General features: G+C 74.2%; 184 protein-coding genes, 9 tRNA genes and 5 pseudogenes (1 of these 198 running past the window's edge). 75 read left to right on the forward strand and 123 right to left on the reverse strand.

Annotation, left to right across the window (positions count from 1 at the left end; all coding sequences use genetic code 11):
- Window positions 1–307, reverse strand: partial view of an FAD-binding oxidoreductase gene (locus GQS52_RS11480; RefSeq protein ID WP_182313305.1) — the beginning only. Its footprint begins 1,103 nt before the window's first position; the window shows 307 of its 1,410 coding nt (coding positions 1–307); its start codon is at window positions 305–307; its stop codon lies off the left edge, out of view.
- A gap of 259 nt (window positions 308–566) precedes the next feature.
- On the opposite strand from GQS52_RS11480, the gene GQS52_RS11485 reads away from it, so the two are divergent.
- The gene (locus GQS52_RS11485) at window positions 567–2,279 is read left to right on the forward strand and encodes a hypothetical protein (protein WP_259370715.1); all 1,713 of its coding nucleotides are present in this window, start codon (window positions 567–569) and stop codon (window positions 2,277–2,279) included.
- Between the two features lie 39 nt (window positions 2,280–2,318).
- Here GQS52_RS11485 and GQS52_RS11490 read toward each other — a convergent pair whose 3' ends face one another.
- Complete coding sequence (locus GQS52_RS11490; RefSeq protein ID WP_182313306.1) at window positions 2,319–2,699, reverse strand: helix-turn-helix domain-containing protein; 381 nt, start codon at window positions 2,697–2,699, stop codon at window positions 2,319–2,321.
- Between the two features lie 133 nt (window positions 2,700–2,832).
- Here GQS52_RS11490 and GQS52_RS11495 point away from each other — a divergent pair, with 133 nt between their 5' ends.
- Complete coding sequence (locus GQS52_RS11495) at window positions 2,833–3,240, forward strand: RidA family protein (RefSeq protein ID WP_182313307.1); 408 nt, start codon at window positions 2,833–2,835, stop codon at window positions 3,238–3,240.
- A gap of 181 nt (window positions 3,241–3,421) precedes the next feature.
- On the opposite strand, the gene GQS52_RS11500 is transcribed toward GQS52_RS11495, so the two are convergent.
- The 6 genes from GQS52_RS11500 to GQS52_RS11525 all read right to left on the reverse strand — a co-directional run bounded on the left by GQS52_RS11500 (window position 3,422) and on the right by GQS52_RS11525 (window position 8,690).
- Window positions 3,422–3,497, reverse strand: a tRNA-Lys gene (locus GQS52_RS11500).
- A 390-nt stretch (window positions 3,498–3,887) separates the two neighbouring features.
- Window positions 3,888–6,293, reverse strand: a complete 2,406-nt coding sequence (locus tag GQS52_RS11505; RefSeq protein WP_182313308.1) for a DEAD/DEAH box helicase — start codon at window positions 6,291–6,293, stop codon at window positions 3,888–3,890.
- Between the two features lie 297 nt (window positions 6,294–6,590).
- Window positions 6,591–7,154, reverse strand: coding sequence for a hypothetical protein (locus GQS52_RS11510; protein WP_182313309.1), 564 nt, complete (start codon window positions 7,152–7,154; stop codon window positions 6,591–6,593).
- Window positions 7,155–7,299: 145 nt separating this feature from the next.
- The gene (crcB, locus tag GQS52_RS11515; RefSeq protein WP_182313310.1) at window positions 7,300–7,662 is read right to left on the reverse strand and encodes a fluoride efflux transporter CrcB; all 363 of its coding nucleotides are present in this window, start codon (window positions 7,660–7,662) and stop codon (window positions 7,300–7,302) included.
- On the reverse strand, window positions 7,659–8,249 hold the full coding sequence (locus tag GQS52_RS11520) for a CrcB family protein (RefSeq protein ID WP_182313311.1): 591 nt from the start codon (window positions 8,247–8,249) through the stop codon (window positions 7,659–7,661). Before GQS52_RS11520 ends, crcB begins: the two co-directional genes overlap by 4 nt.
- A gap of 90 nt (window positions 8,250–8,339) precedes the next feature.
- Window positions 8,340–8,690: a metallopeptidase family protein gene (locus GQS52_RS11525; RefSeq protein ID WP_182313312.1), complete on the reverse strand. Its 351-nt coding sequence runs from the start codon at window positions 8,688–8,690 to the stop codon at window positions 8,340–8,342.
- Window positions 8,691–8,773: 83 nt separating this feature from the next.
- Here GQS52_RS11525 and GQS52_RS11530 point away from each other — a divergent pair, with 83 nt between their 5' ends.
- From GQS52_RS11530 to GQS52_RS11555, 6 genes are all read left to right on the forward strand, one after another.
- A complete protein-coding gene (locus GQS52_RS11530; protein ID WP_182313313.1) occupies window positions 8,774–10,399 on the forward strand; it encodes a metallophosphoesterase in 1,626 nt (541 codons plus the stop codon).
- 128 nt (window positions 10,400–10,527) lie between these two features.
- Window positions 10,528–10,600, forward strand: a tRNA-Glu gene (locus GQS52_RS11535).
- A 32-nt stretch (window positions 10,601–10,632) separates the two neighbouring features.
- A tRNA-Asp gene (locus GQS52_RS11540) sits at window positions 10,633–10,707 on the forward strand.
- Between the two features lie 4 nt (window positions 10,708–10,711).
- Window positions 10,712–10,785: transfer RNA gene (locus GQS52_RS11545), tRNA-Phe, on the forward strand.
- A gap of 281 nt (window positions 10,786–11,066) precedes the next feature.
- Window positions 11,067–14,984 carry an ATP-dependent RNA helicase HrpA gene (gene hrpA / locus GQS52_RS11550; protein WP_182313314.1) on the forward strand — a complete coding sequence of 1,306 codons (3,918 nt, stop codon included), beginning with the start codon at window positions 11,067–11,069 and terminating at the stop codon, window positions 14,982–14,984.
- A gap of 112 nt (window positions 14,985–15,096) precedes the next feature.
- Window positions 15,097–15,171: transfer RNA gene (locus GQS52_RS11555), tRNA-Asp, on the forward strand.
- A 532-nt stretch (window positions 15,172–15,703) separates the two neighbouring features.
- Here the strand turns inward: GQS52_RS11555 and bldC are convergent.
- Window positions 15,704–15,910, reverse strand: coding sequence for a developmental transcriptional regulator BldC (bldC, locus tag GQS52_RS11560; protein ID WP_003949541.1), 207 nt, complete (start codon window positions 15,908–15,910; stop codon window positions 15,704–15,706).
- A 427-nt stretch (window positions 15,911–16,337) separates the two neighbouring features.
- Window positions 16,338–17,246, reverse strand: coding sequence for a hypothetical protein (locus GQS52_RS11565; protein ID WP_182316374.1), 909 nt, complete (start codon window positions 17,244–17,246; stop codon window positions 16,338–16,340).
- Window positions 17,247–17,467: 221 nt separating this feature from the next.
- On the opposite strand from GQS52_RS11565, the gene GQS52_RS11570 reads away from it, so the two are divergent.
- Both GQS52_RS11570 and GQS52_RS11575 read left to right on the forward strand, forming a co-directional pair.
- Complete coding sequence (locus GQS52_RS11570; protein WP_182313315.1) at window positions 17,468–18,586, forward strand: Glu/Leu/Phe/Val dehydrogenase dimerization domain-containing protein; 1,119 nt, start codon at window positions 17,468–17,470, stop codon at window positions 18,584–18,586.
- A 400-nt stretch (window positions 18,587–18,986) separates the two neighbouring features.
- A complete protein-coding gene (locus tag GQS52_RS11575) occupies window positions 18,987–19,241 on the forward strand; it encodes a DUF3073 domain-containing protein (RefSeq protein ID WP_182313316.1) in 255 nt (84 codons plus the stop codon).
- Between the two features lie 65 nt (window positions 19,242–19,306).
- Here the strand turns inward: GQS52_RS11575 and purM are convergent, their stop codons facing one another.
- The 6 genes from purM to purS all read right to left on the reverse strand — a co-directional run bounded on the left by purM (window position 19,307) and on the right by purS (window position 26,606).
- Window positions 19,307–20,365, reverse strand: coding sequence for a phosphoribosylformylglycinamidine cyclo-ligase (gene purM, locus GQS52_RS11580; protein WP_182313317.1), 1,059 nt, complete (start codon window positions 20,363–20,365; stop codon window positions 19,307–19,309).
- Between the two features lie 171 nt (window positions 20,366–20,536).
- Window positions 20,537–22,096 (reverse strand): amidophosphoribosyltransferase, encoded by a 1,560-nt coding sequence (gene purF / locus GQS52_RS11585; RefSeq protein WP_182313318.1) that lies wholly within the window; start codon window positions 22,094–22,096, stop codon window positions 20,537–20,539.
- Window positions 22,097–22,279: 183 nt separating this feature from the next.
- Window positions 22,280–23,245 (reverse strand): sterol carrier family protein, encoded by a 966-nt coding sequence (locus tag GQS52_RS11590; RefSeq protein WP_182313319.1) that lies wholly within the window; start codon window positions 23,243–23,245, stop codon window positions 22,280–22,282.
- A gap of 192 nt (window positions 23,246–23,437) precedes the next feature.
- Window positions 23,438–25,687, reverse strand: coding sequence for a phosphoribosylformylglycinamidine synthase subunit PurL (gene purL / locus GQS52_RS11595; RefSeq protein ID WP_182313320.1), 2,250 nt, complete (start codon window positions 25,685–25,687; stop codon window positions 23,438–23,440).
- Complete coding sequence (gene purQ / locus GQS52_RS11600) at window positions 25,684–26,364, reverse strand: phosphoribosylformylglycinamidine synthase subunit PurQ (protein ID WP_182313321.1); 681 nt, start codon at window positions 26,362–26,364, stop codon at window positions 25,684–25,686. The genes purL and purQ overlap by 4 nt, the downstream gene beginning before the upstream one ends.
- A complete protein-coding gene (purS, locus tag GQS52_RS11605) occupies window positions 26,361–26,606 on the reverse strand; it encodes a phosphoribosylformylglycinamidine synthase subunit PurS (RefSeq protein WP_182313322.1) in 246 nt (81 codons plus the stop codon). Before purS ends, purQ begins: the two co-directional genes overlap by 4 nt.
- Before the next feature lie 305 nt (window positions 26,607–26,911).
- Here purS and GQS52_RS11610 point away from each other — a divergent pair, with 305 nt between their 5' ends.
- The 8 genes from GQS52_RS11610 (at window position 26,912) to GQS52_RS11645 (ending at window position 31,939) form a co-directional block, all read left to right on the forward strand.
- Window positions 26,912–27,229 carry an Lsr2 family protein gene (locus GQS52_RS11610; protein ID WP_182313323.1) on the forward strand — a complete coding sequence of 106 codons (318 nt, stop codon included), beginning with the start codon at window positions 26,912–26,914 and terminating at the stop codon, window positions 27,227–27,229.
- A gap of 130 nt (window positions 27,230–27,359) precedes the next feature.
- A tRNA-Gly gene (locus tag GQS52_RS11615) sits at window positions 27,360–27,431 on the forward strand.
- A gap of 73 nt (window positions 27,432–27,504) precedes the next feature.
- Window positions 27,505–27,580: transfer RNA gene (locus GQS52_RS11620), tRNA-Gly, on the forward strand.
- Between the two features lie 142 nt (window positions 27,581–27,722).
- Window positions 27,723–28,745, forward strand: a complete 1,023-nt coding sequence (locus tag GQS52_RS11625) for an ABC transporter ATP-binding protein (protein WP_182313324.1) — start codon at window positions 27,723–27,725, stop codon at window positions 28,743–28,745.
- Entirely contained in the window at window positions 28,742–29,551 is an 810-nt protein-coding gene (locus GQS52_RS11630) for an ABC transporter permease (RefSeq protein ID WP_182313325.1), read from the forward strand. The genes GQS52_RS11625 and GQS52_RS11630 overlap by 4 nt, the downstream gene beginning before the upstream one ends.
- 91 nt (window positions 29,552–29,642) lie before the next feature.
- A complete protein-coding gene (locus GQS52_RS11635; RefSeq protein ID WP_259370716.1) occupies window positions 29,643–31,106 on the forward strand; it encodes a histidine kinase in 1,464 nt (487 codons plus the stop codon).
- Entirely contained in the window at window positions 31,103–31,843 is a 741-nt protein-coding gene (locus tag GQS52_RS11640; protein ID WP_220472756.1) for a response regulator transcription factor, read from the forward strand. Before GQS52_RS11635 ends, GQS52_RS11640 begins: the two co-directional genes overlap by 4 nt.
- Before the next feature lie 20 nt (window positions 31,844–31,863).
- Window positions 31,864–31,939, forward strand: a tRNA-Gly gene (locus GQS52_RS11645).
- A gap of 125 nt (window positions 31,940–32,064) precedes the next feature.
- Here GQS52_RS11645 and GQS52_RS11650 read toward each other — a convergent pair.
- From GQS52_RS11650 to purD, 4 genes are all read right to left on the reverse strand, one after another.
- A complete protein-coding gene (locus GQS52_RS11650) occupies window positions 32,065–32,967 on the reverse strand; it encodes a phosphoribosylaminoimidazolesuccinocarboxamide synthase (RefSeq protein ID WP_182313326.1) in 903 nt (300 codons plus the stop codon).
- Window positions 32,968–33,157: 190 nt separating this feature from the next.
- A complete protein-coding gene (locus GQS52_RS11655; protein WP_182313327.1) occupies window positions 33,158–34,687 on the reverse strand; it encodes a N,N-dimethylformamidase beta subunit family domain-containing protein in 1,530 nt (509 codons plus the stop codon).
- Between the two features lie 210 nt (window positions 34,688–34,897).
- Entirely contained in the window at window positions 34,898–36,646 is a 1,749-nt protein-coding gene (locus tag GQS52_RS11660) for a hypothetical protein (protein ID WP_182313328.1), read from the reverse strand.
- A 368-nt stretch (window positions 36,647–37,014) separates the two neighbouring features.
- Window positions 37,015–38,283: a phosphoribosylamine--glycine ligase gene (purD, locus tag GQS52_RS11665; protein ID WP_182313329.1), complete on the reverse strand. Its 1,269-nt coding sequence runs from the start codon at window positions 38,281–38,283 to the stop codon at window positions 37,015–37,017.
- 232 nt (window positions 38,284–38,515) lie between these two features.
- Here purD and GQS52_RS11670 point away from each other — a divergent pair, with 232 nt between their 5' ends.
- Window positions 38,516–39,253 (forward strand): SLATT domain-containing protein, encoded by a 738-nt coding sequence (locus GQS52_RS11670; protein WP_259371097.1) that lies wholly within the window; start codon window positions 38,516–38,518, stop codon window positions 39,251–39,253.
- 133 nt (window positions 39,254–39,386) lie between these two features.
- Here GQS52_RS11670 and GQS52_RS11675 read toward each other — a convergent pair whose 3' ends face one another.
- From GQS52_RS11675 to GQS52_RS11690, 4 genes are all read right to left on the reverse strand, one after another.
- The gene (locus GQS52_RS11675) at window positions 39,387–40,037 is read right to left on the reverse strand and encodes a hypothetical protein (RefSeq protein WP_182313331.1); all 651 of its coding nucleotides are present in this window, start codon (window positions 40,035–40,037) and stop codon (window positions 39,387–39,389) included.
- 62 nt (window positions 40,038–40,099) lie between these two features.
- Window positions 40,100–40,921: a GntR family transcriptional regulator gene (locus GQS52_RS11680; protein WP_182313332.1), complete on the reverse strand. Its 822-nt coding sequence runs from the start codon at window positions 40,919–40,921 to the stop codon at window positions 40,100–40,102.
- Between the two features lie 109 nt (window positions 40,922–41,030).
- Window positions 41,031–42,380 carry an aspartate aminotransferase family protein gene (locus tag GQS52_RS11685; RefSeq protein ID WP_182313333.1) on the reverse strand — a complete coding sequence of 450 codons (1,350 nt, stop codon included), beginning with the start codon at window positions 42,378–42,380 and terminating at the stop codon, window positions 41,031–41,033.
- A gap of 180 nt (window positions 42,381–42,560) precedes the next feature.
- Window positions 42,561–43,844 (reverse strand): adenylosuccinate synthase, encoded by a 1,284-nt coding sequence (locus GQS52_RS11690; RefSeq protein ID WP_182313334.1) that lies wholly within the window; start codon window positions 43,842–43,844, stop codon window positions 42,561–42,563.
- Window positions 43,845–43,980: 136 nt separating this feature from the next.
- Between GQS52_RS11690 and GQS52_RS11695 the strand changes: the two genes are divergently transcribed.
- From GQS52_RS11695 to GQS52_RS11705, 3 genes are all read left to right on the forward strand, one after another.
- Window positions 43,981–45,039: a hypothetical protein gene (locus tag GQS52_RS11695; RefSeq protein ID WP_182313335.1), complete on the forward strand. Its 1,059-nt coding sequence runs from the start codon at window positions 43,981–43,983 to the stop codon at window positions 45,037–45,039.
- 92 nt (window positions 45,040–45,131) lie between these two features.
- Window positions 45,132–46,145, forward strand: a complete 1,014-nt coding sequence (locus GQS52_RS11700; RefSeq protein WP_182313336.1) for an ABC transporter ATP-binding protein — start codon at window positions 45,132–45,134, stop codon at window positions 46,143–46,145.
- A complete protein-coding gene (locus GQS52_RS11705; RefSeq protein WP_182313337.1) occupies window positions 46,142–47,752 on the forward strand; it encodes an ABC transporter permease in 1,611 nt (536 codons plus the stop codon). Before GQS52_RS11700 ends, GQS52_RS11705 begins: the two co-directional genes overlap by 4 nt.
- A 291-nt stretch (window positions 47,753–48,043) precedes the next feature.
- On the opposite strand, the gene GQS52_RS11710 is transcribed toward GQS52_RS11705, so the two are convergent.
- The gene (locus GQS52_RS11710) at window positions 48,044–49,255 is read right to left on the reverse strand and encodes a pyridoxal phosphate-dependent aminotransferase (RefSeq protein WP_182313338.1); all 1,212 of its coding nucleotides are present in this window, start codon (window positions 49,253–49,255) and stop codon (window positions 48,044–48,046) included.
- An 81-nt stretch (window positions 49,256–49,336) separates the two neighbouring features.
- On the opposite strand from GQS52_RS11710, the gene GQS52_RS11715 reads away from it, so the two are divergent.
- A complete protein-coding gene (locus tag GQS52_RS11715) occupies window positions 49,337–49,987 on the forward strand; it encodes a helix-turn-helix domain-containing protein (protein ID WP_182313339.1) in 651 nt (216 codons plus the stop codon).
- Window positions 49,988–50,112: 125 nt separating this feature from the next.
- Entirely contained in the window at window positions 50,113–50,469 is a 357-nt protein-coding gene (locus GQS52_RS11720; RefSeq protein WP_182313340.1) for an MmcQ/YjbR family DNA-binding protein, read from the forward strand.
- A gap of 189 nt (window positions 50,470–50,658) precedes the next feature.
- On the opposite strand, the gene GQS52_RS11725 is transcribed toward GQS52_RS11720, so the two are convergent.
- The 8 genes and pseudogenes from GQS52_RS11725 to GQS52_RS11760 form a co-directional block, all read right to left on the reverse strand.
- Window positions 50,659–51,093 (reverse strand): PIN domain-containing protein, encoded by a 435-nt coding sequence (locus GQS52_RS11725; RefSeq protein ID WP_182313349.1) that lies wholly within the window; start codon window positions 51,091–51,093, stop codon window positions 50,659–50,661.
- A complete protein-coding gene (locus GQS52_RS11730) occupies window positions 51,090–51,329 on the reverse strand; it encodes a CopG family transcriptional regulator (protein WP_182313350.1) in 240 nt (79 codons plus the stop codon). Before GQS52_RS11730 ends, GQS52_RS11725 begins: the two co-directional genes overlap by 4 nt.
- Before the next feature lie 125 nt (window positions 51,330–51,454).
- A complete protein-coding gene (locus tag GQS52_RS11735; protein ID WP_182313351.1) occupies window positions 51,455–51,772 on the reverse strand; it encodes an XRE family transcriptional regulator in 318 nt (105 codons plus the stop codon).
- Window positions 51,769–51,996 (reverse strand): annotated as a pseudogene (locus tag GQS52_RS11740) (type II toxin-antitoxin system RelE/ParE family toxin); the annotation flags it as partial. The pseudogene GQS52_RS11740 and the gene GQS52_RS11735, both read right to left, overlap by 4 nt.
- Before the next feature lie 196 nt (window positions 51,997–52,192).
- A complete protein-coding gene (locus GQS52_RS11745; RefSeq protein ID WP_182313353.1) occupies window positions 52,193–52,942 on the reverse strand; it encodes an LUD domain-containing protein in 750 nt (249 codons plus the stop codon).
- A complete protein-coding gene (locus GQS52_RS11750; RefSeq protein WP_182313354.1) occupies window positions 52,939–54,459 on the reverse strand; it encodes a LutB/LldF family L-lactate oxidation iron-sulfur protein in 1,521 nt (506 codons plus the stop codon). The genes GQS52_RS11745 and GQS52_RS11750 overlap by 4 nt, the downstream gene beginning before the upstream one ends.
- Complete coding sequence (locus GQS52_RS11755) at window positions 54,456–55,217, reverse strand: (Fe-S)-binding protein (protein ID WP_182313355.1); 762 nt, start codon at window positions 55,215–55,217, stop codon at window positions 54,456–54,458. Before GQS52_RS11755 ends, GQS52_RS11750 begins: the two co-directional genes overlap by 4 nt.
- A 43-nt stretch (window positions 55,218–55,260) precedes the next feature.
- Window positions 55,261–56,895, reverse strand: coding sequence for an L-lactate permease (locus GQS52_RS11760; protein WP_182313357.1), 1,635 nt, complete (start codon window positions 56,893–56,895; stop codon window positions 55,261–55,263).
- 205 nt (window positions 56,896–57,100) lie between these two features.
- On the opposite strand from GQS52_RS11760, the gene GQS52_RS11765 reads away from it, so the two are divergent.
- Entirely contained in the window at window positions 57,101–57,871 is a 771-nt protein-coding gene (locus GQS52_RS11765) for a FadR/GntR family transcriptional regulator (RefSeq protein WP_182313359.1), read from the forward strand.
- Window positions 57,872–58,032: 161 nt separating this feature from the next.
- Here GQS52_RS11765 and GQS52_RS11770 read toward each other — a convergent pair whose 3' ends face one another.
- The 3 genes from GQS52_RS11770 to GQS52_RS11780 form a co-directional block, all read right to left on the reverse strand.
- On the reverse strand, window positions 58,033–58,692 hold the full coding sequence (locus GQS52_RS11770; RefSeq protein WP_182313361.1) for a response regulator transcription factor: 660 nt from the start codon (window positions 58,690–58,692) through the stop codon (window positions 58,033–58,035).
- On the reverse strand, window positions 58,689–60,116 hold the full coding sequence (locus GQS52_RS11775; protein ID WP_259370717.1) for a histidine kinase: 1,428 nt from the start codon (window positions 60,114–60,116) through the stop codon (window positions 58,689–58,691). Before GQS52_RS11775 ends, GQS52_RS11770 begins: the two co-directional genes overlap by 4 nt.
- A gap of 134 nt (window positions 60,117–60,250) precedes the next feature.
- Entirely contained in the window at window positions 60,251–61,123 is an 873-nt protein-coding gene (locus tag GQS52_RS11780; protein ID WP_259370718.1) for an alpha/beta hydrolase, read from the reverse strand.
- Between the two features lie 314 nt (window positions 61,124–61,437).
- Between GQS52_RS11780 and GQS52_RS11785 the strand changes: the two genes are divergently transcribed.
- Together GQS52_RS11785 and GQS52_RS11790 are read left to right on the forward strand one after the other, a co-directional pair.
- Window positions 61,438–61,812: a PadR family transcriptional regulator gene (locus GQS52_RS11785; RefSeq protein ID WP_182313365.1), complete on the forward strand. Its 375-nt coding sequence runs from the start codon at window positions 61,438–61,440 to the stop codon at window positions 61,810–61,812.
- A complete protein-coding gene (locus GQS52_RS11790; RefSeq protein ID WP_182313367.1) occupies window positions 61,809–62,870 on the forward strand; it encodes a hypothetical protein in 1,062 nt (353 codons plus the stop codon). Before GQS52_RS11785 ends, GQS52_RS11790 begins: the two co-directional genes overlap by 4 nt.
- 122 nt (window positions 62,871–62,992) lie before the next feature.
- Here the strand turns inward: GQS52_RS11790 and GQS52_RS11795 are convergent, their stop codons facing one another.
- From GQS52_RS11795 to GQS52_RS11835, 9 genes are all read right to left on the reverse strand, one after another.
- Window positions 62,993–63,406, reverse strand: a complete 414-nt coding sequence (locus GQS52_RS11795) for a DUF3151 domain-containing protein (RefSeq protein WP_182313369.1) — start codon at window positions 63,404–63,406, stop codon at window positions 62,993–62,995.
- Window positions 63,407–63,490: 84 nt separating this feature from the next.
- Window positions 63,491–64,513: a class II fructose-bisphosphate aldolase gene (fbaA, locus tag GQS52_RS11800; protein WP_182313371.1), complete on the reverse strand. Its 1,023-nt coding sequence runs from the start codon at window positions 64,511–64,513 to the stop codon at window positions 63,491–63,493.
- A 326-nt stretch (window positions 64,514–64,839) separates the two neighbouring features.
- Complete coding sequence (pyrE, locus tag GQS52_RS11805) at window positions 64,840–65,379, reverse strand: orotate phosphoribosyltransferase (RefSeq protein WP_182313372.1); 540 nt, start codon at window positions 65,377–65,379, stop codon at window positions 64,840–64,842.
- Window positions 65,380–65,389: 10 nt separating this feature from the next.
- Window positions 65,390–66,229: an aldose 1-epimerase gene (locus GQS52_RS11810; RefSeq protein WP_259370719.1), complete on the reverse strand. Its 840-nt coding sequence runs from the start codon at window positions 66,227–66,229 to the stop codon at window positions 65,390–65,392.
- A gap of 159 nt (window positions 66,230–66,388) precedes the next feature.
- Window positions 66,389–67,522 carry a hypothetical protein gene (locus tag GQS52_RS11815; protein ID WP_182313374.1) on the reverse strand — a complete coding sequence of 378 codons (1,134 nt, stop codon included), beginning with the start codon at window positions 67,520–67,522 and terminating at the stop codon, window positions 66,389–66,391.
- Window positions 67,523–67,589: 67 nt separating this feature from the next.
- The gene (locus tag GQS52_RS11820) at window positions 67,590–69,344 is read right to left on the reverse strand and encodes a spermidine synthase (RefSeq protein ID WP_182313376.1); all 1,755 of its coding nucleotides are present in this window, start codon (window positions 69,342–69,344) and stop codon (window positions 67,590–67,592) included.
- A gap of 107 nt (window positions 69,345–69,451) precedes the next feature.
- Window positions 69,452–69,964, reverse strand: coding sequence for a DUF2617 family protein (locus GQS52_RS11825; protein ID WP_182313379.1), 513 nt, complete (start codon window positions 69,962–69,964; stop codon window positions 69,452–69,454).
- A gap of 284 nt (window positions 69,965–70,248) precedes the next feature.
- Complete coding sequence (locus tag GQS52_RS11830) at window positions 70,249–70,605, reverse strand: hypothetical protein (RefSeq protein ID WP_182313381.1); 357 nt, start codon at window positions 70,603–70,605, stop codon at window positions 70,249–70,251.
- Window positions 70,606–70,766: 161 nt separating this feature from the next.
- Entirely contained in the window at window positions 70,767–70,970 is a 204-nt protein-coding gene (locus tag GQS52_RS11835; protein ID WP_182313383.1) for a hypothetical protein, read from the reverse strand.
- Between the two features lie 223 nt (window positions 70,971–71,193).
- Between GQS52_RS11835 and GQS52_RS11840 the strand changes: the two genes are divergently transcribed.
- Window positions 71,194–71,970: an endo alpha-1,4 polygalactosaminidase gene (locus tag GQS52_RS11840; RefSeq protein WP_259371099.1), complete on the forward strand. Its 777-nt coding sequence runs from the start codon at window positions 71,194–71,196 to the stop codon at window positions 71,968–71,970.
- A 117-nt stretch (window positions 71,971–72,087) separates the two neighbouring features.
- Window positions 72,088–73,260 carry a pyridoxal phosphate-dependent aminotransferase gene (locus GQS52_RS11845; RefSeq protein WP_182313387.1) on the forward strand — a complete coding sequence of 391 codons (1,173 nt, stop codon included), beginning with the start codon at window positions 72,088–72,090 and terminating at the stop codon, window positions 73,258–73,260.
- A gap of 104 nt (window positions 73,261–73,364) precedes the next feature.
- On the opposite strand, the gene GQS52_RS11850 is transcribed toward GQS52_RS11845, so the two are convergent.
- Both GQS52_RS11850 and clpB read right to left on the reverse strand, forming a co-directional pair.
- Window positions 73,365–73,994 carry a YbjN domain-containing protein gene (locus GQS52_RS11850; protein ID WP_182316379.1) on the reverse strand — a complete coding sequence of 210 codons (630 nt, stop codon included), beginning with the start codon at window positions 73,992–73,994 and terminating at the stop codon, window positions 73,365–73,367.
- Between the two features lie 72 nt (window positions 73,995–74,066).
- Window positions 74,067–76,676 (reverse strand): ATP-dependent chaperone ClpB, encoded by a 2,610-nt coding sequence (clpB, locus tag GQS52_RS11855; RefSeq protein WP_182313388.1) that lies wholly within the window; start codon window positions 76,674–76,676, stop codon window positions 74,067–74,069.
- A 148-nt stretch (window positions 76,677–76,824) separates the two neighbouring features.
- On the opposite strand from clpB, the gene GQS52_RS11860 reads away from it, so the two are divergent.
- On the forward strand, window positions 76,825–77,253 hold the full coding sequence (locus tag GQS52_RS11860) for a TIGR03618 family F420-dependent PPOX class oxidoreductase (protein WP_182313389.1): 429 nt from the start codon (window positions 76,825–76,827) through the stop codon (window positions 77,251–77,253).
- Between the two features lie 22 nt (window positions 77,254–77,275).
- On the opposite strand, the gene GQS52_RS11865 is transcribed toward GQS52_RS11860, so the two are convergent.
- The 7 genes from GQS52_RS11865 to dnaK all read right to left on the reverse strand — a co-directional run bounded on the left by GQS52_RS11865 (window position 77,276) and on the right by dnaK (window position 84,084).
- On the reverse strand, window positions 77,276–78,133 hold the full coding sequence (locus tag GQS52_RS11865) for a M23 family metallopeptidase (protein ID WP_182313391.1): 858 nt from the start codon (window positions 78,131–78,133) through the stop codon (window positions 77,276–77,278).
- Window positions 78,134–78,233: 100 nt separating this feature from the next.
- Window positions 78,234–78,599, reverse strand: a complete 366-nt coding sequence (locus tag GQS52_RS11870) for a cupin domain-containing protein (protein WP_182313393.1) — start codon at window positions 78,597–78,599, stop codon at window positions 78,234–78,236.
- Window positions 78,600–78,867: 268 nt separating this feature from the next.
- Window positions 78,868–79,638: a DUF5707 domain-containing protein gene (locus tag GQS52_RS11875; RefSeq protein ID WP_182313395.1), complete on the reverse strand. Its 771-nt coding sequence runs from the start codon at window positions 79,636–79,638 to the stop codon at window positions 78,868–78,870.
- A 216-nt stretch (window positions 79,639–79,854) separates the two neighbouring features.
- Window positions 79,855–80,352 (reverse strand): helix-turn-helix transcriptional regulator, encoded by a 498-nt coding sequence (locus GQS52_RS11880; RefSeq protein WP_259370720.1) that lies wholly within the window; start codon window positions 80,350–80,352, stop codon window positions 79,855–79,857.
- 1 nt (window position 80,353) lies between these two features.
- The gene (gene dnaJ / locus GQS52_RS11885) at window positions 80,354–81,529 is read right to left on the reverse strand and encodes a molecular chaperone DnaJ (RefSeq protein WP_182313397.1); all 1,176 of its coding nucleotides are present in this window, start codon (window positions 81,527–81,529) and stop codon (window positions 80,354–80,356) included.
- A 42-nt stretch (window positions 81,530–81,571) separates the two neighbouring features.
- Window positions 81,572–82,237 carry a nucleotide exchange factor GrpE gene (gene grpE / locus GQS52_RS11890; protein WP_182313398.1) on the reverse strand — a complete coding sequence of 222 codons (666 nt, stop codon included), beginning with the start codon at window positions 82,235–82,237 and terminating at the stop codon, window positions 81,572–81,574.
- Window positions 82,234–84,084 carry a molecular chaperone DnaK gene (gene dnaK / locus GQS52_RS11895; RefSeq protein WP_182313400.1) on the reverse strand — a complete coding sequence of 617 codons (1,851 nt, stop codon included), beginning with the start codon at window positions 84,082–84,084 and terminating at the stop codon, window positions 82,234–82,236. Before dnaK ends, grpE begins: the two co-directional genes overlap by 4 nt.
- Window positions 84,085–84,430: 346 nt before the next feature.
- On the opposite strand from dnaK, the gene GQS52_RS11900 reads away from it, so the two are divergent.
- Together GQS52_RS11900 and GQS52_RS11905 are read left to right on the forward strand one after the other, a co-directional pair.
- The gene (locus GQS52_RS11900; RefSeq protein WP_182313402.1) at window positions 84,431–86,698 is read left to right on the forward strand and encodes a (Fe-S)-binding protein; all 2,268 of its coding nucleotides are present in this window, start codon (window positions 84,431–84,433) and stop codon (window positions 86,696–86,698) included.
- A 317-nt stretch (window positions 86,699–87,015) separates the two neighbouring features.
- A complete protein-coding gene (locus GQS52_RS11905; protein ID WP_182313404.1) occupies window positions 87,016–88,524 on the forward strand; it encodes an FG-GAP repeat protein in 1,509 nt (502 codons plus the stop codon).
- A 66-nt stretch (window positions 88,525–88,590) separates the two neighbouring features.
- Here GQS52_RS11905 and GQS52_RS11910 read toward each other — a convergent pair whose 3' ends face one another.
- From GQS52_RS11910 to GQS52_RS11920, 3 genes are all read right to left on the reverse strand, one after another.
- Entirely contained in the window at window positions 88,591–89,478 is an 888-nt protein-coding gene (locus GQS52_RS11910) for a hypothetical protein (RefSeq protein ID WP_182313406.1), read from the reverse strand.
- Window positions 89,479–90,091: 613 nt separating this feature from the next.
- The gene (locus GQS52_RS11915) at window positions 90,092–90,586 is read right to left on the reverse strand and encodes a hypothetical protein (RefSeq protein ID WP_182313408.1); all 495 of its coding nucleotides are present in this window, start codon (window positions 90,584–90,586) and stop codon (window positions 90,092–90,094) included.
- Between the two features lie 83 nt (window positions 90,587–90,669).
- Window positions 90,670–92,022 carry a tetratricopeptide repeat protein gene (locus tag GQS52_RS11920; RefSeq protein ID WP_182313410.1) on the reverse strand — a complete coding sequence of 451 codons (1,353 nt, stop codon included), beginning with the start codon at window positions 92,020–92,022 and terminating at the stop codon, window positions 90,670–90,672.
- Between the two features lie 129 nt (window positions 92,023–92,151).
- On the opposite strand from GQS52_RS11920, the gene GQS52_RS11925 reads away from it, so the two are divergent.
- The 5 genes from GQS52_RS11925 (at window position 92,152) to GQS52_RS11945 (ending at window position 96,481) form a co-directional block, all read left to right on the forward strand.
- The gene (locus GQS52_RS11925; protein ID WP_182313412.1) at window positions 92,152–92,628 is read left to right on the forward strand and encodes an ATP-binding protein; all 477 of its coding nucleotides are present in this window, start codon (window positions 92,152–92,154) and stop codon (window positions 92,626–92,628) included.
- Window positions 92,625–92,903, forward strand: a complete 279-nt coding sequence (locus GQS52_RS11930) for a hypothetical protein (RefSeq protein ID WP_182313414.1) — start codon at window positions 92,625–92,627, stop codon at window positions 92,901–92,903. The genes GQS52_RS11925 and GQS52_RS11930 overlap by 4 nt, the downstream gene beginning before the upstream one ends.
- A gap of 72 nt (window positions 92,904–92,975) precedes the next feature.
- On the forward strand, window positions 92,976–93,518 hold the full coding sequence (locus GQS52_RS11935; RefSeq protein ID WP_182313416.1) for a CYTH domain-containing protein: 543 nt from the start codon (window positions 92,976–92,978) through the stop codon (window positions 93,516–93,518).
- A 127-nt stretch (window positions 93,519–93,645) separates the two neighbouring features.
- A complete protein-coding gene (locus GQS52_RS11940) occupies window positions 93,646–94,461 on the forward strand; it encodes a 3-hydroxybutyrate dehydrogenase (protein WP_182313418.1) in 816 nt (271 codons plus the stop codon).
- 163 nt (window positions 94,462–94,624) lie between these two features.
- Window positions 94,625–96,481 carry a helix-turn-helix domain-containing protein gene (locus GQS52_RS11945; protein ID WP_259371100.1) on the forward strand — a complete coding sequence of 619 codons (1,857 nt, stop codon included), beginning with the start codon at window positions 94,625–94,627 and terminating at the stop codon, window positions 96,479–96,481.
- A gap of 177 nt (window positions 96,482–96,658) precedes the next feature.
- Here GQS52_RS11945 and GQS52_RS11950 read toward each other — a convergent pair whose 3' ends face one another.
- The 5 genes from GQS52_RS11950 to GQS52_RS11970 all read right to left on the reverse strand — a co-directional run bounded on the left by GQS52_RS11950 (window position 96,659) and on the right by GQS52_RS11970 (window position 102,926).
- Window positions 96,659–98,080: an MFS transporter gene (locus GQS52_RS11950; RefSeq protein WP_182313422.1), complete on the reverse strand. Its 1,422-nt coding sequence runs from the start codon at window positions 98,078–98,080 to the stop codon at window positions 96,659–96,661.
- A gap of 288 nt (window positions 98,081–98,368) precedes the next feature.
- Window positions 98,369–99,790, reverse strand: coding sequence for a 3-hydroxybutyrate oligomer hydrolase family protein (locus tag GQS52_RS11955; RefSeq protein WP_182313423.1), 1,422 nt, complete (start codon window positions 99,788–99,790; stop codon window positions 98,369–98,371).
- A gap of 107 nt (window positions 99,791–99,897) precedes the next feature.
- Window positions 99,898–101,292: a PHB depolymerase family esterase gene (locus GQS52_RS11960; protein ID WP_182313424.1), complete on the reverse strand. Its 1,395-nt coding sequence runs from the start codon at window positions 101,290–101,292 to the stop codon at window positions 99,898–99,900.
- Between the two features lie 172 nt (window positions 101,293–101,464).
- The gene (locus GQS52_RS11965) at window positions 101,465–102,124 is read right to left on the reverse strand and encodes a CoA transferase subunit B (protein WP_182313426.1); all 660 of its coding nucleotides are present in this window, start codon (window positions 102,122–102,124) and stop codon (window positions 101,465–101,467) included.
- 1 nt (window position 102,125) lies between these two features.
- Complete coding sequence (locus GQS52_RS11970; protein ID WP_182313428.1) at window positions 102,126–102,926, reverse strand: CoA transferase subunit A; 801 nt, start codon at window positions 102,924–102,926, stop codon at window positions 102,126–102,128.
- A 373-nt stretch (window positions 102,927–103,299) separates the two neighbouring features.
- On the opposite strand from GQS52_RS11970, the gene GQS52_RS11975 reads away from it, so the two are divergent.
- The 3 genes from GQS52_RS11975 (at window position 103,300) to GQS52_RS11985 (ending at window position 107,076) form a co-directional block, all read left to right on the forward strand.
- A complete protein-coding gene (locus tag GQS52_RS11975) occupies window positions 103,300–104,757 on the forward strand; it encodes an FG-GAP-like repeat-containing protein (RefSeq protein WP_330166874.1) in 1,458 nt (485 codons plus the stop codon).
- Between the two features lie 403 nt (window positions 104,758–105,160).
- Window positions 105,161–106,078: a YIP1 family protein gene (locus GQS52_RS11980; RefSeq protein ID WP_259370721.1), complete on the forward strand. Its 918-nt coding sequence runs from the start codon at window positions 105,161–105,163 to the stop codon at window positions 106,076–106,078.
- Between the two features lie 56 nt (window positions 106,079–106,134).
- Window positions 106,135–107,076 carry a metal-dependent hydrolase gene (locus tag GQS52_RS11985; RefSeq protein WP_182313430.1) on the forward strand — a complete coding sequence of 314 codons (942 nt, stop codon included), beginning with the start codon at window positions 106,135–106,137 and terminating at the stop codon, window positions 107,074–107,076.
- Window positions 107,077–107,177: 101 nt separating this feature from the next.
- Here GQS52_RS11985 and GQS52_RS11990 read toward each other — a convergent pair whose 3' ends face one another.
- The 3 genes from GQS52_RS11990 to GQS52_RS12000 form a co-directional block, all read right to left on the reverse strand.
- Window positions 107,178–107,675: a phosphoribosyltransferase gene (locus GQS52_RS11990; protein WP_182313432.1), complete on the reverse strand. Its 498-nt coding sequence runs from the start codon at window positions 107,673–107,675 to the stop codon at window positions 107,178–107,180.
- 109 nt (window positions 107,676–107,784) lie between these two features.
- Window positions 107,785–108,360: a dCTP deaminase gene (gene dcd / locus GQS52_RS11995; protein ID WP_182313434.1), complete on the reverse strand. Its 576-nt coding sequence runs from the start codon at window positions 108,358–108,360 to the stop codon at window positions 107,785–107,787.
- A gap of 102 nt (window positions 108,361–108,462) precedes the next feature.
- Window positions 108,463–108,678: a hypothetical protein gene (locus GQS52_RS12000; RefSeq protein ID WP_182313436.1), complete on the reverse strand. Its 216-nt coding sequence runs from the start codon at window positions 108,676–108,678 to the stop codon at window positions 108,463–108,465.
- 318 nt (window positions 108,679–108,996) lie between these two features.
- Here GQS52_RS12000 and GQS52_RS12005 point away from each other — a divergent pair.
- A tRNA-Gly gene (locus GQS52_RS12005) sits at window positions 108,997–109,070 on the forward strand.
- Between the two features lie 195 nt (window positions 109,071–109,265).
- Here the strand turns inward: GQS52_RS12005 and GQS52_RS12010 are convergent.
- Window positions 109,266–109,631, reverse strand: coding sequence for a hypothetical protein (locus GQS52_RS12010; RefSeq protein ID WP_182313437.1), 366 nt, complete (start codon window positions 109,629–109,631; stop codon window positions 109,266–109,268).
- Window positions 109,632–110,099: 468 nt separating this feature from the next.
- Here GQS52_RS12010 and GQS52_RS28395 point away from each other — a divergent pair, with 468 nt between their 5' ends.
- Entirely contained in the window at window positions 110,100–111,005 is a 906-nt protein-coding gene (locus GQS52_RS28395; RefSeq protein WP_346268236.1) for an RICIN domain-containing protein, read from the forward strand.
- A gap of 19 nt (window positions 111,006–111,024) precedes the next feature.
- Here the strand turns inward: GQS52_RS28395 and GQS52_RS12020 are convergent, their stop codons facing one another.
- Window positions 111,025–113,997: a right-handed parallel beta-helix repeat-containing protein gene (locus GQS52_RS12020; protein ID WP_259370722.1), complete on the reverse strand. Its 2,973-nt coding sequence runs from the start codon at window positions 113,995–113,997 to the stop codon at window positions 111,025–111,027.
- On the reverse strand, window positions 113,994–117,452 hold the full coding sequence (locus tag GQS52_RS12025; protein ID WP_182313439.1) for a hypothetical protein: 3,459 nt from the start codon (window positions 117,450–117,452) through the stop codon (window positions 113,994–113,996). The genes GQS52_RS12020 and GQS52_RS12025 overlap by 4 nt, the downstream gene beginning before the upstream one ends.
- A gap of 161 nt (window positions 117,453–117,613) precedes the next feature.
- Here GQS52_RS12025 and GQS52_RS12030 point away from each other — a divergent pair, with 161 nt between their 5' ends.
- Window positions 117,614–117,808: a hypothetical protein gene (locus GQS52_RS12030; RefSeq protein ID WP_182313441.1), complete on the forward strand. Its 195-nt coding sequence runs from the start codon at window positions 117,614–117,616 to the stop codon at window positions 117,806–117,808.
- 931 nt (window positions 117,809–118,739) lie between these two features.
- Here GQS52_RS12030 and GQS52_RS12035 read toward each other — a convergent pair.
- From GQS52_RS12035 to GQS52_RS12045, 3 genes are all read right to left on the reverse strand, one after another.
- Window positions 118,740–119,081: a hypothetical protein gene (locus tag GQS52_RS12035; protein WP_182313443.1), complete on the reverse strand. Its 342-nt coding sequence runs from the start codon at window positions 119,079–119,081 to the stop codon at window positions 118,740–118,742.
- A gap of 948 nt (window positions 119,082–120,029) precedes the next feature.
- The gene (locus tag GQS52_RS12040) at window positions 120,030–120,593 is read right to left on the reverse strand and encodes a hypothetical protein (RefSeq protein WP_182313444.1); all 564 of its coding nucleotides are present in this window, start codon (window positions 120,591–120,593) and stop codon (window positions 120,030–120,032) included.
- A gap of 76 nt (window positions 120,594–120,669) precedes the next feature.
- Window positions 120,670–120,969 (reverse strand): hypothetical protein, encoded by a 300-nt coding sequence (locus GQS52_RS12045; RefSeq protein WP_182313446.1) that lies wholly within the window; start codon window positions 120,967–120,969, stop codon window positions 120,670–120,672.
- Window positions 120,970–121,395: 426 nt separating this feature from the next.
- Here GQS52_RS12045 and GQS52_RS12050 point away from each other — a divergent pair, with 426 nt between their 5' ends.
- The 3 genes from GQS52_RS12050 (at window position 121,396) to GQS52_RS27715 (ending at window position 122,593) form a co-directional block, all read left to right on the forward strand.
- Window positions 121,396–122,085 carry a hypothetical protein gene (locus GQS52_RS12050; RefSeq protein ID WP_259370723.1) on the forward strand — a complete coding sequence of 230 codons (690 nt, stop codon included), beginning with the start codon at window positions 121,396–121,398 and terminating at the stop codon, window positions 122,083–122,085.
- A gap of 200 nt (window positions 122,086–122,285) precedes the next feature.
- The gene (locus tag GQS52_RS27710) at window positions 122,286–122,450 is read left to right on the forward strand and encodes a hypothetical protein (protein WP_259370724.1); all 165 of its coding nucleotides are present in this window, start codon (window positions 122,286–122,288) and stop codon (window positions 122,448–122,450) included.
- On the forward strand, window positions 122,426–122,593 hold the full coding sequence (locus GQS52_RS27715; protein ID WP_259370725.1) for a hypothetical protein: 168 nt from the start codon (window positions 122,426–122,428) through the stop codon (window positions 122,591–122,593). Before GQS52_RS27710 ends, GQS52_RS27715 begins: the two co-directional genes overlap by 25 nt.
- Here GQS52_RS27715 and GQS52_RS27720 read toward each other — a convergent pair.
- The 16 genes and pseudogenes from GQS52_RS27720 to GQS52_RS12125 form a co-directional block, all read right to left on the reverse strand.
- A complete protein-coding gene (locus tag GQS52_RS27720) occupies window positions 122,532–123,251 on the reverse strand; it encodes a hypothetical protein (RefSeq protein WP_259370726.1) in 720 nt (239 codons plus the stop codon). The two genes, GQS52_RS27715 and GQS52_RS27720, sit on opposite strands and share 62 nt — an antisense overlap.
- A gap of 625 nt (window positions 123,252–123,876) precedes the next feature.
- Window positions 123,877–124,833 (reverse strand): FtsK/SpoIIIE domain-containing protein, encoded by a 957-nt coding sequence (locus GQS52_RS27725; RefSeq protein WP_259370727.1) that lies wholly within the window; start codon window positions 124,831–124,833, stop codon window positions 123,877–123,879.
- 94 nt (window positions 124,834–124,927) lie between these two features.
- Window positions 124,928–127,171, reverse strand: coding sequence for an FtsK/SpoIIIE domain-containing protein (locus tag GQS52_RS27730; protein ID WP_259370728.1), 2,244 nt, complete (start codon window positions 127,169–127,171; stop codon window positions 124,928–124,930).
- A gap of 204 nt (window positions 127,172–127,375) precedes the next feature.
- The gene (locus GQS52_RS12065; RefSeq protein ID WP_182313448.1) at window positions 127,376–129,235 is read right to left on the reverse strand and encodes a hypothetical protein; all 1,860 of its coding nucleotides are present in this window, start codon (window positions 129,233–129,235) and stop codon (window positions 127,376–127,378) included.
- Window positions 129,232–129,897, reverse strand: a complete 666-nt coding sequence (locus GQS52_RS12070) for a sigma factor (RefSeq protein WP_182313450.1) — start codon at window positions 129,895–129,897, stop codon at window positions 129,232–129,234. The genes GQS52_RS12065 and GQS52_RS12070 overlap by 4 nt, the downstream gene beginning before the upstream one ends.
- Window positions 129,898–130,178: 281 nt before the next feature.
- Window positions 130,179–130,787, reverse strand: a complete 609-nt coding sequence (locus tag GQS52_RS12075; RefSeq protein ID WP_182313452.1) for a hypothetical protein — start codon at window positions 130,785–130,787, stop codon at window positions 130,179–130,181.
- Window positions 130,788–130,803: 16 nt separating this feature from the next.
- A complete protein-coding gene (locus GQS52_RS12080; protein WP_259370729.1) occupies window positions 130,804–131,508 on the reverse strand; it encodes a hypothetical protein in 705 nt (234 codons plus the stop codon).
- Window positions 131,505–132,785 (reverse strand): putative T7SS-secreted protein, encoded by a 1,281-nt coding sequence (locus tag GQS52_RS12085; protein ID WP_182313454.1) that lies wholly within the window; start codon window positions 132,783–132,785, stop codon window positions 131,505–131,507. The genes GQS52_RS12080 and GQS52_RS12085 overlap by 4 nt, the downstream gene beginning before the upstream one ends.
- Window positions 132,785–133,108, reverse strand: a complete 324-nt coding sequence (locus tag GQS52_RS12090; RefSeq protein WP_182313456.1) for a hypothetical protein — start codon at window positions 133,106–133,108, stop codon at window positions 132,785–132,787. The genes GQS52_RS12085 and GQS52_RS12090 overlap by 1 nt, the downstream gene beginning before the upstream one ends.
- A 482-nt stretch (window positions 133,109–133,590) precedes the next feature.
- Entirely contained in the window at window positions 133,591–135,084 is a 1,494-nt protein-coding gene (locus tag GQS52_RS12095) for a helix-turn-helix domain-containing protein (RefSeq protein ID WP_259370730.1), read from the reverse strand.
- 343 nt (window positions 135,085–135,427) lie between these two features.
- Window positions 135,428–136,312, reverse strand: a pseudogene (locus GQS52_RS12100) (DMT family transporter); the annotation flags it as partial.
- 164 nt (window positions 136,313–136,476) lie between these two features.
- Window positions 136,477–137,250 carry a DUF5707 domain-containing protein gene (locus GQS52_RS12105; RefSeq protein WP_182313458.1) on the reverse strand — a complete coding sequence of 258 codons (774 nt, stop codon included), beginning with the start codon at window positions 137,248–137,250 and terminating at the stop codon, window positions 136,477–136,479.
- Between the two features lie 195 nt (window positions 137,251–137,445).
- Entirely contained in the window at window positions 137,446–137,880 is a 435-nt protein-coding gene (locus tag GQS52_RS27740) for a hypothetical protein (RefSeq protein ID WP_259370731.1), read from the reverse strand.
- A gap of 77 nt (window positions 137,881–137,957) precedes the next feature.
- Window positions 137,958–138,368, reverse strand: coding sequence for a PPOX class F420-dependent oxidoreductase (locus tag GQS52_RS12115; protein ID WP_182313459.1), 411 nt, complete (start codon window positions 138,366–138,368; stop codon window positions 137,958–137,960).
- 116 nt (window positions 138,369–138,484) lie between these two features.
- Window positions 138,485–139,516: a sphingomyelin phosphodiesterase gene (gene sph / locus GQS52_RS12120; RefSeq protein ID WP_259370732.1), complete on the reverse strand. Its 1,032-nt coding sequence runs from the start codon at window positions 139,514–139,516 to the stop codon at window positions 138,485–138,487.
- 164 nt (window positions 139,517–139,680) lie between these two features.
- Entirely contained in the window at window positions 139,681–140,985 is a 1,305-nt protein-coding gene (locus tag GQS52_RS12125; protein WP_182313460.1) for an Nramp family divalent metal transporter, read from the reverse strand.
- A 278-nt stretch (window positions 140,986–141,263) separates the two neighbouring features.
- Here GQS52_RS12125 and GQS52_RS12130 point away from each other — a divergent pair, with 278 nt between their 5' ends.
- Window positions 141,264–142,313, forward strand: coding sequence for a CapA family protein (locus tag GQS52_RS12130; protein WP_182313461.1), 1,050 nt, complete (start codon window positions 141,264–141,266; stop codon window positions 142,311–142,313).
- Between the two features lie 73 nt (window positions 142,314–142,386).
- Here GQS52_RS12130 and GQS52_RS12135 read toward each other — a convergent pair whose 3' ends face one another.
- The 5 genes from GQS52_RS12135 to GQS52_RS12155 form a co-directional block, all read right to left on the reverse strand.
- Window positions 142,387–142,809, reverse strand: coding sequence for a DUF3592 domain-containing protein (locus GQS52_RS12135; protein ID WP_259370733.1), 423 nt, complete (start codon window positions 142,807–142,809; stop codon window positions 142,387–142,389).
- A gap of 152 nt (window positions 142,810–142,961) precedes the next feature.
- Window positions 142,962–143,780, reverse strand: coding sequence for a class I SAM-dependent methyltransferase (locus tag GQS52_RS12140; protein ID WP_182313463.1), 819 nt, complete (start codon window positions 143,778–143,780; stop codon window positions 142,962–142,964).
- Window positions 143,781–143,911: 131 nt separating this feature from the next.
- The gene (locus GQS52_RS12145; RefSeq protein ID WP_182313464.1) at window positions 143,912–145,108 is read right to left on the reverse strand and encodes a cytochrome P450; all 1,197 of its coding nucleotides are present in this window, start codon (window positions 145,106–145,108) and stop codon (window positions 143,912–143,914) included.
- A 31-nt stretch (window positions 145,109–145,139) separates the two neighbouring features.
- Complete coding sequence (locus tag GQS52_RS12150) at window positions 145,140–145,886, reverse strand: TetR/AcrR family transcriptional regulator (protein ID WP_182313465.1); 747 nt, start codon at window positions 145,884–145,886, stop codon at window positions 145,140–145,142.
- Between the two features lie 155 nt (window positions 145,887–146,041).
- Window positions 146,042–146,296 (reverse strand): hypothetical protein, encoded by a 255-nt coding sequence (locus GQS52_RS12155; protein ID WP_182313466.1) that lies wholly within the window; start codon window positions 146,294–146,296, stop codon window positions 146,042–146,044.
- Window positions 146,297–146,332: 36 nt separating this feature from the next.
- Between GQS52_RS12155 and GQS52_RS12160 the strand changes: the two genes are divergently transcribed.
- On the forward strand, window positions 146,333–146,602 hold the full coding sequence (locus GQS52_RS12160; RefSeq protein WP_182313467.1) for a DUF2277 domain-containing protein: 270 nt from the start codon (window positions 146,333–146,335) through the stop codon (window positions 146,600–146,602).
- Between the two features lie 76 nt (window positions 146,603–146,678).
- Here the strand turns inward: GQS52_RS12160 and GQS52_RS27065 are convergent, their stop codons facing one another.
- On the reverse strand, window positions 146,679–147,077 hold the full coding sequence (locus GQS52_RS27065; RefSeq protein WP_220472757.1) for an SCO5918 family protein: 399 nt from the start codon (window positions 147,075–147,077) through the stop codon (window positions 146,679–146,681).
- A 298-nt stretch (window positions 147,078–147,375) separates the two neighbouring features.
- Between GQS52_RS27065 and GQS52_RS12170 the strand changes: the two genes are divergently transcribed.
- The 5 genes from GQS52_RS12170 to GQS52_RS12190 all read left to right on the forward strand — a co-directional run bounded on the left by GQS52_RS12170 (window position 147,376) and on the right by GQS52_RS12190 (window position 152,651).
- Window positions 147,376–147,579 carry a cold-shock protein gene (locus GQS52_RS12170; protein ID WP_015607926.1) on the forward strand — a complete coding sequence of 68 codons (204 nt, stop codon included), beginning with the start codon at window positions 147,376–147,378 and terminating at the stop codon, window positions 147,577–147,579.
- 361 nt (window positions 147,580–147,940) lie between these two features.
- Window positions 147,941–149,401 carry a DEAD/DEAH box helicase gene (locus GQS52_RS12175; protein ID WP_182313468.1) on the forward strand — a complete coding sequence of 487 codons (1,461 nt, stop codon included), beginning with the start codon at window positions 147,941–147,943 and terminating at the stop codon, window positions 149,399–149,401.
- Window positions 149,402–149,700: 299 nt separating this feature from the next.
- On the forward strand, window positions 149,701–151,398 hold the full coding sequence (locus tag GQS52_RS12180; protein ID WP_182313469.1) for an MFS transporter: 1,698 nt from the start codon (window positions 149,701–149,703) through the stop codon (window positions 151,396–151,398).
- Between the two features lie 210 nt (window positions 151,399–151,608).
- Complete coding sequence (locus GQS52_RS12185; RefSeq protein WP_182313470.1) at window positions 151,609–152,439, forward strand: helix-turn-helix transcriptional regulator; 831 nt, start codon at window positions 151,609–151,611, stop codon at window positions 152,437–152,439.
- Window positions 152,436–152,651 (forward strand): DUF397 domain-containing protein, encoded by a 216-nt coding sequence (locus GQS52_RS12190; protein ID WP_182313471.1) that lies wholly within the window; start codon window positions 152,436–152,438, stop codon window positions 152,649–152,651. Before GQS52_RS12185 ends, GQS52_RS12190 begins: the two co-directional genes overlap by 4 nt.
- Window positions 152,652–152,714: 63 nt before the next feature.
- Here GQS52_RS12190 and GQS52_RS12195 read toward each other — a convergent pair whose 3' ends face one another.
- The 6 genes from GQS52_RS12195 to GQS52_RS12220 form a co-directional block, all read right to left on the reverse strand.
- Window positions 152,715–153,206: a DUF6083 domain-containing protein gene (locus tag GQS52_RS12195; RefSeq protein WP_220472758.1), complete on the reverse strand. Its 492-nt coding sequence runs from the start codon at window positions 153,204–153,206 to the stop codon at window positions 152,715–152,717.
- Window positions 153,203–153,895, reverse strand: a complete 693-nt coding sequence (locus GQS52_RS12200; RefSeq protein WP_182313472.1) for a DUF402 domain-containing protein — start codon at window positions 153,893–153,895, stop codon at window positions 153,203–153,205. The genes GQS52_RS12195 and GQS52_RS12200 overlap by 4 nt, the downstream gene beginning before the upstream one ends.
- 108 nt (window positions 153,896–154,003) lie before the next feature.
- Complete coding sequence (locus tag GQS52_RS12205) at window positions 154,004–154,579, reverse strand: response regulator transcription factor (RefSeq protein ID WP_259371102.1); 576 nt, start codon at window positions 154,577–154,579, stop codon at window positions 154,004–154,006.
- A gap of 121 nt (window positions 154,580–154,700) precedes the next feature.
- Window positions 154,701–156,089, reverse strand: coding sequence for a sensor histidine kinase (locus GQS52_RS12210; RefSeq protein WP_259370734.1), 1,389 nt, complete (start codon window positions 156,087–156,089; stop codon window positions 154,701–154,703).
- Window positions 156,080–156,814: an ABC transporter permease gene (locus GQS52_RS12215; RefSeq protein WP_182316391.1), complete on the reverse strand. Its 735-nt coding sequence runs from the start codon at window positions 156,812–156,814 to the stop codon at window positions 156,080–156,082. The genes GQS52_RS12210 and GQS52_RS12215 overlap by 10 nt, the downstream gene beginning before the upstream one ends.
- Window positions 156,815–156,917: 103 nt before the next feature.
- On the reverse strand, window positions 156,918–157,880 hold the full coding sequence (locus GQS52_RS12220; protein WP_182313475.1) for an ABC transporter ATP-binding protein: 963 nt from the start codon (window positions 157,878–157,880) through the stop codon (window positions 156,918–156,920).
- Between the two features lie 352 nt (window positions 157,881–158,232).
- Between GQS52_RS12220 and GQS52_RS12225 the strand changes: the two genes are divergently transcribed.
- From GQS52_RS12225 to GQS52_RS12270, 7 genes and pseudogenes are all read left to right on the forward strand, one after another.
- A complete protein-coding gene (locus GQS52_RS12225; RefSeq protein ID WP_182313477.1) occupies window positions 158,233–159,615 on the forward strand; it encodes a serine hydrolase domain-containing protein in 1,383 nt (460 codons plus the stop codon).
- Between the two features lie 266 nt (window positions 159,616–159,881).
- Window positions 159,882–168,988 (forward strand): annotated as a pseudogene (locus GQS52_RS12235) (amino acid adenylation domain-containing protein); the annotation flags it as partial.
- Between the two features lie 340 nt (window positions 168,989–169,328).
- Window positions 169,329–173,933: pseudogene (locus tag GQS52_RS27745) on the forward strand (condensation domain-containing protein); the annotation flags it as partial.
- The gene (locus tag GQS52_RS12260) at window positions 173,882–174,283 is read left to right on the forward strand and encodes a phosphopantetheine-binding protein (protein WP_182313490.1); all 402 of its coding nucleotides are present in this window, start codon (window positions 173,882–173,884) and stop codon (window positions 174,281–174,283) included. The pseudogene GQS52_RS27745 and the gene GQS52_RS12260, both read left to right, overlap by 52 nt.
- A 117-nt stretch (window positions 174,284–174,400) precedes the next feature.
- A pseudogene (locus GQS52_RS27750) lies at window positions 174,401–177,492 on the forward strand (amino acid adenylation domain-containing protein); the annotation flags it as partial.
- A 3-nt stretch (window positions 177,493–177,495) separates the two neighbouring features.
- Window positions 177,496–182,802, forward strand: coding sequence for an amino acid adenylation domain-containing protein (locus GQS52_RS12265; protein ID WP_346268273.1), 5,307 nt, complete (start codon window positions 177,496–177,498; stop codon window positions 182,800–182,802).
- A gap of 76 nt (window positions 182,803–182,878) precedes the next feature.
- A complete protein-coding gene (locus GQS52_RS12270) occupies window positions 182,879–183,088 on the forward strand; it encodes an MbtH family protein (RefSeq protein WP_182313492.1) in 210 nt (69 codons plus the stop codon).
- A gap of 106 nt (window positions 183,089–183,194) precedes the next feature.
- Here GQS52_RS12270 and GQS52_RS12275 read toward each other — a convergent pair whose 3' ends face one another.
- Window positions 183,195–185,885, reverse strand: a complete 2,691-nt coding sequence (locus GQS52_RS12275) for an ABC transporter permease (RefSeq protein WP_182313493.1) — start codon at window positions 185,883–185,885, stop codon at window positions 183,195–183,197.
- A 3-nt stretch (window positions 185,886–185,888) separates the two neighbouring features.
- The gene (locus GQS52_RS12280; protein ID WP_182313495.1) at window positions 185,889–186,599 is read right to left on the reverse strand and encodes an ABC transporter ATP-binding protein; all 711 of its coding nucleotides are present in this window, start codon (window positions 186,597–186,599) and stop codon (window positions 185,889–185,891) included.
- Between the two features lie 199 nt (window positions 186,600–186,798).
- Here GQS52_RS12280 and GQS52_RS12285 point away from each other — a divergent pair, with 199 nt between their 5' ends.
- Both GQS52_RS12285 and GQS52_RS12290 read left to right on the forward strand, forming a co-directional pair.
- A complete protein-coding gene (locus tag GQS52_RS12285; protein WP_182313497.1) occupies window positions 186,799–188,052 on the forward strand; it encodes a sensor histidine kinase in 1,254 nt (417 codons plus the stop codon).
- On the forward strand, window positions 188,040–188,684 hold the full coding sequence (locus GQS52_RS12290) for a response regulator transcription factor (protein WP_182313499.1): 645 nt from the start codon (window positions 188,040–188,042) through the stop codon (window positions 188,682–188,684). Before GQS52_RS12285 ends, GQS52_RS12290 begins: the two co-directional genes overlap by 13 nt.
- A gap of 40 nt (window positions 188,685–188,724) precedes the next feature.
- Here GQS52_RS12290 and GQS52_RS12295 read toward each other — a convergent pair whose 3' ends face one another.
- From GQS52_RS12295 to GQS52_RS12315, 5 genes are all read right to left on the reverse strand, one after another.
- A complete protein-coding gene (locus GQS52_RS12295; protein WP_182313500.1) occupies window positions 188,725–192,048 on the reverse strand; it encodes a BTAD domain-containing putative transcriptional regulator in 3,324 nt (1,107 codons plus the stop codon).
- Window positions 192,049–192,116: 68 nt separating this feature from the next.
- A complete protein-coding gene (locus GQS52_RS12300) occupies window positions 192,117–193,178 on the reverse strand; it encodes a winged helix-turn-helix domain-containing protein (protein WP_182313502.1) in 1,062 nt (353 codons plus the stop codon).
- 36 nt (window positions 193,179–193,214) lie between these two features.
- Window positions 193,215–194,039 (reverse strand): ABC transporter permease, encoded by an 825-nt coding sequence (locus GQS52_RS12305; RefSeq protein ID WP_182313504.1) that lies wholly within the window; start codon window positions 194,037–194,039, stop codon window positions 193,215–193,217.
- Window positions 194,036–195,040: an ATP-binding cassette domain-containing protein gene (locus tag GQS52_RS12310; RefSeq protein ID WP_182313506.1), complete on the reverse strand. Its 1,005-nt coding sequence runs from the start codon at window positions 195,038–195,040 to the stop codon at window positions 194,036–194,038. Before GQS52_RS12310 ends, GQS52_RS12305 begins: the two co-directional genes overlap by 4 nt.
- A gap of 174 nt (window positions 195,041–195,214) precedes the next feature.
- A complete protein-coding gene (locus tag GQS52_RS12315) occupies window positions 195,215–195,988 on the reverse strand; it encodes a DUF5701 family protein (protein ID WP_220472759.1) in 774 nt (257 codons plus the stop codon).
- Between the two features lie 111 nt (window positions 195,989–196,099).
- Here GQS52_RS12315 and GQS52_RS12320 point away from each other — a divergent pair, with 111 nt between their 5' ends.
- The gene (locus GQS52_RS12320; protein ID WP_182313507.1) at window positions 196,100–196,750 is read left to right on the forward strand and encodes a TetR/AcrR family transcriptional regulator; all 651 of its coding nucleotides are present in this window, start codon (window positions 196,100–196,102) and stop codon (window positions 196,748–196,750) included.
- Between the two features lie 98 nt (window positions 196,751–196,848).
- Here GQS52_RS12320 and GQS52_RS12325 read toward each other — a convergent pair whose 3' ends face one another.
- Complete coding sequence (locus GQS52_RS12325; protein ID WP_259370737.1) at window positions 196,849–197,373, reverse strand: potassium channel family protein; 525 nt, start codon at window positions 197,371–197,373, stop codon at window positions 196,849–196,851.
- 376 nt (window positions 197,374–197,749) lie between these two features.
- Between GQS52_RS12325 and GQS52_RS12330 the strand changes: the two genes are divergently transcribed.
- From GQS52_RS12330 to GQS52_RS12340, 3 genes are all read left to right on the forward strand, one after another.
- The gene (locus GQS52_RS12330; RefSeq protein ID WP_182313508.1) at window positions 197,750–198,451 is read left to right on the forward strand and encodes a DUF308 domain-containing protein; all 702 of its coding nucleotides are present in this window, start codon (window positions 197,750–197,752) and stop codon (window positions 198,449–198,451) included.
- Window positions 198,452–198,780: 329 nt separating this feature from the next.
- Entirely contained in the window at window positions 198,781–199,692 is a 912-nt protein-coding gene (locus GQS52_RS12335; RefSeq protein WP_182313509.1) for a MerR family transcriptional regulator, read from the forward strand.
- Window positions 199,693–199,851: 159 nt separating this feature from the next.
- Window positions 199,852–200,337: a DUF1203 domain-containing protein gene (locus GQS52_RS12340; RefSeq protein WP_182313510.1), complete on the forward strand. Its 486-nt coding sequence runs from the start codon at window positions 199,852–199,854 to the stop codon at window positions 200,335–200,337.
- Window positions 200,338–200,802: 465 nt separating this feature from the next.
- Here GQS52_RS12340 and GQS52_RS12345 read toward each other — a convergent pair whose 3' ends face one another.
- The 6 genes from GQS52_RS12345 to GQS52_RS12365 all read right to left on the reverse strand — a co-directional run bounded on the left by GQS52_RS12345 (window position 200,803) and on the right by GQS52_RS12365 (window position 206,456).
- Window positions 200,803–202,362: a multicopper oxidase family protein gene (locus GQS52_RS12345; RefSeq protein ID WP_182313511.1), complete on the reverse strand. Its 1,560-nt coding sequence runs from the start codon at window positions 202,360–202,362 to the stop codon at window positions 200,803–200,805.
- Window positions 202,363–202,619: 257 nt separating this feature from the next.
- Window positions 202,620–202,982, reverse strand: coding sequence for a DUF488 family protein (locus GQS52_RS12350; RefSeq protein WP_182313512.1), 363 nt, complete (start codon window positions 202,980–202,982; stop codon window positions 202,620–202,622).
- Window positions 202,983–203,084: 102 nt separating this feature from the next.
- The gene (locus tag GQS52_RS27070) at window positions 203,085–203,201 is read right to left on the reverse strand and encodes a DUF6126 family protein (protein WP_220472760.1); all 117 of its coding nucleotides are present in this window, start codon (window positions 203,199–203,201) and stop codon (window positions 203,085–203,087) included.
- Window positions 203,202–203,377: 176 nt separating this feature from the next.
- Entirely contained in the window at window positions 203,378–205,054 is a 1,677-nt protein-coding gene (locus GQS52_RS12355) for a SulP family inorganic anion transporter (protein WP_182316394.1), read from the reverse strand.
- An 83-nt stretch (window positions 205,055–205,137) separates the two neighbouring features.
- Window positions 205,138–205,482: a metalloregulator ArsR/SmtB family transcription factor gene (locus tag GQS52_RS12360; protein WP_259370738.1), complete on the reverse strand. Its 345-nt coding sequence runs from the start codon at window positions 205,480–205,482 to the stop codon at window positions 205,138–205,140.
- Between the two features lie 158 nt (window positions 205,483–205,640).
- A complete protein-coding gene (locus GQS52_RS12365) occupies window positions 205,641–206,456 on the reverse strand; it encodes a hypothetical protein (RefSeq protein WP_220472761.1) in 816 nt (271 codons plus the stop codon).
- 288 nt (window positions 206,457–206,744) lie between these two features.
- Between GQS52_RS12365 and GQS52_RS12370 the strand changes: the two genes are divergently transcribed.
- Entirely contained in the window at window positions 206,745–208,934 is a 2,190-nt protein-coding gene (locus GQS52_RS12370; RefSeq protein ID WP_259371103.1) for a SpoIIE family protein phosphatase, read from the forward strand.
- Window positions 208,935–208,970: 36 nt separating this feature from the next.
- A complete protein-coding gene (locus GQS52_RS12375) occupies window positions 208,971–209,957 on the forward strand; it encodes a pirin family protein (protein ID WP_182313514.1) in 987 nt (328 codons plus the stop codon).
- A 100-nt stretch (window positions 209,958–210,057) separates the two neighbouring features.
- On the opposite strand, the gene GQS52_RS12380 is transcribed toward GQS52_RS12375, so the two are convergent.
- Window positions 210,058–210,534 (reverse strand): SseB family protein, encoded by a 477-nt coding sequence (locus GQS52_RS12380; RefSeq protein WP_182313515.1) that lies wholly within the window; start codon window positions 210,532–210,534, stop codon window positions 210,058–210,060.
- A gap of 133 nt (window positions 210,535–210,667) precedes the next feature.
- On the opposite strand from GQS52_RS12380, the gene GQS52_RS12385 reads away from it, so the two are divergent.
- The 5 genes from GQS52_RS12385 (at window position 210,668) to GQS52_RS12405 (ending at window position 218,226) form a co-directional block, all read left to right on the forward strand.
- Window positions 210,668–212,494 carry an acyl-CoA dehydrogenase gene (locus GQS52_RS12385; protein ID WP_182313516.1) on the forward strand — a complete coding sequence of 609 codons (1,827 nt, stop codon included), beginning with the start codon at window positions 210,668–210,670 and terminating at the stop codon, window positions 212,492–212,494.
- Between the two features lie 116 nt (window positions 212,495–212,610).
- Window positions 212,611–213,912 (forward strand): M18 family aminopeptidase, encoded by a 1,302-nt coding sequence (locus tag GQS52_RS12390; protein WP_182313517.1) that lies wholly within the window; start codon window positions 212,611–212,613, stop codon window positions 213,910–213,912.
- A 56-nt stretch (window positions 213,913–213,968) separates the two neighbouring features.
- A complete protein-coding gene (locus GQS52_RS12395; protein ID WP_182313518.1) occupies window positions 213,969–216,950 on the forward strand; it encodes a BTAD domain-containing putative transcriptional regulator in 2,982 nt (993 codons plus the stop codon).
- A gap of 148 nt (window positions 216,951–217,098) precedes the next feature.
- The gene (locus GQS52_RS12400) at window positions 217,099–217,794 is read left to right on the forward strand and encodes a DUF4232 domain-containing protein (protein WP_182313519.1); all 696 of its coding nucleotides are present in this window, start codon (window positions 217,099–217,101) and stop codon (window positions 217,792–217,794) included.
- A gap of 210 nt (window positions 217,795–218,004) precedes the next feature.
- The gene (locus GQS52_RS12405) at window positions 218,005–218,226 is read left to right on the forward strand and encodes a DUF6458 family protein (RefSeq protein WP_182313520.1); all 222 of its coding nucleotides are present in this window, start codon (window positions 218,005–218,007) and stop codon (window positions 218,224–218,226) included.
- A gap of 96 nt (window positions 218,227–218,322) precedes the next feature.
- On the opposite strand, the gene GQS52_RS12410 is transcribed toward GQS52_RS12405, so the two are convergent.
- The 3 genes from GQS52_RS12410 to GQS52_RS12420 form a co-directional block, all read right to left on the reverse strand.
- On the reverse strand, window positions 218,323–218,958 hold the full coding sequence (locus tag GQS52_RS12410) for a DUF2690 domain-containing protein (RefSeq protein ID WP_182313521.1): 636 nt from the start codon (window positions 218,956–218,958) through the stop codon (window positions 218,323–218,325).
- A gap of 155 nt (window positions 218,959–219,113) precedes the next feature.
- Window positions 219,114–220,973 carry an NHL domain-containing thioredoxin family protein gene (locus tag GQS52_RS12415; RefSeq protein WP_182313522.1) on the reverse strand — a complete coding sequence of 620 codons (1,860 nt, stop codon included), beginning with the start codon at window positions 220,971–220,973 and terminating at the stop codon, window positions 219,114–219,116.
- Window positions 220,974–221,085: 112 nt separating this feature from the next.
- Window positions 221,086–221,952 (reverse strand): helix-turn-helix transcriptional regulator, encoded by an 867-nt coding sequence (locus GQS52_RS12420; protein ID WP_259370739.1) that lies wholly within the window; start codon window positions 221,950–221,952, stop codon window positions 221,086–221,088.
- Between the two features lie 195 nt (window positions 221,953–222,147).
- Here GQS52_RS12420 and GQS52_RS12425 point away from each other — a divergent pair, with 195 nt between their 5' ends.
- On the forward strand, window positions 222,148–222,675 hold the full coding sequence (locus tag GQS52_RS12425) for an ATP-binding protein (RefSeq protein ID WP_182313524.1): 528 nt from the start codon (window positions 222,148–222,150) through the stop codon (window positions 222,673–222,675).
- Window positions 222,676–222,691: 16 nt separating this feature from the next.
- Here the strand turns inward: GQS52_RS12425 and GQS52_RS12430 are convergent, their stop codons facing one another.
- Window positions 222,692–223,543 carry a carbon-nitrogen family hydrolase gene (locus tag GQS52_RS12430; RefSeq protein WP_182313525.1) on the reverse strand — a complete coding sequence of 284 codons (852 nt, stop codon included), beginning with the start codon at window positions 223,541–223,543 and terminating at the stop codon, window positions 222,692–222,694.
- A gap of 132 nt (window positions 223,544–223,675) precedes the next feature.
- On the opposite strand from GQS52_RS12430, the gene GQS52_RS12435 reads away from it, so the two are divergent.
- Window positions 223,676–224,500 carry a maleylpyruvate isomerase family mycothiol-dependent enzyme gene (locus GQS52_RS12435; RefSeq protein WP_182313526.1) on the forward strand — a complete coding sequence of 275 codons (825 nt, stop codon included), beginning with the start codon at window positions 223,676–223,678 and terminating at the stop codon, window positions 224,498–224,500.
- A 110-nt stretch (window positions 224,501–224,610) separates the two neighbouring features.
- Here GQS52_RS12435 and GQS52_RS12440 read toward each other — a convergent pair whose 3' ends face one another.
- From GQS52_RS12440 to pdhA, 5 genes are all read right to left on the reverse strand, one after another.
- A complete protein-coding gene (locus GQS52_RS12440) occupies window positions 224,611–226,023 on the reverse strand; it encodes an MFS transporter (RefSeq protein WP_259370740.1) in 1,413 nt (470 codons plus the stop codon).
- Window positions 226,020–226,700, reverse strand: coding sequence for a GntR family transcriptional regulator (locus GQS52_RS12445; protein ID WP_182313527.1), 681 nt, complete (start codon window positions 226,698–226,700; stop codon window positions 226,020–226,022). Before GQS52_RS12445 ends, GQS52_RS12440 begins: the two co-directional genes overlap by 4 nt.
- Window positions 226,701–226,851: 151 nt before the next feature.
- Complete coding sequence (locus tag GQS52_RS12450; protein ID WP_182313528.1) at window positions 226,852–228,297, reverse strand: dihydrolipoamide acetyltransferase family protein; 1,446 nt, start codon at window positions 228,295–228,297, stop codon at window positions 226,852–226,854.
- Window positions 228,298–228,318: 21 nt separating this feature from the next.
- Window positions 228,319–229,284 (reverse strand): alpha-ketoacid dehydrogenase subunit beta, encoded by a 966-nt coding sequence (locus tag GQS52_RS12455; RefSeq protein WP_275946491.1) that lies wholly within the window; start codon window positions 229,282–229,284, stop codon window positions 228,319–228,321.
- An 11-nt stretch (window positions 229,285–229,295) separates the two neighbouring features.
- The gene (gene pdhA, locus GQS52_RS12460; protein WP_259370741.1) at window positions 229,296–230,417 is read right to left on the reverse strand and encodes a pyruvate dehydrogenase (acetyl-transferring) E1 component subunit alpha; all 1,122 of its coding nucleotides are present in this window, start codon (window positions 230,415–230,417) and stop codon (window positions 229,296–229,298) included.
- Between the last annotated feature and the right edge of the window lie 269 nt (window positions 230,418–230,686).

Genomic DNA, 230,686 nt, shown 5'->3' on the forward strand with positions numbered 1-230,686 from the left:
CCTTCATCGGCGACAGGTCCGCCACCACCCCGTCGTCGCACACCGAGTGGCCCGGGAAGCTGTGGCCGCCGCTGCGCACCGCGAGCTCCAGCCCGGTCCGCCGTACGAACCGCAGCACGGCGACCACGTCCGCGACGCAGGTGCAGTAGGCGATCAGCGCGGGGAAGCGGTCGACCGAGCCGTTCCAGACCCGGCGGTCCTGCCGGTAGGAGGGGTCGCCGGGCCGTACGAGCCGGCCCCGGAAGGAACCCTCCAGGTCGCGGAACGCCGCACGGTCAAGCCCCGCTGCTCCGGTCGTGGCATTCATCGCCGCTCCTCACCGCCGCGCCGGCGGCACCGCCGCCGGCACTGCAGAAACCACCACAGGGACGGCAAACCCCGTGAGCCCACCGAAAGCGACGGACACCTCCGAGTCTGGCACCGGCAGACCGCGGATTCCTCCGGATGCCGAATCCGATTTGTCCGTTTCGAGCAACCCCGGGAGCGTTGACGGCCCGGGCGCACGCACGGCCCCGGACCGCTCCCCTTCCCATTCCCTTTCCCCGACGAGATCGGTGAGGTCGTCGATGCAGGCAGCAGGCCCCCCTTCCGGCCCGGCGGTCGCACAGGCCCGGCCCGCCCGACGGACGGACCCGCGCGCACGGGCCGCCGCCCTCCCCGCGGGCGGCTCCGTACTCTGGCCGGCCGCCGTCGCCGCGGCCTTCACCGCCTGCCAGTTGCTCCTCGTGGTCCCCGGCACCGGACTGGGGTGGGACGAGACGGTGTACGTCAGCCAGGTGAGCCCACAGGCCCCGGCCGCGTTCTTCAGCGCACCGCGGGCCCGGGGCGTCACCTTCCTCGCCGCACCCGTCACCGCCCTGACCGACTCGGTGACGGTACTGCGGACATGGCTGGCGCTGCTGTCCGGAGCGGGCCTGCTGCTCGCCCTCCTCCCGTGGCGCCGGCTGCTCCCGGCCCCCGTGACGGCCCTGGCCGGCGCGCTGTTCGCGAGCCTGTGGATCACCCTCTTCTACGGCCCCCAGGTGATGCCCAACCTGTGGGTCGCCCTGGGCTCGCTCGCCGCGGTCGGCTGCTTCCTGAACGCGGTACGGGCCGCCGAACGGACTCCCGACGGCACGGGTACGGCAGAGACGGCGGGCACGGCAGGAACGACGGACAGGGCGGGCACGGCGGACAGGGCGGACACGGCGGCCGCCGCGGGCCGGCCCCTGCCCCCGGGCCGGCGCCGGCGCCGGCGCCGGGGCCGGCCCGGGCGTGCGGACCTGGCCGGGCTGGGGGCAGCGGTCGCCGTCGTCGCCCTGATGCGTCCCTCCGACGCGGTGTGGCTGGTCCTGCCCCTGGCCGCCGCGGCGCTCGCGGTACGGCCGTGGCGGCACGCCGCCGTCCTTGTCGTCCTCGTCGGCGGCCTGCTCCTCGGCGGCGCGGAGTGGGCCGTCGAGGCCCAGCTCCGCTACGGCGGGCTGTTCACCCGGCTGGAGCGGGCGAGCGAGATCCAGGGCGGGATCGGCCTGACCGCGGACCTCGCCCGCACCGCCTTCGACGACCAGGTCCGGGCCCTGGAGGGGCGGGCCCTGTGCCGCCCGTGCGACGTCCCCTGGCGGTACCCGACCACCGCGCTGTGGTGGTTCGCCCTGCCCCTGCTCACCGTCGGCGGCGTGGTGGCCGGGGCCCGCACCGGACTGCGGGCGGAGACCCGGCTGCCGGTCCTGGCCGCCGGGTCCCTCGCCGTGCCCTACCTGCTGCTCATCGACTACGCCGCGCCCCGCTTCCTGCTCCCCTCCTACGCCCTGCTGGCCGTGCCGGTGGCCGTCCTCGTGACGGCCGCGGCGACCGCGGCGGGCCCGCGGCTGCGGCCCGTCGTCGCCGCGGTGACGGCCCTCGTCCTGGCGGGCCACCTGGCGGTCCAGTTCGCCGTGCTCGACAGGGCGGTGGAGCGCAACCGCGCCACCCGGCAGACCAACGAGCGGATCGCCGCCGCCCTCCACGACCGGGGAGTGCGGCCGCCGTGCACCCTGACCGGGCAGCACGCCGTCCCCCTCGCCTTCCACACCGGGTGCGCCTCGCGCCAGGACGGCGGGCACGACGGCAGCATCACCGACGCCCGCCTGCGCGCCCTCGCCCGCGCCGAGCCGCTCGCCGTCCTCGTCGCCGGGGACCACTCACCGCCCGGCTGGGCCCGCGACTGGCCCGTCCAGCCCCTCCCCGACCTGCCGGGGGTGCCCGACCTGCGCGCCCACCTCTCCCCCACCGCGGTCGAGGCCGCCTCCCGCCCCCGGTAGACCGGGTGCGGTGACGACGCGGCCGCCCGCCGCCCGCCGTCAGGCGTCGAAGCGGTGGCGGGCGGTCTCGATCTGACCGAGGTACTGCTGGGTCCAGTCGCACATTCCGCCGACCACCGCCCGCAGGGCCCGGCCCGGCTCGGTGAGGGTGTACTCGACCCGCGGCGGGACGGTGGGGTGCACGGTGCGCACGACCAGGCCGTTGCGCTCCAGCATGCGCAGGTTCTGGGTGAGCATCTTGTGGCTGACCCCCTCGACCTCGTTCCGCAACTCGTTGAAGCGCAGGGTGCGTTCACCCAGAGCCTCGAGGATCAGGAACGCCCACTTGTTGGCGATGTCGGAGAAGATCTCCCGCGCCAGGGAGTCGGCGCGCCTCAGATCCGCTTCCTCGGGCAAGCCGCTGAACTGCTTGGTCACCATGAGGTTCCCCAGTCACTGAAAAGTGCGTTCTTCCATGTCAGCCGCCACTCTCCTACGGTTCCCAAGTAACCACAAGAGAGCAAGAGGGCTTGTGCGGGCCCACCACGCCCGCACGCCCGAGGAGGCAATCAGCATGGCCATCACCCTGGTGAACCCCGGTGGACTGCCGGAGATCGACGTCTACCGGCACGTGTCGATCGCGTCCGGCACGAAGCTCGTATTCGTCGCCGGACAGGTCGCCCAGGACGCCGAGGGGAACGTCGTCGGCGAGGGTGACTTCGCCGCCCAGGTCGAACAGTGTTACCTCAACGTCGGCACCGCCCTGGCCGAGGCCGGCGGCTCCTTCGACGACCTGGCGAAGCTGAACGTCCACGTCGTCGGCTGGACCGCCGACAAGATGCCCGCCCTCCTGGAGGGGATCTCCCGGGCGGCCGAGAAGCTCGGAGTCACCCCGGCCCCGCCGGCCACGCTGCTGGGCGTTGCGGCACTGGCCGCGCCCGAGTACCTGGTCGAGGTCGAGGCCGTCGCGGTTCTCGACTGAACGGGCGCTCCCCGGAAGGTGCGTCGGCCGGCCGCCGAAAGGTGAGCCGACCGGCGCACCTTTCGGTGTTCACCGGCCGTACCGGGCGTACCGGGCGCACCGGGCGCGAGCGCGCGGCGGCGAGCGCGGAAACGACGGAACCCCGTCCGAACCGGTCGGCGGGGTTCCGGAGATGTACTGCTGGTGGGCCGCCAGGGGCTCGAACCCTGAACCTACGGATTAAAAGTCCGCAGCTCTGCCAATTGAGCTAGCGGCCCCGGAGGGAAGCCTACCGTCCTCGGGCCGGTGGGTGTCCACGGCATTCCGCCGACGGCCGACGGCGGGCGGGGCCCCGCGCCGTCCTCGTCCCTGCGGTTCGCGTCCACCACGTTCTCGAACCGTCCGGCCGGTGAGCCGGCGACAGCTCCCGTCGCCGCCCGGCCCGGAACGGCCGTCACCACCCGCCGGAGCAGCGGCGGACGGCGTGTCCGGTGCCACCCGCCCCACCGTCGCCGTCGCGAACGCAAGCACATGGAGGGGTCCGTGGGGCGGCTCACGGCCCCGACCGCGTCACGGGCCGGGGACCGGGGGTACGGGACGGGCCCGCCCGATGCTCTCGGGGAGCATCGGGCGGGCCCGGGGTGCTGCTGCGGCCGTGGAGGCCTCGGTCAGCCGTTGCGCTTCCAGCGCGGCTTGTCCTGGCGGCGGTCGAAGGAGGAGCCGCTGCTGCTGCCGGTGCCGCGGTGGTCGTCGCGGCGGCCGTAGGACGGACGGCGGTCGCGGTCGCCGGAGAAGGGCCGGCTGTGCGAGCTGCCCGGGCGGTCCTCGCGACGGTCGCGGTTGAACGGGCGGTCGCCGCCGCTGCGGTTGTCCCGACGGTCGTCGCGGTTGAACGGACGGTCGTCACGGTTGAACGGACGCCCGCCGCGGTCGTCCCGACGGTCGCGGTCGAAACCACGGCCACCGCGGTCGTCACGGTTGTCCCGGTTGAACGGACGGTCGTCCCGGTTGAACGGACGCCCACCGCGGTCACCGCGGTCGTCCCGACGGTCGCGGTCGAAACCACGCCCGCCGCGGTCGTCACGGTTGAAGGGGCGCCCGCCGCGGTCGTCCCGACGGTCGCGGTCGAAACCGCGCCCACCGCGGTCGTCACGGTTGTCCCGGTTGAACGGACGGTCGTCCCGGTTGAAGGGGCGCCCGCCGCGGTCACCGCGGTCGTCCCGACGGTCGCGGTCGAAACCACGCCCGCCGCGGTCGTCACGGTCGCGGCGCGCGAAGTTGCCGCGGTCGTCCCGGCGCTCGCGGTCGAAGCCGCGCCCACCGCGGTCGTCACGGTTGTCCCGGTTGAACGGACGGTCGTCCCGGTTGAAGGGGCGGTCCTCGCGACGCTCACGGCGCTCGAAGCCGCGCTCCGGGGCCTCGGCGGCCGGGGTACCGGTCCGCTCGGCGGCCGGGGCCTGCGCCGTCTCCGCGACGGTGTCGGTCCCGGTGGTCTCCGCCACGGTCCCGGTGGCCTCGACGGCGCCGTCCTGCTCCCCGTCCGCGTCCGCGGCCGGGCCGTCCTGGACGGTCTCGCCGCGCTCGCGCGCCGCGCGGGCCGCCAGGCGGTCGGCGTCGCCGCGCAGCTCGGTCGCCCGGCGCTGCAGCTTCTCCAGGCTGCGGGTGAGGTCCTGGACCTCCCGCTCGGCCTGCGCGGCGGCGTTGGCCGCGGCCTCGGCCTGGACCTCGGTCAGTGACCGGGCACCGGTGATGCGCTTGAGGTCCTCGTCGAAGACCCCGCCGGCGATGTGGCGCGTGGCGTCGACGCCCGCGTCCTCCATCAGGCGGAAGGTGGAGCGGCGCTGGTGCGGAAGGACCAGGGTGACCACGGTGCCGCTGCGGCCGGCGCGGGCGGTGCGGCCCGAGCGGTGCAGGTAGTCCTTGTGGTCGCCGGCCGGGTCGACGTTGAGCACGAGGTCGATGCCGTCGACGTGGATGCCGCGGGCGGCGACGTCGGTGGCCACGAGGACGTTGACGTAGCCGTCCTTGAAGTCCGCGAGGACGCGGGTGCGGGCGCCCTGGGTCATGCCGCCGTGCAGGGCGTCGGCGCGCACGCCCGCCTCGCACAGCTGCTCGGCGACCCGGTCCGCGCCCATCTGGGTGCGGACGAAGATGATCGTGCGGCCCTTGCGCGCCGCGATGGCGGCGGTGACCGGCGCCTTGTCCTTCGGCTTCACCACGAGGATGTGGTGGGTCATCGTCGTCACCGCGCCCTGCGCCGCGTCGACCTCGTGGACGACGGGCGAGGACAGGTACCGCTTGACGAGGGTGTCGATCTCGTTCTCCAGCGTCGCGGAGAACAGCATGCGCTGGCCGCCCGGCGGCACCAGGTCGAGGATCTCGGTGACCTCGGGCAGGAAGCCCATGTCGGCCATCTGGTCGGCCTCGTCGAGGACGGCGATCGAGACCTGGTCGAGGGAGCAGGCGCCGCGGTCGATCAGGTCGCGCAGGCGGCCCGGGGTGGCGACGAGGACGTCCACCCCGCGCTCGAGCGCGTAGATCTGACGGGGCATCGAGGTGCCGCCGCAGACGACCTTGAGGTTCAGGCCGAGCACCGAGCCGTAGGGCTCGAGCGCGTCGGAGACCTGCATGGCCAGCTCGCGGGTCGGGGTGAGGATGATGCCGCGCGGGCGCTTGGCCTGGGTGCGGCCGTCCTGGGCGAGGCGGGTCAGCAGCGGCAGGCCGAAGCTGAGGGTCTTGCCGGAGCCGGTGCGGCCGCGGCCGAGGATGTCCTTGCCTGCCAGGGCGTCCGGGATGGTCGCGGCCTGGATCGGGAAGGGCGTGGTCACGCCGCGCTTGGAGAGGGCGCGGACGATGTCCTCGTGCAGACCCAGGTCGCCGAAGGTGAGGCCGGGCTCGTCGGCGGCCTCGGTTGCCTCGGTCGTCTCGGCGGCCTCGGTCGTCTCGGGGGCCTCGGTCGTCTCGGGGGCCGTGTCGGCGTCGGTCACGGTGACCGCGGTGGCGTTGATGTCGACGTCGATGTCGATGTCCTCGTGCCCGGGCACGACGGAGCGGTCAGAAGCGGTAATGGACATGCGAAAGCAGAACCTTCCGGAAACTCGGCACGCGCCAGCTCCCGCAGTTCGCATAAGACCGCCTCGATACGGCCAGACCACGGAATGTACGGAACGCGCCACACGGCGCTCTTCGGATTCGGCGCCGGGCAATGGGGGCAAACGATCTGCCAGCATACGCACCTGCCCACCGATACGCCAAATCGCCCATGCCCGTGCTGTTCCCGGCCCGTTCCGGGCCGGTCCCAGGACGGTCCCCGGCCCGCTCCCGCGCCGGTCTCCGCCGCAGGCCGCGCGCCGTCCGGACCGCCGCCCCGGTCACGGCGACTGGTCGCCACCCCCGCCGCCGCTCTCTCCGCCGGTTCCCTCGCCGGGGGCGTCCGAGGCCGGCGGGGTGGTGGGTTCGGGTTCGGGCTCGGGTTCCGGGTCGGGCGCCGGGGGCTCGGAGACCGTGGGGCCGGGTGCGTCCGGCTTCGGCGACCCGGGTTTCCCGGGCTTTCCCGGCCTGTCCGAGGGCCGGGACCCGCCGCCTCCCGAGTGCTTCCCGTCGTCCGGTTCCCGGCCGGCCCCCGGGTCGGCGGTCCCCGTCCCCTCGTCGCTCCCGGAGGGGGACCTCCGGTCCTCCTCGCTCCCGGCGCCCCGGACGCCCGGGACCCCCGGCAGCGGACCCGCGCCTCCCGGCAGGCCCCCCTCTCCGCCGACGACGGACGAGGAGCCGATGCCGGTGTCGTCGGCGCGCTCCCCCGCCGACCCCTGCGGGCCGGGGCGCCGCTGCGGCTCCCCGTCGACGCTCATGCAACCGCCCAGGGCCAGCAGGGCCGGGAGGAGGGCGGCGGCGCACCGGCCTGCTGCACCGCGGGGGAAGCGGGGGAACGGGAGCATGCGTGACCTCGGGGGCGGGAGGGGACGGGGCGCGTTCCCGTGTCCAACGCCACTGCCCCCGGCCAGGACACGCCCGGCGGGGAGACGCCCGGCCCGCGGGTCCGGTCCCGCGGGCGGGCCCGGCGGGCCGGTTCGGCGGGCCGGCTCAGCGGGTGAGGGCCGTCCCGAGGAGCACTGCGGCGAGGCCGGCCAGAACGGAGGCGGCCGCGTTGGCGGCCGCGACGAGCCCCCGGCCGCTCTCGGCCAGCCGCAGCGTCTCGTAGCTGAAGGTGGAGTACGTGGTCAGGGCCCCGCACAGGCCGGTGCCGAGCAGGATTTGGACGTCCCGGCCGGCGGCGCCGGAGGCCGCCAGCCCGGTCAGGAGCCCCAGCGCCAGGCTGCCCGCCACGTTGACGGTGAAGGTTCCCCAGGGGAAGGCGGAGTCGTGCCGGGCCTGCACCGCGCGGTCGACGAGGTAGCGCAGGGGGGCGCCGACCGCGGCGCCGGCCATCACCAGCAGCCAGTTCACCGTGCGTCCCCCCGCCGTCCGGAGGGGGCCGGCGGCGCGGCGCGCCGGACGAGCCGGCGGGTGGCCGCGGCCGCCGCCCACACCGCGCCGAGGGCGGCTGCGAGCGTCGCCGCCGCGTAGCCGAGGGCGGCGGCCGCGTCGCCGCGGGTGAGCAGCCCGGCCACGTCGGCGGCGTAGGCGGAGAAGGTGGTGAAGCCGCCGAGCACCCCGGTGCCGAGGAAGGGGCGGACCAACGGGTGTCCGGCGCCGCGCTCGGCGACCAGCACCATCAGCACCCCGATCAGTCCGCTGCCCACCGCGTTCACCCCCAGCGTGCTCCAGGGGAACGCCCCCGCCGGCACCGGCCACAGCAGTGCGGCCCCGTGCCGGGCGGCCGCTCCCAGCGCTCCGCCGACCGCGACCGCGCCGAGCACCGCGAAGGGGTGGGCCGTCAGTTCGGCCCGCTGCTGGGGGAGGTGCAGGTCGACGTCGGGGTCGACCGGCTCGCCGGAGACCACGCCCGGGCCGTCCGGCCCGTCCGGCCCGCTCGGCCCGTTGGGGCCTTCGCACCCGGGCTGCTGCGGCCGCGGAGGTGGCGGTGTGCGCATCCCCCCAGTATCCGCGCGCACGGGCGTCCGTCCGTGCACGCGCAGTCCGGCTGCGGCCGGCCCCGGGGCCGCTGCCGCTGCCGGTCCGGGTCAGGCGTAGCCGAGGGCGTGCAGCCGCTCGTCGTCGATGCCGAAGTGGTGGGCCACCTCGTGGACGACGGTGATCTCGGTCTCCGCGACCACGTCCTCGCGGGTCTCGCAGATGCGCAGGGTGGGGTTGCGGTAGACGGTGATCCGGTCGGGGAGCACCCCGGCGTACCACTCGCCCCGTTCGGTGAGCGGGGTGCCCTCGTACAGGCCCAGGAGTTCCGGGTCGGAGGGGTCGGGGTCGTCCTCGACGAAGACTGCGACGTTGTCCATCAGGCGGGCGAGCTCGGGCGGGATCCGGTCGAGCGCCTCGCCCACCAGTTCCTCGAACTCCTCGCGCGTCATCTCCAGCACAGCGCCATTGTCGGTCACCCGGGGGCCGCGCCACGAGTCCCCGCGTCCGAATACCCCGTGCCGCGACGGGGCATAGGTCGGCAATGGCCCGAGTGTCCGCAGTCCTCCGAGCGCTCCGACCGCCCCGGCTCCGCCGCCCCTCCCGTACCTCGGCCGCCGCCCCGTTCCCCGTCGTCCTGCCCGCCCCGGGGCCGCACCCCCTCCGGCGCGCGCTGGGGCTGCTCGCCGTGACGGTGGCCGGCGGGTGCATGGGCCTGGGTTTCGTGGGCGGCGTCGAGCAGCCGGTGGGACCGGTGGACACCGTCATGTCGCTGCGGCCGTCGTTCACCGGCGGCACCGAGGTGGCGGTGCCGCCGCTGGGCTCGCTGGAGCTGAGCAGCCATCACGCGCCGCTGCGCCTGCGGGTGGACGTGGACCGGCTGGACCCGGAGCGGGCCGGCGCCCTCGTCGACCGCCCGGAGCGGCTGGCCGGGCTGGACGAGGAGGTGGCCCGGGACGTGCGCAGCGGCGCGACCGCCCTGGTCCTGCGCTCCTCGGCCGCCGCGGCGGGCGGCGCCGCGGCGCTGGGCCTGGCCGTCTACCGGCGGCCCCGCCGGGCCCTGCTCGCCGGCGGCCTGGCGCTCGCCCTGATGGCCGGCAGCGGCCTCGCGGCCCGGGCGACGTGGAACCCGACGTCGGTCCTGGAGCCGAAGTTCTCCGGCCTGCTCAGCAGCGCGCCCAACGTGGTCGGCAACGCCCGCAGCATCGTCAGCGACTTCGACGCCTACCAGCAGGAACTGGCCTCCCTGGTCACCAACGTGACCAAGCTCTACGAGGCGGCCTCGTCCCTGCCCGCCTACAGCCCGGACCCGACGACCCTGCGCGTGCTGCACGTCTCCGACATCCACCTGAACCCGGCGGCCTGGGAGATCGTCCGGTCGATGGTGGACCAGTACGGGATCGACGTGATCGTCGACACCGGCGACCTGATGGACCACGGCACGAAGGCCGAGAACGGCTTCACCGAGTCGATCGGCACGCTCGGCGCGCCCTACGTGTGGGTGCGCGGCAACCACGACTCCGAGGAGACCCAGAAGGCGGTGGCCCGGCAGAAGAACGCCCACGTGGTGGACGACGGGAAGGTCGTCACGGTCGAGGGGCTGCGGATCGCCGGGATCGGGGACCCGCAGTTCACCCCGGACCGCTCAGTGGTCCCCGCGGGCGACCCGGCGGAGCGCCGGGCCGGGCGCGAACTGGCGGCGAGCATACGGGCGGAGAAGGCGCTGGGGCGGCCGGTGGACATCGCGGTCGCGCACAACCCGGTGGCCGCCGCGGAGACCGCCGGCACCGTGCCGCTGGCCCTGGCCGGGCACACCCACCGGCGGGACACCTCCGTCCTGGAGGGAGGCACCCGGCTGTTCGTGCAGGGGAGCACCGGTGGCGGCGGGCTTCGCGCGGTGGAGGACGAGGTCCCGCAGGAGGTGCAGGCGTCGGTCCTGTACCTGGACCGCGACAGCCACCAGCTGCAGGCGTGGGACGACATCACCCTCGGCGGCCTGGGACTGAGCACGGCGGAGGTCTCCCGGCACCTGCCCCCGGAGGGGCTGGAGGACGGCAAGTCCGGCGCGGAGCCCTCCGGCGCGCCCGGTGCCGACGGCGCGCCCGGGCCGTCCGGGGCCTCCCCGGAGCCGTCCGGCGGGGCGGGGACCGGCAGGCAGGAGGAGGGCTGAGAGGAGGGCGGAAAGGGGCCGGGGAGACGGCCCGGCGGCCCGCCGGAAAGCGTTTTGGCAGATCGCTCCGGCATCCCATATGCTTCTCACGTCCCCGACGGCAGCAACAACGCCAAGGTGGGCCATCAGCCCTCATCGTCTAGTGGCCCAGGACGCCGCCCTTTCAAGGCGGTAGCACGGGTTCGAATCCCGTTGGGGGCACGCAACACCCTGTGCGAGAATGTTTCGCACGAGGTCCTGTGGAGCAGTTTGGAGTGCTCGCCACCCTGTCAAGGTGGAGGCCGCGGGTTCAAATCCCGTCAGGACCGCTGCGGCTGGGTAGCTCAGTTGGTACGAGCGTCCGCCTGAAAAGCGGAAGGTCGCCGGTTCGACCCCGGCCCCAGCCACCGCAGACGCGAGGCCCCTTCGGAGGATTCCGAAGGGGCCTCGCGTCGTTCGGCGCACCGGCGCGTGCGCCGGCGGCCCGGCGGCCCGGCGGGGGAGGTCCCGGCTCCTCCCCCGCCGCGGGGCCCTCCCGGAAGGCTGCCGGAAAGGGTCTTCCCCCGGGGGCCGGACGGCCGCGGGGGTGCGGGGGTGTGGTCTTCGCCACGTACGGCGGAGCCGGTCCGCGTGCCCGGGGCAAAACGGTTCGGCCGCTGCGGGGCGGAGGTGAGATCCTGGGACCCCTATGTCCAGTTCTTCGACTGCCCCGGCCATCGCCGACCTCCTGGCTCGGCTTCCCGAACTGACACTGCGCGACGAGCGGCGGCTGCGCCGGCGGCTCGACGGCGCGCGCAGGATCCGCGACGCGGAGTCCCGGACCAAGGTCCTGGCCGAGATCACCGCCGACCTCGACCAGGCCGAGCTGCGGGTGGAGCAGCGGCGCGCGGCCGTGCCGAGGATCACCTATCCCGAGGCGCTGCCGGTCAGCCGCAAGAAGGACGACATCCTCGAGGCGATACGCGACAACCAGGTGGTGATCGTCGCCGGCGAGACCGGGTCGGGCAAGACGACCCAGATCCCGAAGATCTGCCTGGAGCTGGGGCGCGGGGTGCGGGGCCTGATCGGCCACACCCAGCCGCGCCGGATCGCCGCCCGCACGGTGGCGGACCGGGTCGCCGAGGAGCTGGGGACGCCGCTGGGCGAGGCCGTGGGGTGGAAGGTCCGCTTCACCGACCACGTCGGGGCGAGCACCCTGGTGAAGCTGATGACCGACGGCATCCTGCTGGCCGAGCTCCAGCAGGACCGGATGCTCCAGCAGTACGACACGATCATCATCGACGAGGCGCACGAGCGCAGCCTCAACATCGACTTCATCCTGGGCTACCTCAAGCAACTGCTGCCCAAGCGCCCGGACCTGAAGGTCGTCATCACCTCGGCGACCATCGACCCGGAGCGGTTCTCCCGGCACTTCTCCGACGCGCCGATCATCGAGGTGTCGGGCCGCACCTACCCGGTGGAGGTGCGCTACCGGCCGGTCGTCGACCCGGACGCGGAGGACCCCGACCCGGACCGCGACCAGATCACCGCGATCTGCGACGCCGTGGACGAGCTGGGCCGGGAGGGCCCGGGCGACATCCTGGTGTTCCTCTCCGGGGAGCGGGAGATCCGCGACACCGCCGACGCGCTGAACAAGAAGAACCTGCGGTTCACCGAGGTGTTGCCGCTGTACGCGCGACTGTCCTCGGCCGAGCAGCACCGGGTGTTCCAGCAGCACACCGGCCGCCGGATCGTGCTGGCCACCAACGTGGCCGAGACCTCGCTGACGGTGCCCGGCATCCGCTACGTGATCGACCCGGGCACCGCCCGCATCTCCCGCTACAGCCACCGCACCAAGGTGCAGCGGCTGCCGATCGAGCCGGTCTCGCAGGCCAGCGCCAACCAGCGCAAGGGCCGCTGCGGCCGCACCTCGGACGGCATCTGCATCCGGCTGTACTCGGAGGAGGACTTCCTCTCCCGGCCGGAGTTCACCGACCCGGAGATCCTGCGCACCAACCTGGCGTCGGTCATCCTGCAGATGACCGCGGCGGGCCTGGGCGACGTCTCCGCGTTCCCGTTCATCGACCCGCCGGACCCGCGCAACATCAAGGACGGCGTGCAGCTCCTGGAGGAGCTGGGGGCGCTGGACCCGAAGGAGAAGGACCCGCGCAAGCGGCTCACCCCGCTGGGCCGCAAGCTCTCCCAGCTGCCGGTGGACCCCAGGCTGGCCCGTATGGTGCTGGAGGCCGACCGCAACGGCTGCGTGCGCGAGGTCATGGTGATCGCGGCGGCGCTGTCCATCCAGGACCCGCGCGAGCGCCCCGCGGACAAGCAGCAGGCGGCCGACGAGAAGCACCGGCGCTTCGCCGACGAGAACTCCGACTTCACGGCCTTCCTCAACCTGTGGAAGTACCTGAAGGAGCAGCAGCGGGAGCTGTCCTCGTCCGCGTTCCGCCGGATGTGCCGCAACGAGTACCTGAACTTCCTGCGGGTGCGCGAGTGGCAGGACATCTTCCAGCAGCTGAGGCAGGTCGCCCGCACCATGGGCATCCACCTGGACGACAAGGACGCCGACCCGCAGCGGGTGACGCTCTCCCTGCTGGCCGGCCTGCTCTCCCACATCGGGCTCAAGGACACCGACAAGAACGAGTACCTGGGCGCCCGCAGCGCGAAGTTCGCGGTCTTCCCCGGGTCGGCCCTGTTCAAGAAGCCGCCGCGCTGGATCATGTCGGCCGAGCTGGTGGAGACCTCCCGGCTGTGGGCCCGGGTCAACGCCCGGATCGAGCCGGAGTGGATCGAGCCGCTCGCCGGGCACCTGCTCAAGCGCACCTACAGCGAGCCGCACTGGGAGCTCAAGCAGGCCGCCGTGATGGCCTACGAGCGGGTCACCCTGTACGGGGTGCCGATCGTGGCGCAGCGGAAGGTCAACTACGGGCGGATCGACCCGGAGGTCTCCCGGGAGCTGTTCATCCGCCACGCCCTGGTGGAGGGCGACTGGCGCACCCACCACAAGTTCTTCCACGAGAACCGCAGGCTCCTCGGCGAGGTCGAGGAGCTGGAGCACCGCGCCCGGCGCCGCGACATCCTGGTGGACGACGAGACGCTGTTCGACTTCTACGACGAGCGGATCCCCGAGCACGTCGTCTCCGGGGCGCACTTCGACAGCTGGTGGAAGAAGGCCCGGCACGACTCCCCGGACCTGCTCAGCTTCGAGAAGTCGATGCTGATCAACGAGAAGGCCGGCGGGGTGGCCGCGGCCGACTACCCGGACTTCTGGGTCCAGGGACCCCACCGGCTGCGCCTGACCTACCAGTTCGAGCCCGGGGCGGACGCCGACGGCGTCACCGTCCACGTGCCCCTGGCGATCCTCAACCAGGTGGTCCCGGACGGCTTCGACTGGCAGATCCCGGGTCTGCGCGAGCAGCTGGTCACCGAGCTGATCCGCTCCCTGCCCAAGCCGGTGCGGCGCAACTTCGTGCCCGCGCCGAACTACGCCAAGGCGTTCCTGCAGCGGGTGGAGCCGGGCGACGAGCCGCTGACCGCGGCGCTGGGCCGGGAGCTGCAGCGCATGGCGGGCTTCCCGGTGCCCGAGGACGTGTGGGACTGGGCGAAGGTGCCGGACCACCTGCGTCCGACCTTCCGGATCGTGGACGACCGGCGGCGCAGGCTGGCCGAGGACAAGGACCTGGAGGCGCTGAAGCTGAGGCTGCGGGCGAAGACCACCGCGGCGATCTCCGAGGCCGCGGCGGAGAAGGGCATCGAGCGCGGCGGCCTGACCTCCTGGACGGTCGGCACGCTGCCGCGCACCTTCGAGCAGCGCACCCGCGGCAACACCATGAAGGCGTACCCGGCCCTGGTCGACGAGGGCTCCTCGGTGGCGGTGCGGCTGTTCGACACCGAGGCCGAGCAGCGGGCCGCCATGTGGGCGGGCACCCGCCGGCTGATCCTGCTGGGCGCCCCCTCCCCCGCGAAGTTCGTGCAGTCGAAGCTGGACAACCGGTCGAAGCTGACCCTTGGTCACAACCCCCACGGGAGCGTCCAGGCGCTGCTGGACGACTGCGTCTCGGCGGCCGCCGACCGGCTGATGGCGGCGGCGGGCGGGCCCGCGTGGGACGAGCCCGGTTTCACGGCGCTGTCCGGCCGTGTGCGGGCCGGCCTGCCCGACGCGACGGCGGAGACGGTCGCGGTGGTCCTGGAGGTCCTCAAGGCCGCCCACGCGGTCGAGGACCGACTGCGCAGCACCAACAGCCCGGTGCTGCTGCCGGCCCTGGCGGACCTGAGGGAGCAGCTGGCCGCCCTGATCCCCCCGGGCTTCGTGACGGCCACCGGGCGGCGCAGGCTGCCGTCCCTGGTGCGCTACCTGGTGGCGATGGACCGCAGGCTCCAGAAGCTGCCCGGCGACCCCGCACGGGACCGGGCGCGGATGGAGAAGGTGCACGCCATGCAGGACGCCCACCGGGAGCTCCTGGACCGCCTGCCGAAGGGACGGCCGGTGCCGGAGGAGGTGCGGGAGATCCGCTGGATGGTCGAGGAGCTGCGGGTCAGCTACTTCGCGCACGCCCTGGGCACCCCGCAGCCGGTCTCGGACAAGCGGATCCTCAAGGCGATCGAGCGGGCGGGGGGCTGAGGACCGGCGGGCCCGGGACACTTCCCGGGCCCGCCGGAAAGCCGATTCGACCTGGGGTCCCGCGATGCAGTACTGTCTGTCTCGCGCCAAGCGCAAAGCACCAGCGAAACCTGGTCCTGTGGAGCAGTTTGGAGTGCTCGCCACCCTGTCAAGGTGGAGGCCGCGGGTTCAAATCCCGTCAGGACCGCACAGCGAACGGCCCGGATTCCCGAGAGGGAGCCCGGGCCGTTCTTCGTGCGTGCCCCGGGGCGCGGCGAGGGTGCGGCCAGAGGTGCACTCCGGGGCGTGCTCCGGGCGGGTGCGCGGCGGGGGTCCGGGGGCGCGCCTTCCGACCGCGTGCCGGCGGCCCGGCGGCCGGGCCCCGGAGCCGAACCCCGCGGCCGGCGGCCGCATCCCCCTCCACCGCCCGGCACGGGCCCCTCCGGGACTTCTCCGGCACCCCGGGGATCACCGACGGTTATGTGACGCGAGTCACACGAATTGGGTCCCGATCAGTGTGAGCCAGGCGACTCGCCGGTAATCAGAAATTTAATATGTAAAATTGCACTACCTCTCAGAAGTGCCCGAAGTTCCCCAGCGGGACACATGCCCGGCGCACAAAAAAGATCACGTCGGACCCGGCGGAGTCCGACGTGATCTCAGCTGAAAACCCTGATGGAGACAGGGGCCTCACGGGCGGACGGCTCCGGGTTGGGGGACCCGGACGTCCGCGGGGTGTCTCAGGCCTCGCTGCGCTGCTGCGGAATGCCCGCGAGCAGCGCACGGACCTCCGCCTCGCGATAGCGGCGGTGGCCGCCGAGCGTGCGGATGGACGTGAGCTTGCCGGCCTTGGCCCAGCGCGTGACCGTCTTCGGGTCCACGCGGAACATGGTGGCGACCTCAGCCGGGGTCAGCAGCGGCTCGGCATCAGGGGTGCGAGCGGTCATGAGCGGCCTCCTCGGGAGAACCGAACCAACACGGTTCTTTCCTCTAAATTCTGCACCTTGACCCGCGCTGCCCGGAATGAGCGGACGCGGGCCGAGTCGGTAATAGGACGAACGGCTTGTCCTCGGCACTACAACTACACCATCAGTCCAGCCTCGTCGGCCAAACCGATGGAATTGCCCTCTGAGGTGTTCAACCTCGACGGAAGCCGATGGACCGGGCCATAGCGGACAGTCACTCCGGGGTAACCATCAGTCACAGCATGATCGGCCGCATCAATTCCAGCCCCTCGGGGAGCCGTTGTCCTATTTTGACACAGGACGTGGCCAAGAGGGCAAGTGATCTGCTTAGTGCTCTCCGTCACGCTTTACACCATTGCCCCGGATCGGGCAGGGCTAACGCAGCGGATGACATGCCGTCAGAGAGACGTCAGCTGGCGTACTGGAGCTCCCGGACACCGCGCCAACGGGCCGTCAGCCGCTCGTACGCACGCCCGGCCGCCACGCCGTCGCCCTCGCGGAGCGCGGCAAGCCCCTCCCCGACGTCCGCGGCCGACCGGTCCTGCGCAAGCCGCCCCTCGGGGATCACGTGCACGAGGCCGCCGTAGTCCAGCTCCACCAGGGAGCGCGGATGGAAGTCCTCGAGCCAGCGCCCTACATCTACCAGGCTTTCGATCATGGAGTCCTCCTCCGAGGCCTCCCGCAGGGCCCGCAGGCCCCGCGCGACCCTGCGGCGGGCCTGGGCCATCGGCGTACGGTAACGCAGCGAGGGCACCGGCCGGGGCTTGTCCGCGCCCTCCTGCGCCCCGGCCCCCTCCGTTCCGGCCCCCTCCGCCCCGGACTCCCCGCCGTCCGCGACCGGACCGCCGAAGCCGGCCGGCTCGTAGACCCGTTCCGCGTCGTCGAACAGCACGAACCAGCGCACCGGCACGTGCCAGGCCGCGGAGCGGATCCACGGCCGCGCATCCGGGTTCTCCCCGCGCCACCGCTCATGGTCGGCCTCCAGGCGGCCGCGCACCGCGGGCGGCAGCAGCGCGTCCAGCACCGCCGGCGGCAGCTCCTCCTTGAGCTCCTTCAGCGCCAGCCACCCCCGCAGCCTGGTGCGCCAGGGGCAGACGTGGACGACCCCGCCCACCTCGGCCACGAACGCCTCCCTGCTCTCCCGGTCGGGAACCGGGGCCTGGGGGACCCGCGCCAGGCCCGCCAGCGAGGCGCGCAGCTCCTCCTGCGCGCCCGGGGCGGCACCGCGCCCCGCATAGGCGTACCAGTACGACCGCTCCGGCTCCGGGAAGGCCGCCAGCGGCTCGTAGACCCGTAGGTACGAGGCGTACGGGACCATTACCGACGAACGCGCCACGCTGGCTCCCTCACCGCCTCGGACCGGACACCGCCGCTCGCATCGTCGCACGTCCGGTGTCCCTCCGAGGAAGGAACAACTGCACAACATCGGCACACCGGGCATGGGCACCGGGCCCCCCGCGCTCTACTCTGACCTCACCAAAGTCCCAGCGGCCCACCCGCAGCCGCGGGACGCCCATCTCGGCATCGGGAGTCACCACAGTGACCGACGTACGTCAGGCGAACGGCACGGACAGTGTCGTCACCAAGCTCTTCAGGTCGGAGCAGGGCGGCCACGAGCAGGTCGTGCTCTGCCAGGACAGGGCGAGCGGCCTCAAGGCCGTCATCGCCCTCCACTCGACCGCCCTGGGCCCCGCCCTGGGCGGCACCCGCTTCCACGCCTACGCCTCGGACGACGAGGCGGTCGAGGACGCGCTGAACCTCGCCCGGGGCATGAGCTACAAGAACGCCCTCGCCGGCCTGGACCACGGCGGCGGCAAGGCCGTGATCATCGGCGACCCCGCGGTCGACAAGTCCGAGGAGCTGCTGCTGGCCTACGGCCGGTTCATCGCCTCCCTCGGCGGCCGGTACGTCACCGCCTGCGACGTCGGCACCTACGTCGCCGACATGGACGTGGTCGCCCGCACCAACCCCCACACCACCGGCCGCTCCCCCGAGAACGGCGGCGCCGGCGACTCCTCGGTCCTGACCGCCTACGGCGTCTTCCAGGGCATGCGGGCCAGCGCCCAGCGCGTGTGGGGCGAGCCCACGCTGCGCGGCCGCCGGGTCGGCGTCGCCGGCATCGGCAAGGTCGGGAACCACCTCGTGGAGCACCTGGTCGAGGACGGCGCCGAGGTCGTGATCACCGACGTGCGCCCCGCGGCCGTGGACGCGGTCCGCGCCAAGCACCCGCAGGTGGCCGCGGTGGCCGACACCGGCACGCTGGTCCGCGAGCAGCTGGACGTGTTCGCCCCCTGCGCCCTGGGCGGGGTCCTGGACGACGCCACCGTCGCCGCCCTGTCCGCCAAGGTGGTCTGCGGCGCGGCCAACAACCAGCTGGCGCACCCGGGCGTCGAGAAGGACCTGGCCGACCGCGGCATCCTGTACGCGCCCGACTACGTGGTGAACTCCGGCGGCGTGATCCAGGTCGCCGACGAGCTGAACGGCTTCGACTTCGAACGGGCCAGGGCCAAGGCGTCGAAGATCTTCGACACCACCCTGGCGATCTTCACCCGTGCGGCCGCCGACGGCGTCCCGCCAGCCGTGGCCGCCGACCGTCTGGCCGAGCAGCGCATGGCGGAGCGCACGCCCGCCGACCGCTGGATGCCGCCCACCGCCTGACCCCGCCCCCTCCGGCCCTCCCGGGGCCGCGGGGCGGCCGACGGGTCCCGGGGACGGCACGGCGGCCGCCCGGCGGCCCGTGTGCCGCCGGGCACGCAGGCCTGCCCCGGAAGGCGCCGCGGGGCCGTTCCCGGCGGCCCGGAGCGCCCGGGACAGGCCGACGGAGGCCCACCCGCACCACTCGGTCCGGTCAGAAGGTAAAATCTCGGGTGACCAGCCGGTACAGGGCTGAAACGGCACTCCTTAGCGGGCGCGTCGTGCGGGCGACGTACCGTACGGCTGCGGAAGCAGGTACCGTTGAAGCCATGCGGTCCGGTCTCTCATTTGAGAGACCGTTCCAGATCATGAACGCGTGTCAAGACTCGGGGCCGTCGAGCCCCGTCGTTGAGGGGGTCGAGCCATGGGGCGCGGCCGGGCCAAGGCCAAGCAGACGAAGGTCGCCCGCCAGCTGAAGTACAACAGCGGTGGGACGGACCTTTCACGTCTGGCCGAAGAGCTGGGCGCATCGACATCACGGCCGGTCAATGCCGAGCCGTTCGATGACGATGACGAGCTGAACGATGACCCCTACGCAAAGTACGGGGCGATGTACAACGACGACGAGGACGAGGACGACGAGGGGCCGAACCCCTCCTCGTCACGCCGCCGCGCCTGAGTTCCGCGCACAGGATCGTCTTCCGGCCGGTCCGGGGCCCCGCCCCGGACCGGTGCTTTGTCGTCTCAGGCCGGGTGGTCGCCGGTGAGGGTCACCGCCTCGCGGTGGTCGCCCCGCTCGGTGACGCCGCCGAGGACCCATGCGTCCACGTCGCGGTCGGCCAGTGTGGCCAGCGCCACGTCGACCGACGCCTCGGGGACGACGGCGACCATGCCGACGCCCATGTTCAGGGTCTTCTCCAGCTCGGGACGGGCCACCGAACCGAGCTCGCCCACCAGGGTGAAGACCGGGTCCGGGGTCCAGGTGGAGCGGTCCAGCGAGGCGTGCAGGTGGTCCGGGACGACCCGGGCCAGGTTGTTCGCCAGTCCGCCGCCGGTGATGTGGGAGAAGGCGTGCACCTCGGTGGTGCGGGTGAGGGCCAGGCAGTCCAGCGAGTAGATCCTCGTCGGCTCCAGCAGCTCCTCGCCCAGGGTGCGGCCGAACTCCGGCACCTCCCGGTCCAAGGCCCAGCCGGCCGTGTCGAAGAACACGTGGCGGACCAGGGAGTAGCCGTTGGAGTGGAGGCCGGAGGCGGCCATGGCGATCACCACGTCGCCCGGGCGGATCCGGTCCGCGCCCAGCACCCGGTCGGCCTCGACCACGCCGGTGCCCGCGCCGGCCACGTCGTACTCGTCCGGGGCCAGCAGGCCGGGGTGCTCGGCGGTCTCGCCGCCGACCAGCGCGCAGCCGGCCAGGGCGCAGCCCTCGGCGATGCCCTTGACCACCGCGGCGATCCGCTCGGGCACCACCTTGCCGGTGGCGATGTAGTCGGTCATGAACAGCGGCTCGGCGCCGCAGACCACCAGGTCGTCCACGACCATGCCGACCAGGTCGCGGCCGATGGTGTCGTGCCGGTCCATCTTCTGCGCGACCGCGACCTTGGTCCCCACCCCGTCGGTGGAGGTGGCCAGCAGCGGGCGCTCGTAGCGCTTGAGGGCGGAGGCGTCGAAGAGCCCGGCGAAGCCGCCGAGGCCGCCCACGACCTCCGGGCGGGTGGCCCTGGCCACCCACTCCTTCATCAGCTCGACGGCGCGGTCGCCGGCCTCGATGTCCACGCCTGCGGCGGCGTAGCTGGCACCAGTCATGGGGATGGTTCCTTCAGGTGTCATTGCGGGGGTCTGCCGCACGGGGCGGGAAGACCGGACGGGCGGGGCTCGGCCCCGCGGCGCCGGGCCCCTGCGGTACGGGCCCCGCGGGTGCGGAGCCCGTCTGCGCGGGGCCCCGCCCGGTGCGGGACCCCGTCTGGCGAGGGGCCCCTACGGACGCCGCAGCGCGTCCGCGGCCCCCGCACCGCCCAGCAGGGTTCCCACGCCGTCCACGTCCGGCTTGGCCGGCGCGGAGGTCTCCTCCTCGAGGAGGTGCTTGCCCAGCAGCTCCGGGTCGGGCAGGTCCATCGGGTACTCGCCGTCGAAGCAGGCGCGGCACAGGTTCGGCCTGTCGATGGTGGTCGCCTCGATCATCCCGTCGAGGGAGATGTAGGCCAGCGAGTCCGCCCCCAGCGAGGTGCCGATCTCGTCGACCGACAGGCCGTTGGCGATCAGCTCGGCGCGGGTGGCGAAGTCGATGCCGAAGAAGCACGGCCACTTGATGGGCGGGGAGGATATGCGGATGTGCACCTCCGCCGCGCCCGCCTCCCGGAGCATCCGGACCAGGGCGCGCTGGGTGTTGCCGCGGACGATGGAGTCGTCCACGACCACCAGGCGCTTGCCCCGGATGACCTCCTTGAGCGGGTTCAGCTTGAGCCGGATGCCGAGTTGGCGGATCGTCTGGCTCGGCTGGATGAAGGTGCGGCCCACGTAGGAGTTCTTGACCAGGCCCGAGCCGTAGGGGATGCCGCTGGCCTCGGCGTAGCCGATGGCCGCCGGGGTGCCGGACTCCGGGGTCGCTATGACCAGGTCGGCCTCGGCCGGCGCCTCCTTGGCGAGGCGGCGGCCCATCTCCACGCGGGACAGGTAGACGTTGCGGCCCGCGATGTCGGTGTCGGGGCGCGCCAGGTAGACGTACTCGAAGACGCAGCCCTTGGGACGCGCCTCGGCGAAGCGGGAGGTGCGCAGCCCGTCCTCGTCGACGGCGATCAGCTCGCCCGGCTCGATCTCGCGGATGAACGACGCGCCGCAGATGTCGAGGGCGGCGGTCTCGCTCGCCACGACCCAGCCGCGCTCCAGCCGGCCGAGGACCAGCGGGCGGATGCCCTGCGGGTCGCGGGCCGCGTAGAGGGTGTGCTCGTCCATGAAGACGAGGGAGAAGGCGCCCTTGACCTCGGGCAGGACCTTCGAGGCGGCGGCCTCCACGGACAGCGGGGTGCCGTCCTCGTCGGTCTGGCCGGCCAGCAGCGCGGTCACCAGGTCGGTGTCGTTGGTCGCCGCGACCTGGGTGGCCCGTCCGCCGGTGCGCGGGAGCGCGGCGACCAGCTCGGCGAGCTCCGCGGTGTTGACCAGGTTGCCGTTGTGGCCCAGCGCGATGGAGCCGTTGGCGGTGGCCCGGAAGGTCGGCTGGGCGTTCTCCCAGACCGAGGCACCGGTGGTCGAGTAGCGGGCGTGGCCCACGGCGATGTGGCCGGTGAGCGAGCCGAGGGAGGTTTCGTCGAAGACCTGGGAGACCAGGCCCATGTCCTTGAAGACGAGGATCTGGGAGCCGTTGCTCACTGCGATGCCCGCGGACTCCTGTCCACGGTGCTGCAGCGCGTACAGCCCGAAATAGGTGAGTTTGGCGACCTCTTCACCCGGAGCCCAGACACCGAAGACGCCGCAGGCGTCCTGGGGGCCCTTCTCACCGGGGAGGAGATCGTGGCTGAGTCGTCCGTCACCACGTGGCACGTTGTCGAGTCTAGGGCAGGTGGGCGGCAGGGCCGAACGCCGCGGGCCGTGAAAACCCCTTCTGAGGCTTTCCTCACACGGGGCCGGGGGCGCTGCGCCGCTGCTCGGGGCCCTGCCCGCCCCGGTGCCGGGGCCTGGTGCCGGGCCCCGGGCGCCCCGCCCCGGGCGCCTCCCGCCCCGGGGTCAGCGCACCACGGGGAGGACGCCGCCGAGGTCGGCACGCTCGCCGCTCGCGGACACGGAGTGCTCCCGGAGCGCCTGCTCCCAGTCCAGGCGGCCGGTGGCCAGACGGATCCAGGTGAGCGGGTCGGTCTCCACGACGTTGGGCGGGGTGCCCCGGGTGTGCTTGGGGCCCTGGACGCACTGCACCACCGCGAACGGGGGGACCCTGACCTCCACCGAGCCGCCGGGGGCCTGCTCCGCGAGCCCGTCGGCCAGCAGCCGGACCACGGCCGCCAGGGCCTGCCGGTCGTGCGGGAAGGCGTCGGGGCCGGCGCCCAGGGGCGGGGCCGCGCCCTCGTGGTGGACCTGGGCGGCGGCCGCCGGGGCGCCGCTGCCCCAGCGGTCGCCCGAGTCCACCGCCTGCCGCACCGCGGCGGCGAGGTCGTCGGCGTGCACCACGGCTTCCAGGAGGCGGGTGACCAGGAAGTCGTCGACCGTCATGGCCCCGGTCCGGATCGGCACCAGCGTCCGCCCGGAGGCGGGGCCGAGGGCCTCGGCGAACCGGTCCGCCGCCTCCTCGAAGTACCGGGAGACGGCCTCCGGGCCGCCGTCGGCCAGGGCGGCGGCCCTCTCCGCGGTGGCGCGGGCGAGCTCCCCGGCCGTGGCGCGGACCTCGTCCTCGGACAGCTCCCCCTGGCCGCGCAGCCACTCCTGCAGGTCCAGGACGGGCCCGGTGGGCGCCGGGGCCTCCAGCCGCTCCGGCAGGGCCTCCAGCCCCATGGCGAGGTGCACCACCAGGTCCCGCACCGTCCAGTCCCCCAGCCTGGTCGGGCCGTGCAGGATGGCGTCCGCGGCCGGGGAGCAGGTCAGGGTGGCGACCGTCGCGCGCAGCGCGGTCACCTCGGCCGTGAGCGCCGCACGGACCCTGGCCGGGTCGTGGCGGCGGGCGCGGCGTCGGGCGAAGGGCGACGGGAAGGACTGCGGCATGCTCCCGACACTAGCCGCCGTGCCTTCGGGCAAACCCGTCCGACGGCGGATTCCGCGGGCGGGTGGCGGAGAACGGCCCGGCCGGGGCACCCCGTCCGGCGGAACCGGCCCGGGGCCCCGGACGCGGCCGGGCCCCGCAGGCGGTGCGCCTGCGGGGCCCGGCCGGTGGCGGGAGGGCCGCCTGGGCGGTGCTCAGGCCAGCAGGGAGGGGATGAGCGCCTCGTGGGTCTGCCGCAGCTCCGCGAGCGGGATCGAGAACTGCCCCTGGACCTCCAGCGCGTCGCCGTCGACCACGCCGATGCGGGTGGCCGGCAGGCCCCGCGCACCGCACATGTCGGTGAAGCGGAGCTCCTCGCTGCGCGGGACGGAGACGATCGCGCGTCCGGCCGACTCGCTGAAGAGGAACACGAACGGGTCGGTGGCGTCCGGCACCACGATCCGCGCGCCGAGGCCGCCCTTGAGGCAGGACTCGACGAGCGCCTGGACCAGGCCGCCGTCGGACAGGTCGTGCGCGGCGTCGATCATGCCGTCCCGGGATCCGGCGATCAGGATCTCGGCGAGCAGCCGCTCCCGCTCCAGGTCCACGGCCGGCGGCAGGCCGCCGAGGTGGTCGTGGACCACCTGCGACCAGGCCGACCCGCCCAGCTCCTCACGGGTGTCGCCGAGCAGGTAGACCAGCTGGCCCTGCTCCGCGAACGCCATCGGGGTGCGGCGGGCGACGTCGTCGATCACGCCGAGGACGCCGACCACCGGGGTGGGGTGGATCGCCGTCTCGCCGGTCTGGTTGTAGAGCGAGACGTTGCCGCCGGTGACCGGGGTGCCCAGCACCTGGCAGGCGTCGGCCAGGCCGCGGCAGGCCTCGGCGAACTGCCACATGACCGCCGGGTCCTCCGGGGAGCCGAAGTTCAGGCAGTCGGAGACGGCCAGCGGCTTCGCGCCGGTCGCGGCGACGTTGCGGTAGGCCTCGGCCAGGGCCAGCTGCGCCCCGGTGTACGGGTCGAGCTTGGCGTAGCGGCCGTTGCCGTCGGTGGCCACCGCGACGCCGAGGCCGGTCTCCTCGTCGACGCGGATCATGCCGGAGTCCTCGGGCTGGGCCAGGACGGTGTTGCCGAGCACGTACCGGTCGTACTGGTCGGTGATCCACGCCTTGGAGGCCTGGTTCGGGGAGCCGACCAGCCTCAGGACCTGCTCGCGCAGCTCCCCGGCGTCCTTCGGGCGCGGCAGCTTCGCGGCGTCGTCGGCCTGGAGTGCGTCCTGCCACTCGGGGCGGGCGTAGGGCCGGTGGTAGGTGGGGCCCTCGTGGGCGACGGTGCGCGGGGGCACGTCGACGATCTGCTCGCCGTGCCAGAAGATCTCCAGGCGGTCGCCGTCGGTCACCTCACCGATGACGGTGGCGATGACGTCCCACTTCTCGCAGATCTCCAGGAAGCGGCCGACCTTGTCCGGCTCGACGATCGCGCACATGCGCTCCTGCGACTCGCTCATCAGGATCTCCTCGGGGGAGAGGGAGGAGTCGCGCAGCGGCACGGTGTCCAGCTCGACGCGCATGCCGCCGGAGCCGGCCGAGGCCAGCTCGGAGGTGGCGCAGGACAGGCCGGCGCCGCCGAGGTCCTGGATGCCGACGACCAGCTTCTCCTTGAAGACCTCCAGGGTGCACTCGATGAGGAGCTTCTCCTGGAAGGGGTCGCCGACCTGGACGGCGGGGCGCTTGGCCGGGCCGGTGGAGTCGAAGGTCTCGGAGGCGAGCACGGAGACGCCGCCGATGCCGTCGCCGCCGGTGCGGGCGCCGTAGAGGATGACCTTGTTGCCGGCGCCGGACGCCTTGGCGAGGTGGATGTCCTCGTGCTTCATCACGCCCACGGCCAGGGCGTTGACCAGCGGGTTGCCCTGGTAGCAGGAGTCGAAGACGACCTCGCCGCCGATGTTGGGCAGGCCCAGGCAGTTGCCGTAGCCGCCGATGCCGGCCACCACGCCGGGCAGCACGCGCCGGGTGTCGGGGTGGTCGGCGGCGCCGAAGCGCAGCGGGTCCATCACCGCGACCGGGCGGGCGCCCATGGCGAGGATGTCGCGGACGATGCCGCCGACGCCGGTGGCCGCGCCCTGGTAGGGCTCGATGTACGAGGGGTGGTTGTGCGACTCGACCTTGAAGGTGACCGCGTACCCCTGGCCGACGTCGACGACGCCGGCGTTCTCGCCGATTCCCACGAGCATGGCGTCGGAGACGGGGGCCTTCTCGCCGAACTGCTTGAGGTGGACCTTGCTCGACTTGTACGAGCAGTGCTCGGACCACATGACCGAGTACATGGCGAGCTCGGCGCCGGTCGGGCGGCGGCCGAGGATCTCGCGGATGCGCTCGTACTCGTCCGGCTTGAGGCCGAGCTCGGCCCAGGGCAGCTCGGTCTCGGGGGTCTCGGCTGCGTGCTTGACGGTGTCCAGGCTCATGGGGTGTTCACCAGGCGCTTCAGGATCGAGGTGAAGAAGCCGAGCCCGTCGGTGGTCGGGCCGGTGAGCGGCTCGACGGCGTGCTCGGGGTGCGGCATGAGGCCGACCACGTTCCCGGCCTCGTTGGTGATGCCGGCGATGTCGCGGCGGGAGCCGTTGGGGTTCAGCTCCAGGTAGCGCGCGACAACGCGGCCCTCGGCCTCGAGCTCGTCGAGGGTGCGCTCGTCGGCGACGTAGCCGCCCTCGCCGTTCTTGAGGGGGACGACGATCTCCTGGCCGGCCTCGTAGGAGGAGGTCCAGGCGGTGTCCGCGTTCTCGACCCGCAGGCGCTGGTCGCGGCAGATGAAGTGCAGGTGGTCGTTGCGGGTCAGCGCTCCGGGCAGGAGGTGGGACTCGCAGAGCACCTGGAAGCCGTTGCAGATGCCCAGGACCGGCAGGCCCTCCTTGGCGCCGGCGACGATCGACTCCATCACCGGGGAGAACCGGGCGATGGCGCCGCAGCGCAGGTAGTCGCCGTAGGAGAAGCCGCCGGGCAGGACGACGCCGTCGACCTGGTGGAGGTCCTTGTCCCGGTGCCACAGCGGCACCGGCTCGGCGCCGGCGAGGCGGACCGCGCGCCGGGCGTCCATGTCGTCGAGACTGCCGGGGAAAGTGACGACCCCGATACGGGTGGTCACGATTCGGTCCTCACGGTGAAGTCCTCGATCACGGTGTTGGCGAGGAAGGTCTCCGCCATTTCGCGGATCCGGGCGAGGGCGGCGTCGTCGACCGGGCCCTCCACCTCGAGTTCGAAGCGCTTTCCCTGGCGGACGTCGGAGATCCCCTCGAAGCCCAGACGCGGCAGCGCGCGCTGCACCGCCTGGCCCTGGGGGTCGAGGATCTCCGGCTTGAGCATGACGTCGACTACGACGCGTGCCACGTGCACTCCCGGTGGTGTGGTGCGTAGGGGTCCCTTCACAGTACCCGGTGTGAAAATCTACGCGAGTAGATATCAAAGGTGCCGTCACATTTGCGCATCGGCGCCGACAGCCTCTGGGGAAATCGGGCGGGGAAACGTATCGTCCCGATTGCATCGGGGTGCGGCGTGGAAATAATCATGCGATCCCCCGCGGAATGTGTTCCACTGCATTCCGCAAAACAATCACGCCCCGAAGGACCCCGGGGCCTCCCCTGCACGTCAGGATGGCCACAGACGTCCGGAGGCGCACGAAAGGACCGATATTCATGGCCCAGCGCGTAGTGGTCACCCTCTCCGACGACCTCGACGGCGGAGAAGCGGCGGAGACGGTCACCTTCGGCATCGACGGGCGTTCCTACGAGATCGACCTGTCCGCCGCCAACGCCGACCGGCTCCGCGACGTCCTGAACCCCTACGTGGAGGCCGGGCGCCGGCGCAGCCGGTCGGGCAAGGCGTACCGGCGCACCTCGGTCGCCCCCGACCCGGCCGCGGTCCGCGCCTGGGCGCTGTCGAACGGCATGGAGGTCCCGCCCCGCGGCCGGATCCCCAAGCGGATCTACGAGGCCTTCGAGTCCGCGAGCTGACGCACCCGGCGGGATGCCGGCGAGGCCCACCCGGCACCCGCCCGGAGGCGATTGGACAAGCACCCCCGGTGATCCGCTAAAGTTCAGATCACGCCGGGGGCGACGCCGAAAGGCAAGAGAAACCGGCCGCGCGGGTGTAGCTCAGTAGTAGAGCGCCCTCTTTCCAAGAGGGAGGCGCAGTGTGCGATCCCTGTCACCCGCTCTCCGTTCACCCGGTCCCTGGGATCGGGTAGAGTGGTACCGCGCCGATCGGTGAAAGCCGGTCGGATGCACATGCGGACGTGGCTCAGTTGGTAGAGCATCACCTTGCCAAGGTGAGGGTCGCGGGTTCGAATCCCGTCGTCCGCTCCATGAAGAAGGCCCCCGGTCACCGACCGGGGGCCTTCGACGTACGTCCGGCGGACACCCTGCCCCCGCACCCATGACATCCGTCACGGGCATCCGGTGACGGCGTGCACTGCCCCCGGCCGCGGAGCGGCGGAAGCCTGGAGACATGTCTCCGACACCGCCCACCACCGCCACCACCTCCGCACCAGGACCAGGACCCGGACCCCGCCCCGGCTCCGGCTCCGGGGCGGACAGCGTGATCGACGTCACCGACCTGCACCGGCGCTACGGACCGGCCGGCCCCGAAGGGTTCGACGCCGTGCGCGGCGTCTCCTTCTCCGTGGGCCGCGGCGAGGTCTTCGCGCTCCTGGGCACCAACGGCGCGGGGAAGACCTCCACCGTCGAACTGCTCGAGGGGCTCGCGGCCCCCACCGCGGGGCGGATCCGGGTCCTGGGCCACGACCCCCACCGCGAGCGGGCGAAGGTGCGGCCCCGGATCGGCGTCATGCTCCAGGCGGGGGGCTTCCCCTCCGACCTCACCGTCGCCGAGACCGCCCGGCTGTGGGCCGGCCTGACCAGCGGTCCGCGCCCGGTGGACGAGGCCCTCGCACTCGTGGGGCTGCTCGGCCGCCGCACCGTGCGGATCAAGCAGCTCTCCGGCGGCGAGCGGCGCCGGCTGGACCTCGCCCTGGCCGTGCTCGGCCGCCCGGAGGTGCTCTTCCTGGACGAGCCGACCACGGGCCTGGACCCGGAGGGCCGCCGCGACACCTGGGAACTGGTGGAGGAACTGCACGCGGAGGGCACCACCGTGGTCCTGACCACCCACTACCTGGAGGAGGCCGAGTCCCTGGCGGACCGGCTGGCGATCATGCACCGCGGCCGCATCGCCGCCTCCGGCACCCCGGCCGAGGTCATCGCCGCCCACCCGGCCCGCATCTCCTTCGACCTGCCCGAGGGATGGTTCCCCGGCGACCTGCCGCCGCTGGCCCCCCTCGGCGTCACCGACCACTCCGTGGACGGCCGGCACGTACTGCTGCGCACCCACCGGCTGCAGGAGACCCTGACCGGCCTGCTGGACTGGGCCCGCGCGGAGGCCCTCGCCCTGGGCCGCCTGGACGCCCGGTCGGCCTCCCTGGAGGAGGCGTTCCTGTCGATCGCCGGCGAACTGAACGGACACGAGGCCCGATGAGCACCGGCAAGAACCCCGGACCGGCGGTCACGCGCACGGCGGTCACGCGCACGGCAGGCAGCCGCCTCGCCGCCCTGGGCCGTGCCGAGCTGACCCTGCTGCTGCGCAACCGGGTCGCCCTGTTCACCGTCCTGTTCATGCCCCTGCTGATGGTGTTCGCCATGCAGTCGGCCGTCTCGGGGATGGACCTGGAAGGGAGCGGGCTGACCGCCTCCGGCGTGCTGATGAACGGCCTGCTGGGCATGGTCCTGCTCTTCGTCGTCTACTCCAACCTCGTCAGCACGTACGTGGCGCGGCGCGAGGAGCTGGTGCTCAAGCGGCTGCGCACCGGCGAGGCCTCGGACCTCGAGGTGCTGGTCGGCACGGCCCTGCCCGGGATCGCGGTGGCGCTGGTGCAGAGCGCGCTGATGCTGGCGGGCGGCGTCGCCGTCCTGGACCTCCCGGTCCCGGCGAACGTACCCGTGCTGCTGGCGGGCCTGCTGATGGGCGTGGCGATGATGACCGCCATGGCGGCGGCGTCCACCGTCTTCACCAGGACCGCGGAGAGCGCCCAGCTGTCCACCCTGCCGCTGATCCTGGTGTCCTTCCTCGGATCGGGGCTGTTCGTCCCCCTCGGGATGCTGCCGGACACGGTCGCCGACGTCCTGGGACTGCTGCCCTTCACCCCTGTCATGGAGATCGTCGGGGCCGGGCTGGCCGGGGCCCCGGCGGCCGACCTCCTGCGCCCCTCGCTGGTCGGACTGGTGTGGACCGGGCTGGCCGTGTTGGCTGTACGGCGGTGGTTCCGCTGGGAGCCCCGGCACTGAGCACGGGCACCGGGCAGGGGCACCCGGCAGGGGCTGCGCCGGGAGGGGCTGCGCCGGGAGGGGCTGCGCCGGGAGGGGAGAGGGAGGGCAGGTGGCCGTGTTGACGGGCTGGTGGAGGCGGCGGAGCGATCCGGCGCGGTTCGAGCTGTACACCCGCTGGACGCTCTACTCCTTCAGTCTGCTCGTCCCGCTCCTCGCGGGCGGCTCGGCCGCCGCCCTGGGCCGGACGGCGGCCGAGCGGTCCGCGCTGGCCCTGCTCGTCCTGGGGCACTCGGCGGTGTGCACCGCCGCGACCGTCCGGGCCCTGGGCTGGGCGCAGGGCCGCCGGAAACGGCCGACGGCCCTGTTCGCCGCTGCCGGCGCGGTCTCCGCCGCCGGAGTGGCTGCCACGACGGCGACGGCCGTGCGGCACGGCGACTTCTCCGACGCCATGATGGTGTTCTGGGCGTTCACCGGGTACTTCGCGGGCCCGGTGGCGCTGAACCTGCGCAGCTTCCGGCACGTCGCGGGCGTCGTCGTGGGAACGACCGCGGTGGCGGCGCTGGTCATGGCCGCTGCCGGGGCCGGCCGGTCCGAGGTGGCGGGATGCGCCGTGATGTCGCTGCTGAGTTCCTCGAGCTTCGCCTTCACCCACCGCTGCTCGGCCTGGATGCTGCGGGTGGTGCAGGAGCTGGACGCGGCCCGCGGGGCGCAGGCCCGGCTGGCGGTGGCCGAGGAGCGGCTGCGGTTCGCCCGCGACCTGCACGACGTCACCGGGCGGAACCTCGCGGTGATCGCGCTCAAGAGCGAGCTGGCCGTCAGGACGGCCCGGCTGGGGCGCCCGGGAGCGGTCGAGCAGATGGCCGAGGTCCAGCGGCTGGCCGGGGAGGCCCAGCAGGAGATGCGCGAGCTGGTCCGCGGCTACCGGAAGGTCGACCTGGCCGCCGAGGTGGCCGGCGCGCGGTCGGTGCTGGAGGCGGCCGGCGTGGAGTGCCGGACGGAGGGCACCGGGGACGAGCACACCGCGGCGCTCCTCCCGGAGGAGGTGCAGTCGGCGTTCGGCTGGGTGGTGCGCGAGGGCACGACGAACGTGCTGCGCCACAGCGAGGCCCGGCAGTGCCGCCTGCGGGTGCGGGTGGTGCCCGGCCGGTGGGCGGAGCTGGTCCTGGAGAACGACGGCGCCGCGCGGGACGCCGCCGCGAAGGGATCCGGCGGGGGGCCCGGCAGCGGGTCCGGCGGCAGCGGGCTCGTCGGGCTGCGGGAGCGGTTGGCCGGGGCCGGGGGGACCCTCACGGCCGGTCCGGTGGCCGGGTCCGGCGGCCGCTTCCGGCTGACCGCCCGCCTGCCGCTGGCCCCGGCGGACGCGCCCTCCGGGAGGATTCCGCGACAGGCCGCAGGGGGCGAAGGCCTCCTCGGGCGGGTGCGGGGCTTCCCCGGGCGGGTACGGGGCGCCGGCGCGCACCCGGACACCGCCACCACCCCGGTGCCGGACCCGGGAGGGACCGCGACGGGGACCGGGCGGGGAGACGTACGGGAAGCCGCGCGGGAGACCGCCGGGAAGGGAGAGGCCCGATGAGCGGAAGCACGCCCGGCTGGGGCGCGGGCGGCCGGGGCGCGGGCGGCGGGGGCGCGGGCGGCGGGGGCGTGTCCGGCGGGGGCGCGGGCGGCCGGGGCGTGTCCGGCGGGGGCGCGCAGGTGCGGGTGCTGCTGGCCGACGACGAGCACCTGATACGCGGCGCGCTGGCCGCGCTGCTGTCCCTCGAGGACGACCTGCGGGTGGTGGCGGAGGCCGCGTCCGGGGCGGAGGCGCTGGCCGCGGCCCGTGCGCACCGCCCGGACGTGGCGGTGCTGGACCTGCAGATGCCGGGCCCGGACGGCGCGGAGACCGGCGGGGTGGAGACGGCGGCCGCGATCCTGGCCGCGGTGCCCGGCTGCCGGGTGATGATCGTGACCGGCCACGGCAGGCCTGGCCACCTGAAGCGGGCCCTGGCCGCCGGCGTGCGCGGGTTCCTGCCCAAGACGGTCTCCGCGGAGCGGCTGGCCGAGGTCGTCCGCGCCGTGCACGGCGGCGGCCGCTACGTCGACCCCCAGCTGGCGGCGGACGCGATCAGTGCCGGGGACAGCCCGCTGACCCCGCGCGAGGCGGACGTGCTGGAGCTGGCCGCGGACGGGGCGCCGGTGGCGGAGATCGCCGAACGGGCCTGCCTCTCCCCGGGAACGGTGCGCAACTACCTGTCCTCGGCGGTCGGGAAACTGGGGGCGGAGAACCGTCACGCGGCGGTGCGCATCGCCCGCTCCCGCGGTTGGGTATGATTGCTTCCGCAACACCGCGTGCGGACGTGGCTCAGTTGGTAGAGCATCACCTTGCCAAGGTGAGGGTCGCGAGTTCGAATCTCGTCGTCCGCTCCATACGGAACCCCCGGGTCGTAGACCCGGGGGTTCTTCGTCGTCCGCGCCGGGGGCGGCCTCCGACCGCCGCACGCGCCGGGAGGGGCGGCCGGGGCGGGGAGCGCGGCCGCCCCGGCCTGGCCCGCCTACCGCTGCCAGGAGGTGCCGGTCAGCCGCTCGTACGCCTCGACGTACTTGGCGCGGGTCTGCTCGACGACGTGGGGCGGCAGCGCGGGCGGCGGCTGCTCACTGCGGCGGTCCCAGCCGGACTCCGCGGAGGTCAGCCAGTCCCGCACGAACTGCTTGTCGTAGGAGGGCTGGGCACGGCCCGGCTCCCACTGGTCGGCCGGCCAGAAGCGGGAGGAGTCCGGCGTCAGCACCTCGTCGGCGATGACCAGGGTGTCGCCGTCGAAGCCGAACTCGAACTTGGTGTCGGCGAGGATGATGCCGCGGTCGCGGGCGATGTCCCGGGCCCGCCCGTAGACCGCCAGGGTGGTCCGGCGCAGCAGGGCGGCGGTCTCGGCGCCGACCCGGCGGGCGACCTCCTCGTAGGAGACGTTCTCGTCGTGCTCGCCGACCTCGGCCTTGGTGGCCGGGGTGAAGATCGGGGCGGGAAGCTCGGAGCCGTCGACCAGGCCCTCGGGGAGGGCCAGCCCGCACACCGTGCGGTGCTCGTTGTACTCGGCCAGGCCGGAGCCGGTGAGGTAGCCGCGGGCCACGGCCTCGACGGGGATCATGCGCAGCTGCTTGCAGACCAGGGTGCGGCCGGCCCAGTCGGCGGGCGCGCCCTCGGGCACCTCGGTGGAGACGACGTGGTGGGGCACCAGGTCGGCGAGCTGGTCGAACCACCACAGGGACAGCTGGGTGAGGATCCGGCCCTTGTCGGGGATCGCGGTCGGCAGCACCCAGTCGTAGGCGGACATCCGGTCGCTGGCGACCATCACCAGGTTCCCGTCCGCGTTCTCGTAGAGGTCCCGCACCTTCCCGGTGTGCAGGTGGGTCAGGCCCGGTACCTGCACCGGCTCGGGCTTTTCGACGAATCCAGACATGGGCGGGGTCCTCCCTGTTCGGCGCTCCGAACCGCAATTCTCCCGTACCGGGAGGCCACGGGCGCGCGCCGGGTCTTCCCGCAGGTCCGGACGGGTCCGGAGGGGGCCGGAAAGGGGCCGGAGAAGGCCGGAGCGCGGGGTGGTGTGGCGGTGGCGGCAGTGGGGTGGCGGCGGGACCGGGGCGGCGGGGTCAGTCCCGTTTGCAGACCCGGTCGAGGAGGTTGGCCGTGGCCCGCTGGATCCGGGCGTCGGTGTGGCCGGGGCGGTCCAGCGCCGGGGACCAGGCGAAGGTCCCCGCGGCGAAGACCCAGGCGCCGCTGGGCGCCCGGTACAGGGAGGTCTCCTGGTGGCGTCGGGCCCCGGCGGCGTCGCGGTAGGGCGAGTGGGCGAGCAGGATCCGCTCGGTGCTCTCGGGCAGGGGGACGCGGGGGAAGTAACGGTCCGCCTCGCCGGCGACCAGCCGCTCGATCCGGTCCCCCTCCTTCGCGCCGGTGGCCTCCCACAGCCAGTGGGAGGCGTTGCGGACGACCAGGGGATGGGGTTCGGGGACGCGGCCGGCGTACTGGATGCCCAGCAGCAGCTGCTCGGGGCGGCCCGTTTCGCGCCACAGCGAACGGCGCCGGCGGCTCCCGGCGGGACGCTTGCGGCAGCTGATCAGCCGGTCCGGGTCGCCGGCGGGCGAGGGAGCCGTCTCCACCTGCCAGTACATGGTGTTCGCCGACAGGAAGACCAGCGAGGTGCCGCCGTCGCGGGCCCTCTCGGCCGCGGCGCGCATCGGCGCCGACCAGTACTCGTCGTGGCCGGGGAAGACCAGGCCGAGGTGGCGGGAGGGGTCGACGCGGCCGGCGTGCAGGTCGCGGGCGTCGGCGTAGGCGAGGTCGTAGCCGTGGCGTTCGGCCCAGCGGACGAAGTCGTAGGCGTGCCCGACGTGCAGCGGAAGGCCCGCGCCCGCGTAGGGGCGGTCGAAGGAGACGGTGGTCGCGGCGTCCTCCTCGCCGAGGAGGCGGCCCTCGTCGTCCCAGGCGTGGTAGAGGCTGGCGCCGGTCCGGCCGTCCTCCGGATAGAGGTTGTACGCCTGCCAGGTGATGTCCGGCAGGAGCAGCAGCAGGTCCGCGGGGCGGTCGTCGCGGACGGTGAAGGGCACGTGGCTGCGGTGGCCGTCGGCCGTGGTGAGCACGGCGACGTGGGCGCCCGGCGCCCAGTGCGCGGGAACCTGGAGGCGCCAGGACTGCCACCAGTGGTGGCAGGAGACGGTGCGGCCGGCCACCAGCGGCGGCGGCTGGACGATCCCGGACAGCCGGGGGCTGGAGGAGATCAGACGGGCGCCGTCACCGCCGTAGTGCCCGATGCGGTAGACGTCGACGCTGAACTGCTGGGGCGGGTTGACGGTGATCCGGAAGTCGACCGAGCCGCCGGGGGTGACCGAGCCCGAGGAGGCGAAGCCCTTGATCTGGCCGTCGACGTCGTTCGCGGTGCGCGGCCCCGGGCTGCGGCGGGGCCGGACCACCCGGGTGCCGGCCCCGGCGCCGCCGGGGGCGTCCGCGCCGCCCGGCTCCCGCCCGGTCTGCGGGTGTTCGACGTACCAGGGCATGACCCGGCCCTCGTCGTCGACGTAGTTGGCGTCGTCCCGGAGCCAGGGCAGCGGGCCCTGGCCGAAGGGATCCGTCGCACCGTGCGCCAGCGCACCCGACTGCCAGCGCCGGATCTGCCCCGTCCTCACTCGTTCCCTGCCCCCTCTCGCCCCGGGCGCCGCCGCGGCCGCCGTCCGGCGGCGGCCCGGCGGGCCGTCGCCCTCCCAGCACATCACACCGAGCGACGGGGGCGTTACTTTTCGCACGGATCCGGAGGAGATGCGACCGAGGACAGGGACAGGGACAGAGGCGGGGCGGGGCGGCAGAGGCCGAGGTGGCAGAGGCGGCCGGGACGGCCGTCAGGCCAGGCGGACGGGTTTCTCCATGCGGACCCCGACCGCGTTGAGCCAGGCCCGCAGCGGGGCCGCGTCGCCGTTCTCCACCAGGCGGGCGACGGGCCAGGCCAGGTCCCCCCGGCGGACCCCGGCGACGAGGAGCGCCGGCCCGTCCAGCCAGTCCAGGCCCGGGACCGCGCCCGCGGTGTCCACCGCGGCGCAGCAGACCATGGCGGTCACGTGGTCGGCCAGCAGGTCGCGCCCGGTGCGGGGCGGCACCAGCTGGAGGACCGGGACGAAGGCGTCGGGCTGCCCGGTGCGGACGGGGAGCCCGTCGGGGCCGGGCACCGGGCCGGGGGCCGGCCGGTGCGCCTCGGCCTCCTCCCGGGCGGCGTGCTCGGCCAGCCGGGCGGCCAGCTCCTCGCTGCCGCCGGAGGACAGCCGGTCGAGGACGCGCGCCAGGGTGGCGCCGGTGTCCTCGGCCCGCAGGACCGGGGTGCACTCGTCCAGGACGCGGTGCAGCCGGGCCGCGTCGGTGCGCCAGATCCGGTCCACCACCTCCTCGGGGTAGGCGTCCCACTCCACGGGCGACCAGTGCGGTCCGGGGGCGGCGGGGCCGCCGTGGAACAGCCGGGCGGCCAGCAGGGAGACGGCGGCGTCGACGGTCCCGGGCTCCTCCAGCATGTCGCAGGCGGGGCGCTCCCCCAGGCGGCTCTCGAACCCCTCGGCCAGCCGGTCGCGCCGCGACAGTTCGGTCAGCGCGGCCACGACCCCGGAGTCCAGGCGGGCGGGCCAGCGGCCCATCCGCCAGGCGGGCAGGGCGACGCGGGTCAGCAGCCGGTCCCAGCCGGCGTAGGCGAGGCCGACCTGCTCCTGGGCGACGATCCTCAGGCCGTAGTCGACCGACTGGGCCCGCTCGGAGGCGGCGGCGGCCACCGCCCGCTCCATCTCCGCGGCGTGCTCGCGGCAGCTGCGCAGCAGCAGGCGGGACACCGTGCCGAGGAGGCCGAGCGCGGGACGGCGCAGGAGGGACGCCAGCCGGGCTCCGGCGCCGGGTCCGGGCTCCTGCCGCAGTCCCTGGTCCGCCGTGGCGACGGCGGCGTCGAGACCGCGCAGGAACCGGCGCGCGGCGGCGATGTCGGGATCGGCGGAGGCCGCCGTGCCGGCCACGACCGGGGCGAGCAGGGCGCGCAGCTCGGCGACCCGCATCCACCACAGGAACGGCGAGCCGATCACCAGGGCGGGTGCGTCCGCGCCCGTTCCCCGGCCGGCGGGGCGGGTGCCGTGCCGGCCGGCCCCGCCGCGGGGTCCGGCCGGAGGGGCGGCCGTGCGCAGGCGGGACGGGAGGGCCGTTCCGCGGCGCGGCCGCCGCAGCCGGCCGTTCCCGTCCGGGCGGTCCTCCAGCCAGCTGTCGCAGTCCGGGGTCAGGGCGATCGTGGAGGGGGCCGGGACGCCGAGCCGGTCGGCGAGGTCGCGCACCATCCGGTGGAACTCGGGCGCCTCGGACGGGGGCACCTCCACCACGGGGCTCCGGGCCGGGCGGGCCCGGGCCAGCACGGCCGCCGTGGCGCCCGCGGCCAGCAGGGCCAGGAGGGCGACGGCGGTGACCGTCCAGCGCACCGCGTCCCAGGCCGTGCCGTCCGCACCGCCGGCGAAGAGGAGGACCGCCGCCGCGGCGGGGAGCAGGGCGACGGCGAGGGCCGCGCCCCGGATGCGCAGCACGGCGAGGGCGCGCGTTCGCGCTGCCTGCGCACCGGTCGTGATCACGGTCATGGTCCTCAGCTCACCCCCTGCCTGACGAAAGCGGACGCGCGGCTGCACCGTCCTTCCCACCCCACTGTGGCACCGGTCCGGGGCACTGCAATGTCCGTACCGCCGGTTGTCGTAGCCAGCATGCCGGGAACCCTAGTTGGGGTGCCGCGCCGCGTCAGCCGTATGGGGAAGCCGTCACCCGACGGAGTGGGCCATGGCCAAAGGCCGCCCTTGCGCGGGCCTGCACGGGCGCACACGACACCCGAACGAGGGGCGCGGGCGGGGGCGCGGACGGGACCGTGGCGCGCCGGGTCCGGACGCACCGCGCCCCCTCGGCCGGGGCCGAGGGGGCGCTGCGGGTCCGGGGGGGCGCTGCGGGCCCGGGGGGCTCAGCCCTTTTCCGCCGCGGCCTGTTCCGCCGCGGCCCGGGCGATGTCGGTGCGGTGGTGCGAGCCCTCCAGCCGGACCCGGGCGACGGCCCGGTACGCGCGCTCGCGGGCCTCGGCCAGGTCGGCCCCGGTCGCGGTGACGGACAGCACGCGGCCGCCGGCGCTGACCACCCGGCCGGAGTCGTCCAGCCTGGTTCCGGCGTGCAGCACGAAGGCGTGCTCGTCCTTCTCCGCGACCTCCTCGAGCCCCTCGACCGCATCGCCCGTGCGGGGCGTTCCGGGGTAGTTGTGGGAGGCCACGACGACGGTCACCGCGGCGCCGTCGCTCCAGCGCAGCGGCGCGACCTCGGCCAGGCTGCCGGTCGCGGCCGCACGGAGCAGCCCGGCCAGCGGGGTCTTCAGGCGGGCGAGGACCACCTGGGTCTCCGGGTCGCCGAAGCGGGCGTTGAACTCGATGACCCGCACCCCGCGCGAGGTGATCGCCAGGCCCGCGTAGAGCAGCCCGGAGAACGGGGTGCCGCGGCGGCGCAGTTCGTCGACGGTGGGCTGCAGGACGGTCTGGAGGACCTCGTCGACCAGCTTGGGGTCGGCCCACGGCAGCGGCGAGTAGGCGCCCATGCCGCCGGTGTTGGGCCCGGTGTCGCCGTCGCCCGCGCGCTTGAAGTCCTGGGCGGGCTGCAGGGGCACGACGGTGGTTCCGTCGGTGACCGCGAAGAGCGAGACCTCGGGGCCGTCGAGGTACTCCTCGACGACGACCCGCTCGCAGGAGGCAGCGTGCGCCCGGGCGGCCTCGAGGTCGGAGGTGACCACGACGCCCTTGCCGGCCGCGAGCCCGTCGTCCTTGACGACGTACGGGGCGCCGAAGGCGTCCAGTGCCTCCTCGGCCTCCTCGGGGGTGGTGCAGACGTAGGAGCGGGCGGTCGGGACGCCCGCCGCGGCCATCACGTCCTTGGCGAACGCCTTGGAGCCCTCCAGCCGCGCGGCCTCGCGGGAGGGGCCGAAGCAGTCGATGCCGCGGGCGCGGACCGCGTCCGCGACGCCCGCGACCAGCGGGGCCTCGGGGCCGACGACGACCAGGTCCGCCTCCAGCCGGGCCGCGAGACCGGCCACCGCGTCGCCGTCCAGCTGGTCCACCGGATGCAGTTCGGCGACGTCGGCGATGCCGGCGTTGCCCGGGGCGCAGTACAGCGCGGTGACGTCGGGGTCGTGCGAGAGAGCTCGGCACAGGGCGTGTTCGCGGGCACCGCCGCCGATAACAAGGACCTTCACGGGGCCCAAGCGTAGTGGCTGCCTCTGGGCCTCACTCTTTCGAGTGGTTTGCCAAACTTCTTACGTACCTGATCACACGCCCACTTCCGGGCGGAATTACCTGAATCCTGCGGACGCCGTCAGCCGTTCGGCGGTAAGAAGAGGGCCCGCGGCCGGGACGAACGGGCCGCGGCCGCCATACCGATTGCGAGGGAGCGCGCGGGTGAGCCAGCCGGAGACGGACCCCGAGGACATCTCCATCTCCCCGGACGAGAACGGGACGGGACGGACCCGGCAGCAGGAACAGGAGGACCTGCGGGGCAGGCACTTCCCCCTGGGCGACTGGGCGGAACCCGCCGAACGACTGGAGGAGCTGTACCGCTGGACCGAGGAGGGAGCACTCGCCACGATCGAGTGGTACCTGTCCGACCGGCGCTGGAAACGGCGCGGCGCACGGGCGCTGCGGCTGTCGGCCGGAGTGCTGGCGGCCGTCGGCGCCGGGCTGCCGCTGCTGGAGGTGTCCGGGGTCATCGGCGGCGGGGCGGCCTGGGGGCTGCTGGCGCTGCTGCTGGCCGCGGCGTGCCTGGGCATGGACCGCTGCTTCGGGCTCACCTCCGGGTGGATGCGGGACATGGCCACGGCCCAGGCGGTGCAGCGCAGGCTGGAGACGCTGCAGTTCGACTGGTCGTCGGAGAACGTGCGGGAGGTCCTGGGGCCGACCGAGGGCACGGCGAGCGAGGCCGCCGAGCGCTGCCTGAACGTGCTGCGGCGGTTCAACGAGGACATGGCGGAGCTGGTGCGGGCCGAGACCTCGGACTGGATGTCGGAGTTCCGCGCGCCGGGCCCCGGCACCGGCCACCTGTACGCCCCCGCCGCCCACTGGCCGTCCCGGCCCGCGGAGGGCAGCGGCCTGGCGGCGCAGCGCTTCCCGCTGCCGCCCGGCAGCCGCCCCAACATGCCCCGGCAGCGGCCGCCCGAGCCGCCGCGCTGACCGTCGGCACCGGCCCGCCCGGGTGGGCCGGGTCGCGGGCGGGTCGGGCGGGCGAGGCGGACAGGCCGAACAAGGCGGGTCGGCCGGGTCGGCCGGGTCAGGCGGGTCAGGCGGGTCAGGCGGGTCAGGCGGGTCAGGCGAAGACGATCATCGACCCCTGGGCGAGGCTGCGGACGGCGGCGGCGTGCAGGCCCGTCCACACGTGCCGTTCCACGGCGAACGGGCTGTCGTCCTCGGGCGCCGGGGCGGCCGGCTCTTCCAGGTCGGTCGGGCGGGACGGGGCCGGGGCGGCCGGCGGCGGGTTGCGCGGGTCGATCCCGATGGCCGGCGCCACGGCCTCCAGTTCGCGCAGCAGCCCGTGGCTGGAGCCGAGCGGCCCGCCGGACCGCATCAGCTCCTCGCCGTCCAGCGGGCTCGCGAAGTCCACCGGCACGTAGGCGCCCGCGTGGTCGAAGTGCCACACCAGGTGCGACTGCTGCGCGGTGGGCTCGAACATCTCCAGCAGCTGCTCGTAGTCCCCGCCCAGGTGGTCGACGGGGGTGACCTCCAGGCCGCAGACCCCCAGCAGGTAGGCGCGGCGCAGGAAGTGCAGGGCGGTGTGGTCGAACCCGGCAACCGGGGCGACCTCGCCGGCCAGTCCCGGCACGTAGCCGTGGACGGGGACCGGGGGCAGTCCGGCGCCGGCCAGGGCCCGGTCGTAGACGTCCAGGTCCTCGCGGAATGGGTTGTCGGGGCTCTGGCAGAGGACGTCGACGAGCGGGACGAGCCACAGGTCGCAGGCCACGGGCGCTCCAGGCGGGGTCGTCGGATCCGGTCGCCCCAGGGTAGTGGCCCGGCGGCGGCCCGTCAGTCCCCGGTCCCGGCAGCGTCCCCGTCCCCGTCACCGGTTTCGCACCCGTCCCCGTCACCGGTTTCGCACCCGTCCCCGTCCCCGGCGTCCGCCCCGTCCCCGGTCTCCGGCCCGTCACCGGGAGCGGGCCCGGGCCGGCCGCTGTTGCCGGTGATGCGGGCCATGACGGTGATCGCGTGGTCGTTGTAGTCGCCGACCAGGCGCTGGATCGTCTCCAGGTCGCGTCCGCAGACGGCGTCGGCCAGGGCGGTGTGGTCCTGCCAGCAGACCTCGCCGAGGTCGGGGCGGCGGCGCAGGTGGGGAACGGAGTACATCCAGATCTGGGTGCGCAGCCGGTCGAGGAAGTCGCAGATCGGCCGGTTGCGGATGAGGACCGTCAGCTCCCGCCAGAAGCGCAGGTCGCAGCCTATGAGCACGTCGAGTTCGCCGCCGCGCGCGGCGGCGGACGCCGCCGCCCCCCGGCGCCGTACCGAGGCGAGCGCGGTGTCGTCGGGCATGCCCTGCATGCCGCGGGCGACGATGTTGCGGAAGACCCCCTCGGTGACCAGGCTGCGGGCCTCGACCATTCCGCGGTACTCGCCCCAGGTGATCGTGCGGACCTGGAAGCCCCGGTGGTGTTCCACGTCCAGCAGGCCCTGGGCGGAGAGGTCCACCAGCGCCTCGCGGACCGGGGTGGCGGAGACGCCGTAGTGCTCGGCTATCTCCTTGACCGTGAAGCGGCCGCCCGCCGGGAGCCGGCCCGCGAGGATCTCGTCGCGTATCGCGTCGGCCAGTTGCTGGCGCAGGCTGCTGCGGCGCACGGCGCTGCTGGGCTGCATCCTGGTCTCCGTCGGCGGCGGGCGATTCGGGCGGCCCCAACTCTACGCGCAGGGACCGCCCGTGCCCGTGGCCGTGCGGGCCGACGCCCGGTGCGGGCGCCGGCCGCGGTCACTGCGGGACGGCCTCCGAGAGCGCCTCGTCGAGGATGCGCAGCCCCTCCTTCGCCTCCTCCTCGGTGACGGTGCACGGCGGCACCACGTGCAGCCTGTTCATGTTGACGAACGGCCACAGGCCGCGCCGCTTGCAGGCCGCCGCCAGGTCGGCCATGGGGCGGTTCGCCTCGCCCGCCGCGTTGTAGGGGACCAGGGGCTCGCGGGTTTCCCGGTCGCGGACCAGTTCCAGCGCCCAGAAGACGCCCGTTCCGCGAACGTCGCCGATGCAGGCGTGGCGGTCGGCGAGGGCGCGCAGGCCGGGGCCCAGGACGGTCTCGCCGATGCGCCGGGCGTTCTCCACGACCCCTTCCTCCTCCATCGCGTTGATGGTGGCGACGGCGGACGCGCAGGCCAGGGGGTGGCCGGAGTAGGTGAGGCCGCCCGGGTAGGGGCGGTGGGCGAAGGTCTCGGCGATCCGCCCTGAGATCGCGACGCCGCCGAGCGGGACGTAGCCGGAGTTGACGCCCTTGGCGAAGGTCATGAGGTCGGGGACGACGTCCCAGTGGTCGGCGGCGAACCACTCGCCGGTGCGGCCGAAGCCCGCCATGACCTCGTCCAGGACGAAGACGATGCCGTGGCGGTCGCAGATCTCGCGGACCCCGGCGAGGTAGCCGGGCGGCGGGACGAGGACGCCGGCGGTGCCGACGATCGTCTCCAGGACGATCGCGGCGACCGTCTGCGGGCCCTCGAAGGCGATCAGCTGCTCGAGGTGGGCCAGGGCCCGCTCGCACTCCTCGGCCTCGGTCGTGGCGTGGAAGGAGGAGCGGTAGAGGTGGGGTCCCCAGAAGTGCACGACCCCGGCGGAGGCGGTGTCCGAGGGCCAGCGGCGCGGGTCGCCGGTGAGGTTGATCGCGGCGGCGGTGGCCCCGTGGTACGAGCGGTAGGCGGAGAGCACCTTGGGGCGGCCGGTGTGCAGCCGGGCCATGCGCACGGCGTTCTCCACGGCCTCGGCGCCGCCGTTGGTGAAGAAGATCTTGTCGAGGTCGCCGGGGGTCCGGCCGGCGATCAGGCGGGCGGCCTCGGAGCGCACGTCGATCGCGAAGGCGGGGGCGAAGGTGCACAGCTTCCCGGCCTGCTCCTGGATCGCGGCGACGACCTTGGGGTGCTGGTGGCCGACGTTGGTGTTGACCAGCTGGGAGGAGAAGTCCAGGTAGCGGTTGCCGTCGTAGTCCCAGAACCACGAGCCTTCGGCGCCGGCGACCGCGAGCGGGTCGATCACCGCCTGCGCGGACCAGGAGTGGAAGACGTGGGCGCGGTCGTCGGCCTTCACGGCCCTTCCCCGTGCGGGGTCTGCGTGGCGGTTCATGCGCCCAGGCTAGGGAGGGCCGCCCGTCCGCGGGAGCGTCATGCCGTAAGCCGGGGGCCCCGGCGCCCGACACTGTGTCGGGCGCCGGGGCCCCGGGGGGCCGCGGTGCGGTGGTGGCGCGGCGGGTCCGGCGGGGGCGGCCGCCCCGGAGCGGGGCGGCCGCCCTCCGGCCTGCGCGGCCTACAGGAAGGAGTTGATCTGGATGGTCTCGTCGCGGCCGGGGCCGACGCCGATCGCGGAGATCGGTGCGCCGGACATCTCCTCCAGCGCCTTCACGTAGGCCTGGGCGTTCTTCGGCAGCTCGTCGAAGGACTTGGCCTTGCTGATGTCCTCGCTCCAGCCGGGCAGGGTCTCGTAGATCGGCTTGGCGTGGTGGAAGTCGCTCTGGCTGTAGGGCAGCTCCTCGACCCGCTTCCCGTCGATCTCGTAGGCGACGCAGACCGGGATCCGCTCCCAGCCGGTGAGCACGTCGAGCTTGGTGAGGAAGAAGTCGGTCAGGCCGTTCACCCGGGTGGCGTAACGGGCGATGACCGCGTCGAACCAGCCGCAGCGGCGGTCGCGGCCGGTGGTCACGCCGTACTCGCCGCCGATGCGGCGCAGCGCCTCGCCGTCGTCGTCGAACAGCTCGGTCGGGAAGGGGCCGGCGCCGACGCGGGTGGTGTACGCCTTGAGGATGCCGATGACCCGGTTGATCTTCGTCGGGCCGATGCCGGAGCCCGTGCAGGCGCCGCCGGCGGTCGGGTTGGAGGAGGTGACGAAGGGGTACGTGCCGTGGTCGACGTCGAGCAGGGTGCCCTGGCCGCCCTCCAGCAGGACGACCTTGTCCTCCTCCAGCGCCTTGTTGAGGATCAGGGTGGTGTCGGCGACGTAGTCCTTGATCTTCTCCGCGTAGCCCAGGTACTCCTCGACGACCTCGTCCACGCCGATGGCGCGGCGGTTGTAGAGCTTGATCAGTATCTGGTTCTTGTCGCGGAGCGCCGCCTCGACCTTCTGCCGCAGGATCGACTCGTCGAACAGGTCCTGCACGCGGATGCCGACGCGGTTGATCTTGTCGGCGTAGGTGGGGCCGATGCCGCGGCCGGTGGTGCCGATCTTCCGCTTGCCGAGGAAGCGCTCGGAGACCTTGTCGACAGTCCGGTGGTACGGCGTGATCAGGTGGGCGTTCCCGCTGATCAGGAGCTTGGAGGTGTCGACACCGCGCTCGTTGAGGCCGCTCAGCTCGGAGAGCAGCACCGCGGGGTCGATGACGACACCATTGCCGATGACCGGGGTGCACCCCGGCGAGAGGATTCCGGAGGGGAGCAGGTGGAGCGCGTACTTCTGGTCGCCGACGACGACCGTGTGGCCGGCGTTGTTGCCGCCCTGGTAGCGGACCACGTAGTCGACCGACCCGCCGAGCAGGTCGGTGGCCTTCCCCTTGCCCTCGTCACCCCACTGAGCACCGAGCAGCACAAGTGCGGGCACAGGCGTACACCCCTTCCGGGTGGGGCATGTCCAACGTGCGTAAGAGCGGTCGAACCGGTGCCCCGGATAGACGAAGCCCCTGGCGCAACAGCGCAAGGGGCTCTTGCACCGAGAGATTACCCGAGGAAGGACGAAGGTGTCGGCTCAGCAACCGGCGGGAGAACCTCTGCTCGTCGTCATCGACCGCACCGCCCGCACCGTGGACGGGGAATCCGTGCGCATCGCCAGGGACGTGCTGTGCGCGGGTGCCCGGGTGAAACTGTGCCTCCCGGAGACGCCGGAGGAGATGGAGCGGGCGCTGGCCCGGCGGGGCCGCAGACGGCCGGTCGTGGTGGGTGACGACCGGGCGCTGCTCGCCGCGGTGCGCACCCTGCACCGGCTTCGGGAGCTCCAGCAGGACGCCCTGGCGCTGGTACCGGTCGGCCCGCACCAGGCGCTGGCCCTGTCCCGGACGCTGGGCGTCCCGCAGGACGCGGTCGCGGCGGCGCGGGCCGCCCTGGCCGGCGAGGAGCGGAACCTGGACCTGCTGCAGGACGACAGCGGCGGGATCGTCGTCGGCGCGCTGCGCATCCCGGGCGGGGGCCGGGTGCCGGCCCCCGCGGTGCCGGTCGAGGCGGACCGGTACGACCGGTACGACCGGGACCCGGCCGAGGCCGGCGGGAACGGCCGCGAAGGGACCGGGGCCGGCCGGACGGACGGCCTCTCCGACCGGGCCCGGGACGGCTGGTGGTCGCCGGTCGGGCGCACCGCCCGCACGGTCGCGCGGTCGCTGGGCGCACCGCTGCTGTCGCTGTCCGGCCTGGTCGGGGCGGTGGGGCCGGGCAGCCCCGGCAGCGGCGGCGTGCTGCCGCAGCACCGCGGGCACCGGCTGCGGGTGGAGGCGGACGGGGTGCTGCTGGCGGACCTGGACCGGCCGGTGCGGCAGGTGTCGCTGTCCAACGCCCGGCCCGTGCCGGACGACGGGCTGGTCGAGGTGACGGTGCGGTACCCGTCGTCCTCCCTGCGCACCGACGCGGAGCAGGAGGCGGACGGCGGCCGGGGGGCGTCCCCGACCCGGGTCCGGGCGCGGGCGGTGACGGTCTCCGGGCGGGACTTCCACTACCGGGCGGACACGGTGGTGGCCGGGCCGGTGCGCAGCCGCACCTGGACGGTGCAGCCGGGAGCCTGGCGGCTGACGCTGCCCCGCGCCTCCTGATCCGGTCCGGGGCGCGCGGCCGCCGCACGCCCGGGCCGTTCCACTGCGTCACCGATGTCGCGAATGTGTCCGATCGCACTAGATTCGACACCATGACGTCCGCCATCTCGGTGTCCGGCCTCCACAAGTCCTTCGGAGGCACCCACGCCCTCGACGGCCTCGACCTGACCGTCCGCACCGGGGAGGTGCACGGCTTCCTCGGGCCCAACGGCTCGGGCAAGTCCACGACCGTGCGCATCCTGCTCGGCCTGCTCAAGGCCGACCGCGGCACGGTCCGCCTCCTCGGCGGCGACCCGTGGCGGGACGCGGTGGAGCTGCACCGCCGGCTCGCCTACGTCCCCGGCGACGTCACCCTGTGGCGCAACCTGTCCGGCGGCGAGGTGATCGACCTGCTCGGCAGGCTGCGCGGCGGGGTCGACGGCGGCCGCCGCGCCGAACTGCTGGAGCGATTCGAGCTCGACCCCACGAAGAAGGGCGGCGCCTACTCCACGGGGAACCGGCAGAAGGTCGCCCTGGTCGCGGCCTTCGCCTCCGACGTGGAACTGCTGATCCTGGACGAGCCCACCGCGGGGCTGGACCCGGTGATGGAGGAGGTCTTCCGCGAGTGCGTCGTCGAGGAGCGCTCCCGCGGGCGGACCGTCCTGCTCTCCAGCCACATCCTGTCCGAGGTCGAGGCGCTGTGCGACCGGGTCAGCATCATCCGCAGGGGCCGCACCGTCGAGGCAGGCACCCTGTCCGAGCTGCGGTACCTGACGCGCACCTCCGTCACCGCCGAGCTGGCCGCCCCGCCCCGCGGCCTGGAGGACCTGCCCGGCGTGCACGACCTGCGGGTCACCGGCAACCGGGTCCACTGCCAGGTCGAGGGCGAACGGCTGGACCCCCTCCTGCGGGCGCTCACCCGGGTGGGCGTACTCGGCCTCACCAGTCGCCCGCCCACCCTGGAGGAGCTCTTCCTGCGCCACTACCAGAACGGCCGGGCCGCCGGAACCGGAACCGGGGCCGAGGCCGAGGAAGGGGCCGGGGCCGAGAACGGTGCTGGGACCGGTGCCGGGACCGGGACCGGAACCGGGGCCGGGGCCGCCGAGCAGGAGGGGGCGGCGCGGTGACCGGCCGGCACGGCCTGACCGGGACCGGGGCCCTCCTCCACCTCGCCGTGCGCCGGGACCGGGTGATGGTCCCGGCCTGGGTCCTGGTCATGACCCTCGTCGTCACCACCTCCGCGGCCTCCATCGGCTCCTACTACGACACCGTGGCCTCCCGCCTCGCACTGGCCGCGAGCATCGACACCAACACCTCGCTGCGCGCCCTGTACGGCCCGGTCCACGAGGCGAGCACCATCGGCGGCCTCACCGCCTGGCGCATGCTCACCTTCGGCGCCGCGCTGACCGGCCTGATGGGCCTGCTGCTGGTCGTGCGGCACACCCGGGACGAGGAGGAGACCGGGCGGCTGGAACTGGTCGGCTCCGGGGCGGTCGGCCGCCGGGCGCCGCTGACCGCCGCCCTGCTGACTGCGTTCGGCGCCTCGCTCGCCGTGGCGCTGTTCCTCGCGCTCGGGCTGGCGGTCCAGGGCGAGGAGGTGGCCGGCTCCCTCGCCCTGGGGCTGTCCTTCGCGGCCGCGGGGTGCCTGTTCGCCGCCGTCGGCGCGGTCGCCGCACAGCTCGCCACGACGGGGCGGGAGGCCCGCGGCATCGCCTCCGCGGTGCTGGGCATGAGCTTCCTGCTGCGCGCCGCGGGCGACGCGGCGGGCGAGAAGGGCCCCGGGTGGCTGGTGTGGCTGTCGCCCCTGGGCTGGGTGGAGAACCTGCGCCCGTTCGCGGACGAGCGGTGGTGGGTGCTGGCCCTGACGGGCGCGGCCGCCGCCGCCCTCGCGGGCACCGCGTACGCCCTGGTGGCCCGCCGCGACCTGGACGCCGGGATGCTGCCCGCGCGGCCCGGCCCGGCCCGGGCGGGCGCCGGACTGTCCGGGCCGTTCGGCCTGGCCCGGCGCCTCCAGCGCGGCACGCTCGCAGGCTGGACCGCCGCCTACGCCGTGGCCGGCCTGGTGCTGGGCGCGACCGCGGAGGGCGCCGCCGACCTGGTGGAGGAGAACCCGAAGGTCGCGGACGTGGTCCGCGAGATGGGCGGGCCGCAGAGCCTCACCGACGCCTTCCTCGCCGCCATGCTCGGGCTGCTCGGCATGGTCGCCGGGGCCTACGCCGTGCAGGCGGTGCTGCGGCTGCACGGCGAGGAGACCGGGGGCCGGGCGGACCCGGTGCTGGCCTGCGCGGTCGGCAGGCTGCGCTGGGCGGCCGGGCACCTGGTGTTCGCGGCCTTCGGCACGGTGGTGCTGATGCTGGTGGGCGGTGCCGCCATGGGCGCGGGGCACGGTGTCGTGGCCGGCGACATCACCGGCCGCGCCGTCTCCACGGCGGGTTCTGCGCTCGTCCAGCTGCCCGCGGTCTGGCTGGTCGGCGGGATCGCCCTGATGCTGTTCGGCCTGTGGCCGAGGATCTCGGCCGTCGGCTGGGGGCTGCTCACCGCGTTCGTGGTGATCGGCCTGTACGGACCGGTCCTGCACCTCGACCAGTGGGCCATGGACCTGTCGCCGTTCACGCACCTGCCCAAGGTGCCCGGCGAGGAGGTGACCGCCGTCCCGCTGGCGGCACTGACCGCGCTCGGCACCGTGCTGGGCGCGGCCGGCCTGACCGGCCTGCGCCGCCGCGACCTCGGCTGAGGGCGGGGCCGCCCGCGGCAGGCAGGGCGGGCGACAGGCGGGGTGAGGCGGGCGGGCCGGGCGGCGCGGGCCGTCGGCGGCCGTCCGTGCGGGAGACCGGACCGGTGAGGGTTTTTGTCAGGTGGTCGGGTCTTGCACGGACGGCCGCCCGTCTCCGTCCGGCTGCGTGCCGTGCACAGGGATCACGGGGCTGCCGGACGGGGTCCGTGGCACGTCCCACCGGAACGGTGGGACGTGCGGGTACGGGGGCGCGCGGGGTGCGGGGGGGGCGCGGGGCGCGCGGGGTGCGGATTACTGGCGGTAGCCGGCCAGGAAGCGGCCGATCCGGTGGATCGCCGCCTCCAGGTCGTCGGCGCGGGGCAGGGTGAGGATGCGGAAGTGGTCCGGCCGGTGCCAGTTGAAGCCGGTGCCCTGCACGACCTGGATCTTCTCCTGGAGGAGCAGGTCCAGCACGAACTTCTCGTCGTCGTGGATGCGGTGCACCGCCGGGTCCAGGCGCGGGAACGCGTACAGCGCGCCCTTCGGCTTCACGCAGCTCACGCCCGGGATCTCGTTGAGCAGCTTCCACGCCGTGTCCCGCTGCTCGTGCAGGCGGCCGCCGGGCAGGACCAGGTCCTCGATGCTCTGCCGGCCCCCGAGGGCCGCCTGCACCGCGTACTGCGCGGGCACGTTGGGGCACAGCCGCATCCCTGCAAGGGTGTTGAAGCCCTCCAGGTAGTTGCGGGCCCGCTCCTTGGGCCCGGAGACCACCATCCAGCCGGAGCGGTAGCCGGCCACCCGGTAGGACTTCGACAGGCCGCTGAAGGTGAGCACCAGCACGTCGTCCGCCAGCGAGGCCATGGGGTGGTGGACGGCGCCGTCGTACAGGATCCGGTCGTAGATCTCGTCGGCGAGGACCATCAGGTCGTGGCGGCGCGCCAGGTCGAGGATGCCCTCGAGGATCTCCTTCGGGTAGACGGCGCCGGTGGGGTTGTTCGGGTTGATCACCACGATCGCCCGGGTGCGGTCGGTGATCTTCCCCGCCATCTCGTCCAGGTCGGGGTACCAGTCGGCGGACTCGTCGCAGTGGTAGTGCACGGGGGTGCCGCCGGCCAGGGTGGTGGCCGCCGTCCACAGCGGGAAGTCGGGTGCGGGGATCAGCAGTTCGTCGCCGTCGTCGACCAGTGCGGTCACCGCCATCGAGATCAGCTCGGAGGCGCCGTTGCCCAGGTACACGTCGTCGACGTCCACCTTGTGCACGCCGCGCCGCTCGTAGCTCTGCACCACGGCGCGGCGGGCGGGCAGGATGCCGCGGGACTCGCTGTAGCCGTGGGCGGTCGACAGGTTGCGGATGATGTCCTGGACCAGCTCCTCCGGGGCCTCGAAGCCGAACAGCGCGGGATTCCCGGTGTTCAGCCGCAGCACGCTGTGCCCGGCCTCCTCGAGCGCGTCGGCGTGCTCGATCACCGGGCCCCGGATCTCGTAGCAGACCCCGGCGAGCTTGCTCGACTGCTTGAACTCCATGGACGGCCTCCCCTGGTGGATGCACTTGGTTGTACCAAGTCTCCACTTGGAAAGTCCAACCTGATGTGCTGGACTTACGGTATGCCGCGCCGAAGCTACGCCCAGTACTGCGCCGTCTCCCGGGCCCTCGACGCCCTCGGGGAGCGCTGGACCCTGCTGGTGGTCCGGGAACTGCTCACCGGTCCCCGCCGCTACACCGACCTGCACGCCGACCTGCCCGGGGTCAGCACCGACGTGCTCGCCTCCCGGCTGAAGGAGATGGAGCGCGACGGCATCGTCGAACGCCGCAGGCTCGCCCCGCCCGGCGCCGCGTACGTCTACGAACTCACCGACCGGGGACGGGAGATCGCCCCCGCCCTGGCAGCCCTCGCCCGCTGGGGCGCGGCCGCACTCGGCGAACGCCGCCCCACCGACGCACTGCGCGGCCACTGGTTCGCCCTGCCCCTGATGCACCGCCTGGAGGAGCTGGCCGGCGGCGCGTCGGGGCTGCTCGAAGTCGCCCTGGACGAGGGCGCGTTCCGCATCCGCCTCGGCGCCGCCGGCGACAGCGCCGGCGGGGGCGCCGTCACCGGCGCCGCCGCCCTCGTCCCCGACGACGGTGCGAAGCCCGACGCCCGGCTGCTCCTGGACACCGCGTCCGCCGTCGCCCTGGCCACCGGCGACGCGCTCCCGTCCCCCGCCGCCGTCCACGGCGAGGGCCCTCTCGCCGACGCCCTGCGCTCCGCCGTCTGACCCGGCCGGGCGCGCGGCGGGCCCGTCCGTCCCCCGCTCCCGGCCCGCCGTTCGCCCGTCCCGGGGACCGGTGTCAGGGACCGGTGTCAGGGACCGGTGTCAGGGGTCGGGGCTAGCGTGGGCCCATGATCGGTGCCGACGACGTCCGTCGTATCGCGCTCTCCCTCCCGGAGACGGTGGAGAAGGAGGCGTGGAGCATGCCCACCTTCCGGGTCGCCGGGAGGATGTTCGTCACGGTCCCCGACGACGAGACGTCGTTCGCCGTGCGCTGTCCCAGGCACGAGCGGGAGGAGCTGATCGCGGCCGAGCCGGAGAAGTTCTGGGTGCCCCCGCACGAGGCCTCCTCGGCGTGGGTGCGGGTGCGGCTCGCCGCCCTGGAGGACCTGGACGAGCTCCGCGACATCCTCGTGGACTCCTGGCGCCAGGCCGCCCCCGACCGCCTCGCCGACACCGTCCCCGCCCCGGGTTCTTCGACGAGCTGAGCACGGGCCGCGCGGACCCTCGGCCCGGGCGGGCCGGCGGGTACGGGGCCGTGGAACCGCCGGCATCACCACGACCGGGGACTCCGGGGGCCGGTTCGCTCGTCCGTCCGGCTTCACACCGCGACGGGCCCGCCACAGCTGCACCCGTATCCGTGCCCGTCCGACCGAGGAGTCCCCGGGTCCCGGGGCCTACAGGTCGTCGGGAAGAAGCCGGAAGCTCTTGTGGGAGGTCAGGGGACGCATCGCGCGGAAATCCCGGCGGTCGAGGGAGAGCACCGCGTCCGTGCGGTATTCGGCCGCCAACACCACATTCACGCCGTCGGCGAGGTCCAGGTCCAGGCCGGAGTAACGCTGTTGCACGGAACACGCCGCGGCGAGGATCTCGTCGGTGATCTGCGGGAGGTGAAAGCGCGAGCGGCGGGCCTGGGCCAGGATGAAGGCGATGATCGTGCTCCGGGCGGCAGACCCGAACCGGGCCTTCGCCATGTGATCGACCTCTGCGAGCACCAGCGGGGAGACGACGACCGTGCCCGCTTCACCGAGCAGGGCCCGGCAGGCCGCGCCCTCGGCCGCCCCCCGTTCGGAAGCAGCGATGATGCCCGACGTGTCGGCGATCAGGATCACCGGACAGCCGCTCCGCGGACGACCGCCTCGGTGACCTGCTCGCTGTCCGCCACCTCACCGGTCCCCTCGAACACCGGCCATTCCAGGGGGTCGTCCCAAACCCGGTTCGCCATGGCCGCCAGGTGGATGCCCTCACGGATTATCTCCGCCTCGGGGACTCCCCGGCGCCGGGCGGCCTCCTTGATGAGAGCGAGGTCCTCGGGGTCGGCGTAGACGTTCGTCCTCTTCATCGACATGTACCAACGCTAGCGTATACACACCTTCGGAGGAGGCCCGGCCGGGCGGGGCGGCGGGCGGGTCAGTCCGTGACGAGGACGGCGTCGAGGGTGCGGGGGCCGTGGACACCGTGCCCCCAGGGGCGTCAGGCCACGACCACGCGCACGCCGCCGAAATCGGCAACGATCTCCAACGTCCCCCCCAGCGCGGCGATGTACGCGGCGATCGTCCCGACCTCCGCCGTCGTCGTCCTGCCGCGTTCGATTGCCGACACCCGCTCCTGCCTCACCTGCATGCGCGCGGCCACGTCACTCTGTGTGAGGCCGAGCTGCTTGCGCATCTCGGCGAGGCGGTGGGCTCTGGCCTCGGCCACCATGCGCCGGGCTCCGGCCCGGATGTCGTCGAGGTCCTCCGAGTCGAAGATCTCGTGCTTGGCCTCGTCCCAGGAGTGAAAGGTCGTCATTTCCTCGTTCCCTTCTGCCTCTGCGCCAGATGGTCCAGCCATTCGCCGTAGCGCGTCTCCGCCAGGGGAATCGCCCGGCGGTACCACTCCGTCCACTGTCCCGCCTTGTCCCCCGCCACGAGAAGAACCGCGCTGCGCTGAGGGTCGAAGGCGAAGAGAATCCGGATCTCGCTGTTTCCGCAGGACCCCGGTCTCAGCTCTTTGAGGTTGTGCAGCGCAGCCCCAGATGCCAGGGCACAACAAGCCCCCTCGCAGTATGCACACATACTAGTACGCTCGCATACTGAACTACGAAGGCTGAGCGCCCTGAGCAAAGATCACCCGAATGAGGGGTCCTGTGCTGTGGATGCCCGGGGACGAGTCCCGCGCCCCGGCACAGCCGGGTCGGACCGGGCCCGGCCGGGCGGGGCGGCGGGCGGGTCAGTCCGTGACGAGGACGGCGTCGAGGGTGCGGGGGCCGTGGACGCCCTCGACCCGGTTCAGCTCGATGTCGCTGGTGGCCGAGGGGCCGGAGATCCAGGTCAGCGGGCGGCGCGGGTCGAGCCGGGGCAGTGCCTGCGGGACGGAGGCGACGACCTGGCCGGGCACCCGGACCACGCAGACGTGGTGGTCGGGCACGAGGGTGAGCAGGCGGCGGCCCTGGCCGGGGCCGGCGTCCAGGACGATGGTGCCGGTCTCGGCGACGGCCAGCGCGCAGCCGGTGACGACGCTGTCGACGGCGTCCAGGCGGGCCGGGGTGAGGGTGCCGTCGTCCCGCAGCTGTGTGACGTCGGCTGCGGCGAGCCAGCCGTCGGGCAGGCCGGGCGGGACGACGACGGTGCGGGCTCCCCGGTCGGCCAGGAGGCGGGCGATCAGCGCGGGCAGGCCGGCGGCGGTGGTGCGGTGGACGCGGGCCCGGTAGTCGGCGAGGTTCTCGGCGAGCAGGCCGGCGACGGCCTCCGGGTCGTCGGGGACGTGGGCGCGCAGGTAGTCGCGGTCAATGGGGGCGGGGTTCTCGCGCTCCTCGGCGGGGACGTCGGAGAGCGCGGCCCGCACCCGGGCCAGGATGCGGTCGCGGGCGGCGGTGCCGGAGGCGGAGGCGCTGGAGGCGGCGGCACCGGTGGAGCGGCCGGGGGCGCCAGTGCCGGGTGCGGCGGGGCCGGTCGCGCCTGCGGGGGTGGCGGGGCTCATCGGGGGCCCTCCTCGGGGGAGCCGGGGTTCGCGGACGGAGGGGCGGCGGGGGCCGTGGGGGCGGCGGGAGCGGCAGGGGCGGCGGGGGCCGCGGTGCCGCCGGGGTTGTTCTTCTTCCACCAGTCGCGGAAGGATTCGGCGGGCACCTCGGGCAGGTCGCGGCTGTCGGTCCAGGCGCGGCCCGGGCCCGGCAGGCGCTTGGGGTGCAGTTTGCGGGTGAGGGAGGCGGCGCGCAGGGCGGCGGTGAGCGCGGCCGGGTGGTCCAGGACCCAGCCGGCGGCGTTGATCGCCGCGCGTTCCGCGCGGTGTCCCTTGCCGGTCTCGGCGACGCGTTCGCGCAGGTGGACGAGGACCTCGGGGATGTCGATGGCGACCGGGCAGACGTCGTAGCAGGCCCCGCAGAGGGAGGAGGCGTAGGGCAGGGAGGCGTCCACCTCGCTGCCGGTGCCGTGCAATTGGGGGTTGAGGATGGCGCCGATCGGGCCGGGGTAGACGGAGCCGTAGGCGTGGCCGCCGGCGCGCTCGTAGACGGGGCAGACGTTCAGGCAGGCCGAGCAGCGGATGCAGCGCAGCGCCTGCCTGCCGACGGTGTCGGCCAGGGTGTCGGTGCGGCCGTTGTCGAGCAGGACCAGGTGGAAGGTCTTCGGGCCGTCGGCGTCGGTGGTGCCGGTCCAGGTGGAGGTGTAGGGGTTCATCCGCTCCGCGGTGGAGGAGCGGGGCAGGGTCTGCAGGAAGACCTCCAGGTCCTGCCAGGTGGGGACGACCTTCTCGATGCCGACGACGGAGACGAGGGTCTCGGGCAGGGTCAGGCACATGCGGCCGTTGCCCTCGGACTCGACGACGACCAGGGTGCCGGTCTCGGCGACCATGAAGTTGGCGCCGGAGATGCCGACCTTCGCCCGCAGGAACTTCTCCCGCAGGTGGAGGCGGGCGGCCTCGGCGAGGTCGGCCGGCTCGTCGGTCAGGCCCTCGGGGGCGGGGCGGCCCCAGCGGCCCATCTGCCCGGCGAAGATGTCCCGGATCTCGGAGCGGTTGCGGTGGATGGCGGGGACAAGGATGTGCGAGGGGCGGTCCTGCCCGAGCTGGACGATCAGTTCGGCCAGGTCGGTCTCGTAGGCGGCGATGCCCTCGGCCTCCAGGGCCTCGTTGAGGCCGATCTCCTGGGTGGCCATGGACTTGACCTTGACGACCTCGGTCTCCCCGGTGGCCTTGACCAGGCCGGTGACGATGCGGTTGGCCTCGTCGGCGTCCGCCGCCCAGTGGACGGTGCCGCCGGCGTCGGTGACGGCCTGCTCCAGCTGCACCAGGTAGTGGTCGAGCCGGCGCAGCGTGTGCTCCTTGATCCGCGCCCCGGCCTCGCGCAGCTGCGCCCAGTCCGCCAGTTCGGCGACGGCCTCGGCGCGGCGGTCGCGGATGGTGTGGGTGGCGTGCCGGAGGTTGGCGCGCAGCGTCCGGTCGTCGACGGACTTCTTCGCGGCCTCGGGGAAGGCCGGCATGCCCAGGTACGTGCCGCTCATGCGTGGCTCCACGGTTCGTCTTCGGTACTGGCCAGGATCTCGGCGATGTGGACGGTCCGCAGGGGGCCGCCCTGCCTGCTCAGGGTGGCGCCCAGGTGCATCAGGCAGGAGTTGTCGGCGCCGCACAGGAAGTCGGCGCCGGTGCTGCGCGCGTTGGCGATCTTGTCGGCACCCATGGCCGCGGAGACGGCGGGGTTCTTCACGGCGAAGGTGCCGCCGAAGCCGCAGCACTCCTCGGCGCCGGGCAGTTCGCGCAGTTCCAGTCCCCGCACTGCCTCCAGCAGGCGGCGCGGCCGCTCCCCCAGGCCGAGCATCCGCAGCCCGTGGCAGGAGGGGTGGTAGGTGACGGTGTGCGGGAAGTACGCGCCGACGTCGGTGACGCCGAGGACGTCGACGAGGAACTCGGTGAGCTCGAAGGTGCGCGGCGCGAGGGACCGGGCGGCCTCGGCCAGGGCGCCGCCGCGCCCCTCGGCCTCGGCCTTCTCCCCGATCCTCGGGTAGTTGTCGCGCACCATGGCGGCGCACGACCCCGAGGGGGTGACGACGTAGTCGTACCCCTCGAAGGCGGCGGCCGTGCGGCGCAGCAGCGGTTCGCTCTCGCGGCGGTAGCCGGTGTTGTACTGGGGCTGGCCGCAGCAGGTCTGCGCGGCCGGGAAGTCCACCTCGACGCCGAGGCGCCGCAGCAGGGACACGGTCGCCCGTCCTGTGCGCGGGTGGAGTGCGTCGTTGACGCAGGTGATGAACAGCGCGGCGCGCATGACCTCTCCGACGGTTGGTGCGGCTGACCGGCGGGTGCGTCCCTTACGGGAGCATCCCGCCGAGGACGTTGGACTGCAGGAAGACGAGCAGGCACAGCGCCAGCAGGAAGAGCAGGCTCCACCTGATGGTGCCCCGCAGCAGCTCCGACTCGCGGCCGTCGAGGCCGACGGCGGTCGCGGCGATGGTGAGGTTCTGCGGGCTGATCAGCTTGCCGACGACGCCGCCGGAGGTGTTGGCGGCGACGAGCAGGGTCGGGTCGAGGCCGGCCTTGTCGCCGGTGGTCTGCTGGAGGGTGGCGAACAGGGCGTTGGCCGAGGTGTCCGAGCCGGTGACCGCGGTGCCGAGCCAGCCCAGGACCGGGGAGAAGAACGCGAAGGCGGTGCCGGCCCCGGCGATCCAGGTGCCGATGGTGATGGTCTGGCCGGACATGTTCATCACGTAGGCGAGGGCGAGGACCGAGGCGACGGTGAGCAGGGACAGGCGGAGCTTGACGACCGTGGAGGCGAACTCCCGCACGACGGTGCCGGGGGCGATGCGGTGGACGGCGGCGACGAGCAGGCCGGACAGCAGGAGCAGGGTGCCGGGGGAGGAGAGCCACGGGAAGGTGTACACGGTGCTGGTCACGGCCTCGCCCGCGGCGTTGAGCACCTTCCCGTCGAGCCCGGGCCAGCCGGCCTTGACGTCGGTGGAGGCGAGGAACTCCTTGAGCGGCGTCCACAGCTTCGCGGCGGAGAAGACCGCGATCACCACCAGGTAGGGCAGGAACGCCATCAGGATGCGGGCCGGGCCGACGGATCGCGCGGCCCCGTCCGCCGGGGCGGGGACGTCCCCGCGGAGCAGGTCGGCGCGGGCCTGCTCGCCGCCCGCGGGCCGCCACACGCGCAGGAGGAGCACGACCGCGAGGAGGCCGGCGAGGGAGGCGATGATGTCGGTCAGTTCCACGGAGACGTAGTTGGAGGCGGCGAACTGGGCGAGGCCGAAGGCGGTGCCGGCCGTCAGGGCCGCCGGCCAGGTCTGGCGCATCCCGCGCCGGCCGTCGACGAGCGCCACCAGCAGCAGCGGCACGAACACCGCGAGCAGCGAGGTCTGGCGTCCCACGTAGGCGCCGATCTCCTCGTAGGGGATGCCGGTGAGGCTGCCCGCGGTGATGATCGGGGTGGCGATGGCGCCGAAGGCGACGGGGGCGGTGTTGGCGATCAGCACGGTGACCGCCGCCCGCATCGGGGAGAAGCCCAGCGCCACGAGCATGACGCCGGTGATCGCGACCGGGGCGCCGAAGCCGGCGAGCGCCTCCAGCAGGCCGCCGAAGCAGAACGCGATGATCACCGCCTGGATGCGGGGGTCGTCGCTGATCAGGCCGAAGGCGTGGCGCAGGTCCTCGAACCGGCCGCTGACCACCGTGAGCCGGTAGACCCAGATCGCGGTGAGGACGATCCACATGATCGGGAAGAGGCCGAAGACCGCTCCCTGGCTCGCGCTCAGCAGCGCCAGTCCGGTCGGCATCCCGTAGCCGGCGACGGCCACGACCACTGCCAGGGCGAGGGACGCGAGGCCGGCCCAGTGGGCCTTCAGCCGCAGCCCGCCGAGGAGCACGAAGAACAGGAGCAGTGGCAGGCACGCGACGAGCGCGGACAGCGCGAGGCTGTCCGCGACGGGCGCGAGAACGGGCTGATACATACGACCCCCACCTTGGGTACTTGGTCAGACCATAGAACGGGCGAGGCAAAACTAGGGCCGCGAAGCACCCCTGTCCAGGGATTCGACATACAGAATTAATGTGGTCCGACCATTGACCGGGCGGCCCGGGCTATGCTCAGAGCCGACTGTGCACGGGGATCCGCCCCACGCGGACGGTGCAGCGACCACGGACGAAGGGGTTTCCATGGCTGAGGCGACGGCCTGGGAGCCGGTTCCGCGGTCCCGCACGTTCGAACTCGTGCTGGCCCGGATCGAGGAGCAGATCCTCGCCGGCAACCTCCAGGTAGGCGACCGGCTCCCCCCGGAACGCGAACTCGTCGAGCTGCTCGGCGTGAGCCGGGCCGCCATCCGCGAGGCGCTGCGCGTCCTGGAGGCCCAGGGCGTACTGCGGTCCAAGGTCGGCACCGGCCCCTCGTCGGGAAGCGTCATCGCGGCCATGCCCAGCGCCGGCCTCACCCAGCTGCTGCGCCTGCACATAGCGCTGGCCAACTTCCCGCTCGCCGACGTCATCGAGGCTCGGGCCACACTGGAGCGCGCCAGCGCCCGCCTGGCTGCCGAGCGGGCCGGCGAGGAGGACCTGGCCCGGATGCGCGAGCACCTCGAGAAGATGGACGCCGCGGGCCTCACCCGCGAGAGCTTCAACGACCACGACACCGACTTCCACGTCGCGCTCGCCGAGGCCGGGGGCAACCGCTTCATGGCCGACATGACGATCGCCGTCCGCAACGCGGTGCGCCACACCCTGCTCGGCGCGTTCCACCGGCTGCCGGAGTGGGAGCCGGTCGCCTCCCGGCTGCGGAGCGAGCACCACGCCATCTACGAGGCCGTCGCCGCCGGGGACGCCGACCTGGCGGGCCACCTCGCCGAGAGCCACGTCCGCGACTTCCACCAGGACATCGCCCTGCGGACCCGGGCGGACCGGGACCCGTCGGACCGGGACGTCCCGGAACTGTGACCCCGCGGGCCGCCGGGACGCCCGGCCCGCGGCCGGAACGCCCACGACAGGGGTGCCCGTAGCCGGAGCGCCCGGAGCCGGAACGCCCGTAGCCGGAACGCCCGGCCCGCGGCTGCGGGTCGGGCGTTCCGGCGGCCGGACGGCTCCGCCCCCGGGTGCCGTCAGCGGCCCGGGGTGACCACGCCCGCCTCGTAGGCGAAGACCGCGGCCTGGGTGCGGTCGCGCAGCCCCAGCTTCACCAGGATCCGGCTGACGTGCGTCTTCACCGTGGAGTCGGCCACCACCAGGTGCCCGGCGATCTCGGCGTTGGACAGCCCCTGGGCCACCAGCGCCAGCACCTCCGTCTCCCTCTCGGTCAGGTCGCTCAGCCGCTCCACGGCGGGCGGCCTCGGCGCGCCCATCCGGGAGAACTCGGTGATCAGGCGCTTGGTGACGGTCGGGGCGAGCAGCGCCTCCCCCGCGGCCACCACGCGGATGCCGTCGGCGAGCTGGCGGGCCGAGCAGTCCTTGAGCAGGAAGCCGCTCGCCCCGGCCCGCAGCGCCTGGTAGACGTACTCGTCCAGGTCGAAGGTGGTCAGCACCAGGACCTTGGCATCCGCGTCGGCGGCGACGATCTCCCTGGTCGCCTCCAGGCCGTTGAGCTCGGGCATCCGGATGTCCATCAGGACCACGTCCGGGCGCAGCTCGGCCGTCCGGGCCACGGCCCGGCGCCCGTCCTCCGCCTCGCCCACGACCTCGATGTCCGGCTGGGCGTTGAGGAGGACGGAGAACCCCTCGCGGACCATCATCTGGTCGTCGACGATCAGCACACGGACCGTCATGCCGAACCCTCTTTGAAGAGGTTGACGCCCCGTCCGTCCGTGACGGCCGGCACGGCCACGGTCGGAGCCTCGGAAGAAGCGGAGGACGCCGACGCCGCCGAGGCCGCGGAGGGCTCCGGTGCGGCGACGGGCACGAAGACCGCGACCTCGTAGCCGCCGTCGGGGGTCGGCTGCGCGTTCATCTCCCCGCCCAGCATCGCCACCCGCTCCTGCATGCCCAGCACACCGTGCCCGGCTCCCGGGGACGGCCGGGCCGCCTCCGAGGGCGGGCCGTTGACCACCCGCAGGCCGAGCCCGCCCAGCACGTACGAGACCTCCACGACGGCGGTGGCGCCCGGCGCGTGACGCAGGGCGTTGCTCAGCGCCTCCTGCACGATGCGGTAGGCGGACAGCTCCACGCCCTGCGGCAGCGGCCGCACGCTGCCGGTCACCACCGAGTCGACGTCCAGTCCGGCGGCGCGCACGTTGTCCAGCAGGGAGCCGAGGTTGGCCAGGGTCGGCTGCGGCGCCTCGGGGCCCTCGTCGGCGAAGGGGTGCGGGGTCTCCGAGCGGACCACGCCGAGCACCCTGCGCAGCTCGGTCAGGGCCGCGACCGCGTTCTCCCGGATGACTGCGAAGCTCTTCACCAGCTCCGCCGGGGCCTCCTCCACCCGGTACGGGGCGGCCTCGGCCTGGATGGCGATGACCGACATGTGGTGGGCGACCACGTCGTGCAGCTCGCGGGCTATGGTGGCGCGCTCCTCCAGCACGGTGCGCCGCGACCGCTCCTGCGCCGTGATCGTCTCCTGGACGACGACCCGCTCCCTGGTCCGCCACCAGCCGCACACCGTCACGGTGGTGAGCAGCGCGACTCCCGAGAAGACGGCCATCGGGGCGGCCGTGGAACCGCCGTAGCCGATCAGGACGTCGACCGCGCTCCCCACCACCAGGGTGACCACCCACATCTCGACGGCCACCCGCGGCCGGCTGCGCATCGCGACGAGGACCATCACCGCCAGGTGCGTGACGAACCCGGCCGCCGACCACGGCCAGGAACCGATCCCGGCCCCGGCGAACATCCCCGTCAGACCGGCCAGCCCCGAGAGCCACCAGGCGGTGACCGGCCGGAACAGCGTCATCAGCAGGGCCGCGAACAGCACGAGGGAGTGGCCCAGGAGGTAGAAGAGGCCCGCCACTCCTCCGGGGCCCTCCCGGACGTCGACCAGCAGGACCAGCCCGGCGAAGGTCACCACGGCGGCGTGCGGCAGCCACTTCAGGCGGTCCCGCAGCGCCCCGGGGAGGCTGCGGGCCATTGGCACGGAGTCCAGCCGCAGCGGCGGCAGGGGACGGAAGTCGAGGACGGAGGTGAACAGGTCCTGTTTCAGGCCGGCCCACGCCCCCTGTGCGATGCGGAGTTCGGTCCGCCGGTTCGTCGTCTCGGTCACGGATTCACCCTAGGGAGCGGCCGGGCCCGGCACGTCAGCACGGAAGACGATCCGCACCCGTAGTCCTTGCGGAGTACGTGCGTACCGGCCGCGGCCCCGGTTCCGGGCCCGGGGGTCCGGCCCCGGTTCCGGGCTCAACGGGCGAGGCGGGCGATCTCCTCGGCGACGGTGGCGCAGGCGTCGGCGGACGGATCGATCAACGGGAAGTGCCCGGTGTCCTCCAGGACGGTGAGGCGGGGCTCCTCCCCCACCGCCGCGGCGGCCCGGACGTACGCCTCGGAGACGGCCAGGGGCACGTCGACGTCGTCGCGGCCGTGGACGAGTGTCACCGGGACCCCGGCGGGCAGGACGCGGGCCGGGTCGGTCAGCGGCAGACGTCCTGGCAGGAGGTCCGGGCCGCCGAGGAACTCGGTCACCGCGTCGTTGCACACCGACAGCGCCACGGCCGAGTCGAAGTGGGCGATCGGGGCGAGGCCGACGACGCCGCGCAGTCCCGGCGGCGGCGAGGCGCGGTGCCACCGGGAACCGGCCGGCAGCCGGTGCCGGGACGCCGCCCACAGGACGAGCTGACCGCCGGCCGAGTGCCCGGCCAGCACCGTGCGGCCGGTGTCGGCCGCACCCGGCAGCGCCTTCTCCACGAGGCCCGGGAGCGCGTCCACGGCGGCCGCCACGTCGTCGAGGGTGTGCGGCCAGCCGCCCTTCGTATCCGCCCCGTCCGTCCTGCGGTACTCGACCGAGGCGACGGCGAGGCCGCGGCCCGCGAGGAAGGCCGCCACCGGGGAGACGTGCAGGCGGTCGTACGGCTCGCGCCACGCACCGCCGTGCACCAGCACCACCAGGGGCGCGGGGGCGGGCACCGCCCGTCCTCCGGGGGCCCAGAGGTCCACGACCTGGTCCGGGTGGTCGCCGTAGCGGACGGTGGCGTCCGGCGCCGCGGGCGGGTGGGCGAAGGCGGACGCCTCCTCCTCGGCGGGGGTGCGGGGCACGGTGCGGCTCGACTCCTTCACGGCGGACTGCGGACGGCGGACCGTACGGGCCGGGGACTGTACGGGTCGGGGACTGTACGGGTCGGGGACTGTACGGGTCGGGGACTGTACGGGCCGGGGGTTGCGGGCGGGCGGCCCGGCGGGGTGGGCCGCGCCGCGATCATCCGTCACCGGCCGCAGGCACGGCAAGGGCCCCGTGCCGCACCCCCACAGGACGCGCCCGACTGGGCGGGCGAGCAGGACAGGGCTCCTCGTTTTCCCGATGTACTTCCCCTCTCGGACTATTCTTGATTCCATACTAGTCAACGTTCCAGAATCAGGAAGGGGATCCGCGGATGGAGACACCCAGTCCCGCATGGCTCCGTGCGGTCCTGCCGCTGTGCCTTCTGAGCACGCTGGAGCGCGGGGAGAGCTACGGCTACGCCCTCCTCCAGCAGATCGAGGAATCGGGCCTGGGCGCGGTCAAGGGCGCCGTCCTGTACCCCGCCCTGACCCGGCTCGCCGACGACGGCGCCGTCGAGGTCCGCTGGGCCCCGGGAGAGGGCGGGCCGGGCCGGAAGTACTACCGGCTGACCGAGGCCGGCCGCGAGCGGCTGCTCCGGGAGCGCCGGGCCTGGCGCGCATTCAGCGCGGCGGTCGGCACGACGGTGGACGGGCCCCGCGCACCCCACGGAACCGACACGCTCCACGAACGGGAGAACGACCGATGAACGACACCGCCTTCGGCGCCGACACCGGCACCCCCGCCGCGGGCGCCGCGCCCCGCAGGATCGGCGATCCGTGGGCGCAGGCCTTCGCCGCGGAGCTCAAGCACCGGCACAGTCCGCCGCCGGGACTCGTGGACCGGCTCCTGGAAGAGGTCGCCGAGGCGGTGGCGGAGGCGGGCCGGCCCGCGGAGGAACTCTTCGGCCCCGCTGCGGAGTATGCAGGCCTGGTCGCCGCCGAGCGGATCGACGAGACCCACCGGAGCGTGCTCGACCTGGAGGGCAGGACCCCGGCCGCGCACTTCCGGCAGGGCCTGGTGGCCGCCGGCGCGGTCTTCGCGGTCCTGACCGCCGTGCACTCCCTCACCGGACGGGAGGAGGGGCCGGGGGCGGTCCCTCTCGTCCTCGCCGTACCGCTGTACGTGCTCCTGGCCGTCACCTTCGCCGTGTTCCCGGCGCTGCGGGCCGCCGGCCGGGTGCGGGCCGCGTGGGGCTGGAGCCTCGGCGTCGCGGTGACGACGCTGGCCGGGGCCGCCGCCCTGGCGCGCCTCCCCGTGGTCCGGGAGGCCGACCCCCTCGGCTTCCCACTGCTCACGACGGTCGGCTGCGGTGTGCTGCTCGGCGCGCTGGCGCTGCTCCTGCCGGAGGCGGCCCTGGAGCGCCTCCTCGGCGCACCGCGCGGCGGCGACGGAGACGACGAGCAGTGGCTGCGGCGCCTGGGCGCCCTGCTGCGCGGGCGGCACGGCGTCCCCGTGCAGGCCGCCAAGCAGCACGTGGCCGAGGCCCGCGAGCACCTGGCGGCCTCGGGCGGCTCCGCCCGGCAGGAGTTCGGCCCGGTGGAGGTCTACGCCATGCACCTGACCGACGGCCCCGGGCGGGCTGTTCGCCGGGCACGCCGCGAGCTGGTCGGATCGGGGCTGAGTGCGCTCGTCCTGACCGCCATGACCGTGGTGGCCGTGCTGGAGGGCGAGACCGGCCGGCCCGATTTCTGGGTCCGCGTGGCGCTGTGCGTGCTTTCGGGCGTCTACGCGGCCTCGCTCCTGCCGAAGGTCCGGGCGCGGTGAACCGCCCCGTCCCGCCCGCTCTCCGCGTCCTCCGCGGCCGCTGACCCCTCGCAGGAGCCGGGACGGGCCGGCGGGGGTGCCGGGCCGGGCGCGCGGTGCCGCCCCGGCCCGGCAGGAGGCCGTCAGGAGAGGGTGTCCGCCGCGGTCTGCGAGCTCTCCCGCAGGAAGGTGCTGCAGCGCTCGTACTCCTCCTGCTCGCCGATCGACTGCGCGGCGCGGGCGAGGGCGTGCAGGGCCCGCAGGAAGCCGCGGTTGGGCTCGTGCTCGAACGGCACGGGGCCGTGGCCCTTCCAGCCGTTGCGGCGCAGCGCGTCGAGTCCGCGGTGGTAGCCGGTGCGGGCGTACGCGTAGGACTCGACGACGCGGCCGGCCTGGAAGGCGTCGTCGGCGAGCTGCGCCCAGGCGAGCGAGGAGGCGGGGTACTTGGCTGCGACCTCGGCCGGGGCGGCGCCGGAGGCGAGCAGTTCGCGCGGTCCGGGGTCGTCGGGCAGGTGGGTCGGGGGCGGTCCCCCGAGGAGGTTCTCGTGAATGGCCATGCCCACAGTCTGCCGTCCCGCGGGAGGGGGCCGGGAACCGCCCGTGCGGTTCCCGACCCCCTCCCGTGCGTGCGGCTGCCGTCGTTACTTGAGCTTCGTGCCGGCGGAGCGCAGGTTGGCGCAGGCCTCGACCACGCGGGCGGCCATGCCGGCCTCGGCCGACTTGCCCCAGGCGCGCGGGTCGTAGAGCTTCTTCGAGCCGACCTCGCCGTCGATCTTGAGCACGCCGTCGTAGTTCTTGAACATGTGGTCCGCGACGGGGCGGGTGAAGGCGTACTGGGTGTCGGTGTCGATGTTCATCTTCACGACGCCGTTCTCCAGGGCCTCGTTGATCTCCTCGATCGTCGAGCCGGAGCCGCCGTGGAAGACGAAGTCGAACGGGTCCTGCTTGCCGTAGCGGCGGCCGACCTCGTCCTGCAGCTCGCGCAGGATGGACGGGCGCAGCTTGACGTTGCCCGGCTTGTAGACGCCGTGCACGTTGCCGAAGGAGGCGGCCAGCAGGTAGCGGCCCTTCTCGCCCAGGCCGACGGCCTCGGCGGTGCGCAGCGCGTCGGAGACGGTGGTGTAGAGGCTGTCGTTGATCTCGTGGGAGACGCCGTCCTCCTCGCCGCCGGTGGGGGTGATCTCCATCTCGAGGATGATCTTCGCCTTGGCGGTCTCGACGAGCAGCTCCTGGGCGATGGCCAGGTTGTCGTCGAGGTTCTCCGCGGAGCCGTCCCACATGTGGGACTGGAACAGCGGGTTCTGCCCGGCCGCGACGCGCTCCTGCGAGAGCTTGATCAGCGGGCGGACGTAGCCGTCCAGCTTCTCCTTGGGGCAGTGGTCGGTGTGCAGCGCCACCGTCACGTCGTACTTCTCGGCGACGACGTGGGCGAACTCGGCGAGGGCGTGGGCGCCGGTCACCATGTCCTTCACCCGCTGGCCGGAGATGAACTCGGCACCGCCGGTGGAGATCTGCAGGATGCCGTCGCTCTCGGCCTCGGCGAAGCCCCTCAGCGCGGCGATCAGCGTCTGCGACGAGGTCACGTTGATCGCCGGGTAGGCGAACTTTCCTGCCTTCGCCCGGTCCAGCATCTCGGCGTAGACCTCGGGAGTTGCGATGGGCATCTGACCGCTCCTTGGGTGTGCGGGTTGCGGCTACCGTGTCGACATCGTCGTCGGCCCCATCTTCCCAGACAAGTGCCGAAGCTCCATACATGGTCCACGGTGCGGATGCACAGGGCCTACCGGACTGTTTCACGTGAAACGACCGGCCGGGTCCGGGCCGGCCCGGGCGTCATCGCCGAACGGTCTCGCCGGACGTCCTCGCCGAACGGCCGCGCCCGGCGCCGTGCGGCACCGGGCGGGACGGACGGGAGGGCGGGGAGGGCCGGGAGGGCCCGGCCGGTGGGAGCCTTCGGCCCCCGGGCGCCCGCGAGGAGCGGGCCCGGGCGTCAGCCCAGGTCCAGGTCCTGCAGCGAGTAGGCCTGGTAGTACGGGAGTCCGGCCTCCTCGATCGCCGGCGCCGCACCGCGCTCCACGATCACGGCCACTCCGACGACCTCGGCGCCCGCCTCGCGCAGCGCCTCGACGGCGGTCAGCACCGAGCCGCCGGTGGTGGAGGTGTCCTCGACCGCCAGCACCCTGCGGCCCTTCACGTCCGGGCCCTCGATCCGCCGCTGCAGGCCGTGCGCCTTGCCGGCCTTGCGGACCACGAAGGCGTCCAGGGTGCGGCCGCGGGCGGCGGCGGCGTGCAGCATCGCGGCGGCCACCGGGTCGGCGCCCAGGGTCAGGCCGCCGACGGCGTCGTACTCCAGGTCGGCGGTGAGGTCCAGCATCACCCGGCCGACCAGCGGGGCCGCCGTGCCGTCCAGGGTGATCCGGCGCAGGTCGACGTAGTAGTCGGCCTCCTGCCCCGAGGACAGGGTGACCTTGCCGTGCACCACGGCCTTTTCCTTGATCTGCGCCAGCAGGGCGTCACGGACGTCGCTCATGCCCTCGACCCTATCCGAGGGCCCGCCACCGCCAGGTGGTGGTGACCTCCAGCGGATCGATCGGGGTGACCAGCCGCGGAGCGGTATTCAGGCCGTTCGGCGGGCCGCTCTGGGGCTCCACGCAGACCGCCTCCTTCTGCTCGTCGTAGACGACGACCCACTCGGCGGCGCTGGTGACCCGCAGCTCCAGGCGTCCGGGCCAGGTCAGCGTCACGTCCACCCCGTCCGGCATGCCGAAGCAGTCGTCCCACGGCCCCGGGCGCGGCTCGGTGCGGCGGCCGGTGGGGATGTGGTCCTCGCCCCGCTCCTCCTGCCACGCCGGGGCGAAGTCCAGCTCGACGGGGCCGCCGCCCCCGTACGCCCCGCCGTCCGTCCGGCGCAGGAACCACGGGTGCCAGCCGGCCTGGGCGGGGAAGGAGTCGCCGGTCGTCTCGACCGCCAGGGTGAGGGTGAGCGCGTCCTCGCCCAGCTCGAAGACCTGGGTGACCCGGCCCGGGTACGGCCACGGCTCGGCGAGGTCGTGGACGAGGACGGCGGAGGTGCCGTCGGCGCGCGCGGTGCGCCAGGCGGCGTCGTGCACGGGGCCGTGCATCGCGTGCGGCGGGGAGTTCAGCGGCAGCTGGTGGCGGACGCCGCCGTTGAGGAAGCGTCCCTGCGCGGTCCGTCCGCACCACGGGGCCATCGGGAACGACCCGTACCCGGCCCCCTGCCGCAGCAGTTCCGTGCCGGCGATCCGCAGGGAGCCGATCCGGCCCCCCGCTCCCGGAAGGAGTGTCAGTTCGGCGTCGCCGCGGGATAGGCGGATCTCGCGCCGCCCAAGGGCTGCCGTGGACTCCTCGTGCGTGGACACCTGCGCCCGCTCCTCCGTTGGCCTCGTTGCTCGGGGACTTCGGCTTCGCGGCGGCCGCGGGCCCGCGGCTCCGCGGCACCGCCGCACGACGGTCGTACCGCCCCGGAGAAGCGTATCGGCGCGGCCCCGCCCGCGGAGGACGGACGGGCCCGGCGGCCGCTACCGGCGGCGGCGCAGCAGACGGCCGGCCACGACGGCGGAGGCCACCAGCAGCGCCGCGGCGGGGGCCGCCCACCGCAGGGCGTCCCCGACGGGGGTGGCGGAAGGAACGCCCTCGGGCGCGTAGCGGCCGCGCGGCGGCGCGTGGTCGACCTCTTCGGCGCTGCGGCCGATCATCGTGCGGCGGGCCGACGCCCCCTCGGCGGCAGCCGCGACGGGGTCGGGCACCGGGTCCGCGGACGGCTGGTCCGCCGGGGCCCGGTCGGCGGAGCGTGCCGGCTCCGGGACGGCGGGATCCGGACGGACCTGCCCCGCGCCGGGGCCGGCCCCGGCTGCGGAATCGGCACCGGACCCGGGCGTGCTGCCGAGCTCGGGCCCGCTGCCGGTTTCGGGCTCGGGCTCGGGCTCTGCTTCGGGCTCGGGCTCTACTTCGGGCTCGGGCTCGGGGGCGGCTTCGGGCTCGGGCTCGGGGACGGCCCCGGGCCTCGTTTCGGCCCCGGCCCCGGCGTCGAGGCCGGGCGCGGGGCCCGGCTCGCTCTGCTGGGGGAGCACCGGGCCGTCGGTGCCGTTGACCGTGTCCACCTCGTCCAGTACGTCCTCGGCGTCGTCCACCCGCGTCCCGTCCGCCTCGTCCGCGTCCGTGCCTGCCGCCCCGGGTGGAACGGCGGGCAGCCCCTCGACGAGCCCGGCGACGATCCGGTCCAGCAGGCGGTGTCCGGCCGCCTCCGCGGCCCGCTCCTCGAACTCTGCGGTGCGCCCGTCCGCCCGGAGGCTCCCGGTGAAGCTGAGCAGCGTCCCCAGGGTGTCGGCCCGCGCCGTCTCGACCCCGATCTCCAGGGCGAGGCGGACCTCTCCGGTGCCGCGCGCCTCGGTGCCCTCCGCCTCGACGGCGAACCCGTCCCCCCGGGCGGTGACGCGCAGGGTTCCGCGGTAGGTGATGGTCGAGCTGCCGACCCGCAGCTTCAGCCGCCCGCTCAGCGCGGCCCCGTCGGCCGGGGGGCTCTCGATTCCTCCGTCGCGTTCGCCGCCCGCCTCGCGCTGGAAGCCGGGGATCGACCGCGCGAGCCGGTCGGCGTCGGCCAGCGCCCGGCGCACCTCGTCGGCCGCGTGCGGGACGAACACCTCATGCTCCATGTCGACGGAGCCTACCCACCGTGCGCCGGAACATCGCCCGCGTTGCGGGGATCGGCGGCCGGCGCCGTCAGCCCGGGTAGCGGGGACGCACCAGGGTCGACGGCTGCGGCGGCACGGCGGGGCGGTGCCGGGCGGCGGCGCGGGCCGCCCGGTGCAGGGATTCCCGGGTGAGGGACCGCAGCCCGGGGGCAGTGGGGCCGGGGGCCAGCACGGGCTTCTGCCGCGCGGCCAGGATCAGCCCCCAGTCGGCGGGGCGCCGCCCGCCCGGGCCCGGCGCACGCGCCGCGGTGCCGTCCGCGGTGCCGTCCGCGGTGCCCGGCCCGGCCCCGGCGTACGCGGCGTCCACGCGGTACGGGACCGTCCGCAGGCCCGCGGAGCGCACGGTGGCGTCCACCGTCCAGTACGCCTGCGGCTGCCGGGCCGCGGAACCGGCGTGGACCGCCAGTCGGCCGCCCGGGGCCATGGCCCGGCTGGCCAGTCCGAAGAACTCCCTCGAGTACAGCTTGGCGCTGTCCGCCGCGGGCGGGGCGGGCAGGTCGACGACCACCACGTCGTACTCCGTCCCGGTTCCCCTTCCGCGCAGCCATGCGAAGACGTCCGCGACCACGTGGCGGACCCTGGGGTCCTCGTGCGCACGGCCGTTGAGCGCGGTGAGGCCCGGGTCGGTCCGGGCCAGCCGGAGGAGTTCGCGGTCGGCGTCGACGACGGTCACCGACCTCACCGAGGAGTGGCGGAGCACCTCGCGCAGGGCGAGCCCGTCTGCGCCGCCGACCACCAGCACGTTCCGGTGGGGTCCGGACATGGCCGGGTGCACCAGGGCCTCGTGGTAGCGGTGCCCGTCCGCCGCGTCCGCCCGGAGCCGCCCGTCGAGGAAGAGCCGCAGCGGCTCGGGGCCGCGCACCGCCCCCGTCCCTTCCTTCCCGTACTCCTCCTCGTCCTCTTTCCCCGTGCCCCTCGCGCCGGCCGTTCCGGGGGACGCCCCGGGCTCCTCCCGGGAGGACCCGGCGGCCGCGGCACCCCGGGGGGTTCCCCCGGTGACGACGACCTGCTGCACCCCTGTGTCCCGGGACAGGAGTACCCGCGGCTCGTAGACGGCCTGCTGTGCGGCCCGTTCGAACGGCTCCGCGCACGCCGCCGCGAGCCCCAGCACCGCCAGGGCGGCGACGAGCCCGCCGGTCAGCGCCCTGCGGGTCCGGCGGCCGAGGTCGTGCCGGAACAGGCCCACCACCAGGGCCCCTCCGGCCACCGCGTTGACGGCCCCGGTCAGCATGGCCCCGGTCAACTGCCCCAGCCAGGGCAGCAGCAGGAAGGGGAAGGCCAGCCCGCCGACGAGGGCGCCCACGTAGTCGGCGGCGAACAGGTCCGCCACGGCGCCGCCCGCGTCCTGGTGCCGGATGCGCTGGATGAGGGTCATCAGCAGCGGGATCTCAGCACCGATGAGCACCCCGATGACCACGCAGAAGACCACCAGCACCGCCCGCGACTGCCCGAGCCAGGCGAAGGACGCGTACAGGGCCATGACGGAGAGCCCGCCGGCCAGGGACAGCAGCACCTCGACGACGGCGAACCCCGCGGCCGCCCGGCACCGCCACCGCTTGGCCAGCAGCGAGCCGACGCCCATGGAGAAGACCATCACCGACAGCACGACGGAGGTCTGGGTGACCGAGTCGCCGGACAGGTAGCCGGCCACCGCCACCAGTTCGAGTTCGTAGACGAGCCCGCAGGCGGCGCAGACGAAGACGCAGAGCAGCACGAGGGCCCGTCCGACCCCCGGGGAGACGGGGAGCGGTTGTGCGGCGGCCGGCTTCAACTGGTCGATCACATTTGCACGTTACGTCACACCATGCACAACTCCCGTCACCTTCACGGGTGGTTTCGGAGCTTTTGGGTCGCAGGTGTCGGACGGGGTGGCGGGGCAGGGGCCGGATCTCAGGGGTGCCGCACGATCCGGGTCCTGGTCATCACCACCTGGCCCTCCTGGGGATAGGCGTGCCAGGTGCGCCACTGGATCCTGTCGTCCAGGCACCGCACCAGCAGCGCGGTGAAGGCGTGGTCGTCACCGGGGAAGGTTCCGGCGAGCCCGTTGGGGTGGTCCGCCACGAGGGCGAGGAGTTCCTGGGCCCTCGTCGTGAAGGCGTGCCGGGAGAGCTTGTCGACGTGCGCGGCGAACTCGTAGTCCCAGTCGCCGACCCGCTCGGCCGCCCCGGCGGGCAGCGGCATGCTCCTCCCCGGCAGGCAGGCGACGGTCTCCGAGCAGCCTCCGTGCTCGTCGTCGAGGATCACCTGGTGGGAGGCGCCGAGCAGGCGCAGTTGGACCCGGCCGGAAACACCGCCCAGATCCAGGTCCAGGGTGGCCAGGGCGGGTATCGGTTCCCTTCCCAGGGCCCAGGCCAGGTCTTCCGCCCGCGTGTCGCAGTAGGCGGTCTTCAGGGAAATGAGCATGGGTCGGCTCCACAGGCGCGCAGTGGATCGGTGGGCCCGTCGGCCCCGGGAGGAGCGGGGTGACGCCCCGTCGGCCCGTGCCCACGCGGGGTCCGGAAGTACGCAATCATGATGTGCGTACCGCTCCCACCGGTTTTACCCAATCGGAGCAGTTTTCCCTCTTCGGAGGGGCTACCTGTTCAGGTGTTCCCCTCGCCCGGAGAGTTCGACCGGGAGCGGGCCGGGCGCCCACGGCCCCGGCCCCGCCCCCGTCGGCCGGCTTCCGACGGATGACGGACGGGGTGTCAGCTCCCGCCGCCGCACGAGGAGCCCCCGCCGCACGAGGAGCCGCCCGAGGAGCTCCCGCCGCACGAGGAGCCGCCCGAGGAGCTCCCCCCGCACGAGGAGCCGCCCGAGGAGCCGCTGTCCGACGAGGCACCGCCGCAGGACGAGCCTCCGCCCGAGCCGCCGCACGAGGAGCCCGAGCTGCTCGTGGTGTCACCGGCCCACCAACTGCCGCCGCTGCCACCGCCGCTGCCACCACTGCGGTGACCCGCCGTCCGGCGTGACCGGCCCGCGGCGACCGCCGCGACGAAGGCCGCGACGATCACCCCCACCACGAGCACCATGAACAACGCGAACACCACGAGAATGACGCTCATCCCGCTTCCCCCTCTCCCCCTCGGCCCCCGAGGTCCCCCGGGGCGGGCCCCCGCCCGCCCGCTGTCGTGCGCAGGTGATGCCCTCGACCGTCCTCGGCGAAAGCACAGTTGAGGAATACCAGAGGTTCGGCAGGGGCATCGCCCCGCGCGGCGGGCGCCTGTCAGTCCCCGCCGCCGCAGCCACCACCGCAGCTGCTGCCGCAACTGCTGCCGCCGCTGCCGCAGCCGCCGCCACCGCCGCCCGTCCACCAGCTGCCTTTGCGGTCCCGGCGCCGCTTCGACCTCCCGGACCGGTCGCCGGACGTGCTCCTCGCCACCGCGATCACCACGGCCACGCTCACGAGAATCAGGATGAAGGTCCCCATCCTGTACTCCTTTCCCCCGAAGGAATCCGGGACGGGCCTCCCCGTCCCCTCCTTGTCCGGGGGATACCCCCCGCCCGCACCCCGGAAAGCGCGGTTGAGGAATTCCAGAGGTTCGGTGGACGATGCCTGCGTGCAGACAGCCACCGCGGCCCGGACTCCCCGCGCACGCCTCCCCCGCGCACGCCTTCCCCGCGGCGTCCCGTCCGCGGCCGGCGCAGCGGTGCTGGCCGCGGTCGTCCTCGCTCCGGCCGCCTGCGCGCCCCCTTCCGCCCCCGCCCCCGCCGTCGTCCCGCCGCCCGCGGGCGCCGTGTTCGACTACCAGCTCGGCGGCGCCTACCCGCCCCCCGCCGGGACCGAGGTCGTCGCCCGGGACCGGGCCGCCGAACCCGCCGAGGGCCTCTACAACATCTGCTACGTCAACGCCTTCCAGGCCCAGCCGGGCAAGGAGGACGACTGGGACCACGACCTCGTCCTCCGGGACGGGGACGGCCGGCCCGTCGTCGACGAGGACTGGGACGAGGCCCTCCTCGACATCTCGACGCCCGGCCGGCGCGCCAGGATCGCCGAGCGGGTCGACCGCTGGACCGCGCAGTGCGCGGACAAGGGCTACGACGCGGTGGAACCCGACAACTACGACTCCTACACGCGCAGCGGGGGCCGGCTCACCGCCGCCCACGCCAGGGCAATGATCACCCTGATCTCCCGGTACGCCCACGAGCGGGGCCTGGCGGTGGCCCAGAAGAACACCCCCGAACTGGCCGCCCACCGGGCCGACTCGGGCCTGGACTTCGCAGTGGCGGAGGAGTGCGCCCGCTACGACGAGTGCGACGTCTACACCGAGGAGTTCGGGGACGACGTGATCGTCGTCGAGTACACCGACGCCGCGCTCGCCGACGCGTGCCGGCGGTGGGGCGGCACCCTGAGCATCGTCCGGCGGGACCTGGGCGTCACCGCCCCCGGCAGCGGCGACCACGTCCGCCGGACCTGCCCCGGCGACTGACCCCCGGCCCGGGGCGGGGGGCCTTCTCGGGGGGCGGTCCTCCGCGGAACGCGCACCCCGGGTGCGCGGGAACCGTGCCGGAGGAGAGGTTGAGGAAGCGCCCGCATCCGGCGGAGGATGTCCGGCATGGAACGGCCACCGCTCAACCGCAACCTCGCCGGCTTCGGGACCACGGTCTTCGCCGAGATGTCGGCACTCGCCCAGCGCACGGGCGCCATCAACCTCGGCCAGGGGTTCCCCGACACGGACGGCCCCGAGGCCGTGCGCGAAGCGGCCGTACGGGCGCTGCGGGACGGCCGCGGCAACCAGTACCCGCCGGGCCCCGGCGTGCCGGAGCTGCGCCGGGCCGTCGCCGACCACCAGCACCGCTGGTACGGCACCGAGTACGACCCGGACTCCGAGGTGCTGGTGACCGCGGGCGCCACGGAGGCGATCGCCGCCGCCCTGCTGGCCCTGGTGGAGCCGGGCGACGAGGTGATCGCCCTGGAGCCGTACTACGACTCGTACGCGGCGTGCATCGCCATGGCCGGCGGCACCCGGGTGCCGGTGACCCTGCGGCCGTCGGACGGGGCGTTCGTCCTGGACCCGGACGAGCTGCGCGCGGCCGTCACGCCCCGCACCCGGCTGATCCTGCTCAACACCCCGCACAACCCCACCGGCACGGTCCTCACCCGCGAGGAGCTGGCCGCGGTCGCCGCGATCGCGCAGGAGCACGACCTGCTGGTGGTCACCGACGAGGTGTACGAGCACCTGGTCTTCGAGGGCGAGCACGTCCCCCTGGCCTCCCTGCCGGGGATGCGGGAACGCACGGTCACCATCTCCTCCGCCGGCAAGACGTTCTCCTTCACCGGCTGGAAGATCGGCTGGATCACCGGCCCGCCGGAGCTGGTGACGGCGGTGCGCACGGCCAAGCAGTTCCTGACCTACGTCTCCGGCGGCCCGTTCCAGTACGCGGTCGCCGAGGCGCTGCGGCTGCCCGGCAGCTACTTCCGCGGCTTCCTGGAGGACCTGCGGGGCAAGCGGGACCTGCTGGCCACCGGGCTGGCCGAGGCCGGGTTCGGGGTCTTCCGCCCGCAGGGCACCTACTTCGTCACCGCCGACATCCGCCCCCTGGGCCGCACGAACGGCGTGGCCTTCTGCCGTGCGCTGCCGGAGCGGGTGGGGGTGGTCGCCATCCCCAACGCGGTCTTCTACGACCACGCCGACGCCGGTGCGCCCTTCGTCCGGTTCGCCTTCTGCAAGAGGCCGGAGGTGCTGGCCGAGGCCGTCGCCCGCCTCAAGGCCCTGTGAACGGCGCCCCGTGAAGGGCGCCCGGTGAACGGCGTCCGGGAACGGCGGCGGCGGGCGGCACCGGTGGGTACAGGTGCCGCCCGCCGCCGGGCGTCTCGCGGGGCTCAGGCCTTGTCGCCGGCCTCGCCGTCGACCGTGCCGGTGACCTCGCCGTCGGGGCTCTCCCCGGCGGCCTCGGCCTGCGCGGCCGCGGCGGCGGCCTCGCGGGCCTCCTTCTCCTTGGCGGTGTCGATGCCGAGCTGCTCGACGATCCAGCGCTCGAACTCGACGGCCGCCTGCACCCAGCCGACCGTGCTGGAGACGAAGTGCTCCAGCGCGACCCCGTGGCCGATGACCGTCTGCGCCTCGCCGACGAGGCGGACGACGGAGGCGTCGCCCTCCTGGTGGGTCATCGTGTAGACCTTCGGCCACAGGGTGCGGCGGTTCCACTCGTCGACGACCTCCAGCAGGCTGGGCTTGCTGTCGGCGTCGTACGCGCGGTCGTAGAACGTGCGCACCGCGAACAGCTGGTTCTTGCTGTCCTCGTCGCTGCGGAACATGAAGTAGACGCGGAAGCCCTCCCAGGGGGCGACCAGGTCTCCGTCGTCGTCGATCGTGTGCTTGAGTTCCATCTGGTCCAGGAGCTCCTGGACCAGCTTCTGGTCGGGCACGACGGCCCCGCCGGGGCCGCCCTGCTGCGGATTCGGCTGCGAGGAGCCGCCGAAGTTCGGAATCGCGGACGGGTCGATGCTCACGGTGGGGTTTCCCTTCGTACGGATCAAGGTCCATCCTCCCCCATCAGCTCCCGGTCGTGGCAACCCCGCCGATCAGCTTTCCGCCTTCTCGACGACCCCGACGGTCAGTTTCCCGCCGTCGACGGAGTCGTCGACGTCGACCCTCACCGTGTCGCCGTCGCGCACCTCGCCGGACAGGATCTCCCGGGCCAGGCTGTCGCCGATCGCGGTCTGCACCAGGCGGCGCAGCGGGCGGGCGCCGTAGGCGGGGTCGTTGCCCTCCACGGACAGCCAGTCCAGGGCGGCGTCGGTGACGTCCAGGGTCAGGCGGCGGTCCTTGAGCCGCTCGGCGAGGCGGTCGGTCTGCAGCCGGGCGATGCGCCGCAGCTCCTCCCTGCCGAGGGCGGTGAACACCACGGTGGCGTCGAGCCGGTTGAGGAACTCCGGCTTGAAGGAGGTGCGGACGACCTCCAGCACCGCCTCCCGCTTCTCCTCCTCGCCCAGCGTCGGGTCGATCAGGAACTGCGAGCCGAGGTTGGAGGTGAGGACGAGGATGGTGTTGCGGAAGTCCACGGTGCGGCCCTGGCCGTCGGTGAGCCGGCCGTCGTCGAGGACCTGCAGCAGGATGTCGAAGACCTCGGGGTGGGCCTTCTCCACCTCGTCCAGCAGGATCACGCTGTACGGGCGGCGCCGCACGGCCTCGGTGAGCTGGCCGCCCTCCTCGTAGCCGACGTACCCGGGAGGGGCGCCGACGAGCCGGGCGACGCTGTGCTTCTCGCCGTACTCGCTCATGTCGATGCGGACCATGGCCCGCTCGTCGTCGAAGAGGAACTCGGCGAGCGCCTTGGCCAGCTCGGTCTTGCCGACACCGGTGGGGCCGAGGAAGAGGAAGGAACCGGTGGGCCGGTCGGGGTCGGCGAGCCCGGCGCGGGAGCGGCGCACCGCGTCGGAGACGGCGCGCACGGCCTCGCGCTGGCCGATCAGCCGGCGGCCGATCTCGTCCTCCATGCGCAGCAGCTTCTGCGTCTCTCCCTCCAGCAGGCGGCCGGCGGGGATGCCGGTCCAGGCGGAGACCACGTCGGCGACGTCGTCCGGGCCGACCTCCTCCTTGACCATGGTGGAGCGCTGCTGCTCGGCCTCGGCCTCGGTGGCCTCGGCCAGCTCCCGCTCCAGGGCGGGGATGTCGGCGTACATCAGGCGGGAGGCCGTCTCGAAGTCGCCGTCGCGCTCGGCCCGCTCGGCCTGGCCGCGCAGGTCGTCCAGGCGCTCCTTGAGGGCGCCGACCTTGTTCAGGCCCTCCTTCTCCTTCTCCCAGCGGGCGGTCAGGCCGCGCAGCTCCTCCTCCTTGTCGGCGAGGGTCTTGCGCAGCGTCTCCAGCCGCTGGACGGAGGCCGGGTCGGCCTCGTTGGCCAGCGCCATCTCCTCCATCCGCAGCCGGTCGACGGAGCGCTGGAGCTCGTCGATCTCGACGGGGGAGGAGTCGATCTCCATGCGCAGCCGGGAGGCGGCCTCGTCGACGAGGTCGATGGCCTTGTCGGGGAGGAAGCGGGAGGTGATGTAGCGGTTGGACAGGGTGGCGGCGGCGACGAGGGCGGAGTCCGCGATCTGCACCTTGTGGTGCGCCTCGTAGCGGCCCTTCAGGCCGCGCAGGATCGCGATGGTGTCCTCGACGCTGGGCTCGGCGACCAGCACCTGCTGGAAGCGGCGCTCCAGCGCCGGGTCCTTCTCGATGCGCTCGCGGTACTCGTCCAGGGTGGTGGCGCCGACCATGCGCAGCTCGCCGCGGGCCAGCATGGGCTTGAGCATGTTGCCCGCGTCCATCGCCGAGTCGCCGCCGGCGCCCGCGCCGACGACGGTGTGCAGCTCGTCGATGAAGGTGATGATCTGCCCGTCGCTGTCCTTGATCTCGCCGAGGACGGCCTTGAGCCGCTCCTCGAACTCGCCGCGGTACTTGGCGCCGGCGACCATCGCGCCGAGGTCGAGGGCGACCAGGCGCTTGTTGCGCAGCGACTCGGGCACGTCGCCCTTGACGATGCGCTGGGCCAGCCCCTCGACGACGGCGGTCTTGCCGACGCCGGGCTCGCCGATGAGCACCGGGTTGTTCTTGGTGCGGCGGGAGAGGACCTGCACGACGCGGCGGATCTCGTTGTCGCGGCCGATGACCGGGTCGAGCTTGCCCTCGCGGGCGGCCCGGGTGAAGTCGGTGCCGTACTTCTCCAGCGCCTTGTAGGTGGCCTCGGGGTCGGGGTCGGTGACGCGCCGGCCGCCGCGGGCGGCCTCGAACGCCTCCAGCAGCCTGTCGGCGGTCGCGCCCTGCCGGTTGAGCAGCTCGCCCGCCTGCCCGCCCTTGGCCGCCAGGCCGATCAGCAGGTGCTCGGTGGAGATGTACTGGTCGCCCAGGTCGCGGGCCAGCCTGTCGGCCTCGGCGAGGACCGCGAGCAGGTCGCGGGAGGCCTGCGGGGGCGCGACGGTGGAGCCCTGCACGCTCGGCAGGGCGGCCAGCAGCCGCTCGGTGGCGGACCGCAGCTCGGCGGTGTCGGCGCCGACGGCGGCCAGCATGTCCTGGATGCTCTCGTTGTCCTCGCTGCCCAGAAGCGCGAGCAGCAGGTGCGCGGGGGTCAGGTCGGGGTGTCCTGCGGAAACGGCGCCGGACGTCGCGGCGTTCAGCGCTGCCCGGCTCTTGTTGGTCAGCTCGGCGTCCACCTGCGGTGTCTCCTCCTGCTCGTGGCTGCTGCCCGGCCCGCGGTCCCCGGTCCCGGGGCAGCTCGTGCCCTGCCTCTTGCCTTGCCAGGTTCAACCTGAAGCAAGTTGAGTCTATTCCACTCAACCCGGTGAGCGGTAGCGTCTTCGCATGGCGCTCGATCCACGTTCTCCCGATCCGGCATACTCCGCCTTCTGGGCGGAACGCCACCTGTGCACGCTCACCACGCCCCGCCCGGACGGCACCCCGCACGTCGTCCCCGTCGGGGTGACGTACGACCCGGACGCCGGACTGGCCCGGGTGATCGCCCGCCGGAGCAGCCGGAAGGTGCGCAACGTCCTGGCCGCCGGGCCCGAGGGGGCCCGAGTGGCCGTCTGCCAGGTCGACCGGGCCCGCTGGGCCACCCTGGAGGGCGTCGCCCGGGTCAGCGACGACCGCGAGGCGGTCGCCGAGGCGGAGCACCGCTACGCACAGCGCTACGGCCGCACGCCTACCCCGAATCCGGAGCGCGTCGTCATCGAGATCGCCCTCACCCGCGCCATGGGCAGCGTCCGGCCCCCGCAGCCGGCCGCCGACTGACCCGCCGGGCCCGGCAGGGCGGTCAGGCGGGCCCGCGTCCGGATCCGGACGCGGACTCCAAGCCATGCCCGGGCCCGCCCCCGGCGCCGTTCCCCTCTCGGAGGACGAGCGGCACGCCGACCGCCGCGCGGCCCGGCCAGGGGCGGTCCATCACCTGGACGTGCAGCCGCGGCTCCCCGCGCACGCCCACGCTCCCGGAAGTCCCGCACCCGGCCAGCGGCCGGCCCGCGCGGACCTCCTCCCCGACCGTCACCCGGATGCTGCCGCGGCGCAGGTGGGCGAGGAGCACGTGCGTCCCGTCGTGCAGGTCCAGCACGATGTGGTTGCCGAACACCGCGCGCGCCCCGAACGCCTCCCGCAGCAGCCGCCCCGCCGTGCGGCCCGCCGCCGCCCGTACGGCTCCCGCGACCCCCGTGCCGGTCCGGTGGTCGCGGGCCGTCCCGTGCACGGCGACGACCGTCCCGTCCGCCGGGGCGAGAACCACCGCGCCCGCCCCGGACGGCCCGCCCCGTGCGGGCGGCTCCCCCGGCCCGGGCACGGGCGCCAGCTCCACCGCGAAGCTGCGGGCCAGCGTGTGCGGACGGGGTCCGTGACGGGAGGCCCGTACCCAGGGTCCCGCCAGCGGCGGCCGGAGCACGGCCGCCTCGCGCCGGGGTGCCCGGGGGGCGAAGACGAAGCAGCACGCGGCCAACACCGCGGCCGCCCCCAGGGCCACCGCCCCGGCCCCGGCCACGGCCCGCACCGCACCGGCCTCCCCGCCCACCGACAGCAGCAGCGCACCGCCCGCCGCCAGCACCGCGCCGCCCGCCGCCAGGCGCGGGCGCGCCCACATCAGCGAGCGGAACACGGCGAGGGAGACCGTTCCGGCCCCACCAGCCATCCGGTCTCCCCTCCCCCGTTTCCCGTTGTCGTCGTCCGTCGTTGTCGTCGTCCGTCGTCGACGCCGCCGCGGTCGTCCGGTGCGGCGCCGCGGTGGGGCGTCAGGCCTGTGCCGGCTTGGCGTACTCCTTGGCCATCGTTCCGGCGAAGTCGTGCATCACGCACGGTTCGTCGCCGACGGTCCAGGCGTCGTGCCCCGGCGGGCACACGAAGACGTCGCCGGGTCCGACCTCGGCCTCCGCCCCGTCGTCCATGCGGATGCGCATCCGCCCCGAGACGACGTACCCGTTGTGGTGGACCCGGCAGCTGTCGGTTCCGGCGAGCGGACCCACCGACTCCGACCAGCGCCATCCGGGCTCGAAGGTGGCGACGGCGAAGTCCAGCCCCGTCAGGTGGAGGGCTTCGAGGTGTCCCTTGGGGAAGTCCCGGCGCTCGTCCGGCTTGTCGGTCGTCTTGACCTCCATCACGGCGGCCTCCTTCCATCGGGCCGTTCCTGGCCCGCGGGGCCCGTTCGCCGCCCTCGGCAGGTCCGGCGGGCCCGCTCCGACGACGGCGGAGCCCCTCGTGACCCTTCCATCGTGCGCCCGCCGCGCGGGTCCCGTCACCCCCCCTTGCCGCCACGAATCCGCCGGCGGCCGGTGCGGCCCGGCGGGGCCCGGACGCGACGGCGCCGGGCCGCTGCACTCAGCGGCCCGGCGCACGCGTCGTCGGGTCGGGGCGGTTGTCCGGTCGGGGTTACTGGACGTCGACGTAGTCGCCGGTGGCCTTGGCCGCCGGGGTGGTGGAGGTGCCGGCGAAGTTCCAGCGCCAGTAGCCGTCCGCGGACGCCGTGACCGTGGTCCTCAGCGCACCGCCGGAGCCGGTGTACACCGTCTTGACGGTGCTGTACGTGTCGGTGCCCGCCTTGCGGAACTGCAGCTTGACCGGCTGGTTGGTGTAGCCCGCGTACACCTGGGTGTCCCAGTTGGCGCGGGTCAGGTTCCCGCTGACGGTCAGGGTCGCACCCTTCTTCACCGGCTCGGGCGAGGCGTTGGCCGTCAGCTTGGAGTACCGCTGGAGCCGGGTGGTCCTGAACGCGTCCACGTTGGCGTAGTCGCCGTCCGCGCCCCAGGCCCAGACGCCGACCTTCCAGGTGCCGGCGTCGGTGTTGAAGAGCCACGCCGGGTCGACGGTGAGGGTGACCGAGCAGGTGGACGTGGTGGCGCTGGAGGCGACGCAGTTCGCCGCGTCCTCGTTGGAGACGATGAAGCCGTCGGGGTTCTCGGGGTCGGCGCCGCGCCACAGGTAGACGTCGCCGTCCTCGATCCCCGAGGCGTCGGTGGCGGTCACGGTGGCGGTGACCGTCTTGGCCTTGGTGGTGCCGACCACGATGTCCTTGCCGCCGTTGACGACGACGTTCGTGATCCGGGTCTCGCCCTGGACGTCGTCGGCCTGCGCGGCCGGGGCGGCGAGGCCGCCCAGCACGGTGGCGGCGGCGAGTACGGCGAAGGTGGCGCGCTTGCGCATGGTTTTCCCCCACAGGAATCCGGAAGGCAATCACCGGTTCGACAACACGGTGGTTGCGCGTGGCTTCGAATATAAACCCTGTGAAGTCGGTTCACAACCGATTCGTGGTTCCGGTCTGCCGCCCACCCGTCGCAGAAACGCGGGAGCGCGGGAACGCACCGGCCCCGCCGCCCGGGAAGGGGCGGCGGGGCCGGTACGGGGGGCCGTTCGGACGGGTCAGTCGGCCGAGCGCTGCTGCTGCCTCTTGGGGCGCTTGGGGCGCCAGACCACCAGGGCGCTGGACTGCTGCACCTGCTGGTAGGGCACGAGGTCGCGCCGGTAGGAGGCGTGGACGGCGGCCTCGCGCTGCCGCGCGGACGCCGCGGTGGCCTCCAGGGCGGCCTGGAGTTCGGCCGCGCGCGCCTGGAGCGCGGCGACCTGGTTCTCCAGTTCGATGATCCGCTTGATGCCGGCGAGGTTGATCCCCTCGTCCTGGCTGAGCCGCTGCACCTCGCGCAGCTGCTCGATGTCGCGCGCGGAGTAGCGGCGGCCCCGTCCGGCCGTGCGGTCCGGGGAGACCAGGCCGAGGCGGTCGTACTGGCGGAGGGTCTGCGGGTGCAGGCCCGAGAGCTGCGCGGCCACCGAGATCACGTAGACCGGGGTCTCCTCGGTCAGCTGGTAGGCCCTGGGTGGTTGGTACTGCTGCTGCCTGCCACGGTCCGCTCGGCCTTCCATGTCATGCTCCCTTCGCGGCCTTGAACAGCTCCGCCCGCGGGTCCTCCCCCGCGGTGGCGTCCCGGTAGGACTCCAGTGCCTCGAGCGCCTTGCCGCTCACGTCCCGGGGGACGGCGACCTCGATCGTCACCAGCAGGTCTCCGCGGGTGCCGTCCTTGCGCACGGCCCCCTTGCCGCGGGCCCGCATGGTCCGGCCGTTGGGCGTGCCGGCCGGGATCCGCAGCGTCACCGGAGGACCGCCGAGGGTGGGGACCCGCACCTCGCCGCCGAGGGCCGCCTCCGGGAAGGTGACGGGGACGGTGACGGTGAGGTTGTCGCCCTTGCGGCCGAAGACCGGGTGCGACTCGACGTGCACGACGACGTACAGGTCGCCCGCCGGGCCGTTGCGCTCGCCCGGTGCGCCCTTGCCGCGCAGCCGGATGCGCTGCCCGTCCGAGACGCCCGCCGGGATGCGCACCTGCATGGTGCGCGAGCTGGTGGCGCGGCCGCTGCCCCGGCACACCTCGCACGGGTCCTGCGCGATGAGGCCGCGGCCCTTGCAGTCCTTGCAGGGGTCGGACAGGGCGAATCCGCCGCCCTGGGACCGGGAGACCTGCCCGGTGCCCACGCAGGTCGGGCAGACCCGCGGGGTGCCGTTCTTGTCCCCGGTGCCGGCGCACGCCTTGCACGGCGCCTGGCTGGACATCCGCAGGGGGACGGTGGCGCCCTCCACGGCCTCGGTGAAGCTGAGCGTCACCTCGGTCTCGATGTCCTGGCCGCGGCGCGGCTGGGCGCGGGTGCCGGCGGTGCCGCGGTTGAACAGCCCGCCGAAGACGTCGCCCAGGCCGCCGCCGAAGCCGCCGGCCTGGCCGCCCGCGGCGCCCCCGAAGAGGTCGCCCAGGTCGAAGTTGAAGCCGGCGGGCCCGCCGGCGCCCCCGCCGCCGGCCCGGAAGCCCCCCGCCCCGAACAGGGAGCGCGCCTCGTCGTACTCCTTGCGCCGCTTGGGGTCGCCGAGCACGTCGTTGGCCTCGGAGATCTCCTTGAAGCGCTCCTCGGCCTTGGCGTCGCCCTTGTTGGCGTCGGGGTGGTACTCCCGGGCCAGCTTGCGGTACGCCTTCTTGATCTCTGCTTCCGTGGCGTCCTTGGGGACGCCGAGGACCTTGTAGTAGTCCTTCTCCACGAAGTCCCTGGTACTCACCCTCGACGTCCCTCCTTCCCGGCGTACGCCACGAATGCTTCGTCAGCCCTTCTCGGGGCCACCGTTCTCCTCGTCCGACGACTTCTCCGCCCCGTCGGCCTCCGTGCCCTGCGCCGGCGTGACACCGGGCTGGGGCTCGGCCACCGCGACCCGGGCGGGGCGGATGGTCCGCTCACCGACGCGATACCCCGGCTGCAGGATCTGCACGCACGTGGTCTCGGTGACGTCGGGCGCATAGCTGTGCATCAGCGCCTCGTGCACCAGCGGGTCGAAGGGCTCGCCCTCCTTGCCGAACTGCTGCAGCCCCATCTTGGCGAGGACCGTCTCCACGGACTCGGCGACGGCCTTGAAGCCGCCCACCAGCTCGCCGTGCTCACGGGCCCTGCCGATGTCGTCGAGCACCGGGAGCAGCTCGGAGAGCAGGTTCGCGGCCGCGATCTCCTTGACCGCGACCCGGTCCCGCTCCACGCGCCGCCGGTAGTTCTGGTACTCGGCCTGGAGCCTCTGCAGGTCCGCAGTGCGCTCGGACAGCTGGTCGCGGACCTGCCGCAGCTGGTCCTCGGACGGCGCTGTCGCGTCCCCGGCCGGGGCCGGGCCCGCCTCCTCGGCGGACCCGGCGGCCTCCGCCGCTTCGTTCTTCGCGGCCTCGGCCTGTTCGGGGGGGACGTCGGAGGGCTCCTGGCCGAAGCCCTGAGTCTCCTCCGTCACGCCGCACCGCCCTGACGCTTGTCGTCGTCGACGATCTCGGCGTCGACGACGTCCTCGTCGGCCTTGGCCTGGCCGGCGTCACCGGCCGGACCGCCCTCCGCCCCGGCCTCGCCCTGGGCGTTGGCGTAGAGCGCCGAGCCCAGCTTCTGGCTGGTGGCGGCGACCTTCTCGGTGGCCTCGCGGATCGCCGCGGTGTCCTCGCCCTTGAGCTTCTCCTTGAGGTCGGAGACGGCGGCCTCGACCTCGGTCTTCAGCTCGGCCGGGACCTTCTCGGCGTTGTCGGCCAGGAACTTCTCGGTCGTGTAGACGAGCTGCTCGGCCTGGTTGCGGATCTCGGCGGCCTCGCGGCGCTTGTGGTCCTCCTCCGCGTACTGCTCGGCGTCGCGCATCATGCGCTCGATGTCTTCCTTCGGGAGCGCGGAGCCGCCGGTGACGGTCATCCTCTGCTCCTTGCCGGTGCCGAGGTCCTTGGCGCCGACGTGCATGATGCCGTTGGCGTCGATGTCGAAGGAGACCTCGATCTGCGGCACGCCGCGCGGGGCCGGCGGCAGGCCCGTCAGCTCGAACATGCCGAGCTTCTTGTTGTACGCCGCGATCTCGCGCTCGCCCTGGTAGACCTGGATCTGCACCGACGGCTGGTTGTCCTCGGCCGTGGTGAAGATCTCCGAGCGCTTGGTGGGGATCGTGGTGTTGCGCTCGATCAGCTTGGTCATGATGCCGCCCTTGGTCTCGATGCCCAGGGACAGCGGGGTGACGTCGAGCAGCAGGACGTCCTTGACCTCGCCGCGCAGCACGCCGGCCTGCAGGGCGGCGCCGATGGCGACGACCTCGTCCGGGTTGACGCCCTTGTTGGCGTCGCGGCCGCCGGTCAGCTCCTTGACGAGCTCGGCGACGGCCGGCATGCGGGTGGAGCCGCCGACCAGGACCACGTGGTCGATCTCGGACAGCTGGATGCCGGCGTCCTTGATGACGTTGTGGAACGGGATCTTGCAGCGCTCGAGCAGGTCCGCGGTGAGCTGCTGGAACTGCGAGCGGGTGAGCTTCTCGTCCAGGTGGAGCGGGCCCTCGGCGGAGGCCGTGATGTAGGGCAGGTTGATCGTGGTCTCGGTGGACGAGGACAGCTCGATCTTCGCCTTCTCGGCGGCCTCGCGCAGGCGCTGCAGCGCCATCTTGTCCTTGGACAGGTCCACGCCGTGGCCTGCCTGGAACTGCTTGACCAGGTGGTCGACGACGCGCTGGTCCCAGTCGTCGCCGCCGAGGTTGTTGTCGCCGTTGGTGGCCTTGACCTCGACCACACCGTCGCCGATCTCCAGCAGGGAGACGTCGAAGGTGCCGCCGCCGAGGTCGAAGACGAGGATCGTCTGGTCGTCCTTCTCCAGGCCGTAGGCGAGGGCGGCCGCGGTGGGCTCGTTGACGATGCGCAGGACGTTCAGGCCCGCGATCTCGCCGGCCTCCTTGGTGGCCTGGCGCTCGGCGTCGTTGAAGTAGGCCGGGACGGTGATGACCGCGTCCGTGACCTTCTCGCCGAGGTAGGCCTCCGCGTCGCGCTTCAGCTTCTGCAGGATGAAGGCGCTGATCTGCTGCGGGTTGAAGTCCTTCTCGTCGATCCCGACCTTCCAGCCGGTGCCCATGTGGCGCTTGACCGAGCGGATGGTCCTGTCGACGTTGGTGACCGCCTGGCGCTTCGCGACCTCGCCGACCAGCACCTCGCCGTTCTTGGCGAAGGCGACGACGGACGGCGTGGTCCGGGCACCCTCGGCGTTGGTGATGACGGTGGGCTCACCGCCCTCGAGAACACTGACGACGGAGTTGGTTGTGCCCAGGTCGATGCCGACCGCACGTGCCATTTCGGATCCTCCAGCTGACTTGAGTGGAACAGGCTCAAGAGTGCCTCACGGACCGGAATGCGTCAAGAGACCTGAGTGGAGCCGACTCAACTTACTTGCCGGTACCCTTTTCCGGCCCCCTGCGCCGACGGATGCGGCCCGAAGCTGGGAGCATGGGGACGACAACGGTGCATTCCGGACCCCTCCCGGCTTCCCGCAGGCGGGCAAGGCAACCCTGCGCGACGCAGATCACCGGCCGGTCGACTTCTGGTCGTCCGGGATCCTGGGTAACCTCGGATGGATCAGTTAAGTTACTGCTTAGTAATCTCATAGATTTTTCCCGCTCTCGCAGGTTCGAGGAGCCTCCATGCAACTCGCCGCGATCATCGTGTCGCTGGTCCTCACGGCGGTCGGCGTTGCGCTCATCGCTCGCGCCGTCGCGCAGATCTACCGCTTCGTCAAGCTCGGCCAGCCGGTCCCGGCGGGTACGCGCACGGACGCTCCGAAGCAGCGCACCATCACCCTGGTCAAGGAGTTCCTCGGCCACACCCGCATGAACAAGTGGGGCCTGGTCGGTGTCGCGCACTGGTTCGTGGCGGTCGGCTTCCTCACCCTGCCGCCGACGCTGGCCACCGCGTACGGGCAGCTCTTCCAGGCCGACTGGGTGCTGCCGGTCATCGGCACCTGGCTGCCGTTCGAGATGTACGTCGAGTTCATCGGCCTGATGACGGTCCTCGGCATCGTGGTGCTCATCGCCATCCGGCTGCTGAACCTGCCCGTGCGGGCCGGCCGCAAGTCCCGCTTCGCCGGGTCGATCGCCTGGCAGGCCTACTTCGTCGAGTACGTCATCCTCACCATCGGCGTCGCGATCCTGGTCCTGCGCGGCCTCGAGGGCGCACTGCACGGCGTCGAGGGCTACGAGGCGGCGTACTTCGTCTCGTACCCGCTGGTCGCCGCCTTCAGCGGCCTGGACGCCGGCACGCTGCAGACCCTGGTCTACCTCTTCGCCGGCATCAAGATCAGCACCTCGTTCATCTGGATGATCACGGTCAGCCTGAACACCAACATGGGCGTGGCCTGGCACCGCTTCCTGGCCTTCCCGAACATCTGGTTCAAGCGCGAGTCCAGCGGCGACGTGGCGCTGGGCGCCCTGCAGCCGATGACCTCGGCCGGCAAGCCGATCGACTTCGAGGACCCGGGCGAGGACGACCAGTTCGGCGTCTCCCAGGTCGAGCACTTCTCCTGGAAGGGCATCCTCGACTTCTCCACCTGCACCGAGTGCGGCCGCTGCCAGTCGCAGTGCCCCGCCTGGAACACCGGCAAGCCGCTCTCGCCGAAGCTGCTGATCATGTCGCTGCGCGAGCACGCCTACGCCAAGGCCCCCTACCTGCTGGCCGGCGGCGGCAAGGACGCCGAGGGCGAGGAGAAGGCCACCGCCGAGCAGCTCGCGGACGTCCCCGCGGCCGCCCTGGCCGAGGCCGAGCGCCCGCTGGTCGGCACGCTCGAGGAGAACGGCGTCATCGACCCGGACGTGCTGTGGTCCTGCACCACCTGCGGCGCCTGCGTCGAGCAGTGCCCCGTCGACATCGAGCACATCGACCACATCGTCGACATGCGCCGCTACCAGGTCATGATCGAGTCCTCGTTCCCGTCCGAGGCGGGCACGATGCTCAAGAACCTGGAGAAGAAGGGCAACCCCTGGGGCCTGGCCAAGAAGCAGCGCCTGGAGTGGACCAAGGAGGTCGACTTCGAGGTCCCGGTCGTCGGACGGGACGTCGAGGACCTCACCGAGGTCGACTACCTGTACTGGGTCGGCTGCGCCGGCGCCCTGGAGGACCGGGCGAAGAAGACCACCAAGGCCTTCGCCGAGCTGCTGCACATCGCGGGCGTCAAGTTCGCGATCATGGGCGGCGAGGAGAACTGCACCGGTGACTCCGCCCGCCGCCTGGGCAACGAGTTCCTCTTCCAGCAGCTCGGCCAGGAGAACGTCGCGGCCCTGAACATGGCCTTCGGCGAGGACGACGAGGACGAGAGCACCAAGCTCCCCAAGTCCAAGAAGAAGATCGTCGCGACCTGCCCGCACTGCTTCAACACCATCGCCAACGAGTACCCGCAGCTCGGCGGCGAGTACGAGGTCATCCACCACACCCAGCTGCTCCAGCACCTGATCGACGAGGGCCGCCTGATCCCGGTCACCCCGGTCGAGGGTCTGATCACCTACCACGACCCGTGCTACCTGGGCCGCCACAACAAGGTCTACACGCCGCCGCGCGAGATCATCGCCAAGGTGCCCGGCCTGCGCAACGAGGAGATGCACCGCCACAAGGAGCGGGGCTTCTGCTGCGGCGCCGGCGGCGCGCGGATGTGGATGGAGGAGCGGATCGGCAAGCGCATCAACGAGGAGCGCGTGGACGAGGCGCTGTCGCTCAACCCCGACATCGTCTCCACCGCCTGCCCGTTCTGCCTCGTCATGCTCTCCGACTCCGTCAACGGCAAGAAGAACGACGGCAAGGCCAAGGAGAACCTCCAGGTCGTCGACGTCTCCCAGCTGCTGCTGGACTCGGTGAAGACCCCGGCCGACCCGGCCGGCGCCGCCGACGCCACCACCGCGCCGGAGCCCGAGCCCGCGAAGTAGCACCGCGACGCGGGGCGCCCTCCCGGGCGCACCGCACGCACAGCGGCCGGTGCCGCCGCCCCGTCGGGGGCGGCGGCACCGGCCGTTCCGCGTCCCCGCCGGTCCTGCCGGTCCCGCCGGTCCTGCCGGTCCTGCCGGTCCTGCCGGCCCTGTCCGCGGGCCCCTCCCCCGGCCTCCTCACCCGGCCTCCTCACCCGGCGCCCTCCCCCGGCGTCCTCCCCCGCGGGGTCTTCCGGTCCCTCGCGGCCCGGGTGCAACCGAAGGTCCTGCCGAGGAGTCCGAACAAGCGGATCAACCGCCCACCGGAAGGGGCCACCGTGCCCGTACGCACGTCCGTCCGCCCGGCGGCCGGCGCCGTCGGCGCCGCGCTCTGCGCGTCGCTCCTGCTCTCCGGTTGCAGCAGCAGCGGCGACGGGCCCGGGACCGGCCGGGCCCAGGACTCCCCGGCCGCCGAGGACCTCAACGGCGACGGCTACGACGACCTCGTCACCGTCGTCCGGCCGGGGAGCAGGTCCGGCAAGGCCTTCCCGCCCGAGCGCCTCGTCGTCGTCCTCGGCTCGGCCGGCGGCCTGCACGTGCCCGGCGCCACCGTCCACGAGGCCGGCTTCTTCGGGGCCCCGCTGCGCGCCGACCTCGACGGGGACGGCTTCACCGACCTGGCTGTGCAGCGCGGCGACGGTGGCGTCGGCGACGGCGGCGCCGGGAAGCCCGTGCGGACCGTCGTGCTGCGCGGCGGGCCGCACGGCCCGGCCGACCCCCGCCCCGTCGGCGAGGAGGGCTTCGCGGCGGGCGCTGTCGGCGACTTCGACTGCGACGGGAACCCCGACCTGCTCGACGACGGCCACGGCGGCCGCGGCGACCCCGCCGAAACGGTGCGGGAGCCCGTGCCCGGCGCCGTGCTGTACGGGCCGTTCGACGAGGACGGCACCCCGGCCCGCACCGCCCCGTTCACCGCCGACCTCGACGGGTACGCCAGTCCGCGGCACACCACCACCGGCGACTTCGACGGCGACGGCTGCACCGACGCCGTCCTGCAGTACTACTTCGACGCCGAGCAGGACGACTCCGCCCCCGAGGGCCTGCGCGGCTTCGCCGTCCGCTCGGGCGGCAAGGGCGGCCTCGTCCCGGACGAGGAGGCCGGGGGCCGCCTCGACTCGGCGCTGGCGGGCACGCTCGGCGAGGATCCCGCAGCGGCCTTCTCGGCCGGGGACGCCGACGGCGACGGCATCGACGACCTGTTCGCGGGCGTCCCCGCCCCCGTGGACCGGCAGCCGCAGGGCGGCCCGGAGGATCCCGGCAGCCTGCGGATCGTCCACGGCTCCCGCGCCGGCCTCGGCGGCGGCCGGCCGGTGACCGCCCTGGACCAGGCCGCCCCCGGCGTCCCCGGCGACCCGCAGGGCGGCGACGGCTTCGGGGCGGCCGCCCTCGCCGGGGACGTCACCGGCGACGGCCGCCCGGACCTGGTGGTCGCCACCCCCTACAAGGACCGCGGCAGCGGCCGGCTGACCCTCCTGCCCGGCAGCGCCGACGGCATCCCCGACCGCTACGGCCCCGACGCCCCGCAGCAGCCGCAGGCCGTCGACCTGGACACCCCCGGCGTCCCCGGCACCCACAACCCGTACGGCTCGGACAGGTTCGCCCCGCTCGGCCCGCTGCTGGACGTGGACGGCGACGGCCACGCCGACGTCGTCGCCTCCGCCCCCGGCCACGGCCGCGGGAGGACCGGCGGCTTCTGGGTCCTCCGCGGCACCGACGACGGCCTGTCCACCGACGACGTCCGGCACTTCACCCCGGCAGACCTCGGCATCGACCTCCAGGTCCCCTGACCGCGCGGCCAGGATCGGTGCACGGCAGGGCAACCCCTCGCCGCTGGAAGCAGCCGCGGTCGGCCGTCAGGCGATCGCGAGAGGAGTACCGGAAGCGACCCGCCCTCCGGCGAGGAGCAGCACGAGGTCCCCGACGGTTGCCTCGGCCGTCAGCCCCAGGTCCGCGATCGGTACGGTTCCCGGCAGCTGCTGCGCCGCAACGCCGATCAGGTGCAGTTCACCGGCACCTCCCTGAACCGCCAGGAGGGCGGACAGGTCGTCCGGGGCCACCTGCTCCAGCACGGTCGAGAGACGGTCGAGCACGACCGCGCACACGACGGTGAGGCGGTGCGGCTCGCTGCGCGGCAATGCCGCGATCGTCTTCACAGCGTCCGCGTCACGCAACGCGTCGTCGAGCAGGCGCATGACGGCCGTACGGTCCGCGGCCCGGTCGTCCTGGGCACTGAGCACCTTCAGGACGGGCAGTCCCTGGTCCAGGGCCTGCTGCCAGTGGGGCAGCATGAAGTCGATCATCAGGACGTCCTCGCGCAGCGGCGCGCGAGTGCCGTCGTCCGCGCCGATCCCGGCCAGCCAGGCGTTCACCTCCGCCCACCGCCACACCGGGGAGTGCCCTGCCGTCCCCTCGGGGTCGGGGAACGGCTCGGCACTCCGGCGGGTTCCGTTCGCCCACTGCAGCACGTTCTGGCGCGTCCGGCCCGTGCGCTCGGCGATGTCGGAGACGCCGACCAGGTCGGGGTCGAGCCGCAGGACGCGCAGTCGGGGGATCTCCCGCCGCAGACGCGCCACGAGGTTGTGCGCGGCGTCCACGGGGGTCGCGCCGGACGCGGACACCGAGAGCAGGTGCAGGTTGCGGTGCCGGGAAAGAAGTCCGTCGAAGGATTCACAGATGACGGAAACGGCGACCTCATCGTCCAGCGACACTCCGTCGACCACAAGAACGAACTCGTACTCCATGGCTCCGACTCCCCCTGTCGACGATTCGCCGATGGCTCGCTGCTCGAACGCAGCCCGCGAAACTGTCCGGCGTCCGGTCCCAGATTCACCGACGGGCAAGGTGTTGTCAATCGACAACACGACGCCCGGCGGGGCGGCGTGGGTCGTCCTGCGGCAGCGGGCAGCGCCTGGCGATCCGGGCGATCCTGTTCGCGGCGGAGGACGGGTTCTCCGGAGTCCCACCGACCGCGATCTCCGTGCACGTATCACTGCACGAGCAGTACAGACGCCCCCAATGGCCGGCCTTGCGCAAGCTCCACCCCTGTGCGACAAGGCGCTCCAGCACCACGCGGACTTCCTTCTTCGAATGATCCGCCGGAGACAGCTCACGCCCGACCATGCACACCCCCGCACACCACCGCACCCGCCCCGGGGCCGTCGGCTCCGGGTCGCCGAACACTATCCGCAAGGTCGGACATTCGCCGAAGCCGTCGTCGTGTCCCGACGGATGACCTATGATCCGCGTCCCGCACCTGTTGGAGCCGCACCACCGCTCAAGTCCTGATGCCCGACGGCGGGCGGGACGGCGCCCGGGGCGGGCGCATGCGCCGGGGCGCCCGGTCCGAAGCGGTGCTCAGCCCTTCCGCGCCGCTCCGTGCGGCCACACGACCTCGACCGGCAGTCCGGCGGCGCGCGCGGCGGCCACGGTGTCGGCCGTGCCGCCCCGGCCGTTGCCCGGCCGTCCGTCCCACACGGCGACCAGCCGGTCCGCGCGGCGGAGGAGTTCGTCGTTGGCCGCCTCGTACGCGTCGCGGCCCGCCTCGGCGAAGGGCATCACGACGACCTCGGCGGCGGCCCGGTGGAGCCGGTCGAACCGCTCGGCGAAGTCGGGCTTGACCTTGGCCTCGCGGTAGTCCGCGGACGGCAGGACGACGACGAGCCTGCCGCCGAGGTCGAGGACCGCCTCGGCGAACAGGGAGTCCGCCCCCGCGGCGATGCAGGACACCCCGGTCAGCCGCCCGTCCGCCTCCCGGCCCAGCAGGCCCAGCAGGTCCAGCAGCGCGTGACGGACGAGGGGAACGCTCCCCTCCGTGAGGTCCATGTGCCCGGTCACTGCGACGACGGCCATGCCGTTCCTCTCCGATCGGTCCTTCAGCGGCCTGCGGGCTGCACACGGACGCCCCTGCGGCATCCCGCCCGGTCCCGGTGCCGTCATTTCGCCACCTGCGCGGGGGCCGTCGTGCGGGCGCGTTCGTACAGCGCCCGGGCGTGCCGGTTCTTCAGGTGGGGGCGGATCGCCGCGAGCATCGCGCGGAACCGGTCGTCGCAGCGGCCCGACTGGACGTGCGGATAGTCGTCCAGGGCACGGTTCCAGTCCGAGCACGCCTCTTCGAGGAGGCCGGTCTCCAGTTTGCGCTCGGCGAGCATTCCCAGGTGGCGGACGCGGCCGCGCCGGTAGGCCGACTCCCGTTGCCGGTCGGAGTCCTCCAGCGCGGCGATGGCGGCCTTCTTGTCGCCGAGCGCGTACCGCACCTGGGCCGTGTGGTAGCTCAGCGAGGAGGGGTCGTAGGAGCCGAACGCCTTCGCCCTGGCCTCGGCCTTCTCCATCGCCCGCTCGGCCTCGGCGAGTTTGGCCAGGGCGAGGGACCGGTCCCCGGTCACCGCGGCCGCGTGGGCCTGCTGGCCCGCGAGGAAGGACCGCATCCGCGGACCGGCCTCGGGGGAGGCCGCGGAAGCCGCGTCGGCGAGGCGCAGTGCGTGGGGGCCGTGCCCCAGGTCGACGGCCTGCACGCTCATGCCACGCAATGTCGTGCAGTAGGCGAGGTGGTCCTCGGCACCGCCGGCCAGTTCTAGAGCCTTGAGGTAGTACTGCTGGGCGAGGCCGTCCGCGCGCTCGTCCATGGCCATGTAGCCGGTGAGGTAGCAGTGGTCCGCAGCGGCCGACAGCATGGCTCTGCGGACCTTCTCGGACGCGTCGGCCCGCAGGTACGGGGCGATGGTGTTGACGAGGAAGGCGGCGGCCATCGGCCTGGCGTGCCGACCGCCGAACATGTCGTCGATCGCACTGATCCGCTCCGTCACTGCGACGACGGTGTCGACCTCGCCCTGACCGATCCGTGCACGGGGATTGCGCCGTAACGCGTCGAAACGTTCGGCGGCATCCGGATAGCCGGGCACGGCCAGGGCCACGGAGTACAGCCCCGCGGCCCCGAGCACACTGCGTCGAGAAGGGTCCATGTCCGCTGCTCCCAGTTCGGCGAGTCCGTCCACGGTATCCACAGCCGTGGATGAACCGGCGGGAGTTCTCCGAAAGCCGGCCGCGGCCGGATACACCGGCCGGTTGAGCCTGCGGGAGAGCACTTCGAGGACGACCGGGAGAACCCGTGCCCGCGGCACGGTGCCGTTCAGCCAGTGCCAGACCGAGGATTCGTCGTACTTCAAGGCCAAGCCTGCCTCGGTTCCCGCCCGGTTGACCGCACGGGCGAACTGCGCATACGTCCAACCGGTTTCCTCGACCAGCGAGGCGAGACGGTCGTTGCCTCCGTGAACGGCCACCTTCCCCATTCCTTCCTGAAATTCAAGGAATTCAAGTTGCTCCTCGCCGCCGACTGTATCCACTCTGCGTGAAAGGACGTTGACTTTGCGTCAGCCGCTCGGTCCGGGCGGACGGAAGAGCACTGCCTGAGGAGCGAGATGACGGCCGCCTTGAACATGGCCGGAACCAAAACCGTTGGGGCCGGCAGTCACCGGGACCTGTTGCGAACCGGTGGCGGAGGCTTCCTGCTGTCGTTCACCGCAACCCCGGAGAACATCCGCCCCGTTCGGGAGACTGTTCGCGCCGTCGTGGAGACGTGGGGCCTGGGAGGCCCGGGTGGCCTGGGCGACACTGCCTGTCTCGCCGTGACCGAACTCGTGGTGAACGTGGCCAGACATGCGACGGCACCTGATTGCTCCCTCCTGCTCCAGCGCACGCGGAACGGGCTCTACGCCGCAGTGACCGACACCGACCCGCGTCCGCCGGTGGTGCGTGAGCCCGACTGGGACAGCGAGTGCGGACGAGGACTGTTCCTCCTCACCCGCACTGTGGACGGGTGGGGAGTCGTGCCGCGTCGGCCGGTGGGCAAGTCCGTCTGGTTCGTCCTGCGGGCGCCTTCCACGGAACCGCAGTGAGCGCCCCGCTTTCGAACGGCCCGGAGAGGCAGTCGTTCACCTGTGGGCCGGGCAACCACTGCGACCGGGCCATCGGCTCCTGCATGTGGCGCTGCGGTCGCCGAGGCGTCCCGGTCCTGTGGATCGGTGACATCGCCTCGTCCGGGATGCACGCACCGCTCTACGCCTGCGACGACTGCACGGCCGGGCTCGACGCACTGGTGTGGGCGTGGGCCCGCCACCGTGACGGCCTTGCTCCCCCCGATACGGCCGTCGACGGCTGCGGTTGCGGCTGACAGAGTCCGTGCGACCGGGAGGCGTGGCCGGTCGTTGTTCCGCACGACGGCGGCAGGAGGAGAACAACGGACGTGGCAGCGGTGACGGAGTTCGAGGCGAAGGTGCTGGAGGTCGACCCGGAGGAGACGGCCGGGCGGATCCTCCGTGCGGGCGGCGAGTCGGTGGCGGAGCGGCTGATGCGGCGGTACGTCTACGACATCGCCCCGGGCGGGGCGGGGCGGTGGGTCCGGCTGCGGGACACCGGCTCGGAGGTGACCCTGTGCGTCAAGGAGATCGTCTCCGACGCCGTCGACGGCACCCGGGAGACGGAAGTGGCCGTCTCCGACTTCGCCACCGCGCACGCGCTGCTGGAACAGCTGGGGTTCCGGGCGAAGGCGTACCAGGAGAACCGCCGGACCTCCTTCGTCCTGGACGGGGTGCGGCTGGAGATCGACTCCTGGCCGCTGATCCCGCCCTACCTGGAGATCGAGGCCGACGAGGCCGAACAGGTGTGGAGGACCGCCGACCGGCTCGGCATCGACCGAAACGCGCTGACGTCGGAGAACACCACCGCGGTCTACGCCCGTCACGGAATCGACCTGGAGTCGATCATCGACCTGCGCTTCCCGTCCTGACCTGCCGCCGCCCGGGTACGGGAGTCGGCCGGCCTGCCGGGGTGCGTGGCCCGCACCCAGCAGTACCGGCGGAAGTATGGGCTGCGGCCACATCGGTGCGGGGGCGGTTGCTGCCTAGCCTGCGGTCATGACCACGCCCACCCCACAGGGGCCCGTCCCGAACTCCGCCGCCCTCGGTCTCGACCTCGGCGGCCGCACCGCACTCGTCACCGGCGCCGCGAGCGGCATCGGCCGCGCCTGCGCGCTGCGGCTGGCCGCGGCCGGCGCGAAGGTGCGTGCCGTCGACCGGGACGCCGACGGCCTCGACGGCCTCGCCGACCACGCCCGGGGCCTGGACCTGTCCGGGACCGTCGAGCCGCACGTCCTGGACCTGACCGACCTGGACGCCGCCGAGCAGGCCGCGGCCGGCACCGACGTCCTCGTCAACAACGCCGGGATCCAGCTCGTCCGGCCCATCGAGGAGTTCCCGCCCGAGGTCTTCTCCACCGTGCTGAAGGTGATGCTGGAGGCGCCGTTCCGGCTGGTGCGCGGCGCCCTGCCGCACATGTACGGGCAGGGGTGGGGCCGGATCGTCAACGTCTCCTCGGTGCACGGGCTGCGCGCGTCCGCCTTCAAGTCGGCGTACGTGGCCGCCAAGCACGGCCTGGAGGGGTTCTCCAAGGTCGCCGCGCTGGAGGGCGCCCGGCACGGCGTCACGTCCAACTGCGTCAACCCCGGCTACGTGCGGACGCCGCTGGTGGAGCGTCAGATCGGGGACCAGGCCGCGGCGCACGGCATCCCCGCCGAGCGGGTCGTCACGGAGATCATGCTCGGCGACTCGGCGTTGAAGCGGCTGATCGAGCCGGAGGAGGTCGCCGAGGCCGTGGCCTACCTGTGCACCCCGCAGGCGTCCTTCGTCACGGGCGTCTCGCTGCCCATGGACGGCGGCTGGACCGCGCACTGACTGGCGCCCCGGCACGTCCCGGAGGTATCCCTGACCCGTGTCCGACGACCGGCGGGACGCCCGCCCCGAAACCAGCACCGGCACCCGCGCCGCCCCCCGCGCCGGCGCCCGCGGTGAGCCCCGCGACGGCGCCCGCGCGGGGGCCCGCGCCGAGGCGCCGTTCCTGGAGCTGCTCTCCCGGGGGGCGCCCGCCGAGGAGTACGAGCGGCCGGTGCTGCTCGCCCGCGCGGACGGGGCCGGAGGCGAGGAGCTGGCCGCGCTGGAGCGCGGCAAGCTCCTCGCCCTGCGGGTACGGGCCGAGCTGGAGGGCCGCCGGCGCCGCGAGGCGGAGCTGTCCGCGCTCTTCGAGACGGCGAACGACCTGGCCGGGCTGCGCGACCTGGACGCCGTGCTGCACGCCATCGTGCAGCGCGCCCGGTCCCTGCTGGGCACCGAGGTCGCCTACCTGACGCTCACCGACCGCAAGGCCGGCGACACCTACATGCGGGTCACCGAGGGGTCGGTCTCCGCGCGTTTCCAGCAGCTGCGGCTCGGCATGGGCGAGGGGCTGGGCGGCCTCGTCACCCAGACCGCCATGCCGTACGTGACCGACAACTACTTCGAGGACGCGCGCTTCCTGCACACCCGCACCATCGACGCGGGCGTGCAGGAGGAGGGGCTGGTGGCGATCCTCGGCGTGCCGCTGGTGCTCGGCACGGAGGTGATCGGCGTGCTCTTCGCCGCCGACCGCCGCGCCCGGGTCTTCGAACGCGGCCAGATCGCCCTGCTCGGCTCCTTCGCCGCGCACGCCGCCGTCGCCATCGACACCGCGAACCTCCTCGCCGAGACCCGGGCCGCGTTCGCCGAGCTGGAGGCGGCCAAGGAGAGCATCGAGCGCTCCTCCGAGGTGCACGACCGGCTCACCGAGCTGGTGCTGCACGGCGGGGGCGTGCACGAGGTGGCGTCCGCCCTGTCCCAGGTGCTGAACGGCCGCGTGGAGTTCCTCGAGGCCGGGGACGCGCCGGCGGGCGCGGCGGCGCAGTCCCGCGCCGACGGCCGCGCGGTGCGGCACGGCGACGACTGGGTGGCAGCAGTCTCGGCGGGCGGCGAACCCCTCGGCGCCCTCGTGCTGCGCGACGGCCCCGGGCTGGACCCGGTGGACCGGCGGACCCTGGAGCGGGCCGCCATGGTCACCTCGCTGCTGCTGCTCGCCCGCCGCTTCGCGGGCGAGGCCGAGCAGCGGGTCCGCGGCGAGCTGCTGGACGACCTCCTCGACGCCCCCGACCGGGAGCCGCGGCTGCTGCGCGAACGCGCCGCGCGGCTGCGGGCCGACCTCGACGCCCCGCACGTGGTGCTGGCAGCCCGGATCGACGCCTCGGCAGGCGCCGCCGGGGCCGGCACCGAGCCCGAGCGGGCCGCCGACCGGCAGCGGCTGTGGTCCGCCGCCTCCCACCTGGCGGCGACCCGCCAGGGCCTGGCCGCCGCCCGGGACGGCGGCACCGTCCTGCTGCTGCCCCTGGGCCCCTCGGACACCGCGACCGGCACCGCCCGGCAGGTCGCCGGGCAGCTCGGCGCGGCCGTGTGCGCCCCGGTCACCGTCGGCGCCTCCGCGCCGGTGGACGCGCCGGCCGCCCGGCCCGGCGCGGTCGTCGCCGCCTACACCGAGGCCCGCCGCTGCCTGGACGCCCTGCGGGCCTTCGGCCGCTCCGGGGAGGGCGCGGCGGCCGACGACTTCGGCTTCCTGGGGCTGCTGCTGGGCGACGCCCGCGACATCGACGGCTTCGTGCAGCGCACCGTCGGCCCGGTCGTCGACTACGACGCGCGGCGCGGCACCGACCTGGTGCGCACCCTCGACGCCTACTTCGCCTGCGGCATGAGCCCGGCCCGCACCAAGGACGAGCTGCACGTGCACGTCAACACGGTGGCGCAGCGGCTGGAGCGGGTCGGCCGCCTCCTCGGCCCGGACTGGCAGTCGCCCGCCAGGGCGCTGGAGGTGCAGCTCGCGCTGCGCCTGCACCGCCTCTCCGCGGGCGGCGGCTGACGGCCCACCGGGCGCTCCCGGGCCCGGGTCCCGGGAGCGGGTCCCGGGTGCGGGTCCAGGTCCGGATCCCGCGCCCCGCAACGCGTTCCGCCGCGCAGACCGGTGTGGTCTGCGCGGCGGCTGCGGTGGTGGGCGGGCGGGCCCGGGCTGTCCGGGCCCGCCGGGACGGCGGTGCGGTCACACGCTCCGGGCGGGGGCGGTGTCCTCGGCGGCCGGGCGGCCGGCGGCGGCGCCCGCGTCCGAGCCGATCTCGTCCAGGTCGCGGTGCCTGGTCTCCTTGGCGCAGGCGATCGCGACCACGGTGATCAGCGCGGCGGCGATCACGTAGAGGGCGATCGGGGTGGCGCTGTGGTACTCGTTCAGCAGGGCGGTGGCGATCAGCGGCGCCGGGGCGCCGGCCGCGACCGAGGAGAACTGGGCGCCGATCGAGGCGCCGGAGTAGCGCATGCGGGTCGCGAACATCTCGGAGAAGAACGCGGCCTGCGGCGCGTACATCGCCCCGTGCAGGACCAGGCCGACGGTGACCGCGAGCAGCAGGGTGCCGAAGGTCGCGGTGTCGATGAGCCAGAAGAACGGGAAGGCCCACGCGCCCACGCCGATCGCGCCGATCAGGTAGACGGGGCGGCGGCCCAGCCGGTCCGACAGGGCGCCCCAGGCCGGGATGGCCGCGAAGTGGACCGCGGAGGCGATGAGCACGGCGTTGAGGGCGGTCTGCTTGTCGAGGTCCACCTGCTCGGTGGCGTAGACGAGGATGAACGCGGTGATCACGTAGAAGCTGATGTTCTCGGCCATCCGGGCGCCCATGGCGACCAGGACGTCCTTCCAGTGGTGCCGCAGCACGGCGACCAGCGGCATCTGCTCGACCTTGTCCTCCGCCTTCTTGGCGGCCTGGGCGCGGGCCAGGGCGGCCTTGAAGACCGGGGACTCGTCGACCGACAGCCGGATCCACATGCCGACGAGCACCAGCACGCCGGAGAGCAGGAACGGGATCCGCCAGCCCCAGGAGACGAACGCCTCCTCGGTGAGCACCGCGGTCAGGATCGCGAGGACGGCGGTGGCCAGCAGCTGGCCGGCGGGGGCGCCGGTCTGCGGCCACGAGGCCCAGAACCCGCGGCGCTTCGCGTCGCCGTGCTCGGAGACCAGCAGCACCGCGCCGCCCCACTCGCCGCCGAGCGCGAAGCCCTGGACGAGCCGCAGCACGGTCAGCAGGATCGCCGCCGAGGACCCGATCGTGGCGTGAGTGGGCAGCAGGCCGATGAGGAACGTCGCACCGCCCATCATCAGCAGGCTGATGACCAACAGCTTCTTGCGTCCGAGCCGGTCGCCGTAGTGGCCGAAGACGAGCGCGCCGATGGGCCGGGCGGCGAAGCCCACCGCGTAGGTGAGGAAGGCCAGCAGAGTGCCGACCAGCGGGTCGGACTCGGGGAAGAACAGCTTGTTGAAGACGAGGGCCGCCGCGGAGCCGTAGAGGAAGAAGTCGTACCACTCGATGGTGGTGCCGATGAGGCTCGCGGCGACGATGCGGCGGAGCGAGCCGGGGGCGGCGTCGGGGGCGGGGGCGGGTTCTGGGGCGCTGGGCGCCGGGGGCGGCACTGCCATGGGTCACCACTTCCGAGCGGGACGGGGCGCGGCGGGCGCCCCTGTGGAACGATGTTTGTTCGTGTCGCCACACCGTAGGAACAGTGCGGCCGTCCCCCCATGTGGTGGGACACCACAGTCCGGGCGCTCCCTGTGCACCCCGCACCCATGACGTGCGGCCGCCCCCGCCCCGGCGGGAGCCGGAACGGGGGCGGGGGGTCGTACGCGGGACCGTGCGCGGGGAGTCGGCCCATCGGGGAGTCAACCCGGCGGGGAGTCAACCCGGCGGGGAGTCGGTCCGGCCGGGAGTCAGTCCAGCGGGCAGGTGGCGAGCAGGTCGGCCGGGCCGGCCCCGGCGGGACGGGGGAGGGTGCGGCTCGCGGGCGGCTGCTCGCCCTTGCCCAGCCAGTCCTCCAGCGCGGTGAACGCGGAGCGGTGGCACGGCGTCAGGGGGCGCAGCCGGTCCGGGAAGACGTCGCTGAGGGAGTCGGTGTGGGTGCCGTCCTCGACCCGGTAGTAGCGGAACAGGTGGCCGCGGCCCGCGTCGCGGACCATTCGGGCGTAGACGTCGGAGGACTCGCTGATCGGCAGCAGGACGTCCTTGGTGCCGTGCAGAGTGATCAGTGGCTTGCCGATCCGGCCGGTGAGGGCGACCTTCTCCACCGCGTCCTTCACCGCCTCCGGGCGCTGCGCGTAGTCGTAGTCGGCGTCGCACGCGGGGGTGCCCGGGGTGCAGAACGGGGTTCCGGTCTCGGTGTCACCGTCGAAGCCGGGGTCGAACTCCTCGCGGTAGACCCGCTGCGTCAGGTCCCAGTAGTACTGGTGGTGGAACGGCCACAGGAACTCCGTTCCGGTGGGGAACCCGGCCGCGGTCATCTCCTCGTGGGCCTCCTGCGCACCCGGGCCCCCGGCGGCGTAGCGCGGGTAGGCGCGCAGAGCGGGCGGCAGGAAGGTCAGCAGGTTGGGGCCCTCGGTCCGCCACAGGGTGCCCTCCCAGTCCACCCCTCCGTCGTAGAGCTCCGGGTGGTTCTCCAGCTGCCAGCGGACCAGGTAGCCGCCGTTGGACAGGCCGGTGGCCAGAGTGCGGGACGGGGGCCGGTGGTAGCGCTGGGCGACGACCGCCCGGGCGGCCCGGGTCAGCTGGGTGACGCGTTCGTTCCACTCGGCGACCGCGTCGCCGGGCGCGTCGCCGTCGCGGTGGAAGTCGAGGCCGGTGTTGCCCTTGTCGGTGGCGGCGAAGGCGTAGCCGCGCTCGAGGACCCAGTCGCCGATGGCCCGGTCGTTGGCGTACTGCTCGCGGTTGCCGGGCGACCCGGTGACGACGAGCCCGCCGTTCCAGCGGTCGGGGAGCCGGATGACGAACTGGGAGTCGTGGGCCCAGCCGTGGTTGGTGTTGCCGGTGGAGTCGTCGGGGAAGTAGCCGTCGATCTGGACGCCGGGAACCCCGGAGGGGACGGCGAGCCCGGCGGGGGTGAGCCCGTTCCAGTCGGCCCGGTCGGTGTGGCCGGAGGCGACGGTGCCGGCGGTCGTCAGTTCCTGCAGGCAGTCGGCCTGCTGGTGCTCGGCGCCGGGCACGTGCAGCCGGGCGATGCCGGCGCAGTGGCCTCCTGCGCCTCCCCGTCCCGTGTCCCCCTCCCCCGACGGGGACGAGGCGGTCGCGGTTCCGGCGGCGGGGAGGGCGGCGGCCAGGGCGAGGGCTGCGGCCAGCAGGGCTGTGGCGGGGCGGGGCATCGGGTGCACCTTTCTGGGAGGGGGAGGGAGGAAGGGTCAGGAGGGAGTGGGGAGGGCCGGCGCTCCGGGGCGGGTCCTCCGGAGCGCCGGAGCGCCGGGGGCCGGGGTCAGGGGCAGCCGTCGTCGGCCAGGACGAAGTAGCCGGCGGGCGACTCCTTGAGGGTGTGGGTGACGTAGGTGTTGTAGAGGCCCATCGCCTGGCCCGAGCCCTTGGCGTACGTGTAGCCGCCGCTCGTGGTGGCGCGGCCGGCCTGCACGTGCTGGTAGTTGCTCCCCGTCCAGCAGGCCGCCTCCGGCGGGGCGGTCGGGGCGGGCGAGGACGTCGGGTCGGGCGAGGGTGTCGGAGTGGGCGAGGGCGTCGGGGTTCCGGTGCCGCCCCCCAGGCCGAAGAAGCGGGAGATCCAGTGCGAGGAGCAGATCGAGTCCGGGTAGTAGGTGCCCGCCGTCCCGCACTGCTCGGCGCCGGTGCCCGGGTCGACGGGCGTGCCGTGGCCGATGCCCGGCACCCGGTTGACCTCGACGGCGACGGTGCCGTCGGCGGCCCGGTACTCCTCGTGGCGGGTGCCGTTCGGGCCGATCGTTCCGGTGCTGCTCGGGGTCTGGGACAGTCCGTGCACAGCGGTCCACTGGTCGCGCAGTTCGTCGGCGTTCCTCGGGACGACCGTGGAGTCGTTCGCGCCGTGCCAGACGGCCACCCGCGGCCAGGGGCCGGTGTGGGAGGGGTACGCGTCGCGCACCCGCTGAGCCCAGGCCGCCGGGGTCAGGTCCACGCCGGGGTTCATGCAGGTGTAGGGGCTCTTGTCCTTGGTGCAGTCGTAGGGCAGGCCTGCGACGACCGCTCCCGCGCGGAACACGTCGGGGTAGGTCGCGAGCATCACCGAGGTCATCGCCCCTCCGGCCGACAGCCCGGTGACGTGCACGCGTGCCGGGTCGGCGCCGTAGGCCGAGACGGCGTGGGCGGCCATCTGCCGGATCGAGGCCGCCTCGCCCTGGCCCCGGCGGTTGTCGCCGCTCTGGAACCAGTTGAAGCACGACTGGATGTTGTTGGCCGAGGTCGTCTCGGCGAACACCAGGAGGAAGCCGTCGCGCGCGGCGACGGCCGGGAGGCCGGAGTGGTCGGCGTAGTCCTGGGCGCTCTGCGTGCAGCCGTGCAGCGCCACGACGACCGGCGGGTTCTGCGGCAGCGAGGCGGGCCGGTGGACGTACATGTTCAGGGCCCCCGGGTTGGTGCCGAAGGAGGCCACCCGCTCCAGCGTGACGGCCGCCTGCGCCGAGACGGCGGTCTGCGCGGTGGCGGTCTGCTCGGTGGCGGTCCGTGCGGCGGGGGCGGCGGACGCCCCTGTGGCGGAGGCCGGGCCGGCCAGGGCCGCGGCCAGTGCGGCGGCCGCCGCAACGGCCGCGCGGCGCAGCCGCGTCACGCCGGGGCGGGCCTTGCCGGGGCGGGCCTTGCCGGGGCGGGATCCGCCGGGGCGGGTGTCTCCTCGTGGTGGGTGCAGAGGCATGGTCGGCTCCTTCCGGTGGCCGGCGGGGGTCGTTCCGGTCCCTGCCGGCGGCCGGGCCGCCGCGCTGCTGCGGGGCCCGGCCGGTGTGATTCCGGTCACCGTAGGAGCCTTGTCAGGTGCCCGACATGGGTTCGCACGCCACAGCCGCGCCGCGGCCACGTGGTGCGGACCGCTATGCGCAGAGCATCTCCCGCGGCTCGCCGGCGACCGCGACCGGAGCGCCCGTGGCGGCCAGCACCTCCTCCACGCTCACCCCCGGGGCCAGTTCGACCAGTTCGAAGCCCTGCTCCGTGACATCGAGGACGGCGAGGTCGGTGATCACCCGGTGCACCACGCCGCGCCCGGTCAACGGCAGGGTGCACTCGTCCACCAGCTTGGGCGTGCCGTCCTTCGCCGTGTGCTCCGTCAGCACGATCACCCGCCGCGCGCCGTGCACCAGGTCCATCGCGCCGCCCATCCCCTTGACCATGCGCCCGGGGATCATCCAGTTGGCCAGGTCGCCGCGGGCGGAGACCTGCATGGCCCCGAGCACCGCGGCGTCGACGTGGCCGCCGCGGATCATGCCGAAGGAGAGCGAGGAGTCGAAGAACGACGCCCCGGGCAGTACGGAGACCGTCTCCTTGCCCGCGTTGATCAGGTCCGGGTCCACCCCGTCCGGCTCCGGGTACGGGCCGACCCCGAGGATGCCGTTCTCCGACTGCAGCACCACCTCCACGCCCGGCGGCAGGTGGTTGGGGATCAGGGTGGGCAGTCCGATGCCGAGGTTGACGCAGGTGCCGTCGACGAGCTCGCGGGCGGCGCGGGCCGCCATCAGGTCGCGGGTGAGTGCCATGTCAGTTGCCGCCTTCCCGGTCCCGGGCCGGGACCGTCTCGCGCACGGTGCGCCGTTCGACGCGCCGCTCGGCGCGCGGGTCGTCCGCCTCCGCCACGACCACCCGCTGGACGAAGACCCCCGGCAGGTGGACGGCGTCGGGGTCCAGCTCTCCGGGTTCGACCAGCCGCTCGACCTCGGCCACGGTGATCCGGCCGGCCATGGCGGCCAGCGGGTTGAAGTTGCGCGCGGAGGCGTGGAAGACCAGGTTGCCGTGGCGGTCGCCGACCGCGGCCCGCACCAGCGCGAAGTCGGTGGTGATGCCCTCCTCCAGCAGGTACTCGCGGCCGCCGAAGAAACGGGTCTCCTTCGGCTGCGAGGCCAGCGCCACCGACCCGCCCCCGGGCGCGTACCGCAGCGGCATCCCGCCCTCGGCGACCGGGGTGCCGACACCCGCCGGGGTGTAGAACGCGGGGATACCCGTGCCGCCGGCGCGCAGCCGCTCGGCGAGGGTGCCCTGCGGCACCAGTTCCACCTCCAGTTCCCCGTCCAGGTACTGGCGGGCGAACTCCTTGTTCTCCCCCACGTAGGAGCCGGTGACCCGGGCGATCCTGCCCTCGCGCAGCAGCAGGCCCAACCCCCAGTCGTCCACTCCGCAGTTGTTGGAGACCACCCGCAGTCCGGTGGTGCCGCGGTCCAGCAGGGCGTGGATCAGCACCCCGGGAATCCCGCACAGTCCGAATCCTCCGACGGCCAGTGACGCGCCGTCGGGCACGTCGGCCACCGCCTCGGCCGCGTCCGCGACCACCTTGTCCAAGCTCATGGACCCTGAACCTAGGAAGCCGCACGCTCCCGGGCCATGGCGTCCGCGCACACACCTTCGGCCCCACCCGTGTGGCCCTCTCCCTCTCCCCCTGCCTCTTCCCCCTCCCGAATCCCGGCCGCCCCTCCCGGATCCCGGCCGCGGGCAGGGCTCCGGTCCCGCGCAACCGTCCGGCACCGGGACGGTTCCCCCGTGGGAACCGGCCCGGGAACACCACCCGGAAAATTGTTGATCCCCGCACAACCTTTCCGCACCGTGATCGGTCTTGCCCCTGTCGACCGGTGAACCACCGTCGAACCGACGGTGAAGCGCACCTGTCCGGCACTCACGGCAGCGGACGCCCGTGCGGCGTCCCCGCAACCAGGAGAACTGCGTGAACAAACGCATGTCCCGCGCCCTCGCGTGCGCCGCCACCGTCGCGGCCGTCACCGCGGGCCTCGTCGGCACGGCCGGCACCGCCTCCGCCAACTCCGGCCAGGAGGCCGACTTCAACGGGGACGGCTACCGCGACCTCGCTGTCTCCGCGCCCGGCACCGAAGTGGGCGGCAAGTCCGCCGCCGGCGCCTTCGTGGTCCACTACGGCTCGGCCAACGGCATCACCGCCGCCAAGCGCGCCGTGATCACCCAGAACAGCACCGGCATCCCCGGCAGCGCCGAGACCGGCGACCGCTTCGGCGGCGTCACCGCCGCCGGCGACTTCAACAACGACGGCTACAGCGACCTCGCCGTCGGCGCCCCGCGCGAGGACGTCTCCGGCGACACCGACGGCGGAACCGTCGTCATCGTCTGGGGCTCCGCCTCCGGCCTGTCCGGCGGCACCACCGTCGCCGACCCCAACCCCGGCGGCCACGACAAGTTCGGCAAGACCCTGGGCGCCGCCGACTTCAACGGCGACGGCAAGACCGACCTGGCCATCGGCTCCACCTCGTCCACCGTCCAGGTCTACCGAGGCAACTTCACCAAGTCCGGCGGCACCGGGGGTCGTTACACCGTCAAGGCCCCCATCTGGGGCAGCGGCGAAGGCCCGCTCAACCTCACTCCGGGCGACGTCAACGGCGACGGCACGGCCGACCTGATCGTCGACGGCTTCGAGACCGAGACCGAGTACGGCTGGAACACCAACTACTACCTGCCCGGCACTGCCTCCGGCCTGACCGCCACCGGCACCGTCAAGCTGCCCGCCGGCGCCATCACCGACATCGGTGACCTCAACCACGACGGCTACGGCGACATCGTCATCGGTCTGTCCTTCGACGCGGACTCCGGTGTCCCGGGCGCCGTCACCGGCGGCAAGGTCAACATCGTCTACGGTTCCGCCTCCGGACCGAGCAGCAACCGCACCAGCATCACCCAGGAGTCCCCCGGTATCCCCGGCGGATCCGAGACCGACGACGGCTTCGGCAACGAGCTGCACCTCGGCGACGTCAACGGCGACGGCCACCTCGACCTCGCCATCGGATCCACCTGGGAGTCCCTCGGCGGCATCCAGCACACCGGCGCCGTCACCGTCGTATACGGCACGGCGGAAGGCCTGAACACCACCGGCGCCCCCGCCCCCCAGTTCTTCCACCAGGACATCGCGGGCATCCCCGGCTCCAACGAGAAGGGGGACTACTTCGGCTCCGACGTCCACCTCACCGACCTCAACAACGACGGCAAGGCCGACCTGACCATCGGCAGCTCCGGCGAGAACGGCGACAACGGCGCCCTGGTCGCCCTGCGCTCCAACGGCACGAAGATCACCACCACCGGTGCAGTCGCCGTCTCCGCCTCCGGCGCCGGCCTGTCCACCGCCGGCACCCCCCTGTACGGCATCAACTTCGCCGGCTGACCCGTCCGGCGGCCGACCGCTCCCACCGCACCACCCCCGAGGGGCGCCCGACCACCCCGATACACCCCCGGGCGCCCCGAGGACCGGCTCAACACCGCGCACAGGTCGCCCCGCAGCCGCTGGGCGACCGTACGGACACCCTCCGTACGGCCTGCGGGCCCGTTCCACCGCCTTCCTGCGACGGCGGCGGGACGGGCCCGCTGCCGTACCCCCGCAGCGAACCGCCCGCCCCCGCGGTACACACCGCACACCGCACACCACTGCCGCTGCCCGACCCGGGCCACCGGCCACCAGCCACCGGCCACCGGCCACCGGCCCGGGCAGTGTCACAGCTTCGCAGCGAAACTCCCCCGGAACCGCCCCTCTCCCCAACCACCAGCACAAACAAGGTACTTTCGAAGACGTGGCTGGATTCAGGATGGGACGCGGACAGGACCCCCGCACCGCACAGCAGAACGGCACGCCCCCGGCGTACCCGAACCACGGCCCGGCACAGCCCGGACAGCCGGGTCAGTACGGCCGCGGCGGCGCCCCTCAGCAGCAGTGGACGTCGGAGGAGCCCGAGTACTTCGGCGGGGAGCAGCACAGCCCGCACCCGCACTCCCCCCGGCACCACCAGGCACCGCCGCCGCACGACGCCCCGGGCCACACCGTCGCGTTCCGCGTCGGCGAGTTCCCCGACGGGGGCGGCCGTCCCGGTGACGACCCGGACGGCTACGACAACGCCTCGACCTACCGGTCCGGCGACCGGCCCTCCGGGCCGCCCCCGGGGCCCCGCCTGCACTGGAAGGCGCTGCTGAGCGGCATCGTGCTGCGCCCGGGCGACACCTTCTGGCGGATGCGCGACCACCAGATGTGGGCGACCGCGCTGCTCGTCACCTTCGTCTACGGCCTCGTCGCCGTCTTCGGCTTCGGCGAGGAGGCCCGCGACGAGGTCCTCAACGCCACCCTGTCCAACAGCATCCCCTGGGTGCTGATGGCCGGCGTCGCCGTGGTCATCAGCTACCTCATGCTCGGCGCGGTCACCAACGCCCTGGCCCGGCAGTTCGGCGGCGACGGCCTGTGGGCACCCACCATCGGCCTGTCCATGCTGATCACCGTGATCACGGACGCCCCGCGCCTGCTCTTCGCGATCTTCATGCCCGTGGACAGCGCGTTCGTCCAGGTGCTGGGCTGGGGGACCTGGCTGGCCTGCGGCGCGCTGCTCACCTCCATGGTGAGCAAGTCCCACGACCTGCCGTGGCCGCGCGCCCTCGGCGCCTGTGCGGTGCAGCTGCTCGGACTGCTCGTCCTGATCAAGCTGCCGACCATCGGAAGCTGACCCCGGCCGCCCGGCCCGCCCCCAGTCCCCCCGCTCCCCACCCACGGATCCGCACCATGCCCCTGAGCACCACCGAAGTCACCTTCCCCTCGGGCGCGACGACCGGCCGTTCCGCGGTCGTCGCCGCGCTGCCCATGCCGGAGGACCGCCTCGGCGTCGTCACCGCGGCCACCCCCTTCCACCCGCTGGACCACACCTGGCCGGACCAGCCGGGGGACACCGGGACGCTGAGCGTCGCGGGCGAAGGGCCGGCCGCGGGCACGTGGCGGGTCGTCGACTGCCTCACCGCCGCCCAGGACCCGCAGACCGGCGAACTGCGCGTCGGCACCGACATCCCGGTGCGCCGCGGCGACGAGACCTGGACCTGGCAGGTGCTCCACGTCCTGGAGGTCCCGGCGGCGAAGGCCGCCACGGACCCCTCCTCCCTCTCCGACGCCTTCGTCGGCCACGAGGCGGAGCTGTCCGTGGACGCCGGCCGGCGCGCCGCCCTGTCCGCCGCCCACACCGGCTGCCACCTGTTCGCCCTCGCCCTGAACGAGGCGCTGGCCGACCGCTGGCGCAAGGAGGTCCGCACGGACGGCCTGGGCAACCCGGACTTCGACTCCCTCGCCATGGACACCTCGCGGATCGGCGAGGAGGCGAGCACCGACGTCTACCGGATCGGGAAGTCCCTGCGGAAGAAGGGCTTCACCTCCGACGGGCTCGCGGACGCCCTCCCGGCGATCACCGAGACCGTCAACGCCCGCCTGGCGGGCTGGGTCGCGGCCGGCTCCCCGGTGCGCATCGACACCCCGGGGCCGGAGCTGACCGCGCACCGCCGCTGGACCTGCGCCCTGCCCGAGGCGGGCGAGCCGGTCTCCCTCTCCTGCGGCGGCACCCACCCGCACAGCCTCGGCGAGCTGGCCGCCCTGCGGACCGAACTCACCCTGAGCGAGGACGGCACCCAGCTGACCGCGGTCACCCGTCCGGCCCTCACCGCCGGAACCGTCCCCGCCTGACCGCCACCCGCAACCGCGGACCGGAGCCCCCGGTCCCGAGCCGTTCCCCACGGCCCGGGGCCGGGGGCTCCGCCGCGCCCGGGGCGCAGTGCCCCGGGGCCTCAGGAGTCCAGGACCTGGCCCTCGCGGGTGACCACCGGGGGCTCCACGGACCACGGGAAGTTGATCCAGCGGTCCGTGTGCTTCCACACGTACTCGCACTTGACCAGCGACTGCGGCTTCTCGTAGATCACCGCGCTGCGCACGTCGGCGACGTGGCCCTCGCAGAAGTCGCGCACCAGCTCGATCGTCTTGCCGGTGTCGGCGACGTCGTCGGCTATGAGGACCTTCTTCTCGCTCAGGTCCACCACGTTCGGCACCGGCGGCAGCACCACCGGCATGTCCAGGGTGGTCCCCACCCCGGTGTAGAACTCCACGTTCATCACGTGCAGGTTCTTCACGTCCAGGGCGTAGCCCAGGCCGCCGGCCACGAACAGTCCGCCGCGGGCGATCGACAGGACGATGTCCGGCCGGTAGCCGTCGTCCGCGATCGTCTGCGCCAGTTCGCGGATCGCCTGCCCGAACAGCGGGTACGTCAGGTTCTCGCGCTCGTCAGCCATGCTCTCCAGTCCTCGTACGCCCGCGCCGGGGCCTCGTGTGTTGTCCGTCCCCACGTGCCCCCGCCGTCCCCGCCGTGCCTTCGCCGTGCCGGCCGTGCCTCCGGCCCCGTCACACCTGGGTGCGGTGGAAGTTCAGGTAGGAGCGCGAGGGCGTCGGCCCGCGCTGCCCCTGGTACCGGGAACCGTACCGCTCCGAGCCGTACGGGAACTCCGACGGCGAGCTCAGCCGGAACATGCACAGCTGGCCGATCTTCATGCCCGGCCACAGCTTGATCGGGAGCGTCGCGACGTTGGACAGCTCCAGGGTGACGTGCCCGGAGAAGCCGGGGTCGATGAAGCCGGCGGTGGAGTGCGTCAGCAGGCCCAGGCGGCCCAGGCTGGACTTGCCCTCCAGGCGGGAGGCGATGTCGTCCGGCAGGGTCACCACCTCGTAGGTGGAGGCCAGGACGAACTCCCCGGGGTGGAGGATGAACGCCTCGTCGCCCTCCGGCTCCACCAGCCGGGTGAGGTCGGCCTGCTCCTCCGCGGGGTCGATGTGCGGGTAGCGGTGGTTCTCGAAGACCCGGAAGAACCGGTCCAGGCGCACGTCGATGCTGGACGGCTGCACCATCCGGGGGTCGAAGGGGTCGATCCGCACCCGTCCGGAGTCGATCTGGGCCCGGATGTCCTTGTCTGAGAGAAGCACGGTACGGAAGCCTACGCGGGCGGTGGCCGCCGGGCCCAACCAGCCCCGGCAGCCACCGCCCGCCCTCATCGGCCACCGCGCCCGCGCGCGGGAACGAGCCCTTTACACGAAGGCGCTCTCCCCGGCCCTGCGCACCTGCTCGACCTGCTCACGGCTCAGCGTGCCCGGGTCGACCCGGACGGAGCTGCGCAGCCGCGCGCACCGCGGGCACCGCAGCAGCCGGCCGGGACCGAGCCGCTCGGGACCGAGATTCTGCATCGGGAGAGAACCGGTGCTGAACAGGTGCCCCTCGGCACATCGGACGACAGTGCGTTCCATCGCTGCCCTTCCCCACGAGACGTGCCGCCCTGCGTCTTCTACAGCGGCGGCAAAAGCCACATTAGGGGATGGACCGGGCTGCTGCTCGGGCGGCGCCCCGCATCCGGGGAGGGCCACCGTACGCCCCAACCCCCCTGCCCCGCACACCGATCCCCATGCCTGCCGATCCCTTTCGGACTCGCCCCGGCCCCCCTCGCCGACCCCGGCCGGCCACCCCGCAATACCTCCCCGAACAGCACAAAAGCCTCCGGCTCATGCACCGGAGGCTCGCAATGGGGTACAGTGTGCGACGTTGAGACGCTCCAACCGGCGTCCCACGCGGGTGTAGTTTAATGGTAGAACATGAGCTTCCCAAGCTCAGAGCGCGGGTTCGATTCCCGTCACCCGCTCCACGACGAAGGCCCAGGTCATCGACCCGGGCCTTCTGCGTTGCCAGGAACTCCCGCACCTTTTTCCGTACCTCGCGTGCCCGTTCCGTGCCTGATCGGTCCGCGCCTTATCGCGCTGTCCCTGTGCCCAGGTGTCGAGCGCGGCAGTGGCCGAGCGGGCTCACGCGTGATGGTTCACGAAACCGTTCTGCATGTCGATCACGGCCAGCACGGCGCTGCCCATGTCCGTCCGGTACCTCCTTGGTCCTTGAGATGCTGTGCCAGGAGGTCGGCGAAGGCCGGTAAGCCGGCCTTCGCAAGTCGGCTGACGGCATCGGCGGTCGCGACGGGCGGGTTGCGCTTCTCTCCGGCAAGCCTGACCACCGTCTCCACAACCTCATGCGGTAACTCGCCGTACAGCCCGCACAGGTACGAGTCCGGGTCGATCACCCGCACTCCGCGTGCGGCCGATTCACCCGCAGGAAAGTCGGCAAGGTTCCACGTGATCAGCGCGGCGGCACCAGCAGCCACCGCTGCCGCCGCACGGTGCCGGTCGTCGGGATCATCGCCCGGCATCTCGTCCACAAGGTATCCATAGGCCGCCGCCCTGACCTCGCAGTCGGCGAAGAAAAGCCGGACGGCGCCGGTGCGGCGTCGGATCTTCTTGTCGGGCGGCCAGCAGGCAGCAGATGGCCGCCAGGAAGCAGGGCCTGTTCGGAGCAGCGTCGGCGGACGCTACGGCCTCGGGGAAGGTCTTCGCCATATGCCGCAGGAGGCTGAGCCCCTCCCCGGCAAACGTGGGAACTTCCAGGCCAGATCTTCCTTGAGTACCGCGGTGGTCGGGAGACTGTGCGACGTACCCGTCGGGGGGGGCCGCCTGGGCGGCGCGGACTAGACTTTCCGTGTCATGGTGATGAACTGCCCTGATCCCAAATACTTATGACGCTGCGTCACGTACCGGTGCGGCGATACGGGGCCCAGGGGTCCTGTCCCGCACCGGAGGACGTGTCCGCCCCGGCCCGCACGGGCCTACGAGCCGACGGGAGACCACACGTGCCGTCCCAGGACAGCGCCCGCCCGACCCCCTCGACCGGCACTCCGGACGCCGACTCCGGCGGGCCCCGCTTCACGGACGCCTTCGTGCGCCGGCCCGCCGCGCCCCGGCGCCGGCTGCTGCCCGAGAAGCGCGTCTGGACCACCGCGGCCGGCGCGGCGGTGGCGACCGCCGTCGTGGCCCTCGCCGTGCCCGCCGTGGGCCGGGTCACCTTCGTGGCGGACGAGCCCACGGCCCACGTGGCCGCCGCCGACCCCGCGCCCCGGCCCGGCCGTACGGGCGCCACGCCGACGCGGTCCCCGCAGGGCGGGTCCGGCGCGTCCTCCGGCGCCGACTCCTCCGGAGCACCGCAGGCGCCGGGTGCCGCCGCGCCCGCCGCGGGCAAGGCGCCCGGCGGCAGCGGGACGCAGGCCCCCGGGACGGCGGCCCGGCCCGAGCCGAAGGAGACGAAGGAGCAGACGCAGGAGCAGCCGCAGGAGCAGCGGCAGCCGACCAGGAAGACCGCGCCGGAGGCGGCCCCGACCGGATCGATGATCGTGGGCGCCGGTTCCAACCGCTGCATCGACATCCCCGGCGGCAACCCCCTCGACGGCCTCCAGCTCCAGATCCACGACTGCGACGGCCGGGCCCCGCAGCGCTGGGAGTTCCGCGGCGACGGCACGGTCCGGGCCATGGGCATGTGCATGGACGTGGCCTGGGGTTCCCGCGACGACGGCGCCGCCATCCAGCTCGCCGAGTGCAGCGGCAACCCGGCGCAGCATTTCGTGATGAGCGGCGCCGGGGACCTCGTGAACCCGCAGGCGGACAAGTGCGTGGAGGTCAAGGACCGGTCCACGGGCGACGGCGCCAAGCTCCAGCTGTGGACCTGCACCGGCACCAGCAACCAGAAGTGGCGCCTGGCCTGACGCGGGCCCCGGCCCGGCGTCAGCCGGCCGTTCCCCCGGCGGCTGTGGTGAGCGCCGCCGGGGAGCCGGCCCGGCCAGGCGGGGCCGGCTCCGCCGGAACGTCCAGTTCCGGCACGTCCAGCGCGCAGAGCGTCACCAGATCGTCCTGCGTGGGGAGTTCGATCTCCGCGACCCGGTACGCCTGCCGCTCCGTCATCGCCTGGAACACCTGGCGGGCGGAACGGCCGTTGCCGAACCGGCCGTCGCGCGGCATGTGCTCGAAGTAGCCGTGCAGCATCCCGCGGGCGTCGTCGGTGAGGTTGTACTCGTGCGCGGACGCGTGCTGCTCGACGATCCGCACCAGCTCGGGCGTGCTGTAGTCCTCGAACAGCAGGGTCCGGTTGAACCGCGAGGCGAGGCCCGGGTTCGAGTCGATGAAGTGCTCCATCTCGTTCGGGTAGCCCGCCACGATGACGACCACCGAGTCCCGGTGGTCCTCCATCAGCTTCACCAGGGTGGCGATGGCCTCCTGGGCGAAGTCGTTCCCCCCGCCCCCTCCGGCCGGTGCCAGCGAGTACGCCTCGTCGATGAACAGCACCCCGCCCATGGCCTCCTGGAAGACGCGCTGGGTCTTCGGGCCGGTGTGGCCGACGTACTCGCCGACCAGCGCGGACCGGTCCGCCTCCACCAGGTGGCCGCGCTCCAGCAGGCCGACGGCGGTCAGGATCCGCCCGTAGAGCCGGGCCACGGTGGTCTTGCCGGTGCCGGGGTTGCCGGCGAAGACCAGGTGGCGGCTGAGCGGCGGCGCCGCCAGCCCGGCGGCCTCGCGGCGCTGCACCATGCGCATCAGCTTGACCAGCGAGGCGACGTCGTGCTTGACGCCCTCCAGCCCGATCAGCCGGTCCAGTTCGGCGAGCAGGCTCTCCAGGCTCTCCGCCTCGTCCCCGCTGTCACCGCCGTCACTGCCGTCACCGCCGTCACTGCTGTCACTGCCGTCCGCGTCGCCCGCGTCGCCCGCGCCGTCGTGGGGCGTGCCGCCGCCGGGCTGCGGCCACACGGCGTTCGCCACCCGCAGCGACACGCAGTCCTCGGTCACCGGCGCGGCCTCCGGATCGGCGCTCAGGTCCTCCTCGGCGTCCCGGACCCGGACGCGCCGCAGCACGGGCGCCGCGCCCGCGCCCACGTGCACGGCCGGGTAGCCGGGCGCCGCGATGTCCACGTCCTCGAAGGCGCCGCCCCCGCCCGGCTCCACCACCAGGCCGTTCTTCCCGGCCGCCGTCACGCGTACGTCCCGCAGCCGCGGCCGGGAGCCGGCGGCCACCACGATCCCGGAGCCGGCCGGGTCCCGGACGTCCACGTCCGCCACGACGGGCCGGGCGTCCTCCCCCACCACCAGCGCGGCCGTGCCCGCCCGCAGCAGCCTGGCCCCGGCCAGCCGGACCGTGCCGGGCCCGAGGACCACGGCGGCCCGCTCCACGTCGGACACCCGGCAGTCCGTCAGCTCCGCCTCGCCCTGCGGCCCGGAGACCGTCACGCCCTGGTGGCAGCGCGCCACATCCAGGCCGGCCACGCGGGCCCGCGCCCCGCCGGCCAGGTCGAGGCCCGACATGCCGCAGCCGGTGATCCGGGCGTCGGTGAGCTCCAGCGAGGCCGAGGCCACCGCGTGCACCCCGTGCTCGGGCGACCGCGCGACCCGCAGCCCGTCCGCGACGACCGTGGCGCCGCCGCCCGCGTGCACGGCGCTGTACCGGGTGCCGGTCACGGAGCAGCCGGTGAGGCGGGCCGCGGCCTCGTCGGCCGCCAGCACGCCGTTCGCCCCCGCGTCCCGCACGTCGGTGTCCGCCGCCTCCAGCACCGCCGCGTCCCGGACCGCCAGCGCCGTGCCGCCCGTACGGACGATCCGGACGCCGGCGAGCCGGACCCGGGCGGTGCCGCCGACGGCCACGCCGGAGCCGCCGCAGTCGCGCAGGGCGCAGTCCCGCAGCTCCACCCCGCCCGCGCCGGTGACGCCCACCGCGTCGGCCCCGGCGCCGGTCAGCTCGCAGCCGGACAGGCGTACGCCGCCGTCCCGGCCGGGTTCGGCCTCCCGGTCCCGGTCCCGGTCCCCGTTCCCGTTCCCGTTCTCGTGCCGGTTCTCGTCCCCGTTCTCGTGCCGGTCCCGGTCCTCGTCCGGGGGCAGCGGGGAGCTGCCGAGGACGCGGACGGCCTCCGTCCCGCAGTCCCGAAGGCGGGAGTCGGCCGCGTCGACGGCGGCCTCGTCCTCCACCAGCAGCCCGCTGCGGCCCGGTGCCTCGACCAGGCTTCCGCGCAGCGTCAGCCGGGCCCGTTCGCGGATCCGCAGCGCCGAGCCGGTCACCGCGCGCACCGTGGTGCCGGTGACCTCCAGGGCCGTGTCGCCGCCCGCGACCAGGCCCGTGCCGGTGATGCCGTCGAGCAGGCAGTCGTCGAGGCGCACCGTGCCGGTGGTGCGCAGCAGCACTCCGGCCAGGTGCGCGCCGCGCAGGGTGAGCCCGCGCAGGGTGGCGGTGGCGTCGCCGAGCACGTCGAGCCGGCCGCCGGTGACGCCGCCGCCGGTCCACGTGCAGGCGCCGCCGGACAGCACGACCGCCGGCCGGTCGCCGGCGGTGCCGCGGACCGTGATCCCGTCCAGGGCCGCGCGGACGCCGGGGGCAACCTCCAGCACCGGGGCGTCCGGCTCGGCGTCCGTGCCCGTCCGCGTGCCGGGGGCGGTCAGGACGACGCCGGACACGCCGCCGTCCGGGTCCGCCGGGTCCGCCGGAGCCGTCGGGGCCTGCGGATTCGACGGCGCCGCCGGGGCCTGCGGGCCGGTGGCCGCGCGGAGCGTGACGTCCCGGTCCAGGCGGAGCCGTTCGCGGTGCACGCCGGGCGCCAGGAGCACCGTGTCGCCCGGATCCGCCGCCGCGAGGGCGGCCGCGACGGTCTCGTACGCCACGGCGGTGCCGCCCGGTACGGCGCGGTGGGCGGCGAAGCGGCGCGGGGCGGGCGGGGTCACGGGGCTCCTCCGTCGGACGGGTGGTGGTGCGGGCCGGGCGGCGGTGCGGAGTCGTCCAGCCGCAGTCGGCCCAGTCGGTGGGACACGTCGATGCCGAGCTGCTCCAGCATCTGCTCGGCCCGGTTGAGCGCGTCCTGGGCCGCCCGGGCCCGGCGGGTCACTGTTTCGAGCGCCGAGGAGCCGGACGAGGACTCGCCGGCCTGCGCGCGCAGCAGGTCCAGGTCGCGGGTGGCCCGGTTCAGTTCGGCCTGTGCGTTCGAGTACTGCTCCCAGGCGGTTTCCGCGTCCTGCTGCTGGTTCGTGGCCCGCCCCGGCCCGGATCCGGACGGGGCGGATCCGGACGGGGCGGGCCCGGTGGACGGGCCCGTCCCGTCGGTCCCGCCGGGGGGACGACGGCGCTTGGACGGCGGGGGGCCGTCAAAGCCGGCTCCGCCGCCGTCGCCCGCCCCCGGGCGCCCGGCCGGGCCGGGCCCGCCAGGCCCGCCGGGCGCCGGGGCCGGCGGCGCGGCCTGCGGCGGCCCGACCCGCCATCCGCTGCCGTGCTCCCAGGTGAGGTGGAGCGGCACGCTCCCGCCGTCCCGGCGCCGCTTGGCGCCGGCGGACGCAGCCCCCTCCACGACGTGGGTGACGCCGTCGCCGCCGGTGACGTGGATGTCCCGGCTGAGCGCCGCCGCGTACTGCTTCAGCACCAGCAGGCCGCCCGGGTCCATGGCGAACCGCTCCCCGCTGCCGATGAACTCCCGGAGCGTTCCGGAGGGCGGGTGGATGCGCCCCTGGGCCAGACGGGTGAAGAAGTCCTCGACGCTGATCTTCTCGGCCCCCAGCGCGTCGATGACCGGATTGAGGTTCTTGTCGGCTTCCCTCTTCGCGGCGCTGTGCCAGGTACCCAGTTTCTTCGCGTAGTCCGACTCGCCCGTGTCCACGGGCATGGGCTTGGAGTACGGCTTGTCGAGCCCGTCCACGGTGCTGCTCAGCAGGCGCTCAGGGGCGAGGGAGGCGTCCCGCTGCGCGGCGCCGCTCAGGGCGTCGAAGAGCGAGCCGGGCGGCTGCGGCAGCGGCTGCGTCCCCGGCCCGAGGTGTTCCTCGCGCAGGTAGCGCAGCCGGCGCAGCAGCGCCATGCGGTCGTTGGACAGGGCCAGGTCGCGCGTCGCGAGCCGGAGTTCGTCGGGGGAGATGCCGGCGCGCAGCCCGTCGGCGCCGGGCACGCCCGCCGACACCGCGGTGGAGGGCGGGTTCGTGTCGGCACCCAGGCGCGAGTCGAGGGTGCCGGACACGCCGCCCGCGGTGCGGGTCCGCGGCGGGGCGGCCGAGTGGTCGTGCGCACCGGGCGCGGGGTCGGCGGGGCGGGCCGGCTGCGGGTCGTGCCTGTGCGGGAACAGCGGGTCGCGTCCGGTCGGGACGCCCGTGGCCCCGCCGGCCGGCCCGTCGTCGGGCCGGGCCGTCCACTCGTCCCGGTGGTGGGCCGGGTACAGGCCCTTGCGGGCGGTCTGCGCCGAGCCGCCCGCCTCCGAGGTGCCGACCAGCCGGTCCATCGGGTTCTTGAGGTCGCCGTGGTCCTGGGGCAGCTTGCCGGTCCGCTTGGCACCCGCGATCAGCCGGGCCACGTCGGTCGGCACGGCGGCGCCCTGCACGTCGTTGACGAAGGCCGCGCCGCGCTCCGGCAGGGTGTTGTTGCCGGCCGCGACGGCCCGTTCGGCGAGGCGGGTGTCCAGCGCGTCGACGGCCTTGTTCAGCAGCTGCGGGGTCGCGGTGGTGTCCGGTGCCTTGCCGTGCGGCGGCACCGGGTGGCCGAGGGAGTCCGCGAGGGAGCGGAGCCGGCCCGCGTCGCCGGGGCCGAACCCGCCGAGGGCCGGGCGGGGGCCGTCCAAGGCGTCGGCCAGCTGCCGGATCGCGTCCTGCGCGGCCGGCAGTTCGTGCGCCGGGATCCTGACCCCGCCCGGCCGCAGGGAGGCGGCCGCCCGGCCCAGCAGGTCGCGGGCTTCGTCGGCAGTGCCGGTGAAGGCCGGCAGCGGCAGTCGGCGGTTCATCTCCCAGGCGTTCAGCTGGTTGAGCCGGTTGCCGAGCGTGGCGAACTCGCCCGCACCGCCGCCGAAGCGGAGGGCGTCCCCGCCCTCCCGGCTCAGCATCGTGGCGGCGGCGTCCACGAAGAGGTTCGGCTCGGGAATGTACGGCAGCTGCGGGTGGACCGCCGCGAGCCGGGTCCGCGCGTTCATGTCGTGCTCGATGCGCCGGAGCAGGCCGGGCAGTTCGGCCGGGGCGATGGTCGGCGCGGCCTTCGGGCCTGCGGCTCCCTTGCCCTTGGCCCCCTTGCCCTTGCCCGTGCCGCTCGCTGCGGCGTCCGGCACGGGACTCGGGCCGGCGGCCGCCTTCCCCTTCCCCTTGCCCTTGCCGCTCGCCGCGGCCTCCTTGGCGGCCGCGGCGTCTGCGGCGGCCTTGGCGTCCTTGGCGATCCTGGCGTTGGCCTCCGCGATCAGCTCGGACCTCGCCCCCGCTGCGGTGAGGTCGGGCGCGCGGTAGCCGCCGGCCATCATCAGCGGACGCAGCGGCGGCTCCGGCATCTCGCCGGCCGCGCGCAGGGCGGCGGCGTCGGGCATGCGCAGCGTCTCCTCGAAGTACTGGAAGACGTGCCGGCCGTCGGGGACCACGTGCGGGTGGAAGTCGAAGTCCATGACGGAGAAGTAGGGATGGAGGTTGTGCTCCATCATGGTGCGGGCCAGGTGCGTGCCGACCGCGCTCTCGAGCACGGCGTTGCGAACAGTGCCGTACTGGAAGGAGCCGCCGGTCGCGTTGTACGGCACGTGCACCAGCGCCACCGGGTGGGCGAACCGGGCGTTCCCCAGCTCGGTGCGCATGGCCGCCTGGATGGCGGCCAGTGCGCTATCGGGCCCGTTGACGCCGATCACAACCGCGACGCGCCGGTCGAAACCGTGCAGGCCTGCCCCGACCGTGTCCAGGAAGCGCTGCAGACCACCGTTGGCCAGGCCGTCCCAGCGCACGATCGCGTTGACGACGAACCCCAGGGGCCGGGATTCGGCCACGCTGTCGCGGACGAAGTCCAGGTAGGCGTTCTCGGTCAGCGCGCCCGCGGGCGGGGTGGTCCGGCCGGGACTGCCTTCGCGGAAGGCGTCGTTGACGAGCGTGAACCGGTGGACGGCGCCCTGGCCCGCGCCGGGCGGCGTCCACGGGTGGGCGCCGCCGACCGGTACGGCGGGTGCCGCTTCCGGGGCGTGCGCGGGCGGGTGGGCGCCCGCGTCCATGTCCACGTCCATGGCGTCGTCGGCCGCGCCGGGCCGCGGCGTCGGGTCGGTGGCGGCGGGGTGCGGGGCGGTCCCGTGCGGCACGGGGGCGGGGTCCAGGTCCATGGCGTCGTCGGCCGCGCCGGGCGGCGGCGTCGGGTCGGTGGCGGCGGGGTGCGGGGCGGTCCCGTGCGGCACGGGGGCGGGGTCCAGGTCCATGGCGTCGCCGGCCGCGCCGGGCGGCGGCGTCGGGGCGTCGCCCGCGCCGGTGCCCGCCGGGTGCGGGGCGCCGCCGCCGAGGCGGCGGGGGGCGGGGCGCCGCCGAGGAGGAAGCCGCCGCGTTCGACGGCGATGCGTCCGATGATGCTGCGGATCTCGTTGTGGGTGGCCACCGGATCCATGCCGAGCCGGCGCAGTGCGTCCTCGGCCCGGTCGAGGGCCTGTTCGGCGCGGGCGTAGTCGGCCAGGGCCGCCCGGTGGGCGGGGGTGGGCTGGAGGGGCCGGCGGCGCCCGGCGGCGCGACCTGGTCGAGCCGCCTCTCGGCCTGGCCCAGCCGGGTCAGCGCCTGCTGGTAGGACGCCCAGCCGTTGACCCGGGCGGCGGCCTCCGGGCCGGAGGTGTTGCCGATCACGACTTGTGGACGGCGTGCATCCGCCGGTTCATGGTGATCGCCGCGTCCCGGCCGCCCCACCTGTTGCCGGCGGGCACGGTCGTCGGGCCGGACAGTCCGTCGCCGCCGGGCTGCGACGCGGGGCCTTGCCCTTGCCCTTGCCGCCGGGGGCGGGCGGCAGGGAGGGCACGGCCGACGCGGGGGGGCACGGCACCGTCCCCGGCGGGCGCCGGGGTGTGCGGGGCCGCGGCGGCCGGGGTGGGTGCGGCCTGGGCGGCCGGGGTGGGTGCCGGGGTGTGCGCGGCCTGGGCCGGGGCGGGGTGGCGAGGTCCGTGCCGCCGGTGCGGCCGGGGCGTGCCACCAGGTCGAGGGCGGCGTCGGCCGCGCCGCGCGGCGCCGTGCCGGCGGTGTCCAGTGCGGGGCGCGCGGAGACCGCGGTGGCGTTCTCCGCGCGGACGCCGTGCGTGGCGGGCGGCGGGCCCGCCGGACCGTCGTCCCGCAGCAGGCTCAGGGCCAGCTCCTGCGGGTTCAGGGCCGGTGCCGGCGGCGGCGTCGCGGCCGAGGCCCCGCCGGGGTCGGGGTGGCGCCGCGCCCCGGGGCACCGCGCCCGGTACGGGCACCCCGTCGCCGGTCACCTTCGCCCCGGCGTTCACGGGCGGTGCGGCGTGCCCGGACGGTACGGCGTGCCCGGCGCCGGTGACGGGGGCGTGCCCGGCCGCGGCAGCCGGGACGTGGACACCACCGGCAGCCGGGGCGTGGACGCCGCCGGTGGCCGGGGGCCCGTGCACCGTGCTCGTTCCGGGCACGTGGAGGGCGCCGGCGGCCGGGGCCGGGGCCGCGTGGGGCCGGGCCGGAGCGCGGGACCTCGACCGCGGCCGCCGGGTTCGGCACAAGGTTCACCGCGCCCCGCCCGGCGTCTGGACCGCGCCGCCGCCCGGCACGTGCAGCGGGCCGCCCGCGTGCGCGGCAGCGCCGGTGCCCGCGCCCGGCGTCTGCACAGCGCCCGTCCCGGGGGCGTGGCCGACCGGGGCGGGTCCGACCGGGGCCGTGGCGGCGATCGTGTGCGCGTCCACCGTCCGTACCGGGGCGTCGCCGATGCGCAGCGAGATGCCGTCCGCCCGGATGCCGGTGACGGCGACGTCGCCCAGCGACAGGGCGTGCAGTTCGCTGAAGGTGAGGTTGTCCAGGTCCTCGGCGTACCCGACCGCGCCCCGTGCCATCGACACGCCGTCGCCCACGCCCGCCACCGGCACGCCGGAGACGCCGGCCCGGATGCGCCGACCGCTCCGGGCTGCACGGTCGGGACGGTGTGCGGGGCGGTCTGCGGGACGGTGTGCGCGAGGGGCGCCGGGGTGCGGGCGTCGCGCAGCAGGTCGATGGCGGTGTGGCCGTTCACCAGCAGGTTGCTGTCCAGCCGGACCTGGCCGGCGGCCAGGTCGGTCTGCGCCACCAGCTGCGGACCGCCGGACAGCCCGCCGGGGATGCTGAGCCCGCTCGGCGCGGTGGTCATTCCGGTCGGCGCGGCCGGCAGGTGCAGCGCCGTGCCCGGCGGCGGCGCCGTCACGAGTCCGCCCGGTACGTGCGTCCCGGCGCCGGGCGTCGGCATCCCGCCGGCCGGCGTGCCGGCCCCGAGCCCGTGCACGGCGGGCACGGGCATGCCCGGAGCGGTGTGCGCGCCGAGGGCCGGCAGTCCGCGCATCCCGTCCAGGCCGCCGAAGCCGAGGGAGCCGAGGTTGACCGTCGGCAGCTTCGTGATCGACAGGTGCACGAGGTCGGCCGTGCCGGCGAACCCGGCGCCCGCGCCCGGCCGGAACAGCCCGCCCGGCGACGGGGCCCCGAAGAAGCCGTCCCGCCGAACCGCGCCGGCGGTACAGTGGGGGTGCGGGCACCAGCGCGCCCGGCGGGACGTGCGTCAGTGTGCTGCCGCGCCCAGCACTGCCTCCGCCGGCCGGCGTTGACGAGCAGCGCGTGCAGTTCGGGTCGGGCGATGCCGAGGACGCGCTCGCCGAACGCCAGGCGCGCGGCACCGCCGATGCCGAGCACGCTCATCTCGGCGAAGTTCAGCGGCACCAGCGCGGCCACCGTGAACCGGCCCAGCCGCTGCACGTTGACCACGGTGTAGGCGCCGATCCTGCCCCAGGTGCCGGAGGCGTTGACGGTGGCGCGCGCCCAGTCGGCGCGGACGGTCACCACCACGCCCTTCCAGCCGCTCTGCCCGGCGGTGATGATGCCGCGGCCGATCGCGACAGGTCGAAGCGCAGCGAGCCGCCGATCTTCGCGCCCACGACCATCGGCAGGACCACGAAGTGCGGCAGGCCGGTCAGCCGGGCGATGTTGCCCGCCTGGAAGCTCAGTGCCCGGGCGGAGCCGGAGATGCGGGAGGCGCCGCCCTTGAGGGTGTTGCCCAGGCCCTTGACGAGCTGGCCGACGTTGATGCCCTTGGTGCTGGGGAAGAGCACCCCGAGGAAGGCGAGGCCCAGTTCGAGGCCGCCGGCCTTGCCCTGGCTGAAGTCCACGATGGTCTTGATGAGCAGGGCGGCGTTCATGCCCCAGGCGATGATGCCGAGGATGCCGCCGGTGAACACCGCGATCACCGAGATGATGATCGTGAGCCACTGGAAGGCTTCCCAGAACAGGTCGCAGTCGCTGACCGGCTGCACCATCAGCGTGCCCGCGTGGTGCAGGGAGTTGCGCAGGTTCGTTGCGGCGGTGGAGACGTCCGAGGCGGCGCTGCGGGCGCGTTCCTTCATCGTCTCGCGCGCGGGGTCGTCTCGGACATGCCCTGGGCGGCGCTCAACGCCTGGTCCGCCTCCGCCTGCGCGTTCGTCACGGCGGTGGCGTACGTGCGCAGCGCGCCTCGGCGATGCGGAAGGACTCCTCGACGCGTCCGACGAAGCGGTGCAGGTGCTCGTCGACCACGTCGCGCAGCGCGTCGGCCGTCTTGCCGATGAACCGCTGCCCGTCCCCGGCGGTGTTCTGCAGCTCGCGCAGGCCGTTGTTGATGGTGCCGGCGGAGTCCGCCAGGTCCCGCATGGCGTCCGCGATGGTCTTGAGCGTGGCCGGGTCGCCCGGTGCGGGGTCGGAATCCAGGCCGAGGGCGCTCCAGTCCCCGGGGCGTGCCGCCACCTGCGCCTCCTGGCCGTCCCCTCGTGCCCTTCGCTGACACATGGTCAACGTAACCCGGCCCCAAGCCGGTTCACCCTGTGAACGATGTCACAGCCCGCGGTGGACGGGTCCGTTTTTGAACCGTCCGCGTCCGGCGTGCGTCGCACAGGGGGAGGCCGCCCCGGCGTGTCCGCCCGCCCGCCCGTCCGCCCGGAGGAGTGCTGTGCCCGACATCGCAGTCGACTACGAGCTGCTCAACCAGGTGGCCAAGAAGGCCCGTTCGCTCAAGGACCAGGTGCAGCACGCCCGCGAGAGCAAGCAGGACTACTCGGTCGCGGAGGTCGGCAGCGGCGTTCCCTACGCCATCCGCGCCTACTACTCGGTCTGGAAGGGCTCCTTCAAGCGCTCCGAGGAGAAGCTGGAGAAGCTCGCCAACCTCTACGAGGCGTGGCCCGCGGCTGGGCCGACTGGGACTTCGGGCTCGCCGGTGAGGCCAGCAAGCAGGAGGCGTCCCTCTCCTCGGACCTCTACCGGACCCAGAAGGAGATCTGGGACAAGTGGCAGGAGCAGGTCCGCGCGGGCAACGTCGACCCCGACGACCCGCGCGCGCCCAAGCCGCCGCAGGGCGAACGGCCCTCCAAGTGGACGACCTCGGACGGGCGCGGCAACTCGACCACCACCACGTACGAGTACGGCGCCGACGGCAAGCCGACCAAAATCACCACGGAGGTGCGCACGAGCAGCGGCCTGACGAGCAAGGACGTCACGAACTACCACCCCGACGGCACCTACGACTCCTCGGCCACCGACGTCTACGGCAACGTCACCACCACCACCGGCAAGGCCGTCACCACCGAGACGGACGGCCGGAAGATCACCGACGACTCCTTCAAGAGCGTCACGAAGGCGCCCGGCGACGGCGGCGAGAGCACCACCACCGGCACCAGCCACTCCGTCTACAACACCGAGACCGGGCACCGCGACACCACCACGACCTACACCCGGACCGGCCGGACGACGACGGCAACCAGGAAACCGTCAAGGGCACCAGCACCACGTCCGTGGACCTCAACGGCCACGAGGTCGTCACCACGATCGAGGTCAAGGAGGACGGCAGCGGCACCAAGACCGTGGTGACCGACGGCCGTACCGAGGAGTGGACCAGCCGGAACGCGGCCGGCAACACCGGCTGGAAGCGCTCCGACGACTGACCCCGCCCGAGCCCGCCCGCGCGCCGTCCGAGATCCGTCCGGGCGTTCCGCAGGCCCCCGGACCGGACCACCCGGCCCTGTCCCGCACATCCGCACATCCGCACATCCGCACAGAAGGAGCGATCCATGCCCGCCGGCAACATCAACCTCGACTACAGCGAGATCGTCCGCGTCTCCGGTGTCATGAACCAGGCCGTCAACGACATCAACCCGCACCTGCTGTCCACCAAGACCTCGGTCGAGGGCTGCTCGACAACGGCCTGTTCATGCAGCAGAGCAGCCCGGCCATGAAGGCCGCCTACGAGAAGCTCACCGCCTCCCTCCAGCAGGCGGTGGAGAGCATCAACAGCTTCGCCATGCAGTTCACCAAGATCAAGGAGTCCGTGGAGAAGATGGACGCGGAGATCGCGGCCAGCACCAACAAGGCGTCCTGACGCGCCGCGCCGTCCGCCGCGCACCCGGCCCCGGGTCGTACGCGCGTGAACGGGGGCCCCCGCCGTCCTGCACGGCGGGGACCCGGCCCGTTCCGTTCCGGTCCGCGCGCCCCGGGACCGGGTCCCGGGGCGCGTCTGGGGGCTCAGGCCCGTCGTCCGAGCGGAGCACCGTCTCCGGGATGAGGACCGACACCAGCATCCCCGTGACCGGGTCCACCGTCAGCCCGCGCCCCGGCACCGGCCGGCCGCGCAGCTGGTCGTACGGCAGCCGCACGCCCAGCAGGTCGCCCTCGGCGGGGGACTGCGGCGACAGCAGTACGCCGCGCCGCACCCGCCGCACCTGGCCCAGCCAGCCGATGCCCGCCGACGTCAGCGTCTCGGCGGTGGCGGCGACCGCCAGCCCGTGGCCCCGGTCCCGGCCGGTGGCCGCGATCTCCCGGAGCACCGAATCGGCGGCCGGCATCTGCGCCAGCAGGTCGGCGTCGTCCACCAGGACCACCGCCGGGCCGGTGCCGGCGGCCAGCGCGTCGCGCACCTCGTCGGCCATCGGGTCCGGCGACTCCAGCACCACCGCGTGCGGGTGCCGGCGCAGCCCGCGCAGCGGCGACTCGCGCGGCGTGAGCACCACCACGCGCGTGCCGCCCGCCAGCAGTGACACCGCCAGGCTGGCCAGCGCCGTGGAGCGGCCGGCCCCGGCGGGCCGCTCACCAGGAACGAGGGCGAGCCGGCCGCGAAGTCCACGCCCAGCGGCTCCAGGTCGTCGCCGCCGATGCCCAGCAGGCCCCACAGGGGGCGCCGCTGCTCGGCCGGCACCTTCTCCCAGGCGTCGGTGAACGCCACCTGCCGCGGCAGGGTGAGCACCCGCGCCGGGCGGCGGGCCGCCGGCACGTCCGGTCCCTGCGGGCCGCCTCCTCGCCGATCCGGCGCAGCGCCTCCGCCTGGTCCCGGCCGGTGGCCGTGGACGCGTCCGCGGCCTCCTCGCCGAGCAGCGCCACCTGCACCTCCGTGCCGCTGCCGCCCCGCCAGCCGGCCCTGCGGCACGACCGCCGGGATCTGCTTGGAGGAGATGCCGGCCAGCATGTACTCGTTGCGGTCGGTCAGCCGCATCAGCAGCCGCTCGTCGTTGAGCGAGGCCACCTTGCCCGACAGCAGGGCGCGTTCGGAGGTGGCCACCACGTGGATGCCCATGGGGGCGCCCTCGCGGATCAGGGCGGTCAGCTCCTGCACCGGCCGGCCGCTGTCGTGGTCGCCGAGCAGCGCCACGAGCGAGTCCCAGCCGTCGATCAGCAGCACACGTGGGCGGGCCGTTCGGCGGCCGGCAGCAGCCCGCGCAGCTCGGGCAGCGACGCCACCCCGTGCGCGGCCAGCAGCTCCTGGCGGCGGGCCATCTCCGCGAGCAGCCGCGCGTGCAGCCGGCCCAGCCGCTCCAGGTCGGCGCGCGGCACGACAGCGCCGCAGTGCGGCAGTGCCGTCAGGGCGGCCAGCGCGCCGCCGGCCGCGTCGATGCCGTACAGGTGGACGTCGGCGCTGGAGTGCCGGCGGGCCAGGGCCCGGCGACGGTGCGCAGCACCTGCGAACGGCCGAGCGCGGCGTGCCGATGACGTACAGGTGCCCGAAGGCGGACAGGTCCAGTTCCAGCGGCTCCTGCCGCTGCGCCGCCGGTACGTCGGCCAGGGCCCACGGCACCGGCGCGAGCCTGCCGTTGCCCGGGTCGGGGCGGCGGGGCAGGTCGCCCAGGGTGAGGGCGGTGGGCAGCGGCGGCAGCCACGGGCTGGGCTGCGGCGCGATCGCCAGTTCCTCGGCGGCCTCGCGCAGCGCGTCCACCAGGACGGACAGGTCCGTGGGGCCGTCGGCGTCGGCCTCGGCGGCGGCGTCGTCGTCCTCGGACGCCTGCCCGGGGCGGGCTCGGCCGCGGCCCGGCCCAGCAGGGACCAGTGCACGTCGCTGGTCCAGATCGGCGCGTCCGCGGCGGCCGCGGGGGCGGGTGCGTCCGCAGCCGGTGCGGCCGCGGCGGCGTCCTCCGCACGGCGCCCACGTACGCCGTCTGGAACGGCAGCACCGAGCGGTGCCCCACCCGCGCCAGGGCCCGGCCGGGCGTGGAGGCGGATGGTCACCGCGTCGTTGACCTCCAGCACGTCCTGGCTGTCCATGGTGTCCGTGACGCGGAGCGCGATCCGCAGGTTGGTGTTGGCGCGGATGTCGGCGGTGACCACGCCCGCGGGCCGCTGTGTGGCCAGCACCAGGTGCAGGCCCAGCGACGGCCGCGCTGCGCGATGGATACCAGGCCCGGTACGAACTCCTGCACGTCGCGCGCGAGGGTGGCGAACTCGTCGATTACCAGCAGCAGCCGGGGCAGCGCGGGCAGCAGCGGGTTGCGGCGGCGCATGGCCCGGTACTCCGCGTGGTCCTTGGCGCCCGCGTCCGCCAGGAGCCTTTCGCGGCGCACCAGTTCGGCGCCGAGCGAGGACAGCGCCCGCTCACCAGGTGGCTGTCCAGGTCGGTGACCATGCCGAGGACGTGCGGCAGCCGCACGCACTCCCGGAACGCGCTGCCGCCCTTGTAGTCGACCAGGACGAAGGTCATCTCGTCCGGCCGGTTCACCGCCGCCAGCGACGCCACCAGGCTCTGCAGCAGCTCCGACTTGCCCGCGCCGGTGGTGCCCGCCACCAGGGCGTGCGGGCCGTCCTTTACCAGGTCGAAGACGACCGGCCCGGTGTAGCCGACGCCGAGCAGCGCGGTGGAGGCGGGCCGCTGCTCCCAGCGGTGCACCAGGTCCGCGGCGGTGGGCGGCTCCAGCTCCAGCAGCCGCAGCAGGTTCGCCCGGTCCGGCAGGCCGTCGGAGCCGTCCGGGGTGATGTCGCGCACGGGCGCCAGCGCCCGCGCCACCCGCTCGCACCAGTCGGCGTCCACCAGGTCGGGGCGGATGCCCGGCAGGTCGGCGCTGCGGCTGCGGCGGAGCGTCAGCTCGCGCGCCCCGACCGCGCACACCGAGGCGCACTCCTCGGGGAGCATCCGCTCCTCCTGGTCCACGCAGATCAGGAAGACCCGGACCGCCGGGCCCTCCTTCAGCACCTGCACCACGCCCGGCACGTCGCGCAGCCGCCGGGCGCCGTCCAGCACGACCACCAGGTCCGGCTCGGTGAGCAGGGCGCCGCTCATCGCCGCCTGCTTGGCGCGGGCCCGCGACCGCACGGCCGACACCAGCTCCTGGACCCGGTTGGCCACCGTCTCCGGGTCGTTGCCCAGGGTCACCGCCGGGCCGCCGGGACGCTCGGCGGCGACGCCGCCGTGACCGGGGCGGGCGTGCGGGAGCCAGCGCACCCACTCCCAGGCGGACGCGCCCGCCGGATCGGTCAGCACCGTGATCCGCACCTCGCGCGGGCTGTGCAGGACCGCCGTCTGCGCCACCATCCAGGCGGCGAGGGCGCGGGCGGCGGCCTGCTCGCCCGCGATGCCGACCACGCCGTCCCCGGCCAGGTCCACGCCCACCGGCATGTCGGGAACGGTCCACTGCACGGAGCGGTGGTTGTCCTCGCGGGAGGAGTCGTCCACGGTCAGCAGCGACGCCTGGCCCACCGTGCCGATGCGCAGCGCCAGGTGGTCGGGGTGGGCGCGGGTGCGTTCCCACAGCCGGGCGCCGGGGCCGACCGCCCACAGCCCGGCCGCGGCCGGGTCGGGGCCGCCCGCCACGCGCAGCCGGCGCTCCCGGTCCACCTTGTCCCGCACGTCCTGCTCCAGCGCGCCGCGGCGGGCCCGGTAGGCGGCGACGGCCTCGGTGAACTCCTTCTCGGCGGCCCGGCGGCCGGTGACGTGGTTGGCGACGGCCAGGAACGGGCTGAAGAAGGCGAACATCAAGAAGAAGTACGACTTCAGGACGATCACCATGCCGACGCCGAAGAACATCGGCGCCAGCACGACGAGCAGCGGGATCGGCCGCTTCGCGGGCGGCGCGGGCGGCGACGGCAGGACGAAGCGCTCCGGCGTCAGCGGGGGAACGATCCGGGGCGGCCGGTTGAAGTCCAGGTACGCGCCGTCGGCGGAGGGCGCGACGGCGGCGTCCGCCTCGGTCGGCTCGGTCACCCGCAGCAGGAACTCGCCCAGGGTCAGCTGCGCGCCGAGGGGCCACTCGCGCCAGCCCCCGGGCAGCGGCTCGTACGCCTCCTCGGCGGGGTCGGGCAGCTCCGGCGGCGGCGGGGGCGGCAGCGGCACGGCGTCCGCGCGGGGGCGATCCGGCGGGGGCTGCGGCTCGGACAGCGCGGCCCTGGCGTTCCCGGTCGCGGTGCCGGTGTGCACGAGCACGGTGCCGTCCGGGCGGACGGCGACCCGGATCCCGTCGGCGGGCACGTCGCGGCCGTCCAGCGGCACGGCGCTGCCCGGCAGCGGGCCCACGCCGTGCGTGCCCGGGGCCAGCGTCCACACCCGGCCGGCCCCGGGGCCGCCGACGACGTGCAGCTCGACCCCGGCGCCGCGCGGCAGGCGCTCGCCGTCCGGGGTCCGCGACGGCGGTGCCAGCCGGCCGCGGGCGGGCCCGTACCGGGCCGGCTCGGCGGGGGCCGGGCCGCCGAGCCCGAGGCGCACGCCGTCGCGCACCCGGCCGCCGCCAGCGGCAGCGCGGGGTCCACTTCGCGGCCGTCGACGAACAGCGCGGGCGGCTCGGCGCCCGCGGTCCCGGCCAGCCGCCCGGCCAGCGCCCGACGGAGGTGCCGGGGGCGGCGTCGACCAGCACGTCGCGGCCGGGAGCGGCCGGGTCGGTGCCCGGCCGGCTGATGCTGAGGAAGAGTCTCACGGGTGGCGCTCGCTCCGTTCGGGCTGTGCAGAGACCCCGCTGCCGGCGGGGGAGGGGGCGGGCTCGGGCTCGTCGAAGTCGCCGGCGCCTCCGGCGCCTCCGGCGCCAGTACCGGCCCGCGGCCCGGCGCCGACGGCGGCGCCCGACGCGGGCGGGGGCGGCGCCTGCCCGTGGCCGGGCTCGTGGCCGGGCTCGTCACCGGGCTCGTGGCCGACGGCGGGTACGGCTCCGGACCCGCCGTCCCGTGCGGCCGGCACCCTGCCCGCGGGCGGCGCCTGCTCCGCCACCGGGCCGTTTCCGGCGGCGGGGGCCGGTCCGGGCTCCGCGAGGGCCGCCGGTCCGTCCGCGGGCGTCCGGCCGGTGGCGGCGGAAGTTTCGGCGGGGGCTTCGGCAGGGGATCCGGCGGTGCCGGTGCGCGCGGCCGGCGCCACGTCCCGGGCTGCCTTCGCGTGCGGCGCCTGCTGCGGTCCCCGGCCGCTGCCCGCGGGCGGGACGGGCTCGGGCTCGACGAGGTCGGCCGCCGGTGCTTCGCGTGCGGGCCTGCCGTCTCCGGCACCCGGTGCGCGGCCGGTGGCCGGGGCAGGTTCGGTGAGGTCGGGCGAGGTCCGCAAGGGCGGCAGGGCCTGCGGGGTCTGCGGGGTCTGCGGAGTCCGGTCCCGGTCCGGTGTGCGGGCGGGGTCCGTGGCCGCGGTGCCGGCCGACGCCGGGGACGCGGCCGGTTCCGGGGCGGCCGCGGTGCCCGCCGGAGCCGCGGTGCCGGCCGACGGCCGGGGCGGCCGGGGCGGCTGCGGGGGCCGGCGGCCGCCACGGGCGGCGGCGCGCAGCGCGCGGGCGACGGCGCGGCTCAAGGCCGCCGCCTCGACGTCGGCGCCCAGCTCGGGGGCCAGCAGCCGGCCGTCCGCCTCCACGTGCAGCGCCCATGCGGACCCCGGCAGGGCCGCGCCGCCCGCGAGCACGCGTGCCGCGCCCCGCTCGGCCAGTGCGCACAGCCGCGCCGCGTCCGCGGCGTCCGGCGCCCAGCACACGAGGACCGGCGGCTCGAAGCCGCCGTCCGCCGCGCCCGGTTGTTCCAGTCGTTCCAGCCGTTCCAGCAGTTCCGGCAGCGGGCGCCCGGCGAAGCGGGCGTGGACGCCGCCGGCCACCAGGACCTGCGGCCCCTCCGGCAGGGCGTCCAGTTGCGCCGTGAGCGCCTGGAGCACGCTGCGGGCCGCCGGGCCGTCGCCCTCGACGGTGACCACGGGCGGACCGGCGCACCAGTCGGCCACGACCACGCCGCCGCTGCCGTGCCGGTCCACGCCCAGGACCAGCGGCAGCCGCTGCCCGGCCTCCGCCTCCGCCTCCGCCTCCGTCTCCGGGATCCCGCCTGCGACGGAGCCGTCCTTGCCCAGCGGCGCGGCCCAGGTCCACGGTCCCGTGGCCTCGGCAGCGCTCCACGGCGCCGGCGGCGCCGGGACGTCGCGCCCGGCGAGCAGGACCCGTACCCGGTCCCGGGCCGGGGTGAGGGACACCGCGACCGCCCGGCACGGCCCGGCGGCGTCACGGTCGGCGCGGTCCAGCGCGTCCGCCGCGGTGGACCGCGCGTCCGGTGCGGCCAGGAACGCCGTCAGCGTCCTCGTCCTGCGCCGGTCGCGCCGCATCGTCCGCCACGGCCGGGTCACCGCGCGGCCGGTCGTCCGCGCCTCCCAGCGCGCCCGGCGCATCGCGCGCCGCAGGCCGCCCTGGCGGCGCACCACCCGCCCGCACCACCACAGCAGCGCGACGACGGCGACGAGCAGGCCGACCAGGATGATCCACGAGGTGCGGTCCGGCATCGGCAGCGCGGCGAGCGGGACCGTGCCCGCCTCCCGGCCCGTCACGCGCAGTCCCGGTCGTACCGGGCGGCGGCGCGCCGGGCCTCCCGCAGCGCGTGGTGCAGACGGGACTTGACGGTGCCGAGCGGGATCGCCAGCGCCCGGGCGGTGTCGGGTCCTGGGGACCCGAGCAGGTACGTGTACACCAGAACCTCACGGTGACGGCGGGACAGTGGGGTGAGCAGCGCGACGACCTCCGCGCGGTCGGCGACCCGGGCGGGGTCGTCGACCGGCTCGGCCGGATCGGGCGCGGGGGAGGCGAGCAGGGCGGGGCGGACGCTGTCACGACGGCTCCAGTCGATGACGACGTTCCGCGCAACGGTGAACAGCCAGGCGAGGGAGGGTTCCTGAGGATCCGCACGGGCGGCCTTGGCGGCGGCTCCGGCGGCGGCGGTGTCCTCTGCGGCCCCGGTGGCGGCCCCGGCGGTGGCCGGCGGGGGACGCCCGGCGTCCCGCCCGGCGTCGCGGCGGGCGGCGTCGCGCGCGGCCTGCCAGGCCCGCAGCAGGGTCTCCTGCACCACGTCCTCCGCGCGCTGCGGGTCACCCGGCAGCAGGCTCAGGACGTAGCGCAGGAGAGGCCCCCGGCGGGCCCTGACGGCCGCGGCGAACCGTTCGTCCGATAAGAGTGCTCTCGCCTGGTCGGGCGCGGGAGTTGCCCAGAAGTCCATGGTGCGGTGATCCCCGGGGAGTTCGGCGCGGCAGGATCCCGTACCGGCTCCCGGTACATCGATGGTCCTGCCACGGATTCCGTAGCCTAGCCCCGATCTTCCGTGATCGGTCGTCGGCCTCGGTGGATGGCCGATTCACCGTCGCGGCTTGCGTGGCAACGCAGTTGGCCCGGCCGCCGCACCGGGCGGGCGCCGGGGCCCACGGTCCCGGCCGGCGGCTCCTGCGCCCGCCGGGGCGGGCCGTCGCCGGGACCGCGCCCGGCGGGCCGCTGCCCGGCGGGTCAGATCCGGGGGACGACGTACTGCTTCAGTCCGGCCCTTCCCGCCTTCCCGGCGCGCTCCTCCCCGGCGTTCCGGCGCTCCGCGTCCGTCTCCTTCCACTCCGAGGGCTGCATGAACAGCAGCACTTCGGAGCCCGGTACGACGGCCGCGCCCCCGAACAGTTCGTCACCGGCGAACCAGATGCCGTTCTCGATCCCCTCGGGCCAGCCGGAGCCGTCCGACAGGCGCTTCGCCCGCATGATGCGGGCGCCGCCGCCCTCCCCGCCGAGGCGCAGGTACAGCGTCAGCGGCCTCTGCTCGTGCACCTTCCCGACCGGGGCCCGGAACTCGAGGGGGTAGGTGCGGAACACCCGCGCGCACCTCCGGGCCGACGAGATCCGGCCGTAGAGGAGGAACGCCACGGACAGCAGGCCGATGAAGCCCGCGATGCTCAGGGGGAGCAGGTAGTCGATCTTCGTGACGATCGCCGAGAGGAACAGGGGGAGGAGGACCACGGCGAACTTCGCGAAGCGCTTGAGCGCCACGGCGTAGTGCCGTCTCAGGACCCCCTGGACGTCCGTCCCGTCGGTCGCGGTCGGCATCTGCGGGATCTTCGGCACCGTGCTCATTCCTCCTTCTCGGCGGTCACCCGAACGGGCTCCGCGTCTCCTCCGCGCCGGAACCGGAGGCCCCCGGCCCGGAACCGTGCCGCGCCGCCGCGGCCGGGTCGGTGAACGTCACCGTACGGGCGACTCCGAGCAGGACGCCACGGTAGTCGTCGGCGAGATCCACCGACGCGGTCACCAACTGCACGACCACGGCGGACGAGGAGGCGGTGTCCGGTATGGCCACCGTTCCCTGCCACACCGTCCCCTGCCGGGGCCCCTCCTGGCCCTCGGGAGGAGCGCCGGGGGCCGTCGTCTTCCGTACCTGCTCCATCAGGAAGCCCGTTCCGGCGGGGAGTTCGACGGGCAGGACGCCGCCGTCCGGTCCGGTCCCGGCGCCTTGGGCCAGCATCCTGGCGAGTACGGCCTTGGGGTTGACCCCCGGCATCGGGACGCTGGAGACCGTCAGGACGGACAGTGCGGGGGTGCCGTTGTCGTCGGGGTGCATGCCGAGTGCCCATCCCAGCACGTGCTGCCGCTGCAGCATCGTGACGACCACGGCGTAGAGGCGGAACACCTGGTCGGCCCGGTCGCGGGCCTCCTCGGGGAGTTCTGCGACCTGCCGGGCCACCTCTTCGAGCCCTTCGGGCGTCGGGTGGAGGTCCAGGCGGCGGTATCCGTGGGGGATTCCGTACCAGAAGGCCGGTTCCGGCTCGGCCACTGCGGCGCCGAACACGTCGTTCACAGTCGTATGCCCCTCACGAGTTCGGCGACGTCGGTGGTGATCTCGCCGAACGCGCCGGGTGCGCCGCGCCCGGCGGCCACCGCCTTGGTGGCCTCGGCGGAGTCGTGCCCGATGCCCTCGTCCGGTATGACCTTGAGGGTCTCCAGGGACGACGCCGTGTTCGCGGCCACGTTGATGCCGTTGAAGGCGTAGTCGATGTTCTTGGCGCTGGTGGCGACGTCGAGGGCCTTGAACGAGAAGGCCGGGACGATCTCGCCGGTGAAGGCGCTCGCCTTGGCGCCGAGCGACATGGCCTCCCCGCCCTCGCGGGCGATCGCCGCGGCGAGGCCCGCCTCGCTGCCCGCCCTGGCGAGGGCGCCCACCCCCGGCACCATGCCGAGGGTGTCGCCGCCGACGGAGGCCCACGCGGTCAGGCCCTCCTTCCAGCCGTACTTGCCCATCAGCGAGTCCCTGAAGTCCTCGCTGGCGAGGTTCTTGCCCAGGGAGGCGGCGCTGGCGACGACGGCGATTCCGGCGAACAGCGGTGCCAGCGGCGTGGGGAGGAGGGCCAGCAGACCGGCGACGGCACCGATGGTCCCGGCGTGGTCCAGCAGGAACTTGCCGGCCGCGGCAAGCCCCTCGCCGATGGCGTCGAGTGTCTTGCCGAACCATCCCGGCTCCTTGGGAGCCAGTTTGTCGTCGGCCTCGTCGAGTTTTTTGGCGACGGCGTCGGACAGGTTGCCGTGCTCGTCCTCCAGCTCGCGTGCCTTGGCGATGACGTCGTCGTAGGCCGTGTTGGCCTTGTTGAGGCTGGTGGTGGCCTCCCCCAGGGCGCGCTCGGCCGCCCTGAGGCGTTCCGTCGCGGCGTCGGCCTCCTCCTGCGTGGGGAATTCCTTGTTGGCGAGCTTGAGGTCCGGGTGCCGTGCGGCCTCGTCGTACCGCTTCTCGGCCTTCTCGGCGGCGGCCTTCTTCTCGGCCGCGGCGTCGTCGTACTTCTTTGCCAGGTCCCGGTTGGACGACAGGTCGCCGTGCCAGTCGCCCAGCGCCTTGGCGGCCTTCTCCAGGGAGCGCGCGGCGTTCTTCATGAACAGCGGGAGGTCGCCGTCGAGGGCGTCGCGGAAGGCGTCGGCGGCGTCGCCCTCCCAGTAGGTGCTCTCGCCGAGCAGCTTCTCGACCTGCTGGTGGGAGTTGCGCAGCGCGGTCGCCGCCGCGTTCACCTTGGTGTGCAGGGCGGAGACTTCCTCCGGTATCCCGGGCACCGGGTTCCAGCCGAGGTGGGTGTACGGGTTGGCGGCCATCAGTTCTTCCCACCGCCCGAGGCCGATGCGTTCTCCACCTTTTTGAGGGCGTCGGCGAGGTTCTTCTCGAACTCCGCGTAGCTCTTCTTGTTCTCCTTCACGCCCTCGCTGATGGCGCTGATCATTTCCTTCATCTGCTCGGACCCGTGGCTCCACCTCTCCTGGAAGGTGTCACAGGCCTTGTCCAGACGGGCCGTCCCGATCTGGTCGGAGCGCACGTGCGAGAGCGCCTTGCGCGCCTCGTCCAGGTCTTTCACGGATTGCTGCAACATCGACACGAACTTGTCCAGTTGGTCGATGTCGGTCTTGAAGCCGTCCCCCACGAAGTGAACCTCTCGACAGCGGCGGGTCAAACGGAACTGCGGCACGCGGGACGCGGGAGGGGACTCCTTCCTGCGGCGCTGCCGCCACGGCAGCCTAGCCCCGAACCTCCGTTGCAGATCAGCCGGTTCGCGGCGGCTGTACGGCGGGGCCTCCGGGCCGGCCCGGGGCGGCCGCGGCAGGGCCGCGGAGAACGGCGCGGCCGGTCCGTCGGGAAGGTGCCCCCGCGGCTCCCCCGTGGTCGCGGAGACGCTCTTCCCGACGGACCGGCCGAGTCCGTGCACAAGGACGTTAAACGGGGGCGGGCGGGTGAAGCGAGGTTCTCTTCGCACAGCACGGGGGCTTGCGGGTTTCTCCCTGCACAGCCTCGGTACGGAGCCGCCGCTGTGAAGAGAGGGAAGGAAGTGGCGGCGCTCTGCTGGACGGGACGGGACGGAGCAGGGCGGGGCGTAGTGGGACGGGGACGGGGTGGGGCGCCGTCGGCTCAGAGCTCTCCCAGCGACCGCATCGCCAACCACAGTTCGTACTTCGCGCTCGGCGCGTGGAGCAGGGAGCGCCCGAGCAGCTCCTCGGCCCTGATCAGGCGTTTGCGGACGCCGGGTAGCGAGAGGCCGAGCGAGTCGGCCGTCGCGGGGACCCTGGCGTCGGCGCGCAGCCAGGCCCGTACGGTGCCGGCGGCGTCACCGAGCGGGTCGACCTGGGTGCGGGCCCAGGTCCGGGCTGCGGGGGCGGCGAGGAGCGCGGGCAGACCGGCGGGCCGGTCCGGGTCGCCGGAGCGCTGGGGCCCCTGTGGGTCCTGCGGTCCCGGCAGGGGGTTCCGGTGGTGCGCCGGCCGGTGCGTGCGCAGCCGCAGGGCGAGCCAGGCGGCCGACTGGTCGGCCAGGCTCGTGGTGAGGTCCAGCCCCAGCAGTCCTTCGATCAGCCGCAGGCGGGCGGCGAGCGTGTTGCGGTGGACCTTCAGGTGCCGGCTCGCCGCAGTGCCGAAGCTCAGCCACGAGCCGAGCGTTCCGATCAGTTCCTCCGCGCCGGGGCCGGCCCGCCGTGCCGGCTCGTAGGACAGGCACGGCTGCAGCACGTGCTGCGCCCATCGGGCGCCTTCGGGACCGAGCAGAGGGGCGGGGTCGGTGTGGCGGCGGAACCGGGCCAGGCGGTCCGGCGCGCCGCGCGCCGTCGCCAGCGTGTGGAAGGCCTGCTCGTAGCCGAGCGGCGTCTCCCCGAGCGTCACCTCGCCGCTCACTCCGATCCGGCACTCGGGGACCTGCTCGGCGATCTCCACCTCCAGGCCGCCGAGGCCGGACGGGACGATCGCGATGAGGTGGTGCGGGCGCACCGGGCACTTGACGATCCACGCCCGGCCGGCCGCCGTCCGCGTCAACCGCTCGGCGATCGCGGACCGGCGGCGCTCCGGGCACTCCACGACGTACACCCGCGCGGGGTTGGGGAGCCGGGGGCCCATCGCCCCCGCGATGCGGTGCGCCGCGGCGACGCTGCCGTTCATCAGCAGGTGCAGCACCGCCTCCCGGCTGTGCGCCTCCACCAGCTCCGTGCGGCGCCGGGCCCGCTCGGACTCCTCCAGCCTCCAGCACAGGTCGAGCACGCGCGCGGCGTCGGCGAGCAGCGTGCCGTGCCGGTGGCTGTCGCGGCCGTCGAGGGCCAGGTACGGGCCGTGGCCCAGTGCCACGACGTGCACGGTGCGCGCCCCGGACCCGCCCGCGACGCCCGACGGCACCCCCCGCCGGTGCAGGTCCTCGACTGCGGCCACGGCTTCGGGCCCGGGGCGGCCCGGCGACGCGGCGATCACCGTGCCGTCGCCCGCCACCAGCGCCACGGTGCCGCCGGTGCGCCGCCCGAGCCAGTCCAGGACGGTCCGCACCGCTTTGCGCCGGCCCGCCAGCAGCACGAGCGCCTGCAGGTCCTCGGCGCGCGTCGTACCGGCCGGGGACTCCCCGGTCATCCGACGGATCTCCGCGGTGCGCATCTCATGGACGAAACCGTAGTGCTCTCCTCCGACACCGCAGGGGCACTGCGCCGCGACACGGACGGGCCGCGGCGGAACCGCGCCGCACGGCCCCGGGCCGAGGGCTTCGCGGACGGCCGGCCCCGGTCCCCGGCGGGGCCTACGAGGGTCCGGTGCCGGCCGTGCCGCCCGCCGCCGAAGGCGCGGCGGCCGGGATTGCGGAGGCTTCCCGGGTTGCGGGGGCTTCCGGGGTTGCGGGGGCTTCCGGGGCGACGGCGGCTCCCGGGGTTGCGGGGGCGGTCCGGGCCGTAGGAGGAGCCCCCTGTGCGGCGGGGGGTGCCTGCGCGGGTGAAGGGGCCGGGGCGGCCGTGCGGCGTCCCCACTCCGTGCCGGCCAGCACCAGCACCATGCCCGCCAGTCCGGCCGCGCCCGGACGGTCGCCGGCCAGCGCGACGCCGAAGACGGCCGCCCACAAAGGCTCCGTCCCCAGCAGCAGGCTCACCCGTGACGGCGAGGTCCGCCGCACCGCCCACATCTGCACGAGGAAGGCGAAGAGGGTGCAGAACACGGACAGGTAGAGCAGGTTCAGCCACTGCTCCGCCCCGTACTCCCCCGCCAGTTCCACCGGCGACTTCCCCGTGAACGGTGCCAGCAGCGCGAACACCGCCGTCGCGGAGGCGAGCTGCACCCACGTCAGGGCGAGCGGGTCCGCCCTGCGCAGCGCACGGCGGCGGTGCATCACCAGCACGTGCGCGGTCCGCACCACCGCCGCCCCCAGCATCAGCAGGTCGCCCGCGGACGGCGCGGTGAAGCCGCCGCCCCAGGTCAGGAGCACCACGCCCAGCACCGACAGCACGGCCGCCGCCGTGAACGCGCGCGGCAGCGGCGTCCGCGACACGAGGCTCTCCGCGAGCGGCGTGAACACCATGGTCAGGCTGATGATCAGGCCCGCGTTGGTGGCCGAGGTGTGGACGACCCCGTACGTCTCGAGGAGGAAGACCACCGCGAGGACCGTCCCGAGCAGTGCGCCGCCGCGCAGCTCGGCCGCGCCGAGCCGGCGCAGCGCACGCCGCACCGCGAGGCCGAACAGTGGCAGGACGACGCCGAAGCGCAGCACCAGCATGCCCGCCACGGAGTCCTCCGTGGCCAGGTTCTTGGCGGCGAGGTAGCTCGACCCCCACACCACGGCCACGAGGAGGACGGGCAGGTCGCCGGCCAGGCCGGCGGCGGTTCGGGAACGGGTGCGCACGGGTGGTCTCCCCGACTCGTCGGAACGCGGGGTCGTGTACGGCTGCGGACAGACCCGGGAAGCGGCGCACGCGTCCTGCCGCGTGCGCCGCGTCATCCTCCCCCCGGGCGGCCGCCACGGGCAACGGCGGTCCGCGCCGGCGGCCGTGCGTCGTCCGGTCGGGGTTACTGGACGTCGACGTAGTCGCCGGTGGCCCTGACCGCCGGGGTGGTGGAGGTGCCGGCGAAGTTCCAGCGCCAGTAGCCGTCCGCGGACGCCGTGACCGTGGTCCTCAGCGCACCGCCGGAGCCGGTGTACACCGTCTTGACGGTGCTGTACGTGTCGGTGCCCGCCTTGCGGAACTGCAGCTTGACCGGCTGGTTGGTGTAGCCCGCGTACACCTGGGTGTCCCAGTTGGCACGGGTCAGGTTGCCGCTGACGGTCAGGGTCGCGCCCTTCTTCACCGGCTCGGGCGAGGCGTTGGCCGTCAGCTTGGAGTACCGCTGGAGCCGGGTGGTCGTGCGGGCCTCCTGGAAGGCGTAGCCGTCGCCCTCGGCCCAGGCCCAGACGCTGACCTTCCACGTCCCGGCGTCGCTGTTCTGCAGCCAGCGGTACTGGTCGAGGGTGACGGTCAGCGAGCAGGTGGCCGCGGTGTCGCCGGCGGGGACGCAGTCGGCGAGGTCCTGGTCCGGGAGGATGACGGCGTCGGGGTTCGCCCAGTCGGTGCCGCGCCACAGTTCGACGCGGGCGTCGTGGATGCCCGTCGGGTCGGTGGCGGTCACCGAGACCGTGACCGTCTCGGGCGTGGTGGCGTCGGCCACGATGTTCTTGCCGCCGTTGATCACGACATCGGTGATCCGGATGTCGCCGCGTACCTCGTCCGCGTGCGCGGCCGGGGCTGCGAGGCCGCCCAGCGCGGCGACGGCGGTGAGTGCGGCGAAGGTTGCGCGTGTGCGCATCTGTCCCTCTCGTGGAGTGTGGAGGCACCCGCCGGGCGGACGGTACGTACGACGGACGGCGCGGCGGGCGCACTGCAGGATGCCCGGGGAACGGGCCCCGGGCGGGCCGGATGTGCGCGGCAGGGCGTGCCTTTGCACCCCGGTGGCGTCGGATTCTGCCACGGCGCCCCGACAGTGCGGCTCCCCCGCGGCCGCTCAGGCGGGGAGGAGGACCGGCCACCACGGGGGGATGTTGCTCGGGGGGCAGAGCCCGGAGTCCCCGGGGTAGCCGTCCAGGGTTCCCCGCGTCGCGAAGTACCACCAGCACAGGAGCGCCGTCGCGGCGACCACCAGCAGCGCCGTCACGCAGACCCGCAGGGCGGTCGGCACGCGGCGGGTGAGCAGCCGGCCGGCGGCACCGGCGGCGAGCGCGCACAGGACGCCGGCGAGGACGATCACCGGCAGGGTGGCGTTGAGTTCGAACTTCCCCCCGGCGTCGAACCCGGCGTCGCAGTACGCGCGTGCCGTGACGGTCAGGTACCAGGTGCCGAGGGCCGCGGCCGCCCCGAAGAGCGCGGTGGCGGTCGGGGCGACGGCCGCGGCGACGGTCCGTGGGGTCCGTGCGCGCGGCTCCGGTACGTCCTGGTCCATGACCGTCGAGGACGCCGGGAGCACGGGCGGCGGTTGCACGGACCGCGCTCCCGTACTCCGGGACCGGTACCCGGATTTCAGCCGCCGACGCTCCCCAGGACCCGCCGGGGGGTGATGCGGAGCACCATGCGGACGTGCTCCGGCGGGAGTTGCAGGTACTCCTCGCCCGCGCCGGGGCCCTCGTACTTCTCCGCGAGCCGGACGGCCAGTTCGCGCCCGGCGTCCTCGGTCACGGTGGTCGTGCCGCGGATCTCGGCGTAGCGGTCCGGGTTCCGCGGGTCGTACACGGTCAGGCTCGCCCGGGGGTCGCGGCGGAGGTTCTTCTCCTTGCGCCTGCCTGCGGCCGTGGAGATCAGCACGTCGTCCCCGTCCCGGCCGACCCAGACCACCGAGGTCTGCGGGCCCCCGTCGGGGTTCACGGTGGCGAGGACGGCCGGGTGGGCGGCGTCCAGAAGGTCTCGCACGGCATCGTTCAACAGGACTGTCATGGAAGGAAGTTATCCGGGGCGGGCGGCGCCGCGCCGCCGTTTCCCCCGCCCCGCCCGCTCTGCCCGCGCTGCCGGACCCGCCCGCCCCGCCGCGGTCGGCGGGACGGGCGGGCGGGTCAGACGTCGCCGGCGACGACCGGGTAGTGGTCGGAGAGGTTGGTGTAGGTGTACTGCTTGCCGCCGCTGGTGACGGTCCAGGGCGCGCTCTGCTCCTTGATCACGTCGTTGCGCCAGGCGGCCGGGCGGGCGTGGCCGTTGCGCAGCAGGACGTAATCGAGGTCCTCGCGGGGGTAGCCCGGGTAGCGGTCGGCGGCGACGGAGTTGTCCTGGGTGTCGAACGAGTAGGGGTGGCCGGTGCGGGCGTCGGGGGCTGCGAGGTCCCCGTTCGCGAGCATCGAGGCGTACTCGGGGGTGCGGGAGTCGACGTTCAGGTCGCCCGCCACGATCACCTGCTCGCCGGCCGGGATCGCCTTGGCGTCGAGGAAGGCGTCGATCGCGCGCAGCTGCTTGCCGCGGACGGATTCGGCCTCTCCGGCGGAGCAGGCGGTGTCGGTGGACTGCAGGTGGGTGCCGACCACGTGCACCCGGGCGCCGCCGACGTCGAGGACGGCGTAGGCGAAGCCCTTGTTGGAGAACCAGTCCGAGCCGCAGGCGTCCTTGAAGACGTGCTGCTCCTTGCGGAGGATCGGCCACTTGCTGAGCACCGTGACGCCGCCGTCCTCCGGGGTGAGGGAGGAGTAGGAGCCGCCGGTGGCGTCCCAGCCGCTCTTGCTGCGGCCCACGACCGGGGTCCGGTACGGGTAGCGGTCGGCCGTGGCGGCCATGAGCGCGTCGGAGGAGGAGTTGTCGAACGCCTCCTGGAGGACGACGACGTCGTTGCCGTTCATGAAGCCGGCGGCGGCGATCTCCTGCGCCCGGTGGTCCTGGCCCCAGTTGGGGTAGAGGTTCTTGCTGAACAGGAAGACGTTGTAGCTGAGGACCTTCAGCTGCGGGGCGGTGGCCTGGGCGGCGGCGGTCCGTGCGGTGCTGCCCGGTGCGGTGCTGCCCGGCGCGGCTGCGGCCTGCGGGACGCCGGTGGCGATGACGGCGGCGGCCAGCGCGGTGGCGGCGGCCGCGCCGCGGGTGCGGCGGAGCATGGAGTGCGGCACTGCGTCTCCCTGCGGTGTAGGGGGCTGGAACGTTCGGCACGCACATCGAACCAGCTCTTACTACTGTCAGGTAACTACCGTGCAGAGCAAAGGTTTACCCGGGAAGGCGGGGCGCGGGTGCCTCCACGGGCCCCTGTGCCCCGACGCGCCCGGGGCCGTCCCCGTCACCAGGGCAGTTCGCGCACCTGCTGAACGCACAGCACCAGGAAGAGCAGCCCGGCGGCGGCGAGCATCGCGTTGCTCAGGGCCCCGTTGCGCCACTCCCTCGGCGTGCGCGAGGAGTTGAGCAGCCACACCAGGGTGAGGGCGAGGAACGGCATGAAGAACGCGCCGAGGACGCCGTACGCGATCACCAGGCCGAACGGCTTGTCCAGGAAGAGCAGGGCGATCGGTGGGAAGGTCAGCCACAGCAGGTAGGCGCGGAAGGCCGGGGAGCTCTCCCGCCTTCCCGCGGAGACCTCCACGGCGGGCGCGTCGGCCGTGCCGGTGCGCTCGTGGCGCAGCCGTTCCACGAAGTCGGCGAACATCAGGCTCACTCCGTGCCACACGCCGATCAGCGAGGAGAAGGACGTCGCGAAGAAGCCGACGAGGAAGAGTTTCGCGGTGACCGCGCCGAACCGCTCCTCCAGGACCGTGTTCAGGTCGAGCAGGCCCCTGTCCCCCTCGGCCAGCGCGATGTTGGCGGAGTGCAGCAGTTCGGCGCCCACGACGAGCATGGCGACGACGAAGACGCCGGTGGTGAGGTAGGCGACGCGGTTGTCCAGGCGCATCACCTTCATCCAGCCCGCGTCGGTCCAGCCCTTGGCGTTCACCCAGTAGCCGTAGGCGGCCATGGTGATGGTGCCGCCCACGCCGCCGACGATGCCGAGGGTGTAGAGGAGCGACCCGTCGGGCAGCACCGGCACCAGTCCGGAGAAGGACGCTCCGACGTCGGGGCCGACGCGCACGGCCACGTACACCACGACCACGAACATCACGCCGATCAGGACGGTCATGACCTTCTCGAAGACGGCGTACCGGTTGAACCACACGAAGACGAGCCCGACGAGGCCGCTGACGACCGCCCACCCCTTGAGCGGCAGCACGTCCGGGAACAGCGCGACCAGCGGCAGCGCGCTGGAGGACATCGCGGTCGCCCCGTACACGAAGCCCCAGACGACGACGTAGACCGCGAAGTAGACGGTGGTCCAGCGGCCGAGGCTGCGCCAGCCGTCGAAGAGGGTGCGGCCGGTGGCGAGGTGCCAGCGCCCCACGGCCTCCGCGAGGGAGATCTTCACGATGCACCCGACGACCGCGGCCCACATCAGGGTGTGGCCGAACTTGCTGCCCGCGACCAGGGTCGCCACGAGGTCCCCGGCCCCCACGCCCGTCGCCGCGACGACGATGCCCGGGCCGATGTGCCTCCACTTCGCCCCGCGCGGCGCGGTGTCCGCCGCCCGTTCCTCCGTGCCCCGCGTCACCTCGGTCATCCGCGACCGCCCTTCTCGTTCCCGTGTCCGTCCGTGTCCGTCCGTGTCCGCGCACGTGCCTCCGAGTGGTGCACGTCACCAAATCGGGCGCGGCGTGTTCGCGCAAGAGGGCCGTGCGCGGACGCGCGCCTCGGCGGTCGGGGGTTGCCGGGGGCGGCGGACGGGCCGAGCCTGGTGGGAGGGGCAGGCCGGCGGCCGGGGCCCGGAGCCGGGGCAGTGCGGGAGACGGCGACGGGAGGCGACGGCAGCAGGAGGCGGCGACGGGAGGCGGCCGGAGGATGACGATCACACTGGCCCTGGCGGGCGACACCATGCTGGGGCGCGGCGTCGCCGAGGAGCTGGCCGCGGCACCCGTCCCGGGAACCCTGTTCTCCGAGGAGGTCAGGGAGATCCTCGACGGGAGCGACCTGTTCGTGCTCAACCTGGAGTGCTGCGTGTCCGACCGCGGGGCGCGTTGGCCGGACCCGGGAAAGCCCTTCTTCTTCCGGGCGCCGCCGATCGCCGCGACGGTCCTCGCGGAGCTGGGCGTGGACTGCGTGACCCTCGCCAACAACCACGCCCTGGACTTCGGCGCCGACGCACTGGCCGACACCCTCGTGAACCTGGAGGCGGCCGGCGTCCGCGCGGTGGGCGCCGGGAGGGACCTGTATGCGGCCCGCGAGTTCGCCGTGGTCGGGGCGGACGGTCTGCGGCTGGCGGTCGTCGGCGTCACCGACCACCCGGAGGACTTCGCGGCCGGGCCCGGCCGTCCGGGCGTGGCCCTGGCCGACCTCGACCGGGGCGTTCCCGGCTGGTTGACCGACGTGGTGGGCCGGGCGGCCGCGTCGTCCGACGCCGTGCTGGTCACCCCGCACTGGGGCCCCAACATGACCTCCCGCCCGCCGCCCCACGTGCTGCGGGCCGCCCCGGAGCTGCTGGAGGCGGGGGCGACGCTGGTCGCAGGGCACTCCTCGCACGTCTTCCACGGGGTGGCCCACCGCATCGTGTACGACATGGGCGACTTCGTGGACGACTACGCCGTCCATCCCCGGCTCCGCAACGACCTGGGGCTGCTGTTCCTGGTGACGCTGGACGGCCCCGACCGGCACGGCACCGACGGCCCCGGCCCGGACAGGCCCGGCTCCGAGGGCGCGGGGCGCGCGGAGGGTCCGGGGTCCTGGGCCCCGGTACGCCTGGAGGCGGTGCCGCTGTTCCTGGACTACTGCCGCACCGCGGTGGCGCGGGGCGGGGAGTGGGAGTGGATCCGCGACCGGTTCACCCGCGCCTGCGCCGCGTTCGGCACAAAGGTGGCGGTGGAGGGGCACCGGCTGGTCGTGGACTGGACCTGAACGCGGCGGCACCGCGGGCGCGGGGCAACGCGGGGCGGGGCGGCGGGCGGCTCGGTCCCCGCCCCGACGGCATTCACCGGGAACGTCTCCGCGTCGCCAGCGCCACGCCCGTCCCGACCCCCGCGAGAACCAGCCCGACCCCGCCGAAGACCATCGGCAGCAGCCACAGCGAGAGGAACCCGTCGATCCTCGCGTCCTCGGGGGAGTCCGCGCGGTAGAGCACCTCGACCCGCTCGCCCTTCTCGTACGCCGGCGGGTTGGAACCCGTGGAGCTCCGGAACGTCCTGTGCGTACCGTCCGCCGACGTGAACTCGACCACCGGGTACGCGCTGGGCCTGTCGTTCGTCCGGCTCCTGCGGGACGTACCGAGGTCCTCGTCCCGCCACTCCAGGGCCACGACCGTTCCCGGGGCGCGCTCCGCTTCCCTCAAGAAGGAGACCGACGCCCACGCGACGATCAGTCCGATGATCGAGAACAGCGTCCCGACCGCGATCAACCCGAACGCGACCCACCGAAAGACACCCCGACCATGTCCCTGCACCTGCACGACGCCCCCCGTCCTCCGGAACCAGGAGGACGCTATCCCAATGACGGCCGGCCCGGACGCGGTGGACGGGCCGCGGGCCGCGGACCGTGGGCCGCAGGCCGTCAGAAGCGGTAGAGGAGCAGTCGGCCCATGCGCCGCGCGCCCGGGACGAGGAACACCGCACGGAGCATGAAGCGGTACCGGAGGGGCAGCTTCTCGTACCCCGCCACGTCGAGGTAGGTCAGCTCGGCGACGCAGTGCAGCCGCGGGGCCAGTCGTTCCAGCTCCGACGCGTCGTCGACGCCCCAGTGGAGGGTGGCGCCCGCCCTCCGGACGGGCGTGTTGAGCTTCTGGAGACGGATGCCGAACCGGCTGAACACGTCGAAGGCCATCCGGCCGCCGCCGGGGAAGTGGTCGACCAGGTCCGGGACGAGCCGCCTGCCCTGCTCCTCCGTCAGGTACATCGTCAGTCCCTCGGCGACGACCATCGCGGGACGGTCCGCGGGGATCCCCGCGAGCCACGCCGGGTCCGCCACCGACGAGCCGATCATCTCGTAGCCCTTCCGGGGCGGGCAGAGACGTCTGCGCAGGTCGATGACGTCCGGGTGGTCGATGTCGTACCAGCGGACGCCGGAGGGGGGATCGAGGCGCTCGAAGCGGGTGTCCAGGCCGCAGCCGAGGTGGAGCACGGTGGCCTCGGGGTGGGCCGCGAGGAAGTCGGCCGTCCAGGCGTCCAGCTGCTGCGCCCGCAGCGCCACTCCCGCCGCGTCCCCCCGGCTGAGCCCTGTCCTGCGGAAGTCGTAGTCGATGCGGCGGACCATGTCGGCGGCCCGTGTGTCGCCGAGGACCGGGGCCTTCGCCCGGCTGTCCAGCGCACGGCCGTAGAGCGTGGCCAGGAGTGTCTCCTGCGCCCCGGTCAGGTTCACCTTCACGGTGCTCATGATTCGACCCTAGTCCGGTTCGTATCCGTTCGCGGCTTTCATGGCGCGGTCCCGGGGGCCGGGCGGTCCCGAGAACCGCGCGGTCCCGGGCGCCGGTGCACGGCGCGGGCCCGGGACCGCCGCCCGCGGCGTCAGCCGGCGGGGGTGAGCAGCAGCGGCAGCCTCCGCACGCCGGTCATGTTCGGGCTGGGGACGAACTCCGGCCGGTCCTCGGGATCGGTGCGCAGGTGCGGGAAGCGGTCCAGCAGGATGTCCAGTGCGATGCGTCCCTCCAGCCGGGCCAGCGGGGCGCCGATGCAGAAGTGGATGCCGCGGCCGAAGGCGAGGTGCGGGTTGGGGTCGCGGGCGGGGTCGAAGACGTCGGGGTCGGTGAACTGCCGGGGGTCCCGGTTGGCCGCCGCGATCCACACCATGAGCATCTGGTCGGCGGGCACCCGCTCTCCCCCGAGTTCGACCTCCCGGTCGGTGACGCGGCCGAGGACCGCGAAGGGGCTGAGGAAGCGCAGTGACTCCTCGATCGCGGCGGGCAGCGCGGAGCGGTCCGCGCGGACCCGGGCCAGCGCCTCCGGGTGCGCGTCCAGGCACAGCAGCGTGTTGCCCAGCAGCATGGTGGTGGTGATGTGCCCGGCGAGCAGGAGGATGTCCGCGAAGTTGACCACCTCCTCCGTGCTGAGCCGCTCCCCGTCGACCTCGGCCTCGACCAGCTTGGTGAGCAGGTCCTCGCGGGGCCGGAGCCGCCGTTCCTCCACGTGCGCGCGCAGGTAGTCGGTCAGGTGCCGGTTCTGCTCGAGGGAGTTCTCCACGGCACGCTGCTGCTCCTCGTCGGGCTCGGTGAGGGAGAACTGCTGGGAGGACTCCAGCATGGCGTCGACCCACTTCCTGAACAGGTGCCGGTCGGCGGCGGGCACGCCCAGGAGTTCGGCGATCACGATGACCGGCAGCGGGTACGCGAGGTCGGTGACCAGTTCCATCCGGTCGCGTCCGTCCACGGCGTCGAGCAGTTCGCGGGTCAGGGCGGCGATGCGCGGTTCCAGGTCGGCGACGGTCCTGCGGCTGAAGGCGTGGCTGACGAGCTTGCGGAGCTTGGTGTGCTGCGGCGGGTCCAGTTGCAGCAGGTTGCCCTCGGTGAGGGAGTCCATGTCCGGGATCAGCCGGGCGGTGTGCGAGGAGAACGTGGCCGGGTCGCCGAGGACCTCGAGCGCCTCCGGGTAGCCGTACACGTTCCACATGCCGAGTCCGGGGTCGAACCGGACCGGCTGCTCCGGCTGCCGTCCGCGCAGCCAGAACTGTGCTTCGTGGACCCCCCATGTGTCGGCGGGTGCGGTCATGACCGGATCCTTTCCTTCGGGAGGCCCGGGGTCAGCCGGCCTCCTGCGTCTGTGCAGGACCGTGCTGGGTGTGCTGGGTGTGCCTGACGTGCCGGGTGTTCGAGTAGATCCATTCGCGGTGGCTCGTGGTGAGCTCCTCGAACATCGCGACGAGTTCGGCCGCGGCTGCGGCCACCGCCGCCGGTTCGGGTTCACCGGCGGGTTCGAAGGCGCAGCGGACGGTGCGCGCGAGGATGTCGGCCTTGGCCTCCCGGTCGAGGCCGGCGGTGTCGGCGCCGAGGTTGTCGACCAGGTAGAAGCCGGACACCGTGGCCTGCAGGGCGTAGGCGAGGCCGGGGTCGTCGGTGCGGAGGAGGCCGTACCGGCGCATCGTGTCGAAGTAGCGGTCCGCCGCCAGTGCCCGGCTCTCCCGCAGAGTGCCGGTCTTGATCCTGCCGAGCAGGCCGGTGGTGTCGGTGACGAGCACAGCCGTCAGCGGGCTGCGGAAAGTGGCCAGGTAGGAGGAGCGCATGAAGCGGTGGGGGAGCACTTCGAAGGGGTTCTCGCGCACCTGCTCCAGCAGTTCCCCCGTGACGCCGACCGAATCGCGCAGCACCACGGCCTCGAGGAGTTGCTCCTTGGTGCGCCAGTGCAGGTAGACCGTGCCCTTGCCGACCCCGGCGCGGTCCGCGATGTCCTCGACGGTCACCTTCCGGGCGCCCAGGCGCAGGAGGAGTTCACCCGCCGCGTCGAGTATCCGGTCGGCACGTTCGTCGGCGCGGTTCGGGGCTTCGGGCACCGCACACCACTCCTCGGTCGGCAGGGCGATCGCGTGACCGCGTGACCGGATTGCTCATCCGGTCACGGAGTCGTTCCGACCGTAGCCCTCACCGCGGGCACCGGCAAGACGGCGTGCGGCGGCCCGTCCGCGTGCGCCGGCGCACGCGCCCCGGCTCACGCCCGGGCGGCCGTTGCGCCGCGCCGCCCCAGGGAGCGGACGAGCAGGCCGATCAGGGTCGCGTTGACCACGGCGGAGGCCGCGACCACGAGGTAGGAGGCGGGGGCAGACTCCCGGGGCAGCAGCGTGAGGACGAGGCTCGTCGGGGCGGTCGCCAGTATCAGGAGGACGCCCGCGAAGGAGGCGTCCGCGTGGGCGGGGGGTTTCCGCGGTTCGGGAGTTTCCGCGGTTCGGGGGTTTCCGCGGTTCAAGGGGCCCGGTGGCCCCTCCGGGACGACACTGGGGGCATGTGCCGCAGCATCAGGACTCTCAGAGCGCCCGTGACGCCCGAGGTGGGCGACGAGGACATCAGGGCCGCCGCGTTGCAGTACGTCCGCAAGGTGTCGGGCTTCCGCGCGCCGGCCGCCCACAACCGCCTCGTGTTCGAGCAGGCCGTCGAAGCGGTGGCGGAGGCGACCAGGCAGCTCCTGGGCGGCCTGGAGGTCCGCGGGGGCGGGGCGCCGCGCCGGGGGACCACGGTGCCCCGGGCGGGCGGCGCGGAACCTGGCCGGCACTGACCGGACCGGCGCTGACCGGGCCGGCGCTGACCGGGCCGGCTCTTCCGGCCCGGTCCGAAGCCGCTCCTCCCCGGGCTCAGCCCTGGAAGAACGCCGAGGACGACGGTGCCGACGGCTCGGCCGGGGCCTGCGGGGCGGCGGGCTGGGGCACGGTCGGCAGGACCTGCTCCGCGGGCGCCTCCGGCAGGACGGGGAAGGCGTCCGCGCCCAGGAAGGACTCGGGCTCGGGCGCGGCGGGGGCGGGCGCGGGGTTGCAGGTGAAACCGAGCTTCCTCATCGCGCGGGTGACCTCGGCGGCGCTGAAGTCGCGCCGGTCCTGCCGGGTGACCACTGCCCCCACCTGCTTGACGGGGTAGGTCCGCCGGCCGATGCGGACGGACTCGCCCGTGACGGGCTCGGGCTTGACCCCGCTCATCGCCTGCTGCACCTCGCTCGCAGTCAGGTCGAAGGAGTAACCGGCGATGACGCAGCGCATAGGACCTCAGCAGGGAAGAGGGGCGGGAGGGTTACATCCAGCGTCGCACACGCCGACCCGCACCGAAAGCGCACGCTTCCGCGGAAAATTCTCCGCACCGCAATCCCCCCGCTCCGGCGGCGGGTGTGCTACGTTGGTTCCAGTTGCAGTTTTGGTACCCATGAACTCTGTGTGCGCCTGACGGGATGTAACCGACAGGCGCATTTTTGTTTTTCCGGATCTCCGGATGGGGTCATTGCGGCGACGGAGGGTCCGTGCATCGCGGATTCTCAGCACTGCCCCACAGAAGGAGAAAATTATGGCCACCGGTACCGTGAAGTGGTTCAACTCGGAAAAGGGCTTCGGCTTCATCGAGCAGGACGGCGGCGGCGCCGACGTCTTCGCCCACTACTCCAACATCGCCACCCAGGGCTTCCGTGAGCTCCAGGAGGGCCAGAAGGTGTCGTTCGACGTCACGCAGGGCCAGAAGGGCCCGCAGGCCGAGAACATCGTCCCGGCCTGACCCGCCCGGACACACCACGCAGCACACAGCCGGGGCCCGCACCTTCAGGGGTGCGGGCCCCGGTCCGTGCTCGCGTCCCGTACGCACCCGCGCTTGATCCGCGGGTGCCGGCACGCCCTCTCCGCGGGGCCTGCCACGCGCCACCGCCCGCCCCTGCCGCATCCGGCCGGGCCGGGGCGGCCGCCCCGCCGGATTACGCCGCACGACTGATCGTGCCGTCATTCCGATTTCTGCTGTTCACCGGTTCGTTCCTGCGATTCCACACCCGTACGGGTGATTCGAATCCATTCCCCGGCGCGATCCGTACGAGGTCCGGAGCAGCAAGCTCCGGCACCCGAGAGTTCCGAGGAAGGCGTTTCGCATGAATCCCCGTACCCGTTCCGCACCCGGTCGTTCCTTCCGCCCCCGCACCCAGGGCGGCGCCCCGGGCCGCGGTGCCGGCCGCACCCCGGGCCGCGGCCGCGCGGCGGCGGCCCCGCCGGCCGACTTCGCGCTTCCGGTCAGCACCACCCCCTCCCTGCCCCCGGTCGCGTCCTTCGACGAGCTGGACATGCCGAGGCCCCTGCTGTCGGCACTCGCCCAGCAGGGCATGACCATGCCGTTCCCGATCCAGGCCGCGACGCTGCCGAACTCGCTGGTCGGCCGGGACGTCCTGGGCCGCGGGCGCACCGGCTCGGGCAAGACCCTCGCCTTCGGCCTCGCCCTGCTGGCCCGCACCGCCGGGCAGCGAGCCGAGCCGCGCAGGCCCCTCGCCCTGGTCCTCGTGCCCACCCGCGAGCTGGCCCAGCAGGTCACCGACGCCCTCGCCCCCTACGCCCGCCCGCTGCACCTGCGGACGGCCACGGTGGTCGGCGGCATGTCGATCGGCCGCCAGGCGTCCGCGCTCCGCGGCGGCGCCGAGGTGGTCGTCGCCACGCCCGGACGGCTCAAGGACCTGATCGAGCGCGGCGACTGCCGGCTCGACGACGTGCGGATCACCGTGCTGGACGAGGCCGACCAGATGGCCGACATGGGCTTCCTGCCGCAGGTCACCGCCCTGCTGGAGCAGGTGCGCCCCGACGGCCAGCGGATGCTGTTCTCGGCGACGCTGGACCGCAACGTCGACCGGTTGGTGCGCAGGTTCCTGACCGACCCGGTCGTGCACTCCGTCGACCCCTCCGCCGGAGCGGTCACCACGATGGAGCACCACGTCCTGCACGTCGCGAGCACCGACAAGCACGCGGCCGTGACCCGCATCGCCGCCCGCGACGGCCGCGTGATCATGTTCCTGGACACCAAGCACGCCGTCGACCGCCTGACCCGGGACCTGCTGGCCAGCGGCGTGCGGGCCGCAGCGCTGCACGGGGGCAAGTCCCAGCCCCAGCGGAACCGCACCCTGGACCAGTTCAAGACCGGCCACGTCACGGCGCTGGTGGCCACCAACGTGGCGGCCCGGGGCATCCACGTCGACAACCTCGACCTGGTCGTCAACGTCGACCCGCCCACCGACCACAAGGACTACCTGCACCGCAGCGGCCGTACCGCGCGGGCCGGCGAGTCCGGCAGCGTCGTCACCCTCGTCCTGCCCGGCCAGCAGCGCGGGTTCAGCCGCCTGATGGCCGACGCCGCCATCACCCCGAACACCGCCCGGGTGCACTCCGCCGACGCCGAGCTCGCCCGCATCACCGGGGCGCAGGAGCCCTCCGGCGTCCCCGTCGTCATCAGCGTGCCGGCCCCCGCGCAGCCGGCCCGACGCGGCGGCTCCGGCGGCTCCGGCAGCCGCGGGCGCCGCTCCCGCCCCGCGCAGTCGCGCCGCACGTCCCGGCCGAACCGCCCGGCGTAAGGAGGGGCCCCGCGCGGCGGGGCGCCAGGCACAGGGGTCCGCCCGGTTCGTCCGGGCGGACCCCTTCGCCTTTCCACAGGCTGTGGAAAGCCTTCCCGGGCGGGGCTCGACGTCCTGGGCGGCGGCTGCGGTCCGGCGCCCGCCGTCCGGGGCCGGTGCCCGGTCGCGTGGCGGCGGTGTGTCGTGCAGGGTTGCGGTGCGCGAGGCATGCACCCCGGGCCGGGAGGCCGGTGCCGCAGGAGGCCGGCGCGCACGGGGAGACCGGCCCCGCGGGTGCGACCGGAGGGCGAGGCAGGACCGTGGAACGGCGGAACGGAGCGCGGGGGCGCGGGGAAGCGGCCCGGGAAGCAGTGCCCCCGGCCGTCAGGACCCTGTTCGTCCTGCTCGCCGTCGAGAGCCTCGTGACGAACTACGCCTCGACCGCCATGAACGTGGCGCTGTCGGCCCTGATCGGGGACCTGGACACCTCACTGACCGGCGTCCAGTCGGCGATCGCGCTGTACGCACTGGTGGTCGCCGCTTTCCTGATCACCGGGAGCAAGCTCGGCGCGCGCCACGGGAACCGGCGGGTCTTCCTCCTCGGCTGCGGGTTCTTCGCCCTGGGCGCGCTGGTCACCGCCTTCGGCCCGACCCTGCCGTTCATGCTGGTCGGCTGGTCACTCCTCCAGGGGATCGGCGTGGCGCTGATCCTCCCGGCGACGGTGTCGATGCTCACCGCGGCCTTCACCGGGGCGGCCCGTACCCGGGCCCTGTCCGCGTTGGGCACGGTCGCCGGGATCGGGGCGACGGCCGGGCCCGTCGTGGGCGGCCTGGTCACCAGGTACCCGGGCTGGCGGGCGTCGTTCCTGATGGAGGCCGCGGCCACGCTGGTCGTGGTGCTGCTCGTACGGCGCACGGCCGGCCCCGAGCGGCCCCCCGCACGCGCCGAAGAGCCGTTCGACGTACCCGGTGCGGTGCTGGCCGCCGCCGGGTTCGGGCTGCTCGTCGTGGCGACCCTGCTGGCCGGGCGGTACGGCCTGCTCGTGGCCCGGCAGGACTTCGAGGTCTTCGGCCGCACGCTGCTGCACCGCGGCGGGCTGTCGCCCGTGGTCGTGCTCGCGGCCGTCGGGCCGGCGGTCCTGGTCGCGTTCGCCGCGCGGGAGCGCCGCCTCGTCCGCAGCGGCGGGGATCCGCTGGTGCGGGTGTCGGTGCTGCGCAACCGCACGGTCCGGGCGGGGACGCTGTCCCAGGTCATGCAGTTCCTGGTGCCCACCGGCGCCCTCTTCCTGGTGCCGGTCTTCCTGCAGACGACTTTCGGGCTCGACGCGCTGAGCAGCGGGGTCGTAATGATCCCTGTGGCGCTGGGGCTGACGGTGGCGGCGTCGACGGCGGCCCGGCTGATCGGACGCGGCCGGATGTCCCACCGCAGCGCCCAGATGGGGGCGTTCGTCTTCATGGGCGCCGGCTGCATCGCGATCGCCGCCCTGTTCGATCCGCACGAGCGGCAGATCGGGGCCGTGGGACTGGCGCTCGCGCCGGGTCTTCTCCTCATCGGGATCGGCCGGGGCCTGGCCACGACGGTGACCGACCTCATCCAGTCCGCCCCTCCGCCGGAGGAGGTCAGCGACGTGACGGGGCTCTCCCGCACCGCCGGCTACCTCGGGGGCTCCTTCGGGACCGCGCTCGTCGGCGCCCTCATGACCACGGCGCTCCTCCTGGCGTTCGAGGCCGGGACGGACGGCAGCAGCGTCCTGTCCCCCGGGCAGAAACAGCTGGTCGACCGGACGATCGAGCAGCAGGTGCAGGTCACTGCGGCGTCCGACGAGGCCGTCCGCGCGAAGCTGGCCTCCCGGGGCGTCACGGGCGCGGCGGCCGACGAGATCGTGCGCATCAACGCCCGGGCCAGGGGGCGGGCGCTGGCCGTCGCGGCCACCGGCATGGCCGTCATGGCCCTCGCCGGATTCCTGGTGGCGCGGCGGCTTCCCCGCGAGCGTTCCCCCGGCCCGCCCGCGGACTGACCCTCACGCGGCCCGCGGCCCGCGGCCCGGGACCCGCGGTCTCGGCGGCGATTGGGGTGACCTTCGTCTGCGGTGCGGCGGCAGCGAACGGACCGTACGGGTGGAACACCACCGGCTATTACCCTGTGCGTTCGGACAATTACTCAAGGGTGCTGCGCCGGTCGGGAGGAACGGCCCGGCAAGTGCACTGCGAACGGGGGACGTCAGCCCATGCCTCAGCCCAAGGACCTGGACCCTTACGCCTCGCCCAGGGCCTTCTACGGCGCCGAGCTGCGCCGCCTGCGCGAAGCCGCCGGACTGTCCCAGGAGCAGCTCGGGGAGAAGGTGTTCTGCTCGGGCAACTACGTCGGCCGGTTCGAGGCGGCCACCCGGCGGCCCCAACCGGACGTCTCCCGGCTCTTCGACGAAGCGCTCGGCAGCGGACAGCACTTCCAGCGACTGTGCGAACTGGCCCGGCAGTCCAAGCACGCCGAGTACTTCGCCGACGCGGCCGAACTGGAGAAACAGGCCCGCACCATCAGCGAGTACGCCCCCATGCTGGTCCCGGGGCTCCTGCAGACCGAGTCCTACGCGCGGGCGATCACGTGCGCGACACTGCCGCTCGCCCCGCAGGAGGAGGTGGAGAAGCACGTCCGGACCCGCATGGACCGGCAGCGTCTCCTTGCCGACCCGACGTCGCCGCAGTTGTGGGCGGTCCTCCACGAGACGGTGCTCCGAACCCCGATGGGCGGTGCGGATGTCATGCGGGAGCAGCTGCTCCACATCGCCGAACTGGCCCGGTCCCGTCGGGTTCTGATGCAGGTGCTGCCGTTCACCGCAGCAGCTCACGCACTTCTGAACGGCATGGCCTCCGTGATGACCTTTTCCGACGCCCCGCCAGTCGTCTACACGGAGGGCGCCGGAACCGGCCAACTCATCGAGGATCCGGCGCTGGTGGAGCAGTGCCGGAGGTCATACGATCTGGTCAGGGCTGCCGCGCTCTCCCCGGTGGAGTCCCTGACCATGCTCGAATCAGTGGCCGAGGGATACAGGACACCATGAGCACTGCATACGACCTGAGCACTGCGGCCTGGTACAAGTCCTCCCACAGTGACGGGCAGGGCGGTAGCTGCGTCGAGGTCGCGGGGGGCTTCGACGGGGTCGTGCCCGTGCGGGACAGCAAGGACCCCGAGGGGCCGGCGCTCGTCTTCCCGGCGGAGAGCTGGGCCTGTTTCGTCTCCGCCGTCAAGGACGGGGCGTTCCCACTCGTCTGACCGGCCGGCCACGGCAGTTCGCACCGGCCGGGGTGTTGCCGCCGCTCCGGGCGGATCCTGCGGTCAGTAGGCCGCGGGGGCTGCCGGGCCGGGGCAGGCGCGCTCGGCGTTGCGCCGCCACAGGCCGAGCAGCAGGGGCGAGTCCGAGGGCGGCGGGTTGACGGGGCAGACGTCGAAGTGGCTGATCCGGCAGCGGTCGGTGGGGTTCGCCCCGCCGATGTTGACGGCGGTGCCGTCGCCCGCGACCCGCCACCGCCGACCGGGCGGGACGGTGCCGGTCGGCCAGGTGCCGGGGTCGAGGAGCATCCAGCGTCCCCCCACCGTGCGGTGCCAGCCGGCGTCCGCGCCGCACCGGTCGCAGGCCGTGGTGGCGGGGGTGCGCGGGTCCGGCACGGTGGTGCCGGTCCGGGCAGCCGCCGCTGCCAGGAAGGGCAGCACGTCCTCGACGGCCCTGCCGATCGGGACGGGGTCGCGGGAGGGGCGGGCGGGCTGTGCCGCCACACGGGTCGAGCCCCGCCAGTACCGGTTCACGGTGTCGGTCCCCCTGTCGGTCATCCGAATTCACCTTCTTCATTCCCGTCCGACGGGCGTTCTGCACCGCCGGGGAGGCGCGGAACGGGGCGGGGCGGGAGGGGTGGAGCGGTCCAGGAGCGGGGCGGGGCGAAGTCGCACCAGGTCCCGTCGAAGGGGAAGGCGCGGGCCTCGGCGAGGCGGGCGACGCGCTCGCCCTCCTCGCGGATCGCGACGGCCTCCTCGGCCGTCCAGTGGGCGGGGTGGCCGGTCATGCGGGCGAAGGACTCCTCGTCCTTCCACCGCCAGGTGCGGTCCGGGGCCACGAGGAGGTCGAGTTCGTGGTCGGCGACGTCCAGGTCGTCGCCCCGGCGGGTGCGGTGCTCGAGGTTGACGTACCAGCCGCGGAATCTCGGCCGGGCCCCGGGGAGCCGTCCGGGCGCGAAGAGCCACAGGACCGCGTGGGCCGCCCCCGTCGGCTGGTGGATCAGGGCGTGGCCGGACGACCAGCGGGCGGCCCGGAACGGGTAGCCGCCCTCGGGCCGCGCCTCGGGCGCGACGTCCCTGAGGTGGGCGCCGCCGGGCAGGTCCGCCCGCCACATCGGCGTGCCCCGGCTCAGCCACAGCAGCAGGCCGCCGGCGGTGTGCTCGACGACCCGCACGGGGACCGACGTGCTCAGGTGGCCGCCGACGTGCAGGTTCCAGTGCAGGACCCGCCCCGGTTCGAGGTGCATGCCCGCGATGGTGGCATCCGCCACTGACATCGACGGTGGTGCGCGGGTTCCGGCGGGCGCCGCCCTGCTGCCGGCCGAGGCGGTGGGGCGGGGGCGTGCCGGGCGGGGTCAGGCGTGGTGGTGGCCGAGGATGCCGCGTTCGTAGGCGGTGGCGACCGCCGCCGCACGGTCGTTGACGCCGAGCTTGTCGTAGACGTGGGACAGGTGGGTCTTCACCGTCGCCTCGCTGATGAACAGTTCGGCGGCGATCGCCCGGTTCGAGGTGCCCCGGGCGACGAGGGCGAGCACTTCCCGCTCCCGGCTGCTCAAGGGGGCGCCTGCGGGCGTCCGCACCCGGTGGACCAGGCGTGAGGCGACGGCGGGCGACAGCACCGTCTCCCCGGCGGCCGCCGCCCGGACGGCGGCGAACAGGTCCGCGCGCGGGGCGTCCTTGAGGAGGTAGCCGGTGGCCCCGGCCTCGATGGCCGGCAGGGTGTCGGCGTCGGTGTCGTAGGTGGTCAGGACGAGGACCTTCGGGCGCAGACCGCGCCGGACGATCTCCGTGATCGACTCGACGCCGCCGACGCCGGGCATCCGCAGGTCCATCAGGACCACGTCCGGGCGCAGGCGTTCGGCCGCGGCGACGCCCTCGGCGCCGTCGGCCGCCTCCCCCAGGACCTCGAACTCGTCCGAGGAGGCGAACATCCCGCGCAGCCCGTCGCGCACCACGGGGTGGTCGTCGACGATCACCAGCGTGACGGGGCGCGGCCCGGGGGCGGAGGCGGGTTCGGGGGCAGAGGCCGGCGCGGGTTCGGGGGTGCGGTGGTCAGCCATGGCGCACCAACGGTACGCGGGCGGAGACGGCCGTGCCCCGCCCCGGCTCGGACTCGACGTCCAGGGCCCCGGCGACGCGCTCGGCGCGCCTGCGCATGCCGGTGAGACCGAAGCCGCCCGCGGCGGACCGCTCGGGCAGGGCACGCGGGTCGAAGCCGCACCCGTCGTCGCGGACGTCGAGGACCGCCTCGCCGGCCGTGTAGGAGAGGGTGACGACCACGCGGGAGGCCGAGGCGTGCCGGGCGGCGTTGGCCAGGGCCTCCTGGGCTATGCGCAGCAGGGTGGCCTCGATCTCCTCGTGCAGCGGCTCGGCCGGTCCGGTGACGACCAGTTCGGCGCGGGCCCGGCCCGCGGAGGCCGCCTGCCAGTCGGCGACGGCCCGGCGCAGCGCCTGCGGCAGGGTGTCGTGCTCGAGTGCGGCCGGGGCGAGGTCGTGCACCGACCGGCGGGCGTCGTTGAGGCTCTGCCGGGCCAGCGCCGCGGCCCGCTCGACGCGTGCGCGCGCGGCCTGCGGGTCGGCGTCGTCGAGGGCCGCCTGGAGCTGGGTGACGATCCCGGCCAGCCCCTGGGCGATGGTGTCGTGGATCTCGGCGGCCAGGCGGCGGCGTTCGTCGTCCACGCCGGCCTCGCGGGCCTGGGCGACCAGTTGGGCGTGCAGGCCGGCGTTCTCCGCCAGCGCCTGCTCCAGCCGGACGTTGGCGCGCTCCAGTTCCCCGATGGTGTCGAGCCGCTCCTTCCTCGCGGCGTCCTCACGCAGGGTCAGCTGGCTGAAGAACAGGGCGAGCGAGGTGTTGAGGACGAAGAGCACGCCGAAGGCGGTCCACGTCTCCACGCTCCGCGGGGGCAGCCCCCCGGACTGGGAGCCGGCCATGATCAGCGCGGTCGCGACCAGGCCGGTGCGCGCGCTCCGCTGCGGGAAGTAGCGGTGGACGTCGAAGTAGCCCAGCGTCGCGAAGATCGAGAAGAACGGGTTCAGCCAGGTCGCCGCGAAGGCGAGGACCGTGCGGGCGGCGAAGTGGACGCGGCCGGCACGCGAGTGCCGGCCCCCGCGGGCCGCCGGGAGGCCGGACCGGTCGTGCACGACCTGCAGGGCCAGGAGCGCCGCGGCCACCGCGACGAGCGCGTACCGCTCGCCCCGGCTCATGAGGACCTGCGCGCTGGCGGCGGAGGCGGCCGCGGCCAGGAGGAGGAGCGCGTACGGGCCCCAGCGGTAGAACCGGTCCCACCACTGGTCCACGGCGGGCTCCCCTCCGCCGTGGGGGTACCGCCCGTGGGAGAGGTACCGCCCGTCGGTGGGGACGGCCGGCCGTACGCCGGCCCGGCCGTCCCCGTCGGCGGCGTCCTCCGGGCGGACGGCCGGGCCCGCCTGCGTCATTCCCATCGGAACCAGCGGGCCGAGACCGCGATCAGCACGACCGCCCACAGCGCGGACACGCCCAGGAGCGTCCAGTCCGGCCAGTCGCCGGCCGCGGCCTGCCCGAGGGCCCGGGCGGCGGCGCCCAGCGGCGTGGCCTGCACGATCGTCTGCAGGGTCTGGGGCATCGTCTGGACCGGCGCCCAGACGCCCGCCGAGAACATCGTCGGGAAGAACACGATCGTGCCGAAGGCGGCCGCGATCTTCACGGTCCGGGACAGGGCGGCGATCACCGTGCCGGTCGCGAGCGCGGCCAGCGCCGCGAGGACGAACGCCACCGCGTACCCCAGCGGCTGCCGCGGCAGCGCGACGCCGAAGGCCAGGCGGCCGACGGCCAGCGCGAGGACGGCCGAGACGAGTACCGCGGCGCCGTGCAGGACGACCTGGGAGAGCAGCAGGGCCACCGGCCGCGCCGGGGTGGTGGACAGGCGGCGCAGGATGCCGCGCTCGCGGTAGCCGGTGAGGACGTTGGGCATGGACTGCACGCCCGCCGTGATCGTGGAGAGCAGCAGCGCCACGGGCACGTACAGGTCGACGACCCGCAGGCCGCCGAGGTCCTTCGACGGCTCCCGGAAGGCCGGGACGAGGCCGAGGACCGTGAGCAGGGCCGTGGGGAAGAGCACGATCCAGAACCACGCCCCGGGTTCGCGGGCGAAGAGCCGGGCCTCCGCCCGCAGCACGGCGACGGACACGGACACGACGGAGGGCGCAGGTGCGGGGGCGGTCGCCGGCCCGGAGGCGGGCGCGGATGCGGACGCGGATGCGGACGCGGACGCGGAAGTGGGAGCGGGCACGTCAGCCCTCTCCTCTCTCGGCGGCGGCAGCGGGCGCAGCCGGGAAGGGGGCGGGGACGGAGGCGGGGGTGCGGCCGGTGAGGTCGAGGAACGCGTCGTCCAGGGTGGCGTCCGCGATGCGCAGCCGCCGGGCGGTGATCCCCCGGCGGGCCAGCAGGGAGACGACCGCGTCGACCGTCTCGTCGGTGCCGTCGACGGTCAGGCGGCCGTCCCGTTCCCGGACCGAGACGGCGCCCGGAAGCGCCTCGAGCTCGCCGCTGCCGACGGGCTCGGAGGGGGTGAAGGAGATGACGGTGGGGCTCGCGGCGCCGCTGACCAGTCCGGACGGCGTGTCCAGTGCCGCGACCCGCCCGGCGTCGATCACCGCGACGCGGTCGCACAGGTGCTGCGCCTCCTCCATGAAGTGCGTGACGAGCAGGACGGTCACCCCCGAGGCGCGCACCTCCTCGATCAGCGCCCACGTGTCGCGGCGGCCGCGCGGGTCGAGGCCCGTGGTCAGCTCGTCCAGCACGACCAGCCGGGGGCTGCCCACGAGGGCGAGGGCGATGAACAGGCGCTGCTTCTGGCCGCCGGACAGGGAGGCGAAGCGGGAACGCAGGTGGGCGGTGAGCCCGAGCCGCTCCGCCAGCGGGCGCCAGTCGGCGGGGCGGCGGTAGAAGGCGCTGTAGAGCTCCAGCGCCTCACGGACGGTCAGCTTCGCCTGGAGCTCGCTCTCCTGGAGCTGCATTCCGAGGATCTGCCGCACCTCGTCGCGGTCGGTGCGCGGGTCGATCCCGGCGACGCGGACCGTCCCGGCGTCCGGGACCCGCAGCCCCGCGACGCACTCCACGGTGGTGGTCTTCCCCGCGCCGTTGGGGCCGAGGATGCCGAAGATCTCGCCCTCCCCGACCGTGAACGACACCCCGTCCACCACGGTCCTGTTCCCGTAGGCCTTGCGCAGGCCGTCGACTTCGATGATGGGCATGCCCCGATCCTTCCCGAACCGCCGGGCCCGGGCATCGGCCGTCGAGGTCGACACGGGGTCATCCGATCGGGGGATACCTGGCTCCACCCCCGACCTGGCAGTACGGTCGCCCCCCGGTTCGGCGCGGACGACCCCCGCAGCGCCGGTCACCGCCCGCGCACCGGCCGTCACACCGGGTACCTACTCGCGAGTCATACCCCTGTGAGCTGTGCTTTTCGGAGTGGGCCGGAGTGACTTGAGTTGCCTGTCGGGATGAATGAGGCTGAATCCACGGGGGCGGGTCAGCTCTACCCGTAAGGGTGGAGCCAGCCATTCCTTGACCGGTTCGGCACATGGGGGGTTCGGCGCACACATGGACAGCGATTTCCTCTCCGGCACGCTTCGCGAGGTGGCCCGCCGGCACCGAATACCGGGAGCGCAGCTCTCCCTGTACCGGGACGGCGAACTGCACGAGGCCTGCCACGGGGTGGAGCGGGTCGGCGGCGGGGCTCCGGTCACCACCCGCTCCCGGTTCGCCTACGGCTCGGTGAGCAAGGTGTTCACCGCGGCCCTGGCGCTGCAGCTGGTCGAGGACGGCGATCTCGACCTCGACGAGCCGATCACCGCCGCCCTGGGCAGCACGGCCGTCCCGCCCGGCCACCCGATGCGGTCGGTGACGATGCGCCGGCTCCTCAGCCACACGGCCGGCCTGGTCTCCGACCACGAGGGCGAGCCGCTGCGGTCCTCCTCGCTGCGCCGCTACTTCGAATCCGTCCTGCACGTCGACCCGGTCGGCCCGCCCGGCGCCGCGTTCTCGTACTCCAACACCGGCTACGCCGTCGCCGCGTACGTGGTGGAGGTGCTGTCCGGCCAGAGCTGGTGGGACTCGCTGGAGGCGTACCTGGCCAAGCCGGCCGGCCTGGACCTGTCCTTCGTCCACGACCCGCGGATGCGGACGACCGGCTGCACCACGGTCAGCGGCCACGCCGTGGACCCCCGCACCGGCCGCGCCGAGCCCGTGGACTTCTACGTCGAGTCGACCCTGGTGGCGGCCGGGGGCGTGGCGGGCAGCGCCACGGACCTGGTCGCCTTCGGCCGTGCCTTCCTCCCGGAGGCGGACGCCGCCGAGGACTGCGTGGTCGCCGGCCCCGAGGTGCTGGCCGAGATGGGCCGGCCCGTCCCGGCGGCCGACCCGTTCGGCCTGGCCGCCGGATGGGGCGCAGGCTGGGGCCTCTTCCCCGCCGGCGGCGGCGCCTCCGGGGACCCCGGCGGCCCGCTGTGGCTCGGCCACGACGGCACCCTCGACGGCGGCTCGTGCAACGTCCGGGTCAACCCGTCCACCGGCACCGCCCTGGCCTTCACCACCAACTCCACCACCGGACTGGCCGCCTGGGAGGACCTGGCCGACGCGCTGGACGACGCCGGACTGCGGGTGGGCCGCTACCGCCAGCCCGCCCCGAGCAGCCTGCCGTACCGGGCGGGCGAGCGGCTGACCGGCGAGTACGTCAACGGGGACCTGGGCATCCGCGTCTCCCCCGGGCGCGGCGGCAGCCTGCGGTTCGACGTCCGCAACGGGCTCTCCGGCGTCCTGACGGTCGGCTCCGACCTCACCTTCTCCGTGCGGACGGCGGACCGCGACGAGGTGGTGTTCAGCGGCCGCTTCCTGGCCTCCCGCGGATCCGGCCCGGTGGACCTGATGCAGTACAACGGGCGGACGCTGTGCCGGAGCGAGGCCCTCGTCCGGCACGTCGCCTGACCGGCCGCGGCCGGTCAGGCGGCGATCCAGCGGCCGGTCCAGCGGCCGGTCCCGCGGCCGGAGCGCCCCGCCCCGGCACGTCGGCCCCCTCGCCCGCCCGCCGCGTCCCTCGCCGCCCCTGCACGTCCCGCGCCGTCCCGCACGATCCGCGCCGCCGGCCCGGCCGGCGGCCGCGACCCATGCCCGTACGAAGCCGTGCCCGGGTGCAGCACGCTCTCCTGCCTCACCGCGGCACGGCTCACCGCGAACAATGAGGAGTAGGAACCGTGGCTTCTGACCGGAACGCAGGCCGTACCGTCCCCCCGGCCGGCCGTGCGGGCGACACGGGGCCCCGGACCCTGCCGGAACTCTTCGCCGCGCAGGCCGCACTGCGGCCGGACGCGACCGCGCTCGTCGGCGGGCGCGAACGGCTGACCTACGCGGAGCTGGACGCGCGGACCGCTCGGCTCGCCCGCGCCCTGCGGGCCGAGGGGGTGGAGCGGGGGACGTTCGTGGGCGTGTGCCTGGAGAGGGGCACCGGACCGGTGGTCGCGGCGCTCGCCGTCATGCGCGCGGGCGGGGCGTACTTACCGCTGGACCCGGCGTACCCGGCCGACCGCCTGCGGTACATGGTCGAGGACTCGGGGGTGGAGGTCGTCGTCACCCAGCGGTCCGTCGCGGGCTCCGCCCCCCGCTCCGGCCGCCGGCTGCTCCTCGACGACCTGCCCGGCGAGGCGGCGGGAGCGGGGGCCGGGGCGCGGACGGGGACGCGGGCGGGCGGGGACGCCGGGGCGGCGGCGCAGGAAGTGCCGCTGGGCCCCGACGACGCCGCCTACGTCATCTACACCTCCGGCTCCACCGGCCGCCCAAGGGCGTGGTGGTCACCCACCGCGGCATCGCCGACCTGGCCCGCACCCAGCGGGTCCGCATGAACGTCCGGCCGGAGTCACGGGTGCTGCAGTTCGCCTCGCCCAGCTTCGACGCCGCCGTCTTCGAGCTGTGCATGGCCCTGCTCAACGGCGCGGCCCTGGTCGCGCCGGACCGGCCCGTCGGGCTGGCGGGCGGCGAACTGGCCGACGCCCTGCGCCGCCACCGGATCACCCACGTCACCCTGCCCCCGGCGGTCCTGCCCACCGTCCCCTCCACCGACCTGCCCGACCTGGTGTCGATGATGGTCGCCGGGGAGGCCTGTTCCGGCGAGCTGGCCGGCCTGTGGTCGCAGGGGCGCGACCTGTTCAACGGCTACGGGCCGACCGAGACCACCGTCTGCGCCACCATGAGCGAGCCCCTGAACGGCGACGGCACACCGCCCCTGGGCACCGCCGTGGACGGCACGGCCGTCCGCCTCCTCGACGCCCACCTGCGCCCGGTACCCCCCGGCGCCACCGGCGAACTCTACGTCGCCGGCGAAAGCCTGGCCCGCGGCTACTGGAACCGCCCCGCCCTCACCGCCGAACGCTTCGTCGCCGACCCCTACGGCCCACCCGGGGCCCGCATGTACCGCACCGGCGACCTCGCCCGCCTCACCCCCGACGGCACCCTCCACTTCACCGGACGCACCGACCACCAGGTCAAGATCCGCGGCCACCGCATCGAAACCACCGAAATCGAAACCGCCCTCACCAACCTCCCGGACATACGCCAGGCCGTCGTCACCGTGCGGGAGGACCAACCCGGGATCCGGCGCCTCGTCGGATACGCCGTCCCCGAACCCGGCACCACACCCGACACCGCCGACCTGCGCACCGCACTCGGCACCACCCTCCCCGACTACATGGTCCCCGCCGCCGTCGTCCTCCTCGACACAATCCCCCTCACCGTCAACGGCAAGATCGACCGGGAGGCCCTTCCCGAGCCGGTGATCGAGGCGCCGGGCGGCGAGTACACCGCCCCGCGCGACGCGACCGAGCAGGCCGTCACCGAGGTGTTCGCCGAGGTGCTGGGCGTGGAACGGGTCGGCGTCCACGACAACTTCTTCGACCTGGGCGGCGACTCGATCCTGGCCGTGCGGGCCCTGTCCCGCATCGAGTCCCGGCTCGGGGCGACCGCCGACCGGCGCGTGTTCTTCGAACGCCCCACCGCGGCCCTGCTGGCGGCCGGCGGGCTGCGCACGGCCGACGCCGCCGTCACCCCCGTCGACCCCGCCGACCGCGGCGGGCCGCTGCCCCTGTCCTCCGCGCAGCGCAGGCTGTGGTTCCTGCACCAGTACGAGGGCGGCTCCGCCGAGTACTACACCGGCAGCGCCCACCGGCTGCGCGGCCCCCTGTCGGTACCCGCGCTGCGCGCCGCCCTGACCGCGCTCCCCGAGCGGCACGAGGCGCTGCGGACCACGTTCCACGAGGTGGACGGCAGCCCCGTGCAGCGGATCGCCGACCCGGCGGACGCCCCGGTGGCCCTGGAGGAGGCCGACCTGTCCGGGCTGCCCCCGGCGGACCGGGAGACCGCCCTGCAGGACCTGCTGCGGGCCGAGACGGAGAAGCCGTTCGACCTGGCCCGCGGGCCGCTGTTCCGCACACTGCTGGTCCGGCTGGCCGAGGACGAGCACGTGCTGGTGCTGAGCGCCCACCACATCGTCAGCGACGGCTGGTCGCTCGGCGTCATGACCGGGGAGCTCGAGGCGCTCTACCGCCTGCACACCGTCGCCGGAACGGTTCCGCCGCCCGAACCGCAGCTCCAGTACGCGGACTTCGCGGTCCGGGAACAGGAGAGGGAACGGGCGCGGAGGGAGCAGGAGGCGCGGGAGGAGGACCGCGGCCGGACGGGTTACTGGGCCCGGCAGCTGGACGGACTCCAGCCGCTCCCGCTCCCCACCGACCTGCCCCGCCCCGAAGTGCGCACCACCGCCGGGGCCGTCCACCGCTTCGTCCTCCCCGCGGACCGGACCGCAGCGCTCAAGGAACTGGGACGCCGGCGCGGCGCCACCCTCTTCATGACGCTGACCGCGCTGACCCAGCTGCTGCTGGCCGCCTCGTCCGGGAGCAGGGACGTCGCCCTCGGCGTCGCCTCCTCCGGCCGGGACGACCGCCTGACCGAGGACATGGTGGGCTTCTTCGTGAACCCGCTCGTGATCCGCTGCGGGCCGCGGCCGTCGGACACCGTCGAGTCCTTCCTGGACGGCGTGCGCGGCACGGTGCTGGACGCCTTCGCCCACGAGGTGCCCTTCGACCGGCTGGTGGAGGAGCTGGCCGCCGAGCGCGACCCGAGCCGCACCCCGCTGTTCCAGGTCATGATGGTGCTGCAGAACACCCTGCCCCGGCACGTCGGGCTGCCCGGCCTGGACGTCACGGACGTCCAGCTGCCCCGCACCTCGTCACTGTTCGACCTGGTGCTGGAGTTCGAGGAGCGCGACGGCGGGCTGCGGGTCTCGGTCGAGTACAACACCGACCTGTTCCTGCCCTCCACCGTCGACCGGCTCGCCGACCGCCTGCGCCGCCTCGTCGACCTCGCCACCGAGGACCCGCGGCGACGGATCGCCGCACTGGACCTCCTCGACGGCGACGAGCGGAAGCAGCTGGAGACGTGGACGGGCCGCGCCCCCCAGGGCCCCTCGTCCACCGTCCCCGAACTGTTCGCCGCCGCGGCCGCCGCCGCGCCGGACGCGCCCGCGGTCACCGGGCCGCAGGGCCGGCTCACCTACGCCGAACTCGACGCGTACTCAGAACAGTTGGCCGGGCGGCTGCGCGCCCTCGGCGTGGGACGCGAGACCCCCGTGCTGCTGGTCCTCGAACGCGGGATCCACGTCGTGGTGTCGATGCTCGCCGTGCTGCGCGCCGGCGGGGCGTACGTCCCCGCCCACACCGGCCACCCCCTCGAGCACGTCCGCCGGCTCGCCGAGGACACCGGGGCGCTGTGCGTCCTCACCGACGCCGCCTCCGCCGACCGGGTGCCGCGGGACGACGGGCGCCCGGTGCTGGTGCTCGACGGAACCGGCCTCCCGGCCACGGACGAAGGCACGACGGGCGCGGGCGGGACGGGCGCGGGCGAGGCAGGCGCGGGCGAGACGCTGCCGGGCGACGCGGTCGCGTCGCCGGAGCAGCTGGCGTACGTGATGTTCACCTCGGGCTCCACCGGCACCCCCAAGGGCGTCTCGGTGACCCACGAGGACATCGCCCGCCTCGCCGCCGACAGCCACTGGCGCACCGGCCGCCACGGCCGGGTCCTCTTCCACTCCTCGCACGCCTTCGACGCGGCCACGTACGAGATCTGGGCGCCGCTGCTGTCCGGCGGCACCGTCGTCGTCGCCCCGCCCGGGCAGCTCGACGCGGAGGCGTTCGGCGCCCTGACCCGCGAGTACGGGGTCGATGCGACGTTCCTGACCACCTCCCTGTTCAACCTGTACGCCACCCAGAAACCGGACTGCTTCGCCGGTATGCGCGAAGTGCTCACCGGCGGCGAGGCCGCGAACCTGCCCGCGGTGCGCCGGGCCGCCGCCGCCTGCCCCGAGACCCTGGTGACCAACGTCTACGGCCCCACCGAGACCACCACCTTCGTCACCCGCCGGCCGGCCTCCGACGACCTGGAGGGGCTGCGGAGCCTGCCCATCGGCTCCGGCCTGGACGACACGGTCCTGCACGTGCTCGACGACCTCCTCCGGCCGGTGCCGCCCGGGGTGACCGGAGAGCTGTACGCGGGCGGGGCCGGACTGGCCCGCGGCTACTGGAACCGCCCCGGCCCGACCGCCGAACGGTTCGTCGCCGACCCCTACGGCCCGCCCGGGGCCCGCATGTACCGCACCGGAGACCTGGTCCGCCGCAACGCGCGGGGCGAGCTGGAGTACCGGGGCCGGGCCGACGGCCAGGTGAAGATCCGCGGCTTCCGCATCGAACCGGGCGAGGTCGAGGCCGCGCTGCTGGACCTGCCCGAGGTCGCCGAGGCCGCCGTCGTGGTCCGCGGGACCGGCACGGGCGGCCGGAGGCTGGTCGGCTACCTCGTGTACGAACAGGACCTCGCGGCACGGCCGGACACCGAGTCCGTACGGGCCCGCCTGGCCGAGCGGCTGCCCGAGTACCTGGTGCCCCCGGTCCTGGTGCCGCTCGACGCCATGCCGCTGAACAGCAACGGCAAGGTCGACCGGCGTGCCCTCCCCGAGCCCCGCCCCGGCGACGGGGCGGCAGCGGCGGACCGTACGGCTCCGCGCAACGAGACGGAGCGGGTGCTGGCCGGGGTGTTCGCCGAGGTGCTGGGCGTGGAGCGGGTCGGCGTCCACGACAACTTCTTCGACCTGGGCGGCGACTCGATCCTCAGCATCCAGGTCGTCTCCCGCGCCCGCCGCGCCGGACTCACCCTCACCTCGAAGGACGTCTTCGTCCGGCAGACGGTCGCCGCCCTGGCGGAGGCCGCCTCCGTCACGGAACCGGCAGGAACGGCGGGGACGGACGCCTCTGCCGCCGACCGCGGTCCGGTGACGGGCGAGGTCGCGGCCACGCCGATCGTGCGGTGGTTCTTCGACACCCACCCCCAGGCCCCCCACTTCAACATGTCGGTCATGGTCGAACTGGACGACGGGTTCGACGTCTCCGTGCTGCCGCGCGCGCTGGCCGCGCTGCTGGAGCACCACGACATGCTCCGCCTGCGCGCCGTCCCCGACACCTCCCGCCCCGGCGGCCGCCGCCTCCACATCCCCGCCCCCGACACCACCAGCACCGGCACCGGCACCGCGTCCGGCACCGAGGCGGCCGGCGGCCTGCTGCACACCGTCGACCTGACCGGCGTCCCCGCCGGAGAACTCGACGCCCGCACCGCCCGCGCCTGCGCCGACGCCCAGGCCTCCATGAACCTCGAACACGGCCCCCTGCTGCGCGCCGTCCTCCTCGACCACGGACCCACCGCCCCCCGGCGCCTGCTCCTGGCCGTCCACCACCTCGTCGTCGACGGCGTCTCCTGGCGCATCCTCCTCGACGACCTCACCACCGCCTGCCGGCAACTCACCGCCGGACAGCCCGTCGACCTCGGCCCCCGCACCACCCCCTTCCAGCACTGGGCCCACCTCCTCACCCAAGCCACCGCCCAAGGCCGGTTCGACGACGAAACCGACTACTGGGCGAAGGCTGTCGAGGGCGTTCCCGTACGGACACCGGTCGACCTGTCCGGCCCCAACACCATGGGATCCCAGGAGTCGGTGACCCTGTCACTGTCGGTGGAGCGGACGCGGGAGCTGCTGCACGAGGTCCCCCCGGTCTTCCGCACCCGCATCAACGACGTCCTGCTCACCGCCCTGGCCCACACCCTCGGCCACTGGACGGGGCACGACCGCACCCTCGTCAACCTAGAAGGCCACGGCCGCGAAGACCTCTTCGACAACGTCGACCTCACCCGCACCGTCGGCTGGTTCACCACCCTCTTCCCCCTCGCCCTGCCCACCAACAGCGCACACGACTGGGACACCCGCCTCAAAACCACCAAGGAAACCCTCCGCGCCGTCCCCCACCACGGCCTCGGCCACGGCGCCCTCCACCACCTCACCAACAACATTGGCACCGGCACCGGCAGCAAGGACCACCCGCAGCCCCGGATCAGCTTCAACTACCTCGGCCAGTTCGACACCGCCACCGAGGACTCCTCCTTCTTCTCCTCCCTCACGCTCAACGCCGGCGGGGAGTACGCGCCGCAGGAGGAGCGGCCGCACCTGATCGACGTGGTCGCCCGCGTCGTGGACGGACGCCTGACCGTCGACTGGGCCTACTCACGCAACATCCACCACCACGACACCGTCGCCGCCCTCGCCCGCGACTACCTCACCGCCCTCGAAGACCTCCTCCAGCACTGCCTGAACCACCCCACCGGAGGCACCACCCCCTCCGACTTCCCCCTCGCCCGCCTCGACCAGCCCACCCTCGACCGCCTCAACCTCGGCCGGAACGTCGAAGACGTCCACCCCCTCACCCCCATGCAGCAGGGCATGCTCTTCCACACCCTGCTCGAACCCGACTCGCCCGCCTACCTGGAGCAGGTCTCCTTCGTGCTCGACGGGGTGACGGACGTCGAGGGGCTGGCGCGGGCGTGGCAGACGGTGGTGGACGCGACGCCGGTGCTGCGCAGCAGCGTCGTGTGGGAGGGGGTGGACGTCCCGCTCCAGGTGGTCCACCGCGAAGTGCGGTTCCCCGTCACGGTCGAGGACCGGCGGGGGTTGTCGGAGGACAAGCAGCGGGCCGCACTGCGCGAGTTCCTCGCCCGCGACGAGGCCGCCGGCATCGACCCCACCACACCCCCGCTCTCCGCGTCGCCCTCGCCCGGCTCACCGACACCCGCGTGCAGATCGTGTGGACCTTCCACCACCTCCTGCTCGACGGCTGGAGCCTCCCCCTCGTCATGGCCGACCTGTTCACCGCCTACCGCGGCCAACCCCTCCCACCCGGCCACCCTTCCGCAACCACCTCGCCTGGCTCGCCCGACAGGACACCCAAGCCGCCCACACCCACTGGCGAAACGTCCTCGACGGCTACGACACCCCGTCCCCCTCCCCTACGACCGCACCCCCGACGACCCCCGCACCGCACGCTCCACCGCGAAGGTCGTCACCGAGCTGCCGGCCGGGGCGTCCGACGCGCTGCACGTCTTCGCCAGGCGCAACCGTCTGACGGTGAACGCCGTGGTGCAGGGGGCGTGGGCGCTGCTCCTCGCCGCCCACTCCGGCCGCACCGACATCGTCTTCGGCGCCACCACCTCAGGCCGCCCCGCCGACCAACCCGACGCCGAACACACCATCGGCATCTACATCAACACCCTCCCCGTCCGCACCACCATCGACCCCACCACCACCGTCACCCACTGGCTCCACACCCTCCAGAACCAACAAACCGAAGCCCGCCACCACGACCACCTCCCCCTCACCCACATCCACCACCACACCCCCCTCCCCACCGACACCCCCCTCTTCGACAGCCTCGTCGTCTTCGAGAACTACCCCGTCGACGAAAACACCGCCCGCACCCACCACCTCACCGTCCACGACACCACCGCCAACGAAGCCACCAACTACCCGCTGACGCTCGCGGCCTACGACGGCCGGACCGTCGGCTTCCACCTGCGGTACGACCCGCACCTCTTCGACGCCTCCACCGCCGAGCGGCTCCTGGACCGTCTGGTCCACCTGCTGGAGGCGCTGCAGGCCGCCCCGGAGGCCCGGCTGGCCGCCGTCCCGTTCCTGACCGCGGCCGAGCAGCGGGAGTTCGCCGCGCAGGCGCTGCCCGCCAGGAACGGCGACGGCCGGCAGGACACCCTGGTCGGGCTGTTCGCCGAGCAGGTCGCCCTGCGCCCGGACGCCGTCGCTGTCGCCGTGGCCGACGCCGACGCCGACGCCGACGCCGACGGGCGCGGGGAGCTGACCTACGCCGAACTCGACGCGCGGTCGGACCGGATCGCCCGCGCCCTGCTCGACCTGGGAGTGACACGGGGGTCGTTCGTCGGCGTGTGCCTGGAGCGCGGCCCCGACCTGACCGCGTCCTTCCTCGGAGCGGTGAAGGCGGGCGCCGCCTACCTGCCGCTGGACCCGGAGTACCCGGCCGAGCGCCTGCAGTACATGGTCGACGACTCGGGGGTGGAGGTCGTGATCACCCAGCGGTCCGTCGCGGACGGCGTCCCCGCCACTCCCCGCCGGCTGCTCCTGGACGACCTGCCGGACCCGCAGGGCTCACAGGAACCGCAGGAGTCGCAGGACCCGCAGGGCGGGGATGCGGCCCCGCGGGTGCTTCCTGCCCTGGACGACGCCGCCTACGTCATCTACACCTCCGGCTCCACCGGCCGCCCCAAGGGCGTGGTGGTCACCCACCGCGGCATCGCCGACTTCGCCCGCACCCAGCGGACCCGTCTGAACGTCCGGCCGGAGTCACGGGTGCTGCAGTTCGCCTCGCCCAGCTTCGACGCGACCGTCTTCGAACTGTGCATGTCGCTGCTCAACGGCGCGACGCTCGTCGTCCCCACGCGGGCCAGGCTCGTCGGCGACGAGCTCGCCCGGGTCCTGCGCGAGCAGCGCGTCTCGCACGCCCTGCTCCCCCCGGCGGTCCTGCCGACCCTGTCCGCCTCCGAACTGCCCGGCCTGACACACCTGATGGTCGGCGGGGAGGCGTGCTCCGGCGAGCTGGCCGGCCTGTGGTCGCAGGGACGCGACCTGCACAACTGCTACGGGCCGACCGAGACGACCGTCTGCGCCACCATGAGCGAGCCGCTGAACGGCGACGGCACACCGCCCCTGGGCACCGCCGTGGACGGCACGGCCGTCCGCCTCCTCGATGCCCACCTGCGCCCGGTACCCCCCGGCGCCACCGGCGAACTCTACGTCGCCGGCGAAAGCCTGGCCCGCGGCTACTGGAACCGCCCCGCCCTCACCGCCGAACGCTTCGTCGCCGACCCCTACGGCCCACCCGGCACCCGCATGTACCGCACCGGCGACCTCGCCCGCCTCACCCCGACGGCACCCTCCACTTCACCGGACGCACCGACCACCAGGTCAAGATCCGCGGCCACCGCATCGAAACCACCGAAATCGAAACCGCCCTCACCAACCTCCCGGACATACGCCAGGCCGTCGTCACCGTGCGGGAGGACCAACCCGGGATCCGGCGCCTCGTCGGATACGCCGTCCCCGAACCCGGCACCACACCCGACACCGCCGACCTGCGCACCGCACTCGGCACCACCCTCCCCGACTACATGGTCCCCGCCGCCGTCGTCCTCCTCGACACAATCCCCCTCACCGTCAACGGCAAGATCGACGCCAAGGCGCTGCCCGCACCCGACTGGGACGGGGCGGCAGCGGCGGACCGCACGGCTCCGCGCAACGAGACGGAGCGGGTGCTGGCCGGGGTGTTCGCCGAGGTGCTGGGCGTGGAGCGGGTCGGCGTCCACGACAACTTCTTCGACCTGGGCGGCGACTCGATCCTCAGCATCCAGGTCGTCTCCCGCGCCCGCCGCGCCGGACTCACCCTCACCTCGAAGGACGTCTTCTCGGGTCAGACCGTGGCCGCCCTGGCGGAGGCCGCGGTGCACGACCGGGACACCACCGTGCCCGCCGACCGCGGTCCGGTGACGGGCGAGGTCGCGGCCACGCCGATCCTGCGGTGGTTCTTCGACACCCATCCCGAGGCCCCCGACCACTTCAACATGTCGGTGCTGCTGGAGCTGTCCGAGGACCTCGACGTCTCCGTGCTGCCGCGCGCGCTGGCCGCGCTGCTGGAGCACCACGACATGCTCCGCCTGCGCGCCGTCCCCGACACCACCCGCCCCGGCGGCCGCCGCCTCCACATCCCCGCACCCGACACCACCAGCACCGACACCGGCACCGAGGCGGCCGGCGGCCTACTGCACACCGTCGACCTGACCGGCGTCCCCGCCGAAGAACTCGACACCCGCACCGCCCGCGCCTGCGCCGACGCCCAGGCCTCCATGAACCTCGAACACGGCCCCCTGCTGCGCGCCGTCCTCCTCGACCACGGACCCACCGCCCCCCGGCGCCTGCTCCTGGCCGTCCACCACCTCGTCGTCGACGGCGTCTCCTGGCGCATCCTCCTCGACGACCTCACCACCGCCTGCCGGCAACTCACCGCCGGACAGCCCGTCGACCTCGGCCCCCGCACCACCCCCTTCCAGCACTGGGCCCACCTCCTCACCCAAGCCACCGCCCAAGGCCGGTTCGACGACGAAACCGACTACTGGGCGAAGGCCGTCGAGGGCGTTCCCGTACGGACACCGGTCGACCTGTCCGGCCCCAACACCATGGGATCCCAGGAGTCGGTGACCCTGTCACTGTCGGTGGAGCGGACGCGGGAGCTGCTGCACGAGGTCCCCCCGGTCTTCCGCACCCGCATCAACGACGTCCTGCTCACCGCCCTGGCCCACACCCTCGGCCACTGGACCGGACACGACCGCACCCTCGTCAACCTAGAAGGCCACGGCCGCGAAGACCTCTTCGACAACGTCGACCTCACCCGCACCGTCGGCTGGTTCACCACCCTCTTCCCCCTCGCCCTGCCCACCAACAGCGCACACGACTGGGACACCCGCCTCAAAACCACCAAGGAAACCCTCCGCGCCGTCCCCCACCACGGCCTCGGCCACGGCGCCCTCCACCACCTCACCAACAACATTGGCACCGGCACCGGCAGCAAGGACCACCCGCAGCCCCGGATCAGCTTCAACTACCTCGGCCAGTTCGACACCGCGGCCACCGGCCGGGGGCTGTTCACCACCACCGACCTCAACGCCGGTGGGGAGTACGCGCCGCAGGAGGAGCGGCCGCACCTGATCGACGTGGTCGCCCGCGTCGTGGACGGACGCCTGACCGTCGACTGGGCCTACTCACGCAACATCCACCACCACGACACCGTCGCCGCCCTCGCCCGCGACTACCTCACCGCCCTCGAAGACCTCCTCCGGCACTGCCTGAACCACCCCACCGGAGGCACCACCCCCTCCGACTTCCCCCTCGCCCACCTCGACCAGCCCACCCTCGACCGCCTCAACCTCGGCCGGAACGTCGAGGACGTCCACCCCCTCACCCCCATGCAGCAGGGCATGCTCTTCCACACCCTGCTGGCGCCGGACTCGTCCTCGTACTTCGAGCAGACGATCCTGTCCCTGGAGGGGGTGACGGACGTCGAGGCCCTGGCGCGGGCGTGGCAGACGGTGACGGACGCGACGCCGGTGCTGCGGTCGTTCGTCGTCCACCAGGGTCTGGCGGAGCCCGTGCAGGTGGTGCTGCGGGACGTCACCGTGCCGGTGGTGACCGAGGACTGGCGGGGGTTGTCGGAGGACGAGCAGCGGGCCGCACTGCGCGAGTTCCTCGCCCGCGACGAGGCCGCCGGCATCGACCCCACCGCACCCCCGCTCTCCCGCGTCGCCCTCGCCCGGCTCACCGACACCCGCGTGCAGATCGTGTGGACCTTCCACCACCTCCTGCTCGACGGCTGGAGCCTCCCCCTCGTCATGGCCGACCTGTTCACCGCCTACCGCGGCCAACCCCTCCCCACCGGCCACCCTTCCGCAACCACCTCGCCTGGCTCGCCCGACAGGACACCCAAGCCGCCCACACCCACTGGCAAAACGTCCTCGACGGCTACGACACCCCCGTCCCCCTCCCCTACGACCGCACCCCCGACGACCCCCGCACCGCACGCTCCACCGAGCGGGTGGAGTGGGTGCCGCCGGCGGAGTTCTCGGAGGCGCTGCACGACTTCGCCAGGCGGCGCAGGATCACCCTCAACACGGTGGTGCAGGGGGCGTGGGCGCTGCTCCTCGCCGCCCACTCCGGCCGCACCGACATCGTCTTCGGCGCCACCACCTCAGGCCGCCCCGCCGACCAACCCGACGCCGAACACACCATCGGCATCTACATCAACACCCTCCCCGTCCGCACCACCATCGACCCCACCACCACCGTCACCCACTGGCTCCACACCCTCCAGAACCAACAAACCGAAGCCCGCCACCACGACCACCTCCCCCTCACCCACATCCACCACCACACCCCCCTCCCCACCGACACCCCCCTCTTCGACAGCCTCGTCGTCTTCGAGAACTACCCCGTCGACGAAAACACCGCCCGCACCCACCACCTCACCGTCCACGACATCACCGCCAACGAAGCCACCAACTACCCGCTGACCCTGAGCGCGTACTCCGGCGACCGGCGGTTCCGGCTGATCCTCGGCTACGAGCCGAAGTGCTTCGACGAGCCGACCGTGCGCGGGCTCCTGGAGGACCTCGGGCGCATCGTGGGCTCGATGGTGGAGGCGCCGGACGCGCCGCTGGGCCGGCTGTCCGTGAGGCTGCCGGACGCCGCGGAGGAGGCCGCCGCCGACGGCGGCACCACGGACCTGCCGGACCGCACGGTGCACGAGCTGTTCGCCGAGCAGGCCGCCCTGCGCCCGGACGCCGTCGCCGTCGCCGACCCCGGCGGGCACGGGGAGCTGACCTACGCCGAACTCGACGCGCGGGCCGAGGCGTTGGCGCGCCGCCTGCGCGGGGCGGGGGTGGGTCCGGAGTCCCGGGTGCTGCTGCTGATGCCGCGTTCCGCGCAGGTCGTGGTGGCGATGCTGGCGGTGCTCAGGGCGGGCGGGGCCTACCTGCCGGTGCACGCGTCCTTCCCCGCCGAGCGGGTCGCCGGGCTGCTGGAGGACTCCGGGGCGGTCGCCGTGGTCGCGGACGTCTCGATGCTCGACCGGCTCCCCGACCCGCCGGTGCCGGTACTGGTCCTGGACGCCGCCGACCCGGAGACCACCGGCCCGGACGTCACCGGCCCGGACGCCACCGGCCCGGACGCCACCGGCCCGGACACCGCCGGCCCGGACACCGCCGCGGAGCGGGTCCCGGCGTCCTCCGCCGCGTACGTGATGTTCACCTCCGGCTCGACCGGTCGCCCCAAGGGCGTGGTGGTCACCCACCGCAACGTGGTGGCGCTGGCGGCGGACCGCCGCTGGGGGCAGGGGCACGAGCGGGTGCTCATGCACTCGCCGCACGCGTTCGACGCCTCCACCTACGAGGTGTGGACGCCCCTGCTGTCCGGCGGGACCGTCGTGGTCGCCCCGCCCGGCGACCTGTCCGCGGACCTGGTGCGCGGATGCTCCGCCGGGGAGCACGGGATCACCGCGATGTTCCTCACCACCGCCCTGTTCGACCTGCTGTCGCAGCAGGACCCGGAGTGCTTCGCCGGGCTGCGGGAGGTGTGGACCGGCGGCGAGGCCGCCCGCCCCGCGTCCTTCGCCCGGGTGCGGGAGCACTGCCCGGACACCGAGGTGGTGCACGTCTACGGCCCGACCGAGACGACCACCTTCGCGACCTGCACCCCGATCGGCCTCGACGAGGCGCTGGCCGGGGAGGTGCCGATCGGCCGGCCGATGGACAACACCCGCGCCCTCGTCCTCGACGCCTTCCTGCGCCCGGCGCCCACCGGGGTGCCCGGCGAGCTGTACGTCTCGGGGGAGGGCGTGGCCCGCGGGTACGAGAACCGGCCCGGCCCGACCGCCGAGCGGTTCGTCGCCGACCCCTTCGGCCCGCCCGGGTCCCGCATGTACCGCACGGGGGACGTGGTCCGCCGCAACGCCGACGGGCGGATCGAGTTCATCGGCCGGTCCGACGGCCAGGTCAAGGTCCGCGGCTTCCGCATCGAGCTGGGGGAGGTGGAGAACGCGCTGGCGGGCTGTTCCGGTGTGGCCCGGGCGGCCGTCACCGTGGCCGAGTCGCCCTCGGCGCCCGGCACCTGGTGGGCCACCTGCTGCCCGACGGCGGCAGCAGCGGCGGCGACGGGAGCGACAGCGGCAGCGGCGGCGACGGGAGCGGCCCGGACACCTCGGCGGTGCGCGCCGAGCTGGCCGCCGTCCTGCCGTCCTACATGGTGCCGTCGGTGCTGATGACCGCCGCGGACCTCCCGCTGACCCCGAACGGCAAGGTGGACCGCCGGGCCCTGCCCGCCCCCGACTGGTCGCGCCTGTCCGAGGACCGCTACGTGGCGCCGAGCACGCTGACCGAGGAGACGCTCGCGCAGATCTGGGCGGAGGCGCTGAACGTGGCGCGGGTGGGTGCCGAGGACAACTTCTTCGAGATCGGCGGCGACTCGCTGCGCAGCATGCAGATCACCGGTGCGGTCGAGGCGGCGTTCGCCGTGCGGCTGCCCCACCGGACCCTGTTCGAGCACCAGAGCCTGCGGGCCTTCGCCGAAGCGGTCGAGGACGCCGTCCTCGCCGAGATGGAGGGCTGATCCGTGGACCGGAACGCGGCCGGGCACTCCCGCGACAACGACCCGATCCCCTTTGTGGACCCACCGGTGGAGGACCGCGCCATGAACGTCGACCCCAAGGCCAGGCTGCGCGAGGAGATGCGGCGCAGGCTGGCCCAGAGGCAGCTCAGACAGGACCGCGACCGGATCGTGCCCGTCCCCCGGCCCGGGCACGGGGACGGGGGCGGGGACGGCGGGGAGGTGAGCGGGGACGCAGGGCTGCCCCTGTCGTTCTCCCAGCAGCGGCTGTGGTTCCTCGACCGGGTCGAGCGCGGGCGGGCGGACTACAACTCCGGCTTCTGCCTGGACCTGCGCGGCGGGTTGGACGCCGGGGCGCTGCGCCGGGCGTTCGCCGCGCTCGTCCACCGGCACGAGGTGCTGCGCACCTCCTTCCGCGAGGTCGACGGGCGGGGCGTGCAGGTGGTGCACGGGACCGACCGGGCCGCGGCGGACGTGGACTTCGAGGAGTCCGCCGCGCCGCCAGGCGGCGAGGAGGCCCTGGCCGACGCCGTGCAGCGGTGCTACGCACAGCCGTTCGACCTCGAGCAGGGCCGGCTGCTGCGGGTGCGCCTGTTCCGGGCCGCCGGGACGCCGGCGGACGAGGTCCCGGCGGGTGACGCTCCGGCGGACGGGCCGCGGCACGTGCTGCTGGTGGTGATGCACCACATCGTCACCGACGGCTGGTCCACGGGCGTGCTGCGCTCCGAGCTGGACCGGCTGTACCGGGCGGCCGTCGCCGACCCCGGGGCGGGGCCCGCCCGGCTGCCGGGGGCCGCCGGCCTGGACGTGCTGCGGGTGCAGTACGCGGACTACGCGGTGTGGCAGCGGGGCCGGGCGGACGGGCCCGGGTACGAGCGGTCTCTGGCGTACTGGCGGGAGCGGCTGGCCGGTGCCGGGCCGCTGGAGTTCCCCACCGACCGGCCGCGTCCGCCGGTGCGGGGCACCGCCGGCGCGTCCCACCGGTTCCGCGTCCCGGCGCAGGCCGCGGCGGCGGCGCGGGAGGCCGCGGAGGCGGGCGGCGCGAACCTGTTCATGGTCCTGGTGGCCGGGGTGCAGCTGCTGCTGTCGCGCTGGACGGGCTCCTCCGACGTGGTGGTGGGCACCGTGGTCGCGGGCCGGGACGATCCGCAGCTGCGCGACCTGGTCGGGTTCTTCGTCAACACCGTGGCGCTGCGCGGGCGGGTCGACGAGCGGGAGTCGTTCGGCGGGCTCCTCGCCGGCGTCAGGGACGGCGTGCTGGCCGACTTCGACCACGCCCACGTGCCGTTCGACTCGGTGGTGGACGCGGTGCTGGACGAGCGGGACCCGGCCGTCCCTCCCCTGGTGCAGGCCACGGTGGTGCTGCAGAACGTCGACAGCGGGCAGGGCGCCTCCCTCGGCGGCCTGGAGGCGCGGGACTTCCCGCTGCGCCGCGAGCACTCGGTGTTCGACCTGACCTTCGAGTTCCACGAGGACGCCGACGGCATCGACGCCGCGATCGAGTACAGCACCGAGATCTTCGACGCCACGACGGTGGCCGCCCTGGCCGAGCGGCTGTGCCGCGTCCTGGCCTCGGCGGCCGACCCCCGGCCGCTGCGGGCGCTCGACCCGCTCACCCCCTCCGACCGGGCCCTCGTCGCGGCGGGCCGAACGGCCTCGGGCACGGCGGACGTTGCGGCGGACGTTGCGGCGGGCGACCCGGACTGCGGTGCGGGCGGCCCGGGCGGCGGCCCCGCCGAGGAGGTTCCGCTTCCCCGGACCCTGACCGCGCTGTTCGCCGAGCAGGTCGCCCTGCGGCCGGACGCCGTCGCCGCGGTGTCCGCCGACGAGCGGCTGAGCTTCGCCGAACTCGACGACCGCGCCGGGCGGTTCGCCGCCGTCCTGCTCTCGCGGGGCCTGCGCCGCGGCGAGTACGTGGGGGTCTGCACGGAGCGCGGCACCGACCAGGTGGCCGCGCTGCTGGGCATCGTGCGGGCCGGCGGGGTCTACCTGCCGCTGGACCCCGCCTATCCGGCCGACCGGCTGGAGTACATGGTCCGCGACTCGGGCGTGCGCACGGTCGTCGTCGAGGGGCCGGGGCAGGACGGCGGCACGGGCGGCACGGGCGGCACGGGCGGCCCCACGGCAGGCGGAACCGGCGCGGACGGCCTGCCGGAGGGCGTGGAGCGGATCCCGCTGGGCCTGCTGCGGGAGGAGGCCGCGCGCTGCGGGCCGGCCGACGCCCCCTTCCCCGTCCGCGTCGACGACGCCGCCTACGTCATCTACACCTCCGGCTCCACCGGCCGCCCCAAGGGTGTGGTGGTCACCCACCGCGGCGTGGCCGCCCTGGCCGCGACGCAGGGCGGCCGCCTGGGCGTGTCGGAGGGCAGCCGGGTGCTGCAGTTCGCCTCGCCCAGCTTCGACGCGGCGGTCGCCGAGCTGGCCGTGGCGCTGCTCAACGGCGGCACCTCGGTGGTGCTGCCGCGCGAGCGGCTGCGCGGCCACGGGCTGGTGACCGCGCTGCGCGAGTACGGGATCACGCACGTGACGCTGCCCCCGGCCCTGCTGTCGGGGCTGTCCCCGCAGGACCTGGATCCGGTGTCCGTGCTGATGGTGGCGGGCGAGGCCTGCCCGGGGAGCTGGTGGAGGCGTTCTCCGCGGGGCGCCGCATGCACAACGGGTACGGGCCCACCGAGACCACCGTGTGCGCCTCGATGAGCGGCCCGCTGTCCGGGGGCGGCGTCCCGCCGATCGGCACGCCGGTGGCCGGCACCCGCTGCCACGTGCTGGACCGCTGGCTGCGGCCGGTCGGGCCCGGCGTGCCCGGGGAGCTGTACATCGCGGGCGACGGGCTGGCGCGCGGCTACCGGAACCGTCCCGGGCCGACGGCGGAACGGTTCGTCGCCGATCCGTTCGGGCCGCCCGGGTCGCGGATGTACCGCTCGGGGGACGTGGTGCGGTTGCGCGCCGACGGGCAGCTGGAGTTCGTCGGCCGGGCGGACGGCCAGGTGAAGATCCGCGGCCACCGGATCGAGCCGGGCGAGGTCGAGTCCGTGCTGCTGCGGCTGCCCGGTGTGTCGGGCGCCGTGGTGGACGTGGTGCGGGCGCCGGGCGCGGGGGGCGCCGGGGCCGGCGGCGGGGAACGCCGGCTGGTGGCCCACGTGGTGCCCTCGGAGCCCGGGGCCGCGTCCCCGGCGGTGCTGCGGGAGCAAGCGGCCGGGCTGCTGCCCGACTACATGGTCCCGGCGGCCTTCTGCCTGCTGGAGTCGATCCCGTTGACCGCCAACGGCAAGGTCGACCGGGCGGCGCTGCCCGCCGTCGACTGGGCGGGCCAGTCGGACGCGGGGCACGTGGCGCCGCGCACCCCCGACGAGGAGGCGCTCGCCGCCGTCTGGGCCGACCTGCTGGGCCTGGACCCGGCCCGGGTGGGGGTGCACGACAACTTCTTCCGGGTCGGCGGGGACTCGATCGGCGGCATCCGGCTCGTCTCCCGGGTGGCGGACGCACTGGGCGTGCGGCTTCCGCCGCGCGTCCTGTTCGACCGTCCGACGGTCGCCGGGCTCGCCGCCGCCGTGGACGCCGCCCGCGCCGCCACCGGCACGGACACCGGTGCGGACGCCGGTGCTGCCACCGGTGCGGACACCGGTGCGTCCGGGGCCGTCCGGGACGCCGCGTCCGGCGGCGGCACCGGCGGGCCGGGCGCGGACCGCATCCCGCGGGCCCCGCGCGGCAGCGACCTGCCGCTGTCGTACGCGCAGCGACGGCTGTGGTTCCTGGACGAGTTCGAGCCGGGCGGTGCCGAGTACAACTCCGGCGGCGCCCTGCGGATGACCGGGCCGCTGGACGTGCCCGCACTGGAGGCGGCCCTCGGGGCGCTGGTGCACCGGCACGAGTCGCTGCGGACCGTCTTCGCCTCCCGGGACGGCCGGCCCGTCCAGGTGGTGCAGGATCCGGGCCCGGTGCGGCTGCCCGTGACCGACCTCACCGGCCGGCCGGAGGAGCTGGACCGGGTGCTCGGCGAGGAGGTGCGGCGGCCGTTCCCGCTCCGGGAGGGCCCGCTGCTGCGGTTGCTGCTGGCCCGCCTGGCCGAGGACGACCACGTGCTCCTGCTGTGCATGCACCACATCGTCACGGACGCCTGGTCGATGTCGGTCCTGGTCCGCGAGCTCGGCGCCCTGTACTCGGCGGCGCTGCGCCGGGAGGACACCGGCCCCGAAGGTGCCGAAGGCGCCGCCGGTGCCGCGGACCCCGCCGGGCTGGCCCGTCTCGCCGGCCTGGGCGAACCGCCCCTGCAGTACGCGGACTTCGCCGTGTGGCAGAACGGGGCGGGGGGCGGTGAGGCGTTCGCCGCCTCCGTGGAGCACTGGCGCGAGCGGCTCGCGGGCGCGGCGCCGCTGGAGCTGCCCACCGACCGGCCGCGCCCGCCGGTGCGCGGCACCGCCGGCGCCGTGCACCGCTTCGAGGTGGACGCGGCGGTCCTCGGCGGGCTGCACCGGCTCGGCCGCGAGCACGGCACCACGCTGTTCATGACGCTGACCGCCGCCGTGCAGCTGCTGCTGTCGCGGTGGACGGGGCAGGACGATGTCGTCGTCGGCACCGTCACCTCCGGGCGGGAGCGCACGGAGCTGGAGGACGTCGTCGGGTTCTTCGTCAACACGCTGGCGCTGCGCACGCGCGTCGACGAGTCGGCGACGGTCGGCGGGCTGCTCGCGGCGGTGCGGGAGACCGTCCTGGACGCCTTCGGCCACGCCCACGTGCCCTTCGACAAGGTGGTGGAGGCGGTGGCGCCCGAGCGCGACCCCTCCCGGCCCACCCTGGTGCAGGCCGTGGTGTCGCTGCAGAACGCCCCCGAGTCGGCGCCGGTCCTCGACGGGCTGCGGGTGGAGGACCACCCGCTGTCCCGCGAGCACTCGCTGTTCGACCTCAGCCTGGACTTCGGCGAGTCCGGCGGGCGGCTGCTCGGCGCGCTCGAGTACGACACCGCCCTGTTCGAGCCGGAGACCGTCGCCCGCCTGGCCGGCCGGCTGACCGCCCTGCTGGAGCTGATGGCGGAGCACCCCGGCCGTCCGATCAGGGAGCTGGACCCGCTCGCCGGTGACCCCCTGCCCGTTCCGGAGGCCGCCGGGCCGGCCCTGCCCGCGGACGCCGTCCGGGTGCCGGAACGGCTGACCCGGGTGGCGGCCGAACACCCGGACCGGCCGGCGCTGACCGCCGGGGAGGTCACCGTCTCCTTCGGCGAGCTGGAGGCGCGGGTCAACCGGCTGGCCCGGCTGCTCGCCGCCTCCGGCACCGGGCCGGGCGACCGCGTCGCCCTGCTCCTGCCCCGCACGGACGACGCGGTGGTGGCGGTGTTCGCCGTGCTGCGCGCCGGGGCCGCGTACGTGCCCCTGGACCCGTCCCACCCCGCCGGGCGGATCCGCACCGTCGTCGGGCAGGCGCGGCCGCGGGCGGTCCTGGCGCTGGAGTCCGCCGAGCAGGACCTGCGGGACCTCCTCGGCCCCGGCACGGAGGTCGTCGCGCTCGACGGCGCGGCGACCCTCGCCCGGCTCGCCGCCCTGGACGCCTCCCCCCTGCGCGACGAGGAGCGCACCGCGCCGACGGCCGACGCCGACCCGGCCTACGTGATGTACACCTCCGGGTCCACCGGCACCCCCAAGGGCGTGGTGGTCGACCACCGCAACCTGCGGGCCATGGCGGAGGGCTACCGCGCCACGGTGCTGGAGCCCCTGGGTGCGGGCGGCGGCGCGGGTGGCTGCGGTGTGTCCGGCAGTACGTCCGGCGGCGGTGCGTCCGGCGGCGGGCAGCTGACCGCGGCGCACATCGCCGCCTGGACCTTCGACGCCTCCTGGGACCCCCTGGTGTGGCTGCTGGACGGCCACCACCTGCACGTGATCGACGAACGCACCCGGCTGGACGCCGAGGAGCTGTGCCGCTACCTGCACGACCACCGCGTCGACTACTTCGACACCACCCCCTCCTACCTCACCCAGCTGGTCGCGGCCGGTCTGCTGGGCGAGGGACGTCACCGGCAGCGGGTGATCACGGTGGGCGCGGAGCCCCTGGACGGGGCGCTGGCCGCCCGGCTGCGGGACGCCGGGGTGTGCAGCCACAACTTCTACGGCCCCACCGAGAACACCGTGAACAGCCTGTGCTGGACGGTCCGGGAGTCGGACCGCCCGCTGGTCGGCCGGCCCGTGCCGGGCGTGCGGGCCCGGGTGCTGGACGCCTGGCTGCGGCCCGTGCCGGTCGGCGTGCACGGCGAGCTGTACCTGGGCGGCGAGTGCGTCGCCCGGGGGTACTCGGGACGGCCGGACCTGACGGCGGAACGGTTCGTCGCCGACCCGTACGGCCCGCCCGGGTCCCGCGCGTACCGCACCGGCGACGTGGTGCGCTGGACCGCGGGCGGGGAGCTGGAGTTCGTGGGCCGGGCCGACGACCAGGTCAAGGTGCGGGGCTTCCGGATCGAGCCGGGCGAGGTCGAGGCCGTGCTGTGCCGGGTGCCGGGCGTCCGGCAGGCCGCGGTCGTGGTCCGTGAGGACCGGCCGGGCGTCAGGCGCCTGGTGGCCTACGTGGTCGGCGGTCCGTCCGGCGGTGACGGCTCGCCCGGTGACGGCCCGTCCGGCGGTGACGCCCCGAACGGCGGTGACGGACCGTCCGGCGGTGCCGCCGAGGCCGGGGAGGGCCCCTCCCTCCCGGACGCCCGCGCCGTGCGGGCCGCGGCGGCCGAGGCCCTGCCGGAGTACATGGTCCCGGCCGCGGTGGTCCCCCTCGCGGAGCTGCCGCTGACCGCGAACGGGAAGCTGGACCGCCGGGCCCTGCCGCAGCCGGCCCACGACGACCTCGCCGGCGCCGCGTACGTGCCCCCGCGCACCCCCACCGAGCAGCTGCTCGCCGGGATCTGGGCCGGGCTGCTGGGCGTGGACCGGGTCGGCGTCGAGGACAACTTCTTCGACCTCGGCGGCGACTCGGTCCTGAGCATCCAGCTGGTCTCCCGGGCCCGCCGGGCCGGCCTGGCCCTGTCCTCGAAGGACGTGTTCGTGCGGCAGACCGTCGCCGGCCTGGCCGCGGCCCTGGACGAGGCCGCGGCCGCGGGCGGCGACGGCCCGGCGGGCCCGGCCGGTGCGGGGCCGGGCGGGATCCCCGCCGAGCAGGGTCCCGTCAGCGGCGAGGTGGTGCTCACCCCGGTCCAGCGGTGGTTCCTCGACACCCACCCCGCGGCCCCCGGGCACTTCGACATGTCGCTGCTGGCGGAGCTCGCGCCGGAGGCCGATCCGGGCCTGCTGGAGCCCGCCGTGGCCGCCGTGCTGGACCGGCACGACATGCTGCGGCTGCGCGTCGAGCGCCGGGAGGACGGCGGGTGGGTGCAGCGGATCGTGCCCGAGGAGGACGTGCGGCGGGTGCTGCGCCGTGTCGACGCCTCCTCCGCCCCCACCGGCGCCGGCCTGGAGCGGCTGGTCGCCGGGGAGGCGCGGCGGGTCCGGCCGGAGCGGCGGCTCGCCGAGGGGCCGCTGTTCGAGACCGTGGTGTTCGACCGGGGCGCGGCCGGGCCGCCGCTCGTGCTGTTCGGCGCGCACCACATGGTGGTGGACGCGGTGTCCTGGCGGGTGCTGCTGGAGGACGTCGCGACGGCGTACCGGCAGCTGGCCGAGGGGAAGCCGGCCGACCTGGGGGTGAAGTCGACCTCGTTCCGGCAGTGGGCCGCCCGGCTGGCGGAGTTCACCCGGCAGGGCGGTTTCGACGAGGAGGCCGGGTACTGGGCCTCCGTGGCGGCCGACGCGGTCACGGAGGTCCCCCTGGACACCCCGGGCGGGAGCAACACGGTCGCCTCCCAGGACGTGGTGTCCTCCGCGCTGTCCGCCGAGGACACCCGGCTGCTGCTGCACCGGGTCCCGGGCGCCTTCCGCAGCCGGATCAACGACGTGCTGCTGGCCGCGCTGGGCCGGGTGCTCCACGGCTGGGCCGGGACCTCCCGGGTGCTGGTGGAGCTGGAGGGGCACGGCCGGGAGGAACTGTTCGACGACGTCGACCTGTCCCGGACGGTGGGGTGGTTCACCACCGTCCACCCGCTCGTGCTCGACGTGCCCGCCGACGGCGACTGGCGGCGGGCCGTCTCCGCGGTCAGGCGGCAGCTGCGGCAGGTGCCGCGCAACGGCATCGGCTTCGGCGCCCTGCGGTACCTCGGGGGCGAGGACCGCGCCGCCGCCCTGCGCGACCTGCCGCCCGCGCCGGTCTCCTTCAACTACCTGGGCCGGTTCGGCGGCGGCACCGGCAACGGCACCGGCGACGGCGGCGACGGGGACGGCTTCCTCCGCCGGCTCCTGGACTCCCCCGGCGGCGACCACGCGCCGGAGGAGCTGCGCACCAACCTGATCGACGTCACCGGCAGCGTCGCCGGCGACCGGATGGAGTTCTCCTGGACCTACTCGACCGCACTGCACCACCGTGGGACCGTCCAGCGGCTGGCGGACGGGTTCTCCGCCGCGCTGCGGGAGATCGCCCGCGCCGCGGAAACCGGCGCCCGCCCCCGCCGGGACGCCCGCTGACCACCCGTCCGGCCGCCGGCCGCACGGACCCCGCACGGCCCGAGACCCCCGCACGACCCGAGAGAGGAAGAGACCGATGACCAACCCGTTCGAGCACGAGGACGCCACCTACCTGGTCCTGGTGAACGAGGAGGGCCAGCACTCGCTGTGGCCGTCCTTCGCCGAGGTCCCGGCCGGCTGGGAGGTGGCGCTGGGGGAGACGTCCCGGGCCGAGGCCGTGGCGTACGTCGACAGCCACTGGACCGACATGCGTCCCAGGAGCCTGGCCGCGGCCATGGACTCCTGACCGCCCGGACCGGACCGCGGCCCCGTCCGGGAGCCGTCGCGGAACGGCGGGAGGGGGGACCGGCAGCGATGGGCTGCCGGTCCCCCCTCCCGCCGTCCGGGACGGTCTACTCGCGGACGCCGATGGCGTCGACGGGGCGGGTGCGCAGGGCCAGGCGGACCGGCAGCATCACCGACAGGACGGCCAGCAGCACGGTGACCGTCACCACCGCCCCGTACACCAGGGGCGGGCCGGCCGGCAGCGGTGTGCCCAGGAAGCCCAGGTTGAGCAGGGCCAGCGGCACCGCGGCGACCGCGGTGCCGAGCAGCACGGCGACCGCGCACAGCAGCACCGCCTCCCACCGCAGGGTGCGCAGCACCTGGCGGCGGGTCATCCCGACCAGCCGCATCAGGGCGAACTCGCGCGAGCGGCCCGCGGTGGCGACGACCAGGGTGTTGACCACGGCGACGGCGACGTAGCCGAGGATCATGCCCAGTCCGGCCAGGTTGATCCAGGCTGCGCGCACCGACTCCGCCCGGACCCCGGTGGAGAACCCGTCGTGGCCGAGCACCGAGAGGGTGGGGTACTTCCCGGCCAGGGCGCGCAGGGAGGACTCCACCTCGTCCCGGTCGGCCCCGGGCCGGGCCCTGACGAGGAGCTGCTCGGGCGCCCCGGCGCCGGTGTGCCCCTCCAGCAGCTCCTGGGGGACCGTCATCTCGCCGAAGGCGGAGCTGCGTTCGTAGGTGGCGACGAGCCGCACCGGTGCGGGGGTGCCGTCGCCGAGGTAGAGCTCGAGCTCGTCCCCGACGCCGAGGCCGAGGAGCTTCGCCTGGGAGTGCTCCATGGCCGCGGTCCTGCCCCGCAGGCCGGCCGTGCTGCCCTCCACGACCCCGAGGTCGACGGTCGCGTCGAGGGGGCCGGCGGAGACTCCGCGCGTGGGGAAGCCCGCGAGTTCGCGGTCCTCCAGCAGCGTGAACGCCAGGAAGGTCTTGGTGGTGGTCACGGCGGTGACGGCGGCCACGCCCGGCACCGCCCGCACGTCCCGCACGACCCGGGGCGCGAGGCCGCCCGCACCCCCGCCGGCCAGGACCCAGTCGGCCTTCAGCCCCTGCTCGACCTGGACCTCGGCGGCCGAGGCCAGGGTGGTCTGGGTGTGGACGAGGGTCACCGTGAAGCCGACGGCCAGGACCAGCGGCATCACCGCGGAGCTCATCCTGCGCAGCGCGGCCGTGCTGTTGGCGACCGCCAGGAAGCCGCTGACCCGCATCGCGCGCAGCGGCGCGCCGACGACCCGCACCAGCACCCGCACCACGGCGGGCCCCAGCAGCGTCAGGCCGACGACGCACAGCAGCGCCCCTCCGCCGGTGCCGGCCGACCCCACCTCGCTGCGCACCACCAGCGGCACCGCGGCGGCGCCGAGGCCGAGGAGCAGGCAGAGCACGCCCAGGGCGGCCCGCCAGCCGGGCAGTGAGGGGCGTTCGACGGCGGCTTCGCCCATCGCGTCCACGGGGTTGATCCGGGCGGGGCGGTGGGCGGCGACGAGGCCCGCGGCCACCGCGGTGAGGGCGGTCAGCACGACCGCCCCCAGCAGGGGCAGCGGCCCGGTGCTCAGGGGCAGGTCGGCGGGGACGACACCGAGCCGGGCGAAGAGCCGGCGCAGCACCTCGGCCAGAGCCGCGCCCGGCAGGCAGCCCAGCACGCCGGCGACGAGGGCGACGAGCAGGGACTCGGCCGCGACGAGGCCGAGGATCTGCTGCGGGGTGGAGCCGATGGCCCGCAGGACGGCGAACTCGCGGCGCCGCTGGCCGACGGACAGGGCCAGGGTGCCCGCGACCACGAACACGGCGACGAGCAGCGCGGTGCCGCCGAAGGAGGCGGCGACGGCCAGCAGCAGGCCCTGGGAGGCGTCGACGTCGGGGAACTCCAGGCGCGCGATGTCCGTGCCGGTGCGGACGGTCACTCCCGCGCCGTCCGTACCGCCCGCGCCGTCCGTGTCCCGCCCGGAGGCCGACGCCGCGTCGCCGGCGGCCCGTTCGACGGCCTCGGCGAGGTCGTCCGGGTCGGTTCCCTCGCGGGCCAGGACGCCGACGGCGTCGAACCGGTCGGGGACGGCGGACAGCCGGGCGGCCTCGTCCGGGGTGAAGAACACCGCCCGCTGCCGCTCCGGGGGCCCGCCGGAGGCCAGGACGGCGGTGCCGGAGACCCGGTAGACGGCGGGCACCGACGCGGTGGCGATCCGCACCTCGTCGCCGGCCCGCACCCCGGCGGCGCGGGCCGCCCCGGTGTCGAGGACCACCTCGGAGTCCGTCCGCGGGGCCCGGCCGTCGGCCAGTTCGAAGGGGGCGAGCCGGGCCGACTCCCAGCCGTGGCCGAAGGCCTGCCGCGTCCCGCCGGCACCGGCGCCGGTGTCACCGCCACTGCCACTACCACTACCACTACCACTGCCGCTGCCGGTGTCACCGCCACCGCCACTGCCGCCCTCGGGGCCGAGGACGGTGACGGGGAAGCTGCGGTCGCCGACCACGGAGGCGACCCCGGGGACGGAGGCCACCGCCTCCAGCACGTCCCGGGAGAGCCGGGCGCGTTCGGGCAGGGGTTCGGCGACGGTGAAGTCACCGCCGGGTATGCGCAGGATCTGGTCGCCGCCGACCACCACCGCGGCCGCGGCGTAGCGTTCGGGCCGCACGGTGGTGCGCAGGCCGGACTCGACGAGGATCCCGGAGGCGGCGATCACCGCCGTGCCGCAGAACAGCGCGACGAACGCGCCGAGGAAGGCGGCCTTGCGGGCCCTCAGGGTCTTCCGGGCGATCTCGAACACGGCTCACCGGTCCCCGAGGCGGGCCATGCGCTCGGCGACCGCTTCCGCCGTGGGCCGGTCCAGCCGTTCCACGAGGAGGCCGTCGGCGAGGAAGAGCACGCTCTGCGCGGAGGCGGCGGCGACCGGGTCGTGGGTGACCATCAGGACGGTCTGCCCCATGTCGCGGACCACCTCGCGGAAGAGCTCCAGCACCTGCGCGCCGGTGCGCGAGTCCAGGGCGCCGGTCGGCTCGTCGGCCATGATCATGTCGGGGCGGTTGACCATGGCTCGGGCGATCGCCACGCGCTGCTGCTGGCCCCCGGAGAGTTCGGCAGGCCGCCGGTCCAGGAGTCCGGCGATGCCCACGCGCCCGGTCACCAGGTCGAACCAGGCCCGGTCGACCGGGGTGCCCGCGAGCCGCAGCGGCATGGTGACGTTGTCCCGCACGGTCAGCGCCTGGAGCAGGTTGTAGGCCTGGAAGACGAAGCCGACGCGGTCGCGGCGCAGCCGGGTCAGGGCCGCCTCGCGCATTCCGCTCAGTTCGGTGCCACCGAGCCGGACGGTGCCGCCGGTGGGGCGGTCCAGACCGGCCGCGCAGTGCAGGAAGGTGCTCTTGCCCGAACCGGAGGGGCCCATTACCGCAGTGAAGGACCCCTTCGCAAGCTCTACGGAAATACCCCTCAGTGCTTGCACACGGCTTTCTCCCGAACCATAGTCCTTGACTACCCGCTCCATGACGAGTGCGGGGCCGGGAGCACCGCCGGAACGTAATTGCCCGACCGGCCCGGAAACAAATCCTGTTTTACTCTCCACGGCACCACCCGGACACGGAAAACCACCTCTCCAAAATGTCGCCGACAAACTACCACGGCGTCACAGAAGGACACAACGAACACACTGAGCGTCACCGGGAGCGTAAAGGACCCTGCGGAACATGCGCGCTGCAGAAGTTCTCCGATCCGGTCCGGGCATTCTTCGCAGGACTTTTCTGAGCACGCGGAGAAATCTCGATTACCTGCGCGGCGCCGCCGGTTCCGCGATATTTTCCTGGACCCTCGTGGTGGGCCTTTCCTTCGCCGTACCGCTCTGCGTGGTGGGAATCGGGATCCCCCTGCTGTCGAAGGTGGTCCGGGCGGCGCGCACGTCGTCCTCGCGGGACCTGGAGCGCAGCCGCCTGCTGACCGGGGGCGGCGGCCCCGGCGCGACGACGGAGCGTGCCGACGCGCTGCGGCGGAGAGCGGCGCCGGCGTCCCAGGACATCGGCTGGACCGCGGTGAACGCCACGGCCGGGCTGCTGGCCGGGGCGGTGGTGTTCGTCCCGGTCGTCGCGGTCGTGTCCTGCCTGACGGTCCCCCTGTGGTGGTGGGCACTGCCCGACCCCATGGTTCCCAATCCGGCCCTGTACCCGGTGGACAGCTGGCCCGTCGCCCTGGTCACCCCGCTGGCCGCGGTCCCGTACCTGGCGCTGCTGGCCTTCCTGGCCCCCCGTGCGGCCGCCTTCCACGCCCGCCTGGCGGAGCGGGTGCTCGCCGGTGACGGCCGGGCCGCGCTGGCCGCCCGGCTCGCCGAGGTCACCGCCTCCCGGGCCGAGGCGCTGGAGGCGCACGCCGCGGAGCTGCGCAGGATCGAACGGGCCCTGCACGACGGCACCCAGAACCGGCTGGTGGCCGTGCGCCTGCACCTGGGGATCGCCGAGCGGCTGCTGGAGGGCGACCCGGCGAAGGCCCGCAGGATCGTCGAGGTCGCCCAGCTGGCGTCCGAGGAGGCCCTGGCCGACCTGCGGGACGTCGTGCGCAGCATCTACCCCCCGGTCCTCTCCGACCGGGGGCTGGCCGGCGCGGTGACGGCGCTGACCGCCCGCTGCCCCGTGCCGTGCACCCTGCGGGTCGGGGAACTGGAACGCGCCCCGGCCGCGGTGGAGGTGGCCGCCTACTTCGCCGTCTCCGAGGCGCTCACCAACGCGGCCAAGCACAGCGGCGCCACCCGGGTGGAGGTCTCCCTGCGCACCGACGGGCGGGCCCTGCACGCCACCGTGTCCGACGACGGGCGGGGCGGGGCGGCGGAGGAGCACGGGAGCGGGATCGCCGGCATCCGGCAGCGGGTGGCGGCCTTCGACGGCACGACCGAGGTGACCAGCCCGCCGGGCGGTCCGACGACCATCAGGGTGGAGCTGCCGTGCGCGTTCTGATCGTCGAGGACAACGCCCTGCTGCGGGAGGGCCTGGTGCTGCTCCTGGAGACGGAGGGCATCGAGGTGCTCGCCGCGGTGGACGAAGCCCGCGGGCTCCCCCGGCTGGTCTCCGCCCTGCGGCCGGACGCCGTCGTCCTCGACGTGCGCCTGCCGCCCGCCTTCCGCGACGAGGGACTGCGCGCCGCGGTCGAACTGCGGCGCGCACGGCCCGGGTTCCCCGTCCTGGTGCTCTCCGCGCACGTCGAGGACAACTACGCCACCGAGCTGCTGGGCGACGACGCCAGCGGCGTCGGCTACCTGCTCAAGGACCGCGTGGGCAACGTCGCCGAGTTCACCTCCGCGCTGCGCCGGGTCGTCTCCGGCGGCACGGTGATGGACCCGGAGGTGATCTCCCAGCTGCTGGGCCGCCAGAGCGCCCGGGACCCGGTCGGCAGGCTCACCTCGCGCGAGCGGGCCGTGCTCGGCCTGATGGCCGAGGGGCGCGACAACGGCGAGATCTGCGCGCTGCTCGGACTGTCGGCCCCGGCGGTGAGCAAGCACATCGGCAACATCTTCACCAAGCTGGGGCTGCCTCCCTCGGGAGCCGGGCACCGCCGCGTCCTGGCCGTGCTGGCCTTCCTCAACCAGTGAGCCCCGCGGCCGGCGGGGCCCGCCGGCCGGCGCGGGGCCCTCAGCCGACCATCAGCAGCAGGCCCTCCTCCTGGCGCGTCCGGCGGCCCTCGCCGTACTCCCGCCGGAAGCCCTCCGCGCCGAGCCGCTCGGTCAGCGTCCGCGTCAGCGCCCGCACCCGGGGGTTGCCGCGGTCCCGCGTCCCGCGCAGGGCGGCGGCCACCCCCAGCAGGCGCGCCGACGCCTCCGTGCGCCCCTCCTCCAGGACGACGGACGCCAGCAGTTCGGCCACCGCGGCCTGCATGCTCAGGTCGTTGCGCCGCACGGTCAGCCCCAGCGCCTCCATCGCCGCGAGCCGGGCCGCCTTCAGGTCGCCCTCGGCCAGCTCCAGCGAGCCCAGCCGGCACAGCACCTCCAGCCGCAGGTAGTCCCGGTCGAAGACCGCCTCGTCGAGCAGCCGGAACGCCTTGGCGAACCGGTCCCGGGCGATGGACGGCTGGCGCCGCAGCACGGCCAGCTCGCCCAGGCCGGCCGCGACCATGACGCGGTACTCGGGCATCGGGCAGTGGGGGCCGCGCAGCGCGTCGCGGAAGCTGACCTCCGCCGCGTCGTGGTCCCCGGCGCGCATCTGCTCCACGCCCAGCCGGATCATGATCTGCGAGAGGTCGTCGGCCGAACCGACCTGCTCGATCGCGCCCTGCGCCTCGCGCAGCAGCGCGATGGCCTCCGCGCTGTTGCCCCGCAGCGAGTGGAAGCGCGACAGCATGCCGGTCAGCTGGCTGGTCGACCACTGGTCGCCCAGGCCGCGGAAGGACTCCAGTGCCTCCCGCAGGCTGCGTTCGGCCCCGGCCACGTCGCCCGCCGCCTCGGCCGCGAACCCCAGCGCGGCGCGGCCCGTGGCGCGCGCCCACGGGTCGGGGTGGCCGCAGGCGCGCCGGGCGCTCGCCCCGAGCTGCTCGTGCTCGCCCACCAGCAGCCAGCACTTGGGCTCGATCAGGGCGAGCAGCGGGTGGCGGGCCATCGCGTCGCAGTCCCGGGCGCGGCGGGCGGCGTCCCGGATCCCGCGGAAGCGGTCCTCGTCGACCGGCGCGGGCAGCACCAGCCGGACGGCGGTGAAGACCGCGGCCGCCTGCTCGGGCACCCGGTCGCCCAGGGCCAGCAGTTCGTCGAGCCAGGTGTTCGCCTCCGCGTACCGTCCGCGCATCACCCAGTACCAGCTCAGGGCCAGGCCGAAGCGGACGGCGGTCTCCACGTCCCGCCGCTCGACGCAGCGGCGCAGCGCTTGGAGGACGTTGTCGTGCTCGGTGTCGAGCCGGGCGATCCACCGCGGCTGGCCGGGGCCGCGCAGTTCCTCCGCGGCCCGCTCGGCCAGTTCCAGGAAGTGCGCCGTGCAGGCCGCCTCGGCCCGTTCCGTGCCGCCCGCCTCGGCGAGGCGGTCGCGGCAGTAGGCGCGGGTGGTCTCGGGCATCCGGTAGCGGGGTTCGCCGGAGGCGGTCTCGCGGACCTGCACCAGTGACTTGTCGACCAGTGAGGAGAGCACGTAGACGACGTCGTCCGGGGCCGGGCCGGCGTCCGGACCGCGGGCCCCGCCGGGGTCCGCGCCCACGGCCACGGCGGTCTCCAGGCCGGCGCCGTTGCCGACCACCGACAGCCGCCGGGCGAGGGCCTGTTCGGCTCCGGTGAGCAGTTCCCAGCTCCAGTCCATCATCGCGCGCAGGGTGCGGTGGCGTGCGCCCGCGGCGCGGCTGCCACCGGTCAGCAGCCGGAACCGGTCGTCCAGCCGGGCGGTGACCTGCTGCAGGGGCATCGACCGCAGCCGGGCCGCGGCCATCTCGATGGCCAGCGGCAGCCCGTCGAGCTGCTGGCAGATCTCCACCACCGCCGCGGTGTTGGCGGGTGTCAGGGCGAAGTCCGGCTGCACCAGGGACGCCCGGTCGCAGAAGAGCTGCACCGCGGTGGAGCGGCCCGCGTCCTCCAGGGACGGGGGCAGTTGCAGCGGCCCGACCCGCTGGAGGACCTCCCCGGTGACCGCCAGCGGCTCCCGGCTGGTCGCCAGCAGGCGCAGTCCGGGGCAGCTCTCCAGCAACCGCCCGGCGAGGCGGGCGGCGTCCGCGACCAGGTGCTCGCAGTTGTCGAGCACCAGCAGGACGCGCCGGGCGGACAGGCTCGCCACCAGCCGGTCGAAGCGGCTGCGGCCGAGCACCGGCGGCCCGAGCAGCGGTGTGTCGTGCAGGCCGAACGCCGCCGCCACGGCCTCCGTGACGTCCTGCCCGGCGGAGAGCTGGGCCAGCTCCACGACGCACACCGGGTCGGCGGTCCCGGAGGCCGCCCGCGCGGCGAACTCGGTGGCCAGCCTGGTCTTGCCGACCCCGCCGGGTCCGAAGAGCGTCACCAGCCTCGACTCCCTCAGGTTCCCCGCCAGCTGGTCCAGTTCGCGCTCGCGGCCGACGAAGCGGGTCAGCGGGCCGGGCGGGGCGCCCGTGACGGGGCGGGCCGGGTGGACCGGGGGGACCGGGCGGGCGGGGGCGCCGGGGCGGGAGGGGGCGACCGGAGCACCGGGTGCCTGCGGGAGGCCGGAAAGGGGGCCGGGGAGGGGGCCGGGGGCGCCCGGCCCTCCGCGGTCCGCGGCCCCGAAGGGCCGCCCGGCGTTGCCCCGCAGCACCCCCGTGTGGATGCGGCGCAGCTGCGGGGAGGGGACGGTGCCGAGCTCCTCCGCCAGCGCGGACCTGATGCGCTCGTAGGCGGCGAGCGCCTCGGCCTGCCGCCCCGAGGCGTCCAGGGCGCGCATCGTCAGACCGGCCAGCCGCTCCCGCAGGGGGTGGGCGTCGCTCAGCGCGTGCAGTTCGGCGAGGACCTCGCCGGCGCGGCCGAGTTCCAGCTCCGCCTCCGCGCGGTCCTCGACGGCGGACAGGCGTATCTCCTCCAGCCGGGTCGCGGCGCGGGCCGCGAAGCCGGTGCCGGCGAACTCCGCCAGCGGAGCCCCGCGCCACAGCCCCAGGGCCTCCCGCAGGACCTGCGCCGCCGGTTCGGGCGAACGCCTCTGCAGCAGGCGGCGGCCGGCCGCCGCCAGGTGCTCGAAGCGGTGGACGTCCACGTCCTGCACGGGGACGTTGAGCGCGTAGCCGCCGGGCCCGGAGGCCAGCGCCCGGCCCGCCTCGTCGCCGCCGAACTCCTGCAGCGTGCGGCGGGCCCGGGAGACCAGCCGCTGCAGGGCGTTGAGCCCGCCCGCGGCGGGGGGCTCGTCCTCCCACAGGTCGTCTATCAGTGTGCCGACGGGGACGACCTCGGACGGGCTGAGTGCGAGGCGGGCCAGCAGCATGGCCACCCGGCGCCCGCCGACCGGGGCCGACCGGCCGCCGCGGTCCCGCAGTTCCAACGGACCCAACAGGTATAAGCACACGAACGGCAGTCTTTCAGACGCTTTTTCCCCCGTCACCCCCAGGGGTCGAACAGTCACTGACTGTTCGACAACGCGTGTCCGGCGGCCTCCCGCCCTGTACTATTCGGCCCCTCGCGTCCCCCGAGCCCCCCGCGTCCCTCACGCCCCACGGGGCCGTCGGGGCCCCCGTGCCCGGCGCGGACGGCCCGTTCGGCGCACTCCGTGCACCAGGTGCTCAGCGGCGGGGCGGGCGGGTTGAGCACCAGCTCCCCCAGCCGCGTGACCTCGTGCCGGACGCTGCTGCCGTTGCGCGTCGTGGTGATCAGCCCGGTGCTGCGCAGCACCGAGGTGTGCTCGCTGGCCGTCGTCACCGATATGCGCAGCGCCGCGCTGAGCTGACTCGTCGACTGCGGGCGGGTCAGCTGCGACAGCACGGCGGCCCGGGTGCGGCCCAGCAGTTGGGGGAGCGACCCGCCCTGCGGCCGGGTCTCCTTGGCCAGGGCCTCGGTCGCCCGGCCGTGCGGGCACACGGGGAAGACCAGCACGGCCCGGCGGCGGCCGGACGTGCGGTCGTACCAGCGGTACAGGCGCGGGCCCCCGCTGAGGAACACCGAGGGCATCAGCTCCACCCCCCGGCCGTCGAGGAAGACCTCCCGGTCCTCACCACCGGAGACGGTGAGCGTCCCCTCCGACCAGCCGGCCGTGCCGCCCACGGACTCCAGGACGGCCGCCAGCCCCCGGTGGGCGAGCGTGTGCGTACAGGACTTGCGGGTGTCCAGCAGGAGCCGGTGGGCGCTCGGCCAGAACGGATCCACGACGGCCTTCTGGAACTCCGAGAGCACCGAGAGCGCGCGCCGCGTCTCCTTCTGCCCGTCGGCGGCGCGGGCGGGGCCCTCCGCCTCGAGCAGGACGGGCAGGAGGCGCTCCTCCGACCGGCGGATCCGGCGGAGTTCGAGGTGCAGGAAGGGGCGGGCCGCCGCCCACGCCCGGGCGTGGGCGGCCCATCTGCCGGGCCGGCACCGGTTCAGACTGCTGACCAGCAGGTCAAGGGCGAACACGGCCTCGGCCATGGGGTGGGCCGAGGGCGCCATGTGCGTTCTGGCGATGTCCTCGTGGGTGAAGTGCGCTGTCAGCACGGACGTTCTCCTGTCGGGTACCGGACCGGGCGCGGCTCACCGCGTTCTTCGGGCGTACGCGCGCAGCGCCAGCGGGAAGAGCACGGCGAACAGCGCCGCCATCCACGCCAGGCTGGACAGCACCGCACCGAGCGCGTCACCGCCGAGCAGCAGGGCCCGTGCGGCGTCCACGAAGTGGCTCACCGGGTTGACGCCTACCCACACTTCGAGCCACCCCGGCATGGTCTCCGGCGAGGCGAAGATGTTGCTGCCGAAGGTCAGGGGCAGCACCACGGCCATGACGATCCCCGGGACGGCCTGGGGGCTCTTGGTGACCATGCCGATCAGCACCGAGAACCAGCACAGGGTCAGCCCGAGCCCGAGCGCGAGGAGCACCGCCGCCAGCACGGACACCGGCCCGGTCCGCACCCGGAACCCCATGGCGAAGGCCAGCCCCAGCAGGACGGCCAGGGCGACGGCGTAGCGCACCACGTCGCCCAGGACGGCGCCGACCAGCGGCGCGGAACGCGCGATCGGCAGGCTGCGGAAGCGGTCGAACACGCCCTTGGAGATGTCGGTGTTCAGTGCCAGGCCGGTGCCGACGCTGGCGTACAGGACGATCTGCACCATCAGTCCGGGGACGAGGGTCTGCAGGTAGCTCTGCCAGTCCCCGGCCACCTCCCCCCCGAAGAGGAAGGCGAACACCACCAGGAACAGCACCGGTTGGATGATGGTGTCGATCAGTGTCGCCGGCGACCGTACGACGGAGCGGATGCTGCGGTCGGCGAGCATGAGGCCGTGCCGCACGCCGCGCAGCAGTCCGATGCGGGAGGCGGAGGCTTCGGGCCGGGCCGCGGTCCCCGGCTCCGCGAGGGCGCTCATGCCGCGCTCCGTTCGCGGGTGCCGGCCGGGGTGTCCGCCGGGGCGGCGGCCTTCCCCGCCGCCTCGTCCGCGGGCCGGCCGGTCAGGGCGAGGAAGACGTCGTCGAGGCTGGGCAGGCGAAGCCCCAGGTCGTCCACCGCGATCGCGGACTCGTCCAGCCGCCGCACCAGCGCGGACAGCAGCACGGGATCGTCGGCCAGGGTCGTGACCAGGCCGGCCTCGCCGTCGGTCAGCGGCTCGGTGCCGGTGAGGGCGGTCAGGATGCGGACCACCTCGGGGATGTCCGCCGGGTCGCCGGGGCGCACCTGGAGGGTCTGGCCGCCGGTGCGGCGCTTCAGCTCCTCGGCCCGGCCCTCGGCCACCACCCGGCCGTGGTCGATGACCGTGATCCGGTCGGCGAGCCGGTCGGCCTCCTCCAGGTACTGCGTGGTCAGCAGGACGGACACGCCGTCCTGGGACAGTCCCCGGACGATCTCCCACACCTGGTTGCGGCTGCGCGGGTCCAGTCCCGTGGTCGGCTCGTCCAGGTAGAGCACCTGCGGCCGGCCGACGAGGCTGGCGGCCAGGTCGACCCGCCGCCGCATGCCGCCCGAGTAGGTGCGCACCGGCCGGCCGCCCGCCTCCGTGAGGGCGAAGCGCTCCAGCAGTCCGGCCGCCCGCTCCCGGGCGGCGGACTTGGACATCTCCAGCAGGCGGCCGATCAGCAGCAGGTTCTCGAATCCGGTCAGGTCCTCGTCCACGGAGGCGTACTGGCCGGTGAGGCCGATGCAGGCGCGCACGGCGACCGGCTGCCGCACCACGTCGTACCCGGCCACCAGGGCGCGCCCGGCGTCCGGCCGCAGCAGGGTCGACAGGATGCGGACGGTGGTCGTCTTGCCGGCGCCGTTCGGCCCGAGCACGCCGAGGATCGTGCCGGCCGGCACGGAGAGGTCGACGCCGGCCAGCGCCTCGGTCTCTCCGTAGCGTTTCACCAGGCCCTCGGCCTGGATCGCGAGTGTCATGGGGCCTCCTTGGAATCGCGGCCGATCCTCGAAGGCCCCGCTGACAACCTCCCCACAACCCGCTGACACGCCCCCCGCACGGGCGGCGGGCCCCGCGTCAGCCCCGGCCCGGGGCGCGGAACGGCGCCCGGCCCGGGGCCCGGAACGGCACCCGGCCCGCCGCCCGTGCCTTCGTCACTCCGCGGCGCGGTGCGCGGCGGACGCCATCCCGAGCCAGGTGTGCGGGTTGCCCTCCCAGCACCAGCCGAGCTTGGGGGTGTTCCGGCTGATCCAGATCGCGGGGACCCTGCTGTCCCCGCACCGGGAGCCGCCCAGGGAGAAGCACTTGTTCTTCACCAGGATCCCGGGGTGCTGGGTCACCAGGGCGATGCCCTCCTCCATCGTCAGCAGGGTCCGCCCGCGCCGCGCGACGGTCTCCATCGCCGTCTTCGGGACGGCCCCGCAGAACTCCTCCCCGCGCTCGACGCCGAACAGCAGGTAGGCGCGCCCGTCGGGGAGGTCCACCCCCTCCGCGGGGACGAACCGCGCGACGGAGCCGGGCTCGAAGGACCGGTCGACGAACCCGGCCCCGGTCCTGCCGGGCAGCACGGTCAGGGACATGGACTCCTCGACCGGCACCAGCGCCCTGGTGACGACCAGGACGAACGGCACGCGCCCCTCCGCGGGGTCGGGTGCGGGCAGCGCCGCGCCGTGCGCGACGGCGGCGGACCGCAGCGGCGTGACGACCGCGGCGAACGCCTGCTCGTCCAGGCCGGCGCGCGCCGGGTACCCCAGCCGCAGGAGGTTCTCCACCTGCCGGTCGAACTCCTTCCCGGCCCCGGACGCCCCCTGGGCCACCTGCTCCGCCGCCTGCGGCCGGGACTGCTGCGGGCGGGACTGCTGCGGTTGTGCCTGCTGGCCGGACTGCTGGGAGGACTGCTGGGAGGACTGCTGGCGGGTGATCGACATGCGGGACCTTTCCAATGTCTTTGCGGGACTGTCCTTGCCGGACCGAAAACTCGGTCGAACCTATAAATAGGTCGAGCACAGTTTTATTCCCGCCCATGAGACGATGCGGCCATGAGCACGCCGACGACGGGGCTGCGCGAGCAGAAGAAGAAGCAGACCAGGCGGACGATCTCGGACCACGCCACCCGGCTCTTCCTGGAGCGGGGCTTCGACCGGGTGACGATCGCCGAGGTCGCGGCGGCGGCCGGGGTCGCCAAGATGACCGTCACCAACTACTTCCCCCGAAAGGAGGACCTCGCCCTGGACCTGCACGAGGAGTTCGTGACGGGTCCGGCCCGCGCGGTCGCCGGACGGGCCCCGGGCGAGTCGGCGCTCGCCGCACTGCACCGCACCCTCCTGGACTCGGTGCGGCGGCACGACCCGGTCATCGGCTTCTCCGGGCCCGGGTTCGCCCGCATGGTCACCGACAGCCCCGTGCTCCTGGCCCGCCTGCGGGAGTTCCATGAGCAGCGCGAGGCCGCGCTGGCCGCCGTGCTCGCCGAGGAGACCGGAGCCGGTCCGCACGACGTCCGTCCCCGCGTCGCCGCCGCCCAGCTCGCCGGCGCCCACCGCGTCCTGTTCGACGAGACCCTGCGCCGCACCCTGGAGGGCCAGGACGACGAGCGGATCGCCGCAGCCGTCACCGACGCCGCCCACGCCGCCTTCGCCCTGCTGGAGCCCGCCCTCGGCGACTACGCCGTACGCCGGCCCGGGCCGCACTGAGCCGGGGTCCCGGCGCCCCGGCCCCGGGACCGGCGCCCGTCTCCCGCCACCGGGACCGGCACCTGCCCCACAGCACCGGCCTCCCCGCCGTCCTCCGGTCAGGGCCGCCCGGAGGCGGGGCCCGGGGGCCCGCCGGCCTCCCCGCGTCTGCGCACGGCCCCCTGGACGGCGTTGACCAGCACCCGGGCCGCCACCCCGACCAGCAGGAGTCCCACGGCCATCTGCACCGACACCATGAGGCGCGCCGACTGCGAGCGGGCGGTGATGTCCCCGAAGCCGGTCGTGCTGAACACGGTGAGCGTGAAGTACAGGGAGTCGGTCCGGGTGAGGAACTCGTTGAAGCTGCCCGGCTCGGCCAGCTCCAGGAGGTGGTAGGCCGTCGCGAAGAGCAGGACGAAGAACACGACGGTGGTGGAGAGCGCCTCGACGCCCCGCAGCTTCGGGTAGGGGGAGTGCCTGATCGCGCGGATGTGCCAGAGGAAGAGCGCCAGCACGCCGAGCAGGCCGAGGACGAGACTGACCGCCGCCTCGTCGGTGAAGCCGCTGTCCATGGGCAGCAGGTAGTAGGCGGCCACCAGGCCGGCCGTGGTGACGGCGGGCCGTACCGCCACCACCAGCGGCACGCGGTCCCGCGGCGTCCGGCCCGGGCGCGTCCCGCCCTCCCCGCCGCTCCCGTTCCGACGGTCCGAACCGGGCTCTCCCACAGGCCTCTCCCGTCCCTCTCGGCGCCGACCGGGCCTCCGTCGCGCTGGTCTGCGCACGCCGGGCACCCCTGGGCGAGCATAGAATAAGAAAAGCACCGTAGTTCGCTTTCTCCATCAATCGGACTTTCGGCATCCGGGCCCGCAAACCTCCCGGCCTCCGGGGTCCGCAGAAGTCCCCTCGTGCCGCCCCGCGGGCCCGCGAGGCACCCCGAAAAGCCCGCCACCGGCCGGCGGGTCCCGCCCCCGGGCGGCCCCGCACCCCGGTGGGGAACAGCCCCTCACCGAGGGAGGATCCATGGCCGCGACCCCGGACCCCGCACCGACCCGAAGCCCCGCGGACCCGCAGGACGCCCTCGGCAGACTGGGAGGGTCGTGGACCTGGGCCCTCGGCCTCGCCCTCGTCACCCTCGCGGCCGGCGTCCTGGTGCTCGTCTGGCCCGGCGAGACCCTGCAGGTCCTGGCGGTGATCGTGGGACTGCAACTGCTGATCACCGGCGTGTTCCGCTTCGTGAGCGCGTTCTCCGGGGACCGCGCCCGGGGCGACAGCAGGGCGACGGCCCTGATCATCGCGGTGCTCGCCGTCCTGGCGGGTGTGCTGTGCCTGCGCAACCCCCTGCAGACGATCACCGCGCTGACCCTGATCGTCGGCACGTTCTGGCTGGTCTCCGGGCTCCTGACGGTGTTCGTGGCGATCATGGAGCGCGATCTCGCCCACCGGGCCACGGCCTTCGCGACCGGCGTCCTCGGAATGGTCGCCGGAATCGTGGTCCTCGCCTTCCCCGTGCAGTCCGCGGTCGCACTGACCAGGCTGCTCGGACTGTGGCTCGTCCTGCTCGGCATCGCCGAACTGACGGGGGCCGTCGCCCTCCGTTCCGTGTCCCACCGGATCTCCGCCCGGGCCGCCGGAGCCGCCGCCGCCCGCCAGGCCGCCGGCGCGGGCGGACGGACCACCACCACCGGCGGCCGCGCCGTCGGCGGCGACTGGGACCGCCGCTGACCCGCCCGTCGAGGACGCCGGCCGCACAGGGACAGTGGTGCTACCAGCAGGTGACCTGCAGGATGCAGACGCGCCGGTGGCGTGGCACGACAGGGCAGAGGAACACGCCACCTGCCACGCACGCGGTCTGCACGCCCTCTCCGGCGCCCTGGCAGGAGGAGCCCTCCGAGTACAGGGCGGCGGTGCGGGAGGCCTCGTCGGGCCGGCCGGCCCTGCAGGGATTCCTCGACGCCCTCCGTGCGGCATCCCGTGCAGAGCTCCCGTGAGCCCGCGGACGCCGCACCTGGACGCTTGAGTCTCCAGCGGCTGGAGGGTCCAGGATCTCGCCCATGGACGACGAACGCCCCGAGCTGCTCACCATCGGCCGGCTCGCGCACCGCACCGGGCTTCCGGTGCGCACCCTGCGCTTCTGGTCGGACGCGGGAGCGGTGCCGCCCGTGGCCCGCTCCGCGAGCGGCTACCGGCTGTACGACACCGGGTCCGTGGCCCGCGTCGAGCTGGTCCGCACCCTGCGGGAGCTGGGCCTCGGGCTCGACGACGTGTGCCGGGTGCTGAGCGGCCGGACCACGGTCGCCGAGGTCGCCGACGCGCACGTGGCCGCGCTCGACGCGCGGATCCGCTCGCTCCGGGTGAGCCGGGCCGTCCTGTCCACCGTGGCGAAGCGTGGTTCCACAGCTGAGGAGACGGCACTGATGAACCGGTTGGCGCGGCTTTCCGCCGCAGAGCGCAGTCAGATCGTCGACGAGTTCAAGGAGGAGGTGTTCGGCGGCCTCGACGTCGAACCGCACCTGCGCGACCGCATGAACACGTTCGGCGTCGAACTGCCCGACGACCCCACGCCCGGGCAGGTCGACGCCTGGATCGAGTTGGCCGAGCTGGTGCGGGACCCCGGTTTCCGCGCCCGGTTGCGCACCTGGCTGGAGCTCAACACCCCCGCGCCCGGGCAGGGGCGTCCCCCCGGTGCGTCCGTCTGGTGGGCCAGGCAGGTCGTGCAGACCGTCACGGAGGTCAGGGAGCGCGGGGTCGCCCCCGGATCGCCGGAGGCGGCCGAAGTGCTGTCCGGGCTGTTCGGCGACGCCGACCGGGCCGCCGTGCTGCGCAGCGTGGAGGCCGGGATCGAGGCGGGGGCCGAGCGCTACCGCAGGCTCGTCGCCCGCGTGCGCGGACAGGATGCCTCGCCCGACGCGACCGAGGAGCTGCAGTGGCTGGCACGGGCCCTGCGCGCTGCGGACCGGACCTGACCGGCCGGGACGCGGGGCGTCATGGCCGGCGGGTTCGGCCACCCGGGCGGCCTCCGAGCGCTCGCGCCGCCCGCACGGGGGCCCGCTTCCCCGCGCGGCCTCGAATGCGGCGTCCGGCAACCGCCGGTGCGGCCGCGGCGGACACGGGAGCCTGGGCGCATGACCACGACACCACCGGTCCCCGCGCTCCGGTTCCTCCCGATCCCGGCCGAGGCGCTGGACGCCGTGCGCACCGGCACCGCCGACGCCTCCGGTGCCCCCGTCGAGCACGCCGCGGCGGGGGGCGGTGAGCCCCTGCGCTGCTGCCTGCGCGACGCCGCGCCCGGCGAGGAGCTGATCCTCTTCGGCTACGCGCTGCCGCTCCCCGCGGGCCCGTACCGCGAGGCGGGTCCGGTGTTCGCCCACGCGCGCCCCTGCGCGGGGCCCGTCGACACGGCCGTCCACCCGCCCGACTGGCGCGGGCGCCCCCAGGTGCTGCGCGCGTACGACGCCCGCGGCCGGATCCACGACGCGTCCAGGCTGCACGACGGCAGGGACCCGGAGAAGGTCCTCGCCGGCATGTTCGCCGATCCGGGCGTGGTGCGGATCCACAGCCGCAACATCGTCTGGGGCTGCTACATGTTCACGGTCGTCCGGGCCGGTTGAGGAGCCGCGGCCCTCGGCGACCCTTCTCACGCCCCACCGGGCCGGCCGGCCCGCCGACCGGCCGGCCCGGTGGGCCGGGTCCGCCCGCGCATCGCGGCGGGCGGGCCGCCGTCAGTCGAAGAAGCCCTCGACGATGCTCTCGGCGAACTCGCCGCCGACCGCCTCGGCCGTCTCCTCGACGACCTCTTCCACGGCCTCCTCGAAGATCTCCCCGAAGATGTCGTCCATGTGCCGCAACCCCTCCCTGAGTGTGGCGCGCTGCGCCTGCCGGTGACCCGAGGGCCCCGTCGGCCCGCCGGTTCCGCGACACCGCCCGAGGCGGCCGTGACCCGTGGTCAATCCCCCCAACGCGCCTTCCACGGCCGGGAGTTCCCGGAAAATTCAATGCACGACGCACGAGGGCTCCCGGGCCTGGAAGCCCGGGAGCCCTGGAGTCCGCGGCCGGCCGCCGCGCCGGCCGGCCGGTCAGCGCGGCTTGACGTCGACGCGGCCCATCTGCCCGGCGGAGGAGTGGCCGAGGTGGTGGCAGTGGTAGACGTACTGGCCCGCGTAGCCGCTCCACGACACGGCGATGCAGACGCTCTCACCGGGCGGGACCGACACGGTGTCCTTCCAGCCCGACTCGCCCGGGCCGACCGGGCTCTCATTGCGGTGGATCACCCGGAACTGCGCCAGGTGGGTGTGGAAGCTGTGGTGGATGAAGTAGCCGGGCTTGTGGTGGCCGGGGCTGTCGATGTTCTTGATCCGCCACAGCTCGTGGCTGCCCAGGGTGGTCTCGACGTCCACCCGCTTCGGGTCGTAGGACTTGCCGTTGATCAGGAAGGTCGGGTCGCTGGTCATGATGAACTCCCGCTCCCTCGACGGCTTGGGGAGGGAGGGGAACTCGGTGAGCCGGTCGGGGATCCGGCTGCGGTCCTTGGCCTCGCGGACGATGTCGAACCGCATGATCTCCGGCCGCTCCTTGAGCGCGGCCGTGTTCTCCAGCACGATCGAGGAGCCGACCCGGTACCGGGAGAAGTCGACGATGATCTCCGCGCGCTCCGCGCCCACCAGCTCGATCTCGTCGCGCACGACCGGGCCTTCGAGCAGGCCGCAGTCGGTGGCGATCTGCACGAACTCCGCGCCGTCGGCGAACCGCAGCTTGACGTTGCGGTTGATCGAGACGTTGTAGAGGCGGAGCCGGTACTTGCGGGCCGCGACCTTGAAGTACGGCCGCTCCTTGCCGTTGACCAGCATGTGGGGGCAGTCGATGGGCCGGGCGAACCTGAGTTTGCCGTCCGCCTCGATGCGGGCGTCGCGGATCACCAGCGGCAGGTCGTACTGCCCCTTGGGCAGGGGCAGGCGGCGCTCCTCCTCGTCGCTGAGCAGGTAGACGCCGTACAGGCCCATGTAGACGTTCTCGGCCTCGGTGCCGTGCGAGTGGTCGTGGTACCAGAGGGAGGCGGCGCGCTGCTTGTTCGGGTAGCGGTACGTGTAGTGCCCGTCCTTGCCCACGACGTCCATGGGCAGGCCGTCGTACTTCGAGGGGACGCGGCCGCCGTGCAGGTGGGTGCAGGTGGGGTTGTCGAGCTCGTTGTGGTGCTCGAGGACCACCTCGTGGCCGCGGTTCGCCTTGATCATCGGGCCGGGGAAGCAGCCGGCGTAGGTGAACACCGTGCTCTTCAGGCCCTTGACGATCTCCACCCGGGCCTTGTGCTGACGCATGCTGTACACGTCCGTCATCACGGTGCGCCCCGAGCGCGGCGAGCGCCCCGAGTGGCTCGCCGCCGGCTTCATGGCCCCCAGGACGGGCATGGCGTGGGCGAACGGCGCGGCCTTCGCGAGGTCGCCGAGCTCGTCGGGGGCCGCGAAGGCGCGGGCGGGCGACGGGCTCGTGAAGGTGTCCTCCGGGACCGCGACGTCCGTGAGGGCGCCCGTGCCCGCGGTGAGGCGGGGGGCTGCGTAGGGGGCGGACCCCTCCAGGGGGATCAGGAACGCGGCTCCCCCGGCGGTGGCGAACTTCAGCAGGTCTCTCCGGTCCAGCACCGTTCTTGCCTCTCCTTCGGTCGCAAACCTGTCGACGTGGTTGAAGCCAGGCCGTGCGGTCTCTTGTGGGACCGGAAGGCGCCGGCCCGGAGACCACCGTTCCCGTTCGGCCCCCCGGGCCGGTCGAACGACAGGGGTGCTTGGGCCGTCCGTGCAAGAGGTTCACACGCACTGTCCAACCGCCTGGGCGAACGGCGGAGGGGCCCGCGGCGAGGTAACGGGGCTGTCGGAAAAGGTTCGGGAAAGACCGGAAAAGGTCAGGAAAGACGGGAGACCAGGATGGGCAGGTGACTCTGCCCGATGTCGCCGGTGGCGGTCAGCAGGGTCAGCGGGCGGCCGGAACGGGCGAGGGTGCGCAGGCGCTCCACGGCCTCGCGGTGGTCCGGGTCGTCGAGCTCGGCCTCGTAGCGGCGGGTGAACTCCTCGTGGCGTTCCGGGGCGTGGCCGTACCAGCGGCGCAGTTCCGTGGAGGGCGCGACGGCCTTCAACCAGTCGTCGAGCCGGGCCGCCTCCTTGGCGAGCCCTCGCGGCCAGAGGCGGTCCACGAGGACCCGGAGCCCGTCGTCGGGGTCGGGGGCTTCGTAGACGCGGCGGGTGCGGAGGTCGGGTTCTGCGGTCATCGCGGTCCTCCTCTGCTCCTTCTCCGTCCAGCGTAGGACGGGGACGCCGGGAGCGCCGGGCACCGGGGTGCCGGGGCGCCGTCCGCGCCGCGCCGCGGCGGGTCAGGTGCGGGAGACGACCCAGATGACGAAGAACGCCAGGGCGTGGATGACGAAGAAGAAGTAGGCGACGCGGATCCACAGGTGGCGGGACATGTTCTTCTCGTCCGAGGAGTCCATGGCGGCGGGTCACGTCCTGTCGGGTGCGGTGGGGCCGGGGCGGGTACGGGGAGGCGCCGGCGCAGGGCGGCGGGGTGGCGTGCACCGGCGGTGGGGCCGCCGGTGCACGGGTGGGGGACGGTTCGGTGCGGGGCCGTCGGGCCGTCGGGCCGTCAGGTCGTCGGGCTGCCGGGGAATCAGGCCGCCGGGGAGTCCGCGGCTGCCGGGGAGTCGGCTCCGCCGGTGCGTGCCGGGGGGACCGGGCGGTCCGGGCCGGACGGGCGGACCAGGCGGGCGCGGGCGGCCCGGACGGCCTCCGGGGTGGTGTCGAAGACCCTGCCGTCCGCACGCAGGCGGTCGATGACGCCGAGGGCGTCCAGCGGCCGGTCGTGGCCGTCGCGGATGCCGGAGACCAGGACCGTGATGCCGCGGTGCTCCAGCCTCTCGATGGCGTCCTTGAGGACGAGGGCGCCGCTGGCGTCGATCGTGGTCACCCGCGACATCCGCAGGATCACCACCGACACGTCGGCCACCTCGGACAGCTCCAGCAGGAAGCGGTGGGCGGCGGCGAAGAACAGCGGGCCGTCGATCCGGTAGGCGACGATGTGCTCGGCCAGCAGCGCCCGTTCCTCCTCGTCGTGGTCCCCGGGAGTGTCGGCGTGGAGGGGGACGCGGGCCAGGCCGGCGTCGCGGGCCACGGCCCGCAGCGCCAGCGCCCCGGCGACGACCATGCCGATGACGACGGCCTGCACCAGGTCCAGGGCCAGGGTCGCCACCGCGGTCAGGACCAGGACGAACCCGTCGGCGCGGGTGGAACGGACCATCGCCCGCACCGACCCGACCTCGACCATCCGCACCGCCGTGGCCAGCAGCACGCCGGCCAGCGCGGCGAGCGGGATCCGGGCGACCAGGGGCGCGGCGGCGAGGACGACGGCCGCCAGCACGGCCGCGTGCACGAGGGCGGCCAGGCGGGACGAGGCGCCGGCCCGCACGTTGACCGCGGTGCGGGCGATGGCGCCGGTCGCCGGGACACCGCCGAACAGCGGGGCCGCCAGGTTGGCGACGCCCTGCCCGAACAGTTCCTTGTCCGGGTCGTGCCGGGAGTCGACGCTCATGCCGTCGGCGACGGCGGCGGAGAGCAGGGACTCCAGCGCGGCCAGGGCCGCGACCGCGAGCGCGGGGCCCAGCAGCGAGGGGACGGCGGCCGGGTCGAGGAAGCCCAGCGAGGGCAGGGGCAGGCCGGCGGGCAGTTCGCCGATCCGGGCCACGTCCAGGGACACCGCCTCCGCCAGCACCGTCGCCGCGGCCACGGCCAGCAGGGAGAACGGGACGGAGGGGCGCCACCGGGCGCCGAGCAGCATGGCGGCGGCCACGGCCACCGCGACGGTCACGGCGGGCCAGTTTGGGGAGCGCAGGAAGTCGGCGACGGCCTGCGCCGCCACCAGGGTCACCCGGTCCCCCTCGGGGGTCGGCACACCCAGCGCCGAGGGCACCTGCTGCAGGGCGATCACGCAGGCGATGCCGATGGTGAACCCCTCCACCACCGGCGCGGGGACGTAGACCATCCAGCGCCCGGCCCTCACCACCGCCAGGCCGACCAGGGCGATCCCGGCGAGCAGGCCGACCGTGAGGACGCCCGGGGCCCCGTGGGCATGGGCGATGGGCACCAGGACCACGGTCATCGCGCCCGTCGGCCCGGTCACCTGCAGGCGGGAGCCGCCGAAGACCGCGGCGAGGGCGCCCGCGACCACGGCGGTGGCCAGCCCGGCCTGCGCGCCGAGACCGGAGGAGATGCCGAAGCCGAGGGCCAGCGGCAGGGCGACGATCGCCACGGTGAAACCGGCGACCAGGTCCCGGCCGGGAGTGCGGCCCATGGCCGCCAGGTCGGCGCGGGCGGGGAGGAGGGAGAGCAGGGAGGCGAGCAGGCGGGCCGGTGCGCCGCGGCGTTCCGTCGTCCTCAACGCGACTCGCTCTCCGCTTCGCGGAGCTCGTCCAGCAGCTCGCGCCGTCCGTCCAGCATCTCGGTGAGGATGCGGCGGGCGGCCTTCATCAGGTCGGCGACGTCGCCGCCGCCCAGGGAGTAGACGACGGTGGAGCCCTCCCGGGCGGAGGTCACGATGCCGGAGCGGCGCAGGACCGCCAGCTGCTGGGAGAGGCTGGACGGCTCGATCTCGATGGCGGCCAGCAGGTCCCGTACCGGCATCGGCCCGTCCTGAAGCAGCTCCAGCACTCTGATGCGCACGGGGTGACCGAGCATGCGGAAGAACTCGGCCTTCGCCTGGTAGAGCGGAACCTGCGGCACGGGCGTATCCCTCTTCTCCTCGCCGATGATGAAACCATCATGTATGGAATTGAAGAATTCTTCAATTCATCATCATGAGATCCCGGTCTCATCCCGGCTCCCGCACCGGGGCCGCCCGAGCCGGAGGCGCCGGAGGCGGCCGGGCGCGCCCGGTGCCGTCAGCTCGTCCAGGGGAGCCGGAGGGCCTCCAGGTCGGGGTCGCCGAGGAGGTCCCGGACCAGGGGGCGCGGGCCGGCCACCTTGGTCCCCCACAGGTCCCAGTGGCAGTGGACGACCCAGGAGCGGTCCTCGGCCCAGAAGTTGGTGGGGCAGCTGGGCATCCCCGGATGGTCGTAGAGGGCGACCGCGTCCCCGAGACGGCCGGCCAGCACCGTCTCGTGCTCCCAGTCGGCGGTCAGCAGCGGGCTGTAGAAAGCACGGCAGCGGGTCTCGGAGCCGGCGGGGCTGTGCAGGGCCAGCAGCTGGACGAGGCGGCGCCAGCCCTCCCGGTCCAGTCCCCCCTCGGCCGGGGGCTCGATCGCGGCCGACCAGCTTCCGGTGGGCCGGGCCGCCCTCAGGCAGCGGCGGCCGGGGTACTCGCCCTGCGGCACGGGCGGCTCGCCCAGTCGGTCCGCCAGCTCCGACCAGCGCAGCCGGCGCCAGCCGGGACCGGGGTGCCCGCTGCGGCCCAGGCCGGTGCCGGTGACGACCGCGCCCGCCAGGAGCGCCTCGACGCCCCGCTCCGCAGGGGCGTCGGAGGACGGGGAGCCGTCGGCGAGGCCGGCCTCGCGGACGGAGCGGTGCACGTGGTCGTGGGTCGTGGCGACCGGCCCGTCCTCCCACACGTACATCGCGTGCAGCAGCCAGGCGGCGTCGGGGCGGCGGGGCGGTTCGAAGCCCGTGCTGCCGTGGTCGGGGTCCAGTTCGGCCAGCCATCCGGTCGCGTTCCCGGGGACGCGGCTCCATGATCCGTCGATCTCCGTCACCCCACGCATCCTGCCACCGACGGGCCCGCCGACACCCCCGTCCGGGGGAACAAACCGCGCGGACGGGCGGTCCCGGTGCACCGGGCGCACCCGGGCCGCCCGCGGCGTGCGCCCCCGGCGCCGGACACCCCCGTCCCGACATGCCCGAACATTCCGTTTTACCTAGACTCGGGCTGCGTGAGGCCCACCTCCGGCTCCGTCCCCGGGCCGGGCCCCGGATCCGACTCCGCGCCCCTCCCCGGCACCGGTCCCGATCCCGGCCCCGCGGACGGCATCGCCCCCTTCGCACCCGAGTCCGTGCTGACCGCGGTCGGCACGGGCACCTTCGTGTGGCAGAAGCGGTCCGACACCGCGCGCCTGGACGCCGAGACCGCCAGGCTCCTCGGACTGCCGCCGCACCCGGCGACCCTGCGCACCTCCGCCGTCCGGTGCAGGCTGCACGCCGAGGACTACGTCGAGCTGACCTCCTTGACCTCCCTCGCCCTCGCCGAGGACTCGGTCCTCGAGGCGCTGCTGCGGGTGGTCGACGAGGCCGGCACGGTGCTGCGGGTCGTGTGCGTGCGGATCCGCTCCCTGGAGGCGCCCGGGCCGCTCCGGATCGTCGGGACCGTGCAGGAGGTGCGGGACGAGGACCTCCGGGCCGCGGGGGGCCTGCGGGGTGCGGGGGGCCTGCGGGGCGCGGGGGCCGCCCCGGGCACCGACCCGGCGGCCACCGACCGGAGGCGGTCCCGGGAGGCGTTCCTGCTGGACGCCGGACGCGCGCTCGCCGAGGCCGCCGACACCGAGCAGGTCCTGCAGGTGGCGGCGGGCCTGTCCATGCCGGGCTTCTCCCCCGACGGGCTCGCCGTCTTCGGCGTGGACGCCGGCCGGCTCTCGGTGGTGGGACACCACGGCCAGCTCGACGACGACGTGCTCCCGTTCCTGGACATGCCGCTGGACACCGACTACCCGGCCGCGGTGGCGGTGCGCACCGGCAGGGCCGTCTACCTGCCCACCCCGGAGGCCTACCGGCACCGCTTCCCGGCGATCTGGCCGCTCGTGGAACCCTTCGGCCGCTCCTCCTGGGCGTTCCTGCCGCTCGTCGCGGGGGGCCGCACCGTCGGCGCGTGGATGGCGGGCTTCTCCGAGCCGGTCGACTTCACCCCCGACCGGCGCTCCGTCCTGACCATCGTGGCGCGCATGCTCGCCCAGGCCCTGGAGAGGGCCCGGGTGCACGAGTCCGAACGGGCCCTGGCCGACGGGCTGCAGCGCACCATGCTGCCCGGCCGCATGCCCCGCATCCCCGGCGTGACCATGGCCGCGCGCTACGTGCCCGCCGGCGACGGACTGCAGGTCGGCGGCGACTGGTACGACCTGATCCCCCTCCCCCACGGCCGCTTCGCCCTGGTCATCGGGGACGTGCAGGGGCACGACGTGCGGGCCGCGAGCCTGATGAGCCAGCTGCGGATCGCCCTGCGCGCCTACGCCTCGGAGGGCCACCCGCCCGACGCGGTGCTCTCCCGCGCCTCCCGCTTCTTCAGCGACCTCAACGCAGCGGACCCCGCCGGCTGGCGCTTCGCCACCTGCCTCTACCTGGAGCTGCACCCGGCCCGCGGCACCATCGCCGTCGCCCGGGCCGGCCACCTGGAGCCCGTCCTGCGGCTGTCCGACGGCACGGCGGTCCCCCGGAGGACGGCCGGCGGTCTGCCCCTGGGCGTCGACGCCGAGACCGACTACCCGATCTCCCGGATGCGGCTGGACCCCGGCCAGACCCTGGTGCTGTACACCGACGGGCTGGTGGAGGCCGGCGGGCACAACATCGACAGCGGATGGCGGCGGCTGCGCAAGGTCATCGGCGAGGTGCAGGGGGACGACCTGGAGACACTTGCCGACGAACTGATCGCCGCGGTGCACGGGCCCGCCTCCCGCCGCGACTCGGGCCCCCTGGCCAACCGGCGCGAGGACGACACTGCGCTGGTCCTGCTGCGCCGCGAGGCCACCGGCCGCCGGCACCTCCCGCCGGTGCGGCGCACCGTCCTGACCGTCGCCCAGGACGAGCCGGAGAGGGTGTCCGCGGCCCGCGAGGAGGTCAGGGCGGTGCTGCACGACTGGTCGGTGCCCGACCACGTGGACGCGGCCGAGCTGCTCACCTCCGAACTGCTGTCGAACGTCCTGGTGCACACCGACTGCGACGCCTCGCTGGTGGCCGAGGTCACCGGGGCGAGGGGCCGGCGCCGCCTGCGGGTGGAGGTCCGGGACGCCAGCGACGAGCTGCCGCACCGCCGGCACCCCGGCGAGCTGGCCTCCTCGGGGCGCGGGCTGATGCTGCTGGACATGCTCGCCGACCGCTCCGGGGTGGAGCCCCGCGGCGAGGGCAAGTGCATCTGGTTCGAGCTGTCCGAGGACGGCGGGGACGACGGGGGCGGCGGGGGCGGGGAGGACGGCGGCGGCGGGGGCGGCGGGGCCCGGTCTCCAGGAATGCGTGCGAGTCGTTCATGGTTCAACTAAATTGAGTGCTGAACCTCCTGGAGAAAGGCTCCGACCATGCCTGCCGTGACCGTCGACAACCCCCTGACCCTGCCGCGCGTGACCGCGCCGGCGGACGCCGTGCCCCGCCCCGTGCGGGCGGTGACGACCGCGCCGAGCGGCTTCGAGGGCGAGGGCTTCCCCGTCCGCCGGGCGTTCGCGGGGATCAACCACCGCCACCTCGACCCGTTCATCATGATGGACCAGATGGGCGAGGTGGAGTACCAGCCCGGGGAGCCGAAGGGGACCCCGTGGCACCCGCACCGCGGCTTCGAGACCGTCACCTACATCATCGACGGGATCTTCGACCACCAGGACTCCAACGGCGGCGGCGGCACCATCACCAACGGCGACACCCAGTGGATGACGGCGGGTTCCGGCCTGCTGCACATCGAGGCGCCGCCGGAGCACCTGGTCGCGTCCGGCGGCCTCTTCCACGGCCTGCAGCTGTGGGTGAACCTGCCGGCCAAGGACAAGATGATGGCCCCGCGCTACCAGGACCTCCGCAGCGGCAGCGTCCAGCTGCTGACCTCCCCGGACGGCGGCGCGCTGCTGCGGGTCATCGCGGGCGAGCTGGACGGCCACACCGGCCCCGGCATCACGCACACGCCGATCACGATGGTCCACGCGACGCTGGCACCGGGCGCGGAGGTCACCCTGCCCTGGCGGGAGGACTTCAACGGCCTGGCGTACGTCCTCGCGGGCCGCGGCGCGGTCGGCGCCGAGCGGCGGCCGATCCACCTCGGCCAGACCGCCGTGTTCGGCACCGGTTCCTCGCTGACCGTCCGCGCGGACGACAAGCAGGACTCCCACACCCCGGACCTGGAGGTCGTCCTGCTCGGCGGGCAGCCGATCCGCGAGCCCGTGGCGCACTACGGCCCGTTCGTCATGAACACCAGGGACGAGCTGCTGCAGGCGTTCGAGGACTTCCAGAAGGGCCGGCTGGGGACGATCCCCGCGGTGCACGGGATGTCCCCGGACGGAACGCCCCGGGACGGGATGTAGGACCCGTGCCGGCGGGCCCGCCGACGGGCCCGCCGGCACCCGCGGCCCGGCCGTACGTCGCGGCCCGGCCGTACGCCGCGGCCCGGCCGTACGCCGCGGCTCAGCCGTACATGCTGCGCATGGTGAAGGCGACCATCTCCTCGACAGCCTTGGCGTCGAAGACCATCCGGTGCTCGCCCTCCATGTCCAGGACGAAGCCGTAGCCGGTCGGCAGCAGGTCCAGCACCTCCGCCCCGGTGACGACGAAGTACTTGGAGTCCTTGCCCGCGTAGCGGCGCAGCTCCTTGAGGGAGGTGAACATGGGGATCACCGGCTGCTGCGTGTTGTGCAGGGCCAGGAACCCGGGGCGGTCGCCGCGCGGGCAGTAGACCTTGGAGGTGGCGAAGATGCCCTGGAAGTCCTCGGCGGACATCGAGCCGGTGGTGAAGGCCCGCACCGCGTCCTTGAGGGAGGGCGGCGACGGCTCGGGGTAGAGCGGCTGCTCGTACCCCCCGGGCATCCCGGTGCCCCCCGGCGGCGGCGCCGCGTACTGCTGCTGGCCCGCCCCTGCCGCTGCCGTCTGCTCGTAGCCGTACACGGCAGCAAGAGTAACGAATCACACCGGGGCGGCAGGGGTTGATTATGGTTACTGGCGGGTAGCATCATGAAGATACCCACTGGTAAGTGTTCGAGTGCGAAGTACGCCCTCCCGATCTAACGGAGCCGTCGTCATGGGCCACTACAAATCCAACCTGCGCGACGTCGAGTTCAACCTGTTCGAGGTGCTCGGCCGAGACAAGCTCTACGGCACCGGCCCGTTCGCCGAGATGGACGTCGAGACCGCCAAGAACGTCCTCGAGGAGATCGCCCGCCTCGCGGAGAACCAGCTGGCCGACTCCTTCGCGGACGCCGACCGCAACCCGCCGGTCTTCGACCCGGAGACGAACACCGCGCCGCTGCCGGACACCTTCAAGAAGAGCTACCAGGCCTTCATGGACGCCGAGTGGTGGCGCCTGGGCATCCCGGAGGAGCTGGGCGGCACCGCCGCGCCGCGCTCCCTGGTCTGGGCCGTGGCCGAGCTGGTCCTGGGCGCCAACCCGGCGATCTGGATGTACGCCTCCGGCCCCGCCTTCGCCGGCGTGGTCTTCGAGGAGGGCACCGAGGAGCAGAAGAAGATCGCCCACCGCATGGTCGAGAAGGGCTGGGTCTCCACCATGGTGCTGACCGAGCCGGACGCCGGCTCGGACGTGGGCGCCGGCCGCACCAAGGCGATCAAGCAGGAGGACGGCTCCTGGCACATCGAGGGCGTCAAGCGGTTCATCACCTCCGGTGAGAACGACCTCTCGGACAACATCGTCCACCTGGTCCTGGCCCGCCCCGAGGGTGGCAAGCCGGGCACCAAGGGCCTGGGCCTGTACGTCGTGCCGAAGTACGACTTCGACTGGGAGACCGGCGAGCTCGGCGAGCGCAACGGCGTCTACGCCACCAACGTCGAGCACAAGATGGGCCTGAAGGTCTCCAACACCTGCGAGATGACCTTCGGTGCCAAGCACCCGGCCAAGGGCTGGCTGCTGGGCGAGAACGTCGACGGCATCCGCCAGATGTTCAAGGTCATCGAGTTCGCGCGGATGATGGTCGGCACGAAGGCCATCGCCACCCTGTCCACCGGCTACCTGAACGCCCTGGAGTACGCCAAGGAGCGCGTGCAGGGCCCGGACCTGGCCAACTTCATGGACAAGACCGCGCCGCGCGTCACCATCACCCACCACCCGGACGTGCGCCGCTCGCTGCTCACCCAGAAGGCCTACGCCGAGGGCATGCGCACCCTGGTCCTCTACACCGCCGCGGTGCAGGACGAGGTCCAGACCAAGCTGGCCGCCGGCGAGGACGCCTCCGCCGCCGAGCGCCTGAACGACCTGCTCCTGCCGATCGTCAAGGGCTACGGCTCGGAGAAGTCCTACGAGCAGCTCGCCCAGTCCCTGCAGACCCTGGGCGGCTCCGGGTACCTGCAGGAGTACCCGATCGAGCAGTACATCCGGGACGCCAAGATCGACACCCTCTACGAGGGCACCACCGCGATCCAGGGCCAGGACTTCTTCTTCCGCAAGATCGTCCGCGACCAGGGCCAGGCACTGACCGCCCTGTCCGACGAGATCAAGAAGTTCCTCGCCGAGGGCACCGGCGGCGACGAGCTGGCCACCGCCCGCGAGCAGCTGTCCCAGGCCGCCGTCGACCTCGAGGCGATCGTCGGCAAGATGCTCACCGACCTGGCCGCCACCGAGAAGGACGTCAAGTCCATCTACAAGGTCGGCCTGAACGGCACCCGCCTGCTGCTCGCCAGCGGTGACGTGGTCGTCGCCTACCTGCTGCTGCGCGCCGCCGCCGTGGCCGCGGAGAAGCTGCCGACCGCCTCCGAGAAGGACAAGGCCTTCTACACCGGCAAGATCGCCTCCGCGAAGTTCTTCGCGGACACCGTCCTGCCGCGGGTCTCCGTCGAGCGCGCCATCGCCGAGCGCGTCGACAACTCCGTCATGGAACTGCCCGAAGAGGCCTTCTGACCGCTCCGGACCGCCCGGTGACCGGCAGTAGCCGGTTCCCGGCCGTTCTCCGATCGGTACCGGACGCCCCGTCCTCCCCCGGGAGGGCGGGGCGTCCCGCTTCTATGCTGGTCGGCATGAGCACCCCGTACTTCGACCGCGACCACACCGACGACCTGATCGCCTACCTCGCGGCCAGCCCGTCGCCGTACCACGCGGTCGCGAGCGCGGCCGAGCGCCTGGAGAAGGCGGGCTTCCGGCAGGTGGCCGAAACCGACCCCTGGGAGGGCGGCACCGGCGGAAGGTACGTCGTCCGCGGCGGGGCCCTCATCGCCTGGTACGTGCCGGAGGGCGCCGGCCCGGCCACCCCCTTCCGCGTCGTCGGCACCCACACCGACTCCCCCAACCTGCGCGTCAAGCCCCTCCCCGACACCGGCTCCCACGGCTGGCGCCAGGTCGCCGTCGAGATCTACGGCGGCGTCCCCCTCAACACCTGGCTCGACCGCGACCTCGGCCTGTCCGGCCGCATCGCCCTGCGCGACGGCACCACCCGGCTCGTCATGGCCGACCGGCCGCTGCTGCGCGTCCCCCAGCTCGCCATCCACCTCGACCGCGGCGTCAACGAGGGCATGAAGCTGGACAAGCAGCGCCACCTCACCCCCGTCTGGGGCCTCGGCCCCGTCGACGAGGGCGCGCTGATCCGCCTGGTCGCCGAGGAGGCCGGCGTCGACGCGGCGGACATCACCGGCTGGGACCTGATGACCCACGACGTCCAGCCCCCCGCCTACCTCGGCCGCGACCGCGAACTCCTCGCCGCCCCCCGCCTGGACAACCTGCTCTCCGTCCACGCCGCCACCGCGGCCCTGATCGCCCTGGCCGGCGAGGCGGACGGCGACGGGCAGAACCCGCCGCACATCCCCGTCCTGGCCGCCTTCGACCACGAGGAGAACGGCAGCGAGTCCGACACCGGCGCCCAGGGCCCCCTGCTCGGCAACGTCCTGGAGCGCTCGGTCGCCGCCCGCGGCGGCTCCTTCGAGGACCGCGCCCGCGCCCTCGCCGGCACCGTCTGCCTCTCCTCCGACATGGGCCACGCCGTCCACCCCAACTACGCCGAACGCCACGAACCCGGCCACCACCCCCTGCCCAACGGCGGGCCGATCCTCAAGGTCAACGTCAACCAGCGGTACGCCACCGACGGCACCGGACGGGCGGTCTTCGCCGCCGCCTGCGAGCGGGCCGGCGTGCCCTGGCAGACCTTCGTCTCCAACAACTCCATGCCCTGCGGCACCACCATCGGCCCCATCACCGCCGCCCGCCTCGGCATCAAGACCGTCGACGTCGGCGTCGCCGCCCTGTCGATGCACTCCGCCCGCGAACTGTGCGGCGCCGACGACCCGTTCCTGCTGGCCTCGGCCGTCAAGTCGTTCCTGGAGGCCTGACCGCCCACCGGTATCCTCAGTCGTCGCGCACCCACGCGGGCCGAAGGGGGATACCGGTGGAGTTCCGGCTGCTCGGAGCCGTATCGGTCGACACGGAGGACGGAGAACTCCCGCTGGGGCCGGCGAAGCGCCGCAGCGTGCTCGCGGCGCTCCTGCTGCGCCCCAACACCACCGTCCCCGTGGACCACCTCATCGACGCCCTGTGGGCGGACCGGCCCCCCGCCCACGCGAAGACCGTCGTCCAGGGACACATCTCCCGGCTCCGCGCCCTGCTCTCCACCGGACGGGCGGACGCCTACGGCGTCGAACTGGCCACCCGGGGCGCGGCGTACGTCCTGCGGATGCCGGAAACCCTCCTGGACGCGTACCGGTTCGAAGAGCTCACGGGACTCGCCCGGCAGCAGAAACAGCCCTCGGACAGCATCCTGATGCTGCACGAGGCACTGGCCCTGTGGCACGGCCCCCCGCTCAACGGGGCCGTGTCCGGCCCCCCGCTGGAAGCCGCCGCGCAGGCCCTGGAGGAAGCCCGGCTGACCGCCGTCCAGGACCTCGCGCGGGCCCACGGGAAGCTCGGCGAGCACGACCGGGCGGTCGCCGTGCTGCGCGCCGAAACCGCCGCCCACCCCCTGCGCGAACCGCTGTCCGCGGCCCTCGTGCTCGCCCTGTACCGGGCCGGCCGGCAGTCCGAGGCCCTGGACCACTACCACCGCACCCGCCGGCTCCTCGCCGACGAGCTCGGCGTCGACCCCGGCCCCGAACTCGCCGGCGCCTACGCCCGCGTACTGCGCGCGGAACGGAACGACCGGGACGACCGGGACGACCGGGACCATCGCGGAGGGCAGCCCGGCCGGGCCCCGCACACAGCACCCGGGGACCGCGCGGCCCCCTCCTCCCCCGCGGTGCTCCCCGGCCCCGGCCCCGACACCGGCTCCGCGCCGCACCCGCCCGCGCCCACCTCCCCGTCCACACCGCCGCCCGCGCCCGCGCCCGCGGAAGGACGGGAGGGGCCGGCAGGGGCACCGGCGGGCCCGGGAACGTCCGGCGAGGACGGTGCCGCCGCCCCGCCGCACCGCGCACCCGACCTGCTGCCCCGGGCCTCCGGGACTGTCCTGGGCCGGTCGGCCGAACTGGCGGCGCTGGGCCGCGCCGCCGCGGGCGAGTCCGCCGTGTGCCTGGTCACCGGGCCCACCGGTGTCGGCAAGACGACGCTGGCCGTGCACTGGGCCCACCGGGCGCGCGGCTCCTTCCCCGACGGCCGGCTCTTCGCGGACCTGCGCGGCTTCAGCACCACCGGCGAGGCCACGGCCTCCGACGTGCTCCACGAGTTCCTCACCGCGCTCGGCGTCGCGCCCCGGCACGTCCCCGAGTCCGTCAACGCCGCCGCCGCGCTGTACCGCAGCCTGACCGCGGACCGCCGCGTCCTGGTGGTGCTCGACAACGCCCGCAGCTCCGAGCAGGTCAGGCCGCTGCTGCCCGGCGGACCGGGCTGCGTCACCGTGGTCACGAGCAGGCAGCGCCTGGACGGACTGGTAGCCACCGACTGCGCCCGGCCGCTCCCCCTCGGCATGCTCGGCCCCGACGACGCGACCGCCCTCCTCCGCGCCGCCCTCGGGGAGGAGCGGGTGGCGGCCGAGCCGGAGGCCGCCCGCCGGCTGGCCGTGCTGTGCGACGGCCTCCCGCTCGCCCTGCGGATCGTCGCCGCCCGGCTGGCCACCCGCCCGCAGTGGACCCTGCGGGCCATGGCGGACGAACTCGCCGACGAGCAGAGGCGGCTGAAACTGCTGTCCGCGGAGGACACCGGCGTCGAGGCGGCGCTGCGCCTGTCGGTGCAGCAACTCCCCCCTTCCGCAGGCGTGATGTTCCGCCGGCTCGGCCTGCACACCGGGCCCGACCTGGACCGGTACGCGGCCGCCGCCCTCGCCGGCTGCACACCCGGCCGGGCCGGCGACGCCCTGGAGCAGCTGGCCGCCGCCCACCTCGTCGAGGACTCCGCCCCCGGCCGCTGGACCCTCCACGACCTCGTCCGCCTCTACGCGCGCAGCCTCGCCGACGAGAGCGATCGGGAAGGACTGCTCCGGCTCCTCGACCACTACCTGTGCACCGCGCTGGCCGCCGCAGCGGCGGCCGAACCGGGCAGCCGGCCGTGCTGCACGCTCCCCCCGGACGCGCACCGGCCCACCGTCGCCCCGGACTTCCCCGACCGGGCCCGGGCCATGGACTGGTACACGACCGAACGGGCCAACCTCACCGGCGCGGTCTCCGCCGCGGCCCGGGCCGGGCTCGCCGACCGCGCCTGGCGGATCGCCCTGCTGCTGTGGCCGATGGTCGTCCAGCGGGCCCGCGACGGCTGGACACCGGTGCTGCGCCACGCCCTGGACGCCGCGGTCTCCCTGGGCGACCCCGACGCCGAGTCCCGGGCCTGCACCCTCCTGGGGTGGGTCCTCACCGAGGAGGGCCGCACCGACGAGGCCCTGGAACTGCTCGACCGCGCCCCCGGCCGGGCGGCCGCCGCCGGCGACACCGAGGGCCGGGCCCTCGCCCTGGTCAACCTGGGCTGCGCCCGGGAGAGCAGGGGCGAGGCGGACGAGGCCGTGCGGTGCTGGACGCAGGCCGCGGAAGCAGCCCGCGGAGCGGGCCTCGCCCAGACCGGGATGCTCGCCCTGCACCACCTGGCCCGCCACTTACTGGAGACCGCCGGCGCCCCGCAGGAGGCCCTGGACCACTGCGACCTCGCGCTCGGCCTCGTGCCCGCGGGACAGGCCGAGGCGCGCCGCGTCCTGCTGATGACCACCCGCGGCAGGGCGCTGCTGGCCCTGGGACGGCCCGGCGAGGCGCTGGAGCAGCTCTCCGCGGCCCTGGAGGCGGCGGAGCGGACGCACTTCCACGACGGAGCGGTCCCCGCCCTGGACGGCCTCGCGGAAGCGGCCCGCGCGCTGGGCCGCACGGACGAGGCCGAGGCCTACGCGGAACGGCACCGCAGGGCCCTCGCGGGCACGGCGACGGGCACGACCACGGGCACGACGGCAGGTGGCGGGTAAGGGCCCAGCGGGAGCGCGTTAGTGAGACGTTGGCGGTGCGTTGGTGGCGCACCAACGCACTCCGGGAGTCTCTTCAGCAGAGGGCGCGGCACTCGGTGCCCAAGCCCTGACCAGCAGATTTCCACCAGCACGGGGGAGAACCACCATCATGCGCGCACTCCGTTCCCGCACCGTCCGCCACGCCGCCGTCGCCCTGGCCGCCACCGCCCTCACCCTGGGCCTGACCGCCTGCAACGGCGCCACCGACACCGACGCCGGCGGCTCCACGGGCTCCACCGCCTCCGCCGGCTCCGGCAGCGACTCCGGCGGCTCCGGCGGTGCCAAGGGGCAGACCACGGGAGGCTCCTCCACCGGCGGGTCGTCCTCCGGCGGGAAGCAGGAGGAGGGGGACGTCATGAACGGCGGCGGCTCCGCCGACCGCGGCTCGGGAACCGCCGTCTGCGGCACCGGCGACCTCGAGTTCGAGGTGAAGCCGGTCAGCAGGCCGGTCAACCACGTGCTGCTGGTGGTCACCAACACCTCGGACCGGCCCTGCCACGTGATCGACGCCCCGTACGTGCGCTGGGGCGAGGCCCAGTCCTCCTCCCAGATCGTCGAGAGCTCCGCGCCCGAGGCCGAGCCGGAGCTCGCGCCCGGCGGTTCCGCCTACGCCGGTGTCATGACCTCCTCGGCGGGCGAGGACACCGGCGAGGGCGTGGAGGAGACCGAGGTCACCATCACCCTGCGCGACCTCAAGGGCGGGACCGTGCCCGGCACCCTCAGCGCCTCCACCAACAGCGTCTACATCAGCAACGAGACCGTCACCCACTGGCGGAGCAGCGCCGACGAGGCCCTGACGTACTGACAGCCGCCCTCCCTCCGAAGGCCCCCGACAGGCCGACGCCGCGTCACCCCGCCCTCCCGGAAAGGCATCCCGCGCCCCCGGACACGAAACGGCATGCGTGCCGTCGGTGTTCGGGGGTAGGCGCAGCCCCGAGACGGAACAGACAGCGCAGACAACGCAGGCGGCGCAGACGCGACGACGCCGACGACGGCACGACGGAGGCACGAGATCATGGGTATCGGAGGCTGCATCGGTCTCATAGCCATCGGAGCGATCCTGACGTTCGCGGTGGACCTGGAACTGTCCGGCATCAACGTCGATCTGATCGGGCTGATCATGATGGCGGTGGGCATGATCGGCCTCGCCGTGTACGTGACCATCTTCAAGCGCCGCCGCATGCAGCCGCCGCCCCCGGCGGCCCCGGTCATAGAGGACCACAACTACTACCACTGAGTGCGCGGTGCGCGAGCGCACCCCACGAGCAGCGGCCGCGTTCCCTCGTCCCCCGGGGAACGCGGCCGCTTCGACGTCCCGCTCGCCGGGGGACGCTCAGCCCGCCCCCACTACGCGGGCCAGGTCGTCCTGGTCGGCGCCCGCGCACGGCTCGGCCCCCTTCGGCACACCCCCCTCGGGATCCCCCGCGCGGGACACGGCGCAGACCTGGACGTCGAACGTGTCACCCACCGGCAGCATCGGCGTGTATTTCGTACGGCCGGTGGCCACCTCGGCGCGCTGACGGTCCGCGGGGGAGGTGCTGACCGTCACCGGGTCCCCGGGCCGGGCCCCCGTCAGCTTCCCCCAGACCGCCTTGCACTCCTTGCTGTGCCGGACCTCCACCCGCATCACGCCCGCCTCCCCCTCGGCCAGGGTCCGCGCGTCGTCGCAGCGGGACTCCTTCGGGTCGAGCCCGCGGCAGGTCTCTCCCCCGCAGGCCGGGGAGGCCGGTGAAGCCGGTGAGGCCGAGGGGACGGCCGCGGCCTTCCCGTCGTCCTCCCCGGGGAGCAGCACCCCGAGGACGGAACTCACCACCGCTCCCACGATCGTGACGGCCACCGCGCCGATCAGCGTCTCGGGCCCGTGCCTGCGCACCCACGAGCGGCGGTCCGCCCGGGGTGCCCCGGCCCCGTCCGGTTGCTGCGCGGCACCGTCTGCCGCGGCGTCCGTTCCTTGTGCGTCACCAGCCATACAGGCCTCCCCCGAGGCAGCTCGTCCACATGACAGGGCGTCACATCATAGGCCACTCAGAGGAACAGGGAAATCACTCACAGCAACGAAAGCTGGCCGTTCCCGGTGCCCGGCGGGTACCGACGGGCACCGGGAACGGCCGCCGCAGGTTCCCGTCAGGCGTCCATGCCGGCCAGGACCAGGGGGAGGCGGGTGGCCCCTCCCGGCACCAGGCGGACCGGGACCCCCCAGTCCTGCTGGTGGACGTGGCAGGCCGGGTACTCGACGTCCGGCGCGTCGTCGCAGGACGCCGCCATCGCCGAGACGTGCAGGACCCCTTCGCCGGGACCGTCCGCGGCCAGGACGATCTCGCGGCTCAGGTCCGTGCCCGCGCCCTCGCCGGAAGCGATGAGCTCCGGCGGGGTGGCGCTGACCAGCAGCCGGGTCGAGGGACCGTAGCGGTCGTCCAGCTTCTGCCCGGCCGGGGCGGAGAAGACGACGTCCAGGCGCAGCGCGCCCGGTGCGACCTCGGTGGCCGGCCGCCGGGTGCGGTGCGCCGCGGACTCGACCCGCACCGCCTCCTCGGGCAGCCGCAGCCGGGTCAGCCGGTGGGCGGCGGACTCCACCACCACGACGTCACCGCCGACGAGCACCGCGTCCGACGGCTCGCGCAGGTCGGTGGCGAGCGTGGTGACCTCCTGCGAGACCGGGTCGTAGCGGCGCAGCGCGTGGTTGTAGGTGTCGGAGACGGCGACCGAGCCGTCCGGGAGCGCGGTGACGCCCAGCGGGTGCTGCAGCAGGGCCTGCCCGGCCGCGCCGTCGCGGTGACCGAAGTCGAACAGGCCGGTGCCGACCGCGGTGCGGACCACGAAGCCGGAGCCGCCCTCCTCGCCCTCCCCGTCGGCCCGCTCGACCCAGCGGACGGCCGAGCTCTCGGAGTCCGCGACCCACAGCCGGTCACCGGCCGCCGCCAGGCCGGAGGGCTGGGAGAACCACGCCTGCTCCGCCGGGCCGTCGACCAGGCCCTCGTTGGTGGTGCCCGCCTCGACGGCGACGGTGCCGCGCGCGGGGTCGTAGGACCACAGCTGGTGGACGCCGGCCATGGCGATCCACAGCCGGCCGGCGAACCAGGCCACGTCCCAGGGGGAGGACAGGGCGACCTCGCGGGCCGGGCCGGAGGCCGGCGAGCCCTGCCACCACTGCTGCCCGGTGCCGGCCAGCGTGGTGACCGAGCCGTCCGACAGCCGCACGCCGCGCAGCGCGTGGTTGACGGTGTCGGCGACGACGACGTCGCAGCCGAGCCGCTCCGCCTCCTCCTCCGGCAGCAGCGCCAGCCCCTGCGGCTCGCTGAACCTGGCCTGCTCCGCCGGGCCGTCGGCGAGCCCGCGCTCGCCGCTGCCGATCCGGCGCACCACGGTCTCGCCGTCCTCCGCCAGCTCCACGAGGGCGTGCCGGGTGGAGTCGGAGACCAGGTAGTGGCCGTCGGGCAGCAGCAGCGCCTTGCCGGGGAAGCGCAGGTCGCCGGCGACCGGCTCCGGCGGCACGTACGGGCTGTCGCCGCGGCGCAGGGTGCCCTTCGCCGCGTGCTCGGCCTCCAGTTCGGCGACGAGCTTCTCCAGGGCGTGCGCGTGGCCCTCGCCCGCGTGCTGGGCGACGACGTACCCCTCGGGGTCGATCACCACCAGGGTCGGCCAGGCCCGCACCGCGTACTGCTTCCAGGTGGCCAGCTCGGGGTCGTCGAGGACGGGGTGGTGGACCTCGTAGCGCTCCACCGCGTCCAGGACGGCCCGGTGGTCGGCCTCGTGGACGAATTTGGGCGAGTGCACGCCGACGACCACCACGGTGTCGCGGTGCTTCTCCTCCAGCTCCCGCAGCTCGTCCAGGACGTGCAGGCAGTTGATGCAGCAGAACGTCCAGAAGTCGAGAATCGCGATCTTTCCGCGGAGGTCGGCGAGGGAGAGTTCCGCACCGCCGGTGTTGATCCATCCGCCCCTGCCGACCAGTTCGGGGGCGCGGACGCGCGCACGTGTAGCCATAACGGCGTCCAACCCCGCCGTGTCCGCGGCTATTCCCCGGCCCGACCCGCCCCGCCTCGCCCCTGCCCGTCCCGACCCCGCGGACGGGCGGCCGGACGGGGCCGCGGTCCTCTCACGCCGCGGCGGCCGCGGCGCGGTAGTCGTGGGCGAGCTGCCGGATGTGCTCGCGGGACTCCTCGGGGGACGCCGCGGCCGCGGTGTGCTCGGCCCAGGCCCGGCGGTACCGCTCCAGGTCGTGCTCCCGGTCCAGCAGCGTGCCGGAGGTCAGGTGCTCCAGCCAGACGTAGTCGGCGGACGGCTCGCCCCGCATCGTGAAGATCGTGCAGGGCGGGTACTGGCCGGGTGTGACGGTGCGGCGCAGGGGGAGCACCCGGACCTCCACCCGGGGGTGCTCGGCCATGGCCAGCAGGTGGTCGAGCTGGTCGGCCATGGTGCGCTCCGTGCCGACGACGGAGTGCAGGACGGTGACGTCGAGCACCGCCTCCAGCCTGCAGTCGCCGGCGAGGAACGCCTCCCTGCGCCTCAGTCCGGTGTCGGTCATCCGGAGTGCCTCGTCCTCCGGGCAGTGGCCGCGGAAGACCGCCGCCGTGTACTCCCCGGTCCGGAGCAGGCCGGGCACGAGCCGGGTCTCGTAGGCGCGGACGAGGCGGCTGTCGGCCTCCAGGGTCAGGTAGTCCCTGAGGTCGTCGCGGAGCTGCGCCCCCTTCTCGGCCCACCAGTCGATCCTGCGCGTGTGCGCGGCGAGGCGTTTGAGGGCCTGCCGCCGGACGGTGTCGTGGAGTCCGTAGAGGGTCAGCAGGTGGTCGAGGTCGAGGGGGCGGACGCCGCGCCGGCCGGCCTCGATCTTGCTGATCTTGGGCTGCCCGCACTGCAGTTCCGCGGCGGCGTCCCCCATGGTCAGTCCCGCGGCCTCGCGCAGGCGGCGCAGTTCGGCGCCGAGCCGGCGGCTGCGCACGGAGGGCGTCTCGGTCCGTTCCATGGGGACATGGTGGTCCGGGGGGCCCGTCCGGAGGGGTTTGTTCCGCACGAGCCGCCGGATCGTGTGAAGCATTTTAGGAATACTTGCCAAAGGAATAGTGATCGAGCAGTCTGACCAGTGGTGATCACCAAGGGTGCAAGATCAGGCACTCAGTGCCACCGTGCGTTCCGCCCGCCCGCGCACTCCGGAGGCCCCATGGATCCGACGGCAGCAGCCCCCCACCCGCCCCGGCCGGGCGGCGTACCCCGGCCCCGGAGCGGCCGCCCCGGGGGCGAGTTCCGTCCCGGGGGCGGGCCCCGTCCCGCCGGGTCCCGCACCGGGGCCGGCCGCGAGTGCAGGCTCCAGTTCTCCTACCACCCGCGCCGCCTTCCCCACCTGCGCGGGATGGTGGAGGCGTCCCTGGGGTGCTGGGGCCTGGAGGCCCTGGCGCACGACAGCACGCTCATCGCCACCGAACTGTGCAGCAACGTGCGCCACACCCCGGGGCGGCAGGGCGAGCTCGCCCTGCGCGAGGTGCCCGGCGGCGTGCGGATCGAGGTGCGGGACGGCTGCCCGACCCTGCCGGCCTTCCCGCTCGAGCCCCCCGACCTGTTCCAGGAGGGCGGGCGCGGCCTCTTCCTCGTGGCGACGCAGGCGACGAGGATCGGGGCCGCGCTGCGCCGCGGCGGCAAGGCGGTCTGGGCCGAGGTGTCGCTGTGGACCCAGCAGAGCCTCGACTTCTGAGGCCCGCGGGGGTCGGTCAGCTCGGCCGGGGCGCCGGGAGGCCCAGGACGCGGTCGCGCAGGACGGGGAAGTCGGCGCGGGTCCGCGCCACGAGGGAGGGGTCGATGTCGGCCCGCAGGACCTGCTCGCCGGCCCCGGCCTCGGCCAGCACCTCGCCCCACGGGTCGACGACCATGCTGTGCCCGGCCTGCTCGATCCCCGCGTGGGTGCCCGCCGTGCAGCAGGCCAGCACGTAGGCCTGGGACTCCACCGCGCGGGCGCGGGCCAGCAGGGTCCAGTGGCCGCGCCGGCGGGCGGGCCAGCCGGCCGGGACGACCATCATCCCGGCGCCGGCGTCGACCAGGAGGCGGAACTGCTCCGGAAAGCGCAGGTCGTAGCAGGTGGCCAGGCCCAGGACGGGGGAGGCGCTTCCTGCGGAGGAGGCCTCCCCGGCGTCGGCCTCCCCGGCGGGGGCCGGGACGGAGAGCGGGGCGGTGACGATCCGGTCGCCGCCGCTCATCGCCACGGCCTCGCCGCGGTCGAACCCGAAGCGGTGGATCTTGCGGTAGGAGGCGCGCAGCACGCCGTCGGGCGAGAACAGCAGCGAGGTGTTGTAGAGGTCGGCGCCGTCGCGCTCCACGATGCTGCCCGCGTGCAGCCACACCCCGGCGTCGCGGGCGGCTTCCGACACGGCGGCGGCGGTGGGGCCGTCGAGGGGCTCGGCCGTCTCCTGCCACAGGTCCTCGGAGAAGGCGCCGACGGTCCACAGCTCGGGGAGGACGACGAGGTCGGACCCGGCCTCCTCCCGTACGAGGCCGGCCACCCGGGCGCGACGCTTTTCGACCGATTCGCCGGGGTCGACGTCAATCTGCAGCAACGAAGCGCGCACAGTATCACCCGTCCTGGGGTTGGGACTGTCACATCGGACATACGATCGTCGGCAGAAGCGCTGCCGCAGTACTCGTGCGCAGCGTAACTTAGGCCAACACGACCAGCGCGCTCCGATCGTTCGAGGGGTCTCGTGACCGTCCATCAGAAGCTGCAGTCCTCCATAGACGCCTGGACCCACTCCGTGGAATCCATATCGGAGCTGGTCGCCCCGCTTGCCGAGAGTGAATGGAACCGGGCGACCGAGTGCCCGGGCTGGTCGGTGCGCGACGTCGTCTCGCACGTGATCGGCGTCGAGTGCGAGATGCTGGGCGACCCCCGCCCGATCCACACGCTCCCGAGGGACCTGTTCCACGTCGTCGACGAGTTCTCCCGGTACATCGAGGTCCCGGTGGACGTCCGGCGCTGCCACACCGCCCCGGAGATGACCTCGGAGCTGGAGTACACGATCATCCGCCGCAGCCGGCAGCTGCGGAACGAGTCCCGCGACCCCGGGACGACCGTGCGCGGCCTGATGGGCAAGGACACCACCCTCGACGAGCTGCTGACCATGCGCGCCTTCGACGTGTGGGTCCACGAGCAGGACCTGCGCCGCGCGCTGCGCGTCCCCGGCAACCTGGACTCCCCCGGCGCCCAACTGGTGCGCGACCGGCTGCTGGAGGCGCTGCCGAAGGTGGTCGCCAAGGACGCCGGGGTCCCCTCGGGGTCCTCCGTGGTGTTCGACGTGACCGGCGAGACGGAGTTCATGCGCACCGTGCGGGTGGACGGGCACGGGCGCGGCAGGCTGGACAGCCACGTGACGCTGGCGCCGACCGTGAGCCTGTCCATGGACTGGGAGACCTACCTGCGGCTGGCCTGCGGCCGGGTGCGGCCGGCCGCGGTGCGCGAGCAGGTCAAGGTGGAGGGGGACGCGGAGCTGGCCTCGGCGGTCCTGGCGAACATGGCCGTCACGCCCTGACCCGGAGCGCCGCCGCGGCGCGGTGGCGGCCGGGGGCGGGGGCGGGGGCGGCCGGGGGCGGCCGGGGGGCGCGTGGCGGGACGCCGGGCGCCCGCCCGCCGGCCGCCCGGCTACCGGGTTTCCGGGGCTCCCGCGGGGACGTGGAAGCTCTCCACGCGGCTGGCGGCGACGCGCTGCCGCTCCAGTTCCGCGGCGCGTCCCCGCAGCCTGAGGATCTGGAAGGTGCCGACGGCCTGGACCGCGAAGACGGTGCAGAAGGCGGCCCGGTAGGCGTGCGGCGGGTAGGCCGAGCCGGCCGGGCCCGCGTGGACCAGGTCCAGGACGGCGCCGACGGCGAACAGCGTGATCATCGAGGCCGTGAAGCCGCCGATGTTGACGATGCCGGAGGCCGTGCCGAACCGTTCCGGCGGGTTCGCCGGGCGCGCGAAGTCGAAACCGATCATCGAACCGGGGCCGCAGGCCCCCATGACCAGGCAGAGGGTGACGAGCAGCCACGCGGGGGCGCGGTCACCGGGCCAGGCCAGGACGGCGGCCCAGGCCGCGGCGTTGGCGCCGACGACGCCGAGGGTCAGCGGCATCCGGGCCCCGTGGTGACGTCCGATCACCTGGCCGAAGACCATGCCGAGGACGATGTTGGAGACGACGACGAGGGTGAGCAGGGCGGAGGCCGTGGCGCGGTCCAGCCCCTGGCCCTCGACCAGGTAGGGCAGGCCCCACAGCAGCAGGAAGACCATCCCGGGGAACTGCGTGGTGAAGTGCACCCACATGCCCAGGCGGGTGCCGGGCTCGGCCCAGGCCGCGGAGAGCCGGCCGGCGATCCCCGCGCGGGTGGTCCGTGCGGCGGGGGGCGGCTCGAGGCCCTCCGGGTGGTCCTTGAGGAAGACCAGGACAAGGAGGAGCACCGCGGCACCGCCGACCGCCGTGCCGACGAAGGTCCGGGTCCACCCCGCGGAGTCCAGGAGCCGGACGAGCAGCACGGTGCTGACGAGGTTGCCCGCCATGCCGACGACGGCGGCCACCTGCGAGACCACCGGTCCCCGGCGTGCAGGGAACCAGCACGAGCCCAGCCGCAGCACGCTCACGAACGTCATCGCGTCGCCGCAGCCGAGCACGGCGCGGGCGACGAGCGCGGGCGCGAAGGAGGTGGAGAGCGCGAAGCCGAGCTGCCCCGCGGTGAACAGCACGATGCCCGCGCTCAGCACCTTCTTCGTGCCGAACCGGTCGACGAGCAGGCCGACGGGTATCTGCATGCCCGCGTAGACGAGGACCTGGAGGATCGAGAAGGTCGACAGGGCGGAGGCGCTGACGCCGAAGCGGTCGGCGGCGTCGATCCCGGCCACGCCCAGGCTGCTGCGGTGGACGACGGCGACCATGTAGACGGCGACGCCGATGCCCCAGACGAAGCGGGCCCGGTGCCCGCCGGGGGGCTCGGCGGGGCGGCCGGCGGAGGACCCGGCGGGTGGCGGCCCCGCAGGGGTCCCGGGGGTTTCGGGGGTTCCGGGGGTTTCGGGCCGCGCGGTCACCGGGCGCCGCCGTCCGTGCCGCCCCGGACGAGGGCGCCGACCCGGGTGATGTGCCGGTGGACCGCGGCCGTCGCGGCCCCGGCGTCCCCGCCGCGCAGCGCTTCGAGGATCTCGGCGTGCTCGGCGATGTTCTTGGTGATGCGGTCGGGGTGGGCGTTCATGGTGGCGACGCCCATGCGCAGCTGGCGGTCCCGGAGCTGGTCGTACAGGTGCGACAGGATGCGGTTGCCGGCCGCGCGCACGATCTCCGCGTGGAAGCAGCGGTCGGCCGCCGCGAACGCGGCCAGGTCTCCCGTCGCGGCGTGGCGGCGCTGCTCCTCCAGCAGTTCCTCCAGCCGCCGGACCAGGGAGTCCGCGGCGGGGAACACCCGGCGGGCGGCGTGCTCCTCGACCAGCAGCCGGGTCTCCAGGACGTCCGCGATCTCCTGTGCGGAGACGGGCAGGACCAGCGCGCCCTTCTTCGGGTAGAGCTTGAGCAGGCCCTCCGCCTCCAGGCGCAGCAGGGCCTCGCGCACCGGGGTGCGGGAGACGCCCACGGCGTCGGCCAGGTCGCCCTCGGTGAGGAGGGTGCCGCCCTCGTAACGGCGGTCGAGCACGGCCTGCTTGACGTGGTGGTAGACGCGGTCGGCGGCCGGCCGGCGGACGGCCTGGGCGGGGGCGGGGGTCGCGGCACTCATGATGCACGCATCATAGATACAACAGGGGCGACGAAGCGGGCCCCGTCCGGATTCCGGACGGGGCCTGCGGGCCGGGGCAACCGGGCCGGACGGGCCCGCACGGGCCCGCGGCGGTGCCCGCGCGGGGCCCGTCTCCGGGCCCCGCGGACGGTCACGACCAGGTCATGAACCGCTTGGGGTGCTCCAGGACCGCCGCGATGTCGGCGAGCACCTTCGAACCCAGCTCGCCGTCGACCAGCCGGTGGTCGAAGGAGAGCGCCAGCGTGGTGACGTGCCGGGGCTTGACCTTGCCCTTGTGCACCCACGGCTGCTCCCGGATCGCGCCGAGGGCCAGGATCGCCGACTCCCCCGGGTTGAGGATGGGGGTGCCGGTGTCGACGCCGAAGACGCCCACGTTGGTGATGGTCACCGTGCCGCCGGACATGTCGGCCGGGGAGGTCTTGCCCTCCCTGGCGGTGGCCACCAGGCCGGCCAGGGCCGAGGCCAGCTCCGTCAGGGTCTTCGTCCCGGCGTCCTTGATGTTGGGGACGATCAGCCCGCGCGGGGTGGCCGCCGCGATGCCCAGGTTGACGTAGTCCTTGACCACGATCTCCTGGTTCTCCTCGTCCCAGGAGGCGTTGATCTCCGGGTTGCGACGGATCGCGATCAGCAGGGCCCGGGCGACGAGCAGCAGCGGGTTGATCCGCACGCCCGCCAGGTCCGGGTCCGCCTTGAGCTCGCTCACCAGCTTCACCGTGCGGGTGACGTCCACCGTGACGAACTCGGTGACGTGCGGCGCGGTGAAGGCGCTGGAGACCATGGCCTGCGCGGTGGCCTTCCGCACGCCCTTGACGGGGATGCGGCGCTCCCGGCCGGTCCGGTCCGTCCCGGGTGCCGCTGCCGCCGGGGCGGCCGGGGCGGGGGCGGGCGCCGGTGCGGGGGCTGCGGCGGCCTCGGGCCGCGGGGCGGCCGCGGCGTGCACGTCCTCGCGGGTGACGGTGCCGCCGGGCCCGGTGGGGACCACGGCCGTCAGGTCGATGCCCAGGTCCTTGGCGAGCTTGCGGACCGGGGGCTTGGCCAGCGGCCTGGTGCCGGCGCCGCCGTGCCCGTTGGCACCGGACACGGGTGCCGGTGCGGGCGCGGGTGCCGCCGGAGCGGGCGCGGGTGCCGGTGCGGGCGCGGGTGCCGGTGCGGCGGCGCCGGGCTGCGGCTTGCGGGGGCGGCGCTTGGCGGAGGTGCTGCGCGGCCCGTAGCCGACCAGCACCGAGCGGCGCTCCTCCTTGGGCTCGTCGGCAGGGGCGGGGGCCGGGGCGGCCTGCGGCTCGGCGGCCGGTGCGGGCACCGGGGCGCCGCCGCCCGAGGGGTCGGTGTCGACGCTGATGATGGTGGTGCCCACGTCGACCGTCGTGCCCTCCTCGAAGCGCAGCTCGTGCACCACGCCGTCGAAGGGGATGGGCAGTTCGACGGCGGCCTTGGCGGTCTCGACCTCGCAGACCACCTGCCCGTCGGTGACGGTGTCGCCGGGGGCGACGTACCACTTGAGGATCTCGGCCTCGGTGAGCCCCTCGCCCACGTCGGGCATCTTGAACTCACGGAAGCGCTGCGTTGTGGCAGTCACGGTCACAACATCTCCTCGCTCTCAGAACGCCAGGGCGCGGTCGACGGAGTCGAGCACGCGGTCCAGACCCGGCAGGTACTCCTCCTCCAGGCGGGACGGCGGGTACGGGGCGTGGAATCCGCCGACCCGCAGCACCGGTGCCTCGAGGTGGTAGAAGCAGCGCTCGGTGATCCGCGCGGCGATCTCCGCACCCGTGCCGAGGAACACCGGCGCCTCGTGCACGACCACCAGCCTGCGGGTCTTCTCCACGGACTTCTGCAGGGTGTCGAAGTCCACGGGGCTGAGGGTACGCAGGTCCACGACCTCCAGGCTGCGGCCCTCCCCGGCGGCGGCCTCGGCGGCCTCCAGGCAGACCTTCACCATCGGGCCGTAGGCAGCCAGCGTCAGGTCGGTGCCCTCCCGGGCGACCCGCGCCCGGTGCAGGTCCTGCGGGACCCCGTCCTTGTGGACCTCGCCCTTGTCCCAGTAGCGGCGCTTGGGCTCGAAGAAGATCACCGGGTCGTCGCCGGCGATCGCCTGCCTGAGCATCCAGTAGGCGTCCGCCGGGTTCGACGGGGAGACGCACTTCAGGCCCGCGACGTGGGCGAACAGCGCCTCGGGGGACTCGCTGTGGTGCTCGACCGCGCCGATGCCGCCCGCGAAGGGGATGCGGACGACCACCGGCAGCTTGACCTTGCCCAGCGACCGGGCGTGCATCTTCGCCAGCTGCGTCACGATCTGGTCGTACGCGGGGAAGACGAAGCCGTCGAACTGGATCTCCACCACCGGGCGGTAGCCGCGCAGGGCGAGGCCGACGGCGGTGCCGACGATGCCGGACTCGGCGAGCGGGGTGTCGATCACCCGGTCCTCGCCGAAGTCCTTCTGCAGTCCGTCGGTGACCCGGAAGACGCCGCCGAGCTTGCCGACGTCCTCCCCCATGACGAGGACCTTGGGGTCGGAGTCCATCGAGTCGCGCAACGCCTCGTTGAGGGCCTTGACGATCGTCATCTGCGCCATGATCAGTGCCCCTCCACGAACGATGCCAGGTACTCGGCGAACTGCGCGCGCTCCTCGTCGACCAGCGCGTGGCCGTCGGCGTAGACGTTCTCGAAGATCGCCATGGTGTCGGGGTCGGGCATCTGCCGCACCCCTTCGCGCACGCGCTTGGCCAGCTGGTCGCTCTCGGCCTCGACGGCGGCGAAGAAGTCGTCGTCGGCGTGGCCGGCGCGGGTCAGGTGGGCGGCGAGGCGGGCGATGGGGTCCTTCTTCTCCCAGTCGGCCAGCTCGCTGTCCGCGCGGTAGCGGGTGGAGTCGTCGGAGGTGGTGTGGGGGGCCATCCGGTAGGTGAAGGCCTCGACCAGCATGGGGCCGTTGCCGGAGCGGGCGTGCTCCAGCGCGGCCCGGGTCACGGCGAGGACGGCGAGGACGTCGTTGCCGTCGACCCGCACGCCGGGGAAGCCGAAGCCGGCGGCGCGCTGGTAGATCGGCACCCGGCTCTGCTTCTCGGTGGGCTCGGAGATCGCCCACTGGTTGTTCTGGCAGAAGAAGACCACGGGGGCGTTGTAGACGGCGGAGAAGGTGAACGCCTCGGCCACGTCGCCCTGGCTGGACGCGCCGTCGCCGAAGTAGGCGATCACGGCGGAGTCCGCACCGTCCTTGGCCACGCCCATCGCGTAGCCGGTGGCGTGCAGGGTCTGGGAGCCGATGACGATGGTGTAGAGGTGGAAGTTGTTGCTGTTGGGGTCCCAGCCTCCGTGGTTGACGCCGCGGAACATGCCGAGCAGGTTCAGCGGGTCCACGCCGCGGCACCAGGCGACGCCGTGCTCGCGGTAGGTCGGGAAGACGTAGTCGTCGTTCCGCAGCGCGCGACCGGAGCCGATCTGCGCGGCCTCCTGGCCGAGCAGGGAGGCCCACAGGCCCAGTTCCCCCTGGCGCTGCAGGGACGTGGCCTCGGCGTCGAAACGCCGGGTGAGCACCATGTCCCGGTACAGGCCCCGCAGCTCCTCGGGGGTCAGGTCGATGGAGTACTCGGGGTGCTCCACCCGCTCGCCCTCGGGGGTGAGCAGTTGGACCAGTTGCGGTTCGTCCCCCGACGTCGGTACTCCGCCGGGCGCGCTGGGCGCCACGGCACTGCTGTCCACGGTCACGTCCACTCCTCCGTCGTTCCGGCCCCCGGGGTCTTCCGGCGACCGGTTCGGCTCGCCCGGTCCGGGCTGACGCACGGGGTGTGTGCGTGGCCGCTCCGGGCGATGACAGGTGTCCCGTCCGGCGACCCGCAGAAGGAACGTTACCCATTGTGGGTACAAGCGCGCGAAGGGCACTCTTGCTCCTGTTTTGCTTTGAATTCCTAGTAAATGCCGTCTCCGCGGGCTGTCGGGACAACGGGAGGTTATCCCGCGGGGTCGCCCCG

The sequence above is a fragment of the Streptomyces sp. SCUT-3 genome (genome assembly GCF_014083985.1).
In the GTDB taxonomy this organism is placed as follows: domain Bacteria; phylum Actinomycetota; class Actinomycetes; order Streptomycetales; family Streptomycetaceae; genus Streptomyces_H; species Streptomyces_H thermolineatus.

Coding starts and splice junctions, on each gene's coding strand:
- GQS52_RS27070 (WP_220472760.1), bottom strand. CDS start 203,201: ATGGACTCCTCGGACGAGAAGAACATGTCCCGCCACCTGTGGATCCGC.
- GQS52_RS12415 (WP_182313522.1), bottom strand. CDS start 220,973: ATGGCTACACGTGCGCGCGTCCGCGCCCCCGAACTGGTCGGCAGGGGC.
- GQS52_RS11965 (WP_182313426.1), bottom strand. CDS start 102,124: ATGGCACTCACCCGCGACCTGATGGCGGCCCGCGCCGCCCGCGAGCTC.
- GQS52_RS12160 (WP_182313467.1), top strand. CDS start 146,333: ATGTGCCGCAGCATCAGGACTCTCAGAGCGCCCGTGACGCCCGAGGTG.
- GQS52_RS12400 (WP_182313519.1), top strand. CDS start 217,099: ATGCGCGCACTCCGTTCCCGCACCGTCCGCCACGCCGCCGTCGCCCTG.
- GQS52_RS12445 (WP_182313527.1), bottom strand. CDS start 226,700: ATGAGTGCCGCGACCCCCGCCCCCGCCCAGGCCGTCCGCCGGCCGGCC.
- GQS52_RS11720 (WP_182313340.1), top strand. CDS start 50,113: ATGATCGGTGCCGACGACGTCCGTCGTATCGCGCTCTCCCTCCCGGAG.
- GQS52_RS11770 (WP_182313361.1), bottom strand. CDS start 58,692: ATGACGGTCCGTGTGCTGATCGTCGACGACCAGATGATGGTCCGCGAG.
- GQS52_RS11660 (WP_182313328.1), bottom strand. CDS start 36,646: ATGACCGTGATCACGACCGGTGCGCAGGCAGCGCGAACGCGCGCCCTC.
- hrpA (WP_182313314.1), top strand. CDS start 11,067: ATGTCCAGTTCTTCGACTGCCCCGGCCATCGCCGACCTCCTGGCTCGG.
- GQS52_RS11755 (WP_182313355.1), bottom strand. CDS start 55,217: ATGCGCGCCGCGCTGTTCATCACCTGCGTCAACGACGCACTCCACCCG.
- GQS52_RS12145 (WP_182313464.1), bottom strand. CDS start 145,108: ATGACCGCACCCGCCGACACATGGGGGGTCCACGAAGCACAGTTCTGG.
- GQS52_RS11950 (WP_182313422.1), bottom strand. CDS start 98,080: ATGGCAGTGCCGCCCCCGGCGCCCAGCGCCCCAGAACCCGCCCCCGCC.
- GQS52_RS12390 (WP_182313517.1), top strand. CDS start 212,611: ATGAGCACCCCGTACTTCGACCGCGACCACACCGACGACCTGATCGCC.
- GQS52_RS11825 (WP_182313379.1), bottom strand. CDS start 69,964: ATGCTCATTTCCCTGAAGACCGCCTACTGCGACACGCGGGCGGAAGAC.
- GQS52_RS12330 (WP_182313508.1), top strand. CDS start 197,750: ATGGCCGCGACCCCGGACCCCGCACCGACCCGAAGCCCCGCGGACCCG.
- GQS52_RS11750 (WP_182313354.1), bottom strand. CDS start 54,459: ATGAGCGGCACGTACCTGGGCATGCCGGCCTTCCCCGAGGCCGCGAAG.
- GQS52_RS11490 (WP_182313306.1), bottom strand. CDS start 2,699: ATGGTGACCAAGCAGTTCAGCGGCTTGCCCGAGGAAGCGGATCTGAGG.
- GQS52_RS11505 (WP_182313308.1), bottom strand. CDS start 6,293: ATGTCCATTACCGCTTCTGACCGCTCCGTCGTGCCCGGGCACGAGGAC.
- GQS52_RS11925 (WP_182313412.1), top strand. CDS start 92,152: ATGACGGCCGCCTTGAACATGGCCGGAACCAAAACCGTTGGGGCCGGC.
- GQS52_RS12350 (WP_182313512.1), bottom strand. CDS start 202,982: ATGACCGCAGAACCCGACCTCCGCACCCGCCGCGTCTACGAAGCCCCC.
- GQS52_RS12195 (WP_220472758.1), bottom strand. CDS start 153,206: ATGACCGACAGGGGGACCGACACCGTGAACCGGTACTGGCGGGGCTCG.
- GQS52_RS11815 (WP_182313374.1), bottom strand. CDS start 67,522: ATGGAGCATGAGGTGTTCGTCCCGCACGCGGCCGACGAGGTGCGCCGG.
- GQS52_RS12225 (WP_182313477.1), top strand. CDS start 158,233: ATGGACAGCGATTTCCTCTCCGGCACGCTTCGCGAGGTGGCCCGCCGG.
- GQS52_RS11520 (WP_182313311.1), bottom strand. CDS start 8,249: ATGCGCACACCGCCACCTCCGCGGCCGCAGCAGCCCGGGTGCGAAGGC.
- GQS52_RS11510 (WP_182313309.1), bottom strand. CDS start 7,154: ATGCTCCCGTTCCCCCGCTTCCCCCGCGGTGCAGCAGGCCGGTGCGCC.
- GQS52_RS12170 (WP_015607926.1), top strand. CDS start 147,376: ATGGCCACCGGTACCGTGAAGTGGTTCAACTCGGAAAAGGGCTTCGGC.
- GQS52_RS12040 (WP_182313444.1), bottom strand. CDS start 120,593: ATGAAGGAACGCGCCCGCAGCGCCGCCTCGGACGTCTCCACCGCCGCA.
- GQS52_RS12025 (WP_182313439.1), bottom strand. CDS start 117,452: ATGGACCTGGACCCCGCCCCCGTGCCGCACGGGACCGCCCCGCACCCC.
- GQS52_RS11760 (WP_182313357.1), bottom strand. CDS start 56,895: ATGTATCAGCCCGTTCTCGCGCCCGTCGCGGACAGCCTCGCGCTGTCC.
- GQS52_RS11590 (WP_182313319.1), bottom strand. CDS start 23,245: ATGCCGCAGTCCTTCCCGTCGCCCTTCGCCCGACGCCGCGCCCGCCGC.
- GQS52_RS12190 (WP_182313471.1), top strand. CDS start 152,436: ATGAGCACTGCATACGACCTGAGCACTGCGGCCTGGTACAAGTCCTCC.
- GQS52_RS12425 (WP_182313524.1), top strand. CDS start 222,148: ATGGATCCGACGGCAGCAGCCCCCCACCCGCCCCGGCCGGGCGGCGTA.
- GQS52_RS12130 (WP_182313461.1), top strand. CDS start 141,264: ATGACGATCACACTGGCCCTGGCGGGCGACACCATGCTGGGGCGCGGC.
- GQS52_RS11790 (WP_182313367.1), top strand. CDS start 61,809: ATGAACGACACCGCCTTCGGCGCCGACACCGGCACCCCCGCCGCGGGC.
- GQS52_RS11640 (WP_220472756.1), top strand. CDS start 31,103: ATGAGCGGAAGCACGCCCGGCTGGGGCGCGGGCGGCCGGGGCGCGGGC.
- GQS52_RS11575 (WP_182313316.1), top strand. CDS start 18,987: ATGGGGCGCGGCCGGGCCAAGGCCAAGCAGACGAAGGTCGCCCGCCAG.
- GQS52_RS11730 (WP_182313350.1), bottom strand. CDS start 51,329: ATGTCGATGAAGAGGACGAACGTCTACGCCGACCCCGAGGACCTCGCT.
- GQS52_RS11880 (WP_259370720.1), bottom strand. CDS start 80,352: ATGGAAGGCCGAGCGGACCGTGGCAGGCAGCAGCAGTACCAACCACCC.
- GQS52_RS12375 (WP_182313514.1), top strand. CDS start 208,971: ATGCCTGCCGTGACCGTCGACAACCCCCTGACCCTGCCGCGCGTGACC.
- GQS52_RS12000 (WP_182313436.1), bottom strand. CDS start 108,678: ATGGAACGCACTGTCGTCCGATGTGCCGAGGGGCACCTGTTCAGCACC.
- GQS52_RS11920 (WP_182313410.1), bottom strand. CDS start 92,022: ATGGGGAAGGTGGCCGTTCACGGAGGCAACGACCGTCTCGCCTCGCTG.
- GQS52_RS12385 (WP_182313516.1), top strand. CDS start 210,668: ATGGGCCACTACAAATCCAACCTGCGCGACGTCGAGTTCAACCTGTTC.
- GQS52_RS11625 (WP_182313324.1), top strand. CDS start 27,723: ATGTCTCCGACACCGCCCACCACCGCCACCACCTCCGCACCAGGACCA.
- GQS52_RS12420 (WP_259370739.1), bottom strand. CDS start 221,952: ATGGAACGGACCGAGACGCCCTCCGTGCGCAGCCGCCGGCTCGGCGCC.
- GQS52_RS11985 (WP_182313430.1), top strand. CDS start 106,135: ATGCCCCTGAGCACCACCGAAGTCACCTTCCCCTCGGGCGCGACGACC.
- fbaA (WP_182313371.1), bottom strand. CDS start 64,513: ATGCCCATCGCAACTCCCGAGGTCTACGCCGAGATGCTGGACCGGGCG.
- GQS52_RS12070 (WP_182313450.1), bottom strand. CDS start 129,897: ATGGACTTCTGGGCAACTCCCGCGCCCGACCAGGCGAGAGCACTCTTA.
- GQS52_RS11745 (WP_182313353.1), bottom strand. CDS start 52,942: ATGAGCCCCGCCACCCCCGCAGGCGCGACCGGCCCCGCCGCACCCGGC.
- GQS52_RS11495 (WP_182313307.1), top strand. CDS start 2,833: ATGGCCATCACCCTGGTGAACCCCGGTGGACTGCCGGAGATCGACGTC.
- GQS52_RS12210 (WP_259370734.1), bottom strand. CDS start 156,089: ATGGGAATGACGCAGGCGGGCCCGGCCGTCCGCCCGGAGGACGCCGCC.
- GQS52_RS11700 (WP_182313336.1), top strand. CDS start 45,132: ATGACGTCCGCCATCTCGGTGTCCGGCCTCCACAAGTCCTTCGGAGGC.
- GQS52_RS11830 (WP_182313381.1), bottom strand. CDS start 70,605: ATGAGCGTCATTCTCGTGGTGTTCGCGTTGTTCATGGTGCTCGTGGTG.
- GQS52_RS11860 (WP_182313389.1), top strand. CDS start 76,825: ATGGCGCTCGATCCACGTTCTCCCGATCCGGCATACTCCGCCTTCTGG.
- GQS52_RS11955 (WP_182313423.1), bottom strand. CDS start 99,790: ATGCCCCGCCCCGCCACAGCCCTGCTGGCCGCAGCCCTCGCCCTGGCC.
- GQS52_RS12205 (WP_259371102.1), bottom strand. CDS start 154,579: ATGTTCGCCTCCTCGGACGAGTTCGAGGTCCTGGGGGAGGCGGCCGAC.
- purL (WP_182313320.1), bottom strand. CDS start 25,687: ATGAGCCTGGACACCGTCAAGCACGCAGCCGAGACCCCCGAGACCGAG.
- GQS52_RS11685 (WP_182313333.1), bottom strand. CDS start 42,380: ATGAACCGCCACGCAGACCCCGCACGGGGAAGGGCCGTGAAGGCCGAC.
- GQS52_RS11845 (WP_182313387.1), top strand. CDS start 72,088: ATGTCCGGCATGGAACGGCCACCGCTCAACCGCAACCTCGCCGGCTTC.
- GQS52_RS12315 (WP_220472759.1), bottom strand. CDS start 195,988: ATGTCGATCACCCGCCAGCAGTCCTCCCAGCAGTCCTCCCAGCAGTCC.
- GQS52_RS11960 (WP_182313424.1), bottom strand. CDS start 101,292: ATGCCTCTGCACCCACCACGAGGAGACACCCGCCCCGGCGGATCCCGC.
- GQS52_RS11710 (WP_182313338.1), bottom strand. CDS start 49,255: ATGGAGTTCAAGCAGTCGAGCAAGCTCGCCGGGGTCTGCTACGAGATC.
- GQS52_RS12365 (WP_220472761.1), bottom strand. CDS start 206,456: ATGCGTGGGGTGACGGAGATCGACGGATCATGGAGCCGCGTCCCCGGG.
- GQS52_RS12075 (WP_182313452.1), bottom strand. CDS start 130,787: ATGAGCACGGTGCCGAAGATCCCGCAGATGCCGACCGCGACCGACGGG.
- GQS52_RS12305 (WP_182313504.1), bottom strand. CDS start 194,039: ATGAGCGCCCTCGCGGAGCCGGGGACCGCGGCCCGGCCCGAAGCCTCC.
- GQS52_RS11650 (WP_182313326.1), bottom strand. CDS start 32,967: ATGTCTGGATTCGTCGAAAAGCCCGAGCCGGTGCAGGTACCGGGCCTG.
- GQS52_RS12320 (WP_182313507.1), top strand. CDS start 196,100: ATGAGCACGCCGACGACGGGGCTGCGCGAGCAGAAGAAGAAGCAGACC.
- GQS52_RS12410 (WP_182313521.1), bottom strand. CDS start 218,958: ATGGCTGGTGACGCACAAGGAACGGACGCCGCGGCAGACGGTGCCGCG.
- GQS52_RS11835 (WP_182313383.1), bottom strand. CDS start 70,970: ATGGGGACCTTCATCCTGATTCTCGTGAGCGTGGCCGTGGTGATCGCG.
- GQS52_RS12285 (WP_182313497.1), top strand. CDS start 186,799: ATGCGCGCTGCAGAAGTTCTCCGATCCGGTCCGGGCATTCTTCGCAGG.
- GQS52_RS12105 (WP_182313458.1), bottom strand. CDS start 137,250: ATGCGCACACGCGCAACCTTCGCCGCACTCACCGCCGTCGCCGCGCTG.
- GQS52_RS27710 (WP_259370724.1), top strand. CDS start 122,286: ATGCCCGCCGGCAACATCAACCTCGACTACAGCGAGATCGTCCGCGTC.
- GQS52_RS12270 (WP_182313492.1), top strand. CDS start 182,879: ATGACCAACCCGTTCGAGCACGAGGACGCCACCTACCTGGTCCTGGTG.
- purM (WP_182313317.1), bottom strand. CDS start 20,365: ATGACTGGTGCCAGCTACGCCGCCGCAGGCGTGGACATCGAGGCCGGC.
- GQS52_RS11485 (WP_259370715.1), top strand. CDS start 567: ATGCAGGCAGCAGGCCCCCCTTCCGGCCCGGCGGTCGCACAGGCCCGG.
- GQS52_RS11630 (WP_182313325.1), top strand. CDS start 28,742: ATGAGCACCGGCAAGAACCCCGGACCGGCGGTCACGCGCACGGCGGTC.
- GQS52_RS12405 (WP_182313520.1), top strand. CDS start 218,005: ATGGGTATCGGAGGCTGCATCGGTCTCATAGCCATCGGAGCGATCCTG.
- GQS52_RS12140 (WP_182313463.1), bottom strand. CDS start 143,780: ATGAGCACCGTGAAGGTGAACCTGACCGGGGCGCAGGAGACACTCCTG.
- GQS52_RS11610 (WP_182313323.1), top strand. CDS start 26,912: ATGGCCCAGCGCGTAGTGGTCACCCTCTCCGACGACCTCGACGGCGGA.
- GQS52_RS27715 (WP_259370725.1), top strand. CDS start 122,426: ATGCAGCAGAGCAGCCCGGCCATGAAGGCCGCCTACGAGAAGCTCACC.
- GQS52_RS12085 (WP_182313454.1), bottom strand. CDS start 132,785: ATGGCCGCCAACCCGTACACCCACCTCGGCTGGAACCCGGTGCCCGGG.
- dnaK (WP_182313400.1), bottom strand. CDS start 84,084: ATGGCACGTGCGGTCGGCATCGACCTGGGCACAACCAACTCCGTCGTC.
- GQS52_RS11990 (WP_182313432.1), bottom strand. CDS start 107,675: ATGGCTGACGAGCGCGAGAACCTGACGTACCCGCTGTTCGGGCAGGCG.
- GQS52_RS12115 (WP_182313459.1), bottom strand. CDS start 138,368: ATGACAGTCCTGTTGAACGATGCCGTGCGAGACCTTCTGGACGCCGCC.
- GQS52_RS12185 (WP_182313470.1), top strand. CDS start 151,609: ATGCCTCAGCCCAAGGACCTGGACCCTTACGCCTCGCCCAGGGCCTTC.
- GQS52_RS12125 (WP_182313460.1), bottom strand. CDS start 140,985: ATGACCGAGGTGACGCGGGGCACGGAGGAACGGGCGGCGGACACCGCG.
- GQS52_RS12175 (WP_182313468.1), top strand. CDS start 147,941: ATGAATCCCCGTACCCGTTCCGCACCCGGTCGTTCCTTCCGCCCCCGC.
- GQS52_RS11680 (WP_182313332.1), bottom strand. CDS start 40,921: ATGCAGCCCAGCAGCGCCGTGCGCCGCAGCAGCCTGCGCCAGCAACTG.
- GQS52_RS11565 (WP_182316374.1), bottom strand. CDS start 17,246: ATGGTCCCGTACGCCTCGTACCTACGGGTCTACGAGCCGCTGGCGGCC.
- GQS52_RS11865 (WP_182313391.1), bottom strand. CDS start 78,133: ATGGCTGGTGGGGCCGGAACGGTCTCCCTCGCCGTGTTCCGCTCGCTG.
- GQS52_RS12335 (WP_182313509.1), top strand. CDS start 198,781: ATGGACGACGAACGCCCCGAGCTGCTCACCATCGGCCGGCTCGCGCAC.
- GQS52_RS12455 (WP_275946491.1), bottom strand. CDS start 229,284: ATGACGATCGTCAAGGCCCTCAACGAGGCGTTGCGCGACTCGATGGAC.
- GQS52_RS11970 (WP_182313428.1), bottom strand. CDS start 102,926: ATGAGCTTGGACAAGGTGGTCGCGGACGCGGCCGAGGCGGTGGCCGAC.
- GQS52_RS12310 (WP_182313506.1), bottom strand. CDS start 195,040: ATGACACTCGCGATCCAGGCCGAGGGCCTGGTGAAACGCTACGGAGAG.
- GQS52_RS11900 (WP_182313402.1), top strand. CDS start 84,431: ATGCAACTCGCCGCGATCATCGTGTCGCTGGTCCTCACGGCGGTCGGC.
- GQS52_RS12340 (WP_182313510.1), top strand. CDS start 199,852: ATGACCACGACACCACCGGTCCCCGCGCTCCGGTTCCTCCCGATCCCG.
- GQS52_RS11915 (WP_182313408.1), bottom strand. CDS start 90,586: ATGGCCGTCGTCGCAGTGACCGGGCACATGGACCTCACGGAGGGGAGC.
- bldC (WP_003949541.1), bottom strand. CDS start 15,910: ATGACCGCTCGCACCCCTGATGCCGAGCCGCTGCTGACCCCGGCTGAG.
- GQS52_RS11875 (WP_182313395.1), bottom strand. CDS start 79,638: ATGCGCAAGCGCGCCACCTTCGCCGTACTCGCCGCCGCCACCGTGCTG.
- GQS52_RS11735 (WP_182313351.1), bottom strand. CDS start 51,772: ATGACGACCTTTCACTCCTGGGACGAGGCCAAGCACGAGATCTTCGAC.
- GQS52_RS12355 (WP_182316394.1), bottom strand. CDS start 205,054: ATGGGCCGCACTCCCGGCCGGGACCTGGTCGCCGGTTTCACCGTGGCG.
- pyrE (WP_182313372.1), bottom strand. CDS start 65,379: ATGAGCGACGTCCGTGACGCCCTGCTGGCGCAGATCAAGGAAAAGGCC.
- GQS52_RS11765 (WP_182313359.1), top strand. CDS start 57,101: ATGGCTGAGGCGACGGCCTGGGAGCCGGTTCCGCGGTCCCGCACGTTC.
- GQS52_RS11715 (WP_182313339.1), top strand. CDS start 49,337: ATGCCGCGCCGAAGCTACGCCCAGTACTGCGCCGTCTCCCGGGCCCTC.
- GQS52_RS12220 (WP_182313475.1), bottom strand. CDS start 157,880: ATGCCCATCATCGAAGTCGACGGCCTGCGCAAGGCCTACGGGAACAGG.
- GQS52_RS11940 (WP_182313418.1), top strand. CDS start 93,646: ATGACCACGCCCACCCCACAGGGGCCCGTCCCGAACTCCGCCGCCCTC.
- GQS52_RS12095 (WP_259370730.1), bottom strand. CDS start 135,084: ATGCGCACCGCGGAGATCCGTCGGATGACCGGGGAGTCCCCGGCCGGT.
- GQS52_RS12265 (WP_346268273.1), top strand. CDS start 177,496: ATGGTCCCGGCGGCCTTCTGCCTGCTGGAGTCGATCCCGTTGACCGCC.
- GQS52_RS27740 (WP_259370731.1), bottom strand. CDS start 137,880: ATGGACCAGGACGTACCGGAGCCGCGCGCACGGACCCCACGGACCGTC.
- GQS52_RS11795 (WP_182313369.1), bottom strand. CDS start 63,406: ATGGCCATTCACGAGAACCTCCTCGGGGGACCGCCCCCGACCCACCTG.
- GQS52_RS27065 (WP_220472757.1), bottom strand. CDS start 147,077: ATGCGCTGCGTCATCGCCGGTTACTCCTTCGACCTGACTGCGAGCGAG.
- GQS52_RS11910 (WP_182313406.1), bottom strand. CDS start 89,478: ATGGAGTACGAGTTCGTTCTTGTGGTCGACGGAGTGTCGCTGGACGAT.
- GQS52_RS12200 (WP_182313472.1), bottom strand. CDS start 153,895: ATGCACCTCGAACCGGGGCGGGTCCTGCACTGGAACCTGCACGTCGGC.
- GQS52_RS12280 (WP_182313495.1), bottom strand. CDS start 186,599: ATGGAGCGGGTAGTCAAGGACTATGGTTCGGGAGAAAGCCGTGTGCAA.
- GQS52_RS11530 (WP_182313313.1), top strand. CDS start 8,774: ATGGCCCGAGTGTCCGCAGTCCTCCGAGCGCTCCGACCGCCCCGGCTC.
- GQS52_RS11785 (WP_182313365.1), top strand. CDS start 61,438: ATGGAGACACCCAGTCCCGCATGGCTCCGTGCGGTCCTGCCGCTGTGC.